General features: G+C 46.6%; 228 protein-coding genes, 1 riboswitch and 1 other annotated feature (2 of these 230 cut by a window edge). Of the genes, 173 read left to right on the forward strand and 55 right to left on the reverse strand.

Translation table 11 applies throughout. The features are described from left to right. The 7 genes from ADM98_RS07265 to ADM98_RS07295 all read left to right on the forward strand — a co-directional run. Window positions 1–390 carry the 3' portion of a purine-nucleoside phosphorylase gene (locus ADM98_RS07265; protein ID WP_029341181.1) on the forward strand. Its footprint begins 423 nt before the window's first position, so 390 of the gene's 813 nt are visible here — the last part of the coding sequence; its start codon lies beyond the left edge, outside the window; the stop codon is at window positions 388–390. A gap of 47 nt (window positions 391–437) precedes the next feature. Continuing rightward, on the forward strand, window positions 438–1,739 hold the full coding sequence (locus ADM98_RS07270; protein WP_053452887.1) for a pyrimidine-nucleoside phosphorylase: 1,302 nt from the start codon (window positions 438–440) through the stop codon (window positions 1,737–1,739). 104 nt (window positions 1,740–1,843) lie between these two features. Further along, window positions 1,844–2,494, forward strand: a complete 651-nt coding sequence (locus ADM98_RS07275) for a hypothetical protein (RefSeq protein ID WP_053452888.1) — start codon at window positions 1,844–1,846, stop codon at window positions 2,492–2,494. 83 nt (window positions 2,495–2,577) lie between these two features. Beyond that, window positions 2,578–3,582 carry a S66 family peptidase gene (locus ADM98_RS07280; RefSeq protein ID WP_053452889.1) on the forward strand — a complete coding sequence of 335 codons (1,005 nt, stop codon included), beginning with the start codon at window positions 2,578–2,580 and terminating at the stop codon, window positions 3,580–3,582. A gap of 103 nt (window positions 3,583–3,685) precedes the next feature. Next, window positions 3,686–4,123 carry a peptidylprolyl isomerase gene (locus tag ADM98_RS07285; RefSeq protein WP_053452890.1) on the forward strand — a complete coding sequence of 146 codons (438 nt, stop codon included), beginning with the start codon at window positions 3,686–3,688 and terminating at the stop codon, window positions 4,121–4,123. 97 nt (window positions 4,124–4,220) lie between these two features. Continuing rightward, window positions 4,221–4,748 (forward strand): type 1 glutamine amidotransferase domain-containing protein, encoded by a 528-nt coding sequence (locus ADM98_RS07290; protein ID WP_053452891.1) that lies wholly within the window; start codon window positions 4,221–4,223, stop codon window positions 4,746–4,748. A 174-nt stretch (window positions 4,749–4,922) separates the two neighbouring features. Next, on the forward strand, window positions 4,923–5,249 hold the full coding sequence (locus tag ADM98_RS07295; protein ID WP_235147629.1) for a GNAT family N-acetyltransferase: 327 nt from the start codon (window positions 4,923–4,925) through the stop codon (window positions 5,247–5,249). A 17-nt stretch (window positions 5,250–5,266) separates the two neighbouring features. Here the strand turns inward: ADM98_RS07295 and ADM98_RS07300 are convergent, their stop codons facing one another. Beyond that, window positions 5,267–5,731: a DUF309 domain-containing protein gene (locus ADM98_RS07300; protein ID WP_053452892.1), complete on the reverse strand. Its 465-nt coding sequence runs from the start codon at window positions 5,729–5,731 to the stop codon at window positions 5,267–5,269. A 92-nt stretch (window positions 5,732–5,823) separates the two neighbouring features. On the opposite strand from ADM98_RS07300, the gene ADM98_RS07305 reads away from it, so the two are divergent. From ADM98_RS07305 to ADM98_RS07490, 38 genes are all read left to right on the forward strand, one after another. Beyond that, the gene (locus ADM98_RS07305; RefSeq protein ID WP_023467686.1) at window positions 5,824–6,579 is read left to right on the forward strand and encodes a segregation/condensation protein A; all 756 of its coding nucleotides are present in this window, start codon (window positions 5,824–5,826) and stop codon (window positions 6,577–6,579) included. Then, window positions 6,569–7,141 (forward strand): SMC-Scp complex subunit ScpB, encoded by a 573-nt coding sequence (gene scpB, locus ADM98_RS07310; protein WP_053452893.1) that lies wholly within the window; start codon window positions 6,569–6,571, stop codon window positions 7,139–7,141. The genes ADM98_RS07305 and scpB overlap by 11 nt, the downstream gene beginning before the upstream one ends. Beyond that, entirely contained in the window at window positions 7,141–7,902 is a 762-nt protein-coding gene (locus ADM98_RS07315) for a pseudouridine synthase (RefSeq protein ID WP_053452894.1), read from the forward strand. Before scpB ends, ADM98_RS07315 begins: the two co-directional genes overlap by 1 nt. A gap of 126 nt (window positions 7,903–8,028) precedes the next feature. Continuing rightward, window positions 8,029–8,619: a redoxin domain-containing protein gene (locus ADM98_RS07320; RefSeq protein ID WP_053452895.1), complete on the forward strand. Its 591-nt coding sequence runs from the start codon at window positions 8,029–8,031 to the stop codon at window positions 8,617–8,619. A 22-nt stretch (window positions 8,620–8,641) separates the two neighbouring features. Next, complete coding sequence (gene resB, locus ADM98_RS07325; RefSeq protein ID WP_053452896.1) at window positions 8,642–10,189, forward strand: cytochrome c biogenesis protein ResB; 1,548 nt, start codon at window positions 8,642–8,644, stop codon at window positions 10,187–10,189. After that, complete coding sequence (gene ccsB, locus ADM98_RS07330) at window positions 10,186–11,352, forward strand: c-type cytochrome biogenesis protein CcsB (RefSeq protein WP_053452897.1); 1,167 nt, start codon at window positions 10,186–10,188, stop codon at window positions 11,350–11,352. Before resB ends, ccsB begins: the two co-directional genes overlap by 4 nt. A gap of 170 nt (window positions 11,353–11,522) precedes the next feature. After that, window positions 11,523–12,239 carry a response regulator transcription factor gene (locus ADM98_RS07335; RefSeq protein ID WP_053452898.1) on the forward strand — a complete coding sequence of 239 codons (717 nt, stop codon included), beginning with the start codon at window positions 11,523–11,525 and terminating at the stop codon, window positions 12,237–12,239. A 2-nt stretch (window positions 12,240–12,241) separates the two neighbouring features. Continuing rightward, window positions 12,242–13,969: an ATP-binding protein gene (locus ADM98_RS07340; protein ID WP_053452899.1), complete on the forward strand. Its 1,728-nt coding sequence runs from the start codon at window positions 12,242–12,244 to the stop codon at window positions 13,967–13,969. Window positions 13,970–14,002: 33 nt separating this feature from the next. Continuing rightward, entirely contained in the window at window positions 14,003–14,551 is a 549-nt protein-coding gene (locus ADM98_RS07345; protein ID WP_053452900.1) for a cob(I)yrinic acid a,c-diamide adenosyltransferase, read from the forward strand. Continuing rightward, window positions 14,551–15,804, forward strand: coding sequence for an EF-P 5-aminopentanol modification-associated protein YfmF (gene yfmF / locus ADM98_RS07350; protein ID WP_053452901.1), 1,254 nt, complete (start codon window positions 14,551–14,553; stop codon window positions 15,802–15,804). Before ADM98_RS07345 ends, yfmF begins: the two co-directional genes overlap by 1 nt. Then, window positions 15,801–17,072, forward strand: coding sequence for an EF-P 5-aminopentanol modification-associated protein YfmH (gene yfmH, locus ADM98_RS07355; RefSeq protein ID WP_235504847.1), 1,272 nt, complete (start codon window positions 15,801–15,803; stop codon window positions 17,070–17,072). The genes yfmF and yfmH overlap by 4 nt, the downstream gene beginning before the upstream one ends. Further along, window positions 17,072–17,776, forward strand: coding sequence for an elongation factor P 5-aminopentanone reductase (ymfI, locus tag ADM98_RS07360; protein ID WP_053452903.1), 705 nt, complete (start codon window positions 17,072–17,074; stop codon window positions 17,774–17,776). Before yfmH ends, ymfI begins: the two co-directional genes overlap by 1 nt. A 94-nt stretch (window positions 17,777–17,870) precedes the next feature. Next, window positions 17,871–18,653 carry a DUF3388 domain-containing protein gene (locus ADM98_RS07365; protein WP_053452904.1) on the forward strand — a complete coding sequence of 261 codons (783 nt, stop codon included), beginning with the start codon at window positions 17,871–17,873 and terminating at the stop codon, window positions 18,651–18,653. A gap of 27 nt (window positions 18,654–18,680) precedes the next feature. Next, entirely contained in the window at window positions 18,681–19,580 is a 900-nt protein-coding gene (locus tag ADM98_RS07370) for a helix-turn-helix domain-containing protein (protein WP_053454502.1), read from the forward strand. Window positions 19,581–19,644: 64 nt separating this feature from the next. Beyond that, the gene (gene pgsA / locus ADM98_RS07375) at window positions 19,645–20,223 is read left to right on the forward strand and encodes a CDP-diacylglycerol--glycerol-3-phosphate 3-phosphatidyltransferase (RefSeq protein ID WP_053452905.1); all 579 of its coding nucleotides are present in this window, start codon (window positions 19,645–19,647) and stop codon (window positions 20,221–20,223) included. Between the two features lie 71 nt (window positions 20,224–20,294). Beyond that, window positions 20,295–21,527: a competence/damage-inducible protein A gene (locus ADM98_RS07380; protein ID WP_053452906.1), complete on the forward strand. Its 1,233-nt coding sequence runs from the start codon at window positions 20,295–20,297 to the stop codon at window positions 21,525–21,527. A gap of 111 nt (window positions 21,528–21,638) precedes the next feature. Beyond that, the gene (recA, locus tag ADM98_RS07385) at window positions 21,639–22,682 is read left to right on the forward strand and encodes a recombinase RecA (protein ID WP_053452907.1); all 1,044 of its coding nucleotides are present in this window, start codon (window positions 21,639–21,641) and stop codon (window positions 22,680–22,682) included. A gap of 193 nt (window positions 22,683–22,875) precedes the next feature. Beyond that, window positions 22,876–24,438 carry a ribonuclease Y gene (gene rny, locus ADM98_RS07390; RefSeq protein ID WP_023467703.1) on the forward strand — a complete coding sequence of 521 codons (1,563 nt, stop codon included), beginning with the start codon at window positions 22,876–22,878 and terminating at the stop codon, window positions 24,436–24,438. Window positions 24,439–24,488: 50 nt separating this feature from the next. After that, complete coding sequence (locus ADM98_RS07395) at window positions 24,489–25,283, forward strand: TIGR00282 family metallophosphoesterase (protein WP_053452908.1); 795 nt, start codon at window positions 24,489–24,491, stop codon at window positions 25,281–25,283. A 29-nt stretch (window positions 25,284–25,312) separates the two neighbouring features. After that, a complete protein-coding gene (locus ADM98_RS07400; RefSeq protein WP_023467705.1) occupies window positions 25,313–25,573 on the forward strand; it encodes a stage V sporulation protein S in 261 nt (86 codons plus the stop codon). A gap of 189 nt (window positions 25,574–25,762) precedes the next feature. Then, window positions 25,763–27,511 (forward strand): 2-oxoacid:acceptor oxidoreductase subunit alpha, encoded by a 1,749-nt coding sequence (locus tag ADM98_RS07405; protein ID WP_053452909.1) that lies wholly within the window; start codon window positions 25,763–25,765, stop codon window positions 27,509–27,511. Then, window positions 27,498–28,364 (forward strand): 2-oxoacid:ferredoxin oxidoreductase subunit beta, encoded by an 867-nt coding sequence (locus tag ADM98_RS07410; protein ID WP_023467707.1) that lies wholly within the window; start codon window positions 27,498–27,500, stop codon window positions 28,362–28,364. Before ADM98_RS07405 ends, ADM98_RS07410 begins: the two co-directional genes overlap by 14 nt. Window positions 28,365–28,463: 99 nt before the next feature. After that, the gene (gene tdh, locus ADM98_RS07415; protein WP_053452910.1) at window positions 28,464–29,552 is read left to right on the forward strand and encodes an L-threonine 3-dehydrogenase; all 1,089 of its coding nucleotides are present in this window, start codon (window positions 28,464–28,466) and stop codon (window positions 29,550–29,552) included. Further along, window positions 29,552–30,727 carry a glycine C-acetyltransferase gene (locus tag ADM98_RS07420; protein ID WP_053452911.1) on the forward strand — a complete coding sequence of 392 codons (1,176 nt, stop codon included), beginning with the start codon at window positions 29,552–29,554 and terminating at the stop codon, window positions 30,725–30,727. Before tdh ends, ADM98_RS07420 begins: the two co-directional genes overlap by 1 nt. Window positions 30,728–30,875: 148 nt before the next feature. Further along, on the forward strand, window positions 30,876–32,489 hold the full coding sequence (locus ADM98_RS07425) for an alpha/beta hydrolase (protein ID WP_053452912.1): 1,614 nt from the start codon (window positions 30,876–30,878) through the stop codon (window positions 32,487–32,489). Continuing rightward, window positions 32,486–33,940 carry a phytoene desaturase family protein gene (locus ADM98_RS07430; RefSeq protein WP_053452913.1) on the forward strand — a complete coding sequence of 485 codons (1,455 nt, stop codon included), beginning with the start codon at window positions 32,486–32,488 and terminating at the stop codon, window positions 33,938–33,940. The genes ADM98_RS07425 and ADM98_RS07430 overlap by 4 nt, the downstream gene beginning before the upstream one ends. Before the next feature lie 124 nt (window positions 33,941–34,064). Continuing rightward, entirely contained in the window at window positions 34,065–34,352 is a 288-nt protein-coding gene (locus tag ADM98_RS07435) for a hypothetical protein (protein WP_029341204.1), read from the forward strand. A 105-nt stretch (window positions 34,353–34,457) separates the two neighbouring features. Continuing rightward, window positions 34,458–35,726, forward strand: a complete 1,269-nt coding sequence (locus tag ADM98_RS07440; RefSeq protein WP_053452914.1) for a DUF445 domain-containing protein — start codon at window positions 34,458–34,460, stop codon at window positions 35,724–35,726. After that, complete coding sequence (locus tag ADM98_RS07445; protein WP_053452915.1) at window positions 35,723–36,550, forward strand: DNA-3-methyladenine glycosylase family protein; 828 nt, start codon at window positions 35,723–35,725, stop codon at window positions 36,548–36,550. Before ADM98_RS07440 ends, ADM98_RS07445 begins: the two co-directional genes overlap by 4 nt. Before the next feature lie 111 nt (window positions 36,551–36,661). After that, window positions 36,662–37,099 (forward strand): RicAFT regulatory complex protein RicA family protein, encoded by a 438-nt coding sequence (locus ADM98_RS07450; RefSeq protein ID WP_053452916.1) that lies wholly within the window; start codon window positions 36,662–36,664, stop codon window positions 37,097–37,099. 62 nt (window positions 37,100–37,161) lie between these two features. Beyond that, window positions 37,162–39,693, forward strand: coding sequence for a DNA mismatch repair protein MutS (gene mutS / locus ADM98_RS07455; RefSeq protein ID WP_053452917.1), 2,532 nt, complete (start codon window positions 37,162–37,164; stop codon window positions 39,691–39,693). 10 nt (window positions 39,694–39,703) lie between these two features. Next, window positions 39,704–41,545, forward strand: a complete 1,842-nt coding sequence (mutL, locus tag ADM98_RS07460; protein WP_053452918.1) for a DNA mismatch repair endonuclease MutL — start codon at window positions 39,704–39,706, stop codon at window positions 41,543–41,545. Window positions 41,546–41,969: 424 nt separating this feature from the next. Further along, window positions 41,970–42,359, forward strand: coding sequence for a CidA/LrgA family protein (locus ADM98_RS07465; protein ID WP_053452919.1), 390 nt, complete (start codon window positions 41,970–41,972; stop codon window positions 42,357–42,359). Then, window positions 42,352–43,035, forward strand: coding sequence for an LrgB family protein (locus tag ADM98_RS07470; RefSeq protein WP_053452920.1), 684 nt, complete (start codon window positions 42,352–42,354; stop codon window positions 43,033–43,035). Before ADM98_RS07465 ends, ADM98_RS07470 begins: the two co-directional genes overlap by 8 nt. 102 nt (window positions 43,036–43,137) lie before the next feature. After that, window positions 43,138–43,656 (forward strand): AAA family ATPase, encoded by a 519-nt coding sequence (locus ADM98_RS07475; protein WP_053452921.1) that lies wholly within the window; start codon window positions 43,138–43,140, stop codon window positions 43,654–43,656. Between the two features lie 107 nt (window positions 43,657–43,763). Further along, window positions 43,764–45,803, forward strand: coding sequence for an ATP-binding protein (locus ADM98_RS07480; protein WP_053452922.1), 2,040 nt, complete (start codon window positions 43,764–43,766; stop codon window positions 45,801–45,803). 237 nt (window positions 45,804–46,040) lie between these two features. Beyond that, on the forward strand, window positions 46,041–47,870 hold the full coding sequence (locus ADM98_RS07485) for an anaerobic ribonucleoside triphosphate reductase (protein WP_053452923.1): 1,830 nt from the start codon (window positions 46,041–46,043) through the stop codon (window positions 47,868–47,870). Next, the gene (locus tag ADM98_RS07490) at window positions 47,839–48,333 is read left to right on the forward strand and encodes a 4Fe-4S single cluster domain-containing protein (RefSeq protein WP_235504848.1); all 495 of its coding nucleotides are present in this window, start codon (window positions 47,839–47,841) and stop codon (window positions 48,331–48,333) included. Before ADM98_RS07485 ends, ADM98_RS07490 begins: the two co-directional genes overlap by 32 nt. Window positions 48,334–48,349: 16 nt before the next feature. On the opposite strand, the gene ADM98_RS07495 is transcribed toward ADM98_RS07490, so the two are convergent. Then, entirely contained in the window at window positions 48,350–49,822 is a 1,473-nt protein-coding gene (locus ADM98_RS07495) for a DHA2 family efflux MFS transporter permease subunit (protein WP_053452925.1), read from the reverse strand. 169 nt (window positions 49,823–49,991) lie between these two features. On the opposite strand from ADM98_RS07495, the gene ADM98_RS07500 reads away from it, so the two are divergent. The 10 genes from ADM98_RS07500 (at window position 49,992) to ADM98_RS07545 (ending at window position 61,830) form a co-directional block, all read left to right on the forward strand. After that, on the forward strand, window positions 49,992–50,900 hold the full coding sequence (locus ADM98_RS07500; protein WP_053452926.1) for a TetR/AcrR family transcriptional regulator: 909 nt from the start codon (window positions 49,992–49,994) through the stop codon (window positions 50,898–50,900). A gap of 72 nt (window positions 50,901–50,972) precedes the next feature. Further along, complete coding sequence (locus tag ADM98_RS07505; protein WP_053452927.1) at window positions 50,973–52,415, forward strand: SulP family inorganic anion transporter; 1,443 nt, start codon at window positions 50,973–50,975, stop codon at window positions 52,413–52,415. Between the two features lie 208 nt (window positions 52,416–52,623). Beyond that, window positions 52,624–53,043 (forward strand): hypothetical protein, encoded by a 420-nt coding sequence (locus tag ADM98_RS07510; protein ID WP_152910960.1) that lies wholly within the window; start codon window positions 52,624–52,626, stop codon window positions 53,041–53,043. A gap of 244 nt (window positions 53,044–53,287) precedes the next feature. Further along, window positions 53,288–54,112, forward strand: a complete 825-nt coding sequence (locus tag ADM98_RS07515; protein WP_053452929.1) for a fumarylacetoacetate hydrolase family protein — start codon at window positions 53,288–53,290, stop codon at window positions 54,110–54,112. A 285-nt stretch (window positions 54,113–54,397) separates the two neighbouring features. Beyond that, window positions 54,398–55,144 (forward strand): DeoR/GlpR family DNA-binding transcription regulator, encoded by a 747-nt coding sequence (locus ADM98_RS07520; protein ID WP_053452930.1) that lies wholly within the window; start codon window positions 54,398–54,400, stop codon window positions 55,142–55,144. Further along, a complete protein-coding gene (gene pfkB / locus ADM98_RS07525) occupies window positions 55,141–56,061 on the forward strand; it encodes a 1-phosphofructokinase (protein ID WP_035408794.1) in 921 nt (306 codons plus the stop codon). The genes ADM98_RS07520 and pfkB overlap by 4 nt, the downstream gene beginning before the upstream one ends. Before the next feature lie 17 nt (window positions 56,062–56,078). Beyond that, window positions 56,079–58,013 carry a PTS fructose transporter subunit IIABC gene (locus tag ADM98_RS07530; protein WP_053452931.1) on the forward strand — a complete coding sequence of 645 codons (1,935 nt, stop codon included), beginning with the start codon at window positions 56,079–56,081 and terminating at the stop codon, window positions 58,011–58,013. A gap of 105 nt (window positions 58,014–58,118) precedes the next feature. Beyond that, the gene (locus ADM98_RS07535; protein WP_053452932.1) at window positions 58,119–59,264 is read left to right on the forward strand and encodes an FUSC family protein; all 1,146 of its coding nucleotides are present in this window, start codon (window positions 58,119–58,121) and stop codon (window positions 59,262–59,264) included. A gap of 70 nt (window positions 59,265–59,334) precedes the next feature. Further along, window positions 59,335–59,537: a binding site (T-box leader), on the forward strand. A 60-nt stretch (window positions 59,538–59,597) separates the two neighbouring features. Continuing rightward, window positions 59,598–61,247 carry an aromatic amino acid hydroxylase gene (locus ADM98_RS07540; RefSeq protein ID WP_053452933.1) on the forward strand — a complete coding sequence of 550 codons (1,650 nt, stop codon included), beginning with the start codon at window positions 59,598–59,600 and terminating at the stop codon, window positions 61,245–61,247. A gap of 61 nt (window positions 61,248–61,308) precedes the next feature. Continuing rightward, window positions 61,309–61,830 carry a hypothetical protein gene (locus ADM98_RS07545; protein WP_053452934.1) on the forward strand — a complete coding sequence of 174 codons (522 nt, stop codon included), beginning with the start codon at window positions 61,309–61,311 and terminating at the stop codon, window positions 61,828–61,830. Window positions 61,831–61,886: 56 nt separating this feature from the next. On the opposite strand, the gene ADM98_RS07550 is transcribed toward ADM98_RS07545, so the two are convergent. From ADM98_RS07550 to ADM98_RS07560, 3 genes are all read right to left on the reverse strand, one after another. Then, the gene (locus tag ADM98_RS07550; protein ID WP_053452935.1) at window positions 61,887–62,183 is read right to left on the reverse strand and encodes an MGMT family protein; all 297 of its coding nucleotides are present in this window, start codon (window positions 62,181–62,183) and stop codon (window positions 61,887–61,889) included. Next, on the reverse strand, window positions 62,180–63,148 hold the full coding sequence (locus ADM98_RS07555) for a cation diffusion facilitator family transporter (protein WP_053452936.1): 969 nt from the start codon (window positions 63,146–63,148) through the stop codon (window positions 62,180–62,182). Before ADM98_RS07555 ends, ADM98_RS07550 begins: the two co-directional genes overlap by 4 nt. A gap of 117 nt (window positions 63,149–63,265) precedes the next feature. Further along, on the reverse strand, window positions 63,266–63,751 hold the full coding sequence (locus tag ADM98_RS07560) for a pyridoxamine 5'-phosphate oxidase family protein (RefSeq protein ID WP_053452937.1): 486 nt from the start codon (window positions 63,749–63,751) through the stop codon (window positions 63,266–63,268). Between the two features lie 163 nt (window positions 63,752–63,914). On the opposite strand from ADM98_RS07560, the gene ADM98_RS07565 reads away from it, so the two are divergent. Then, window positions 63,915–64,925: an LLM class flavin-dependent oxidoreductase gene (locus tag ADM98_RS07565; RefSeq protein WP_053452938.1), complete on the forward strand. Its 1,011-nt coding sequence runs from the start codon at window positions 63,915–63,917 to the stop codon at window positions 64,923–64,925. An 18-nt stretch (window positions 64,926–64,943) separates the two neighbouring features. On the opposite strand, the gene ADM98_RS07570 is transcribed toward ADM98_RS07565, so the two are convergent. Further along, window positions 64,944–66,212, reverse strand: coding sequence for an MFS transporter (locus tag ADM98_RS07570; protein WP_082318519.1), 1,269 nt, complete (start codon window positions 66,210–66,212; stop codon window positions 64,944–64,946). 120 nt (window positions 66,213–66,332) lie between these two features. Between ADM98_RS07570 and ADM98_RS07575 the strand changes: the two genes are divergently transcribed. Further along, on the forward strand, window positions 66,333–67,523 hold the full coding sequence (locus tag ADM98_RS07575) for a helix-turn-helix domain-containing protein (protein ID WP_053452940.1): 1,191 nt from the start codon (window positions 66,333–66,335) through the stop codon (window positions 67,521–67,523). Between the two features lie 29 nt (window positions 67,524–67,552). Here ADM98_RS07575 and ADM98_RS07580 read toward each other — a convergent pair whose 3' ends face one another. Both ADM98_RS07580 and ADM98_RS07585 read right to left on the reverse strand, forming a co-directional pair. After that, on the reverse strand, window positions 67,553–67,732 hold the full coding sequence (locus ADM98_RS07580) for a hypothetical protein (protein WP_053452941.1): 180 nt from the start codon (window positions 67,730–67,732) through the stop codon (window positions 67,553–67,555). Between the two features lie 88 nt (window positions 67,733–67,820). After that, on the reverse strand, window positions 67,821–69,251 hold the full coding sequence (locus tag ADM98_RS07585) for a C40 family peptidase (protein WP_053452942.1): 1,431 nt from the start codon (window positions 69,249–69,251) through the stop codon (window positions 67,821–67,823). Window positions 69,252–69,449: 198 nt separating this feature from the next. On the opposite strand from ADM98_RS07585, the gene ADM98_RS07590 reads away from it, so the two are divergent. Continuing rightward, complete coding sequence (locus tag ADM98_RS07590) at window positions 69,450–71,162, forward strand: ABC transporter ATP-binding protein (protein WP_053452943.1); 1,713 nt, start codon at window positions 69,450–69,452, stop codon at window positions 71,160–71,162. A 114-nt stretch (window positions 71,163–71,276) separates the two neighbouring features. Continuing rightward, window positions 71,277–72,137 (forward strand): DUF4003 family protein, encoded by an 861-nt coding sequence (locus tag ADM98_RS07595; protein WP_053452944.1) that lies wholly within the window; start codon window positions 71,277–71,279, stop codon window positions 72,135–72,137. A 77-nt stretch (window positions 72,138–72,214) separates the two neighbouring features. Here ADM98_RS07595 and ADM98_RS07600 read toward each other — a convergent pair whose 3' ends face one another. Both ADM98_RS07600 and ADM98_RS07605 read right to left on the reverse strand, forming a co-directional pair. After that, window positions 72,215–73,462 carry a lysine N(6)-hydroxylase/L-ornithine N(5)-oxygenase family protein gene (locus ADM98_RS07600; RefSeq protein WP_053452945.1) on the reverse strand — a complete coding sequence of 416 codons (1,248 nt, stop codon included), beginning with the start codon at window positions 73,460–73,462 and terminating at the stop codon, window positions 72,215–72,217. A gap of 77 nt (window positions 73,463–73,539) precedes the next feature. Further along, a complete protein-coding gene (locus ADM98_RS07605; RefSeq protein ID WP_053452946.1) occupies window positions 73,540–74,670 on the reverse strand; it encodes a S1C family serine protease in 1,131 nt (376 codons plus the stop codon). 207 nt (window positions 74,671–74,877) lie between these two features. Here ADM98_RS07605 and ADM98_RS07610 point away from each other — a divergent pair, with 207 nt between their 5' ends. Continuing rightward, complete coding sequence (locus ADM98_RS07610; protein WP_053452947.1) at window positions 74,878–75,228, forward strand: DoxX family protein; 351 nt, start codon at window positions 74,878–74,880, stop codon at window positions 75,226–75,228. 38 nt (window positions 75,229–75,266) lie between these two features. Here the strand turns inward: ADM98_RS07610 and ADM98_RS07615 are convergent, their stop codons facing one another. Beyond that, window positions 75,267–76,031: an SGNH/GDSL hydrolase family protein gene (locus ADM98_RS07615; protein ID WP_053452948.1), complete on the reverse strand. Its 765-nt coding sequence runs from the start codon at window positions 76,029–76,031 to the stop codon at window positions 75,267–75,269. A gap of 126 nt (window positions 76,032–76,157) precedes the next feature. Between ADM98_RS07615 and ADM98_RS07620 the strand changes: the two genes are divergently transcribed. Together ADM98_RS07620 and ADM98_RS07625 are read left to right on the forward strand one after the other, a co-directional pair. Then, on the forward strand, window positions 76,158–77,078 hold the full coding sequence (locus tag ADM98_RS07620; RefSeq protein WP_029341234.1) for an ABC transporter ATP-binding protein: 921 nt from the start codon (window positions 76,158–76,160) through the stop codon (window positions 77,076–77,078). Next, window positions 77,071–78,069, forward strand: a complete 999-nt coding sequence (locus tag ADM98_RS07625; RefSeq protein ID WP_034785942.1) for an ABC transporter permease — start codon at window positions 77,071–77,073, stop codon at window positions 78,067–78,069. The genes ADM98_RS07620 and ADM98_RS07625 overlap by 8 nt, the downstream gene beginning before the upstream one ends. A 42-nt stretch (window positions 78,070–78,111) precedes the next feature. Here the strand turns inward: ADM98_RS07625 and ADM98_RS07630 are convergent, their stop codons facing one another. Next, window positions 78,112–78,633, reverse strand: coding sequence for a shikimate kinase (locus tag ADM98_RS07630; protein WP_053452949.1), 522 nt, complete (start codon window positions 78,631–78,633; stop codon window positions 78,112–78,114). A gap of 506 nt (window positions 78,634–79,139) precedes the next feature. On the opposite strand from ADM98_RS07630, the gene miaA reads away from it, so the two are divergent. Both miaA and hfq read left to right on the forward strand, forming a co-directional pair. Then, on the forward strand, window positions 79,140–80,066 hold the full coding sequence (gene miaA, locus ADM98_RS07635; protein WP_053452950.1) for a tRNA (adenosine(37)-N6)-dimethylallyltransferase MiaA: 927 nt from the start codon (window positions 79,140–79,142) through the stop codon (window positions 80,064–80,066). Window positions 80,067–80,114: 48 nt separating this feature from the next. Beyond that, complete coding sequence (gene hfq / locus ADM98_RS07640) at window positions 80,115–80,363, forward strand: RNA chaperone Hfq (protein WP_023467753.1); 249 nt, start codon at window positions 80,115–80,117, stop codon at window positions 80,361–80,363. Between the two features lie 172 nt (window positions 80,364–80,535). On the opposite strand, the gene ADM98_RS07645 is transcribed toward hfq, so the two are convergent. Continuing rightward, a complete protein-coding gene (locus ADM98_RS07645; RefSeq protein WP_053452951.1) occupies window positions 80,536–81,507 on the reverse strand; it encodes a tyrosine-type recombinase/integrase in 972 nt (323 codons plus the stop codon). A 139-nt stretch (window positions 81,508–81,646) separates the two neighbouring features. Between ADM98_RS07645 and hflX the strand changes: the two genes are divergently transcribed. From hflX to ADM98_RS07675, 6 genes are all read left to right on the forward strand, one after another. Beyond that, entirely contained in the window at window positions 81,647–82,888 is a 1,242-nt protein-coding gene (hflX, locus tag ADM98_RS07650; protein WP_034785946.1) for a GTPase HflX, read from the forward strand. A gap of 2 nt (window positions 82,889–82,890) precedes the next feature. Further along, window positions 82,891–84,168, forward strand: coding sequence for a methionine gamma-lyase family protein (locus ADM98_RS07655; protein WP_053452952.1), 1,278 nt, complete (start codon window positions 82,891–82,893; stop codon window positions 84,166–84,168). Window positions 84,169–84,308: 140 nt separating this feature from the next. Then, window positions 84,309–84,707, forward strand: a complete 399-nt coding sequence (locus ADM98_RS07660; protein WP_023467758.1) for a MerR family transcriptional regulator — start codon at window positions 84,309–84,311, stop codon at window positions 84,705–84,707. A gap of 45 nt (window positions 84,708–84,752) precedes the next feature. Next, window positions 84,753–86,099, forward strand: a complete 1,347-nt coding sequence (gene glnA, locus ADM98_RS07665; RefSeq protein ID WP_053452953.1) for a type I glutamate--ammonia ligase — start codon at window positions 84,753–84,755, stop codon at window positions 86,097–86,099. A gap of 122 nt (window positions 86,100–86,221) precedes the next feature. Next, a complete protein-coding gene (locus ADM98_RS17550) occupies window positions 86,222–86,458 on the forward strand; it encodes a (4Fe-4S)-binding protein (RefSeq protein WP_050678346.1) in 237 nt (78 codons plus the stop codon). Next, the gene (locus ADM98_RS07675) at window positions 86,433–86,708 is read left to right on the forward strand and encodes a GNAT family N-acetyltransferase (protein ID WP_053452954.1); all 276 of its coding nucleotides are present in this window, start codon (window positions 86,433–86,435) and stop codon (window positions 86,706–86,708) included. The genes ADM98_RS17550 and ADM98_RS07675 overlap by 26 nt, the downstream gene beginning before the upstream one ends. Window positions 86,709–87,022: 314 nt before the next feature. Here the strand turns inward: ADM98_RS07675 and ADM98_RS07680 are convergent, their stop codons facing one another. Both ADM98_RS07680 and ADM98_RS07685 read right to left on the reverse strand, forming a co-directional pair. Then, window positions 87,023–87,349, reverse strand: coding sequence for an AzlD domain-containing protein (locus ADM98_RS07680; protein ID WP_053452955.1), 327 nt, complete (start codon window positions 87,347–87,349; stop codon window positions 87,023–87,025). Next, window positions 87,328–88,029, reverse strand: a complete 702-nt coding sequence (locus tag ADM98_RS07685) for an AzlC family ABC transporter permease (protein ID WP_053452956.1) — start codon at window positions 88,027–88,029, stop codon at window positions 87,328–87,330. Before ADM98_RS07685 ends, ADM98_RS07680 begins: the two co-directional genes overlap by 22 nt. Before the next feature lie 156 nt (window positions 88,030–88,185). Here ADM98_RS07685 and dhaK point away from each other — a divergent pair, with 156 nt between their 5' ends. From dhaK to dhaM, 3 genes are read left to right on the forward strand one after another with little or no spacing between them, the layout of a single operon-like run. Next, window positions 88,186–89,154 (forward strand): dihydroxyacetone kinase subunit DhaK, encoded by a 969-nt coding sequence (gene dhaK / locus ADM98_RS07690; protein ID WP_053452957.1) that lies wholly within the window; start codon window positions 88,186–88,188, stop codon window positions 89,152–89,154. Between the two features lie 24 nt (window positions 89,155–89,178). Then, on the forward strand, window positions 89,179–89,781 hold the full coding sequence (dhaL, locus tag ADM98_RS07695; RefSeq protein ID WP_053452958.1) for a dihydroxyacetone kinase subunit DhaL: 603 nt from the start codon (window positions 89,179–89,181) through the stop codon (window positions 89,779–89,781). Beyond that, window positions 89,774–90,142: a dihydroxyacetone kinase phosphoryl donor subunit DhaM gene (dhaM, locus tag ADM98_RS07700; protein WP_053452959.1), complete on the forward strand. Its 369-nt coding sequence runs from the start codon at window positions 89,774–89,776 to the stop codon at window positions 90,140–90,142. Before dhaL ends, dhaM begins: the two co-directional genes overlap by 8 nt. Before the next feature lie 88 nt (window positions 90,143–90,230). Here the strand turns inward: dhaM and ADM98_RS07705 are convergent, their stop codons facing one another. The 5 genes from ADM98_RS07705 to lexA form a co-directional block, all read right to left on the reverse strand. Then, complete coding sequence (locus tag ADM98_RS07705) at window positions 90,231–90,569, reverse strand: hypothetical protein (protein ID WP_160315920.1); 339 nt, start codon at window positions 90,567–90,569, stop codon at window positions 90,231–90,233. A 57-nt stretch (window positions 90,570–90,626) separates the two neighbouring features. Beyond that, window positions 90,627–92,129: a glycerol kinase GlpK gene (gene glpK, locus ADM98_RS07710; protein ID WP_053452961.1), complete on the reverse strand. Its 1,503-nt coding sequence runs from the start codon at window positions 92,127–92,129 to the stop codon at window positions 90,627–90,629. Window positions 92,130–92,172: 43 nt separating this feature from the next. Then, the gene (locus ADM98_RS07715) at window positions 92,173–92,874 is read right to left on the reverse strand and encodes an MIP/aquaporin family protein (RefSeq protein ID WP_053452962.1); all 702 of its coding nucleotides are present in this window, start codon (window positions 92,872–92,874) and stop codon (window positions 92,173–92,175) included. Window positions 92,875–93,061: 187 nt separating this feature from the next. Further along, window positions 93,062–93,532 carry a metal-binding protein gene (locus tag ADM98_RS07720; protein ID WP_053452963.1) on the reverse strand — a complete coding sequence of 157 codons (471 nt, stop codon included), beginning with the start codon at window positions 93,530–93,532 and terminating at the stop codon, window positions 93,062–93,064. A 31-nt stretch (window positions 93,533–93,563) separates the two neighbouring features. Further along, the gene (gene lexA, locus ADM98_RS07725; RefSeq protein ID WP_023467770.1) at window positions 93,564–94,178 is read right to left on the reverse strand and encodes a transcriptional repressor LexA; all 615 of its coding nucleotides are present in this window, start codon (window positions 94,176–94,178) and stop codon (window positions 93,564–93,566) included. A 211-nt stretch (window positions 94,179–94,389) separates the two neighbouring features. Between lexA and yneA the strand changes: the two genes are divergently transcribed. The 7 genes from yneA to ADM98_RS07760 all read left to right on the forward strand — a co-directional run bounded on the left by yneA (window position 94,390) and on the right by ADM98_RS07760 (window position 101,952). After that, window positions 94,390–94,677 carry a cell division suppressor protein YneA gene (gene yneA, locus ADM98_RS07730; protein WP_053452964.1) on the forward strand — a complete coding sequence of 96 codons (288 nt, stop codon included), beginning with the start codon at window positions 94,390–94,392 and terminating at the stop codon, window positions 94,675–94,677. 45 nt (window positions 94,678–94,722) lie between these two features. Beyond that, complete coding sequence (locus tag ADM98_RS07735) at window positions 94,723–95,376, forward strand: YneB family resolvase-like protein (RefSeq protein ID WP_053452965.1); 654 nt, start codon at window positions 94,723–94,725, stop codon at window positions 95,374–95,376. A gap of 113 nt (window positions 95,377–95,489) precedes the next feature. Beyond that, window positions 95,490–95,726: a DUF896 domain-containing protein gene (locus tag ADM98_RS07740; RefSeq protein ID WP_053452966.1), complete on the forward strand. Its 237-nt coding sequence runs from the start codon at window positions 95,490–95,492 to the stop codon at window positions 95,724–95,726. Between the two features lie 271 nt (window positions 95,727–95,997). Beyond that, entirely contained in the window at window positions 95,998–97,968 is a 1,971-nt protein-coding gene (gene tkt, locus ADM98_RS07745; RefSeq protein ID WP_235504849.1) for a transketolase, read from the forward strand. Window positions 97,969–98,091: 123 nt separating this feature from the next. Continuing rightward, window positions 98,092–98,322, forward strand: coding sequence for a YneF family protein (locus ADM98_RS07750; RefSeq protein WP_012370001.1), 231 nt, complete (start codon window positions 98,092–98,094; stop codon window positions 98,320–98,322). Window positions 98,323–98,441: 119 nt separating this feature from the next. Next, the gene (locus tag ADM98_RS07755; protein ID WP_053452968.1) at window positions 98,442–100,199 is read left to right on the forward strand and encodes an ABC transporter transmembrane domain-containing protein; all 1,758 of its coding nucleotides are present in this window, start codon (window positions 98,442–98,444) and stop codon (window positions 100,197–100,199) included. After that, window positions 100,189–101,952 carry an ABC transporter ATP-binding protein gene (locus ADM98_RS07760; protein ID WP_053452969.1) on the forward strand — a complete coding sequence of 588 codons (1,764 nt, stop codon included), beginning with the start codon at window positions 100,189–100,191 and terminating at the stop codon, window positions 101,950–101,952. The genes ADM98_RS07755 and ADM98_RS07760 overlap by 11 nt, the downstream gene beginning before the upstream one ends. Before the next feature lie 60 nt (window positions 101,953–102,012). Here the strand turns inward: ADM98_RS07760 and ADM98_RS07765 are convergent, their stop codons facing one another. From ADM98_RS07765 to ADM98_RS07775, 3 genes are all read right to left on the reverse strand, one after another. After that, window positions 102,013–102,891: an SH3 domain-containing protein gene (locus ADM98_RS07765; protein WP_053452970.1), complete on the reverse strand. Its 879-nt coding sequence runs from the start codon at window positions 102,889–102,891 to the stop codon at window positions 102,013–102,015. 305 nt (window positions 102,892–103,196) lie between these two features. After that, entirely contained in the window at window positions 103,197–103,616 is a 420-nt protein-coding gene (locus ADM98_RS07770; protein WP_053452971.1) for a hypothetical protein, read from the reverse strand. 83 nt (window positions 103,617–103,699) lie between these two features. After that, window positions 103,700–103,894 (reverse strand): aspartyl-phosphate phosphatase Spo0E family protein, encoded by a 195-nt coding sequence (locus ADM98_RS07775; RefSeq protein WP_053452972.1) that lies wholly within the window; start codon window positions 103,892–103,894, stop codon window positions 103,700–103,702. Between the two features lie 221 nt (window positions 103,895–104,115). Between ADM98_RS07775 and ADM98_RS07780 the strand changes: the two genes are divergently transcribed. Both ADM98_RS07780 and ADM98_RS07785 read left to right on the forward strand, forming a co-directional pair. Then, a complete protein-coding gene (locus ADM98_RS07780) occupies window positions 104,116–104,814 on the forward strand; it encodes a cytochrome c biogenesis CcdA family protein (protein WP_053452973.1) in 699 nt (232 codons plus the stop codon). Window positions 104,815–104,830: 16 nt separating this feature from the next. Next, complete coding sequence (locus ADM98_RS07785; protein WP_053452974.1) at window positions 104,831–105,310, forward strand: CcdC family protein; 480 nt, start codon at window positions 104,831–104,833, stop codon at window positions 105,308–105,310. 43 nt (window positions 105,311–105,353) lie between these two features. Here ADM98_RS07785 and ADM98_RS07790 read toward each other — a convergent pair whose 3' ends face one another. After that, the gene (locus ADM98_RS07790) at window positions 105,354–105,779 is read right to left on the reverse strand and encodes a DUF2621 family protein (RefSeq protein WP_053452975.1); all 426 of its coding nucleotides are present in this window, start codon (window positions 105,777–105,779) and stop codon (window positions 105,354–105,356) included. Between the two features lie 91 nt (window positions 105,780–105,870). Between ADM98_RS07790 and ADM98_RS07795 the strand changes: the two genes are divergently transcribed. Further along, on the forward strand, window positions 105,871–106,194 hold the full coding sequence (locus ADM98_RS07795; RefSeq protein ID WP_050678333.1) for a hypothetical protein: 324 nt from the start codon (window positions 105,871–105,873) through the stop codon (window positions 106,192–106,194). A 43-nt stretch (window positions 106,195–106,237) separates the two neighbouring features. Here ADM98_RS07795 and ADM98_RS07800 read toward each other — a convergent pair whose 3' ends face one another. From ADM98_RS07800 to ADM98_RS07810, 3 genes are all read right to left on the reverse strand, one after another. Then, window positions 106,238–107,542 (reverse strand): LD-carboxypeptidase, encoded by a 1,305-nt coding sequence (locus tag ADM98_RS07800; RefSeq protein ID WP_053452976.1) that lies wholly within the window; start codon window positions 107,540–107,542, stop codon window positions 106,238–106,240. A 26-nt stretch (window positions 107,543–107,568) separates the two neighbouring features. Then, window positions 107,569–108,582 carry a hypothetical protein gene (locus tag ADM98_RS07805; RefSeq protein WP_053452977.1) on the reverse strand — a complete coding sequence of 338 codons (1,014 nt, stop codon included), beginning with the start codon at window positions 108,580–108,582 and terminating at the stop codon, window positions 107,569–107,571. 93 nt (window positions 108,583–108,675) lie between these two features. Next, window positions 108,676–109,116, reverse strand: coding sequence for an RrF2 family transcriptional regulator (locus tag ADM98_RS07810; protein ID WP_053452978.1), 441 nt, complete (start codon window positions 109,114–109,116; stop codon window positions 108,676–108,678). Window positions 109,117–109,256: 140 nt separating this feature from the next. Here ADM98_RS07810 and ADM98_RS07815 point away from each other — a divergent pair, with 140 nt between their 5' ends. Continuing rightward, the gene (locus ADM98_RS07815) at window positions 109,257–110,054 is read left to right on the forward strand and encodes a hypothetical protein (RefSeq protein WP_053452979.1); all 798 of its coding nucleotides are present in this window, start codon (window positions 109,257–109,259) and stop codon (window positions 110,052–110,054) included. Window positions 110,055–110,116: 62 nt separating this feature from the next. Here the strand turns inward: ADM98_RS07815 and ADM98_RS07820 are convergent, their stop codons facing one another. Continuing rightward, entirely contained in the window at window positions 110,117–111,361 is a 1,245-nt protein-coding gene (locus ADM98_RS07820; protein ID WP_053452980.1) for an MDR family MFS transporter, read from the reverse strand. 403 nt (window positions 111,362–111,764) lie between these two features. Between ADM98_RS07820 and ADM98_RS07825 the strand changes: the two genes are divergently transcribed. From ADM98_RS07825 to ADM98_RS07835, 3 genes are all read left to right on the forward strand, one after another. Further along, entirely contained in the window at window positions 111,765–113,345 is a 1,581-nt protein-coding gene (locus ADM98_RS07825) for a peptide chain release factor 3 (RefSeq protein ID WP_053452981.1), read from the forward strand. A gap of 125 nt (window positions 113,346–113,470) precedes the next feature. Next, window positions 113,471–113,926: a general stress protein gene (locus tag ADM98_RS07830; RefSeq protein ID WP_053452982.1), complete on the forward strand. Its 456-nt coding sequence runs from the start codon at window positions 113,471–113,473 to the stop codon at window positions 113,924–113,926. A 120-nt stretch (window positions 113,927–114,046) separates the two neighbouring features. Next, window positions 114,047–115,135 (forward strand): MBL fold metallo-hydrolase, encoded by a 1,089-nt coding sequence (locus ADM98_RS07835; protein ID WP_053452983.1) that lies wholly within the window; start codon window positions 114,047–114,049, stop codon window positions 115,133–115,135. Window positions 115,136–115,232: 97 nt separating this feature from the next. Here the strand turns inward: ADM98_RS07835 and ADM98_RS07840 are convergent, their stop codons facing one another. Next, entirely contained in the window at window positions 115,233–116,471 is a 1,239-nt protein-coding gene (locus tag ADM98_RS07840) for a purine/pyrimidine permease (protein WP_053452984.1), read from the reverse strand. 107 nt (window positions 116,472–116,578) lie between these two features. Here ADM98_RS07840 and ADM98_RS07845 point away from each other — a divergent pair, with 107 nt between their 5' ends. From ADM98_RS07845 to ADM98_RS07855, 3 genes are read left to right on the forward strand one after another with little or no spacing between them, the layout of a single operon-like run. Next, window positions 116,579–117,400 carry a LysR family transcriptional regulator gene (locus ADM98_RS07845; RefSeq protein ID WP_053452985.1) on the forward strand — a complete coding sequence of 274 codons (822 nt, stop codon included), beginning with the start codon at window positions 116,579–116,581 and terminating at the stop codon, window positions 117,398–117,400. A gap of 30 nt (window positions 117,401–117,430) precedes the next feature. Continuing rightward, window positions 117,431–118,615: an RNA-splicing ligase RtcB gene (locus ADM98_RS07850; protein WP_053452986.1), complete on the forward strand. Its 1,185-nt coding sequence runs from the start codon at window positions 117,431–117,433 to the stop codon at window positions 118,613–118,615. Window positions 118,616–118,641: 26 nt separating this feature from the next. Then, window positions 118,642–119,250, forward strand: a complete 609-nt coding sequence (locus tag ADM98_RS07855) for a hypothetical protein (RefSeq protein ID WP_053452987.1) — start codon at window positions 118,642–118,644, stop codon at window positions 119,248–119,250. Window positions 119,251–119,344: 94 nt separating this feature from the next. Here the strand turns inward: ADM98_RS07855 and ADM98_RS07860 are convergent, their stop codons facing one another. After that, window positions 119,345–119,839, reverse strand: coding sequence for a hypothetical protein (locus tag ADM98_RS07860; protein ID WP_053452988.1), 495 nt, complete (start codon window positions 119,837–119,839; stop codon window positions 119,345–119,347). 257 nt (window positions 119,840–120,096) lie between these two features. Between ADM98_RS07860 and acnA the strand changes: the two genes are divergently transcribed. The 10 genes from acnA to ADM98_RS07910 all read left to right on the forward strand — a co-directional run bounded on the left by acnA (window position 120,097) and on the right by ADM98_RS07910 (window position 131,377). Then, the gene (gene acnA / locus ADM98_RS07865) at window positions 120,097–122,823 is read left to right on the forward strand and encodes an aconitate hydratase AcnA (RefSeq protein WP_023467797.1); all 2,727 of its coding nucleotides are present in this window, start codon (window positions 120,097–120,099) and stop codon (window positions 122,821–122,823) included. A 55-nt stretch (window positions 122,824–122,878) separates the two neighbouring features. Further along, window positions 122,879–123,349: a DUF3939 domain-containing protein gene (locus ADM98_RS07870; RefSeq protein ID WP_053452989.1), complete on the forward strand. Its 471-nt coding sequence runs from the start codon at window positions 122,879–122,881 to the stop codon at window positions 123,347–123,349. 184 nt (window positions 123,350–123,533) lie between these two features. After that, the gene (locus ADM98_RS07875) at window positions 123,534–124,241 is read left to right on the forward strand and encodes a hypothetical protein (RefSeq protein WP_023467799.1); all 708 of its coding nucleotides are present in this window, start codon (window positions 123,534–123,536) and stop codon (window positions 124,239–124,241) included. 76 nt (window positions 124,242–124,317) lie between these two features. After that, window positions 124,318–126,561: an AAA family ATPase gene (locus ADM98_RS07880; RefSeq protein WP_053452990.1), complete on the forward strand. Its 2,244-nt coding sequence runs from the start codon at window positions 124,318–124,320 to the stop codon at window positions 126,559–126,561. Between the two features lie 12 nt (window positions 126,562–126,573). Next, window positions 126,574–127,011 (forward strand): acyl-CoA thioesterase, encoded by a 438-nt coding sequence (locus ADM98_RS07885; protein WP_053452991.1) that lies wholly within the window; start codon window positions 126,574–126,576, stop codon window positions 127,009–127,011. Between the two features lie 236 nt (window positions 127,012–127,247). Continuing rightward, on the forward strand, window positions 127,248–128,282 hold the full coding sequence (locus ADM98_RS07890; protein ID WP_053452992.1) for a M15 family metallopeptidase: 1,035 nt from the start codon (window positions 127,248–127,250) through the stop codon (window positions 128,280–128,282). Window positions 128,283–128,299: 17 nt separating this feature from the next. Further along, window positions 128,300–128,914 carry a glycerol-3-phosphate 1-O-acyltransferase PlsY gene (gene plsY, locus ADM98_RS07895; RefSeq protein WP_053452993.1) on the forward strand — a complete coding sequence of 205 codons (615 nt, stop codon included), beginning with the start codon at window positions 128,300–128,302 and terminating at the stop codon, window positions 128,912–128,914. Window positions 128,915–129,101: 187 nt separating this feature from the next. Next, complete coding sequence (locus tag ADM98_RS07900) at window positions 129,102–129,866, forward strand: DeoR/GlpR family DNA-binding transcription regulator (RefSeq protein ID WP_053452994.1); 765 nt, start codon at window positions 129,102–129,104, stop codon at window positions 129,864–129,866. Window positions 129,867–129,891: 25 nt separating this feature from the next. Next, window positions 129,892–130,554, forward strand: coding sequence for a copper homeostasis protein CutC (locus tag ADM98_RS07905; RefSeq protein ID WP_053452995.1), 663 nt, complete (start codon window positions 129,892–129,894; stop codon window positions 130,552–130,554). Window positions 130,555–130,741: 187 nt separating this feature from the next. Continuing rightward, window positions 130,742–131,377: a DUF975 family protein gene (locus ADM98_RS07910; protein WP_053452996.1), complete on the forward strand. Its 636-nt coding sequence runs from the start codon at window positions 130,742–130,744 to the stop codon at window positions 131,375–131,377. A 40-nt stretch (window positions 131,378–131,417) separates the two neighbouring features. On the opposite strand, the gene ADM98_RS07915 is transcribed toward ADM98_RS07910, so the two are convergent. Beyond that, on the reverse strand, window positions 131,418–132,299 hold the full coding sequence (locus ADM98_RS07915) for an NAD(P)-dependent oxidoreductase (protein ID WP_053452997.1): 882 nt from the start codon (window positions 132,297–132,299) through the stop codon (window positions 131,418–131,420). Further along, entirely contained in the window at window positions 132,296–134,041 is a 1,746-nt protein-coding gene (locus ADM98_RS07920) for an ABC transporter ATP-binding protein (RefSeq protein ID WP_152910961.1), read from the reverse strand. Before ADM98_RS07920 ends, ADM98_RS07915 begins: the two co-directional genes overlap by 4 nt. A gap of 124 nt (window positions 134,042–134,165) precedes the next feature. Here ADM98_RS07920 and ADM98_RS07925 point away from each other — a divergent pair, with 124 nt between their 5' ends. The 4 genes from ADM98_RS07925 (at window position 134,166) to ADM98_RS07940 (ending at window position 138,442) form a co-directional block, all read left to right on the forward strand. Beyond that, on the forward strand, window positions 134,166–134,597 hold the full coding sequence (locus ADM98_RS07925) for a YaiI/YqxD family protein (protein ID WP_053452998.1): 432 nt from the start codon (window positions 134,166–134,168) through the stop codon (window positions 134,595–134,597). 83 nt (window positions 134,598–134,680) lie between these two features. Continuing rightward, the gene (locus ADM98_RS07930; protein ID WP_235504850.1) at window positions 134,681–136,315 is read left to right on the forward strand and encodes an ATP-binding protein; all 1,635 of its coding nucleotides are present in this window, start codon (window positions 134,681–134,683) and stop codon (window positions 136,313–136,315) included. A gap of 32 nt (window positions 136,316–136,347) precedes the next feature. Beyond that, window positions 136,348–138,105 carry an EAL domain-containing protein gene (locus ADM98_RS07935; protein ID WP_235504851.1) on the forward strand — a complete coding sequence of 586 codons (1,758 nt, stop codon included), beginning with the start codon at window positions 136,348–136,350 and terminating at the stop codon, window positions 138,103–138,105. Window positions 138,106–138,166: 61 nt separating this feature from the next. Beyond that, the gene (locus tag ADM98_RS07940) at window positions 138,167–138,442 is read left to right on the forward strand and encodes a hypothetical protein (protein ID WP_053453000.1); all 276 of its coding nucleotides are present in this window, start codon (window positions 138,167–138,169) and stop codon (window positions 138,440–138,442) included. Between the two features lie 75 nt (window positions 138,443–138,517). On the opposite strand, the gene ADM98_RS07945 is transcribed toward ADM98_RS07940, so the two are convergent. Further along, on the reverse strand, window positions 138,518–139,495 hold the full coding sequence (locus tag ADM98_RS07945; RefSeq protein WP_053453001.1) for a DUF4003 family protein: 978 nt from the start codon (window positions 139,493–139,495) through the stop codon (window positions 138,518–138,520). A gap of 54 nt (window positions 139,496–139,549) precedes the next feature. Continuing rightward, entirely contained in the window at window positions 139,550–140,065 is a 516-nt protein-coding gene (locus ADM98_RS07950; protein WP_053453002.1) for a DUF1836 domain-containing protein, read from the reverse strand. Window positions 140,066–140,177: 112 nt separating this feature from the next. On the opposite strand from ADM98_RS07950, the gene trhA reads away from it, so the two are divergent. From trhA to ADM98_RS07985, 7 genes are all read left to right on the forward strand, one after another. Then, on the forward strand, window positions 140,178–140,825 hold the full coding sequence (trhA, locus tag ADM98_RS07955) for a PAQR family membrane homeostasis protein TrhA (RefSeq protein WP_053453003.1): 648 nt from the start codon (window positions 140,178–140,180) through the stop codon (window positions 140,823–140,825). Window positions 140,826–140,948: 123 nt separating this feature from the next. Then, window positions 140,949–142,673, forward strand: coding sequence for a M3 family oligoendopeptidase (locus ADM98_RS07960; RefSeq protein WP_053453004.1), 1,725 nt, complete (start codon window positions 140,949–140,951; stop codon window positions 142,671–142,673). 43 nt (window positions 142,674–142,716) lie between these two features. Next, a complete protein-coding gene (gene rpiA, locus ADM98_RS07965; protein WP_053453005.1) occupies window positions 142,717–143,415 on the forward strand; it encodes a ribose-5-phosphate isomerase RpiA in 699 nt (232 codons plus the stop codon). 21 nt (window positions 143,416–143,436) lie between these two features. Then, the gene (locus ADM98_RS07970; RefSeq protein ID WP_053453006.1) at window positions 143,437–143,697 is read left to right on the forward strand and encodes a hypothetical protein; all 261 of its coding nucleotides are present in this window, start codon (window positions 143,437–143,439) and stop codon (window positions 143,695–143,697) included. Between the two features lie 298 nt (window positions 143,698–143,995). Beyond that, on the forward strand, window positions 143,996–145,048 hold the full coding sequence (locus ADM98_RS07975) for a LytTR family transcriptional regulator DNA-binding domain-containing protein (protein WP_053453007.1): 1,053 nt from the start codon (window positions 143,996–143,998) through the stop codon (window positions 145,046–145,048). Between the two features lie 122 nt (window positions 145,049–145,170). Next, window positions 145,171–146,019 carry an ABC transporter ATP-binding protein gene (locus ADM98_RS07980; protein WP_053453008.1) on the forward strand — a complete coding sequence of 283 codons (849 nt, stop codon included), beginning with the start codon at window positions 145,171–145,173 and terminating at the stop codon, window positions 146,017–146,019. Between the two features lie 20 nt (window positions 146,020–146,039). Then, on the forward strand, window positions 146,040–146,726 hold the full coding sequence (locus ADM98_RS07985) for an ABC transporter permease (protein ID WP_268760727.1): 687 nt from the start codon (window positions 146,040–146,042) through the stop codon (window positions 146,724–146,726). Between the two features lie 936 nt (window positions 146,727–147,662). Here ADM98_RS07985 and ADM98_RS17650 read toward each other — a convergent pair. Further along, window positions 147,663–147,785 carry a hypothetical protein gene (locus ADM98_RS17650; RefSeq protein ID WP_268760711.1) on the reverse strand — a complete coding sequence of 41 codons (123 nt, stop codon included), beginning with the start codon at window positions 147,783–147,785 and terminating at the stop codon, window positions 147,663–147,665. A gap of 830 nt (window positions 147,786–148,615) precedes the next feature. Here ADM98_RS17650 and ADM98_RS07995 point away from each other — a divergent pair. Next, window positions 148,616–149,275 carry a hypothetical protein gene (locus ADM98_RS07995; protein ID WP_053453011.1) on the forward strand — a complete coding sequence of 220 codons (660 nt, stop codon included), beginning with the start codon at window positions 148,616–148,618 and terminating at the stop codon, window positions 149,273–149,275. A gap of 528 nt (window positions 149,276–149,803) precedes the next feature. On the opposite strand, the gene ADM98_RS08005 is transcribed toward ADM98_RS07995, so the two are convergent. The 3 genes from ADM98_RS08005 to ADM98_RS08010 are packed head-to-tail and all read right to left on the reverse strand — an operon-like array spanning window position 149,804 to window position 151,560. After that, window positions 149,804–150,208 carry a DUF350 domain-containing protein gene (locus tag ADM98_RS08005; RefSeq protein ID WP_023467822.1) on the reverse strand — a complete coding sequence of 135 codons (405 nt, stop codon included), beginning with the start codon at window positions 150,206–150,208 and terminating at the stop codon, window positions 149,804–149,806. 13 nt (window positions 150,209–150,221) lie between these two features. Then, the gene (locus ADM98_RS17465) at window positions 150,222–150,389 is read right to left on the reverse strand and encodes a hypothetical protein (protein WP_023467823.1); all 168 of its coding nucleotides are present in this window, start codon (window positions 150,387–150,389) and stop codon (window positions 150,222–150,224) included. A gap of 55 nt (window positions 150,390–150,444) precedes the next feature. After that, window positions 150,445–151,560: a GGDEF domain-containing protein gene (locus ADM98_RS08010; protein WP_053453013.1), complete on the reverse strand. Its 1,116-nt coding sequence runs from the start codon at window positions 151,558–151,560 to the stop codon at window positions 150,445–150,447. Between the two features lie 242 nt (window positions 151,561–151,802). Here ADM98_RS08010 and ADM98_RS08015 point away from each other — a divergent pair, with 242 nt between their 5' ends. From ADM98_RS08015 to ADM98_RS08035, 5 genes are read left to right on the forward strand one after another with little or no spacing between them, the layout of a single operon-like run. Further along, window positions 151,803–153,242, forward strand: a complete 1,440-nt coding sequence (locus tag ADM98_RS08015) for a GntP family permease (RefSeq protein WP_053453014.1) — start codon at window positions 151,803–151,805, stop codon at window positions 153,240–153,242. A gap of 24 nt (window positions 153,243–153,266) precedes the next feature. Continuing rightward, complete coding sequence (locus ADM98_RS08020; protein ID WP_053453015.1) at window positions 153,267–153,968, forward strand: CoA transferase subunit A; 702 nt, start codon at window positions 153,267–153,269, stop codon at window positions 153,966–153,968. Window positions 153,969–153,981: 13 nt separating this feature from the next. After that, window positions 153,982–154,644: a 3-oxoacid CoA-transferase subunit B gene (locus ADM98_RS08025; RefSeq protein ID WP_053453016.1), complete on the forward strand. Its 663-nt coding sequence runs from the start codon at window positions 153,982–153,984 to the stop codon at window positions 154,642–154,644. Between the two features lie 5 nt (window positions 154,645–154,649). Continuing rightward, window positions 154,650–155,426, forward strand: coding sequence for a 3-hydroxybutyrate dehydrogenase (locus tag ADM98_RS08030; RefSeq protein ID WP_053453017.1), 777 nt, complete (start codon window positions 154,650–154,652; stop codon window positions 155,424–155,426). Window positions 155,427–155,439: 13 nt separating this feature from the next. Continuing rightward, entirely contained in the window at window positions 155,440–156,630 is a 1,191-nt protein-coding gene (locus ADM98_RS08035; protein WP_053453018.1) for an acetyl-CoA C-acetyltransferase, read from the forward strand. Window positions 156,631–156,749: 119 nt separating this feature from the next. Here the strand turns inward: ADM98_RS08035 and ADM98_RS08040 are convergent, their stop codons facing one another. After that, a complete protein-coding gene (locus ADM98_RS08040; RefSeq protein ID WP_442855412.1) occupies window positions 156,750–157,631 on the reverse strand; it encodes an AraC family transcriptional regulator in 882 nt (293 codons plus the stop codon). Between the two features lie 363 nt (window positions 157,632–157,994). On the opposite strand from ADM98_RS08040, the gene brnQ reads away from it, so the two are divergent. After that, window positions 157,995–159,335 (forward strand): branched-chain amino acid transport system II carrier protein, encoded by a 1,341-nt coding sequence (gene brnQ / locus ADM98_RS08045; protein WP_053453019.1) that lies wholly within the window; start codon window positions 157,995–157,997, stop codon window positions 159,333–159,335. 139 nt (window positions 159,336–159,474) lie between these two features. Here brnQ and ADM98_RS08050 read toward each other — a convergent pair whose 3' ends face one another. Beyond that, window positions 159,475–159,840 (reverse strand): nuclear transport factor 2 family protein, encoded by a 366-nt coding sequence (locus ADM98_RS08050; RefSeq protein ID WP_053453020.1) that lies wholly within the window; start codon window positions 159,838–159,840, stop codon window positions 159,475–159,477. A 223-nt stretch (window positions 159,841–160,063) separates the two neighbouring features. On the opposite strand from ADM98_RS08050, the gene ADM98_RS08055 reads away from it, so the two are divergent. Next, window positions 160,064–161,176, forward strand: a complete 1,113-nt coding sequence (locus ADM98_RS08055) for a glycerol dehydrogenase (RefSeq protein WP_053453021.1) — start codon at window positions 160,064–160,066, stop codon at window positions 161,174–161,176. A 168-nt stretch (window positions 161,177–161,344) separates the two neighbouring features. On the opposite strand, the gene ADM98_RS08060 is transcribed toward ADM98_RS08055, so the two are convergent. Further along, window positions 161,345–162,082, reverse strand: coding sequence for a peptidoglycan DD-metalloendopeptidase family protein (locus ADM98_RS08060; protein ID WP_053453022.1), 738 nt, complete (start codon window positions 162,080–162,082; stop codon window positions 161,345–161,347). Window positions 162,083–162,408: 326 nt separating this feature from the next. Here ADM98_RS08060 and ADM98_RS08065 point away from each other — a divergent pair, with 326 nt between their 5' ends. The 8 genes from ADM98_RS08065 to ADM98_RS08100 all read left to right on the forward strand — a co-directional run bounded on the left by ADM98_RS08065 (window position 162,409) and on the right by ADM98_RS08100 (window position 167,501). Then, window positions 162,409–162,870, forward strand: a complete 462-nt coding sequence (locus tag ADM98_RS08065; protein ID WP_053453023.1) for an NUDIX hydrolase — start codon at window positions 162,409–162,411, stop codon at window positions 162,868–162,870. A gap of 87 nt (window positions 162,871–162,957) precedes the next feature. Next, window positions 162,958–163,833, forward strand: a complete 876-nt coding sequence (locus ADM98_RS08070) for an SDR family oxidoreductase (RefSeq protein ID WP_053453024.1) — start codon at window positions 162,958–162,960, stop codon at window positions 163,831–163,833. Window positions 163,834–163,846: 13 nt separating this feature from the next. Next, window positions 163,847–164,035 carry a hypothetical protein gene (locus tag ADM98_RS08075; protein ID WP_029341324.1) on the forward strand — a complete coding sequence of 63 codons (189 nt, stop codon included), beginning with the start codon at window positions 163,847–163,849 and terminating at the stop codon, window positions 164,033–164,035. Window positions 164,036–164,191: 156 nt separating this feature from the next. Next, the gene (locus ADM98_RS08080) at window positions 164,192–164,572 is read left to right on the forward strand and encodes a GntR family transcriptional regulator (RefSeq protein WP_023467846.1); all 381 of its coding nucleotides are present in this window, start codon (window positions 164,192–164,194) and stop codon (window positions 164,570–164,572) included. Beyond that, window positions 164,565–165,242, forward strand: coding sequence for an ATP-binding cassette domain-containing protein (locus ADM98_RS08085; protein ID WP_053453025.1), 678 nt, complete (start codon window positions 164,565–164,567; stop codon window positions 165,240–165,242). The genes ADM98_RS08080 and ADM98_RS08085 overlap by 8 nt, the downstream gene beginning before the upstream one ends. Continuing rightward, window positions 165,239–166,054 (forward strand): hypothetical protein, encoded by an 816-nt coding sequence (locus ADM98_RS08090; protein WP_053453026.1) that lies wholly within the window; start codon window positions 165,239–165,241, stop codon window positions 166,052–166,054. Before ADM98_RS08085 ends, ADM98_RS08090 begins: the two co-directional genes overlap by 4 nt. Before the next feature lie 10 nt (window positions 166,055–166,064). Beyond that, window positions 166,065–167,132 (forward strand): hypothetical protein, encoded by a 1,068-nt coding sequence (locus ADM98_RS08095; protein ID WP_053453027.1) that lies wholly within the window; start codon window positions 166,065–166,067, stop codon window positions 167,130–167,132. Window positions 167,133–167,207: 75 nt separating this feature from the next. Continuing rightward, the gene (locus tag ADM98_RS08100; RefSeq protein ID WP_053453028.1) at window positions 167,208–167,501 is read left to right on the forward strand and encodes a hypothetical protein; all 294 of its coding nucleotides are present in this window, start codon (window positions 167,208–167,210) and stop codon (window positions 167,499–167,501) included. A 27-nt stretch (window positions 167,502–167,528) separates the two neighbouring features. On the opposite strand, the gene ADM98_RS08105 is transcribed toward ADM98_RS08100, so the two are convergent. Then, window positions 167,529–168,017: a DoxX family membrane protein gene (locus ADM98_RS08105; RefSeq protein WP_235504853.1), complete on the reverse strand. Its 489-nt coding sequence runs from the start codon at window positions 168,015–168,017 to the stop codon at window positions 167,529–167,531. A 127-nt stretch (window positions 168,018–168,144) separates the two neighbouring features. After that, window positions 168,145–169,329, reverse strand: coding sequence for an MFS transporter (locus ADM98_RS08110; protein ID WP_053453029.1), 1,185 nt, complete (start codon window positions 169,327–169,329; stop codon window positions 168,145–168,147). A gap of 190 nt (window positions 169,330–169,519) precedes the next feature. Between ADM98_RS08110 and ADM98_RS08115 the strand changes: the two genes are divergently transcribed. The 8 genes from ADM98_RS08115 to ADM98_RS08150 all read left to right on the forward strand — a co-directional run bounded on the left by ADM98_RS08115 (window position 169,520) and on the right by ADM98_RS08150 (window position 175,383). Further along, complete coding sequence (locus ADM98_RS08115) at window positions 169,520–169,945, forward strand: OsmC family protein (RefSeq protein ID WP_053453030.1); 426 nt, start codon at window positions 169,520–169,522, stop codon at window positions 169,943–169,945. Next, window positions 169,942–171,162 carry a beta-N-acetylhexosaminidase gene (gene nagZ / locus ADM98_RS08120; protein WP_053453031.1) on the forward strand — a complete coding sequence of 407 codons (1,221 nt, stop codon included), beginning with the start codon at window positions 169,942–169,944 and terminating at the stop codon, window positions 171,160–171,162. The genes ADM98_RS08115 and nagZ overlap by 4 nt, the downstream gene beginning before the upstream one ends. 56 nt (window positions 171,163–171,218) lie before the next feature. Continuing rightward, window positions 171,219–171,321: riboswitch (TPP riboswitch) on the forward strand. A gap of 84 nt (window positions 171,322–171,405) precedes the next feature. Then, window positions 171,406–171,996 carry a thiamine phosphate synthase gene (locus ADM98_RS08125; protein ID WP_160315921.1) on the forward strand — a complete coding sequence of 197 codons (591 nt, stop codon included), beginning with the start codon at window positions 171,406–171,408 and terminating at the stop codon, window positions 171,994–171,996. Beyond that, window positions 171,993–172,937 carry an FAD-dependent oxidoreductase gene (locus ADM98_RS08130; RefSeq protein WP_053453033.1) on the forward strand — a complete coding sequence of 315 codons (945 nt, stop codon included), beginning with the start codon at window positions 171,993–171,995 and terminating at the stop codon, window positions 172,935–172,937. The genes ADM98_RS08125 and ADM98_RS08130 overlap by 4 nt, the downstream gene beginning before the upstream one ends. Then, window positions 172,934–173,134: a sulfur carrier protein ThiS gene (thiS, locus tag ADM98_RS08135; RefSeq protein ID WP_053453034.1), complete on the forward strand. Its 201-nt coding sequence runs from the start codon at window positions 172,934–172,936 to the stop codon at window positions 173,132–173,134. Before ADM98_RS08130 ends, thiS begins: the two co-directional genes overlap by 4 nt. A gap of 2 nt (window positions 173,135–173,136) precedes the next feature. Beyond that, window positions 173,137–173,901, forward strand: coding sequence for a thiazole synthase (locus tag ADM98_RS08140; RefSeq protein WP_053453035.1), 765 nt, complete (start codon window positions 173,137–173,139; stop codon window positions 173,899–173,901). Continuing rightward, entirely contained in the window at window positions 173,898–174,905 is a 1,008-nt protein-coding gene (locus tag ADM98_RS08145) for a ThiF family adenylyltransferase (RefSeq protein WP_053453036.1), read from the forward strand. Before ADM98_RS08140 ends, ADM98_RS08145 begins: the two co-directional genes overlap by 4 nt. 121 nt (window positions 174,906–175,026) lie before the next feature. Continuing rightward, complete coding sequence (locus ADM98_RS08150) at window positions 175,027–175,383, forward strand: hypothetical protein (protein WP_053453037.1); 357 nt, start codon at window positions 175,027–175,029, stop codon at window positions 175,381–175,383. Window positions 175,384–175,509: 126 nt separating this feature from the next. On the opposite strand, the gene ADM98_RS08155 is transcribed toward ADM98_RS08150, so the two are convergent. Next, window positions 175,510–175,884, reverse strand: a complete 375-nt coding sequence (locus tag ADM98_RS08155; protein ID WP_053453038.1) for a hypothetical protein — start codon at window positions 175,882–175,884, stop codon at window positions 175,510–175,512. Window positions 175,885–176,288: 404 nt separating this feature from the next. Here ADM98_RS08155 and ADM98_RS08160 point away from each other — a divergent pair, with 404 nt between their 5' ends. The 5 genes from ADM98_RS08160 (at window position 176,289) to ADM98_RS08180 (ending at window position 182,643) form a co-directional block, all read left to right on the forward strand. Beyond that, on the forward strand, window positions 176,289–177,410 hold the full coding sequence (locus tag ADM98_RS08160) for an exonuclease SbcCD subunit D (protein ID WP_053454507.1): 1,122 nt from the start codon (window positions 176,289–176,291) through the stop codon (window positions 177,408–177,410). Continuing rightward, window positions 177,392–180,397, forward strand: coding sequence for an AAA family ATPase (locus ADM98_RS08165; protein WP_053453039.1), 3,006 nt, complete (start codon window positions 177,392–177,394; stop codon window positions 180,395–180,397). Before ADM98_RS08160 ends, ADM98_RS08165 begins: the two co-directional genes overlap by 19 nt. A gap of 13 nt (window positions 180,398–180,410) precedes the next feature. After that, window positions 180,411–181,202 carry an aminoglycoside N(3)-acetyltransferase gene (locus tag ADM98_RS08170; RefSeq protein ID WP_053453040.1) on the forward strand — a complete coding sequence of 264 codons (792 nt, stop codon included), beginning with the start codon at window positions 180,411–180,413 and terminating at the stop codon, window positions 181,200–181,202. A 58-nt stretch (window positions 181,203–181,260) separates the two neighbouring features. Further along, window positions 181,261–181,998 carry a Bax inhibitor-1/YccA family protein gene (locus ADM98_RS08175; protein WP_053453041.1) on the forward strand — a complete coding sequence of 246 codons (738 nt, stop codon included), beginning with the start codon at window positions 181,261–181,263 and terminating at the stop codon, window positions 181,996–181,998. Between the two features lie 96 nt (window positions 181,999–182,094). Next, window positions 182,095–182,643, forward strand: coding sequence for a class I SAM-dependent methyltransferase (locus ADM98_RS08180; RefSeq protein WP_053453042.1), 549 nt, complete (start codon window positions 182,095–182,097; stop codon window positions 182,641–182,643). A 45-nt stretch (window positions 182,644–182,688) separates the two neighbouring features. Here the strand turns inward: ADM98_RS08180 and ADM98_RS08185 are convergent, their stop codons facing one another. Further along, window positions 182,689–182,994: a hypothetical protein gene (locus ADM98_RS08185; protein WP_053453043.1), complete on the reverse strand. Its 306-nt coding sequence runs from the start codon at window positions 182,992–182,994 to the stop codon at window positions 182,689–182,691. A gap of 139 nt (window positions 182,995–183,133) precedes the next feature. Between ADM98_RS08185 and ADM98_RS08190 the strand changes: the two genes are divergently transcribed. From ADM98_RS08190 to ADM98_RS08225, 8 genes are all read left to right on the forward strand, one after another. Then, entirely contained in the window at window positions 183,134–183,859 is a 726-nt protein-coding gene (locus ADM98_RS08190) for a nuclease-related domain-containing protein (protein ID WP_235504854.1), read from the forward strand. A gap of 75 nt (window positions 183,860–183,934) precedes the next feature. Beyond that, window positions 183,935–184,357, forward strand: coding sequence for a MarR family winged helix-turn-helix transcriptional regulator (locus tag ADM98_RS08195; protein WP_053453045.1), 423 nt, complete (start codon window positions 183,935–183,937; stop codon window positions 184,355–184,357). Between the two features lie 69 nt (window positions 184,358–184,426). Then, window positions 184,427–185,437, forward strand: coding sequence for a hypothetical protein (locus ADM98_RS08200; RefSeq protein WP_053453046.1), 1,011 nt, complete (start codon window positions 184,427–184,429; stop codon window positions 185,435–185,437). 619 nt (window positions 185,438–186,056) lie between these two features. Continuing rightward, window positions 186,057–186,371, forward strand: a complete 315-nt coding sequence (locus ADM98_RS08205; RefSeq protein WP_053453047.1) for an ArsR/SmtB family transcription factor — start codon at window positions 186,057–186,059, stop codon at window positions 186,369–186,371. Between the two features lie 140 nt (window positions 186,372–186,511). Then, window positions 186,512–187,816 (forward strand): arsenic transporter, encoded by a 1,305-nt coding sequence (locus ADM98_RS08210; RefSeq protein ID WP_053453048.1) that lies wholly within the window; start codon window positions 186,512–186,514, stop codon window positions 187,814–187,816. Window positions 187,817–187,835: 19 nt separating this feature from the next. Then, window positions 187,836–189,494 carry an FAD-dependent oxidoreductase gene (locus ADM98_RS08215; protein ID WP_053453049.1) on the forward strand — a complete coding sequence of 553 codons (1,659 nt, stop codon included), beginning with the start codon at window positions 187,836–187,838 and terminating at the stop codon, window positions 189,492–189,494. 136 nt (window positions 189,495–189,630) lie between these two features. Then, window positions 189,631–189,963: a PadR family transcriptional regulator gene (locus tag ADM98_RS08220; protein WP_053453050.1), complete on the forward strand. Its 333-nt coding sequence runs from the start codon at window positions 189,631–189,633 to the stop codon at window positions 189,961–189,963. Then, window positions 189,953–190,480: a DUF2812 domain-containing protein gene (locus ADM98_RS08225; protein ID WP_053453051.1), complete on the forward strand. Its 528-nt coding sequence runs from the start codon at window positions 189,953–189,955 to the stop codon at window positions 190,478–190,480. The genes ADM98_RS08220 and ADM98_RS08225 overlap by 11 nt, the downstream gene beginning before the upstream one ends. 115 nt (window positions 190,481–190,595) lie before the next feature. On the opposite strand, the gene ADM98_RS08230 is transcribed toward ADM98_RS08225, so the two are convergent. After that, window positions 190,596–191,234, reverse strand: coding sequence for an SDR family oxidoreductase (locus ADM98_RS08230; protein ID WP_053453052.1), 639 nt, complete (start codon window positions 191,232–191,234; stop codon window positions 190,596–190,598). A gap of 264 nt (window positions 191,235–191,498) precedes the next feature. Here ADM98_RS08230 and ADM98_RS08235 point away from each other — a divergent pair, with 264 nt between their 5' ends. From ADM98_RS08235 to ADM98_RS08305, 15 genes are all read left to right on the forward strand, one after another. After that, the gene (locus tag ADM98_RS08235; protein ID WP_053453053.1) at window positions 191,499–192,329 is read left to right on the forward strand and encodes a transporter substrate-binding domain-containing protein; all 831 of its coding nucleotides are present in this window, start codon (window positions 191,499–191,501) and stop codon (window positions 192,327–192,329) included. After that, the gene (locus tag ADM98_RS08240; RefSeq protein WP_053453054.1) at window positions 192,322–193,119 is read left to right on the forward strand and encodes a transporter substrate-binding domain-containing protein; all 798 of its coding nucleotides are present in this window, start codon (window positions 192,322–192,324) and stop codon (window positions 193,117–193,119) included. Before ADM98_RS08235 ends, ADM98_RS08240 begins: the two co-directional genes overlap by 8 nt. 105 nt (window positions 193,120–193,224) lie before the next feature. Continuing rightward, a complete protein-coding gene (locus ADM98_RS08245; protein WP_053453055.1) occupies window positions 193,225–193,503 on the forward strand; it encodes a hypothetical protein in 279 nt (92 codons plus the stop codon). A 170-nt stretch (window positions 193,504–193,673) separates the two neighbouring features. Continuing rightward, window positions 193,674–195,878, forward strand: coding sequence for a beta-glucosidase BglX (bglX, locus tag ADM98_RS08250; RefSeq protein WP_082318521.1), 2,205 nt, complete (start codon window positions 193,674–193,676; stop codon window positions 195,876–195,878). Next, window positions 195,838–199,044 (forward strand): GH36-type glycosyl hydrolase domain-containing protein, encoded by a 3,207-nt coding sequence (locus ADM98_RS08255; RefSeq protein ID WP_053453056.1) that lies wholly within the window; start codon window positions 195,838–195,840, stop codon window positions 199,042–199,044. Before bglX ends, ADM98_RS08255 begins: the two co-directional genes overlap by 41 nt. A gap of 66 nt (window positions 199,045–199,110) precedes the next feature. Continuing rightward, on the forward strand, window positions 199,111–200,637 hold the full coding sequence (locus ADM98_RS08260; protein WP_160315922.1) for a glycoside hydrolase family 13 protein: 1,527 nt from the start codon (window positions 199,111–199,113) through the stop codon (window positions 200,635–200,637). Window positions 200,638–200,655: 18 nt separating this feature from the next. After that, a complete protein-coding gene (locus ADM98_RS08265; RefSeq protein WP_053453058.1) occupies window positions 200,656–201,621 on the forward strand; it encodes a LacI family DNA-binding transcriptional regulator in 966 nt (321 codons plus the stop codon). A 149-nt stretch (window positions 201,622–201,770) separates the two neighbouring features. Further along, window positions 201,771–203,003 carry a sugar ABC transporter substrate-binding protein gene (locus ADM98_RS08270; RefSeq protein WP_053453059.1) on the forward strand — a complete coding sequence of 411 codons (1,233 nt, stop codon included), beginning with the start codon at window positions 201,771–201,773 and terminating at the stop codon, window positions 203,001–203,003. A gap of 34 nt (window positions 203,004–203,037) precedes the next feature. Beyond that, complete coding sequence (locus ADM98_RS08275) at window positions 203,038–203,925, forward strand: carbohydrate ABC transporter permease (protein ID WP_053453060.1); 888 nt, start codon at window positions 203,038–203,040, stop codon at window positions 203,923–203,925. 18 nt (window positions 203,926–203,943) lie between these two features. Next, window positions 203,944–204,837 carry a carbohydrate ABC transporter permease gene (locus ADM98_RS08280; protein ID WP_082318522.1) on the forward strand — a complete coding sequence of 298 codons (894 nt, stop codon included), beginning with the start codon at window positions 203,944–203,946 and terminating at the stop codon, window positions 204,835–204,837. Window positions 204,838–205,020: 183 nt separating this feature from the next. Continuing rightward, entirely contained in the window at window positions 205,021–205,938 is a 918-nt protein-coding gene (locus tag ADM98_RS08285) for an ATP-binding cassette domain-containing protein (protein ID WP_053454509.1), read from the forward strand. A 1-nt stretch (window position 205,939) separates the two neighbouring features. After that, on the forward strand, window positions 205,940–206,707 hold the full coding sequence (locus ADM98_RS08290; RefSeq protein WP_053453061.1) for an ABC transporter permease: 768 nt from the start codon (window positions 205,940–205,942) through the stop codon (window positions 206,705–206,707). A gap of 62 nt (window positions 206,708–206,769) precedes the next feature. Further along, window positions 206,770–207,540 carry a hypothetical protein gene (locus ADM98_RS08295; protein ID WP_053453062.1) on the forward strand — a complete coding sequence of 257 codons (771 nt, stop codon included), beginning with the start codon at window positions 206,770–206,772 and terminating at the stop codon, window positions 207,538–207,540. Beyond that, complete coding sequence (locus ADM98_RS08300; RefSeq protein ID WP_053453063.1) at window positions 207,537–208,763, forward strand: glycosyltransferase family 2 protein; 1,227 nt, start codon at window positions 207,537–207,539, stop codon at window positions 208,761–208,763. Before ADM98_RS08295 ends, ADM98_RS08300 begins: the two co-directional genes overlap by 4 nt. Next, window positions 208,760–209,725: a hypothetical protein gene (locus ADM98_RS08305; protein WP_053453064.1), complete on the forward strand. Its 966-nt coding sequence runs from the start codon at window positions 208,760–208,762 to the stop codon at window positions 209,723–209,725. The genes ADM98_RS08300 and ADM98_RS08305 overlap by 4 nt, the downstream gene beginning before the upstream one ends. 52 nt (window positions 209,726–209,777) lie before the next feature. Here the strand turns inward: ADM98_RS08305 and ADM98_RS08310 are convergent, their stop codons facing one another. The 8 genes from ADM98_RS08310 to ADM98_RS08345 form a co-directional block, all read right to left on the reverse strand. Continuing rightward, window positions 209,778–210,215: an Asp23/Gls24 family envelope stress response protein gene (locus ADM98_RS08310; RefSeq protein WP_053453065.1), complete on the reverse strand. Its 438-nt coding sequence runs from the start codon at window positions 210,213–210,215 to the stop codon at window positions 209,778–209,780. Window positions 210,216–210,273: 58 nt separating this feature from the next. After that, window positions 210,274–210,480 carry a DUF2273 domain-containing protein gene (locus tag ADM98_RS08315; protein WP_053453066.1) on the reverse strand — a complete coding sequence of 69 codons (207 nt, stop codon included), beginning with the start codon at window positions 210,478–210,480 and terminating at the stop codon, window positions 210,274–210,276. Window positions 210,481–210,500: 20 nt separating this feature from the next. Further along, window positions 210,501–211,043 (reverse strand): alkaline shock response membrane anchor protein AmaP, encoded by a 543-nt coding sequence (gene amaP / locus ADM98_RS08320; RefSeq protein WP_053453067.1) that lies wholly within the window; start codon window positions 211,041–211,043, stop codon window positions 210,501–210,503. A gap of 333 nt (window positions 211,044–211,376) precedes the next feature. After that, the gene (locus ADM98_RS08325) at window positions 211,377–212,747 is read right to left on the reverse strand and encodes an amino acid permease (protein WP_053453068.1); all 1,371 of its coding nucleotides are present in this window, start codon (window positions 212,745–212,747) and stop codon (window positions 211,377–211,379) included. Window positions 212,748–212,908: 161 nt separating this feature from the next. Continuing rightward, a complete protein-coding gene (locus ADM98_RS08330) occupies window positions 212,909–213,790 on the reverse strand; it encodes a hypothetical protein (protein ID WP_053453069.1) in 882 nt (293 codons plus the stop codon). Window positions 213,791–213,848: 58 nt separating this feature from the next. Beyond that, window positions 213,849–214,442: a DedA family protein gene (locus ADM98_RS08335; protein WP_053453070.1), complete on the reverse strand. Its 594-nt coding sequence runs from the start codon at window positions 214,440–214,442 to the stop codon at window positions 213,849–213,851. A 125-nt stretch (window positions 214,443–214,567) separates the two neighbouring features. Next, window positions 214,568–215,887, reverse strand: a complete 1,320-nt coding sequence (locus ADM98_RS08340; protein ID WP_053454510.1) for a Na+/H+ antiporter family protein — start codon at window positions 215,885–215,887, stop codon at window positions 214,568–214,570. A 313-nt stretch (window positions 215,888–216,200) separates the two neighbouring features. Continuing rightward, window positions 216,201–216,752, reverse strand: coding sequence for a beta-class carbonic anhydrase (locus tag ADM98_RS08345; protein WP_023467896.1), 552 nt, complete (start codon window positions 216,750–216,752; stop codon window positions 216,201–216,203). Between the two features lie 336 nt (window positions 216,753–217,088). Between ADM98_RS08345 and adhE the strand changes: the two genes are divergently transcribed. From adhE to ADM98_RS08360, 3 genes are all read left to right on the forward strand, one after another. Further along, window positions 217,089–219,683 carry a bifunctional acetaldehyde-CoA/alcohol dehydrogenase gene (gene adhE, locus ADM98_RS08350; protein ID WP_053453071.1) on the forward strand — a complete coding sequence of 865 codons (2,595 nt, stop codon included), beginning with the start codon at window positions 217,089–217,091 and terminating at the stop codon, window positions 219,681–219,683. A gap of 189 nt (window positions 219,684–219,872) precedes the next feature. Continuing rightward, window positions 219,873–221,273: a hypothetical protein gene (locus ADM98_RS08355; protein WP_053453072.1), complete on the forward strand. Its 1,401-nt coding sequence runs from the start codon at window positions 219,873–219,875 to the stop codon at window positions 221,271–221,273. Window positions 221,274–221,716: 443 nt separating this feature from the next. Then, window positions 221,717–224,431 (forward strand): bifunctional 2',3'-cyclic-nucleotide 2'-phosphodiesterase/3'-nucleotidase, encoded by a 2,715-nt coding sequence (locus ADM98_RS08360; protein WP_053453073.1) that lies wholly within the window; start codon window positions 221,717–221,719, stop codon window positions 224,429–224,431. Between the two features lie 40 nt (window positions 224,432–224,471). Here ADM98_RS08360 and ADM98_RS08365 read toward each other — a convergent pair whose 3' ends face one another. Continuing rightward, window positions 224,472–225,353: a LysR family transcriptional regulator gene (locus ADM98_RS08365; RefSeq protein WP_053453074.1), complete on the reverse strand. Its 882-nt coding sequence runs from the start codon at window positions 225,351–225,353 to the stop codon at window positions 224,472–224,474. 101 nt (window positions 225,354–225,454) lie between these two features. On the opposite strand from ADM98_RS08365, the gene ADM98_RS08370 reads away from it, so the two are divergent. The 7 genes from ADM98_RS08370 to ADM98_RS08400 all read left to right on the forward strand — a co-directional run. Beyond that, window positions 225,455–226,474: a ketopantoate reductase family protein gene (locus ADM98_RS08370; RefSeq protein ID WP_053453075.1), complete on the forward strand. Its 1,020-nt coding sequence runs from the start codon at window positions 225,455–225,457 to the stop codon at window positions 226,472–226,474. Window positions 226,475–226,487: 13 nt separating this feature from the next. Next, window positions 226,488–227,225: an acetoacetate decarboxylase gene (locus ADM98_RS08375; RefSeq protein WP_053453076.1), complete on the forward strand. Its 738-nt coding sequence runs from the start codon at window positions 226,488–226,490 to the stop codon at window positions 227,223–227,225. 100 nt (window positions 227,226–227,325) lie between these two features. Continuing rightward, the gene (locus ADM98_RS08380; RefSeq protein ID WP_053453077.1) at window positions 227,326–227,844 is read left to right on the forward strand and encodes a GrpB family protein; all 519 of its coding nucleotides are present in this window, start codon (window positions 227,326–227,328) and stop codon (window positions 227,842–227,844) included. Further along, the gene (locus ADM98_RS08385; protein ID WP_053453078.1) at window positions 227,837–228,283 is read left to right on the forward strand and encodes a DinB family protein; all 447 of its coding nucleotides are present in this window, start codon (window positions 227,837–227,839) and stop codon (window positions 228,281–228,283) included. The genes ADM98_RS08380 and ADM98_RS08385 overlap by 8 nt, the downstream gene beginning before the upstream one ends. Before the next feature lie 19 nt (window positions 228,284–228,302). Next, entirely contained in the window at window positions 228,303–229,184 is an 882-nt protein-coding gene (locus ADM98_RS08390; RefSeq protein ID WP_053453079.1) for an alpha/beta fold hydrolase, read from the forward strand. Window positions 229,185–229,317: 133 nt separating this feature from the next. Then, the gene (locus tag ADM98_RS08395; protein WP_053454511.1) at window positions 229,318–230,439 is read left to right on the forward strand and encodes a GTP-binding protein; all 1,122 of its coding nucleotides are present in this window, start codon (window positions 229,318–229,320) and stop codon (window positions 230,437–230,439) included. 111 nt (window positions 230,440–230,550) lie between these two features. Further along, window positions 230,551–230,686: the beginning of a cardiolipin synthase gene (locus ADM98_RS08400; RefSeq protein ID WP_053453080.1), read on the forward strand. The gene runs 1,388 nt beyond the window's last position; only the first 136 of its 1,524 coding nucleotides appear in the window; the start codon lies at window positions 230,551–230,553; its stop codon lies off the right edge, out of view.

The raw sequence follows: 230,686 nt of genomic DNA on the forward strand, positions 1-230,686 counted from the left end.
AAGAACGTCGACGAGATGGGACCACGTTTCCCTGACATGTCGAAGCCGTACGATGCGGAATTACTTCGTCTCGCACAAGAAACAGCGGACGAACTCGGTATTCGTGTCCGCCAAGGTGTCTACTTCGGAAACACAGGTCCAACGTATGAGACACCAGCAGAAGTCAAGATGGCGCGGATGCTTGGAGGAGACGTCGTCGGTATGTCGACGGTCCCTGAAGTCATCGTTGCCCGTCATTCAGATATGCGCGTCCTTGGGATTTCGTGTGTCTCGAACATGGCAGCAGGTATTCTCGATCAACCGTTACATCATGATGAAGTCATCGAAACGACAGAACGTGTCCGGGCACACTTCCTATCACTCGTTCGCGGTTCGATTAAAAAAATGTAACGACTGTTTTTAAAACTCACAAACCATTCCTGAGGAGGAACTAGATTATGCGTATGGTAGATTTGATTGCAACAAAACGAGACGGTGGCGAACTCGCAACAGCTGATATTCAAGCAATGGTAGAAGGATTCACGAATGGTGAAATTCCAGATTATCAAATGTCAGCGATGTCGATGGCGATTTTCTATCAAGGAATGTCAGATCGTGAAATCGCTGATTTGACGATGGCGATGGTCAACTCGGGTGACGTGATCGACCTTTCACGTATCCACGGGAAAAAAGTCGACAAACACTCAACAGGCGGTGTTGGTGATAAAATCAGTCTGATTGTTGCACCACTCGTTGCGTCAATCGGCATTCCGGTGGCGAAGATGAGCGGTCGTGGACTCGGTCACACTGGTGGAACAATCGACAAACTTGAAGCGTTCCCTGGTTTTGACGTTGAACTTTCAGAAGAAGCATTCGTCTCACAAGTCAACGACATCAAGATGGCGATCATCGGTCAAACAGGTAACTTGACGCCTGCAGACAAAAAACTCTACGCGCTTCGTGATGTTACGGCGACAGTAAACTCGATCCCATTGATTGCAAGTTCAATCATGTCGAAAAAAATCGCAGCAGGAGCAGATAGTATCGTACTCGACGTTAAGACGGGTTCTGGTGCTTTCATGAAATCGTTTGAAGATGCAAAAGCACTCGCGACAGAGATGGTCTCAATCGGTAAGAGTGTCAATCGTAAGACAGTTGCTGTCATTACGGACATGGATCAGCCGCTCGGCTTTGAAATCGGAAACGCAAATGAAGTCAAGGAAGCGATTGAAGTCCTTCAAGGGAAAGATGTCCGTGACTTGAAAGTCATCGCATTGACGATTGCTTCACACATGGCAGTCCTCGGTGAGTTCTACCCGACGTTCGATGAAGCATATGCGGATCTCGAAACACGTCTCGGTAACGGCGCAGCACTTGACGTCTTCAAGAAGTTCATCGCAGCTCAAGGTGGCGACGCTTCACTCGTTGACGACATGACAAAAGCACTTGAAACAAAATACGAAAAAACATTCGTCGCTTCAAAAGCGGGTTACGTCTCTGAAATCATCGCTGACGAAGTCGGTGTTGCAGCAATGATCCTCGGTGCAGGACGCGCGACGAAAGCAGATGAGATCGATCACGCAGCAAGCGTCACGTTACACAAAAAAGTCGGCGATCGTGTCGAAATCGGCGATGTCATCGCTACGCTTCGTTCAAACAAAGAAACGCTCGACCAAGCAATCGAAAAAATGGATCACGCGTATCACATCAGTGAAACGAAACCGGAAGCACGTCCGCTCGTTCACGCTGTCATCCAGTAATCCATCCGATAAGTAATATCTGAGTAGTGGACTTCGTCCGCTACTCTTTTTTTGTGATAAAATCAAAAGTGTAAAAATATGGATATGAGCAGAGGGGCGATCGTATGAAACGTTGGTTCATCGTAATTGCTAGTCTAGTTGGAGTCATCGGATGTGGAATGGTCATACTGGTCTTTGCCTTTTGGCAAAGTACGAATCCAGACGCAGAAAAAGAGACGAAAATAAAAAACGAAGCTAATATTTACTTAAAAAAGCAGAAGTACCTTTCAGAAGCGCAAGTGACCGGTAGTGTTTACGATAGTATGGGGAATTTTTCATTTGACTATGCAGCACAAGCTGTTGACAAGAAAACGAATACAGAGTTTTTAATCTATCAGACTGAAGAGTCGGGTACATTCGTTGATTCGTATCATGCGTCACTTTGGGAAGATCAGTTAGAACAACGTATCATGCCGCCTACGCTTGAAAATACTGATGATGAATTAGACGTACACGTTTTATATGATAACGAAGAGGTCCAGCAACTTGGTGACGCGCGTTTTGATCCGAACGCTTATTTACGTGCTGAAGTGGCACCGACAATCTTAATTGATGTCCATCGTAAACGACATGAACAGGACAAAACACGAATTAAAGAGTGGGTGAAGTCGTTGCGTGAACAAAAAATCCTTCGGCATATGACGGTCAAGGTAGACTATGTTTCAAAAAAGGGTGAATTACTGGAGAACGGAAATTCGTTATTCGTGACGTTATAAAGTGAACTGAAAAAGCGGGAGTGTGCGCTTTTTGTTCGATTTGTTATACTGGAAATACTTGTAATGAAAAAGGGGGAACTTTCATGAAACCACCACGTCTACGAAAAGGGGATAAGATTGCTATCGTCTCACCTGCGTCTGCAGTTGCGGCATACGTGCCACGTCGTCTCGCACGCGGTATCGCGACACTTGAAAAAATGGGGTTCGAGGTCGTCTTGATGCCGAATGCAACAGCTGTCCATAGTCATACGGCAGGAACGATCGGCGAACGTCTGCAGGACTTACATATGGCGTTTGCCGACCCAACAATCAAGGCAATCATCTCAACGATCGGTGGGTTTAACTCGCACCAGTTGCTCGACGAACTTGATTATGAGTTGATTCGGAACAACCCGAAGATTTTCGTCGGATTCAGTGACATCACAGCGCTGTTTGCTGGCATCTATCAGAAGACGGGACTGACAACTTTCGTTGGACCAGCGCTACTGACACAGTTCGGTCAATTCGATGGTCTTGATCCGTATACGGAAGAGTCGTTTAATCGTACGTTCATGCAGACGGAACCAATCGGTCGGATCGAAGCGTCTGAAGAGTGGACGGACGAAATCTTACGCTGGGATGTCGCGGACGACCGAAGACGAGAGCATCACCCGAATGCAGGATACACGATCGTCAAGACGGGCGTCGCAGAAGGACCGATTTTAACGGGGAACACGGGAACACTTTTGCTGCTTGCTGGAACACCATACTTGCCATCATTTGATGGTGTCGTCTTGATGCTTGAGGATGACGAGAGTGAGACGCCGGAAACAATCGACCGGTATTTCACGCAATTACGACACATGGGTGCATATGACAAGATTGCAGCACTTGTCGTTGGACGTTTCCCGCGCAAAGTCGATTTTGATCCCGATTTTCCGCTCAAAGACATTATTCTGCGCGCAACGCGTGGCTATGATTTCCCAATCATTCTTGATGCAGACTTCGGACATACGGATCCTGTTGCGACACTTGCGAATGGAGTACGGATTCATGTCGAAGCGACGGATTCGGTCACACTCGATATTTTAGAAGCGGCCGTCGAGTAAAAAGGTCTGCACGACGTCCTGAAATTTGGTACACTGTACCATGGAATCACGATCTTGAATCGTGACGAATCTCTTGCTGAAAAGCACGAAAGGTTGGTCAAACATGCAAAAAACTGGTCATATCTTATTAGAAGATGGAAATAAAATCGAATTCGAATTGTTCAACAATGAAGCACCGATCACGACTGAAAACTTCGAAAGCCTTGCAAACTCGAACTTCTACGATGGATTAAACTTCCACCGTGTCATCCCAGGCTTCGTCTCACAAGGCGGATGCCCAATCGGAAACGGTACAGGCGGTTCAGGAAAAACAATTCCTTGCGAAACGTCAACATCGTACCCACACAAACACAAAGCCGGTTCACTCTCGATGGCACACGCTGGTCGCGATACAGGATCAAGCCAGTTCTTCATCGTACATGAGCCACAACCGCATCTCGATGGCGTACACACGGTCTTCGGACAAGTGACTTCAGGTCTCGAACATGCACAAAAAATGAAGCAAGGCGCTGGCATCAAAGAAATCCGCGTCGAAGCGTAAGTTCTTGCTCCTCTTCGAACGTTCGAAGAGGAGTTTTTCTTTTTTTAGATCCGGGTACAATCAGTAAGGGAAGTTAACTCGAAAAGGAGTGTTCGTCATGCGTTTAGAAGGAAAACGAATCATCCAAGTCGTCAGCAATGACTTCGAGGATTTGGAATTATGGTATCCTGTCCATCGCTTACGTGAAGAAGGGGCAATCGTCGACATCGTCGGTGAGAAGGCGGATGAGACATATATTGGGAAGTACGGTGTTCCGATCAAATCGAATAAGACGTTTGACGAGATCAATCCAGCCGAATACGATGCGATCCTTGTTCCGGGTGGTTGGTCGCCCGATCTATTACGTCGCTTTGACTCTGTCCTGAATATGGTCCGGCATTTTAATCAGAACAAACAACCGATCGGTCAAATTTGTCATGCTGGTTGGGTGCTGATCTCTGCAGGCATCTTAAAAGGTGTCAACGTCACGAGTACGCCAGGGATCAAAGATGATATGACGAATGCTGGCGCTATTTGGCATGACGAGGCAGTCGTCGTTGACGGACATATCGTCTCGAGCCGTCGTCCGCCCGATTTACCGGACTACATGCGTGCCTTCATCCAAGTGATGGAAGAACAAGCATGATTCAGATGCAGGGGGACGTCAGGTGACGGACTCCTGCATTTTGGGTGGATTATGAAAAAAATGCAGTAATTCTGTGTGAGAAGGTGTAGAATGAATGAGTCTCAGTCGTTCATACTCCTGAGAGTTGTTGAAATTAGGAAGGTGTAGAATCACATGCTAGTAAAATATAAGAAGTTGAATGAACGGACCGCGATGGGGCTGATTGCCTTCTCGTGCGAAGTGAAGGATCCGAAGTATTTGCTTGAAACGGTTCAAGCCTATGAACAGGAAGAAGACCAACGCTTGTATTTGTACAAACAAGATGAGGATTTCGTTGGTGTCATCGGGTTTCAATTGATGGATGGCCATGCTGAATTGAAACATATCGCATTATCACCGTCTTTCCGAGGAGAACGCATGTCGTATCTCTTACTCGATGAAGCAGCAAAGTTGCTTCGAACGGATATTACAGGTGCGACCGAAGAGACGCAACGCCTCGTCGACAAATGGAAAAATCAATAAAAAGACCGGTCCATGGCTTAGATGGACCGGTCTCTTCGGTTTTGTAGCGCTTCTTGTCGTGCCGTAACGACGTCCGTCCGGTCACGCAAGCGGTGTTTATGTGTTACGTAGTCGAGATCAGGTGCTGTCGCTTCAAGGGCAACGTTCCGAACGATATCTGGAAAAACCGGCAACGGAATATGACGGTAGACCGGATCTGTGAAGCGATCGCGATGATCGAGCAAGCGCGTGGCATCGATACCAGAAGCAATTAGTGCTGCTCGGTGGCGTTCAATTTTATCGAATGCCTTACTGTACGTCCGCTGTGCACCTGCTTGGTTACCACGTCGATGATGATAGCGGGCAACGGCGAGCTGGATTAGACCGACAAGTGCTTCATCCTGGCGTTGTCCTTCCTGCCAAACTTCTTCTAAGATTTCATGGCACTCGAAGTAATCGTGCCGGATGTTGAATTCAAATACGAATCGCTCAATCGGATTCATGGAATCACCTCTTACTTGGAATATAACATAGTCGAACCTATCAGTTGTATGGTATACTAAGGCGCAAAAAACGTTGATGGGCAGGGAGAATCATGGAATCATACAGTGTAAAGATGGATGCGTTTGAAGGCCCGCTGGACTTGCTGTTACACTTGGTTGGTAAATTAGAAATCGATATTTATGATATATCCGTTTCCATGGTGACGGATCAATATGTGTCCTATATCCGTGCAATGCAACATCTTGAATTAGATGTTGCTAGTGAATATCTTGTCATGGCAGCGACGCTGTTGCAACTCAAAAGCAAACAACTCTTGCCGATTGAACAGACGGAATACGATGAGATTCCCGATTTCGAAGAAGAACCGACACGAGAAGGTCTGATCCAACAGTTGATCGAGTATAAAGCGTATAAGGAAGCAGCCCTCGTCCTAAAAGAAAAGGAAGAGGCGCGGCTTGAACTGTTCTCGAAACAACCGGAGGATTTGATGCGTTATCTCGATACGGATGCGCAAGAGTATAATGGTACGTTATCATTAAGTGATTTATTACGCGCCTATGAAAAAATGCGCCAACGGGAAGCTTGGAAGGTACGTCGCTCGAAGACGGTCAAACGAGAAGAACGGTCGCTTGAACAACAAATGGAGTCCGTCGCTCGTTACGTCGCGACCCGGGAACGTACGACATTCTTCGGCTTTTTTGCGGAGCAACCGACAGTCGAAGAGCTGGTCGTCAGCTTCCTCGCCGTCCTAGAACTCGTGAAGCAACGTGTCATTGATTGTGAACAGATGACCGATGACATTTTGTTGCGGAGCATGGTGAAGGAGGAGAGTCAGATTGGCGTATGAACATATCATTGAGAGCCTGTTATTCGTCGTTGGTGATGATGGCATCGATCCACGTGGTCTCAGTCAAGCGTTAGAGATCAGTGAAGCGGCAGCGCGTGAGCAGTTGCTGGCTCTTCAGTCGACGTTCGAAGCAGAGCAACGTGTGCTCCAAATCGTGGAATCAGGTGGTGTCTTTAAGATGGTGACACGAAAAGAAATGTCACCGTACATTCAGGCATATGCCGGTTCGCTGGCAGAAGACTCCTTGTCTCGAGCGGCGATGGAGACACTCGTCATCATCGCCTATAAACAACCCGTCACGCGTGCCGACATCGAGGTCGTCCGTGGCGTCAAGACGGAACGCGTCATCCATACGTTAAGTGCAAAAGGTTTGATTGAAGAAGCGGGACGTGCCAAAGGCGTCGGTCGCGCAAAATTGTATAAAACGACGGATCATTTCTTGGACCATTTTGGTCTGAACAGTATTGAAGAGTTACCACCACTCGAGTTTGAAGAAACGTTTGAGTCGGATGGGGATCTCTTCTTCCGAAATGATCCTTCATTAGAGGAGAGAGTGAATTAATGGAACGGTTACAAAAAATTATCGCACAAGCAGGTGTCGCTTCGCGGCGTAAAGCAGAGGAATTGATCACAGAAGGTCGCGTCAAGGTCAATGGAAAAGTCATCACGGAGCTCGGAACGAAAGTTGGAGCGCGTGCTGAAGTGGAAGTAGACGGCGTCAAGCTTGAGCGTGAAGAGCATGTTTACTACATGCTCTATAAACCAACAGGTGTTGTTTCAACGGTTGACGACGATAAAGGACGTAAGACGGTCGTCGATCTCGTACCACCTGGACACCGTGTTTTCCCGGTCGGTCGTCTGGATTACAATACGAGCGGTCTTCTATTAATGACGAACGACGGAGAATTCTCAAATCTCTTGCTTCATCCGAAGTATAAGGTTCCAAAACGTTATATCGTCAAGATTAAAGGCGTACCGGAATACTATCACGTCAAAGGTCTAGAAAAAGGCGTCGTCCTACCGGATGGTTTTAAAACAGGTAAGGCACGTGTCGAGATGCGTGACATCGATAAGAAGAAAAACACAGCCATTCTTGAAATGGTCATTTACGAAGGGCATAACCGTCAAGTGCGTCAGATGGTCGAGACACTCGGTTCGGAAGTCTTGAAGTTGAAACGTGAACAGTTCGGCTTCTTGACACTTGCAGGTCTTACTTCTGGTGAGTGGCGTGAACTTTCAAAAAAAGAAGTCAATCAATTGCGTGAGCTAGCGGATCCAGCCGCTCCGCCTACGAAAAGACGTAAGAACACAAAAAAACGTTAATTTGTAAAGCGAGAAGCTCATCCTCCGGGTTGAGTTTTCTTTTTTTGTGACAAAACGATTAACGAATTTCACATTTTGTCAACGTTTAAGCGATTTCAAGTACAATATGGGTGGAGGCGGTAAAATATGAAAAAAACGAAACAAAATCCGGAAGAACGCTTAGCAGCGGCCCAGCAGAAAAAGAAGAAACGCTCTTTCTGGCGTCTGATGATCATGACGATGGTCTTGTTCGCCGGCGCTGTCGTCATCATGCAATTCGTCGATCAAGCGACACGTGATAAAAACGGTCGTGTCATGGCAGGCGATGATGCCCCTGGTTTCGCACTCGTCGATTTATATGGTGAGAAACAGCACTCAATGGACGAGTATAAAGGAAAAGGACTTTTACTCAATTTCTGGGGAACATTCTGTGAACCATGTAAGAAAGAGATGCCTTTGATCAATGATAACTACAAAATGATGCAAGACCAAGGTGTCAATTTCGTAGCAGTCAATGTCGGTGAAACACCAGTTCGTGTCTCAAGCTTTATTAAGGATATCGGCGGAACGGACTATCCGATCCTCATGGATACGAACAGTTCTGTTGAGAAGGCTTACGGGATATACAACTTGCCTGTGACATTCATCATCAATAAAAAAGGTGAGGTCGTCGAGAAATACGAAGGTGAGATTGATCAAGCGAAGCTCGAAGAGATGGTGAAGAAGGCGAACGAGTAACGCATCGAAGGGGGATTTAAGGATGCAGGAGCAAGAAAATTTCAAACAACTGGATATGCGTTACGAGGAAGCAGAGCTTCGGTCGAAACGTAAAAATCCATCTTGGATTGACCGGGCATGGACGTTCTTCTCGTCCGTCAAAGTTGGACTCTGGTTAATTGGTTTGATCATCATCGCGAGTGGAGTCGGAACGATTTTCCCGCAAGAGATGTATATTCCACAGGCGACACCACCGGAAGAGTTTTATCAAAAAGAGTATGGCACAGCAGGTGATATCTACTACACGTTAGGATTCCACAATCTCTTTGAATCTTGGTGGTATATCGGACTGATTACACTCTTACTCTTATCAATCATCATTGTTTCAATCGACCGCTTCTTCCCGCTCTATCGAGCATTGAAGAAACAGCCGGTCATCCAGTCGGACCGTTTCATGAACGGTCAGCGATTTGGCGCGGAAGCGACTGGAGATGTCAAAACAATTGATGCGATTGCACCATTGCTTGAGAAAAAAGGGTACAAGGTACGTCGACAAGACGGAGCACTCTTAGCTGAAAAACAACGGTTTGGACGTTGGGGTCCATACATCAATCATATTGGTCTCGTACTATTCTTTGGTGGTGCAATGTTACGAATCGTTCCAGGCATGCATGAAGATGAGCTGCTCTGGTTGCGAGAAGGAGAGACATTACCAATCGAAGCAACAGACAACACATATTACTTGAAAAACGAAGCGTTCAACATCGAGTTCTACGACCCTGAAAAGGTCGATGCGAAGTTTAAGAAATCACTTGAAGCAGCGGGCGGAAACGTGCCGAAAAACTATGACACGAAGATGACGCTGTATAAAAAAGTCGGGGAGACATCTAATTTCAAACCGAAACTCGAAGAAGTCAAAACGGGTGAGACAGCAGTCAACAAACCGTTTGAATTTGATGATTTCCAAGTCTTCCAAGAGCAATATGCAGCAGATCCGGAATTCAAGACGATGTCATTTAACATCGTCAACCAAAAGACGGATAAAGTCGTCGATACGATCAAAGTCGACTTACGTGAACCAAAAGAGACATATGCGTTAAAAGATGGTTATGAAGTCGAACTGAAAGATTTCCTTCCTGACTTCGTTGTCAAGGATGGACAACCGACGACGAACTCGGGACGTCCGGTTAATCCGGCATTCGTCTTCAGTATTAAATCACCAGAACATCCAAAAGGTGAACGTAGCTTGATTGGGATTAAACTGAACGTCGGTGGAGATGAGAACCAGTACAAGATGGCATTTGCTGGTACGGAACTCTCGAACATCTCAGGTGTCCGAATCAAGAAGGACTTGACGCTCCCGTTCTTATTTGCGGGTGGCATGATCTTTATGGTCGGTCTCTTAATTGGTATGTACTGGCCGCACCGTCGTCTCTGGTTACGAGAGAAAAATGGTCGCATTCAGATTGCTGGATTTACGAACAAAAATGCATTAGGGCTTCAAAAAGAAGCCAATCTCGCGCTGACGGAAGTTGGTCTACCAGAACTTGAGGACCGACAAAAGTTGCGGGAAGAGGGGGAAGCTAAATGAACATGCTTCAGTTGAGCAGTAATCTGCTCCTAACGTCATTCATCGTCTACCTCGTCAGTACAGGATTTTTTGCTGTGGCGACGAGTGGTAAAAAAGGACCGACACGTTCTGGTAAGATCGCTTATACGCTAGCGATCATTGGCTTCCTGGCACAGCTTGGATATTTCTTTACACGCTGGGCAGGAGCTGGACATGTTCCGGTCTCGAACTTATATGAATACACGACATTCTTTGGCATGATGATGGTTCTAGGGTTCTTGATCGTCTATGCAATTTACAAAAACAATGTCCTCGGCTTAATTGCAATGCCAGTTGCATTGCTCGTCATCGCCTATGCGTCGATGTTCCCGGATGAAGTCCAACCATTGATTCCGGCACTTCAAAGTGTCTGGCTCAAAATCCACGTTACGACAGCTGCACTCGGTGAAGGAATCCTTGCCGTCAGTTTCGCGACAGGATTGTTGTACTTGATTCACGCAACGGATTTCAGCAAAGAATCGAAAACACGGACGTGGCTTGAAGTCGTTATGTTCTCACTCGCTTGTGTCGTCGGTTATATCTTAGTCGGTCTGTTGTTCAAAGCGACGGGATCGGCTTCGACGATTGAATACGTGGCGAAAAATGGTGCAACGATGACGCACGACTATACGATGCCTGTCTTGACAGGTCCTGAAGGTGGAAAAGTACTATCGGGTTCAGGTGCCGTCATCGAATTACCGAACTTCTTGAACGCGAACAAAGTCAATACGGTTCTATGGTCAATCATTGGTGGTGTTGTCTTATACGTCCTGCTTCGTTTCGTCATCTTACGGAAACGTCTTGCTGAGAGCTTAAAGCCGATTGCACGTAAAATTGACCTTGAAACAGCAGATGAGATTAGCTACCGTTCGATTGCAATCGGTCTTCCGATTTTCATTCTTGGCGGTCTGATCTTCGCGATGATTTGGGCTCAAATGGCATGGAGTCGTTATTGGGGCTGGGACCCGAAAGAGGTTTGGGCACTCATCACGATGCTCTTCTATGTATTCTATCTCCATATGCGCATCCAGCGTGGTTGGATTGGTAAAAAATCAGCGTGGTTATGTGTCGGTGGATTTGCCGTCATCATGTTCAACCTCGTTTTCGTTAACCTTGTCGTAGCAGGATTACACTCTTACGCATAAGAAAAAGAAAGCAGCGGCTCTGAAAACAGTCCGCTGCTTTTTCGTATTTGTTTCATCAATATGCCTCTTTTCGGAGAAATCAGCCAGAGCAAGCCATTCTTTTCGTTTCATAGTATACTAAAAGAGTAGTAGGATAGAGGAGTAGAGTTTAGTTCATAGGAGGAGACAGCATGTCAGAAGAAGCACGTATTTTAGTCGTCGACGATGAAGAACGGATTCGTCGCCTGTTGAAGATGTATCTGGAGCGGGAAAATTTCACGATCGAGGAAGCAGACAATGGAGAGACGGCGCTTGAAATGGCGCTTGAGACAGAATACGATGTCATTCTCCTCGACTTGATGATGCCAAAGATGGACGGGATGCAAGTTTGTGAAGAACTGCGGAAAACAAAAGCAACGCCTGTCGTTATGTTGACGGCAAAAGGCGAAGAGACGAACCGTGTTCACGGGTTTGAGATGGGGGCAGATGATTATATCGTCAAACCATTCAGTCCACGTGAAGTCGTTTTGCGCGTCAAAGCGATCCTTCGTCGAGCAAGTGCGACGAAATTCCTCCATACGGATGCGAAGACAAAAGATGTCATCGTCTTCCCGCACTTAACAATTGATAATGATGCACACCGCGTGACGGTCGAGTCCCAAGAAGTCAACTTAACACCAAAGGAATACGAACTGCTGTATTTCTTGGCGAAACAGACGGATAAGGTATTCTCGCGCGAACAACTACTCAAGGAAGTCTGGAACTATGAATTTTTCGGAGATCTTCGGACGGTCGATACGCACGTCAAACGTCTGCGTGAAAAATTGAATCGTTTGTCACCGAACGCTGCTCAAATGATCACGACGGTCTGGGGTGTCGGATATAAGTTCGAGAATAGTCCATCCTGACGATGAAATGGTTGCAAAGTGTTGTCATCAAATTATGGGGAACGATTTTGTTACTCGTTTCAGTCGTCTTGATCGCCTTGACGATCTTGTTGCTTGAATTTTTTAACTCGTTTCATATCGAGCAAGAGCGAGGGCACCTCGCAAAGCTTGGGCAACAAGTCGAGACCGTCTTTCAAGCGCACTCCGGAATCGAGGAAGGATCGAGTACCGCTGTTGAAATCACCGATATTTACGGCGCGACACTGATCGCGAAGACCCAAGACGATTCTGTCGAAGCAAACATCTCACAAGCGAAAGCCAACCGGATCATCAAGGAACTTGAACGGCAGAACTGGAAAGCAATTGATGGTGAAGAGGGCGAGACGGCCATCGGGAACTATGAGACTTTTGATGGAAAGGCGGCACTCGCGTACCGGGCACCGCTCATTACGGATAGTGGCAATGGAACGATCTACCTGATCGAACAATTGACGAACATCGAACAAGCGAATGAAGGCGCACGTCAAATTATTCAACTCTGTGTTCTATTAGCGATCATTGGGACGACAGTCTTCGCCTTCTTCCTCTCGACACGGATCACGGCACCACTGCGGACGATTCGACAAGCTGTCGTTGAGGCGGGTGAGGGGAAATTCGATCAAAGTCTGACGCAGCGATCACGCGATGAGATTGGTGACTTGGCACTTGCTTTTAACGAGATGAGTAGCCAACTCAATCAATACGTCACGGATCTTGATAAGGAACGGCATTTACTTTCCTCGATTCTGCGCTGTATGGCAGACGGGGTGTTGACGTTCTCGAAATCAGGTGAGCTCCTCGCGACGAATCCACCGGCAGAGGCATTCCTTGCAGGTTCTCCGGTTCCAGACGAACTGATCGAACTATTCCAGACGGTCATGCAGGAAGAGACGGAGATGACGGTATCCTTCGAGCGTGAAGGACGCTTTTACATCATCATCGTCAGTCCGTTGCTTGAACAAGAAGAACAAATCGGAGCAGTCGCAGTCTTACGTGATATGACGGAAGCACAACAACTCGAAAAGATGCGTGCCGATTTCGTTGCGAATGTCAGTCATGAATTGCGGACGCCACTTGTCATGTTGCAAGGGTATTCGGAAGCGATTGTCGACGGAATGACCGAGAGTGATGAGGCGACGAAGGAATTCGCTTCGATCATTTACGATGAATCACAACGGCTGTCACGTCTTGTCAATGATTTACTCGATCTTGCGCGGATGGAAGCGGGATATCAAGAGTTACGGATTGAAGCCGTTGAAGCTGTCTCTTTCGCACAGCGAGTCATCAAGAAATTCAAACAGATGGGACGAGACAAGCAGGTTACGTTCTCTGTTGCTGGTCCGAACGTTGAGTTTGACGCCGATCCGGATCAGATGGAACAAGTCATGACGAATCTTCTCGGTAACGCCCTTCGTTATACGGAGAACGGTGAAATCAAGATTAAGATTGACGAAGATAGGGAAAACATTACATTATCCGTCATTGATTCGGGTGACGGGATTCCGGAAGAAGACTTACCATTTGTCTTTGATCGTTTCTATAAGGCGGACAAGGCGCGGACGCGCGGAAAGACCGGTACAGGAATCGGTTTAGCGATCGTTGCGAACGTCGTCCGTGCTCACGGCGGAGAAGTCGAAGTCGACAGCCGCTTAGGAGAAGGAGCGACTTTCCGAATCCGATTACCAAAAAAACAAAGGAAGCGAACATTATGAGTCGCTTCCTTTCGCTATAGGAGTGAATGAAAAATGAAAATTTACACGAAATCTGGCGATGAAGGAGAAACATCTCTCGTTGGTGGAAGGGTCAAAAAAAATGATCGTTTGATCAGTTTGATGGGAGAACTCGACGAATTGAATAGCTTCGTCGGACTTGCTCGGACGAAAGCATCATCGATCGAGGTGCGAGAGCAATTGACGGTCATTCAACATGCCTTATTCGACTGTGGTAGTGATTTGATGTATGTCGAACCACGACCATCACGATTAAGCCAAGAAGCGACAGTCGATTTAGAAAGTTGGATCGACAGTTTGACAGAGTTATCGCCACCACTCGATAAATTCATCTTACCAGGCGGAACGGAAGCAGCTGCAACGTTGCATGTGGCACGGACGGTCTGTCGTCGCGTCGAACGTTCGATGATCGACGTTCCTCAGGCGGCACACTTATTGCCGTTCATCAACCGACTCAGTGATTTCTTCTTTACAGCAGCCCGCTATGAAAATGCGGTTAAACAAAAAGCAGATATTGAATACGTCCGCAGTGCGCATGTGTTCAAACGAAAGGATGGAGAGTAATGAGCCAGTCATTTAGCACATGGAAAAAAGAAGGAACGAGCTTCCACCTCGTTCCGACCGATAAATTCAAGACAACGACGATCCTTGTCACGTTTTCAGCACCGCTCGAAGCGAAGACATTAACAAGCCGTGCGATTTTACCGTACATCATGGAAAAATCGACAGCTGCTTATCCGTCGATGAAAGCGTTACGTGAACCACTTGAAACACTATATGATGCCGGTCTTTATGCGGACGCATCGAAGTTCGGAGAAGAGCACGTCATTTCATTCCAACTTGATGTCGTACGGGGAGAGCTCGTCCATCATCCGTCGTTATTAAAAGAAGCACTCGAGTTGTTAGAGCAGATGGTGCTTTATCCGGACTTGACGGAAGGTGGCTTCCGCGAACAGTTCGTCAAACAAGAAAAGCGACTCCATGCGTTACGGATCAGTTCACTGTATGACGATAAGATGCGCTACGCCCAACAGCGTCTTCTCGAATTGATGGCGCCAGGTGAAGCCGTATCACTGCCATCTCTTGGAACACTCGAAGAGCTAGAGCGCATCACCCCATCATCTTTGCGTGATACATACCGTTCGATGATTGAGGATGATCGGATTGATGTCTTCGTCGTCGGACAGGTGACGCAAGACGAAATGGAAGATGCGCTATCTTTCTTGCCGTCGCACTCGGAAAAAATCAGTCATTATATTCCTGCACAAAAAACAGTCAATGGCGTGAAACGATCAAGTGAAACGCAACCGATCAAACAAGGCAAATTACATCTCGGGTATCGAGTAGCGGTCGATCCAACATCTGCCGATTCAATCCGTATGCAAATCGTTAACGGTCTGTTCGGTGGTTTCCCGCACTCGAAGTTGTTCATGAATGTCCGTGAAAAAGAGAGTCTCGCCTATTACGCCGCTTCACGTTATGCGGCATTGAATAGTGCACTCTACGTCTATGCCGGGGTCGACACGAAAGAAGCGGAACGTGCTGAAAAAATCATCTTAGAGCAACTTGTTGATTTGAAGGCAGGACAGTTCACGGATGAAGAATTGACACAAACGAAAGCAATGTTAATTAATGCGCGTCGTCAAATCCTTGATCAACCAGGCCAGTTGATTGGTTGGTTGAATGGTTCGAAGATGCGTGGACTGACACTTGAAGATGAGATCCAGATCATCGAGACGGCGACGCGTGAAGACGTCGTTCGATTGGCAGCGGCAATCGATCTTGATGCCGTATATCTATTGCGAGGTGAAGCATGATGGAACAACTGACTTATCACGATACAGACGAAACGGTATATCACGAGCAGCTCGATAACGGGCTGTCCGTCTACTTGTTGCAAAAAAAAGGCTACGAAAAGACGTATGCGACGTTTACGACCCGTTATGGTTCAATTGATCAGCGATTCAAAAAAGGAGAAGAATGGGTCACGGTACCGGATGGAATCGCCCATTTCCTTGAGCATAAAATGTTCGAATCAGAAAAAGGAGACGTCTTCCAAGAGTTCGGTCGCCTCGGTGCCTCAGCAAACGCCTTTACATCGTTCTCACGGACAGCGTATCTATTCTCAGCGACGTCATTGATCGAACAAAATCTTGAGACGTTGATTGATTTCGTACAAGATCCGTACTTCACGCCGGAAAGCGTTGAGAAAGAGAAGGGAATTATTACGCAGGAAATCCAGATGTATCAAGATAATCCAGGCTGGCGTTTGTTCTTTGGTTTGATTGAATCGATGTATGCATCGCATCCAGTCCGGATTGATATCGCGGGAACACCGGAATCAATCAATCAAATCACAGCCGATGATCTCTACACATGCTACCGTACGTTCTATCATCCATCGAACATGGTGTTGTTCGTCGTCGGAAACATCGACCCGGAAGAGACACTTGCATTGATCAAAGCGAATCAAGCAAAGAAAGACTACACGGATCGTCCAGCAATCGAGCGAGATTATGGTCAAGAACCGCATGGGGTGCATCGTCCACGTTTTGAACTTGAACTCGACGTCAAGACACCTAAAGTATTGATTGGCTATAAAGACGAATCACTTCGCGGTGAAGCACAAGTCCGCCGGGAGTTGACGAGTGAATTGCTATTGCACTTGCTGTTCGATCAGACATCATCGACCTATTTAGAGCTGTATGAAGATGGGCTGATTGATGATACATTCAGCTTTGATTACTCGAGTGAAGAAGAGTTTGCATTTGCAACGTTCGGGATGGAGACGGAAGATCCAAATAAATTCATTAACGCCTATGAGACACTTCTTCAAACACGTCCTGACTTTACGGAAGACGAAGTCACACGTAAGCGGAACATGATGCAAGGGAAATTCCTCCGCGCCTTGAATTCGCCAGAGTTCATCGCGAACCAGTTCTCGCGTCACGCGCTTGCTGGTACGAATCTATTCACGCTTCCGACAATGATTGCGTCGATTACGAAAGAAGAGATTGAAGCCCGTTTCGACGAGTTGTTCGCCATTGAAAATCGAGCGATTTCCATCGTCAAACCGTACGCGTGATGCGAATCCTCATTACTGGTGCGAGTGGCGCCATTGGTCTTGCAGCAGCGAAACAACTCGCTGTCGCCGGACATGATTTGGTGCTTCAGACGTATCGACAGCAAGCGGTTTTGGAACGGATGATAGAGGAGTGGCCGGGGGAACATCGAATTTTAGTTGCGAACTTAGCAGATGAAAATGACTTGCAGGCATTCTGTACGATGTTACCCGTCGTTGATGCTTTCGTCCATTGTGCTGGTACGAGTTACAGTGGTTTGTTACTTGATCAATCGGCAACGTCGATGCAGGAGCTTTGGAAAATCCATGTCGATGCCTTGATGCGGATCAGCCAAACGGTGACACGGACGAAACCTTTCACGTCGCAGCTAGCGATCGTCGTCATCAGTAGTGTGTTAGGCGAACAAGGTGTCGCGGGTGAAGTTGCCTATTCAACCTGTAAGGCGGCACAACTTGGATTCGTCAAAGCATACAGTAAGGAACTTGGACCGATGCATGGACGTATCAATGCGATCACACCGGGATGGATCGATACCCCGATGAACGCAATTTTTTCTGATGAAGAAAAGGTAGAGGCGATCGCCGAAATTCCTGCCGGACGATTTGGCAAAGCGGAGGAAGTTGCTTCTGCAATCCATTACTTAGTGCAACCAGAATCGAGTTATGTGTCGGGAGCCATCCTCAAAATAGATGGTGCATGGATGTAAGCATTGGAATTTCAGTTCAGGAATGCTTTTCATTTTTCAAAAAATCATTTAACATGAGGAATGGATAATCGTATCGATAGAGGAGGATGGGCGCGTGAGTGAGTTCGAGCAATGGTATCTCGAATATGAATTAAAGGTCAACCGTCCCGGTATACTCGGGGACATTGCTTCGTTGATGGGAATGTTGCATATTTCGATTGTGACGATCAATGGTGTCGATCATCAACGACGTGGTATGTTACTGCAAACGAAACAACCGGATCAAATTCCACGACTCGCCGCTATTCTCAAGACGATGTCAACCATCGATGTCATCAAACTACGAAAACCAAAACTCCGTGATCGGATCGCGATTCGACACGGTCGTTATATCGATCAAAGTAGTGATGAACGAAAGACGTTCCGATTCGTTCGAGAAGACTTAGGGATTCTCGTCGATTTCATGGCAGAGCTGTGCAAACAGGATGGTCACTTGTTAATTGGTGTCCGTGGTATGCCGCGCGTAGGGAAGACCGAATCAATCGTCGCAGCAAGCGTCAGTGCGAATAAGAAATGGCTGTTCCTTTCATCGACGTTAATCAAACAGACGGTTCGAACATCGTTGTTCGACGACGAGCGGACCGGTGATTATGTCTATATCATCGATGCGTTAGTATCGCAACGAAATTTCGATGAACGGCACTGGCAAATTCTGCGCGAAGTTATGCGACTACCGGCGACGAAGATCGTCGAGCATCCGGACGCTTTCGTTAAATCAAGTGAGTATACGTGGGATGATTTTGATTACATCATTGAATTACGCAACACGACTGAAGAAATCATTGTGACTGAACTGCCTCGTTCCCATGGTGGAAATGATTGGTTCAACTTTGAATAAGTATGAAAAATGGAAGGTGTGTTACCGATGACCGAGCTCGGAACCTACTTAAAAGAACAACGGGAGGCACTTGGTGTCTCTCTCGAACAAATTCAAACGACGACGAAGATTCAAAAGCGTTACATCGTCGCGATTGAAGAAGGCAATTACGATCAATTACCGGGTGCGTTCTATGCCCGGGCCTTCATCAAGACATATGCGGAAGCACTCGGTCTTGACGTTGATGAAGTGTTTACGACCTACAAGCGTGACCTTCCGGAACCGGAAGCGCAGCCGGTCGTCGAACTATCTAGACGAGCAACGTATTCGAAATCTAGTGCTCCTAAAAAAAGTGTTGCGAAACGTTGGATTCCGAACATCATCATTATCGTGCTGATCTTTGCAATCGGTGCTGCTCTGTATTATGGTTTGCAGACGTTCCTCGACGGTAACGAAGAGGCGAAAACGTCCGAGCCGAAGCAAAATGATGTGACGATTGATCAAGGAGACGCACCGAGTAAAGAAACGGATGCGCCTGCGAAGACTGAGGAAGAGCCAAAGGAAGAACCGGCGAAGCAGGAAGAAACAAAAGAAGAACCTAAAAAAGAGGCACTCGCTGTGAAGTCGACATCTGGTCAAGATGTCACTTATGAAGTCGCGACGAAGGATACGATGAATGTCTCGATTCAAATCAAGAAGAACGCATCTCCATCCCCATTCGTTGGTGTACGTGATACATCACTTGAAGGAAAAGCACTTGCGCCAGATCACATCAACGCTTCGGATCCAAATCCGATCGTCGTGAAGGACGCGAAGACGGACTTGATCCGGATCCGGATCGGTTCGATTAAAGGGATTGATAAAATTGTCGTCAATGACCAAGAACTAAAACTGAACCGTTCGCTTCTCGTCCAAAACATCTATTTGAAGAAAGTTGACACGCCGTAATTCGGCGTGCCTTCTTTTAGATGACATGATCATCTACATATGAAATGAAGGAGGAGGGCGTTACATGAACTTACCGAATCAATTGACAGTATTACGCGTTTTATTAATTCCCGTGTTCGTCATCGTACTTGCGATTGATCCGAACTGGGGACAGTGGGACGTGTTGGGAGCTGAACTTCCTGTCTCACACTTCGTTGCTGCTATTATCTTTTTGATTGCGTCTTTAACGGACTGGCTTGATGGCTATATCGCTCGTAAACAAAAATTAGTAACGAACTTTGGAAAATTCATGGATCCACTAGCGGATAAGATGTTGGTCGCTGCTGCGCTCGTCTATCTTGTAGAACTTGGATTCGTTGCAGCATGGATCGTCGTCATCATTCTCTGTCGAGAGTTTGCTGTCACAGGTCTTCGTCTCGTCGCTTCTGACGAGGGAATCGTTCTTGCTGCCGGAAACTCTGGGAAAGCAAAGACATGGGTCCAGTTAACATCGATCACAGCCTACTTGTTACATGATATTATCTTTGCAATGTGGAATATTCCATTTGCAGATATTACGATGTGGCTTGCTCTGATCCTGACGATCTACTCAGGTGTTGAATATTTCTCGAAAAACATTAAGTTAATTACAAAATCCATGTAAGTTGGATCAATTTAGACTGTTCGTCATACCGAACAGTCTTTTCTTATACTTCAAGAAGGTGAGGCATCAACATGAAAGCAGAAATCATCGCAGTCGGAAGCGAACTCCTCCTTGGAGAAATCGCGAATACAAATGCACAGTATCTTTCCGAATGGTTAGCCAGTGCTGGGATTGACGTTCATTACCATACAGTCGTCGGTGACAATCGCGAGCGGATGCAAGAAACATTCCGTCAAGCGCAACAACGAGCGGATCTTCTCGTTATCACAGGAGGTCTTGGACCGACTGAGGACGATTTGACGAAGGAAGTACTCGCCGATCTCCTTGGTCGCGATCTCGTTTTGGATCAAGCAGCGTACGAGCGGATCGAAGGATTCTTAAAAACGCGCCAACGGGAGATGACGACCAACGAACGAAAACAAGCGTTAGTCATCGATGGTGCAACGGTTTTGCGCAATGATGCTGGGCTCGCTCCCGGTATGTCAGTGCAGACCGAACACCATCAATACATCGTCTTACCAGGTGTACCACGCGAGATGAAGCAAATCTTAAAAGATCATTTCGGTCATCTTTTCGGTCAAGAGACGATTCGTTCGCGAACACTCCGTTTCTTTGGAATCGGCGAGTCCGCTTTAAATGACAGGCTCGAAACGTTAATCAAAGAAGCGACGAATCCATCGGTCGCACCTTATGCTGAACTCGCTGAAGTTCGGTTGCGTCTAACAGCCAAGGCACTCGATCAACAAGAAGCTGATCGTATGCTCGACGAACTCGAACAACATGTCCTCGCTGAAGTCGGCATGCACTTTTATGGATATGGCGAGACGAGTTTGCCGGAAGTCGTTTTGAAACGGTATCAAGAAGCTGGATTGACACTGTCGCTTGCTGAGTCACTGACAGGAGGAGCCGTTGCAAGTGGTCTCGTCGATGTGAGCGGTGCGAGTCAAGTGTTGCGCGGGAGCGCTGTCGTCTATGATGACGCTGCGAAGCAAGCCGTACTATCAGTATCGGAAGAACTTCTAAAAGAACATACGGCAGTCAGTAAAGAGGTAGCGATTGCGATGGCAGAAGGAGCACGAAGCCTTTATCAATCTGATATTGCCATCGCCTTGACAGGGGAAGCGGGTCCGACAAGTAATAGCGGGAAAGAAGTTGGAACGGTCTATTGTGCTGTTGCAGATACAAACGGAACACGAATCGTCGAATGGCAATATCCGTCGTTCGACCGAGGAATGATTCGCTTGCGTGCTGTTAAAGATACCTATTTCCTTCTACTGAAACATCTCGAAAAAGCACCAAAGTGATAAAAATGGTCAAAGTGCAAGTATGCGAATAAATGTTCGTAAAATGCTTGTCATTCGGTCTCAAAAGAAGTACAATAATCTCAGTAAGATAATTAGAAGGAGGCCTGCTACGTGAGTGATCGTAAAGCAGCACTTGAGATGGCATTACGCCAGATAGAGAAACAGTTCGGTAAAGGTTCCATCATGAAACTCGGAGAAAATGCGGATCAGAAGGTATCAGTAATCTCTTCTGGATCGATTACATTAGACATTGCCCTAGGTGCAGGTGGATATCCACGTGGACGGGTCATCGAAGTATACGGACCTGAATCGTCAGGTAAAACGACGGTTGCGCTTCACGCAATCGCAGAAGTTCAAAAACAAGGTGGACAAGCAGCTTTCATCGATGCAGAGCACGCGCTTGATCCAGCATATGCAAATAAACTCGGTGTCAACATCGATGAGCTCCTCTTGTCACAACCCGATACAGGGGAACAAGCACTTGAAATCGCGGAAGCACTCGTTCGTTCTGGTGCGGTCGATGTTCTCGTCGTCGACTCTGTTGCGGCACTCGTACCAAAAGCTGAAATCGAAGGTGAGATGGGTGATTCACATGTGGGTCTTCAAGCTCGTTTAATGAGTCAGGCGCTCCGGAAATTGTCCGGTGCAACGAATAAGTCGAAGACAATCGTTATCTTCATCAACCAAATCCGTGAAAAAATCGGTGTCATGTTCGGTAACCCGGAAACAACTCCTGGTGGTCGTGCGTTGAAGTTCTACTCATCTGTTCGTCTAGAAGTACGTCGTGCGGAAGCGTTGAAGAACGGTACGGACATCGTCGGTAACAAAACGAAGATTAAGGTCGTCAAAAATAAGATTGCACCTCCGTTCAAACAAGCGGAAGTTGACATCATGTATGGTCTCGGGATTTCAAAAGTCGGTGAGTTAATCGATATCGGAACAGACCTTGATATCGTTCAAAAGAGTGGTGCATGGTATTCGTATAACTCAGAACGTCTTGGTCAAGGACGTGAGAATGCGAAACAATACATGGTCGAGCATCCGGAAGTCGCAGCAGAGGTCGAACGCTTGATTCGTGAACATCATGGTCTCGTTGATCGCGCAGAGCCGGTTGATTTCGAAGCGGAACAACCAGAAGATTTATTTGCTGAATAAGCTGTTTGAGAGAGGATTCGTATGCGAATCCTCTCTTTTTTAGTGTAAAAGAGGAAAACAGTGGAATTCTTTCCCGTCCGTTCGTTGACAATGAACGAGTGCTATCCTTACAATATAGATGTACGTTTTTTAGACAGCTTCGATGAAATACCGAAATGAACTAAGAAACACCTTGCAAAGGGGAGGTGAACCCATGAGTACACTGACTTGGATTGTCATACTTCTCCTCACTTTGCTGATCGCATTCATCGTAGGCTACTTCTTGCGAAAATCGATTGCAGAAGCGAAAATTCAAGGCGCAGAAACGGAAGCGAACAAAATCGTTGAACGTGCGCGTGAATCAGCTGAGGCAACGAAAAAAGAAGCAGTACTCGAAGCGAAAGATGAAGCATTCAAACTTCGTAACGAAGTGGAAAAAGAATTGCGTGAACGTCGCCAAGAGCTAGCGAAACAAGAAGCCCGGTTGCTCCAGAAAGAAGAGACACTCGATCGCCGTGTTGACGCTATCGACCGTAAGGAAGATCAAATCAATACACGTGATGCAGAGATCGCGAAACGGAAGCATCAAGCTGAAGAACTAGAGCGCAAAGTAGAGGACCTGTATGAACAGGGACGTCAAGAGCTTGTCCGCGTCGCGAATTTATCGCAAGACGAGGCAAGAACGATCATCATGGATGAGACGAAACAGGCTGCTTTACATGACGCAGCCATTCTTCAAAAAGAAATCGAACAAAAAGCAAAAGAAGAAGCCGACAAGAAAGCACGTAACATCTTGTCACTTGCGATTCAACGGTTCGCCGCTGAACATATCGCAGAGACGACTGTATCGGTCGTCAACTTACCGAACGATGAGATGAAAGGTCGGATCATCGGACGGGAAGGCCGCAACATCCGTACGCTCGAGACCTTGACTGGGATCGACTTGATCATCGATGATACGCCTGAAGCCGTCATTTTGTCTGGTTTTGACCCAATTCGACGCGAAGTCGCTAAAATGGCGCTCGAGAAATTGGTTCAAGATGGTCGGATTCACCCGGCCCGTATTGAAGAGATGGTCGACAAGTCCCGTCGTGAAGTCGACGAGCGGATTCGAGAAATTGGGGAAGAAGCGACGTATGATGTCGGGATTCACGGCATTCATCCGGACCTTGTCAAAATTCTCGGTCGCTTGAAGTACCGTACGAGTTACGGACAGAACGTCCTGTATCACTCACTTGAGGTTGCCCACCTTGCGGGTATGATGGCAGCTGAACTTGGAGAAGATGTCACGCTTGCGAAGCGTGCGGGTCTTCTACATGATATCGGGAAAGCGATCGACCACGAAGTCGAAGGCAGTCACGTTGAAATTGGTGTCGAGCTCGGTACGAAGTACAAAGAGCATCCGACTGTCATCAACGCGATTGCATCCCACCACGGGGATACGGAAGCGACATCTGTCATTTCCGTCTTGGTTGCAGCAGCGGATGCCTTATCTGCCGCTCGTCCAGGTGCACGTCAAGAGACACTCGAAAGTTATATCCGCCGTCTCGAACGTCTCGAGGAAATCTCGGAATCGTTCGACGGTGTCGAAAAATCATTTGCGATCCAAGCGGGTCGTGAAGTCCGTATCATCGTTCGACCTGATGTCGTCGATGATGTACTGGCTCACAAGATGGCGAGTGACATCCGGAAAAAAATCGAAGAAGAACTCGATTATCCGGGACATATCAAGGTCACGGTCATTCGGGAAACACGAGCAGTCGAATACGCGAAATAAGTGGAGTGGCGGGCGACCGCCACTTTTTTTAATGAACGGAGGAACAACAAATGAAGATTTTATTCATCGGAGACGTCGTCGGTGCACCCGGTCGGCATATCCTTCAACAATTCACAGCACGCTTGAAAGCAAAATATAACCCGAACGTCATGATTGTCAACGGCGAAAACGCGGCACATGGACGCGGGATCACGAAGTCGATCTATCATCAATTCCTCGAACTCGGATTCCACGGCATCACGATGGGGAACCATACGTTTGATAATCGTGACATCTTTGACTGGATTGACGACGCAGATCGGATTGTCCGTCCTGCAAACTATCCAGAAGGAACTCCAGGACGCGGGATGATGATCGTCAAGGCAGGCAATAAAAAGATTGCCGTCATCAACGTGCAAGGAACCGTCTTCTTACCACCGCTCGGAGACCCGTTCCGAACGGTCGATGCATTGATTGCGGAAGTCGAAGGAAAAGTTGATGCGATCTTCGTCGATGTTCATGCGGAAGCAACGAGTGAGAAAATCGCGATGGGCTATCACCTCGACGGTCGAGTACAAGCCGTCGTTGGCACACATACGCACGTCCAAACAGCAGATGAACGTGTCCTTGACGGAGGAACGGCTTATATCACGGATGTCGGGATGACAGGTCCATTGAATGGTGTCCTCGGTATGCGCCAAGAAGATGTCTTACGAAAATTTAAAACACAGCTCCCAACACGGTTTGAAGTTGCCGAAGGACGGGAACAACTTAATGGAGTCTTGATTCATATCGATGACACAACGAAAAAAGCAACGAAGATTGAACGGATTCATCTGACGGATCAGTCAGTATTCTTCGACTGATTGCCACTTCTGGATGGGGAGGTACACGCATGGACGTCCTGAAAGTATCAGCTAAGTCGAATCCAAACGCGGTAGCAGGTGCACTCGCGGGTGTCATTCGAGAGAGAGGTTCCGTCGAGATTCAGGCCATTGGTGCGGGAGCACTCAATCAGTCTGTCAAAGCCGTCGCCATCGCACGTGGATTCGTGGCTCCTTCTGGCATTGACTTGATTTGTATCCCAGCCTTCACAGACATTTTAATTGATGGAGAAGAGAGAACCGCCATCAAACTGATCATTGAACCACGATGACGAATTGGACATAGGTCCTATTTGCAAGTAGACCATTTACTCGACTGGAGTAGATGGTCTTTTTGCTGCGTCTGCGAATTTTTCTTACCTTTCCATCGAGGGAGCATTGTACTACTTCCGGTAAATCGGTATCATGAGGGAGGATAGAGAGAACTATCATTTCAGGGGACAGAGAAGGAGCGAACGTCGATGTATAATCAGTTATCATGGAAAGTTGGCGGTCAGCAAGGAGAAGGGATCGAATCAACAGGCGAAATCTTTGCGATTGCCTTGAATCGACTCGGCTATTACTTATATGGCTACCGTCACTTTTCGTCACGTATCAAGGGAGGGCATACGAATAACAAGATTCGTGTCGCCACACAGGAAGTCCGAACGATTTCCGATGATCTCGATATTTTGGTCGCGTTCGATCAAGAGACGATCGACGTCAACTTCCATGAGTTACGTCAAGGAGCCATCATCATCGCAGATGCGAAATTCAATCCGACGAATCCAGATGAAGCACGTGCCTCATTGTATGCGATCCCATTTACGGAAATCGCGGCTGATCTCGGTACGGCTTTAATGAAGAACATGGTCGCAATCGGTGCATCAAGTGCGATTCTCGGGATTGCACCGGAGCGTTTCCAAGCCGTCGTCGAACAGATTTTCGGACGAAAAGGTCCAGAAATGGTCGAGAAAAACTTAGCGGCGATTCGCGAAGGCGCAGCGGCATTTGAAGCTCTTGCAGGAGATGGTGAGCGATTCGTCTTAGATCCAGCAGACGGGAAACAGCGGATGTTCATGATCGGAAACGATGCGATTGCTCTTGGTGCAATTGCTGGTGGAGCACGTTTGATGGCGGCTTACCCAATCACACCATCATCTGAAATCATGGAATACTTAATTAAGAAATTACCGCAGTTCGGCGGAACCGTCGTCCAGACAGAAGACGAACTAGCAGCGGTGACGATGGCAATCGGTGCCAACTATGCGGGTGTCCGTGCCTTGACAGCATCTGCTGGTCCAGGACTATCGCTGATGGCGGAAGCAATCGGCTTATCTGGAATGACAGAAACACCGCTCGTCATCGTCGATACACAACGGGGTGGTCCGTCAACAGGTCTACCAACGAAACAAGAGCAGTCGGACTTGATGGCGATGATCTACAGCACGCACGGAGAGATTCCAAAAGTCGTTCTTGCGCCGTCAACAGTTGAAGAAGCGTTCTACGATGCAGCAGAAGCCTTCAACATCGCGGAAGAATATCAGTGCCCCGTCATTCTATTGACGGATTTGATGTTGTCGTTAGGTAAACAATCCGTCGAAACGCCGGATATGTCACGGGTTGAGATTCGTCGTGGAAAATTGATTCAAGAGGACTTGCCGGAGCTTGAAGGAAAAGCGTACTTCAAACGCTACGAAGTGACAGAAGATGGGGTTAGTCCACGTGTCATTCCTGGTATGAAGCACGGAATCCATCACGTGACAGGTGTCGAGCACAATGAGGAAGGGCGTCCGTCAGAAGCGACAAAGAACCGTGTCGATCAGATGACGAAACGACTCCGTAAGCTGAATACGTTCCGTCTACCCAATGCTGTTCTCGTAACGGAGCATCACGAAGACCCGGATATCTTATTCGTCGGTTTCAACTCGACGCGTGGAACGATCGAAGAAATCATGCCACGTCTCGAAGCACAAGGGTTAAAGGTTGATCACTTGCACATCCGTCAAGTCCATCCATTCCCAAGCGAACTCGTCACGCCACATTTAGAACGAGCAAAACGTGTCATCGTCGTCGAGTACAACGCAACGGGACAACTGGCGAAACTGATCCAGATGAACTGTGGATATGCACCGAAGATCGAGCATATCCTGAAATTCAATGGCGATCCGTTCTACCCAGCAGAGGTCGTCGAGCAGGTCGTAGGAGGGGTATATCATGGCAACCTTTAAAGATTTTAGAAATGATGTTAAACCAAACTGGTGTCCGGGATGTGGGGACTTCTCGATTCAAGCAGCGATTCAGCGTGCTGTCGCGAACGTCGGTCTCGAACCAGAAGAGTTAGCACTGATTTCCGGGATTGGCTGTTCTGGTCGGATTTCTGGTTATATCAATACGTATGGCTTCCATGGCGTTCATGGACGTTCCCTACCAATCGCCCAAGGTGTCAAGATGGCGAACCGTGAATTGACGGTCATCGCGTCAGGTGGCGATGGGGATGGCTTCGCGATCGGAATGGGACATACGATCCATGCCTTTAAGCGAAATGTCGACATGACGTATATCGTCATGGACAATCAGATTTACGGCTTGACTAAGGGTCAGACGTCACCAACTTCTGCACCAGGATTTAAGACGAAGTCGACACCAAAAGGATCAATCGAAAAAAGTGTTTCACCGGTTGAACTTGCTTTGACAGCAGGCGCGACATTCGTTGCCCAAAGCTTTTCGAATGACTTAAAAGGATTGACGCAATTGATCGAGCAAGCAACAGCACATAAAGGATTTGCGTTCATCAACGTCTTCAGTCCATGTGTCACATTTAACAAGGTTAATACGTATGATTGGTTCAAACAAAATTTGACGAAGTTGTCCGATATCGAAGGATATGATCCGTCGAATTTGGATCTTGCGAAACAGACGGTTCATGCACATGACGGACTCGTCATGGGACTGATCTATCAGGATGAGACACGTCCTGATTACCAGTCACAAATCGACGGCTATCAAGAATCTGGTCTCGCCTATGCGGATCTTGAGTTAAATGAAGAAACATTCGGTAAACTGGCAGCAGAATTCATGTAAGATAGAGGAAAGATGTGTTTGGTTTTTTGGGGATGCTAAACATTTGGAAGTTCACAACATATAAATAAATGTGAACTTCCGTGAAGGAGTCGGGGAAAGATGACGAAATTAGTAACGACGGTAGAAGAGACAGCAACGACGAAAACGATGCGTGCGCTCGTCAAAGAAGAGCGCGGGTTCGGTGCAACACTGAAAGAAGTACCGGTACCCGTTCCGAGTCGTGGGGAAGTCTTGATTCGTGTTGAGGCAACATCGATTTGTGGTACGGACGTGCATATCTATGAGTGGGACGCGTGGGCAGCATCACGTGTCAATCCACCATACGTCTTCGGTCACGAGTTCTCAGGAGAAGTCGTCGAGCTCGGAGAAGGTACAAAACGTTTGAAACTCGGTGACCGTGTCTCGGCTGAGACGCATATCGTTTGTCATCAATGTAAACAGTGTCTACGTGGTCAATACCATATCTGTAAGAACACGAAGATCATCGGTGTCGACACACAAGGCTGTTTTGCAGAATACGTCGTCATGCCGGAAGAAAACCTCTGGGTCAACCCGGAAGACATGCCAGCAGGGATTGCTTCGATTCAAGAGCCGATGGGTAATGCCGTTCATACAGTCCTTGCGAGTGATGTCAGTGCCAAAACGGTCGCAATCGTCGGTTGTGGTCCAATTGGTTTGATGGCAGTCTCAGTCGCTAAAGCAGCCGGTGCTGCGGAAGTCGTCGCGATCGACGTCAATCCATATCGTCTCGAGCTAGCACGGACGATGGGGGCGGATGTCGTCATCGATTCACGTCATGACGATGTCTTAGAGCGGATCGAGCGTATGACGGACGGAGACGGGATTGATGTCGTCTGTGAGATGAGTGGTCATCCAGTTGCAATCCGTCAAGCGTTCGAGATGGTGACTGCAGGTGGAGACGTCAACATCCTCAGTCTACCGGTCAAACCGGTCGAAATCGATTTGACGAATCATGTCGTCTTTAAAGGCGTGCGTGTCCAAGGCATCACAGGTCGGAAGATGTATGAGACATGGAGTCAAGTCTCTGCTTTCTTATCGAGCGGAAAAGTCGATGTCCGACCGTTGATCACACACACATTGCCGCTCGAGCGGTTCGAAGAAGGATTTGAATTGATGCGTCAAGGGAAATGCGGGAAAGTCGTATTACAACCAAGGGGGACGAATTAATGGGATTTGAACACTTACGAACAGAACTAGAAGAGATGAAACAAGCGGGCACGTTCCGCAACCTTGTAGCACTCGAAAGCGCGCAACATAACCGCGTGACGATCGACGGGAAGGAACTGATTCAACTCTCATCGAATAACTATCTCGGACTAGCAGCACATCCGCGTCTTGCTGAACAAGCAGCAGAAGCGGCGCGGACGTTCGGTGCCGGAACAGGATCGGTTCGAACGATTGCCGGAACGCTCGAGATGCACCAAGCGTTTGAGCGGGAACTCGCGACATTCAAGCATACGGAAGCGGCACTCGTCTTCCAGTCTGGTTTTGCGACGAATCTCGGTGTCTTATCGGCATTGCTCGGTCCTGAAGACGTCGTCATCTCGGACGCGTTGAACCATGCGTCGATCATCGACGGAATCCGTCTGACGAAAGCAAAACGTCGGATTTACAACCACGTTGACTTAGCGGATCTCGAAGCGGCATTACAAGAAACACAAGACGCACGGACGCGCCTCGTCGTCACGGACGGTGTCTTCTCGATGGATGGGAACATCGCACCACTTCCAGAAATCGTTGAATTAGCCGAGCGGTATGACGCGCTCGTCATGGTCGATGATGCGCACGCTTCAGGTGTTCTTGGGAAAGCAGGACGCGGTACGGTCAATCATTTCGGTCTTGACGGTCGTGTTGCCTTGCAAGTCGGTACACTCTCAAAAGCAATCGGAGTTCTCGGTGGATACGTTGCGTGTGAACAACACGTCAAAGATTACTTGATCCATAAAGGGCGTCCGTTCTTATTCTCGACATCACATCCACCAGCAGTCGTTGAAGCAAACCGGGAAGCACTTCGTGTCATGGAAGAAGAAACGGTCCTCTTTGATCGTCTGTGGGAAAACACGGAATTCTTCAAACAAGGATTACGGGATCTTGGATTCGATATCGGGACGTCTACGACACCGATCACACCGGTCATCGTCGGTGATGAGGCGCGTTGTCACGAATTATCCGATCGCCTCCGTCAAGAAGGTGTCTTTGCTCAAGGAATCGCCTTCCCGACCGTTGCAAAAGGAAAAGCACGTGTTCGGACAATCGTGACGGCTGAACATACACGCGAAGACTTAACGACAGCTCTTGCAGCATTCGAAAAAGTCGGTCGTGAATTAAACTTGATTGGTTAATGCTAATCACGAACGAACGTCGTTCGCATACTTTCAGGCAGTGGGTCGTCGACCCGCTGCCTGCTGTGCGTCCTGACAGCAGAATCAAAGTTGACCGTTTTTACTTTTGCGAGATAGGGAATAATAAGTGCGGAAAGGATGTGACCTAATGAGTACAAAGAAAAAAGGGATATTGCTCTCATTTTTGATGCTGACACTGCTCCTTGGGGGTTGTATTCGCATCCAATACGACGCGACGATTCATACCGATCAGAGTGTCACCTTAAAGACGACATATGCCGCAAAGGAACATCCGGTTGCGCGTTTATTGAATCTGAATCCCAATTGGAATAGTTATGTCAAACAGGCAGAGAAGAATGGTTATTCGGCGAAGACGTTCAAGACGAAGGATGACTACGAAGGCATCCGGATGCAGAAGACATTTGCGAACTTCAAGGACATGACGTCGATCAAGGACGAATGGAAGACGGGAATCGGAGGAATTCTCATTCCACCTGATACGAAGTTCGACATGAAAAAATCAGACGGGTTTTGGTTTGATACGTACCGATTAGACACGAACATCGACCTCAGTATCGATCGCCTGAACATCAAAGGCTATCAACCGACGGGTCAAGTCAAGAAACTCGCCGATCGTTATATTCGTCAGGCGGATATTGAGATTAAGCTCCACGGTCCAAAAGTGATTGGACTCCAAAACGGTGAAAAAATTGATTGGTCGAATTATCATGATGTGTCATGGAAATTATACGGGACAAAAGCGAACCAGCTACAATTGATTGCTTATGTGCCGAACCCGACTGGTTGGATCATTACCGGCATCGTATTGTTGATTGGTGTCGGATTATTCCTCTACTGGGTCTTCCATCGTGTCCGTAAACTCCGACGACAACAGTTGAAGACGATCAGCATCTCACTTCTTGTCTGTTTGATTGTCGGTGGAGGAGCGTGGTGGCTGTTTGCAGAAGATACATCGAGTGCTCCACCACCCACCCGTCAAATCATCACGCAAGGAAAGAGCGAAATCGTGCCGACATTTCTCGTTCATGGATTGTTTGGGACAGAGCGGACGTTCGTTCCGATGATTCAGAACTTCACGAATAAGAAAGTTGCGGATGACGGGGGGCGATGCGACGTGACGCGTTCAGGGAAAGCGACCTGTATCGTGAAACCTTCACCGACCGGTTACCCACTCGTCCGAATCGTCTTTGCGGATGATGAGGCAAGTCTTGCCGACCAACAGAAATGGTTAAATGCGGCGATTGCCGCTTATGATGTGAAGCAAAAAGCGACCTTTGCTGATATCCAGCTTGTTGGACATAGTATGGGTGGTGTCGATGTTGTCGCCTATACGGTGCAAGAGGAAATGCCATATCATGTCCGGAAAGTCGTGACGCTCGACTCACCGATTGCTGGATCTGATTATGCGAAGCTCGGATTGACGCTCGCGCCACTTGGAACGAACACAAACAGTCCTGCGCTTCGCGATCTTGCAAAAGGATCGGCAGCGATGAACAATTTAACACAACGTCTTGAGACGTGGCCCCGTGACGTACTCGTCTATTCGTTTGGTGCTAAAGGGGGCGACTTCAATCTGATTTCCTTAAATAGTTCGTTTGCACTCGAGAACTATACCGACAACATTCAGACGAAATCCTATAAGTATGATCACTTTACGATTCATCGCCGGGAGCCGGTCTTCCGCGAAATCCGCAATTTCCTGTTTAAAGAAAATCGGGTCACGGAGGAGGAGTCACCTTGAAACATATCGTCATCATCGGAGGAGGAATCGCTGGTCTAACGGCTGCTGCACTGATCGCACAAGAAGGGCATGCCGTCACGGTACTTGAGGGAAGCCGCGAATGGGGAGGTTCAGCTGGAAAGTTCACACGCCGAGAGCTGACCTACCCAGTAGGGGCGACGCTCGGAATGGGATTCGAGCCAGGTGGGATTCATGCCCGCGTTCTCGACCATCTCGGAGTGACGCATCGCGTCGAATCGCTCGACGTCGTCATGACGATTCGGGTTGGAGAACATACAATTCATTATTATCAGGATCGTCATACTTTTCTGACTGAGTTGATGTCACATTTTCCAGAGCAGGCACCATCCATTCATGCCTTCTTCGCTGAGATCGAGCAGATTCATGAGGCAATTCGTCCCTTGATGGCAGAACTGCCGGCATTGCCACTCCAAGATTTCTCTGACGTACGACGATTAATCCGTCATGCGAAAAGTGCGGTCCTCTTACCGTATTTCCCGATGACGATTGGTCATCTCTTACGGAAGCATCAACTAGCAGATACGTTGTTCGCACAAGTGATTGACGGAATCTTGCTCGACAGCATGCAGACAGGTCAGGAAGCTTCTGCCTTACTCGGAGCAGTCGCCTTATCGATTTATCATGAAGGTGCCTATTACGTTCCGGGTGGCTTATACCGACTTGCTGAACAATTGAAAGAGACAGCTGAGGAAAATGGTGCGGCATGTTTACTTGGACGAAAAGTCACCTCGATTCGCAAAACGCCGGATGGTTTTTTGATTGAAGACCGTCGAGGACGACTAATGATTGCAGACGACGTCATCTGTGCAGTTCCACTTGAAGGTATCCGGGAAGTCGTCAGTACGGATATGCAACAGACATTACAGCGGACGTATCGACGTCAAGAAAAATTACAGCAGTGGGCAACCTTTACGTATTACGCGGCGATTCCAGAATCAATCATCGTTTCGGACGAAGCGTTTCGACAAGTCCATGATCCATCCTTGCCTTCCGGTCATGCCTTCATCTCTCTTTCTCGATCCGATGATCGGTTACGCGCACCGGTCGGTCAACGGACGCTGACGATGTCATGTCATGTTTCGATTGGTGCCTTTGATAAGACGGATCGGGAACGGTACGCGGAACAAGTCGAGACGATGTCCGCGATTTTCGAAGTCATTCTTGAACAACAATTTCCTGGCTTTAAGCAGCAGGCAATCGAACGGCATCCGGGTGGACCGGGGGCGTGGGTTCGTTATACGTTCCGTCCGGACGGTGGAGTTGGCGGCTATCCTCAGCGCCCGAGTACGAGTCTGCTGTTCGCAGCACCGTTTCGAACAGGGATCAACGGATTGTTTGCGATTGGTGACACAATCTTCCCTGGTGCAGGGACGATTGGAGCGACGACGTCAGCGATTCATGTTGCTCGACAGTTTGGCGTCAGAATATGAGAAATCGTTGTAAAATGATGAAAGAAGCGACGCAGCTGTCGCTTTTTTCACATTTGAGGATTATGATGAGGAAGAGTCGGGAACATGATATCCATGAAGAGAAAGAGAGAAGGAGTGAAAGACCATGGAGACGTTCGAGCAAAAATGTCAGTCGTTCATTCAGGAACGACGACCTGAAGTTGGTCCGATTCAATTCGAGTCGGCGCGGACATTCCTCAATGCACGCGGTTTAAGTGTCTATGAACGGATTTATCAAGGGAAAGAAGAAGTACGATTAGCGTTCGTCGAGCAAACGAACGGGCAACAACTCGTTTCATTAATGGAAAATACATTCGGCAACGGACTAGTTTATTTTGTCTCAACGGCAACCGCGACATGGGATGGCGACCGTTTTGGTGAATACACGTTTTAAGTACATAGAGAGTCCCAGTCGATGACTGGGGCTCTTTCGTGTCGAAACCTAATCTGATTTCGATTCGTAAGGTAGATAAGTGACTCAGTTGAAGGAGGAAACGATGTGTCATCACTTGAACAACCTAAAACATCGACTCGGCGGCTTGCGACCGTCTCGTTGATTTTCATGGCGGTCGGATTCGTCGTCTCATTGCCATTTAAAGAAAATGCCTGGGTCTTCTGGCTCCAGAGTGGCTTTGAAGCAGGACTCGTCGGTGGGATTGCCGACTGGTTCGCGATCACGGCGCTCTTTCGCCATCCACTCGGCTTAAAGATTCCCCACACGAATTTGTTACCGAAAAATCGGGAACGGGTCATTGAATCAATCGTTCACATGCTCGAGACGGATTTGCTCAATAAAGAGAGCATCGTCGCGAAACTACAGCATATGACGCTTGCCGATCGTGTCATCAAAATCTTACGCTCGATTCTTGTTCTGCCTGCTTTTCGTGCGACCGTCACCGAACTCATGATCGGTCTGATTCGGAAGTTGCCGAAAGATGCAATTCTTGAGTTCGCGAATACACGCGTGACGGAGACGATTAAAGATTATCCATCAAAACGGCTGGCTATCCGCGCGATGGAGTTGAATGAGGAACGTCGACTCGACGAGTGGTTGATGGATCAGTTACTCGGTTATGGACAACGATTGCTTGAAGATCCGATCATCCGCGAACAAATCGGACGTCTCGCTTATACAGCGATGATTGATCAAGAAAAGAATACGTTCTTGCGGGTGACGGCACGCACTGTGCAAAAAGTTTACTCAGAAGAAAAACTCAGTCTTGTCATTCAAGGCGTTTTGTTGACGGTCATTCAAGATATGCGACAAGTCCATCACCCGAATCGTTTAGCGATTCTCGATCATCTGCGTCGTAATCTGGCACAGTTGTCGATTGATGAAGAGCGCCTTGCAAAAATCGATGCCTGGAAGGCAAGCGAAGTCGACCGGTTTGACTTTACTCCAGTCATTGAACGTGCGTATGACGCCGGATTACTTGAACTCGAGCGCTACTTGACGTCAGATGCCTTCTGGACGGAACGGGCGATGCCAATGTTATCGCGTGCTTTAGACGACTGGGAACAGCATCCAACGTTTAAAGATAGCAGTGATCAGTGGATGAAGGAACAACTCGTTCGCTTTGTCGAACAAAATCATCAAAAAATCGGTGGACTGGTCCGTGAGAACTTAAACCGCTTTGATACCGAAACGTTGATTCATATGATTGAAGATAAGGTCGGCAGTGACTTACAGTGGATCCGGGTTAACGGAGCTTTGTGTGGATTCATCATTGGTCTGATTCTCGGTGCGATTAAGGTGTTCGTCGGATGAGTCGGTGGACGTATGATCTGATATTGCCGGAAGCATTTGATTTTAAAGGAGTCGTCTCTCGTTTGACAGAAGATCCATTGCAAGTTGAGCGCGCAGGACGTCTCGTCGTTCCGGTGTTCATCGAAGAACAGGCGTATCTAACGACAGTCGAAGCGGTTGACGCCTGGACGTTGCGGGTCGACGGGACAGGACCACAAGCGGCGGTATTAGCGCAATTAAAGCGGCGCTTTCGACTCAGTGAACCGAATCCGGCGAAAGGTCTTAAGGCAACGTCGTTACACGCGATCGTTGAACGATTCGGGAACGAACGACTCGTGCTTGACCATTCGCCCTTCACGGCGCTGATCCGTTCAATCATTCATCAACAAATTAATCTATCGTTTGCCCATACGTTGACGGAACGCGTTTTTCGAACGTTCGGGACGGTTCAGGACGGGATCATCTTACCGCCGACGCCGCGCCAATTAGCGGTAGCGCGGCGAGAAGATTTGCTGGCCTTACAACTATCAGGACGTAAAGTCGATTATCTACTGGGTGTAGCAAAGGCAGACATCGATTATGACGCCTTAGCGGCAGCGGTCGACGCAGAAATCGCCGAGACATTGATTGCATTAAAAGGAGTAGGACCATGGACGGTTCAAAACGTCTTAATGTTTGGGTACGGTCGTCCGGATTTATTTCCGGCATCAGACATCGGGATTTTACGTGCTTTCGAACAGTTACTTGGGTATCGACCAACGGTAGAGGAAGCAACACGCTTAGCTGAAGAATTTGCTCCTGTCCGCAGTCACGCGGCCTATCTGTTATGGCGTTCAATCGAATAAGGAACTATTCTTGTCACTCTATCGCGAGAACGGTATAATGAATGCGACAGAACGAGGAATCGTTCAAAATGCTAAGGGAAGCGACGTGTTCGCTAACGATAGAGGGGACGAATGTGGATGTATACAGATGAACAAATCATCGAAAAAGCCAATGAAATCGCCAAAATGATTTCTGAGACACAGGAAGTAGAACGATTTAAAGCGGCAGAAGCTAACATCAATGGAAATGAAAAAGTCCAAAAGATGATGAAACAAATCAAGTTCCTTCAAAAAGAGGCAGTGAACTGCCAACATTACGGCAAAACAGAAGCACTCGCACGTGTTGAAGCGAAACTCGATAAATTGTTCGCTGAGCTCGATGAGATGCCTGTCGTCCAACAGTTCCAGGAAACGCAAGAAGAAGTGAACGGGCTTCTCCAATACATCACGGTGACGATCTCGAACGGGATTACGGATCAAATCATCGAAGCAACGGACGGAGATGTTCTCGCTGGTAAGACAGGTAGCGGCATGGAAGCAGAAAACAAAAGCGGCGGTTGCGGCTACTAATCACGAAATGAACGAAAAGCCGACGGACATCCGTCGGCTTTTTCTACGAATGAGGTGGAAGAATGGAAGCAGTACACAACACTCCGATGATGAAACAATACTTCTCGATCAAGGCGGATTATCCGGACGCTTTTCTGTTTTATCGGCTCGGAGATTTTTATGAATTATTCTTTGATGACGCCAAAAAGGTCGCCCATGAGCTGGAATTGACACTGACGGCAAAAAACGGGAAGAACGCCGAGCATCCGATTCCAATGTGCGGTGTACCGCATCACGCAGCGAACAGCTACATCGAACAGCTGATTGAACGCGGCTATAAAGTAGCACTGTGCGATCAAGTAGAAGACCCGAAGTTGACGAAAGGGCTCGTCAAACGCGAGGTCATTCAAGTCATCACACCGGGAACGTTGATGTCCGCCCTGACGGAAAAAGAGAATCGGTACTTAGTCGTGGTCGTCGAACAGGACGGTCGTTTTGGGATTGCTCGTGGTGATGTCTCGACAGGTGAGAGTGCCTTAACAAGCGTTGCGACACTCGATGGTGTGGTTAAGGAACTGAGTATCATCCTGCCACGCGAGATCATCGTCACGACAGAGGAACACGAGACGGCGCTTGCGCACTTACGGATTCCACTGACGCGCAGTTCGCGGCGCGAATCGCATCCGCACGGGGATCGCGCAATTGATACAGCGCAAGCGGAAGCTTTTGCAGTACTCTATGCCTACATGCACGATACACAGAAACGAGCATTGACGCATCTGCAGCCCGCTGTTGTCTATGAAGCGAGTGATTTCATGCAGCTCGAGCCGAATACCGTCAAGAACCTTGAACTCGTCCGCTCGGCACGGACAGGGGACAAAAAAGGTTCGTTGCTCGGTTTACTTGACGTGACGGGAACAGCGATGGGTGGACGAATGCTAAAACGTTGGCTAGAAAAACCGTTGTTATCGGAACGCGTTATCACGGAACGACTCGACGCTGTTGAGGAACTGTTGCAACACTATTTCGAACGTCAGCAATTAAAAGATACATTACGCGAGGTCTATGATCTCGAGCGACTCGTCGCAAAAGTCGGTTACGGAACAGCATCCGCTCGCGATCTTGTTCAATTGAAGTCGACGTTACGGCTGATTCCGCGTATCCAATCAGCGCTTGAGGAGATGATGAGCGAACGTCTTGGTCAACTCAGCCTCGGACTCAATCCGCACGATGAATTGAGCGATTTACTCGATCGTGCCTTCGTCGAAGCACCACCGATCTCAACAAAAGAGGGTGGCATGATCAAGTCCGGTTATTCACCAGACCTCGACGAGTTGCTCGTTGCCTCAAAAGACGGGAAGACATGGCTTGCGACGCTTGAAGCAAGCGAGAGGGCAGCTACAGGGATCAAGACGTTGAAGATTGGCTACAACCGCGTCTTCGGCTATTACATCGAGGTATCGCGTGCGAATGCGAAACTCTTACCGGAAGGACGGTATGAACGGAAGCAGACGCTCGCCAATGCTGAACGTTATATCACACCGGAGTTAAAAGAAAAAGAAGCGCTGATCTTAGGTGCGGAAGAAAAAAGTGTCACACTCGAATACGATCTCTTCTGCGGAGTGCGTGACGAAGTCAAAACACATATCGAAAGCTTACAACGGGTTAGTCGTCGTATTGCAGAACTCGACGTCCTCGTTGCACTCGCGGAGATCGCTGAGACACACGACTACGTCCGACCAACCACGACGTCGGGACGAACGGTCAATATTCAGCAAGGACGTCACCCAGTTATTGAGACAGTCTTACCGCGCGGTGAATACGTCGCGAACGGAATCACATTAAACGAAGGACGCGAGATGCTGTTGATCACTGGACCGAACATGTCCGGTAAATCGACCTATATGCGACAATTCGCTTTGATCGCTTTACTGCATCAAATCGGCTCGTTCGTACCAGCCGCTCAAGCGGAACTCCCGATTTTCGATCAAATTTTTACGCGGATTGGGGCAGCGGATGACCTAGTCAGTGGGCAGTCGACATTCATGGTCGAGATGGTCGAAACACAAGAAGCGTTGACGCGCGCAACAGACCGGTCGTTGATCTTGCTTGATGAAATCGGGCGAGGGACGTCGACGTATGACGGAATGGCACTCGCGCAAGCAATCGTTGAATACATTGCAAGTCATGTTGGAGCGAAAACGTTGTTCTCGACGCATTATCATGAATTGACGGTGCTCGAGGAATCGATTGATCGACTAGCAAACGTTCACGTCCGTGCTGTCGAACAAGATGGACGCGTCGTCTTCTTGCATGAAGTACGCGATGGAAAAGCCGATCAATCGTACGGGATTCACGTCGCGCGACTTGCTGATTTACCAGACAGTTTGATTGAGCGGGCGCAAGTCCTCTTGTCTGAGTTCGAGCAGGCAGAGCCTGTTCCGGTCACGGCACCTGTTAAAGCCCCTGTTCAGGAGGAGCAAATCGATCAACTCAGTCTGTTCTCAGAAGCGGATCCGTTACGTGAGACGATGGCTAGTCTTGATTTGATCAACATGACGCCACTTGAAGCACTGAATACGCTATATCGTCTACAATCTGAAGCGAGAAAGTGAGGAGAATGCAGTGGGAATCATTCGCGAATTATCCGATAGTTTAGCGAACCGGATCGCGGCTGGAGAAGTCGTTGAACGTCCCGCATCAGTCGTTAAGGAATTGGTCGAGAATGCGCTTGATGCTGGTGCGACGCAAATTGATGTCGAGCTTGAAGAAGCGGGAATGAAGCGGATGACGATTCGCGATAACGGACATGGATTTTATCCGGATGACGCCGAACTGGCTTTCGTCCGTCACGCGACGAGTAAGATCAAGGACGAGCATGATTTGTTCCGGATCAAAACACTTGGTTTTCGCGGAGAGGCACTTGCCTCGATTGCATCCGTCAGTAAAGTGACGTTGAAGACAAAACGCGAGGACTCGGAAGGGATTCAAGTGACACTTGAGTACGGTACGGTCATTAACCGGACACCGGCAGCGATGAATCGTGGAACGGAACTGTCGGTTGAAAATCTATTCTTCAATACACCGGCCCGTCTGAAATACTTGAAGACGACACATACGGAGCTTGCCGCGATTACGGACGTCTTGAACCGAATGGCGTTTGCCCATCCAGAGGTCAAACTCCGGGCAACGCATGAAGGAAAAACACTAATCCAGACGAATGGATCAGGAGACGTCCGGCAAGCACTTGCGAGTGTCTACGGTCATCAAACGATCCAAGGGACATTGATTGCGAAAGGATCAAACGCCGACTATCAATTGACATGTCATCTCGTCAAACCGGAAGTGACCCGTGCCTCGAAGAATTACATCACGTTGATTCTCAATGGACGTTCGGTCAAAAACTTTGCCCTGACGCAAGCCGTTTTGAACGGTTACCATACGTTGTTGCCAATCGGGCGTTATCCGATTGCCGTCATCGAGGTGGAGATGGACCCGCTCCTGATTGATGTCAACGTCCACCCGGCGAAACGGGAAGTCCGTCTCTCAAAAGAGATGGAACTGTGCCAACTGATCCAGGAGACGATCAAGATGACGCTCAGCCGAGAGACGTTGATTCCGAAAGTGACACCATCAAAACCAAAAAAAGATCCGAGTAGTCAAGAAAAGCTCGATTTTTCTTACGTCGCGGAGCCAGTTGAAGAAACATCTTCACGAGCAGTCTGGAATTATCCGATACCGAAAAAAACGCAAGACGAGCGACCTCCTGAGGAAAAGACGTTACCGTTCGGAGAAGAGGAATTCGAACCAACGGAGTTCGCACCGAACGAACCGAGTGTTTCAGTAGAAGAGGAACCTGTCCATCAAGAGCAGCCTGCACGTCCACGTTTCCCACATTTAGACGTCATCGGTCAACTTCATTCGTCGTATATCGTCTGTGCCGGAGAAGACGGGATGTATATGATTGATCAACACGCGGCGCAGGAGCGAATCAAATACGAGACGTATAAAGTCATGTTCGGTCGACCACCGGAGCAACGTCAGCAATTATTGCTTCCTTACACATTTGAAATTTCGTCGGACGACATGAAACGAATGGATGAAGTCCTTCCGTTACTGAAGGACGTCGGGATCGAGTTCGAAGCGTTTGGTCCACAAAGTTTTATCGTCCGAGAAGTTCCGACGTGGTTCCCGTCCCATCGCCAGGAAGAGACAATTCAGGAGTTACTCGATGAAGCGTTGATGAAACGAAAAATCGATCTTGAGACGTACCGGGAAGACGCTGCCATCATGATGGCGTGTAAGAAATCGATCAAAGCGAATCATCCACTGAACGAGGAGATGATGCGCAGATTGATTGCCGATTTGGCTCAAACACAGATGCCATTCACATGTCCACACGGACGTCCGGTCATCATCGAATGGACGACGTATGAACTTGAGAAGCTATTCAAACGAGTCATGTAATAGAAATAGACGATACCGTTCAGTTGTCTTAGATTACAGAAAAGGGAGCTGACTCAAAAGTCAGCTTCTACAAAGAATGACGCGTCACACGCGACTCCTACAGGAAAAGCGCATTTATGCGCTTCAGAGACAAACAAGACCCGCTTTCCTGCTTGAATAAAGCAGGAAAAACCGGCTTGTGTCTCGCCTGAGGAAAGTGCGTGAAAAGACGCGTCATTCTTTTTTTGGAGTCAGACTTTTTTCATTCGTCTCGACTCATTTATTGTACTGATACACGACTGACTAGTTTTTGTTTGTGCTAATACAAAAAAGGTATAGATTTTCATGAGAACGGTTACTTCACTTGATTAACTAGATTTCATTGATTGTTGAGGAAAAGAGGCGGATAATAAAGCCTGAAACTGTTAACAAGGGGACCTTTATCATGCTTTCACGCGTTATGCGTATTATTCAAATCATTGCTCAAATCGCACTCATTTTTTGTTTTTCGCTCAGTGGGGACTGGGTGAGTAAAACTTTCGAGTTACCATTACCCGGTAACATCATCGGCTTGATTCTTTTATATGTGGCGTTAAAAAGTCGCCTGATTCCGCTCTTTGCCGTTGAACGGGGCGGGACATTTCTTCTGTTCGTCATGCCACTATTCTTTGTTCCAGCATTGTCCGGAATCATGGATTATACGGCATTTCTCCGGGCGTCCGGTTTACAGGTCGTATTGATCGTCGTCGTTAGTAGTCTGCTGACGTTAGTTGGATCAGCCTATATCGTTGATCGACTAGCACACCGGAAAGAGGCGGTGACACGACATGAATGAGGCACTGTTTTGGATCATCCTGTCCATTGCATTGTTTAGTATCGCAATGTTCATCTATCAACGTCATCCTCGTGTCTGGACGTTACCAATCCTGACGGTAACGGCAGTTCTGATTTTAATTCTCGTCTATTCTGGGGTCTCACACGCAGAATACATGCAAGGTGGTCAGTATCTATCGAAGATGCTTGGACCAGCGATTACGGCATTTGCGATTCCGCTCTACCGAGTCCGGCATCACGTTCGGCGCTTTTTACCAGAAATCGGACTGGGTGTCTTGCTTGGAACATGTATTGCCATGAGCTCTGATTTATTACTTGGTCTATTGCTTCATCTGGAGCGGACGACGAACCTCGCATTATTACCGAAATCGGTCACCTTACCCGTCGCCTTAGCGATCTCTCAAAAAGCAGGTGGTACGACGACGCTGACGGCAGCATTCGTTTTACTAACCGGATTGACGGGATCGATCGTCGGTCCTAAATTAATGACGAGCTTAAAGATTCGGCATTTCGTCAGTCGCGGAGTTGGACTCGCATCGATTGCTCACGTCATGGGTGCGACGAAATCGATGAGTCTCGATCAACGCGAGGGGGCGGTCGGACTGTTGACGATGGTCTTGACGGCAGTTTGTGCTAGTGTGCTCGCACCGTTTTTAATTACATGGTTATATGGTTGATCACTCTGTTTAAAAGCAGAGTGGTTTTTTTTGTAACCGATTGAAACTTGTCTTCTTGTTTTTCAGTATAGTAAAACAGAAAACAGAGTGGAGGAAACTATAATGATCATCTGGATTAACGGTACGTTTGGCGTCGGTAAGACGACAGCAGCAACTGGGTTACAACAACGCTGGAGTGGCTCATATATCTTTGACCCGGAAGAGACGGGTTATTTTTTACGAGCGCAACTGCCGGAAAATAAAGACGATTTTCAGGATGAACCGCTTTGGCGAACATTCAATCGACAACTACTCGAACAGCTCAATACAGAGGATGCCCGGATCATCGTGCCGATGACCTTGACGAATCCGGAGTATTTTCAGGAAATCATCGGAACGTTACGCGATAGTGGTCATGATGTCCGTCATATCGCACTGATGGCAAAGGAGGCGACCGTCAAACGTCGACTCATCAGTCGTCTTGAGAGTCCGAATTCTTGGGGTGGAAAACAAGCGGAGCAACGATTGCGCCAACTGTCCGATCCACTGTTCAGTCAGCAGATTAAGACGGACGATCTGACAAAAGGACAAATTGTCGATGCCATCGCCCTTGTGACCGGAATTGAACTCTCGCCCGCCTGAGCAGACAGGATTCAAGATAGGTGTTTCCGGGAATCACTAGGTGATAGAGAAAGAGGAGGAAACAATCTTGAACGAAGGGCAACTTATTGCTAGGAGGATTTATGAATATGAAACACTGGATGACTGAGAAATTAGGCAGACAATTGATGGCGATTTTCTATAGTGTCTTTGCACTAAGTGTCATCACATCGGTTGCCAGTTATTTATATGTAGATAACGCCGCAGGACGAACGAAAGAACAAGTACTTGACCAGTTGCAAAAGACACAATGGTTCTGGTCGTTGAACTTGCTGATTTTTTTATTTTGTCTATTGTTCATCGTACGCCCGTTGATTCACAAGGTGACGTCACAGCTTCAAGAACTGAACGTCAAAAGTCGGCGTCTTGCGGAAGGAAAGTCGATTTCGCTCGAACATGACGTCGATAGTCATAATGAAGTCGGTCAATTGACGGCATCATTTTACCGCATGGCGCGTTCGATCTCCTCCCAACACGCTGAACTATCAGCGAAGAATCAAGAGATGGAACACAATCAAGAGGTACTACAACAAAAACAAAATGAACTTGAACGAGCGCTTGAAGTGACGCGGACGAATGAGCTTCATTTACAAGATCGGAATGAATTAATCGAGACACTTGCTTCAAAAGAAAGTTTATTTGATTACTCATCCGTCATTAGTACAATCGTCCGTCTGACGAAAACAGAGTTCGGGGCATTGTTATTGATCAAGAATAACGAAATCGCCCAAGTCGTTCCAAAAGAGATGACAGAAGATCAGCAAGAAAGCTTAAAGACTGAATCACTGCTTCTCAAACGCGTCATGATTTCAAAGGAAACGGCTCACTCCTCGAAAAAGGTCGCAAATGATGATCTCATCAAGTATCCGTATCACGTTTACGAAGGTGTCATTCCAATCATGGATCCGGCGAAGGAAGAACTGATTGCGTGTCTCTATCTGGCTCGTTTTGACGCACCATTCAATCAAAAAGATTTAGCAGAACTCGAATCGTTTTCAAAACAAATTGCGATTTCATTAATGCGGATGTCCCTTTATGAACAGATGGAATACGAACGAAAAGAGACAGCACAACTGTTGAATTCCGTTCGGGAGGCGATTCTTTATATCAAACATGAAGAGAAGACGATTTTAGGAAACCAAGCTCTGTTTGATATCTTCCAGTCGTTACAAGTCGAAGAGGATAATGATTCGATGACCTTCCTTGAAGTTCGACCGGAGACGATGTTTGAGCAAATGGATCAGAAGGAAGCCTTTGAAGCATACTTTGAAGAAGTCTTATCCGGTGAGATTCCAGAGGGAATGTTCTCCTTGTCGATTGATCAAGGCGAGTATTTTATTCAGGTTTATGCCGAAGCCATTGCTCACGGAGAACATTCAAAAGGAACGATTCTTGTCTTCCGCGATGTTACAGCTGAAACAGAGGTCGACCGTGTGAAGTCTGAACTCGTCTCGACCGTCTCGCATGAACTCAGAACACCCCTTTCATCCATCTATGGCTTTACAGAGCTGATGTTGAAACGTGATCTGGACCCAGAGCGAAACAAACGGTACTTGCAGACGATTCACGATGAATCAAAACGCCTGACGGATCTCGTCAGTGACTTCTTGAACGTCCAGCGGATGGAATCAGGAAAACAAGAGTACGACAAGCAGATTTTTGATCTCAAAGAAGTTGTTAAAGAACAAATTCAATTTTATCAAGCGGCAACGGAGCAACACAGTCTGCAACTTGATTTAAATGACGAACAGGACTTCATGGTCGAAGCAGATGCGAACAGCATGAAGCAATTACTGGGAAACCTGTTGAACAACGCGGTCAAATATTCACCAGACGGTGGCGATGTCGTCGTCACGATGACCCATCAGCATAATCAAATCGAGCTGAGTGTTCGTGATTTTGGGATCGGAATTCCAAGTCACTCGATGCCACATTTGTTCAGTAAATTTTACCGAGTCGATAACTCAGATAGCCGAAAGATTGGTGGAACGGGTCTCGGTTTATCAATCTGTAAAGAAATCGTTCGTGCTCATGATGGAAACATCGAAGTCGAGTCGATTCTTGGAGAAGGAACAGTTTTCCGGGTTAAATTACCAAGTGCAGCAGACGCGTTACTCGAAGCGGAATGAAGAGAGGAAGAAGAGGCGACATCAGGTGCCTCTTCTTTTTGTCGTACTTCGTGTGAGATTCGTCCAAAGAAACGACATTGCATAAATGGTGGTAGGAACGGACTTTTACGAAATAAATCAGACAGATTCATGACAGAATGGCTAAAACGGTTGAAAAAATCGTAAATTATGCAGGGATTGCGAACGTTTCTGGACCCTCGATATAGTGAACAAAAAAGCGAGAGAGGAAGAAGGATCATGGAGAGTTTAGAAACGTTACTGACACCAACTCGGGATATCGAACAGGAGAATGCAAACATTGATGGCAAAACGCCACTTGCGAAATTACAACGAATTGCTGGAGAAGCTGCGCGACAGATGATGCGACGACAACTCGAACCGGAGGTTTTACAGGCAATTGACGATAACATCTTATATATTCATGATGCAGATTATTACGTCACCGGAACTACGACTTGCGCTCAAATTCCACTCGGTCAGCTTCTCTCAAACGGGTTTCAGACGACACATGGATCGATTCGACCAGTGCAAGACATCCGCTCTGCTCTTGCCCTCGCGGCAATCATCGTCCAAGCGAATCAGAACATGCAACATGGTGGACAAGCATTTGCGACGTTTGATGATGATGTAGCACTCTTCGTTGAAAAAACATATCAACGAGAATTAATTAAACTAAAGGAACTCGTCCCGCAATGGAAGCGACAAAAGCGGGAACAACGTGCGTGGCAAGAAACGTATGAAAAGACATTTCAGGCGTGTGAGGCATTCATCCATAATATGAACTCGATGCATTCGCGTGGCGGCGGACAAGTCCCATTTTTGTCTGTCAATTACGGAACGAATACAACGCGAGCGGGACGTCTCTTCCAGCGTGCTTTGCTGATAGCGACAGAGCGGGGACTCGGTAAGGGAGAAACACCAATCTTTCCGATTCAAATCTTTAAAGTCAAACAAGGAATCAATCTAGCGTCAACCGACCCGAACTACGACCTGTTTCAACTAGCAACGCGCGTGACAGGAAAACGATTGTTTCCGAACTTTGCCTTTCTCGATGCACCATTCAATCGACAAACAGAAGTAGGAGGACCGGAAGTTGCGTATATGGGATGCCGGACACGGGTGTTCGAGGATCGTGGGGACGCACCTTCCGTTACGGGTCGAGGAAATTTATCGTTTACGAGCATCAATCTCGTTCGCTTGGCACTTCAAAGTAAAACGGTCGACCAAATGTTTGAAGCTGTCCAAGAGACAACCAAAATTGCCTGCAGACAGTTGCTCACACGTTATGAGCTACAGGCAAGTCGAACCGCTGACGAGTTTCCATTTTTATATCAGCATGTCTGGAAAGAGGGGGAAACATTGCGTGGTGAGGATAACGTTGGTCCTGTTTTGCGACACGGGACGCTAGCAGTTGGGTTTATCGGTCTCGCTGAATGCTTGACTGTCTTAACAGGAAGCCATCACGGTCATTCCGAACTCGCGCACCGAATAGGCGTTGCCTTAATTCAAGCGATGCGAACTGTCGTCGACAATTATGGCGAACGGACAGGATTGAATTTTAGTTTGCTGGCAACTCCAGCTGAAGGGTTATCGGGTAAATTTACGCGTCGCGATCTCATCGACTATGGTGAGATTGAAGGAGTGACGGACCAGCTTTATTATACGAATTCTTTCCATATTCCCGTCGATGCTCCCGTCACGATTCGAGAGAAGATTCAGCTCGAAGCTCCGTTTCATGCATTGTGTAATGGTGGACATATCACCTATGTTGAGACGGATGGTGCGCTTGCCGGAAATCCACAAGCGATTGAAGATATCGTTCGGATGATGGCGAAAGCTGGAATTGGTTATGGATCGATCAATCATCCGGTTGACCGTTGTCTCGATTGCCGAACAGAGCAGACGATCGAGGAGCAATGTCCAGTTTGCGGAAGTACATCAATCGAGCGAATTCGGCGCATCACAGGCTATCTCGTCGGTACGCTAGATCGTTGGAATGAAGCGAAACGAGCAGAAGAGCAGAATCGGGTGAAGCATGATGTTACGCGTCCTCTCCCTTCTACCTGATTCTGTCGTGGATGGACCAGGATTACGAACAGTGCTGTTTCTCGCCGGTTGTCCGCATCACTGCATTGGTTGTCATAATCCAAGTTCCTGGGATCCGGCAGGGGGTGTGGAATGGACAATCGAAGAAACAGCGGAACGAATTCGAAAGGTCGGAAATCGTCGTTTGACTTTGTCCGGAGGGGAACCATTGTTACAGACGTCAGCACTCATGCAACTTCTCGAACAACTTGGATCAGACTATGATGTGATTTTATATACCGGTTATCTACTAGAAGAGATACTACAGCGCCGACGATGGCATCCGCTTATACTGCGAGTAGATGGACTAATCGATGGTCCTTTCATTCAATCAAAACTCGATCAAACGACCAGCTTTCGGGGGAGTACGAATCAACGGATTTATAATCGAAAGCAATTGGAAGAAGCAGTCTATAGCATAGACAAAAACTCCCCGTCTCATTAGACAGGGGAGAATCCAATCATGCATATTTTTGTTCTTGATCGACGGACTCAACGACAGCCAATGTCGTCGTCCGTCGTTTTTTGATGAAGAACGATAGGATCAATGCTGCGAGTGCAAGTAACGTCGCAATGAAGAACGTATCATTGATCCCTTCAATCATCGCTTGCATTTGCAACCATTCCGGATTAGCAGCTTCAGGTTGTGAAGCGAATTCCGGGACGTGTTGTTTCGTCCGTGATGTCATGATTGTTACGAGTAGACCTGATCCGATGGCACCGGATACTTGTGACAACGTATTGTTCAATGCCGTACCGTGTGGCGTCAAGTGTTGCGGAATATGGTTCAAACCGTTCGTCATGACCGGCATCATGACCATTGAGATTCCGAGGAAACGCAACGTATACATGATGACGAGGTAGGCATAGGATGTATCTGCAGCTAACTGACTAAACGAGAATGTCGTCAACACAGTCAGTGATAAGCCGATGATAGCAAGGATTCGGGCACCAAAGCGATCAAAGAGTCGACCGGTGATGGGTGACATGATTGCCATAACGATGGCACCCGGTAACATCAACAGACCAGAATGGAATGGTGAGATTCCGCGAATTGTTTGGATGTAGATTGGCATCAGAATCATTGCTGAGAACATCGACATGTTCAGGACCATCGAAATCCCTTGTGATAAGGCAAACATTGGGTAACGGAAGATTCCGAACTCTAGCATCGGTTCTTCGAGCAAGAATTGACGTATAATGAAAGAAGTCAAACTGATCACACCAATGATCAATGAACCAATGACCGTCCATGAACCCCATCCTGCTGAACCAGCAGAGCTAAATCCATACAGCAAACCACCGAAACCGAAGCTTGAGAGAACGAGTGAGAACAAATCGAGTTTGAGTGTGCTGCGGACTGTTTCTTTTTTCAATAAGAAAGCACCTGTGAACAGGACGAGTAATGCGATTGGTGTGACGAGATGGAACAACATCCGCCATTCGTAATGTTCGAGAATCCAACCAGACAATGTCGGTCCGATGGCTGGGGCGAACGTAATGACGAGTCCGAAAATCCCCATTGCTTGTCCGCGTTTCTCAATCGGGAAACCAGTCAAGAGAACGTTCATTAAAAGCGGCATCATGATCGCAGAACCAGATGCCTGCATCATACGAGCGCCGAGTAGAAGCGGGAAGACGTGTGCTTGACCGGCAATGATCGTACCGAGTGAAAACAGTGTCATTGCCGTCAAGAAAAGTTGACGCGTCGAGAACTTTTGGACGAGAAACGCCGACGTCGGAATCATGATTCCGTTGACGAGCATATAACCCGTCGTTAGCCATTGGGCGGTGCTTGCCTGGATACCAAATGATCCCATGATCGAGGGTAAGGCAATATTAAGTAACGTTGAGTTCAGGACCGCAACGAACGCACCTGCCATGAGGACAGTTAAAATTAAATAAAGTCGTGATGATTGCTTGCTTGATTGCATTTCGTTATGCTCCTTTTGTACTACGAGTCTAAAATGTTAGACTTGAATTCTATAACTGACTTGGCTATCTTACCAGTCGAAGTCGAATGATTTCAAATTATTTGCTTCATACACTAAAATAAGTGATTGCTAAACCATTCTTATCATTTGAACAGAAAAGGACAAGACCATGAATCCAAAAAAGAAACAACTATTAGATGCTGCCTATCAGCTATTCGTCGAAAAAGGCTATCAATCAACATCCATCCAGGATATTCTTGAGCACAGCAATGTCTCAAAAGGAACGTTCTATAACTATTTTTCATCCAAAAATGAATTGTTTATCGATGTTTTCAATACTGTCTTTGAAAAAATGCGGACGGCGCGTAAAGAAATCTTAGTTGGACGAGATGTCTCAGACTATGAAACGTTCATCCAACAAGGAAACTGCTATTTGGAACTGATGCAAAAATATAAATTGTATACGTTATTCGAAGAGGCGATTGCGTCGAACGAAAAAGAACTCAAAGCATTTATGGAAAACAATCGTCTCCTTGAAATCGAATGGACGTTTGAGCGACTGCGAGATCTATTTGGTCAGACAAAGGAACCATACCTCTTGGATCTAGCTGTCATTTATACCGGGATGTTGCAGTATGCCATGTACTTCTTCCGCCAATCCGAACGAAATACGCAGCCCGAGCGGGTCGTCCGTTATGTATTCAATCGATTGACGCACCTCGTTGAAGATGTCAGTCGAACGGAGGAACAGTTAATTCCACCACGCTTTTTATCCGTCTGGCTGGATCGCCCGCAAGATGAAGTCGTCATTCGGAAGGATTTATTTGAAAAGACGAGTGCGCATATGAAGCGGTTGATCACGTTGTCTTCGATTTCCGATGAATCCAAGGAAGCACATGAAGAGGTGCTTGACTTCATTTATGAGGAACTACTCGAACGTAAGAAACCTAAAATTCATCTCCTTCGCCGTGCGCTTGAGACGATGGATGAAGATCCAGTCTTTGCGGGTCAGGAAATCATGGCAACCTATAAGGCAATGGTCGATGAGATTGCACGCATTCGGACCAAAAATTCCTAAAAGGGTTGCTTTTTGAAACTGATGCCAGTACACTGAGACCATTCATGTTAGAAAAGGGGTCTCGGTTATCATATGTTTACTCAATGGAAAAAAGAGTGGTTCCTGCAACCAAAAGCGGATCTATTGTCCGGCATCGTCGTTGCTTTGGCACTTGTTCCAGAAGCGATTGCGTTTTCACTGATCGCTGGTGTCAATCCGATGGTCGGTTTATACGCTTCGGTCATCATTGCAATCGTCATCTCAATTGCCGGTGGTCGTCCTGGAATGATCTCGGCTGCAACTGGTGCGATGGCACTCGTCGTCGTTCAACTCGTTAAGGATCATGGCGTCGACTATTTACTTGCTGCTGGTATTCTTGCCGGTCTTCTACAAATCACATTTGGCTTTTTAGGGATCGCTAAATTATTGCGATTCATTCCTCGAGCAGTCATGGTTGGATTCGTCAATGCACTGGCCATCCTGATTTTCTCGGCGCAACTCCCTCAATTCGAAGGGCAAAACTGGATCATGTATGCGATGGTTGCTGCATCTCTTGCCATCATCTTGTTATTCCCACGCGTGACGAAAGCCATTCCGGCACCACTCGTTGCGATTACAATCATGACGGTGTTAACGGTCGTCTTTTCACTCGATACGCGAGTCATCGGGGATATGGGACAAATCGAAGCGGCTTTACCGAGCTTCTTCTTACCGAATGTCCCATTTTCGATTGAGACATTACAGATCATTTTCCCGTATGCCTTATCCCTTGCTTTTGTTGGATTGATCGAATCATTGCTGACAGCACGAATCGTTGATGAGATGACGGATACGACATCAAACAAAGCGATGGAATCACGCGGTCAAGGGATTGCAAACATCATTGCCGGTATGTTCGGTGGTATGCCAGGTTGTGCGATGATTGGTCAATCCGTCATCAATGTCACTTCCGGTGGTCGTGGTCGATTGTCGACGTTGACAGCAGGTGTTTTCTTGATGCTGTTGATGTTTACGATGAACGATTTACTGATGACGATTCCAATGGGAGCACTCGTTGGTGTCATGTTCTTCGTTTCGTATGCGACGTTCGACTGGGGTTCATTCAAGATGCTCAAGACATCACCAAAGAGTGACTCGGCTATCATGTTAGCGACCGTTCTCGTCACTGTATTGACGAATGATTTATCGATGGGCGTTCTTGTCGGAATCTTACTTGCTGCGTTATTGTTCGCTTCAAAAATTTCTCGTATTCAAGTAGAGCGAGAAGAGCAAACGGAGCGGGTATATTATATGATTCGTGGACCGTTGTTCTTTGCGTCAACGACGGCATTTATGGAACAGTTCCGACTAGAGGCTGATCCATCGTCCTTCATCACACTCGACTTCTCAGCCTGTCATTTATTTGATGACTCAGCCATTGAAGCGATTGAAAACGTCGTGTTGAAATATGAACGACTTGGGAAAAAAGTTGAACTCACTGGATTAAATGAAGAGTCGCAGGCTCTCGTTGATCGACTAGCGCAACGGATTGCGTAACTAGTGTTGTAATTGAAATGAGGTAAAGTTCCTAGACTCAGTTGGGGATTTTACCTCATTTTTCGTTATATATACTATAATAAAGTACGATATATCCAATAAATGTAATAGTGTGATAAGGTTCACGTTAGTAATAATCAAACTCATAATATTTAGGGGAAATGAGGTGTAATAAATGAGAAACTTTCATTTGAATAGGATTATCAACTTGCGCACGATTGAAGCATATTTTTTGAGAGATAGTTATTTAATACCACCTACCTATTGTCTAATACTGATTGACTATCAACGTCCTAGCACAATTGACGATTTCCCCTATTTAAAGAATATTGATGGAATCTCGGAAGACGAATTTGGAAATGATAATTTTATCAAGGCAATTATTATTTCATCGGAGGAGTTCACTCAAGAAACTTATGATGAATTGTGTATAGTGGCGGGTGGTTTTTTAGAGGATAAAGAAGAATGTCGCTGGAATTTTGACATAGAAGTTAATAGTGATTTCAAATATAAAAATAATTTGAATGATATTTTTCCTTTACTCCAAAATGTATTAGAAAAATATAAGTGTCCTATCAACGTTAATCATATTCCTACAGAAAAATTTAACTTCTTATCACAACAATAAAAATGAGAGATGATGTTTTAACATTCAAACTTACTACTCGTTCGATACGAACTATAGGATATCTATATGATCTTCAAATATTGGAATCAACAATAAAATCAAGGGATGATTGAATATCATATATGATTTATGTGCTATCACTGAAAATAACAGTAAAATGATTTAAAGAATGAACATGTGATTAAGAGGATAAGTGCGACGTTCTGTCAGTTTCGTTATACTGAAACAAAAGGGGGCATTTAGGATGAAATGGTTTCGATTTGAGCAAGAAGGAAAAGTAGGTATCGGGGTTGAACAGGATGGGTCTACATATGATGTGACAGCACAAGTTTATACGGATTCGCTACTCGAAGTGATCTCACGTGAGTTCGAAGTCGATCTCGATCTCGATATCGCGCCATTACTAAAAGGGGATGTTCGTAAGCTAGTTCCATATGTTCCGGCACGAAACGTCATTTGTGTCGGTAAGAACTATGCTGATCATATTAAAGAGATGGATACGGCGGGAGCAGGTAAATTCGTCTTATTTACAAAAGCCCCGACATCGATCGTCGGCCCGTTCGAACCGATTGAACGGCATGCAGATTTGACGCAACAACTGGATTACGAAGGGGAACTCGCTATCATCATCGGGACGACGGGTCGTGATCTAACACCAGAGAATGCACTTGATCATGTGTTTGGCTACAGTATCGTCAATGACGTGACCGCACGGGACTTACAAAAAGAACACGTCCAGTTCTTCCGTGGCAAATCACTTGATGGGTTCTGTCCATTCGGTCCAGTTATCGTCTCAGCGGATAGCTTTGATCCGAGTGACGTTCTCGTCGAGACACGCGTGAACGGGGAACTCCGTCAGTCGGGATCAACTGCCTTAATGTTGCGTGACGTCGTGACGATTTTGGTTGAAGTGTCACGTGGGATGACGCTAGAATCGGGTGATGTCATCGCGACAGGAACTCCTGCTGGCGTAGGTCATGGGATGAAACCGCCCGTCTATCTACAGACAGGTGATGTTGTTGAAGTATCGATTGCTGGGATCGGTCGCCTACAAAATGAAGTACAGTAAACGTTCATGACTGAATGACGTTATTTTCAATCAACCGCTTTCCGAATTTGATTCGGAGAGCGGTTTTTCTATGGAACAAGTTTGAAAATAAAAAAATGATTGATTTCATTCAATAAAACAGTCATTTTATGACCGTTTTTGATGTATAATGAAACTATAAGAACGGTTTCATGTCGAAAAAAGTCGCTTTTTGAACGTTTTATAAAGAATTTATATAAAATTTGAACGTTTTTGATTGATTTTTAGATGTAAACGCTTTATATTAAAGATGCGGAGGGAAACCTTATGTTAACGAAAAAACGCCATCAACTCATCCTCGAGCTTCTTGCTCGAGAAGAAGTCGTCAAGATGCAAAAAATCGTCGAACAAACCGGTGCCAGTGAATCCACGATTCGTCGTGATTTATCACAACTCGAGACAGCAGGTCATTTGCGTCGAGTGCACGGGGGAGCGACAGCGAACCATTTGCAAATTGAAGAACCGAGTTATTTCGAGAAGAGCGACCAACATGTCGAAGAGAAGGAACGGATCGCGCGAGCGGCTGCTGACCTGATCGAGGATGGCATGTATGTCTATCTGGATGCCGGAACGACGACGCTTGCCATCGTTCCGTATCTCGAAGAGAAGGTGATTACGGTCGTGACGAACAGTCTTCCTCTAGCGAACACGTTACTCTATCACCGTATCCCGACGTTCGTCGTCGGAGGTCAACTCAAGCATTCAACGCAAGCACTCGTCGGTTACAACGCACGTGAAGGAATGTTGATTTACCATTTTGATGTCGCATTCCTTGGGATGAACGGTGTTCATCCGACACAAGGCTTCACGACACCAGATCCGGAAGAGGCACTCGTAAAGAAGACAGCGATCGAATTAGCAAAACAATCGTATGTACTCGTCGATGAGACGAAGCTGGATGCGATCAGCTTCAGTCGGGTGGCGTCCTTGCAAGCGGCGACGATCATCACGACGACATCCAGTGAGCAAGAAGCGAAATACAGTCAATACACAGAGGTGGTGAACGCGAAATGATTTATACACTGACACTCAACCCATCAATCGACTATTATGTCACGTTACCGGTATTTGAGGCAGGACAAGTCAATCGTGTCGAACAGGCGGAAAAAGTGGCCGGAGGGAAAGGAATCAACGTCTCTCTCGTCCTAAAAAACTATGAGGTAGAAACACAAGCACTCGGATTCCTTGGAGGAAGTACCGGACAATTCATCCGGACAGAACTTGAGAAGCGAGGCGTGTTAACCGACTTCACACCAATTCAAGATGAGACGCGAATTAACGTGAAAATTCGTGCCGATCAAGAATCTGAGTTGAATGCAGCGGGACCGAAGATTCAACCGGAAGAGCTAGAGCATTTATTATCCCGATTCAAGACGATGCAAGCCGGTGATATCGTCGTCTTCGCAGGCAGTATCCCAAGCAGTCTACCTCATGATCTCTATCGTCATATCGCGACGATCTTGAACGAGCGGAATGTTCGCTTCGCCGTCGATACGACGAAGGAAGCGATGCTTGAAGTCTTACCACTCGGTCCATTTTTAATTAAGCCGAATCACCATGAACTCGGTGAAATCTTCGACGTCGAGATTACGTCGAAGGAGATGGCCGTTCCGTACGCCCAACAACTTGTTGAACGTGGTGCTGAGAACGTCGTCATCTCATTTGCAGGAGACGGAGCACTGCTCGTTAATCGTCAAGGCGCCTATACAGCAAACACACCGGCAGGAAAGCTCGTCAACTCCGTCGGTGCCGGAGACTCACTCGTCGCCGGATTCGTCGCCAGCCACGCGCTCGGCAAATCACCAGAAGAAGCGTTCCGTTATGCGGTAACAACTGGTAGTGCGTCTGCTTATTCCTTCGGTCTTTGTACGAAGGAAGATATCGATCGTCTCCTCGTAGACGTCAACGTCGTTGAACTCATTCAATCCTAAAAGGAGTGTGACTACTCATGAAAATTACTGATCTCTTGACACGCGATACGATTCAACTCGATTTACAAGCGTCATCTAAAGCCGCTGTCATCGATGAACTCGTCAACGTCCTCGATCGGGCAGGAAAACTGAACGATCGCTCGGCATATAAAGAAGCGATTCTCGCACGGGAAGCGCAAAGTACGACAGGTTTAGGGGAAGGCATTGCCATTCCACACGCAAAAACGGCAGCAGTCAAAACACCAGCGATCGCCTTTGGTCGTTCGGCAGGCGTTGACTACGAAGCACTCGACGGTCAACCAAGTCGTTTGTTCTTTATGATTGCAGCAGGTGAGAACGCTGATAACGCACACCTTGAAACACTTTCGAAACTCTCCGTTTATCTGATGGATATGAACTTCCGCGATACGATTCTTGCGGCTAAAACGAAAGACGAAGTCATCGCAGCAATCGAAGCGAAAGAACGTGAAGAAGAAGGTCCAGTTGACGTCTCGAGCGACAATGTTGATCAAGACGCACCGTATATCCTTGCTGTCACAGCTTGTCCGACAGGAATCGCACACACGTATATGGCAGCTGATGCGCTTCGTCAAAAAGCAGAAGAAATGGGTGTCCGCATCAAAGTCGAGACGAACGGATCGACAGGCGTCAAGAACGGTTTAACACAACAAGACATCAATGATGCAACAGCGATCATCGTCGCAGCGGATAAAGCAGTTGAGATGGATCGTTTCAATGGTAAACACGTCGTTGAAGTACCCGTTGCACAAGGAATTCGTAAACCGCAAGAATTGATCAACCGCGCTGTTAAACAGGACGCACCTGTCTATAAAGCGAGCGGTTCAAGCGAAAGTTCAAAACCAGCTCGTGGTGGATTCTACAAACATTTAATGAGTGGTGTATCCGCGATGTTGCCACTCGTCGTCGCTGGTGGTCTCTTGATCGCGATCAGCTTCTTCTGGGGGATCAACTCAGCGAACCCGAAAGATCCATCGTACAATGAGTTTGCAGCACAATTGATGACGATCGGGAAAGCAGCGTTTGGTCTCTTGATTCCAATCCTCGCTGGATTTATCGCGATGTCGATCGCTGATAAACCAGGTCTTGCTCCTGGTCTGATTGCTGGTTTCCTTGCAAGTAGCGGTAACGCAGGTTTCCTCGGTGGATTGATTGCCGGTTTCCTTGCTGGTTACGTTGTTCTTCTGCTCGTCAAAGTCTTCAAAGGTCTCCCAGCAGCTCTTGAAGGAATCAAACCAGTCTTGCTCTATCCACTGTTTGGTTCATTCATCACAGGGATGATCATGTTGCTCGTCATCAATGAGCCGATCGCGAAGTTCATGACATGGCTCACAGATTCATTGAACGGACTCAGCGGTGGTAACGCGATTCTTCTCGGTATGCTCGTCGCAGGTATGATGGCAATCGATATGGGTGGTCCAATCAACAAAACAGCATATGTTTTCGGTACAGCTGCTCTTACAGCAGGTAACACGGAAGTCATGGCAGCCGTCATGGCAGGTGGGATGGTTCCACCACTCATCGTTGCACTCTCATCTACATTGTTCGCACGTAAAAAATTCACACCGCAAGAACGTGAAGCAGGTATCGCTGCATACGCTATGGGAGCATCGTTCGTCACTGAAGGTGCGATTCCATTCGCTGCAGCCGATCCACTCCGCGTCATTCCGTCAAGCGTCATCGGTTCAGCGATCGCTGGTGCGTTGACAATCGTCTTCGGTGTCTTGCTTCCTGCACCACACGGTGGTATCTTCGTCTTCCCGCTACTTGATGGTCCATCAGGTACGGTCATGGCGATCGTCGGTTATGCTGGCGCGATCCTCATTGGTTCACTTGTTGGTGCAGCAATCCTATCCTTCCTCAAAAAGCCGCTCGTTGACCAATCGGTCGCGAAAGCGGAAATGACAGAAGGAACAGGTACAAAAGCATCATAAGTCGACTAAATCCTCTCCGTTTTCAAACGGAGAGGATTTTTTGTTGAATTTTAACGGCTAACGGTAAAGAATAGAGGGCATACTGAATAAGAAGGAGGGATGGACATGGGTGGACAATCCTTACAAATCGGACCACGGACCATCAAGACAGGTCTTGCGGTCATCTTGGCGCTGTTGATCAGTAATCTGTTCAACCTCAGCCCGATCCTACCTGCGATCTCGGCAGCGACGACACTCCTGCCCTCGGTCTATCAGACATGGAAACAATTTCTCGAGGAGGCGGAAGCCAACTTGATTGGTGCCTTTCTGACATTACTCGCGTTATGGATTTTAGGGGATAACCCGGCCAATCCGCTTGCCATCGGTATCGTCATCATGGCAGCAATCTCGATTTTGCTAGCTTTTGGTTTCGGGCGGACGATTCCACACGTTGTTTTGATGATCATCGTCATTCTCGAAAGTGTCGCGACTGCGACGGAACCACTTTGGCAAGTCGTCTTGATTCGTTACTTGCTCGTCATGCTCGGGATCGGCTGTGCGCTCGGCATCAACGCACTAATCTTCCCGCCACGCTATGGCAATGTCTATTATCAAAAAGCAACGAAACTCTTCGAAAAGCTACTCGTCGTCACACGGGCGATCGCCTTTGAAGGAAAGGTCGTCCCATATCGTGCGGCAATCGATAAGATGGGACGTTCGCTCCTTGAGACACAAAATCTGTTCAACCTACACAAGGAAGAGATCCGAGGAACACGTCAGAAGCACGCCTCGCTCTTACGGAACCTGTTGATCCTCAAACATATGCAATCGTGTCTTGAACGTGGTGTCGCGACAGCAGAACGCTTCAGAGAGCGAGAGAAGGCACTCGACTCAATTGCTGACGATCTTCGAAGTGAATTGTTCTACCACTTGATGCACATCGCCCAGCGCCAAGAGAAGGTCTTGCTGACATATGATCTCTTGTTGACGGAAGAACCGCTCGCGATGGAGGATCTCGTCAAAGAGAACATCGCTTTCGTCAAGCATTCGTTTCTTGACCGAGATGAGCTCGAGGAAGAAGTCATCATGGAAATTCTACCGATCGTCGTCTCGATGAACGAGTGGATCCAAGAACTTGAATCTTTCGAAAAACGGCTCAATGGTGCGCTTCGTCGTCATATCACGTCGCTGACGATCGAGCAAAAATCGGTCCGGGACAAAACATTTAATCGATTTAAACGCAAAAAAGCCATTGACGAAAGTAAAAAGTAAGCGTATAGTCCTCCTTAACGATACTTTACTTGCTAAAAGCATAACAGTATAACAGCATAACAGAACGAAAGATTAAGCGATGATGAAACCGAAGTAAAGACCATCTCCCTGTTTCAGAGAGCACGTGGCGCTGCGAACGTGTACACAGATGGTGTTGAATTACAGTTTCTGAGCTTCTTGCGTAAGCGAGCGGAGCACACCGTTATCCCAATCAAGTGACTCAGTCGATGACTGGGTAATCAGGGTGGTACCGCGGCTTTCGTCGCCCCTGTCGAACAATACGTTCGGCAGGGGCTTTTTTGTTATCTCACATTCATTCAAGGGGGAACTTATATGTCTACACCAATCATTCCAAGTCACTTACGTCCACACGTCGCACCACAGCACTACGAAGATTACACACCAACGGATCATGCCGTTTGGAGATACGTCATGCGACTGAACTTAAATACGTTACAAGATACGGCGCATCCGGCATACCTCGAAGGACTTGCCGCTTCAGGAATCAGCCCGGAACGGATTCCGGACGTGCGCGAGATGACAGCGAACCTAAGCCGTGGTGGCTGGGGAACAGTCGCTGTTGATGGTCTCATTCCCGGCGTCGCGTTCTTTGATTTCCAAGGTCACGGTCTATTGCCAATCGCGACTGATATCCGAAAAGTCGATAACATTCTCTACACACCAGCGCCTGATATCTTGCACGAAGCAGCGGGACACGCGCCGATCTTAATGAATCCGGTCTACGCGGAATTCGTTCGTCGCTTTGGTGAAATCGGGGCACATGCCTTTAACCATAAAGCAGAGCATGACGTCTTCAAAGCACTCAAGAAGTTGACGATCGTCAAAGAGAGTCCTTTCTCGACGCCAGCCGATATCGAGCAAGCTGAAATCGAGCTCGCTGAGACACGGACACATGTCAAAGGCATTTCTGAAGCCAATGAAATCTCACGTCTATTCTGGTGGACGGTTGAATTCGGTCTGATTGGTGACATCGACAATCCGCAAATCTACGGTGCAGGTCTTCTCTCATCAGTCGGTGAAAGTCGCCACTGTTTGACGGACGCTGTCGTCAAACATCCGTTCTCGCTTGAGAAAGCACTTGCGACGAAACATGACGTGACGAGCATGCAAAAAGAGCTCTTCGTCTGTGAATCGTTTGAACAGCTTCGCGATGCACTTGAAGAATTCGCCCAATCGATGTCGTACATCCGCGGTGGTATCCACGGACTGACGAAAGCAGTCGAATCAGGTAACCTGTCGACGCTCGTCTTCGAGAGTGGTCTCTCGCTCGTCGGTGTTCCTGAAACGCAAGAAATTCACGATTCGTTGCACCTTGTCAAACTGACAGGACCGACAGCGCTTGCTGCAAACGGTGAAGTATTAACAGGTCAAGGTCTTGCTGATCATCCCGAAGGCTTTACACTCCTTCATGGCAAGGAATTAAATGAAGTATTGATGCAAGTCAAAGTCGGTGAGCGTCTGGACTGGACGGAAGGCAATGTCCAAGTTACAGGTGATATCACGGCGATTCAAAACGTCAATGGTCACCGCGCACTCGTCATCTTAGAGACAGCGACACTAACGAACGATGGAAAAACGATGACGATGGATCGGATGGAATTGATTGTCGGCGACATCACGTCAGCGTTCCCAGGAACAGAAGTCGAAGCGCTAAAGCCGATTCCGGAAACAGTCGAGTTCGAACGGATCGAACGTCCGTTGACAGCTGCTGATCCAATCTTCGAAGTCGTCCGCGAGATTCGCGAAGGACGTACTGGTCGCGAACGATTGCCACAACTCATCGATCAGACACTCGTCCAGTTACCAGATGCTTGGTTGCTTCGTCTCGAATTACTCGAGTTAGCGGACGAAGTCGATCAACCGCGTCTCATCGCTGATCTCGAGCGTTTAAAAGCAACATCTGAGCAACGAGATGAATTGATTACACGCGGGATGGCTTTACTCGACGTCGTTCGTCAATGAGTCGAACTCCGGTTCTGAACCTGTTAGAATGGAGACATTCGGTAAAAGGGGATGATCGGTTATGACAAATTATTATCAAGACGTAAAGGAATTCCACCGTGTGTTTTCACACCCTGGTGCAACGACGCCAACACCTATGACAGTCGATCGTGGGATCAAACGCTCGACTTGGACGGCGGAAGAAGCGGTCGTTGAGTTCCTGCATCAATCGGCGACGAATGAAGCAGAATTTCTCGAAGCGATCGAGCGTTTCAAGTCAGGGCTTGATACAGCGGTCGAAAAATCGCTTCAGATGAAACAACCCGAAACAGACGTCGAACGGCTCGTCGGACAAGGCGATGCCTTGACGGACGCTCTCTATTTCATCATGGGAAGTTTCGTTGAAATCGGACTTGATCCGGCTCCATTGTTCGAAATCGTGCAGCGTGCCAACATGGCGAAGCTTGGACCGGACGGCAAACCGATCTTCCGGGAATCAGACCAAAAAGTCATGAAACCGGAAGGCTGGCAACCACCGGAACCGCAACTTGAAGCAGAAGTGCGTCGGCAAATTGCTACGGCTTCGAGTACGTCGAAAGCTTAATTCAAAACAACAAAAAAGGGATGATTGGTATACATACCGGTCATCCCTTTTTTTATTTATTCACTTTTTACTTGATAACGCGATAAATCGAGTTGGCGATCATTTAGGAACTCGATCCCTTCTGCTTCAAGCGCAAGTCGTTGTTCGTCACCTTCAAGCGACAGTTTGCCACCAGCAGCAAGGACACGGTGCCATGGTAGACGTTCCGTCTTACTCATGCTGTGGAGAATCCGTGCGACTTGTCGTGCACTCCGTGGATGCCCGGCGAGCCGAGCGACTTGCCCGTAAGTCATGACGCGACCAGCTGGAATCGAGCGAATGATTGTTAGGACATCTTGCGTGAACGGGTTCATGACTCGTCAGAAGCAACGATGTATTGTTGAATTTTATCGTCTTCATCAAAACCAATTGTCACGTCGATGATGCCTTGTTGCAATCGAATCTGGAGTTCGAGACGATCTTTGATGTCGTCTGCTTGCGCAATCGTCAACGCCGGATCGACTTCAATTTCGACTTCGACGTGGAAATGGTCGCCTTCCTTGATAACTTCGAGCTTACTAATATCTTTGACGTCAGGATCTTTCATGATCAGTCCGCCGAGGCGAGCAGCCATTGTCTCATCGGCTTCACCAAGCGCACCGGCTGCGTTTTGCAAAAAGACGTTCCCGACGACATAAAACATCATCAGTCCGATTAGAATCGAAGCGATTCCTTCTGCCTGATGGAACGGTGTTACATGCGAGATAATAACGGCGATCATCGCGACGACTCCACCAGCGGTTGCGACTAAGTCTTCGAGGAACACAAGACGTGTGGCGGGTTTTGCTTGTTTGAGTGAACGAAAGCTATCAAGAATGAGACGTGGTCCTTTTGAATCCAGTTTTGCATCATGTGCAATTTCCTGCATCGCTTTAACAAATACACCACTCTCTAAAACGACACCAACGAACAAGACAGATAGCGTGATCCAAAAACCTGTCGATTCTGTCGGTTCGATAATGTGGGCAATGCCCTCATGAATCGTTTCATAAGCCATGATGCCGACGAAAAGAATCGCACCGAGCAACACGAGATTGACGAGACGACCGAAGCCGTTCGGGAATCGTTTTGTGGGTGCCTTTTTACTAAGGGCAGAGCCGATGAAGACGAAAAATTGGTTGGCAGCGTCACCGAGCGTATGCATCATCTCAGCGAACATCGCAACATTTCCCGTCAAGACATAAGCGATTGCCTTAATGATGGCGATGACGGAGTTGACGATCCCTGCCGTCAAAGCCGACCGGTTACCCCGGCGTAATAACGTAATGAATTCTCCCATGATTGTACTCCTTTTAGTTAAGTCACGTATTAGTTCACTTTATTATGTTACATCATTTTGAGAAAAACGACTATCTTCGCACAAAAAAACCCACGCTAGTCGCGTGGGCTTCACTTGTTAAGACAAGTCGACTGTTTTGTTAATTTCGTTCTCATCATCTTTACCGACGACTTTTTTCAATACTTGTTTAACGGACTTCGTCGTGTTTCCTGTTTCCCAGTACTCCGCTGCTTCCGTGTTGACCTTGATCAAGACGACTTTCGGATCTTCATAGGTCGTTCCGAGATAAGCTTCATAGCGTGGGCTCCAGAGCTCTTTCTTCCGTTCGATGTCTTCAACGAGTTCCGCTGTTCCGCGGATCGAGACGTATGATTTATCGACATAAGATACGTTGACACTTGGGTTTTTAAGTAGTTCTTGATATTTGTCTGTTTCTTTTGAAGTGAGGAACCAGAGGTCGCCATCAAATTCGATATCTTGTGTTTGCATCGGACGGGATACGAGTCCCTCTGCTGAAATCGTTGTCAGCATGGCTGTTTCGATTTTATCAATCAGTTTCTTGACCGTTTCGACTGCTTCTTGATTCGTAGTATGCGTTGACATGTAGCTCCACCTCATTCGTTAGATTTTTATACTCACTTAGGCAATGTTCCCTGAATTTCAAAATGAAAACGTCCTCACGACCGAAAGAAGCAGTTTCGTTGCACGGTACAACGAGGAGGCGTACAGTGTAGGTACGCATTCGAAAGAAAAAGGAGAGACATACATGAAACTTAGTATTTTAGACCAATCCCCGGTCTCTAAAGGACAATCCCCATCTGATGCCTTACACGAAACGGTCGAGCTCGCGAAAATCGCGGACGAACTTGGCTACCATCGCCTGTGGGTATCCGAGCACCACTTTGCGAAAACACTAGCGGGTTCAAGCCCGGAAGTCTTGATCGCTTATATGGCAGCTGTGACGAAACAGATTCGTCTCGGTTCAGGTGGTGTCATGTTACCCCATTACAGTGCTTATAAAGTTGCAGAGAACTTCCGTGTTCTTGAAGGACTTGCACCAAACCGGATCGACCTTGGACTCGGTCGAGCACCGGGCGGTATGCCGCTTGCGACACGTGCGTTACAGGAAGGATCGTCGCCACGTTTTGGTGGAGCCGATTACGGTGAACAACTCGATGATCTCGTCGATTACTTGAAAGACGGAGCACCTGCCGGACACCGGTTCGCGGGACTCGTTGCAACACCAGAAGTCGATACGACTCCAGAAGGCTGGTTGCTCGGATCAAGTGGTGGGAGTGCCTTGAACGCAGCGCAACGCGGATTCGGATTTGCATTTGCTCACTTCATCAATGGACAAGGTGGTCAAGAAGTGATGGATTACTACCGTCATAACTTCATGGCAACGTCGTTCAATGAGACACCACAAACGCTTGTTTCGATCTTCGTGACGTGTGCTGAAACGACGGAAGAAGCAGAACGTCTAGCGTCAAGCCTGGACCTGTCACTGCTCTTACTTGAAAAAGGCGTCTCGTCAACAGGAACGCCAACTCCTGAAGAGGCAGCGGCGTATCCGTATACGTTCCAAGATCAGTTCCGGATTGCTGAAAACCGGAAGCGGATGATCGTCGGTAACCCGGAATCCGTTGCAAAACAATTGCAAGAGCTTGCCGATTCATATGGAACGGACGAAGTGATGATCGCTTCGATGATCGCTGACAAAGAAGCAAAACAACAATCATTGAAATTCATCATGGACGCTGTCAAAGCGACGGTCTGATTATACGCACGTCCTTTCTCACGAAGTGAGGGAGGACGTGTTTTTTGCGTCTGCTACAGGAATGTTCTCGGATAAGATGTCGTTACGCAGTCGGAGGAAGCCGAATAACGCTGCACCGAATAAGCCAACCGTACCGACTCCAAGTAGCACGATGATAGACACATGATCACTGAGTAAACCAAACAATAGGGTACCGATTGGCATCATCGCCATGGCGACCGATTCTAGAACACCGATGACACGTCCGAGGTAAGCCGGATCGGTCTGTTTTTGAACGATGAGCTGTAGTGGAATGTTCATGCGTAAGACGAGCATGCCGTCGATGAACAATAGAACCATGAAAAAAGGTAGTAGTAGAGTAGATGGAACGTAGCCGAGTAGAGCAAGTGCAGGAAGTGCGTAACATGAGGCGATGAAAAAGAGCGACTCGAATATTGTTCGTAATGGACGTTTCACCGTAAAGCGAGGTAAGGCAAGAAGCAACGAAGCGACAAGAAGACCGGCACCCAGTGCAGACTCGACCAGTCCAAACCGAAATGGCGTGAATTGCAGTCGATCGAGCAAAATGATCGGTAACAAGATTTCGAAAGCGACAAAAAAGAAGTTTAGGACGATCGCCATCAGGACGAGTGTCGTCAATACCGGTTGACGGAATAGATAGCGGTAGCCTTCTTTAAACTCCGTGACAAAAGACGGAGTATCGGTAGTAGCTAGAGGAGAAGTATCCACTGCAAGAAAGCGGAGGCGGCTATTCCACCAGGCAGCAGAGGCAAACAGAAGAAACGGTAAAACCAAGAATTGCGTGATCGAGACAGAGGCGACGAGCAATCCCGCAACGAGTGGAGCGGTAATCGTTGAGGTCGATTGAATCGTCGAGAAGAGGGCATTCCCACGTTGTAACTCCTTTTCTTGTACGAGTCGCGGTAACGAGCTTGATAAGGTGACCGACAAGAACGTCGACAGGCTCGTCAAGAGCACACTAGCAAAGATGTAATGGACGGTATGTAGCGGAGCTTGTAGCGAATAAAGCAAGAGTCCAAATAAAACGAGTGCACTTAGACTTTCGGTCGTGACGATGATGCGTTTCCGGTTCCAGCGATCAGCAAGCACACCAGCAATCGGTGAGAGCAAAATCCGTGGTACGGATCCTGCGAGTAACACGAGCGCGAACTGAAAACCAGACGACGTTTCCCGTAAGACGGTCAGTCCGGCAACAAACGTAAAGAGACTAGCCGCAAACAACGAACAAAATTTTCCGAATAAGACACGTTTCAAATTAAATGACATCATGTTCACTCCTTCAGAGTTAAATTTTATTGAACTTTAGTGTAGAATAAAGGAGTGGAAGAAAAATGTAAAGAAAAAGTTCAATTTAATTTAACTTTTGTGATAAAAGGAGTGACCAGTGTGTTAGGGGAACGTATCAAACAGATCCGAAAACAGAAAAAAATGACACAAACGGACGTTGCGACCGGCATCATCACGAAGTCAATGCTCAGTATGGTCGAGAATGGGAAAGCGACCCCGTCTTTACCAGCATTACAAGCGATTGCTCGACGATTACAGGTGACAGTTGAAGAATTAATGCTCGATCCGCGGGATGTTCAGATGCGGGAACTCATTGAAATGATTCGTTCGCGTGATACTCCGTATCATTCGGACGAAAAAGTTCAGGAAATCCTACGACCGTATTTAGTTCCAGAGACAAATTCCTACTGGCAAGGACAGGTCTTTCATGAATATGGCGATGCCCTCCGAATGTCTGACCCGGAGCTTGGTTTGACGTATTTCGAGAAGGCAGAGCGAGTATTTCAACAGCTCGGTCGTTCAGATGAACAATTACTTGCCCAAATCGCAAAAGTCTACTTTTTATTTAATTTAAAACGAACAAAGGAAGGCTATGAACTGATTGAAATCATGGACGTCCCACGTGAGATTCCTCTTGCGCCGAAAACCTATTTAAAATTTCAAATCCTTCGTGCCCTACGAGCAAGTTTGTTCGATGATCACTACGCAGAAGCAATTGCGCTATTGCGTGAAGGTGTTCAATACATGCAGGAACAAGATGTTTACTATCACGTCATTTCGTTTCAACGTTTTCTCGGTCTATTCTTGTATCTAGAAGGAGAGGTCGAACAATCACGGCGAGAGTTTGATCGCCTGGAACAATTTTTTGCATTTAGTGGAACGAATGGCGTTGGACGCATCGAAGTCGATCTGACAAAAGGACTCATCGCGATTTTTGAAAACGATACGAAAGGAATGCAAATGGCGTGGGAAAATCTCGTCGTTGTCGCGATCGATGACGCGAAGCATTACATCGGACAACTGGAAGTCCATCTCCTTATGAACGGTATCGAATTACCAAATCAGACTCTTCAGCAGAGTATTGATAAGATATGGGAGATGCAAGATGCGTGGCTTGCAGCAAGTGGGTTTGACCAAGCGATGATGTTGCGGACACTCGTCTTAGCGATGAAACGAGGCGTTGGTAAGGAACGTTTGGAGGACGTGCAGCGATTGAAGGATGAACTTCAAAGTGAACGTCTAAAAGGTGATCTCGAGCAGGAGATACAAGCGTTGGTTAATGTTCAATAACGAAAAAACAAGCATGAAGCGAGTGCGCTTCATGCTTGTTTGTGTGGTGATGTCGTTCGTTTAACAATAAGTAAGACGCATGCAAGGACGGAAACGATCAAGTGCCCGATATATATGTCTCCCGTCTGGATGTAATGAATGAGCATGGAGCCACCGAAAATCAATAAAGCAAGAAAGAGTAGCCGGACATAGAGTGTTGCGTAAGACATACAGACACATCCTTTCTATATCCAGTATATCCCAAAGTGAAACACGAGACAAAAAAACATCCATCCTTAAGGATGGATGAGGAACTGATTAGAGTGATTTAAAGCCTAACAGTTTTTGCGTCCAGTAACGTTCCGAAAGACGGCTGATGCCTAAAGCTGGTTCATTCGCATGGATGAACTGATCATTGTTCAACATAATCCCGATATGTGTTGGACCAGCAGCATATGTGTTTTCGAAGAAGATGATATCTCCGCGCATTGGTTGACGTAATTTTGATAACTTCGCTCCGAGGTACCGATCATCGTTCCAGTAACCGTTGACGTTTGTTCGTCCGACAGCATAGCCAGCGGCATTCAACGTATAATTGATGAATCCAGAACAGTCAAAGCCACCGTTAGCTGGGTTGCTTGAACTCCAAACATACGGTGTTCCAAGATACTGTTGTCCGATTGAAATAGCACGCTCCATCAATGTCGAACCCGGAACGGATGTCACGGGTGGTGGAGGAGTGACTGGAGGTGTCGTCGTGACGGAACCTGTCGTGATATAACTTTTTGCGACGAAATAAAAACCTGTTCCGATTTTGATTTGATACCAGCCACTATCTTTTCCTGTCGTTTCTCCTGTTACATTGACGATTGAAGCATGCGCGACTTGTGTGAAAATACTTGAGGATGTCGAAGGAAGCGTACGCACATTCAGTCCTGTCGGTGCATTGACACGATATGTCTTCGAGGCATCGACAGGTGTCAGAGAAACACCAGGAGTTGTCGGAATCGTTGGTGGAGAAGTTTTCGTCGATGCTTTGACATAACTTGATGCCACGTAGGCTTCTTTTCCATCAAGTTTCACTTGATACCATGAATCGACGGCACCTGTCACATCAAGAACCGTCTGATGGGGCAATGTCTTATAGATTTTTGCGCTTGTTGCTGCAGCAGTCCGTGCGTTCAACCCTTCTTTTGCGTTGACCGTATAGACTTTTGATCGATCGACTGCTTTAATGACGTTCTTGACTGGTGTCGTCGTAGAAGGCTTTGATGTAGTCGTTACTTTCGCTGTCTTTTTATCGACTAACGATGCATGGATATAAGCGGTTTGTTTCTTGTACGTGATTTGATACCAGTCACCGGATTTTTTCTTGACGGATAAAATCGTGTTCTTTGCGAGTTTTCCTAATGATGTTGAGCTAGTCGTCGCTTGTTGGCGGATATTAACAGCATCGGTATTCGTTATGTAGGTCGTTGTTGTCGTAGGTTTTACTGTCGTCGCCTTGACGTATGCTGAAGTGATAAAGGCAGGTTTTGACTGGTAGCGAATTTCGTACCAGCTGTTGACTTTCTTGACAGCTGTCAGCTTCGTACCTTTTTTTAGAGTCGTGATGACCTTCGCGGAAGTCGAGGCAGCCGTGCGAATGTTGACGTTATCCGTCAATGTTAAGGTCGGTGATGCAGCAGAGACCGGTCCGGTTGAACTGATCAAGGCTATCGTCGTGAGAGCGAGAAAAGTCTTCTTCACGTGACATAGCTCCTTCCAAGTCGAGATAGATAAAAAATCGTTGTTACCATTTTGTCATAAAAAGTGACGATTCCCCTGATTTTAAAATATATTTTTGGTCTAAAAAACTGCATTAGTCTTTTAAAACAAAATGAATAGCTCGATACAGTATTTTCAAAAAAGTTCGAGTACACTAGGAGTATTGAAAGGAGGCTACACATGTTACGCCGTTTTTATCAGTATTATATCCCGCATAAACGTTTATTTTGGCTGGATTTCACATCTGCCTTATTCGTTGGGATTTTAGAACTTGCCTTTCCGCTCGCGGTTAAGTGGTTCATCGACTCATTGTTACCGAATGAAGAGATGAACTGGATCATCCTTGTCAGCGTCGGATTATTAGTGTTATATGTCATCAGTACGTTGATGCAATTCGTCGTCAACTATTTCGGACATAAGCTTGGGATTAATATCGAGACCGATATGCGCCGTCAGTTGTTTAGTCATGTTCAGAAACAGTCGTTCCGTTTCTTTGATAATACGAAGACGGGTCATATTATGAGTCGAATCACGAATGATCTGTTTGACATCGGAGAACTTGCGCACCATGGTCCGGAAGATGCCTTCATTGCCGTCATGACATTGCTTGGTGCGTTCTCGATCATGCTGACGATCAACGTGCCGCTTGCTCTCGTAACGATCATTGCCGTACCGTTTTTGATTTGGTTGATTAGTTATGCGAACGTTCGGATGAATAAGTCGTGGGACCGGATGTATGGAAACATCGCGGAAGTCAATTCACGCGTTGAGGATAGTGTTTCCGGTGTCCGTGTCGTTCAATCGTTCACGAACGAAGCTTACGAAATCGAGCGTTTTGAAAAAGACAACGCGACGTTTCGTCAGTCGAAGATCAATGCCTACAAGGTCATGAGTAAGAGTCTATCCGGCATCTACTTGACGACTCGTTTGATGACGCTTGCCGTCTTGGTCGTCGGTGCGTACTTAACGTATCGAGGCACTTTAACGGCAGGAGAACTTGTCGGGTTCATACTCTATATGAACATCCTGCTGAAACCGATCGATAAGATAACGGCATTACTCGAGATGTACCCAAAAGGGATGGCTGGCTTTAAGCGATTCCTCTCAATGATTGATGAGGATGCATCGATTCCGGATGCACCAGACGCACTAGTCCTTGATCGATTGAACGGTGGCATCACGTTCAAGGATGTGGCGTTCGGATATGAAGCAGACCGTCTGATTTTAGAAAACATCAATCTGACGGTCGAACCAGGACAAACCGTGGCCTTCGTCGGAACATCCGGCGCAGGAAAGACGACGATTTGCTCATTGATTCCACGCTTTTATGATGTCTTAGACGGAGCAATCACGATTGACGGAATCGATATCCGGCAGATGACGAAGGAGTCCTTGCGACAACAAATCGGTATCGTCCAACAAGATGTCTTCTTGTTCTCAGGAACGATTGCTGAAAACATCGCCTACGGTGACTTGAACGCGACGCATGATCAAATCGTGCAAGCAGCAGAACGGGCGCATCTCGGACCAATGATCGCAGATCTTCCGGATGGATACGCCACACAAATCGGGGAACGCGGACTAAAACTGTCGGGGGGACAAAAGCAACGACTTGCCATTGCGCGGATGTTCCTGAAGAATCCGCCGATTTTGATTCTTGATGAAGCGACGTCAGCGCTTGATACGGAAACGGAAGCACTAATTCAAGAATCGCTTGCCGAGCTGTCTGAGAACCGGACGACGCTCGTTATTGCGCACCGTTTAGCAACGATCCGGAATGCTGATAAGATTTTTGTCGTTACGAAGGAAGGAATCGTTGAAGAAGGCTCACACGATGAACTGATGAATCAAGGAGGTTACTTCTCCCGTTTGTTAGAGAGACAGCGCGTTTAAATGAATGAAAGGCAACGGACCTGGTCCGATGCCTTTTTTTGTTCGTTTAAAAATAAGATTGTGCAAGTCAATTTTAGGGAAAACGATTGATAGAAAAGAAGGAGAGGTGGAAGGATGTACGGTCAATTCTGTGAGAACTATGATGAGAGTTATCCCGTCTTGCGGGAAGAGACGTCGCATGATTTCCATCGTTTTTTTGCGCTGTCTTATACGATTCACGATACCGTCTTTGAGCAGACTGTCTACGAACGTCTGATGCGAACGATCAAACAAAAGACATCGCGCTTTTCAGCACTCCGAAGTCGTTATACACCATTGCTCGTTGCTCATGTTCAGCTAAATAGTACAGATCCCGATCTCTTGATTGAAGAGATCATCGTCGCAGAAAAAAAGATTAAACATCGCCTGATTCGTGATAAAGGTGTTCGTCCATTTTTTGCACTCAACGAGGTACTAAATCGTCGGCAAGGCATCGATGCGTTTCCCTACATGGAACGCCTACATGCGACACGACCTCATCTGAATGCCGCGAAACAGTACGTCGTGACATCGACTTTGCTTGAACAGCAGCCATTACCAGAAGAATTTCTAGAGCGGGTCGATACATCGGAAGAGTGGCTCGCGCAATATATGGAACGGACGAGTGAACGTGTCATTACGGCGCAAATCTTAGCGGCGCATCCAGATCCTTCAGCGCAACAGGAACGAATCATTGCGTGGCGGGAATTGTTAGAACGACGAGAAATCATCATTTGGGATCGTTTAATGCCGCTTCTTGCGTTGTTACCGACGATGGAACGTGTCGACTGGATCTACGTGACACGGATCGTCGATCGGGAGCGAGCACGGAATCGTTTTTCAGACGAGGTCAACTGGTTGATTGCCTTTCATCTCTTACTGGCTAAATCAGGAGTGACACGAGTTCAGGCTACGTTATTGTTACTGGCTGCACTAGAACTGACGAAAAAGCCTTGAAATGAAATAGACAAAACAAAACGGACGACCAATGATGTATGCCATCGGTCGTCCGTTTTGCTATGTCATCCTTTCATTTATTCGAATGTCGTAAACGTCGCATGTCGTTCGACCGGATAAAGTTCCGTACCAGCGACCGCATTTAAGATTAATTGGTTTCGTGAGACGGACATTCCGAGATTATCAGCAGCAGGTCCGTGTGACAATTCTAAATTAGCCGTTGCATAAAGATGATGGGGGGTATCGACCGAGCGTTCAATTTGATAGTTCGCATCGACTTTCCAAGCATTCGGTGCTTCAAACACGATGTCGAGGCGATCGATGAAGCTCGGAAGGGATGGTGAAAAACCAGTTGCTGCGATGACAGCATCTGTTACGGATACACGGTCATCCCCGCGTTCTTGATGTTGCATCGAAATCGTGAAGCGCTCATCGTACGTGATCTTCTTTACTTCGAGATTCGCGCGAATCGCGACCTGTTGCTGTTCCTCTTCTGTCAAATCATAGAGGTGGGCATAGATCGATTGTAGAGTCTCAGGACTGATGCCATTTTGTGAACGGGCAAACTTTTTGACGGATTCTTGTCGTACTTCGAGTGGTAATTGATTAAAGTACGTGACGTAACTCGGGGAAAAAATTTCTTCGCCAAGCTTACCTGTCTCGAGTGTTTCAAAAAGTGTCGATCGCGCAATCCATTCGAGCTCAGGTCGCTCTGGAGCAGACGTCGTCAAAAGATCGAGAAAAATCTCGGCAGCACTTTGACCGGATCCGACAATGCTGATTTTTTCGCGTTGAAGGAGTTCTGGCTTATTCATGACATATTGCGTATTGTGAATGACACGGTCGTCAAACGATTCAGGAATCGCAGGTTTTGAACCAGTACCAATGACGACGTTTCGTGCTTCGAACGTTTCGCGTTTTCCAGTCGAGATATCTTCGACGAGGACTTCAAAACTATCTCCGGTATCTTGGACATCGATGACTCGCGTTGAAAATCGTAAATCGTCCAGTTGCGTCGCAACCCAGCGTAAGTAATCGTTATAGCCTTGTCTTGAAATCAGAAGTTTTTCATAAAAATAAAAGGTGTGGAGACGATGAATTGATCGTAAGTAATTGAGGTAAGAAAACGAACTTGTCGGATCAGCCAACGTGACGAGGTCGGAGATAAAACTCGTCTGCATCATCGAGTCTTGAATCATCATGCCAGGATGCCATGAAAATTGTTCACTTTCGTCAAAAAATAATGTCTTTAACTCAGTTGGATGCGCCAGTGCGCTTAATCCTAAATTCATCGGTCCAATACCGATGCCGATTAAATCATACATAGAAAAAGCCTCCCAATTCGATATTGTTCTAAAACAATACCCGAAAAGGAAGGCGGATGAAACGTGAGGTGGAAGGTTTACAGCTGATCCGTTGTCGTTGTTTTGGTTTCGACCGTCATCTGCTTCCCGTCGCGAATGATCGTTAGTGAGAGTGGACCATCTGATTTGATTAATGCTGTTTTGATATCAACGAATCCTTTAATATCAGAATCATTGATTTTCGTGATGACATCACCTGTTTTCAGTTTAGCCGCAGCAGCGGGGCTGTTTGGTTCGACCGACATGACGACGACACCTGTTTTCTGGCTGTCTGGTAGTTTGACTTGATCTTTTAGATAACCAGCAGGGAACGCCGCGACGTCTTGCAAGGAGACACCAAGTGTTGGATGCTCGACTTTACCGTTTGTCTCCAGTTGTTTGAGGATTGGCAACGCATCATCAATTGGAATGCTAAAGCCTACACCTTCGACGCCAGACTCGGCAATCTTCATCGAGTTGATTCCGACGAGTTGTCCTTGTTCGTTGATTAAAGCACCGCCTGAGTTGCCGGGGTTGATAGCAGCATCTGTCTGGATGACCGTCGTATTGAAGTCGTCTTGTCCATCATTATTCGTATCAACTGGTACGGTCCGGTCTTTGGAACTGACGATTCCGCGTGTGACGGAGTTTTGGAATTCGCCGAGTGGGTTACCGATCGCAAGAACAGTCTGTCCAGCTTTTAAGTCAGCTGATTTTCCAAGCGTGATGACACCGGGAGCGTCACTTGCGTCAACTTCCAGTACGGCTAAATCATATGTTTCGTCGCTACCGAGTAGTTTGGCTTGAAGTGTTTTGCCGTTGTTTAAGGTGACATCAAGTTTCGATGCGCCATCAACGACATGGTGGTTCGTGATGATGTATGCTTTTCCGTTCTCTTTCTTATAGATGACACCAGATCCTGAACCGGCAGCTGCTTCTTGTTGCGACATCGAATTACCAGCTTGATAGTTCGTCACGGTCACGACGGATTTCTGAGCGGTAGCGACTGCGTTCGTTACAGGGTCACTTGTCGTCGTTGAGACTTGTTTTGGCATGCCGTTTGATAACGGTGTATCTGCGACTTGCTGTTCTTGATCGAGTAGAATCGGGAAGGCAACTGTAGCCGTTAAGACCGCGCCGATGATGCCTCCAGTCAATCCAGGTAAAAGTGCTTTTGTTTTTCCAGCCATAAGTCATCATTCCTCTCTGTGTGATTTCTGACTTCATCATAGCAAATGAAGCGATCTCTTCCCTGATTACGGGAGACATTCCGAAATGACTCATCATTCCCCATAATTCGACGACAATTTCTAAAAGTTGAGATAATCATGTCGTTTCGATACACTGAAGCTGTCTCGAACATATACTTCATGAACAGAAAGAGAGTGTGAAACATAATGATATTACGCCTAGTGTATGGAGCAGGATTGTTGTTTGCGGGAGTTGGTCATTTCCGCAATGAAAAAGGATTCGTCAGTATCATGCCGTCGTTCATTCCATTCAAGCGCTTTTTCGTCCAAGTAACAGGTGTCGTCGAAATCGCTTACGGGATCATGTTGCTGACAGGAAAAGGAGTGCATCTCGTTCGCAAGACACTTCCTGCTTTCTTATATGCTGTCTTACCCGCAAACGTCAACATGGCAGTCAATCCGAAACCGATTAACGGAAAACGTCTCCCGTCTTGGTTACTGTGGACACGTCTGCCACTTCAATGGGGACTGGTCTCTCTTGCGAAACGCTTGAAATGAATCGGAACAAAAAGCCGCCAATTTGGCGGCTTTTATTGTTAGAAACGTTTGTTGACAGCGAGTAAAGAAGCTTTCGCAATCTCTTCATAGGTAGAGTCGTTCGGATGGAATTGGTCACTCGACAAATCACGTTTGACGTCGCGGACAAGATTGAATGTGTCGATGATTTCGACATCGTATTCGATACCGAGTGTCCGTGATTTTGCGTTCCAATCTTGGACGATTGCGTCGAACGCTTCACCGTTTTCCGTCGCACGGAAAGGATTATAGAGCCCGACGTAGAAGATGACAGCATCCGGATTTTGCTCTCGTAGGATACTGAATGTTTTTTTCAAGTTCGTTTGTGCCGTCGTGAGTGTTTCGGCTGTCTTCTTCGCATTGAAGTTCGCGACGCCTTCACCACGGTTGAACAAGTCGTTTCCACCAATCGTCACCGAGATGACTTTTGCTTGATCGATGGAGCGCAACACTTCTTTTTGTTTTAGTTGTTTCAGTAAATCTTCCGTCCGGGCACCACTGACGGCAAGATTTTGGAAACGCTCGACGGTATTATCTTTAACAAGATCGCGTCCAACGAGTGCAGCATAACTATTACCGTTTGATGCTCCGACACCACGTGTCAATGAGTCGCCAAGCGCGACATAGGTTCCGCCTTTTTTGACAGGCTCTTCCTTCGTTGGTGTCAGGACGGCACGTTTTGGTGGATTGACGACGTCACTATAGGCACTAACGAAGCCGTATCCAAAGATTGCCGTCAAAACGAGTGAGACGGTTAAAAACAGGGGCCAGCGTAATCGCTTCATGAACGTTCCTCCTTCTAGGTTCTAACCTGATTGTAGCAAATGTTGAAAGAATGTGCGGAAATGAAGTGTTCTGACAAGTCAAATGATTCATTATTCCGCTAGAATAGACAATAAGAGGTGAGAGACGTGAAACCAACAGTGAAATTAGAAGGTGTAACAAAGGTGATCGGAAAAAAGACGATCATTGATAATATCTCGTTTGAAATTCAGCCAGGTGAAGTCTTTGGCTTCCTCGGACCGAACGGGGCAGGAAAAACGACGACGATCCGGATGCTCGTTGGTTTGATTAAACCGACGTCCGGTAAAATCACGGTCTGTGACTTTGACGTCCGGAAACAGTTCGTCCAAGCAATGGAACGGATCGGTTCGATCGTCGAAAACCCGGAATTGTATAAGTATTTGACAGGTCGAGAAAATTTACAAGTCTTTGCCCGGATGTTACCGAATGTCGATGATGCTCGGATTCAAGAAGTCATTGACCTCGTCGATTTGACGGCACGTGTTGACGATCAAGTCCGGACATACTCGCTCGGGATGCGTCAACGTCTCGGCATCGCCCAGGCATTACTCGGACGACCAAGCGTCTTGATTCTCGACGAACCGACGAATGGTCTCGATCCGATGGGGATTCGGGATTTGCGCCAATTCATCCGCCGGCTCGTCGAGGAAACGGGACTGTCGGTCCTCGTCTCGAGTCATATCTTAGCTGAGATTGAAATGCTTGCTGATCGTGTTGCCATCATGAGTTATGGAAAAATCGTTCAAGTCGGAACGGTCAAGGAATTGGTCGAGTCGCTTGCACCAGGCGTTGACTGGCGTGTTGACGATGCCTTTAAGGCGAATGAGATTTTATCAGCATCGGATCAAGTTCAAGTATCAGAAGTCGTCGATGCAAATACGGTCCATACTTTGATGGATGCAAGTAAGACACCAGCGCTTAATAAGCAGCTGCTTGAAGCAGGTGTCGAAGTCTGGACAATTGAACGAAAAGTTCAGACGCTCGAAGATCTGTTCATCACATTAACGGGAGGCGATCACATTGCGTAATCCGAACATGATCGGTCTCGTTCGAAATGAAGTCACGAAAATCGCTTCTAAGCGTCGATTTGCTGTCGTTGCGATCATCTTGATCGTCCTCGTCTCGATGTTTACGTATGCGCAGTACCGAGACATTCAAGAGCAAATCAAAAAGCAGGGAACACTCGACTGGCGTGTTGAGTTACAACAAGACATCGTCGATACGCAGAACCGTCTTGCTTCTAGCAGTATTCAAGATGAGTTCCGTCAGTTCCTGGAGTTTGATCTAAAACAAAATCAATACTATCTCGATAATGATATCAATCCGAACTATCCGGGAGCACCGACGTTCATCCGGATTTTCTTCTCGCAAGGGTTGACGTTGATTTTACCGCTATTCATCATCGTCATCATGGCGGATATCGTCAGTGGGGAACAAAATGATGGAACAATCAAGACGTTGCTGTCACGACCGGTCCGGCGCTGGAAAATCCTCATGGCGAAATGGTTGACTGTCTTGCTCTATACGTCGATGCTGATGGCATTGACCGTCGCCGTCTGTTACGCGATATCCGGGATTGTCCTCGGCTATGACGGCTGGACCGCACCGATCTTGACTGGATTCCAAGCCTCACCGAGTGGTACGTTCTCAACCGAATTCGTACACACATTACCGATGTGGGAATACCTCTTAATGGCTGTTGGTCTAGCCTGGATCGTCACGGCTGTCGTCGGAACGATCGCCTTGATGGTGTCCGTCCTCGTTAAAAACACAGCAACAGGAATCGGGATCATGATGGCTGTCTTGATCTCGGGTACGTTGTTGACGACACTCGGTTCAAGTTGGACGAGTTCGAAGTATCTCGTCAACGTCAACTTCGGACTGATCAACTACCTCGACGGACAAGCACCACCGATCGAAGGTATGACACTACCGTTCTCACTAGCTGTTCTCGGCTGTTGGACGGTCGCGGCATTAGTCGTTGCGTTCTGGAACTTCACACAAAAAGATATGTATTAAGACGAACGGGTCCACCTGAAGAGGGGGACCCGTTTTTTATTGCTAAAGCGACAATCGATTGTATGTCTCGATTATTTTTTGATAGTGGAGCTCTGTCGATAGCGAAGCATCTAGTATGAGAACCGGCGAAAGCGAACGATCCATTTGGTGTTTGTGTTCTGCGAACGTACCGATCATCGAAGGGTCCGTTGCTGTGTGATAAGTCCTACACCAGTCGAGGAATTCATTGGAGCCTGTAAAATCTGAGTAGCGTGCTTTTTCTCGCGCGATCAGTCGTTCCATCCGAACTGTTTCGTCGAGCGATAAAAACACGAGTAAGTCCCGACCGATGAAGCCGTCCGGATGCCAAGCAAAGACGGAACCGGAGACGATATAGTCGTTATGAGACGCAAGGTCTGCTTCATACAGGGCGAACCGTTCAGCGACAGTACGTTTTTCAGTGAACGTCGTATCTTTCCATAAATAGTGATCCGTATCAATCCAGGGAATCTGCTCGGCTTGTCCGATGAAGGCACCAAGCGTACTTTTTCCGGTACCTGATCCACCAATGATTTGAATGCGCACGCAGTATCACTCCTTTTAAAATAGGTAACGGCACGCAGAACAGGCCCGGGCATGATGCCGGACCTGTCGCTTGGAAGAACGAATTCTCCCTATGTTGTCTTATGCAAGCATAAGACATGGAATCGAGAGGCAGTGCCTCTAATAGGAAGCCGATGCAGGTCAGCCTCCGCGCTACGTACCAATCGTACTTTTATCATACTGATTCCAAGAATTGGTGTCAAACCTGCTCGGAAGGGTTTACATTCTGCTTAAACCGTCAAAAGACAGAATAACGATGAGTAGAGGAGGAACGACCATGGCAGATTGGGGCATCATGCTGACAGGCGTCGTCATTTGCGGATGGTGTATCTTTAGTGCCATCTATGACGATTTCATCCGTCGCGTATAAGACTTGTATTTGTGGGACCGTCCGAGAGGGACGGTTTTTTTATGGATTTTTTTAATCCGAGTAAGTGGCTATGGTACACTCGAATCAGAATGAAACGATAGAGAATGGGTGAAGAAAAATGAAGAAACAACCAGTCATCGTCATCGTCGGACCAACAGCAGTCGGAAAAACGAAGACAGGCATTGAACTAGCAAAACAACTAAACGGAGAGGTGTTATCCGGAGATTCGGTTCAAGTCTATCAAGGGATGGATATCGGATCGGCAAAAGTGACGACCGAAGAGATGGAAGGGGTGCCGCATCATCTGCTTGATCTCGTGACACCGGACGACGAGATGAGTGTAGCCCGTTTCCAAACGATTGCTCGGGCGACGATCGATGAGATTGCGAGTCGTGGCAAGTTACCGATCATCGTTGGTGGAACAGGGCTTTATATCCGGTCGATTTTATATGATTACCAGTTTACCGAACAGGCCGAAGACCCAGCTTTGCGTGCTGAGCTTGAAGCGTACGCGGCGGCGCACGGTGCGAATGCGTTGCATGACCAGTTAAAAGAACTTGATCCGACGCGTGCAGAAGCAATTCATCCGAATAACATCCAGCGCGTCGTTCGGGCAATCGAGGTCGCACGGACCGGTCAGACACAAACGACCGGTAGCAAGCCAGCGCTCTACGACAGTCTATTGTTCGTCTTACACATGGAAGACCGAGATCGGTTATATGACCGAATCGATCAGCGGGTAGACTTGATGGTCGACAGTGGGCTTCTTGAAGAGGTGGCACGTCTTGACGCTGCCGGATACCGACAGACGAAGGCGTTGCAAGCAATTGGCTACAAAGAGATGTTACCCGTCCTTGACGGGGCACCACTCGACCCTGCTGTTGACATGCTAAAACGGAATACACGACGCTTCGCGAAACGTCAATTGACATGGTTCCGTCATCAATTTGATGGCGTTTGGGTAGATATGGGAAAGTTTTCATTTGAAGAAACGTTCAAAATTATCTATGATAGAACTGTAGAGTTTCTGAAAGCGGTTAAATAAGAGTTGCCCGAAGACAGAAACAGATAAAAAGAGGGGGCACGGGGAATCATGAAAGCGACATACAACATTCAGGACGTCTTTTTAAATCAATTACGGAAAGATGCAGTCCCAACGACGGTTTTCTTAATCAGTGGGTATCAATTACGGGGGCTGATCAAGTCATTCGATAACTTCACGGTCATCTTGGAGTCGGAAGGCAAGCAGCAATTGATCTACAAACACGCAATCTCGACGTTCGCACCAGCGCGCAACGTGACGTTATATGAGCAAGAAGAGACACAAGAAGTCTCTCGCTAAGTAAAAAAAGACGACCGGGGGGTCGTCTTTTTTTTATTTCATTCATAATATATGGCGTATTAAAACTTGGAGAAAAGGAAGACGATTCGAAACGAAAAAAGAAAGTGTAACGGTGTAACGCTCCTTAGTTAAGAAAAATACCTCTTATTTAACTCCAACTGTAAACCTGTCATTAAAGTAATGGTGTCAATTCTTCAACCGCCTCTTCGTAACGCCGGAGCGAGACATCCTTATAGAGACACGTCTTTTGCAGACGTTCTTCTTTCGTCATCTCATCCTGATACGTTTTTAAGATGAAGCTGTTACGTAACATCGACGGGGTTAAGATCCGTTTGTTATCCGACCGCTCATTTAGCTGCCGCATCATCTTCGTGATCATGACGATCGACAATTGCTTCGGTGCATTCTTACTGTAGACCCAGCGGAACGTCATCCGGGCGAAGTCGAAGGCGACGAAAAAGGGATCGGTGCTGTGATAACGGGGGCGGACTGGCTCTGGGATCGTCTTCAAGTAACGCAACATGATGTCTTGATCTTCCCGCTCAAGATGAAGCAGGAAGCGGTTACCAAGGCGATCGTGGACAGCCATCTCTTGCTGGGCGAAATTGAGGTCGTGCATTTTTAAGCCGATAATGTGATGGACACGTAAGCCATAACGGTAAAATAGCCGAAGAATCAGTTCGTTTCGATCAATCAAAAACGGACGTGCCTTCAATTGATGTTCTGTCAAACCGCGATCGGATTGATTCGTCCGTACCAATTGCTCATATTCCTTGAAGGAAGCGACATGTTTTGCCGTCAGTTCGTGTGTCGGTTGTGCGTATTCGATCAGCTTCGCTTTTGTTTGCCGAATCTGGTAATTGACTTGATTGATGACGGTGACGATTCGGGCGACCGTTGCTTGCTGGTAGAGCTTCTCTTCGATCAAGTACTCATTGATGAACGTCTTCCACGTCTCGATCGAAATTGCTTTGAAATCGTCAATCGTCTCGAGCGGTTGGTCGACATCCGTCATATAACGATGGACTTCGATTAAATCATACCGATAGCGCCGGACGGTCGAAAGTTGCCGTCCACTTGTCGTTAAATAAAACAGGTAGCGTTCAATGAACTCTGGAAGCGTATACGACTGCTCGCGTGCCATGGTTTTCCTCCCCTTCCTTGTGGTGTTTCTTCCATCATAAACCGAACGGATGTTTCCTGTCCAAAAAAGTTCAGACGAACCGGTGCCTGTGGTATGATAAGGGGCGCAGTACGTCTTTACTCGTGAAAGGAATGATATTATGTCAGAACGCGTTATCGTCGTTGGTTGCCAGCTCCCCGGTGTCCCGGACCATGTCTATGAAGAATCGGTCGCGGAGCTCGAAGCACTCGTAACGACTGCGCATGGTGTCGTCGTCGGTCGTCTGGATCAGAAACGACAAGCGATTGATCGCCGTACGTTCATCGGAAAAGGAAAGGTTGAAGAACTCGTTGCGTTAGCGGACGAACTTGAACCTGATTTAATCATATTCAATGCTGAGGTCACGCCTGGTCAGATGAAAAATATCCGGATTGCCTTATCGGACCCGGAAGCGATCAAATTGATCGACCGGACACAGTTGATCCTCGATATCTTCGCCGGACGCGCCCAGTCACGCGAAGGGAAATTGCAGGTGGAACTGGCACAAATGAGTTATCTATTGCCACGTCTTGCCGGACAGGGAACACAACTGTCGCGTCTTGGTGGTGGAATCGGAACACGTGGACCAGGTGAGTCGAAACTTGAGACGGATCGTCGTCATATCCGTCGCCGAGTCGATGAGATTTCGAAACAACTCGAGACATCCGTCGCGCACCGTGCCCGTTACCGGGAACGTCGCAAAGAAAACCAGACGTTCCAAATCGCACTCGTCGGCTATACGAACGCTGGTAAGTCAACGATCTTCAACCGGTTGACGCAAGCCGACACATACGAAAAGGATGAGTTGTTCGCGACGCTCGATCCGTTGACGCGTCAAGTTGATTTGCCGGAAGGTGGTCAAATCCTTCTGACGGATACGGTCGGTTTCATTCAAGATCTTCCGACGAAGTTGATCGCGGCGTTCCGCTCGACCCTCGAGGAAGTGCTTGAAGCAGACTTGATTCTTCACGTCGTTGATGCATCAAGTGAGCATTACTTGAATCAGATGCAGACGACGAACGATGTCCTCGATGAACTCGGTGCCGGTGACATCCCGCAACTGGAAGTCTACAACAAGAAAGACCAACTGAACCGCTTGTTCACAGGCGGGAAGCTGTTGATTTCTGCGCTAGATCCGCAAGACATCGAGCGCTTGATTGAAGAAATCGAACGTTCGATCAGTGAAATTCTCGAGTATCTCGAGATTCGCATTCCGGTGGATGGTTTTGCCCATTATAATCCAGCGAAGGAAGTCATGATGAACTTGAAGGAATCGTTCGAAGAAGATGGTTCCGTCATTCTAAAAGGTTACTTGCGTAAAGATACGCGTCTCTACGCGACATTGAAACAATACGAGGTGTAAGCATGTTTTCAGAATTAACCCATTACGAAACCCTCCGTCCACTTATTGACCGGGCGGAGGAACAGATCGCACCGTACGTCAAGAAGGCACAAGAGGTCGCGGAATATAATCAATTCCGTGTCCTCGATGCGTTCCGACGTCACAAGGTCAGTGATTTTCATTTCATGCCGTCAACAGGCTACGGCTACAACGATGAAGGGCGCGATACGCTCGAACGGATCTATGCCGATGTCTTCGGTGCAGAAGCCGGTCTTTGTCGTCCGCAAATCATTAGCGGAACGCACGCAATCGGTATCGCGTTGTTCGGGTTGCTGTTACCGGGCGATGAATTGCTATATATTACAGGAAAACCATACGACACGCTCGAAGAGATCGTCGGAATTCGTGGTGACGGACGTGGTTCATTAAAGGAGCTCGGCGTCCACTATGATGTCGTCGAGATGAAAAACGCCGAGACGATTGACGTATCGGCTGTTCTCGAACGGATCACACCACAGACGAAAGTCATCGGGATCCAGCGCTCAAAAGGATATGCGACGCGTCGTAGTCTACCGGTTAGCGAAATCGGTGAGGCGATTGCCGCCATTAAAGCCGTCCATCCACACGTCTTGATTTTCGTCGACAACTGCTACGGTGAGTTCGTCGAGACGATCGAACCGACGCATGTCGGGGCAGACTTGATGGCAGGATCGTTGATCAAGAACCCGGGTGGTGGTCTTGCGAAGACTGGTGGTTATCTCGTCGGGCGGACCGACTTAATTGAACGGGCATCGTTCCGGATGACGACACCAGGAATCGGAGCAGAAGCCGGTCCATCGTTATCAGCACTTCCAGATATGTATCAAGGATTCTACATGGCACCACATACGGTCAGTCAAGCATTGATGGGGGCAATGTTCACGTCGAGCATGCTCGGACAGTTCGGTTTTGACACGGCACCGCATCATACAGCAGAACGGACGGATTTGATTCAATCGGTTTCGTTCCATGCGCCGGAGCCGATGATTGCGTTCTGTCAGGCGATTCAAGCAGCTTCGCCTGTTAATGCGCATGCGTTGCCGATTCCGGATTATATGCCAGGATATGCGGATGACGTCATCATGGCAGCAGGGACGTTCGTACAAGGTTCATCGATTGAGTTGTCAGCAGACGGTCCGATCCGTGCGCCCTATACCGCGTACGTTCAAGGTGGTTTGACGTATAGTCACGTCAAAATCGCTATCATTTCAGCCGTCAATCATTTGATGAAAAAACAATTAATTCCAGAAAAAAACGTTTAATACTAGAATATCTCGTGAAAAGACCTCTGAACGACTTCATGTAAAGTGATTAAAAAAGTTGTGTTAACTTTTCTTACATCGCTTGACAAGTTGCCTGACAGAGGTTTATTCTCATGGAGTAAGGAAAAAGGAGGAACCACATGGCAGACTCATCACGCCAGTCCAAGCCACTATTTCCCATCGGAGTCGTTCAAGAGTTGACCGCGTTATCTGCCCGCCAGATCCGATACTACGAAGAACAGGGACTGATCAAGCCGGAGCGGACAGAGACGAAGCGTCGCCTCTATTCGTTCAACGATGTCGATCGCCTGTTGTCGATCAAGGAATACCTGGATCAAGGACTGAATATCGCAGGGATCAAATTGATTTTTGAAAACGATCTCGTCAAACGCGAACGCGTTGCGGAGAGCGTCGTCGAGACGCGCCCGGAACTATCTGACGGCGAATTGTATAAACTCCTGAAAAATGAATTGAAGGAAGCAGGACGACATGGAAAGACGTCGCTCATCCAAGGTGAGCTCGGGCGTTTCTTCAAGTAAGAACCTGTTACCATATAAAAACGAATCGGAGAGGGGATTTGTCACATGACACGTCGCAACATTACACGAGAAGACATTTTGAAAATCGCTAAAGCTGAGGATGTACGCTTTATTCGCTTACAGTTCACAGATATCCTCGGAACGATCAAGAACGTTGAAATTCCAGTAAGCCAATTGGAAAAAGCACTTGATAACAAAATGATGTTCGATGGTTCATCGATCGAAGGATTCGTCCGAATCGAAGAATCAGATATGTATCTCTTCCCAGACTTAAACACATGGGTCGTCTTCCCATGGACAGAAGATGGAACAGGGAAAGTTGCACGTTTAATCTGTGACATCCACAATCCGGATGGCACGCCGTTCGCAGGAGACCCACGTGGTCAGCTCAAACGGGTACTTAAAGAGATGGAAGAACTCGGTTTCACTTCGTTCAACGTTGGACCAGAACCAGAATTCTTCCTCTTCAAGAAAGATGAAAAAGGGCGTCCGACACTTGAGTTGAATGACCAAGGTGGATACTTCGACCTCGCACCAGTCGATCTCGGAGAGAACTGCCGTAAAGAGATCGTCATCGAGCTTGAGAACATGGGCTTTGAAATCGAAGCATCACACCACGAAGTCGCACCAGGTCAACACGAAATCGACTTTAAATACGCTGATGCGATCACAACAGCGGATAACATCCAAACGTTCAAACTCGTCGTTAAGACGATTGCTGCGAAGCACAACTTGCACGCGACATTCATGCCAAAACCACTCTTCGGTGTTAACGGATCAGGAATGCACGCGAACATGTCGCTCTTCAAAGGCAACGAGAACGTCTTCTTCGACGAAGGCAACGAAGACATGCAATTGTCGGACGATGCACGTGCTTTTACAGCGGGTATCCTCAAACACGCTCGTGCGTTCACAGCGGTTTGTAACCCGACAGTCAACTCATACAAACGTCTTGTTCCTGGCTACGAAGCACCTTGCTACGTTGCATGGTCAGCACGTAACCGTTCACCACTCGTCCGTGTTCCTGCAGCACGTGGACTCTCGACGCGTATCGAAGTGCGTTCAGTCGACCCAGCAGCAAACCCGTACCTCGCACTTGCAACATTGCTTGCTTCAGGTCTCGACGGAATCAAGAACAACTTGAAAGCACCGGCGCCAATCGACCGCAACATCTACGTCATGGACAAACCGGAACGCGTCGCAAACGGAATTGATGATCTTCCATCAACACTCAGCCACGCACTCGAAGTCTTGAAAGCGGATGACGTCGTCATGCACGCTCTCGGTGATCACATCGCAGAACACTTCGTTGAATTAAAAGAAATCGAATGGGATATGTTCCGGACACAAGTTACGGAATGGGAACGCGATCAGTACATGGTCTTGTTCTAATCCAACTCAAGCACTTTCGGACTTCTGTCCGGAAGTGCTTTTTTATTTGTAATGGAAAAACAGGGATTGACGAAAGGACGTGGAAAAGAAACAACAGCAAGAAATTAGGGAGGCGAGACGTAGTGAAGAAGGGATATGAAGGCAAAGAGATCACGGTTTATTTTGATTCGGAAGTTTGCATTCACTCTGGTCATTGTGTACGAAGTCTACCAACTGTCTTTGATGTCAAACGACGTCCTTGGATTGAAGCGGACGGAGCGCCAGTCGAGGATGTCATGCGGGTCGTTGACGGTTGTCCGAGTGGCGCCTTATCTTATGAACGGAGGGAAGCAAATGGAGCTGAAACGAGCGGAACGTAAAATCGAAGCCCATCATGAGGACAGAGTGATCGGGGAAATCACCTACAGCGATACAAACAACGGGATGTGGATCATCGATCACACGTATGTTGATCCCGCGCACCGGAATCAACAGATCGGGGAACAACTCGTTGCTGAGATCGTCAACTGGGCACGCGAGGCAAACGTCAAGCTATTGCCGTTATGTCCGTTTGCGAAAAAAGAGTTTGAACAACAATCCACTTATCAGGATGTACAAGCGAATATGTGAATTCAAAAAATCTCCTCAAGTCTTTCAAGACTTGAGGAGATTTTTTCGAGTCATTGTTTTTGAGGTCTGGTCGTCTTTTTCCGAGAAATAACCACCGCGACGAAATAAGCGATGACATAGAGCACGATCAGTCCTTGTTTTAACATGTAAGGTAGATCCATTTGATTCATAAGCAGAAAGCTGGCACATAACAATATCAGAAGGGACATCAACCGCTTATTCAACATATTAAAACCTCCTTTACTATCCATTAATTTAAATTTTAAGGATAACACAAGCGGCTCACCGAAATATGGTAAAGATGGATGAGGGAGTTACAGATACAATCGTAGAAACGCCATGGTAACGACACCGGTGATGACCGTCCAGGATAGACTTTTACTGAAGATCGCGATGGCCATCGTCGGTAGTGCTGCGAAAACATGAAGCGTCGAAATAGTCGGGAACGCATCGTTTTGCACGATAAGTAGATTTTGAAAGAAGAGCGCACCGAGTAAGCAAACCGGAATGAAGGAGAGCCATTCCGTTACGAGGCGAGGTAACGTCAGTCCGTGAAGGACTAGAAAGGGTAAAACGCGTGGAATCCAAGTAACAAGTCCACAAGCTAAAAAGAGAGCAATTAATTCTGGGCGGATTTCCATCGTGTGATCACGACTCCTATACTTGCGCCACCAAGCGTCGCGCAAAGAACGGCGACTTCTGGAGAAAAGTAGCGCATGGTTATGTAAAGCAAAAGCATGACGATCAGTAAGAGGCAACTATTCACAGCAATACGGGAACGTTCTCCTTCGAACTGTAAGTACAATAAGCCAATGAACATCGCAGTCAAGGCGAAATCGAGACCAAAGCGCTCAGGATCAGGAAACCAACTGCCGACGAGTGCTCCAAGAACAGTTGCGACGATCCAGCTAAAGTAAGCGGTCAGATTCAAGCCATGCATGAAAGAAGGTGAGATCTTCCCTTTTTGCGCAGTATTCATTGCGACCGCAAACGATTCATCTGTCAGTAGTGTCCCGGTACCGAGTCGATCACGAAGGTGCCGTGTCTCGACATGTGGTGCAAGTGTCAGACTCATTAACAAGTGTCTCAAATTGACGATGAATGTTGTCAGGATAATGGCAGAGGCAGGACTATTTAATAGTAAGAGACTCGTGATGATGAACTGGGCAGCACCTGCATAGATGAAGATTGACATGAATCCGACTTCAAGGGGAGATAAACCTGAAGCACGACCGACGATTCCGGCTGAAAAGCCGATGCCGATATAGCCAAGGACGGTTGGAAGACAGGCACGTACACCTGCTTGAAAGGCTGATGACATTCGATTCCTCCTCTTTTTAAAAGAGCATAGCATTCATGTGGAATATCGTCACTAACTGGTCAATATTTTCATCGTTTTTTTCGACATACTCGACTTGATTTGGTGGTAAAGAGTAAGTGGTACGGCAAAAATCAGTTAGGTAAAGGAGCGTTTTTCATGCACAAATTAATGAAAGATTCAAACCGGTTCGTTTCAGACATGGTCGACGGACTCGTACTTGCTCACCCTGATTTGTATAAAAAAGTCGAAGGTGTCAATGTCGTTGCGCGGAAAGTCCCACTCGATGGAAAAGTTGGTCTTGTCTCTGGTGGGGGAAGTGGTCACGAACCGGCACACGCTGGATTCGTCGGGGACGGTATGCTTGCTGCAGCTGTATGTGGGGAAGTCTTCACGTCCCCAACGCCTGATATGGTGCTTGAAGGGATTAAGGCTGCGCATGGTGGTAAGGGCGTATTGCTCGTCGTCAAAAATTATTCGGGTGACGTCATGAACTTCGATATGGCGAAGGAACTCGCTGAACTTGAGGATATCGAAGTTGATACGGTCATCGTCAACGATGACATTGCCATCAAAAAAGAAGAGGACCGTCGTGGAGTTGCAGGGACTGTTTTCGTTCATAAGATTGCTGGCGCTGCTGCTGCAGAAGGGAAATCACTAAGTGAAGTCAAAGCAGTCGCTGAAAAGGTCATTCATGGCGTTCGCTCAATCGGAATGGCGCTCTCGCCATGCTATATGCCAGAGAGCGGGAAACCAGGGTTTGAACTTCATGATGACGAGATGGAGATTGGAATCGGGATTCATGGCGAAAAAGGACTCGAACGAAAAGCGGTCGCTTCCGTTGATGCAATCGTCAAAGAGTTGCTCGATCGTCTGACGAAAGAAGTGCCAGATAAAAAAGTTGCGGTCATGGTGAACGGGATGGGCGGAACGCCAGAATCCGAGCTGTATATCACGTATAAATACGTCGCAGAAGAACTTCAGGCGCATGGTTACGAGATTGCCCGTTCGTTCGTCGGAAACTATATGACGTCGCTCGAGATGCACGGTTTCTCGATTACGCTTCTACCAGTGGATGATGAACTGCTTGGCTATCTCGACGCAGAAACGAAAGCGATTGGATTCTAATTTAGATAAACGGGGTGTACTAAGATGAAGTTGACGACGGAACAGTTGCGAAGCGCACTTATTAAAGCAGCAGAACAGATTGAACAGCACAAGGATGAATTGACGGATCTTGACCGAGAAATCGGCGATGGGGATCACGGAATTAATATGTCACGAGGGTTCCAAGCCGTTCAAAAGACGCTTGAGGAACATGGAGAGTACGAAGATTTAGGCGCATTATCCAAGGAAGTCGGAATGACGCTGATCAAAACAGTCGGTGGAGCATCCGGCCCTTTATATGGAACAGCATTCGTTAAGTTTGCCGGTGCATTTAAAGGAAAAACAGAAATCGAAGGAACAGAGCTTGCCGATGCTTTCCACGAGGCGACTGAAGGCATTAAATCGCGCGGGAAATCAGAATTCGGTCAAAAAACGATGGTTGACATTTGGACGCCATTCCAAGAAGCACTTTCGCAAGAAGGGGACTTGAAAGCAGCAATCGACCAAGCGCTTGCTGATACAAAAGCACGTGTCGCAACGAAAGGTCGCGCGTCGTACTTCGGTGAAGCGACGGAAGGTGTTCAGGACCCAGGCAGTCTATCAAGTGCTCTGTTACTAAGCGAAATCGCGGAGGTGCTCCATGGTTAATCTTGTACTTGTTTCCCATAGTGAAAAACTCGCGACGGGATTAAAGGAACTGTTAGCAGAAATGGCACCGGATACTCCGGTCTTGCTCGCAGCAGGTCTTGAGGATGGTAGTATTGGAACGGACGCTACTCGCATCGAAGAGACACTGAATACGTTAGACGACGATGGAGTCGTCTTAACGGATATCGGTTCTGCGACGATGAATACGGAACTAGCCCTTGAATTATACAGTGGGGAACGGACGATTCGGTTTATCGACGCACCGCTCGTCGAAGGTGCGTTTTTAGCGGCAGTCCTAAGCGGTCAGTCCAAATCCGTTGACGAGATTGAAGACGGGCTGAAAAAAGAGTTTAGCAAATAAGTAATAAAATCCCCTTTGCAAGTAGGCGATGGGGATTTTATTTCAATTACTTTTATTTGTATTAAAACGTAGATGAGTGTTTCATGAATCAAAACGACTGGAGCCATTTTTCTAACCACTCTCTAGGCAAACAAATTGTAGCTAAATCAATGGTCTGTAATTCATTTAGAGAATAACTGTTAGCAAGATAAAGATCCCATTGTGCATCGATATCGTTTACTACTTCAGCCGCTTGCTTACCTAACGGATAGCTCCCACGTCCGTCGGTTGCGATATAGTAATGATCGTTGTGGTACACGTCTGTCATATAGCGATAACACCAATCTGCTAGTTCTTCATGCGTGATGTTGCCATCAAGCGCAAACTGAATGTGTTCTTTTAACTGTTGATCAGAATAAGTAGAATGCATGATACACCTCTCGCTCAATTTTCTACAAGATATCAAAAACCCGGTCCCTCTGCAAAAGGGACCGGGTTAATTGTTTTATTTCGATGGTTTGAAGACCATTGTCGCTTCAACTGCTTTTTGCCATCCAGCATAGCGTTGTTCACGATCGTCTTCTTTCATCTCTGGTTTGAACTGGTGATCGAGCTTCCATTGTTGCTTGATTTCCGCTTTATCTTTCCAGTAACCAACGGCTAATCCAGCAAGATATGCTGCACCGAGTGCTGTCGTTTCGTTGATTTGCGGACGATCGACAGGAACGCCGAGGATGTCCGATTGGAACTGCATCAAGAAGTTATTCGCTACAGCACCACCGTCGACACGAAGTGTCTTCAGTTCGATACCAGAATCTTGTTCCATTGCTGTCAAGACGTCGCGTGTTTGGTATGCAAGTGACTCAAGCGTTGCGCGAACGAAATGTTCTTTATCCGTTCCGCGTGTTAAGCCGAAGATCGCACCACGAACATCTGAATCCCAGTATGGTGCGCCAAGACCAACGAAGGCAGGAACGACGTAAACGCCATCTGTTGAGTCGACTTTCGCTGCGTAACCTTCTGAGTCTTTCGCATGTTTTAGCATGCGTAGACCGTCACGGAGCCACTGGATTGCAGAACCAGCGACGAAGATCGAACCTTCAAGCGCATATTCAACTTTCCCATCAACACCCCAAGCGATTGTTGTCAAAAGGCCATGATCAGAAGAAACGGCTTTTTCACCCGTGTTCATGAGCATGAAGCAACCTGTTCCGTATGTGTTTTTTCCTTCACCGGCTTCGAAGCACGTTTGACCGAAGAGTGCTGCTTGTTGGTCACCAGCAATACCAGCAATCGGCACTTCGTAACCGAAGAAGTGATACGGTACCGTTTTGTCATAAACTTCACTCGACTGACGAACTTCTGGCAACATTGAAGCCGGAACACCGAGAATATCGAGTAACTCTTCATCCCATTTTTGTTCGTAGATGTTGTACATCAACGTCCGTGAAGCATTCGTATAGTCTGTAATGTGTGTTTTTCCACCAGACAGTTTCCATACGAGCCACGTATCAATCGTACCGAAGAGTAATTCACCATTTTCTGCTTGCTCACGTGCACCTTCGACATTGTCAAGGATCCATTTAACTTTTGTGCCGGAGAAGTAGGCATCAATCAGGAGTCCTGTTTTATCACGGAACTTCTGGTTCAAACCTTGTTCTTTTAAGTCGTCACAAATACCAGACGTTTGACGCGATTGCCAAACGAGTGCGTGATAGACTGGTTTGCCTGTTTCTTTATTCCAGACAACTGTCGTTTCACGTTGGTTCGTGATTCCGATTCCGGCGATTTGCTCAGGTTTGATATCTGCAGTTCCGAGTGCTTCTGCCATGACAGCAAGAATCGACCCCCAGATTTCGTTGGCATCATGCTCGACCCAACCTGGTTGCGGGAAGTATTGTTTGAATTCCCGTTGTGCCGAGTTGACGATTTTCCCATCGTGGTCGAAGATGATCGCACGTGAGCTTGTCGTACCTTGGTCGAGTGCTAGGATATACTTGTTTTCCATTTCGAAATCCCCCTTGAGCATTATGTGTTAGTGGAATGTGGTCTTAGTAAATCAATTGATAAATGAGCACGGCAATTGCTCCACCGATGATTGGACCAACAACTGGAATCCATGAGTATCCCCAGTCAGAAGAACCTTTGTTTGGAATCGGTAGGATGGCGTGTGCGATACGCGGTCCAAGGTCACGGGCCGGGTTGATAGCGTATCCTGTTGTACCACCGAGTGATAGACCGATAACGACGACGAGTAAACCAACGATGAGTGGTTTTAATCCGTCACCGAATGTTGTTAAACCGAGTGCCAAGATACCGAAGACAAGAACGAATGTCCCGATGATCTCAGAAATCAAGTTCGATGGCGTATGACGAATCGCTGGGCCTGTTGCAAACACACCGAGTTTTGCAGCTTGATCATCAGTCGCTTCAAAATGTTTCATGTAATGAAGCCAAACGAGAATGGCGCCGATGAAAGCTCCGACAAGTTGTCCAGCAATGTAGATCGGAACGTCTGCCCACGGTAAATCAGAGTTCAAAGCAAGTGCAATTGTTAATGCGGGGTTCAAGTGTGCTCCGCTCTCAGCAGCAACGAATGCTGCTGTCATGACGGCAAGACCCCAAGCGAACGTGATGACGATCCACCCACTGTTTTCCGATTTCGTCTTTTTCAAGACGACACCGGCGACGACACCATCCCCGAGTAGGATGAGGATCATCGTACCGATCATTTCTAGTACAAAGTTATTCATGCAAAAACCCTCCCTTTGGATTAAAGCAGATAATGGCCTTTCTACTTTAAATTACTCCGAATTGAGAACGTTTTCAATACAAATAATTGAAATATAGGAATGGAAATTTTTTATTTTGATGTTTAAAGATACGGTAAAATGGATAAGAAAACACCTCTTCCTACCTGTAAACAGGTAATAAGAGGTGTTAACGGCGACGCTTCTTTCTTTTTTTAGGTCGAAACCAGCTACTGGAATAATCTAGTAGGATATGAATCGTACTCGCTACCATGATGCCGATGATAAAAGCAGGCAGAGAAGCGAACCATGAATCAATCGTTGCCGAATCAAGAATTTGAAAATACAGACTTAGAAATAGTAGTGGAATCAAAATAGCAGCACTATATAGAAGTCGGATGATATCTCCGATGATCAGTCCATGTGACCAAATCGAGCGATGGGGCATGATTTTCACATAAGGCATCCATAGGACTCGAAACGGTCCAAAGCGATAATACGGTTCTGATTTTAAATCAAGGTCGGGCGACAGCCAAAGTGTACCGACAGCGATACCAATGGCGGTCGGTAACCAATCGGTTTGTTGCGTTGCGACCGAATACGCAACGTAACCCGTCAGCGCGATGGTATTGACGGTATCATGTACATTTCCTGAAGGCATGAAAAAAGACCAGTCGTAACTGGTCCCTCCGTCAATGAATCGTCCGATACACGCCGATTACCTTACCAAGAATGGAGACATTATCGAAATACATCGGATCCATCGAGTCATTTTCTGGTTGTAGACGTACCTGTTGATCTTCTAAGAAGAACCGTTTCACCGTCGCTTCGCTATCTTCGGTCATAGCTACGACGATTTCTCCGTTTTCTGCTGTGTTTTGTTGGCGCACGATGACACGATCGCCGTCAAGAATACCTGCATTAATCATCGATTCACCATCGATCGTTAACATGAAGACTGTCTCGTTACCTACATAATGTGCAGGGAGCGGGAATTGTTCTTCGATATTTTCAATCGCTGTAATCGGAAGACCAGCTGTGACTTTCCCAATGACGGGAACATGGACGATGGCTTCCGTGATTTCTTCAGGCTTATCAAGCAATATCTCAATCGCACGTGGTTTCGTCGGGTCACGGCGAATCATTCCCCGTTTCTCGAGTCGATCCAAATGACCGTGTACCGTCGAGCTAGACGCGAGTCCGACTGCTTCTCCGATTTCACGAACTGATGGTGGATACCCCTTCAGTTTCACTTCAGAGACGATGTAGTCGAGAATCTCTTGTTGGCGCTTAGACATTTTCCGCATACGAATTGCCACCTCTTTCTGGATTGAAGTTTGAAATGTAAGAATATATGTTTCTAGATTCACTATAACATAGAACAAATGAGCGTACAAACAATTGTTCGACATTTTGTGTTGACCGAACACGGGTTCTGTGTTTATTATGAGTTATGCGAACAATTGTTCCGCGAACATTTATTCTAACTCATTCATTTCATATTTGGAGGGATTCATGATGATTCATACGATTCGTACTCATGCTTTTTCTATTCTCTTCTATGCTTTAAGTGTTGCTTTCGTGATTTTTTTACTCATACCACGTCCGGATGAAAAGGTCGCGCAACTGATGACAGCGTCCGTAACGGTCGATGAGAACGCTACGGTCGAACAAATTGCTGAAGTCTATAACGACGGTTCAATGTCAGACGAAGAATATGTCAACTGGTTGATCAAAAATAATGATGTCGAGACAAAACATGTCATCTCAAAAAGCAAAATCGTTGTACCAATCGCACAACAATGACAGAATGGAAAAGTTGTGAAAGAACGAACAGGGATGTGAGGTACGATGAAGGTCGTGATTTATTGTCGGGTGTCGACTGAAAAAGAAGCACAAGATAGTTCGATTGAACGTCAACGGATGGAACTTTCGAAGGTGGCATCTCAAAAAGGATTTGATGTCGTAGATGTCGTCTCTGAAAAAGAGAGTGGATACGATGTTGATCGTGAAGGGATGCTAACTGTTCTTGATCATGTGACACGTGATGCGATAGATGCGGTTCTCGTGACGGATGACACACGAATTGGGCGAGGGAATGCGAAAATTGCTATTTTGCATACATTTAAAAAGCATGGTGTTCGACTGATGACGCTTGATTCCGATGGCGAATATCAGCTTGCTGATGCAGAGGCGATGGTGCTTGAGATTGTCTCACTCGTTGAAGAATATCAACGCAAATTGCATAATGCAAAAATCGCTCGTGGCATGCGCCGAGCTGTGGAACAAGGGTTTCGACCAGAACGTAATCTCAATCGCCAAGGAGACAACGCTGGACGTAGTCGAAAAGACGTACCAATCGAAGAAATCGTTCGTCTTCGAGAACTTGGTTTGACGTTCTCTGATATTGCAATCACCTTAAGAGGTATGGGGCATGATATTTCAAAAGCCACCGTCAATCGTCGGTACCTCGAATACCGTGAACTGACACCTAGCTCGGAATGAGAAGCAAGTAACCCGTCGACTGACGCGGTTAACTTGCTTTTTTTTATGGGCTCTTTTAAAGTAAGGATACAATTGAACAACTCAATTTTGAGTCGTACAGAAAGAGGGATTCCATGTTATCACAAGAACAATTAGATCGAATCAACGCTTTAGCGAATAAATCAAAAGTCGAGCCATTAACAGAAGCGGAAACGGCAGAGCAAAAAGAACTACGTGCGGCCTATCTCGCAGCGTTCCGTGGATCGTTTAAAAATCAACTCATGGGCATGAAGATCGTCGACGAAGAGGGTACAGACGTTACACCAGAGAAGTTGAAACAAGCACAAGAAGAAGAACGAAACAAGCAATAATCGTTTGTTTCTTCTATAAAAGAGAGGTCTCGCGCAAGCGGACCCTCTTTTTTTATGGAGTATTTGGATTAGGAAACATTGTACGATAGCAATACATCTTAATAGGGAGCTTTCATCGATTCAGACATCCTGTATGAGTCGATAGAACGGCTATAGATAGCGCATTCATTTTAATGTGACATACTATTTAGAAAAGTTGTATCACATTTGAGAGTATGCTAAAATAAGTAGGAATTTGTGAAAAAGAGAGAGGATGATTGTTTTGACGAACATGACGACAGTAGAACAATTAGCAATTAATACGATTCGTACCTTATCGATTGATGCCGTACAAAAGGCGAACTCGGGTCACCCAGGTATGCCAATGGGAGCAGCGCCGATGGCATTCTCACTTTGGGCGGATCATATGAACCACAACCCTAAAAATCCAGAATGGTTTAACCGCGACCGTTTTGTACTTTCAGCCGGACACGGTTCGATGCTTCTCTACTCACTCCTCCACCTATCGGGATATGATCTATCAATGGAAGATCTAAAATCATTCCGTCAATGGGGATCTAAAACGCCAGGTCACCCAGAATATCGCCACACGGCTGGTGTAGATGCGACGACTGGTCCACTTGGTCAAGGGATCGCGATGGCAGTTGGTATGGCAATGGCAGAGCGTCATCTTGAAGCAAAATATAACCGTGACGACCTTAACGTCGTTGATCACTTCACATACGGAATTTGTGGAGACGGGGACTTGATGGAAGGCGTTTCAGCTGAAGCCGCTTCACTTGCAGGTCACCTTGGTCTTGGGAAATTGGTCGTATTGTACGATTCAAACGATATCTCACTTGACGGAGATCTCGATAAATCATTCTCTGAAAACGTCCAGAAACGCTTCGAAGCGTACAACTGGCAAGTCATTCGCGTAGAAGACGGAACGGATATCGATTCGATTTCGAAAGCAATCGCGGCGGCACAAGCAGAGACGACAAAACCAACATTGATCGAAGTTAAGACAGTCATCGGCTTCGGTTCACCGAACAAATCAGGGAAGTCCGCTTCTCACGGTGCACCACTTGGTGAGGCAGAAATCAAGTTGACGAAAGCTAGCTACATTTGGGATCATGAAGAGTTCTACGTCCCTGAAGAAGTCAAATCATTGTTTGACGAGCGCATCGTTCAACGTGGTGCTTCTGCAGAAGACGCATGGAACGAGACGATGAAACAATACGAAGCAGCTCACCCAGAATTGCATGCTGAACTCGTTCGCGCGATCGCAAACGAATTGCCAAGCAACTGGGAAGCAGACCTTCCGACATACGACTTGTCGTCGAAAAAAGCAACGCGTCAAACGAGCGGTGAAGTCTTGAATGGCCTTGCGAAGAACGTTCCGACATTGTTCGGTGGTTCAGCTGACCTTGCGGGATCAAACAACACGATGCTCAAAGGCGAAGCAGACTTCGATATCGACCCAAGTGGTCGCAACATCTGGTTCGGTGTACGTGAATTCGCAATGGCAGCAGCTGTCAACGGTATGGCACTTCACGGTGGCGTCATTCCTTACGGTGCGACATTCTTCGTCTTCTCGGATTACCTTCGTCCAGCGGTCCGTCTCGCTGCATTAATGGGTCTTCCATCAATCTTCGTCTTGACGCATGACTCGATTGCTGTCGGTGAAGATGGTCCAACACACGAGCCAGTCGAACACTTGATGAGCTTCCGTGCAATGCCGAACGTCACGATCTACCGTCCAGCAGACGGAAAAGAGACAATCGCAGCATGGAAAACAGCGGTTCAAGCAAAAGACAAACCGACACTTCTCGTCTTGACTCGTCAGGGTCTTCCTGAACTTGAAGGTACGACGACAGAAGGCGCTGAAAAAGGTGGTTATGTCATCGCTGGTGACGTCACGAAAGCCGATACACTCTTACTCGGTACAGGTTCAGAAGTTCACCTTCTTGTCGAAGCGCAAAAAGAACTTGGTGAATCAGCAGCTGTCGTTTCTCTTCCATCATGGGAAGTATTCGAAGCACAATCAGCAGAGTACAAAGAATCGGTTCTTCCAAAACACATCACGAAACGTGTAGCGATCGAAGCAGGTGCTTCACTCGGTTGGTACAAATATGTAGGAACAGAAGGACAAGTTATCGGAATCGATCGTTTCGGCGCATCTGCTCCTGGAGACTTCCTCTTGAAAGAATACGGTATGTCTGTTGAGAACGTTTTAGCGACAGTCAAGCAACTCGGATAATCATTTCTGGAAAAACGGGTCCGTTCTTACGTCGGGCTCGTTTTTCATCTATTATCATCTATGCAAACAATTGGAATTATAGTATAGTAAAAAGCGACGTTTTAAGTTAGAGGAGGAAGCAACTTGGCTACATGGATTTGGATTTTAATTGCCCTTCTTTGCTTGGTAGCAGGTGTCGCCCTTGGTTTCTATATCGCTCGTCGATACATGATGAACTACTTGGAGCAAAACCCACCAATCAACGAAGATATGATTAAGACATTGATGATGCAAATGGGTCAAAAGCCATCACAAAAGAAAGTCAACCAAGTGATGCGTTCAATGAGTGGTTCAATGAAATCACCTAAAAAATAAGCTGTATGAAAGGGGACCAAATGGTCTCCTTTTTGTTTGCTATTTTTTAGAAAGAGAACTAATCTAAAATGTGAGACTATTTCAAATAATCATAGGATTTAAAAAGGGGGGAGACTTGAATGGGAGTCTTCAGGAAACTCGGTTGGTTTTTCCGACGAGAATGGAAAGCGTATAGTCTTGGGGTCATCTGTTTGATTTTTGTGGCAGGGTTAGAACTGATTCCACCGAAAGTCATCGGGACTACAGTCAATGGTCTGAGTGAAGGGAGCTTGACGAAGAATGATTTGATTCGTCTAGCAGGTACATTGTTGCTTATCGGAGTCGCGACGTATTTCATTCGTTATTTTTGGCGTTTTCATATCTTCGGTGCCTCGATTCGTCTCGGTCGATTGTTGCGCAGTCAACTGTATGGTCATTTTTCAGATTTAGATCAATCGTTCTATAAGAAATATCGTAGCGGAGATTTGATGGCACATGCAACGAACGATGTACAAGCCGTCTCGATGACAGCGGGTGCCGGTATTCTAACGCTCGTTGACTCAGTGACGATGGGGAGCTTCGTCATCATCACGATGGTCACGACAATCAGTTGGAAGTTGACGCTCGTGTCGCTTCTGCCGATGCCACTCATGGTCTATTTGACGTCACGCTACGGTAAGATGCTACATTCGCGTTTTCATGACGCGCAGGAAGCCTTCTCCGATTTAAATGATAAGGTCGCGGAAAGTATTAGTGGTGTCCGTGTTTTAAAAGCGACAGGCGAAGTTGAGTCTGACGTACAGACGTTCACCGATCTATCCGACGACGTTGTCCAAAAGAACCGTCGCGTGGCAAAAATTGATGCTCTGTTTGATCCGACGATCTTTGGGTTAGTCGGTCTATCGTACATCATCGCAGTCGGCTATGGTGCCTACTTATTGCAACAAGGTGAAATTCGGATTGGTGACATCGTCTCATTCACTACATATCTTGGTTTATTGACATGGCCGATGCTCGCTTTCGGTTGGTTGTTTAACATCGTCGAACGTGGTCGTGCTTCTTACGATCGGATCGAGCGGATGCTTGCGATCGAACCGGAAATTAAAGACGCGAAGGAAGCGGCGACGATTGTTTCGTCACCGGAACTTCATGTCGGGATTAAACGATTCATCTATGACACGCAACCGGTCCTACAAGACATCGATGTGACGTTGAAACCGGGTAAATCGCTTGGGATCGTCGGGAAGACGGGTGCTGGTAAATCGACATTCGTTCGTTTATTATCACGTGAATATGACGTCAAACAAGGAGCGATCATGATTGGTGGACGAGACATCAAACAATTGACACGAGATACCGTTCGTCGTCAAGTAGCGATTGTCCCGCAGGATCATTTCCTGTTCTCCGCTTCGATTGCGGATAATATTGCTTTTGCGAAACCCGACGCGTCAATGGAAGACATCATGGAAGCGGCGCGTATTGCAGCGGTTCATGACGATATTCTTGGCTTTAAGGAAGGATATGCGACGATGGTCGGCGAGCGTGGTGTCACGTTGTCTGGTGGTCAAAAGCAACGGATTTCGATTGCCCGGGCGTTACTAGCCGACTGCCCGATTTTAGTGCTCGATGATGCACTATCTGCGGTCGATGCTAAGACTGAGGAAGCGATTATCCATCACTTCCGGACGGCTGATCACGATCAAGCGCAAATCATCGTTGCTCATCGCCTGTCGGCTGTGTCGCATACCGATGAGATCATCGTCCTTGAAGACGGTCGAATCATCGAGCGAGGAACGCATGAGCAGTTACTCGCTCACGACGGTTGGTACAAAGAGACATACGACCGCCAGCAACTAGAATCACTCGTCGAACAAGGAGGGCGTTCTAATGAATCATGATATCAATGAAAAAGCCGTCCTGAAACGATTGCTCGATTTCGTCAAACCGTTCAAGAAGCAAGTCAGTATCGCCTTCGTTCTCCTGTTCATTACGACAGCAGCAAAACTCGGAGGACCGTATCTCGTTAAGATTTTCATTGATGAGTATGTCGCACCAGGAACCTATCCAGTTCAAGAAGTCGCACTTCTGTTTACGGCATATTTGTTATTGCATACGACAGGGATCATCGTCGATTATTTACAGGCATTTGAGTTCCAAAAGATTGCTTTGCAAGTCATTCAACGTTTACGGATCGATGTGTTCCGGCACGTCATGCATTTACGGCTCGCTTATTTCGACCGGACGCCTGCCGGAGTGCTCGTTTCCCGGATCACGAACGATACGGAAGCGATTAAGGAACTCTATATCGGTGTCCTGTCGACATTCGTTCAAAGTGGTGTCCAGTTGATTGGGACGTATATCTTCCTCTATCTCCTAGAACCACGACTCGCAACGCTTGCGCTGTTGTTGTTACCGCTGTTTTATTTCATTATCTGGATCTACCGAAAGTACTCGACGAAATATTACGCGGAAGTTCGCGATCTACTGTCGAAAATCAATGCGCAACTGAACGAATCGATCAATGGGATGGCGATCATTCAACAATTCCGCCAAGAAAAGCGCTTGATGGCAGAATTCGAAGAAACGAATGTCGCTCACCAGAACGGTCGCTATAAGAACCTGAAGCTCGATAGCTGGTTACTACGACCAATCATTGAATTGTTACTAGCGATTTCGATTGCGACACTTGTGACGTATTTCGGTGTCTTATCGTTCTCACAAACAGTTCAAGTCGGTGTCGTCTATGCCTTCATCAGTTACATGGAGCGGATCTTCCAACCGGTTCAGCAAATCATGCAACGGTTATCCGAGTTCCAACAAGCTGTCGTCTCAGCGGACCGCGTGTTCAAGGTGCTTGATACGGATGAGCCAGAACCGACGAAACAACTCGAAGGAGATGCACGTGTATCAGAAGGACATATCGTCTTTGAAGACGTTCGCTTTAGTTATGACGGTGAGAAGGATGTCTTGAAAGGCATTTCGTTCGAGGCGAAAAAAGGACAGACGATTGCCCTTGTCGGTCATACCGGAAGTGGAAAGAGTTCAATCATCAATATCTTGATGCGCTTTTACGCTTATCAATCAGGTCGGATTTTGATTGATGGTCAACCGCTCGAGCAGTTATCGGAAGAAGAGCTACGACAACACGTTGGACTCGTTTTACAAGATTCATTCTTGTTCACGGGAACAGTCGCTGACAATATTCGATTATTCGATAGCTCGATCTCTTTTGATCGTGTCGAAGCGGCAGCAAAATTCGTCCAAGCCGACGGATTCATCAATCAACTCGATCATCAATATGACAGTCCCGTTGCTGAACGGGGTGCGACATTCTCCGCTGGAGAACGTCAGTTGATTTCCTTCGCACGCACGATGGCGCGAGACCCGAAAATCCTGATTCTCGATGAAGCGACCAGTTCGATTGATACGGAGACAGAGGAAAAAGTGCAAGTCGCACTTGAACGGATGCGTCAAGGACGGACAACGATTGCCATAGCGCACCGTCTATCGACGATTCAAGATGCTGATTTGATTCTTGTATTGCATCAAGGAGAAGTCATTGAACAAGGAAATCACCAGGAATTGATTGCGCAAGATGGACTGTATAAGAAGATGTATCAGCTACAATCCGGTCATGTTACCGTTTCCTAAAAGAATTAGACATAAAAAAAGCCTGCCAGGCGATCTCGCCCGGCAGGTTGTTTGTTTTGATTAGTAGACTGTAACTGTGACGTTTTGGCGACCCCAGTTGAGTGCTTCTTGTTGTGAACCAACGAGAAGATCAAGGCGGTTACCTTGGATTGCGCCACCACGGTCGAGTACGATTGCTTCACCAATGCCTTCGATGTGCATCCGTGTACCAATCGGGTATTGTGAAGAAGCTGCTACGATACGCATACCATTGTACGTGATCGTATTCGTGACATCATAACCGCTTGCTGTCAACGCGCGACCATTGTAGAGTTGGCTACCATTGTTAGATGGGTCGTTCGTGTAAGCACTGACGTTCATCGTCACTTTTGTACCTGATTTTGCAGGTGTTGATTGTTTTGTTGCAGTTGCTGGTTGAGCTGCTGCTTTTGGTGCTGGTTTTGCAGCCGGTTTAGCCGCTGGTGCTTTCGCTACGCTACCGAGTGTTGTATATGCACTGTGTACATAGCGTGTTTTACCGTCGATTGTTGTTTTGATCCATGCACCGACTTTACCTTCTACGTTGACTTTTTCGCCTTTGTAGAGATTACCGACATCTTTCGAGCTTGTCGTTGGTTGTGTGCGGACGTTTAGTACTGCCGTAGTAACTGTAGCTTTTTTAAAGTCGAATGAGCCTGCTGCAGACGTATACGCGCCATGGACATAACGTTTTTGACCGTTAATGTGAGTTTGGATCCATGCGCCAGAACGTCCTTCGACATTTAATGTTTGACCTTTATATACATTGCCTACGTCTGCTGATGCAGTTGTAGGTGCTGTGCGTACGTTGAGTACTGCTGTATTTACTGTTACCGTTTCTGAGGCAGCCTCTGTCTCTTGGGCAAATCCTACTGATAGAGCTGTTGCTGCAAGACCGGCAGCGAAAACTGCTTTTTTCATTATTGATGTCCTCCTGACATATGCTGTGTTTACTGTTCCTACTTTACACGGCAAATCTGACTTGTGCGTTTACAGGTCAATGTCATTCGAGTTACAAACCGAGCTTGTGTGACAACGAGATTGCAAAAGGACGGTTTTTGTCATCGATAGGACATACTGATTATGAAAAACGGACGTTTATAGGTCTTTTGACTTAATAAAACTGAAAAATTCGCACAATTCAACAGAAAAAAGACTTGAATATAGAAACTATGTAATCCTTCTATCGTCTTAATGATGAAAAAGTGAAACGGATGATGTATAGATCAATAGTTAACGATTGTCGTCACGCCGAACGCTGTCACGTAAGAACGGTGATACAATTCCTGCATCCAATCGTTAGCGGAAAGTTGGAACATACCATGAATCGTTTGGTAGGTTCGCTGTCGAATATTGATTTTAATCGGTTCTACTAGCGGAACAGACGGTAGATGGTCATGCATACTGTCATTTTGATTTTCGATGTATAAGAGCTCGAAAACATCTCCTTCTTCCATATAACGCTGTAGATAAATCATAAACTCCCATTGGTCAGCACCTTCGATCGTATACAAGTAAGGCATCGTGAATCGGTCTCGCTTTAATGGGACATATTCAAGTGGTTCGATTTCATGTACGAATAACTGTGGTAGGTCATCAGGTATATAGAAGGGACGAGAACTAGCTAAGAACGTCAGAGCAGACATATGGAACCTCCATTAGAATTAAGAAGTAATGTAAAACATCAAAAAGGTCAGCACTCGTATTCGAATGCTGACCGGATAGGTGATCATGATAAGAGCGGTTCATTCGAACCGTGAAGCGTATAGTTTTGAACCATACGTGAATATTCTAAAAGTAAGACGTCGAGTTCATGACTAAGTTGTAAAACACGCGGGGAGGTGAAGCTGGACTGGTCAGCTTGATGATATAGTTCGCTACGTTTGGCTTCGATGGCTAACGTCAATAGTTGTTGTGTCGTCATAGCAGTCTCCCTTACATTGGTGTCGTATCCATATTCTAGCAAGTCCATTTACTAGGTGCAACGAGATTTCAGTAAAATCGATGAAATGTAATTTTTTTGTAATTTTGGCGGACACGAATCTTTTGCAACTTTCTGTGAGATAATAGGTGCTAAATGCAGAGGAGTTTGGCAAAATAGAGAAGGAACTTCTTCTATAGTAGTAAAGAAAGGGGATGCTCATGATGGAGCTCTCATTATGGTTAGCGTTCGGAGCCGGTTTATTATCATTCGTCTCTCCGTGTACGCTACCGTTGTACCCTGTGTTTCTCTCGTATATCACAGGCGTGTCGGTAACGGATTTAAAAGAACGGGGCGTACGGGAAAAACGATCCTTGTTTCATACGTTAGCCTTCCTTGTTGGTTTTGCGATGGTCTTTGCGGTCCTTGGACTCTCGACGTCCTTGTTCGCGGATGTCTTCATCACCTATCGAGATACATTACGAATGGTTGGGGCACTCGTCATCTTCGTGTTTGGTGTCGTTCTCGTCGGGTTATGGCAACCGACATTCTTAATGCGTGAAAAGAAACTGAACCTCGGGGAACGAAAAGGGGGATACGTCGGAACTGTCCTAGTCGGTATCGGTTTTGCGGCCGGTTGGACACCGTGTACGGGTCCGATTCTCGCAGGAGTCATTGGATTAGCTGCGACCAATCCGAGTCAAGGTATGTTCTATATGCTGGCTTACGTACTTGGGTTTTCGATTCCTTTCTTATTAATGGCGTTTTTCGTTGGTCGTTCACGTTTGTTCGTGCAGTATAGTCTGAAATTAACGAAATTCGGGGGAGCCTTGATGATGGTGTTCGGAGTCATGCTGTATTTTGATGGCTTGAGTAAATTCGCAGCATGGATGAGTGACATCGTCGGATTCACTGGATTTTAATCAAGGAAGTGATCGGATGATTTGGATATCAACTGGGGTAGCGCTCGTCATGGGATTGCTGATTAGCTTCATTCGTGTGAAGGCGTCAGCAAAGCCAACGAACGCTAAAAAAATCTTGATCCCGCCCTTTGCGATGTCGACGGGGATGCTACAGTTTTTGTATCCGGCCTCCCGCCTGACATGGACGGAAGTAGCAGAAGCTTTGCTTGTTGGAGCAATCTTCAGCATCTTCTTGATCAAGACATCCAATTTTTATGAAGCAGAAGGACAGATTTACCTGCAACGCTCGAAAGCATTTTTCATCGTTTTATTCGGTATCTTATTCGTACGAACCGTTGCGAAATTTTTTATCGGAGGTCAAATCGATATTTTCGAAACGGGTGGAATCTTTTATCTCGTTGCCTTCGGTATGATCGCTCCGTGGCGCTTCGCGATGTATATGAAATACAAACGGGTGAAATCGGGCACCGTGCCTGTAGCGCATTTACCTCAATAAAAAAACCGCTGAAGGTGACTTCGGCGGTTTTTTCGTGCATTCTTCAATTTTGGAAATATAATGCGTAGTCTCGCCAGTCGATGGCGTGCTCCGTCAGTGCTTTTTTCAAGAATTTATGATCGCGTTTCGGCGTAGCGGAAATGTACCCTTTGACGACCAGTTCAGATGTCATCTGCGTCGCTTGTTCCTCGAGTGCAAATTGCCCGATCCGTCCGGCAATCTTACGACGTGCGACATCTCGAAACGCCGATGGTACTGGCATGACGAGGGCGTTTAATAATTCCATCGTCTCATCTGTCCAAAGATGTCGTGTCTGGTCGATGTATTCATCTTCCCAGTCCATCATCGATTTACCGTCTTCTTTCGGTAACTTCTTGAGGAACTTCCGGAACATGAAAAACCCGCCAATCGCCATGAGTGTAATCATGATAAAGCCCCAGAGCAGAATCCCGTTCATGAACCATTCCATGCGCGACTCATCCCCCTTTCACATCAAATATAGATTAGCATAAATCAAGTGTACGTGCTATGATGAATGACGGAGAAAGTGAGGCGAAAAAATGCTGCAACCATACGTACAATTGGACGAGACCGGACAGCCCCGTAAAGGTATCTTACCTGAAACAGCGGACGGTCGGATCGTTGAATTCTATTATGATACGAAGGGTGAGGAAATCACGGTTATCTTCGTCACAGTTCCGGCAGAAGATGCAAGCCGGAAGCGTGCGTTTACGGTCGGGAAGACGTTCAAGACGGTCTCGACACTTGAAGACTTCACGCTACTTCATTATGAATGGGCAAACGACCAGATTTTCGCGACACTCGAGATGTTCGCGGATGGGTCGAAACGTCAAATCGACGCTTCGAGATTGCTCGACTATTAAAGAAGAAGGAGATGCGGATTGCCGCGTCTCCTTCTTTTGATGTTCAGGAAATATGAAGTCGAATGACCTCGTCATGCAGTTCAACCTGTCCACCGATCGGGAACGTAAACAGGGGACTCGTATGTCCAAAATCAACATTCGCAAGGACTGGAACCTGCTCTAGGAATGGATAGAGCGAGATCAGATAACGCAAATGCTCTTCCGTCATCTTCGTTGCGAGTTGGAACCGTCCGAAGACGATACCACGAATTGTTTCGGCACCTGGTTGCGCCATCAACGAGGCGAAATCACGGGCAAACGTCGCTGGGTGGACTTCGTAATCGTCTTCAAGGAACAGGATTGCATCCCGTAAATCGGGGAAATGGGGCGTGCCTTGAAGTAGATTCAATGTACAAAGGTTTCCGCCAAGTAGACGCCCACTTGCTTGTCCTGCTGATAAGAGAATCGGTCCTTTGTTCGGTAATGTAATGACGTGTCCGCGATCTGTATCACGCCAATGAATCGACGGCTTGATCGTAACGGGGTCCATTCCGAACAAGACTTGTTTGAAGTAATCGATCGTATAGGCATCACGATCACGGAAAGCGCGTAACATGGGACCAGAGTATGTCACTAATCCGGTATTCGTCAGAATGGCATGACTGAGTGCTGTGATATCGGAGAAACCACACAGAACCTTCGGATGCGTCCGAATCAGTTCGTAATCGAGTAAGTCGACGAGTTCATTCGTACTGAATCCACCACGAACGCATAGGATTGCATCAACGTTCGGATCAGCGAACGCAGCATGAAGGTCGGCAACCCGTAACTCTGGATCACTTGAACCGAATGGATTGGTAGCACGCGCATGTTGGCTAATCGAGACACGTAAGCCGAACGATTCGAGCGTCTGGATTGCCACGTCAATGATCTTCATCTCAACCGTCGAAAGGCTCGAAGCAGGTGCGACTAGTCGTACATGAGAGCCGTCCGTCAGCTTTTTTGGCGTTAACGGTGGCAAGTGAGCAGCGATGATTTCAATACGGTTACCGAATGGATCGGCTGTGAAGAATCGACGACGTGGCGCAAGGCGGGCGTCGTGTTCGACTGGATATCCGGCTGTTTGGAGCCGATCACTTAACGCTTCAAACGCAGCGACGGTTAATCCGGGATGTGCTTTTTTAGCAGGAGAGAACGGATCCTCGATACCAAGGTGAATCGCTGCACCGTGATCTTCGAACCATACACCCCCACTCGCTTGAACGCCAGCAGGCTTTTCGACTTCCTTCATATGTAAAAGCCCGGCATAAAATGCACGGGCGCGATCTTCTTCGTTTTTCGGCATAACGAGCTGGACATGATCTAACATGAAGACACTTCCTTTACGAATTAGATTCAAGCAACGAATTGCGTGATGCGTTTCAGTTCCCGTTCGACAAGGTTCAAGTAGAAGACACCTTCAATTCGACGATCGAGTGACTGCGCAATCTCGTATAAGTTCGTTCGAAGCGCTGCAAGATAAGACGCTTCCTCACCAAGAGATTGGCGATGGGCGAACGCATAGTGAGCGAGTAGGAACTGGAGATACCCACGGTCAGTCAAGAATGGAATCAACTGTTTTTTCTCTTCCATCGACCACGTATAGTTCGTGTCGTAATACATCTTCGCATACAAGTGATACGGTTCGTCTCCACCCGTAAAGAGGGTTTCGCCACGTTTGACTTCTTCGATCAAGCGTTCACTCCAGTCAAAGCGTTCTTTTTTTCGACTGAGAAACAGTGGGAGGATATAAGGATGTGCCTGATCCGGCATCCGTGAACAACCGCGTTCATGTCGAAGTGCCGCGTACAGCAACAAAGCACGATCTTCGAACCCGCGCTCAATTGCATACGTCATCCGACTGAAGGCTTCGCAAGATGGGCAATCACTCAGTTCGTCACTTGGAGCGTCGACCCATTCTGATAGGTAATGATCCGCCTGTTCTTCGTCACCGAGTTTGCTATAGACCATGAAGCTGATATAGTCGCGTGTCCGGATAAAACCGTGTGCGTCACAAAAATCGATGAAACGATCGAGATCTTCTTCGAGGAGCGAAACCGTCACATCTTCTTGTTCTGCCATATAGATTAAATAAGACTTGTAATTCCAGTACAAATCAAGTTCTTGTTTTGGAGTCAGTGTCATCTCGTCTTTTCGAATGCATTCCATCAAAAGCGTAAAGGACACGAGAAACGACCGAAAGTGCCCTAAGTCAAATTGGTTTTGTGAAAACGTCCATAAGGAGAGGAAGCGGAGTGAATCATCAGCTGTTTCCTCAAAGATGGCCCATAAGGCCTCACCGCGTGCAACGGAGGGTTCTTCTTCTTTCAGGCGAAGATATAAGAGATGGAGTTCTTCTTGAGGGTTCATCTGTACCCCTCCTTTCTTATATAAGTATACCACGAGCGTTTCGAGAAATCGCAATTGAGCGAGGGGGAGATATAAAAAAGATTCCGAGCCCGCTCAATCGCGGCTCGGAATCATTTCAAGTATTTGTGGATGAGTGTCAGCTGTCGGATGTAGCAAATCATGTACTGTGTAACTATTGAGTACTTGATGGAACGCCGCAATGGCATCATCGAAAGCATCACGTGCCGGATTAAGCGAAGGGACCTCGTGAATGCCTTCTTGCGGATCGAGAAAATGAACGGTTGGTTCAAACAGTTGTACGACGTCACCGATATGAATTGCATCTGGAGGACCTGCTAATCGGAATCCACCTCCACGACCACGAACAGAATCAATCAAACCACTCTGTCCTAAACGATAGACTACTTTCATCAAATGATTTTTAGAAATGTCGTAACAATCCGCTACTTCCTGGATTCGGACTAAACGATCGGGATGGGCTGCTGCGAACAGCAGGGACCGGATCGCATAATCCGTATAACGTGTCATGCGCATTTTCATCACCTACTTAACACACATACTAGGGGGGTACGCAAGCTTTTACAACTCTCAATGTGCAAAAAATAAGATGCATTTTAGAGATTGTTTTTATGAGTAGATTAACGCATAATGAACGGTGAAAGGTAGGTTAAATTATGCATTTCGATCAGGCATTACACCTTTTGCAACAGCTCGGTCCATCGATGGAGCAAAAGGGATTGCGGATCGCGACGCGCTTCTATGACTCGCTTGAGGCGACGTACGAAGAAGAACTGCGCGCGCTTCGGGAAGCGGGGGCTCAGGAAGGGACTCGCGCATTACGGATTTTACGCCTGAGTCAATTATTGAACCAGATTACAAACCAGCATGAATCGAGTGAACTGTTTAAATTGATTTTACTGAATGAAATCGATCAAACAAAATCGTTTCTGTTGACGTACCCGGATATTATCAGTCGTGAAATCCTTCAAGCCATCCAGATTGAATATGCTCTTGAAGAAAGTTCCCCTTTGTTACAAGCCTGGGCGATTGTGCACCATCAACTTGTTGATACGTGCCGTCATTTTTGTAAGTATAGACATACGGAAAATTGGCGCCAACAAGATATTTTGTTGATTGCGGAAGAACATCATCTTGGAGCTGTCATCGATGAAGCACGACATGCGCTACTTAGTGGTCGAAAAACGACCTTATTGCATGTGTCTGCTGAGGAACTAGCGGAACGCATGTTAGCAAATGTTCTATCGTTGACGACGAAAGGAATGGTTGTGCATCATATCCGTCAGGAAGGTTGGGAACAACAGATGCACGAGTTTTTAACGATGATCACCGTCAATGATCCGATCGTCTTTGTCAGCGGATCAACGAATTTTATTGAAGAAATTCAGCAACGACTGGATCCGTTACCGGTCCTGTTCGGTCCGTTCGTAGCGGCAAATCAATTACCATCTTAACGAGAAAAGCGACGTGTAACGCTCTGACAGAAGTCGGGGCGCTACACATCGCTTTTTTTACTTTAAGCAGATTTTGTTAACCGTTTCGCTCGTTGAATTGAACGATCAAGCGCAAGATAGACCCCACCCGACACACAGCAGAGCAATCCGATGAACGCTAAAGCGAAGTCACCTTTTCCTGAATCGAGGAACAGGGACCCGAGAAGTGGTGCGGTGACACCACCGATCAACCACTGCAGACTCGCAGCACCGTTATACGTACCTCGTAGATGTTCCGGTGCAATCAAAGCGATGAATGTCATCTGGACAGGTGACATGATCATCTCACCAAGCGTATAGAATGCATAGATTGCAAGTAAGATCGTCACGAGCACGACATAGTCAGTTCCAAGTGAGAACAGATAAGACGGCACGAACGCGAGGAAAATCATGCCGATGCCGAAGATCGAGGCGCCGAGCAACATGACTTTTCCGAATGCCTTACCTGACAAACGAGCCGCAATCGGGAATTGGAATAAGACGACCATGATCCCGTTCAGTGCCATCAAATAAGGGAACGGATTTTGCTTCGTTGGTAAACCTGGCAATGCTTCCTTCAAGAAGACCGGTAACATGCTCTCAACAAGAGCGAAGCCCATTGAAATGAAGACACCCGCACCGATAAAGATCAGGAAGACGTGGTCCTTCCGTAATACGGTGAGTGGAGAGACTTTGACTTCGTCTGTTTTTTCGATATAGTCCGGTTTCGTCTCCTCGATGAAGAAATAGAGAACGAGTCCGTATAGGAAAAAGACGAAAGCAGCAGAGTAGAAGATGAGTGAACGATCGACGAATAGGACGGCACTTCCGAGAAGTGGACCGAATGCTGCTCCGACGTTATGACCCATCCGAAGCAGACCGAACGATTCGTTCAACCGCTCCGGTGGTGTGACGTCAGCGACCATCGCGCTTGCCGCTGGGTGGAACAGTGAACTCGATAAACCGAGCAGTGCATTCAAAGCAAGCAGCGGTCCGAATGAATCGGCGAACGAGAAACCAATCAAAGCGATGACGTCACCGATGATCGAGATGACCATCAGTGGTTTTCGACCGAACTTATCGGCGAAGTGACCACCAAGGACAGCTCCGACGAGTGACATGATCGGTCCGGTCGCCATGATGACACCGACTAAGAAGTAGGAATCGAGTCGATCCGCGTAATAGAGAACTAAAAATGGTGCAATCATGAACATCATGATTCCGGTGATCGTTTCCCCGACGAACCGGATCCAGATGTTGCGATCAAGCTGTTTGAGTGCGTTAAACATAGTGAAAACCCCTTATATTCCGTTTTTAGACAATAGAAAAGACGGATACGCACAAATATGGGCATACCCGTCCAAATATAAGAGGGCAGCATGTACGTATACGCATACGCACACCCTGCTTAATTAAAAATTAAACGATTGGGTGACGTACAGTTGTAGCCGATACAAAGACAGTGTGGACAGATGTCCGGGCTTGATGGAATACCATTGTACGTCTCCTCCTTCTGTAATAGTGAACTTCCTAGTCATCGTAATGAAGAAAGTGTCAAATTGTCAACTTTTAATCTGAAAATTGAGTCAATGAAGTGAAATGGACGAGACCTTGAAAATTCGGTATGATAGACTAGTTGCGAAAAAAGATTGATCGGACATTTGAATATATCGGTGAAAGGAACTACCATACATGACAAACATTCTACAAACGGAAGTCGAAAAACGTCGGATTTTCGGCATCATTTCCCACCCGGATGCGGGTAAGACGACATTAACTGAAAAATTCCTCCTGCACGGAGGAGCAATCCGTGAGGCAGGTTCTGTCAAAGCACGGAAAAACTCGAAATTCGCGAAATCCGACTGGATGGAAATCGAAAAACAACGCGGAATCTCCGTAACATCTTCGGTCATGCAATTCGAATACGATAAAAAAATCGTTTCCATCATGGATACACCAGGTCACTCAGACTTCGGTGAAGATACGTACCGGATCCTGACAGCTGTTGACTCAGCAATCATGGTCATCGATGCGGCGAAAGGGATCGAGTCGCAAACGAAAAAACTTTTCCAAGTTTGTCGGATGCGCGGTATTCCAATCTTTACGTTCATCAACAAGATGGATCGTCAAGCGCGTGACCCACTCGAATTGATGGAAGAACTCGAAGAAGTTCTTGGCATCCCATCGGTTGCTGTGACGTGGCCAGCTGGATCAGGTCAACAGTTCGAAGGTGTCTACGACCGTGTCAAAGGACAATTCCATTGCTTCAAGAACGATCGTAAGACGATCGAACTCGGGGAAGAAGGTCTAGCGAACGAAGAACTCGCGACAACAATCAACTCGGAAATGTACGAGACATTGATGGACGAAGTCGACTTACTCGACGGCGCAGGTAACGAATACAATGAAGAATTGATTGCAAAAGGCGAACTGACTCCGGTCTTCTTCGGATCAGCCCTCGTCGATTTCGGTGTTACACCGCTCCTCGAGCATTACTTGAACCTGTCTCCTTCACCGACACCACGTGAGTCGAACAAAGGGAAGGTCGAACCTGCTCAAGAATTCTTCAGTGGTTTCGTCTTCAAAATTCAAGCGAACATGAACCCGAACCACCGCGACCGGATTGCTTTCGTCCGGATTTGTACGGGTAAGTTTGATCGTGGGATGGACGTCGTCTTGACACGGACAGGTAAGAAAATGAAACTGTCACAGTCAACTCAATTCATGGCGGATGAGCGTGAAACGGTCAACGAAGCGTTTGCAGGAGACGTCATTGGATTATACGATTCAGGTAACTATCAAATCGGTGATACGATCACGAACGGTGATCCATCACTGCAATACGAAGAACTCCCAACATTCGCACCGGAGCTCTTCTTAAAGGTCTATACGAAAAACGCCTTGAAGTCGAAACAGTTCCAAAAAGGTGTCGAGCAGCTCGCGCAAGAAGGAGCGATCCAAGTCTACAAGACGGAATACAACGAAATCATTCTCGGAGCCATCGGGCAACTCCAATTCGAAGTCTTCGAGCACCGGCTCAAAGGTGAGTATGGCGTTGATATCTTGAAGGATGCTGCGAACTTCCAAGTCGCAAAATGGATTAAACCGGCAGAAGTCGCTGCTGTCAAACAATTGACGGATTCACGGACAGTTCTTGTGTATGACCGCTGGGAAAATGCTGTATTGCTATTTGCGAACGATTTCGTCTACGAGCGATTCGTTCAGAAAAACGAGGGAACGATCACATTGGTCGATTCACCACAACAACTTTAATTTTTTCACGGACTACTTTTCGAAGTGGTCCGTTTTTTCGTTCTTGAAATCTCGTTTGATGACAATCGAACAAGGGTAAAAATAGAGCGTGTTTGAATTCATATGAAAAAGGAAGGTGTCATGTGATGGCGAAACGGTTTGTTGGAATCTATCAGGATCAATCGAGTCTAGAACGAAAAATTGAGGATTTGAAACAACAGGGGCATCATGATTCGGACTTTTCTGTAGTGGGTCGAGATGACGCAGCAGACGAAGCATCAGGTGCAAGCTGGATCGATCAAGTCAAATCAAAGTTCTCTAAAGAACCACCGCTTCGTGAGACGTTAAAACGTGTCGGGCATTCAGATGATGAGGCAGAACGGCATTACGCGGAAGTTGAGCGCGGCGGTCTTGCATTGTTCGTCAAGGATCGAAATCACGACCATGATCATGACCATGAGCATCATCATAACCATGACCACGATCATCGGCACGATGACAATAAAGTCGAAAATCCAGGGAACAACGCCTATGAATCCAATCATCGTGAGGACGGTGAGAAGAGCGACCGGGCGAAATGGAAAGCCGACGATATCGACTAATACCTAGAAGTGAAGACACCGCTTTCGGTGAACTTCACTTTTTTTCGCACCTTGAGTCGTAGGGCGAGATGTGTGAGGAATCGAGGTGCTATACTGAGAGCATCGAAGAGGTGATAAGACATGAAAAAAGTAGTGACAGCTTTAGCAGGAATCGGTCTTGCAAGTGCGTGGTTCATCAACCGGTATCCTGTGTTCGGTAAACGCCCAAGCCGAGCGGATCGACGTAGTTTTGAACGGTCAGATCGTTTTATCGACGGGAAATTCAAAAATGAGACGGATTTCCAGTTGAAGATGGAATGGGAATCGATGAAAAGTATTTTAAAGGACTACGGAAGAAACATTCCGAATCTACGTCCTGTCAAAGCATTGCCAACGCTTCCGTATCAACGACGGCAAGACGATAGCGAAGCACCACGTGTCACATGGTTTGGACATTCAGCGTTTTTACTCGAACTTGACGGGCAAACGATTTTCTTTGACCCGATGCTCGGTCGCGCCCCGTCACCATTCCCAAAACTAGGTGGGGGACGTTTTCAAACGACGCAAACGGTTGACCTCGAACGTCTTCCATTGATCGATGTTGTCGTCTATTCACATGATCATTATGATCATCTTGACTATCCGTCGCTCCTCGCCTTGAAAAATCGAGTCGGTCGCTTCATCGTGCCGCTCGGTGTTGGTAGTCGTCTGCGTGGATGGGGCGTATCAGCAGATCGGATCACGGAACTCGACTGGCATGAGTCGACGCAAGTTGGCGGTATTACACTGACGGCAGCTCCGTCACGTCATTATTCCGGTCGAAATGGTCTCGATCAGTTTTCAACACTTTGGGCGTCATGGGTCATCGAAGGTTCACAAAAAGTCTTCTTTAGTGGCGACAGCGGATACGGTCCGCACTTCAAAGCGATTGGTGAACAATATGGTCCGTTTGATCTGACGATGATGGAATGTGGTCAGTATGATGTTCGGTGGTCGAATTCGCATATGTTACCGGAACAAACGGTTCAAGCGCACCGCGATGTCAAAGGACGGGTCTTGATGCCGATTCACTGGTCCGCTTTTATCCTCGCGTTTCACGCTTGGTTCGAACCGGTCGAACGGTTATTGAAAGAAGCAAAACGCGATGAGATTCCTGTTTTGACACCGATGATTGGGGAGAGTGTGACACCAGGGAGCACGACACGGAAATGGTGGCGCGAGGTGCGTTGAGGGAGTTTTTTGTTTTTAATTGAAGATGAGGATATAAAAATAGCCTTTCCGACATGCTCCGGAAAGGCTATTTTTTAGTTCAATTTAATTCAAATGATTAGCTCGCTAATCGATCCGCTTGTTTTGCGCGACGGGAACGCACTTTTTCGATGATTTCGAAACCGAGCACAAGCATTGTTCCGACGAGTAGTCCATTACTGAGGAACGGACGAAGCGTCAACGGCAGGACTTCTGCGATGACGGTTGATTGTAACAAGATACTGATGCCGATGACGGCACTGATCGCAAACGCGTGACGGCGTCGACTATTTTCCATGTTACTTTCCGCTGACTGCCAGGCAATCAGGAACATGTGCGGCAATGTCGCAAGCAACGCGGCACTCGCGACGCTACGTGGTAATGTCGCAATGATCCCGATCAAGCTTGGGAAGAAACCGATCAGCGCGATGACGAGTGAGGCAATCAAGAACGGACGACGTTTCCGGCTACCGGTTTGCGCGATGAATCCACTCGTGATCGGTAAAGGAACCGGTACGAGCGTCGAGAACGTAGCAGCAAGTAGGTGAATGACACCTTCGATCGATAACCCTTGGTGCAAGCGTCCTTGTTTTTGAAGCGTCGCTTCGACGGCACTTAAGGCAGCAATCAAGTTGACAACGAGTAAGATCGCGAACGGAATCGCGACAAGAAATGCACTGCCGTCAAACTGCGGCCACCCGAATGGTAACGCTTGTGGTGGTGCGAATAAATTAGACGACGCAGGAAGCGATGGACGGCTAACGAGCCAACCGACGAGAATTCCGATCATTAAGGCAAATGGGCGCAAGCGACTCGGACCAAATTGGCTGAGTCCGAGAACGAGCAAGAACGTGATGATCCCGGCGAGACGTGTTGCTTCAACAGCAAGTACGGCACCGAGCATGACACCTGTTAATTGAATACATAATAAGAGCAAAAATGTTCCGCTGACGAGCGGTGTGAAGACAGGTAATAAGTATTTCGTCCATCCTGTTAAACCAAGGATGATGAGGACAACACCAGCAATGACGACAGCTGCCATTGCAATCGTAAAGGCTGTTTTTGAATCGACCGGTAAGGCGGCGATGACGACGAAAATACTGACCCATGATCCGGCAGGTCCCGATACGATCGGAAGCCGGTGGCCGAAAGCGCCATGTAGGAAACAGGCAATCCCGCCTACAAAGAACGACCGTTGTACAAGGGCAGCTGTTTCGACTGAGGAGAGGTCGAACAGACTGGCGACGACGATTGGTAACGCAATCGTGTTCGCGAGTAAAAAGACGATCCACTGGAAGGTAGAAGTCGTTTGTTTCATGAAAAAGCTCCTTTCGTTAACTTCAGATATTCCTGCATCATAGCATATGATTGATGTTATGATTCATATATCTTTATACACGAAAACATATGAAAGAGATGATGAATATGGATTTACGGCAGTATCGCTATTTTTGTGCGGTCTTTGAGGAACAGTCCGTTACGCGAGCAGCAGAGCGCTTACGGATGGCACAACCTGCCTTAACCCAGCAGATTCGACGAATGGAAGAAGAGCTCGGGGTTCGCCTCGTCGAACGAGCAGGGCGCGGGATCCGGATTACACCAAGCGGCAGTCGTTTGTATGAGCGGGCGGTCTCCTTGCTACAGTTTGAGCAGGAGACACGGATGGAGGTGAGTGACATTGAAGCCGGGCGGACAGGAATTTTGCGGATTGGTGTTAACACGTTATCAGCTAGTCGTTTAGTCGAATGGATTGAACTGATGAAGCGGCGACATCCCGGTATCATCTTACAAGTTCACCAAGGAGAATCCAGTGCACTCATCGAACGGTTGAAGGAGCGGTCACTTGATGCAGCATTTGTTCGTCTCCCGATTGATGCGCAAGGGATCTCGATCGAATGGATGGAGGAAGAACCATTTCATCAAGTGTGGCACCCTGATCATCCGACCGCAGATATCATCATTCCAAGTCAAGAAGGGCTCGGTGTCTTTCAGACATTAAGTCAACGGTTAGGCGTCGTGTCGCAAGAGACATGTTCCGACGTTTTGACGCTGATCGGACTCGTACGCAGTGGACAAGCTGTAACCGTCTTACCGGAAAGTACATTGCGGGAACTAGATATGACAGGACTACACCAGACATACCTGTCAGGTGCATCAAGTACGACGGCTTTCGTCTGGTTAACGGAGACGGGACCGACGACACTGACGAAACAATTCATTGAAATCATGCAAGAAACAGCAGAATGATCAATGGATAGGAAAGAAAGGATAAATCACATGAAAACAATTCAAGGTACTTACGGAGAAGCCAAAATCTTCACAGATAACGTTGACGATCTGACGATTAAGCAAGTCTCCACCATGTTAAACGAACAATTCGCGACAGACAGTCATGTCCGGATCATGCCGGATTGTCACGCTGGAAAAGGGTCCGTCATCGGAACGACGATGCATGTGACGGACGAGGTCGTACCGAACCTCGTCGGTGTCGACATTGGTTGTGGCATGTTATGTACACGACTCGTTGAACAGGGACCGATCGACTATGCGAAACTGGATGCAACGATTCAGCGTCTTGTTCCAAGTGGCATGTCAGTGCGGCAGCAAGCCCATCCATTGTCTGAACAGGTACTGTTTAATGAAGTACTTGCACCGTTCAACGAGACACGCGCACGATTGTCGATCGGTACGCTCGGTGGAGGGAATCATTTTATCGAATTGAATCAGGATGGAGCAGGATACTTGTATCTCGTGATTCATTCTGGCAGTCGCAATCTTGGTAAGACAATTGCTGAACATTATCAAGCAGAAGCGGAAACGACGCGTTTCCAGTTTGATGCGGACCAAGTGATTGCGGAATTAAAGCAACAGGGGCTCGAGTCAGATATTCAGGAGACTTTACAACAACTGAAGGAACAACGATCTTCGTTTAATAAAAACTTAGCATCTGTTTCCGGTGAAGCGATGGAACGTTATCTACATGATTTACAGATTGCGCAACGCTACGCGGCACTGAATCGGCAAGCGATGACTGAGGTCATTTTCGAGGCGATGGGATGGACGGTAGCAGATCAGTTCGATACGATTCACAACTATATTGATCTCGAGGCGATGATTCTACGAAAAGGTGCCATCTCTGCGAAAGCAGGCGAGCGAGCAATCATTCCGATGAACATGCGCGATGGCTCCTTGATCGTCGTCGGAAAAGGAAATCCCGATTGGAACTACTCCGCGCCACACGGTGCAGGGCGTATCATGTCGCGATCAAAAGCATTTAAAACGGTTGAACTAGAGGCGTTCGAAAAGACAATGACCGATGTCTGGTCGAGTTCTGTCGTCGCATCGACACGTGACGAGTCACCGTTCGTCTACAAACCGATGGACGAAATCATTCGCAACACGAAAGAGACAGTCGACGTCGTCGACATCATTAAACCACTATACAATTTTAAGGCGAAGTGAAGTAGTTCGTCATAGGAGGATGTTCGATGAAACGGAGAGGAAGAATGTTGATTCTGGTTTCGAGTGTGATTTTATTCGCTGGGTGCACAGATGAGGCAGCCACGACAAAGTCGAAAGCAGAGATCAAAACAGCTACTCATACGAGTCAAAAGATAGACGAGAAGCGACATCGAGTGTTGACGCATGAGCAGTATGAAAAATTGTTTGAACACATGAATCAGCACGTAAAGATACATCATTTCCAATTGAAAGCGAGCACGGTAGGAGACGATTTCACGGTTGTAGATCGAGCATTAAGTTTCGGTAAGAGACGCTGGTTAACTGTTGATGGAACAATCGACAGTGGATCAACACAAGAGTCACTTTATTTTGAAAACAAGAACCAAGACACACAAGTATCGGTTCACTTCGCTTATACAGATCAATACATAGGAAATGATATGCTTCAGTATCAATCAAATGACGAAAATAAGGAACTCAATCAAGAGCTGTCAAATCGATCCGATCTCATCATGATCAGCTTTAAGAACATCATCATAACCGTACAACAACATTCTTTAAATAAAGTCGATCCTGATACGACGCAACGAGTAGCTCAACAGATGATTGATGAATTAGAGAACTATCATCACTAATACTTCTGAGGACGTTTTGATCTTAGAGTATTTAATGGCACAAAAAAACGTTCTCGTATAGAACGAGAACGCGAAGCTGATAAATCTACTTTTATTAGACGGCACCATCCGGCAACGTCTCACCTGACCGGCGAATCGTCGCGCCGAGTTCAGCGGCAATGGCATTGACAGCTTCCGAATCTTCATTAACTTCACTGATGAGGATAACACCGTAATGGTCGGGATTGATCTGATTCAGCGTTCGGTTGAACAAATCAAACGATTCCCGTTCGTTTTTCTCATCTCGATTCGCACCAATCAAATAGCCAGCGACAGAACCGACGAGCATACCGAACGGACCACCGACGACACCAATCGCCATACCGATAAGAGAACCTTTAAAGGATTGATCTTGTTGCGTGAAGTCGATTGCATCGATGAAAGAGAAGCCTTCCGCTTCGTCCCGTTTCGCAAGAACCATCTGATCCATTTCGATTTCCTTGATCGCCTCAAGGTCTTTAATCATTGCAAAGCCAGTTTTTGCTTGTTCTAAATCGCTAAAAATGATTGTCGTAATGACGTGCGTTGCATCGCTTTTATATTTCGCCATAATAAACGCCTCCACAAGAATCGGATATCGTACTACACTTTTTAAGTACCCTGAACATTCTAAATGGAAACGCCTGACTGTAAATATGAGAAAATCTGCACAACAGAATAATTTTCTAATATTGGCAATAAGTAAAACTTATCGAAAGTCTTTTGTTCTTTCAAATTGTAACCGAATCCATATTATACTATGATAGAACTGTACAAGTAAGCGGTATCAGGGGCTTGATGTCGTGAACACTTAAAGGGGGAATCACCATGAAGCAAACAGATGTGTCGCAAGATGTCTTTGGCGCACGCCGTTCGTTTGAAGCAAACGGTAAGAATTATCAGTACTACAGTCTTGAAAAATTGGAAGAACTCGGATTGACGGAAGTCAAACGTCTTCCATATTCGATTCGTGTCCTACTCGAGTCAGTACTTCGTCAACAAGATGGTCGTTCGATTACACGTGAACACGTCGAGAACTTGGCGAAATGGGGAACAGCTCAAGTTTCGAACGATGTCGATGTTCCGTTCAAACCGTCACGCGTTATCCTTCAAGACTTCACAGGTGTTCCAACGGTCGTTGACCTCGCATCACTTCGTAAAGCCATGCAAGATCTCGGTGGAGACCCATCGGTCATCAACCCAGAAGTACCAGTCGACCTCGTCGTTGACCACTCGGTTCAAGTCGATGCATACGGTTTTGCTGGTGCACTTGCAGAAAACATGGATCTCGAATTTGAGCGTAACGAAGAGCGTTACAAATTACTTCGCTGGGCGACTTCGGCATTCGATAACTACCGTGCCGTACCACCTGCAACAGGAATCGTCCACCAAGTTAACCTCGAGTACTTGGCATCTGTCGTCCTTGAAAAGGAAACAGCAGACGGTACAGTTGATGTGTATCCAGATACACTCGTCGGAACGGATTCACATACGACGATGATCAACGGTCTCGGCGTCCTCGGTTGGGGTGTCGGTGGAATCGAAGCGGAAGCGGGCATGCTCGGACAGCCATCGTTCTTCCCAGTACCAGAAGTCATCGGTGTACGCATCACAGGTGAGATGCACCCAGGAACGACAGCAACAGACGTCGCCCTTCGCGTGACAGAAATGCTCCGTCAAGAGAACGTCGTCGGTAAATTCGTCGAGTTCTTCGGTCCATCACTCCATTTGATGTCACTATCTGACCGGGCAACAATCGCAAACATGGCGCCAGAATACGGTGCAACATGTGGATTCTTCCCAGTTGATACAGAAACATTGACGTACCTTCGTTTGACAGGTCGCGATGAAGAATTAATCGAAAAAGTCGAGAACTACTCGAAAGCAAACGGTTTGTTCTACACGCCACAAAACGAAGATCCAACATTCACGAAAACAGTCGAACTTGATCTTTCAACGATCGTTCCTGCCCTTGCTGGACCAAAACGTCCACAAGACCGGATCGATTTGACGGATGTGCATACATCATTCAAAAAAGCGTTAACGGCTCCACAAGGAAACGCTGGATTCGGATTAGCGGAAGAAGAAGCGAACAAAGTCGCAGTCGTTCAGTTCGAAGACGAAGCGGTTGAGATGCGTACAGGGGATGTGGCAATCGCTGCGATCACAAGCTGTACGAATACATCAAACCCTTACGTCATGATCGGTGCGGGACTCGTCGCGAAAAAAGCGATCGAACTCGGTCTTTCGGTTCCGAAATACGTCAAGACATCACTTGCGCCAGGATCGAAAGTCGTTACGGATTACCTCGAGAAATCAGGACTCCAAACGTACCTTGACGAACTCGGCTTCAACACGGTCGGTTACGGCTGTACGACATGTATCGGTAACTCCGGTCCACTTGACCGTGCTGTCGAAGATGCAATCCTCGGCTCAGACTTACTCGTTTCGTCTGTCCTCTCAGGAAACCGTAATTTCGAAGGTCGTGTACACCCGCTCGTCAAAGCGAACTACTTGGCTTCACCGCCACTCGTCGTCGCTTATGCGCTTGCAGGAACGGTCGACGTCGATATCATGAACGCATCACTCGGAACAGGCAAAGACGGACAAGAAGTCTTCTTCGCTGACATCTGGCCTTCGCGTGATGAGATCCAAACGATCATCAACACAGTCGTCACACCAGAAAGCTTCCGTGCAGAATACGATTCAGTCTTCACAGGAAACGAACGTTGGAACAACCTTGACGTGCCAACAGGAGATCAGTATGACTTCGACGGTGAGTCGACATACATCCAAAACCCACCGTTCTTCGAGAACCTCGCGAAGGAAGCGGGTCAAGTCGAAGCACTCAACGGACTCCGTGTCTTCGGTAAGTTCGCTGATTCGGTCACGACTGACCATATCTCACCAGCTGGTTCATTCTCGAAAACGACGCCAGCCGGTCAATATCTCGTCAACAAAGGGGTTGCACCAAAAGACTTCAACTCATACGGCTCACGTCGTGGTAACCACGAAATCATGATGCGCGGAACGTTCGCGAACATCCGAATCCGTAACCAAGTCGCTCCAGGTACTGAAGGTGGCTTCACGACGTACTGGCCAACAGGCGAAACGATGGCGATGTACGATGCTGCGATGAAGTACAAAGAAGATGGCACAGGTCTCGTCATCCTCGCTGGTAAAGATTACGGGATGGGTTCTTCACGTGACTGGGCAGCAAAAGGAACGAACTTACTCGGCGTTAAAGCCGTCATCGCGGAGAGCTTCGAGCGGATTCACCGTTCAAACCTCGTCATGATGGGTGTTCTTCCACTTCAATACGTGGCAGGCACGACAGCTGAAACACTTGGTCTAACAGGTGAAGAAGCAATCAGTATCGCAATCGATGAGTCTGTTCGTCCACGTGACATCGTCAAAGTCACAGCAACTGCGGCAGACGGAAAAGTCACTGAATTCGAAGCAATCGCTCGTTTTGATTCAGAAGTCGACATCGATTACTACCGTCACGGCGGGATCTTACCAATGGTCCTTCGTGAGCGTCTCCAACAAGCATAAGATGATGAATCAAAGGTGGGGGAAACCCCACCTTTTTTGACGAGAGGAGAATACGATGAATCGATTCAAGAAGTGGTTCCAACCGAAGAGTGAAAATCTTTTACCGATGCGTGACGTGACGCTTGAAGAAGTCAAACGAGCAACCCATGCCTTTGAATCCGAACTACCAAAAGGAACGAATCGGACGGTTCTCCTAGATGCAGAACAGCGAATCGATTTGACCCAACTGGAACATCAGTTGAAAGCACGCTCGACACAAGAGTTTTATATGTCACGTGAGACGTTTGCCATTATGGAGGCAAAGGACCGAGAACTGGTTTATGAAATGGATCATGTCCAGATCGCTGTCGATCAGTACTTGCACCATGTCAAAAAGTTGCCGCTCAAAGCACATACAAAGACGATGCAAGTCGATTGTGCCAAACTTTTTCAAGAAGGCTATTTACGCGAAATGCCACATCATAGTTATTACTTAGTCGATGATTCACTGATCGTCTCACTGACACCTAAAGCACCACGACCATGATAGCAGACGGACCGAATCCAATCGGTTCGTCTTTTTTTGTCGTCACGACGATCTTTTCATTTGTTCAAAAGTCTGACGAATTTACTCAGAAATCGTGAAATCTTGGACAAACCCTTTGTATTTCCCCCTTAAAACCGATACGATGATAGGGAATAGAGACTTGAGCTAGGAAGGTGTACATGGCATGACGAAACGAACGAGCACGTGGATTGCAGTAGCAATCGTGGCAATGGCGATCCTCCTTGCCTACAATTTTTATCTCTTGAATAAGACGCAGACTGCAAGCGATGAAAAGGCCGCAACAGTCAAACCGTTCTATACGATGACACGCATTCAATATGTTGAGAAGAAACTCGCGACGAAAAAGGATGAACTTGAATCTCGGACGTATGAAGTTGTCTTTAATGACAAAGGACACTTCCGGACAGAAGTCGTAGACGGTCCGTCAAAAGGGTCGCTTGCGATCTGGAACGGGACGATGTTCCGTGAGTATGATGCGACAGGCAAATTAGTCAATGAGACGAAAGCGGGCAAAAGTGTCAGTGCGCCACGCCCATTCCTCTCACGTGGGTTCAATGAACAAATCCTCGCCTTCATCAACAAAGGTGACTTTGGACAAGTCGAAGGGGAAGCGGACATTGCCGGAATGGCAGCAGACGTGTATGTGAAAAAAGAACCATCGAGTACAGTACCGGAAGACTGGATCAAACAATATCCATCAATTTTCGATAAAGAAAACAATCAAGAACAAGCGACGTATTATGTAGCATCCGACCGTTCGAAAGTACTCGGTGCGGAATCACGGAATAACGGTAAGTTGTTCTACTCTGTCAAAATGAAGAGTTTTGAAACGATCGATACGTTCGATCCGGATTGGTTAAAAGCAAAATAATCAAGAAACGACCGGCGATGACGCTACGAAACGGTAGCGGACAAAGTCGGTTTTTTCGAGACGCAGGAGGTTCAACATGGAAGCATTCTCGAAAGAGGAGATGTTCAATCAAATCAAGGTGTGGGAAGAGGGCGCAAAAGTCGAGGAGGTGCTAGCGTTACGATATGCCCAAAGTAGTCGGCTACTTGGCGAAACGGAAGCACTCGTCCGAATATTAGCGTTACTCGTCGAGCATCGTTACATCATGACAGGACGACTCGATGCACTTGCTGAAAGCTGGATGCAAGAGATTCGTCAGCACGATCGCTTGCCAGCACGTCTCGAACAGTTATTAACGGAACAACAATTACAAAGTACGTATCAACGTCTCGTCGCGCATACGTTCCCGACGATTCGCGAGACGGATAATGCGAACGCCAAACGATCGGCGACGAAGGAACTGATCCTCCAAGCCAGCCAAATCGTCGAGGAGACGGATCAAATCGTCGAACTGACAGAACGACTGCGTCGCTTAGATGCTGAACGCTGGACGGAACTGTTTGAGGCTGGAACAGCATTACTTCGTTCGAGTGCGACGCTTGAACAGACCGCGCAAACGTTCGTCGATAGCTTACAAGAACGTTTCTATTCCCGAGAAGCGTTCCGTGAGATGACGGAACTGAAGGCGACGACAATCCAGGATCTCAAGCGTGTCGTTGCCTTGTTACCCGTTGAAAGTAAACAAGTCGAACGATCGGCACTCGAGGAACTCGACGCGATGATTGGTCTTGAAGACATCAAACAACGCGTTCACCATATGTATCGGTTCTTGAAGTATCAACAAAAACGATCGGAAGATGGCTATCGTTCGAGCGACCAGCCATCTTTACACATGATTTTCATGGGCAATCCCGGAACTGGGAAGACGACACTTGCTCGCTTGATGGCGAAAATTTACCACGAACTCGGACTTCTTGAACGACCGGAAGTCGTTGAGACAGATCGTTCATCGCTCGTCGGCGCGTTCGTCGGTCAAACGGAAGAACAAGTCATGAGTAAGGTCCGTGAAGCCGTAGGAGGTGTGCTCTTCATTGATGAGGCCTACGCCTTAAAACGGGCCGGGCAAAGTGGGAACGATTATGGACAAGCAGCCATTGATACGCTCGTCGCCGCAATGACGAGTGGTGAGTATGCAGGACGGTTTGCAGTCGTTCTTGCCGGTTATCCGGAAGAGATGCGCGATTTTCTCAAGGCGAACCCGGGACTTCGGAGTCGTTTCCCGGAATCGAATCATTATTTGCTCGCCGACTATACGGATCAGGAACTGCTTGCGATCGGACGGTCGATCGCGACAGCGAACGATTACGTCTTGACGGAACAAGCAGAACGAGCATTACTCGGTCGCCTAGAGCGAGAACGTGTTGACGCGAGCTTCGGAAACGGTCGGGCCGTCCGAAACATCGTGCTTGATGCCATCTTCAAAAAAGGGGCGAGCCTTGGAGAAAGTGCGAGTCACGAGGATTTTGCCTTACTCGAACAAACGGATTTTGAGATGGTGCAGGAACCGGATGCTACAGTTGAGGAACGGATTGCTTCGCTCGTCGGATTGTCTGATCTTAAAGATGAACTGAAGCAAATTGAAGCGTTGTTATCGATGCAAAAACGCCGTCGTGAAGCGGGCTATAAAGTGTTGCCAGTCGAATTGCACGCGGTCTTTAGCGGCAATAGCGGGACAGGTAAGACGACCGTCGCCCAACTCTATGCTGATGTCTTACGACAATGCGGTTATTTGAAACGCGGACATTTAAAAGTCGTCAGTCGTGCGGATCTCGTCTCTGGTTACGTCGGACAAACGGCGCAAAAAACGCGCGATGCGATCCGAGACGCGCTTGGTGGTGTTTTATTCATCGACGAGGCATATGCTTTAAATGGGGGAGCGAATGACTTCGGAAAGGAAGCGATCGATACGCTCGTTGACGAGATGACGAAACATCAAGATAATCTCGTCGTCGTTCTTGCCGGTTACGAGCAACAGATGAACGCGTTGCTTGCTAGTAATCCAGGATTGAAATCACGCTTTAAGCGTTCATTTCACTTCCCGAATTATACGCCAGAAGAGTTGATTCAAATCATCGAAGGATATGCTGCACGGTTTGGGTATGAACTGACGGAGGACGCACGACAAACGCTGACAGAGAAGATTGACGTCGTTCCGAACGGAAACGCCCGGGCAGCGATCACGATTGTCGAACAGGCGATTGCGAAGCAATCGATGCGATTAATTGACAAAGTTAGCTTATCGGGTTCAGAATGGTCCTATCTTGAAAAAGAGGATTTTTAAGGGGGAAGCTACATGCACACGATTGAAATACCTGTCCGATACGCCGAGACGGACATGATGGGCATCGTCTATCATTCGAACTATCTCGTCTATTTGGAACTGGCACGGACAGAATTAATCCAATCCTTGGGTCTTGACTATAAGGAAATGGAAGATGCGGGATATGTCTCTCCGGTTACGAATGTCAATCTCGATTATAAACGTTCGTTGACGTACGGTGATACGGCAGTCGTCACGGTCTGGATTGATCATTACGATGGACTGCGGACGATTTATGGGTATACCGTCAAGCATCCGGACGGGAAGCTTGCGGTATCTGCGAAGACGACACATGTCGTCGTCAAAAAGGAAAACTTCCGTCCGATTCGTTTGCCGAAGGTGTTCCCGAACTGGCACGACATCTATGAGAAGATGAGCGAAACGGATGCAGCCCTGTTGACGGAGGCGTGAGATACAATACAAGCGGGATCGATTTGTTGAATCGGTTCCGCTTTTTCATTTTATTATGAGGTCAATCGATAATTTTTAGTACTTGGTACTAAGGACCGATGACAAATCGAATATCATTTGCGAAAATGAAGTAGCTAGAGTAGGATGTGGTCTAATCCATTCGTCTGAAGAAGGGTCGACGGATACAGCGATTAGCGGTAACATAGAGAAGCATAAAAAGAAGAGGGGTCTTACTCATGAAAAAAATCGTAACCGTTAGTACATTAGCGCTTCTCCTTGCAGGATGTAATCCTGGGGATCAACAAGCGGATGATACGACGAAAACTGAACAGAAATCAGATGAGACAACACAATCAAACGAAGAAACGAAAAAAGAAGACACAGCAAAAGACACGAACAAAGAAGAAACAAACAAAACAGACGAAACAACAAAAGACGAAACAACAAAAGACGAAACAACAAAAGACGATGCGTCTGATGAGGCAACACAAGAAGATCAAGATTCTTCGGATGAAGCAACGAAGGATGAAACAGAAAAGAAAGATGATACAACTATTTCAGATAATAATTCAACAGACAAACAAAAAGGAACGACTAGCAACAAGAACAAGTCTTCGCAGGATCCAAACCAAGAAAAACAATCAAAATCGAAAGGTGAAACGCAAGTTGACGATAAGTCAGCAGAAGCGAAGGCTGACTTATCGCTTGGTAATCTCGTCGTCGTCAACAAGAAATACAGCTTACCGATCGACTACAAACCATCGGATCTCGTCGTACCAAACGTCAGCTTCTCTTACTCGGGTGTACTTGAGCAAAGCTACATGCGAGCGCCGGCAGCGAAACAGATGGAAAAGATGTTTGCTGCTGCAAAAAGTGAAGGCGTGACATTGAACGCTGTCAGTGGATTCCGTTCCGGCGCACGTCAAAAAGTATTGTATAATAATTATGTCGCACGTGATGGTAAGGCAGCTGCTGATCAATATTCAGCTCGTCCTGGCCATAGTGAACACCAGACAGGTCTCACTTTCGATATCTCATCACCAAGCGTAGGTAACGGATTAACAGCTGCTCTTGGTGATACGAAAGAAGGAAAATGGATCGCGAATAATGCAGCGAAGTATGGTTTCATCGTTCGTTACGACCGTGGATTCCAGTCGCGGACAGGTTATACGTATGAGCCATGGCACATTCGTTATGTCGGTGTCGATGTCGCGACACAAATTAAAAACAACGGACAGACTCTTGAGGAATATATGAAAGTCGGTCACTAAGAGGTTGGAGGTTAACTATGATTGAAATCATAGGGATTTTGGTTCTTGGCTATCTGCTTGGTTCGATTCCGTTCGCACTACTCGTTGGGAAGTGGGGGCATGGAATCGATATCCGTCAACACGGTAGCGGGAATCTCGGAACGACGAATACGTTCCGTGTCTTGGGGAAAAAAGCGGGGATCATCGTCTTGATTGGTGATCTTGGAAAAGGAGCTGTCGCGAGTCTCGTTCCGATTTTGATGGCGGCAGATGTTCACCCATTGTTTGCTGGACTAGCAGCAGTCGTCGGTCATATTTATCCGATCTTCGCGAAGTTCAAAGGTGGCAAAGCTGTCGCAACGTCTGGTGGGATGTTGCTCGTGACGAGCCCGATCCTATTCTTCTTTCTGCTCGTCTCCTTTTTGACGACGCTTCGTCTGAGCCGGATGGTTTCGCTCAGTTCGATCGTCGCAGCAAGTATCGGAATCGTCGTGTCGATCACGATTGGTGTCTTGACGAATGACTGGATCGTTCCAACGTTCTTTACAGTCCTTGCCTTGTTCGTCATCTTCAAGCACCGCGATAATATCCAACGGATTCGCCAAGGAACAGAGTCTAAGATTCCACTCTTTGCAAAGAAACCGTCTGAATGAACGTTCTTGACGCTCTAGCATCTAAATTGAGATGTTAGGGCGTCTTTTTGTTTAGAAAAAGTCGGATAACGGACGAATTCAACGACATTTCATAGGAACTACACGTTTATTTACACCTGATTTACAAGACCTTTACAGACATTCGATACACTAGAACTAGAACTTGTCTGTAAAGGGGGAAGCGCACGTGTCGTTGTTAGGAGAAGAGCGGAAATCACGCATCATGGAATGGCTGGAAGAGGAAGGAAAAGTCATGACGAAGGATTTGATCGAACGTCTCGATGTCTCGGGAGAAACGGTACGACGCTACTTAGAGGAGCTAGAACGGGAACGTCAGCTAAAACGCGTATATGGGGGAGCGATTTATCAAGGCGGGAAACGAGAGACGTCGATTTCGCGCCGGACAGATCAACTGTCTCGCCGCTTAGCGCGTTATGCAAAAGGCTGGCTCAGTGATTATTCCTGTATCTTTTTAGGACGAGGTGAGCCAGTCGAGCATCTCTTGCCCTATCTGACGGGTAACGCGACGATCGTCACGAACTCACTAGTAGTTGCCAGTCACTTGGAGCAGTGCCGTAAGACGGGACCGTTCAAGGGAGAGATTCGGCTACTTGGCGGAACGGTCGATGCCTACGGGCAGACGGTCGGTGTCGAAGTATTGCAAGCACTGGATGCTTACGCTTTTGATGCCTGTTTCCTATCGTTTGATGGTGCTGAGATTGAGCGAGGCTTCGTCAGTGATGATATCGAATCGTCACTCATCCAAAAAGCGGTCATTAGTTGCACGAAAGATGTCTACGCCTTCTTAGCCAATGACGAATTCCAAGGAAATCGAAAATACAAGGTGGCGGAGTTCCGTCGTGCAAAAATTGTTCTCAGTCCAGCCTCTTATCCACCATCTTGGGAGATGAAACTGTTCAACGAACGCGTGAACTGGATGGTCGTCTCATGATACACTGATGCGGGAGGGATGTATCATGTTAGAAATCATCGCATCGACCGTAGAAGAAGCGGTCGCAGCAGAACAAGCCGGAGCGGACCGGATCGAGCTCGTTTCCGCATTATCCGAAGGGGGATTGACACCGAGTTATGGTTTGATCCGTCAAGTCGTCTCGACGGTTGAGATTCCAGTTCACGTCCTCGTTCGACCGCATAGTAAGTCGTTCGTCTATTCGAAAGCCGACGAAGAGACGATCATCACTGATATTGACTTGATCCGTGAACTCGGTGCTGCCGGGATTGTCGTCGGTTCCTTAACGGCTGACGGACGAGTCGACGAAGGATTCCTTGGTCGGATCATCAAACATAAAGGGGAGCTGTCATTGACGTTCCACCGGGCAATCGACAGTAGCCGTGATATTCTCGAAGCAGCAGAAGTGCTCGCTGATTTTCCAGAAGTTGATCGGATTTTGACATCAGGTGGTCAAGCGACGGCACTTGAAGGGAAAGAGACGATTGCGCGATTGATCAAGGACTATCCGGATTTGATCATCTTACCGGGATCCGGGATTACGCTTGAGAATGCAGAAGCTCTTCTTGAGGCAACGAATGCATCTGAACTACACGTGGGTTCAGCTGTTTTGCAAGACGGTGTCATCCAGAAAGAGCGTGTCGAGGCATTAACACGTCTGCTTGGTTGAGCATGTCATGAATCAGTCCATTTTTCTTGTCTTACGAGGTGAGAGAAATGGATTTTTTTGTATATGTTCGTGACGGATTTTCGACGATTCGCTTGATGCAGGTGGAAAGAAGAGTAGGATAACTAGGTTTTTCAACGAGACTAGGCTAAAATCAAAGATGGAAATAGTGGAAATGAAGGGGTATGACATGAATTCTAAACAATTAAAACAAGCCGCTCTCGGCTCATTAAAGGGACGTTGGTTGGTCGGATTAAGCATCTCGATCATCTACTTCCTCATCTTTGCGCTCGCTGCGAGTCGGATGTCATTTGATCAAGACGACATTGATAGTATGGTGCGCTTCATCGCCCTGAACATGGTCGTGACGATCGTCCTGGCTCCGGTGACAGTCGGTCGAACGGTTGCTTACTTACGCTTCACACGCGGAGAGTCTGCAGGAATCGGAACGTTGTTCGAAGGATTCTCGTCGTTTCGTCGTGCTTTCCGGACGATTGCCGCTTATGCGATCGTAACGGTTTTGGTGTATGTCGGGTCATTCTTGATCTTACCGGCACTCTACTTTTACTTAGCGTATCGCCTCGTACCGTACATTCTGGTCGACCGACCTGAATTGTCGTTTTGGCAAGTCCTCGGTGAGAGCCGCCGGATGATGAAAGGGCACAAACGTGAATTGATCATGCTTTACCTGAGTTTCATCGGCTGGGGGATCCTCGCACTACTTAGTACGGTCGGGGTCATCTTCTTGACGCCGTACTTCGACACGACGATGGCACACTTCTATGAACGCTTGAAACCAACCCGTCAATCATCCGTCGAAGGATGAACGAAAAAGCCTGTACATGATGTCATGTACAGGCTTTTGCTCATTCTACCGAAGCACGTGAGCGTTCGGCGAGTAAGAGATAAAGTGCTTGTGTGCCGGAATCAGCGTGTCCCATCTCAGCAAGTTCTTCATATAAATCCTTGACGAGTGCGAGACCAGGTGTCGCGATACCCATCTCGGCTCCTCGTTCGAGCGCAAGACGCATATCCTTGATGAAATGTTTAACGAAGAAACCAGGTGAGTAGTTTTCAGCGATGACACGTGGAATCAAGTTTTCAAGACTCCAGCTACCAGCAGATCCGGACTTGATCGTCTCGATGAATTGCGTCGGATCGATGCCGGACCGCGTGACGAACAGTAGCATCTCCGCTGTCCCAATCATCGAGCCGGCGATCGCGATTTGGTTCGCGAGTTTCGCCGATTGTCCTTTACCGGGACCACCGAAGAGCGAAATCGATTTGCCCATCGCTTCAAACAACGGCTTCGCTTGCGTAAAAGCGTCTTCTTCACCACCGACGAGAATCGCAAGTGTTCCGTTCTTCGCACCGAGGTCGCCGCCTGTGACGGGTGCGTCAAGTGCCTGTAACCCACGAGTCGTTGCTTCCTTCGCAATCCGTTCAGCAAGTGCAGGACTTGATGTCGTCATATCTATCACGATCGTTCCAGGTGCAGCATGATCGAGAATCCCATTCTCTAAGTAAATCTGTTCGACGTCCTGCGGATAACCAACGATCGAGATGACGACGTCGACATCCGTGACGACCTCTTGAATCGTGTCGACGATTTCGACACCATCCGCTTCGAGGGCAAGTCCTTTCTCTTTCGTACGATTGTAGCCTTTGACTGCAAAACCTGCCTTACGCAGATTGCGGACCATTCCTTGTCCCATGACACCTAATCCGATGAAACCGACTGTCTTCATACGTGATTCCCCCTTGCACGTTCCGTGCCGATGAATTGTTGCGTTACGAGCTTATTATACAATGGATTGTCGACGACAAGACTCTCATGTGTCCCAATCCCAGAAATTCGACCTCTTTCAAGGACGATGATTTGATCGGCATGACGGACCGTCGCAAGACGATGGGCGATGACGAACGTCGTCCGTCCGACCATCAAGCGCTCCAGCGCTTCTTGAACGACACGTTCCGATTCTGAGTCGAGACTAGACGTTGCTTCATCCAGTAATAGTATTTCTGGATTGCGCAAGAGCGCACGTGCAATGGCAATCCGCTGGCGTTGACCACCGGACAACTTGACGCCTCGTTCGCCAATCTCCGTTTCATATCCTTCGGAAAACTCTTCGATGAACGTATCGGCATTCGCCATACGGGCAGCATCACGAATCCGTTCCTCACTGACATCTTCAGCAAGACCGTAGACGAGATTATCGCGAATCGTCCCGGATAAGACGGGGGAGTCCTGCGCGACGTAACCAATCGCTTGACGCCAAGACGACAATGTCAAATCAGAAATCAGGTGGTGACCAAGTCGAATCTGCCCGGACGTCGGTTGATAAAAGCGTTCGAGCAAAGCAAACAACGTTGTTTTACCGGAACCACTCGGACCGACGATGGCGGTCGTTTTACCGCGTGGTAACGTAAAGCTGACGTCTTGTAAGATGGGTGTTTCATTATAACCGAACGATAACCGTTCGACGGTGACGTCTGTGAAGGGACGAGGTGCGTCAAGTTGTCCTGGTGACTCTGGTGTCTCATCAAGGAGTTCGATGATCCGCTCCGTTGCCCCACGTGCCTTCTGTAATTTCGTGATGAATTCAGTCATCGTCACGAGCGGCGTCATGATTTGGAACAAATAGAGCGAAAAGGCGACGAGTTCGCCAGCGGTGATTTGGTTCGTCGCGACCCGGTACGCACCAAAGCCGATGATTAAAATCAACATCGTCGTCAAGGTGACGTTAAAGATTGGTAACAGAAGGGCTTGGATTCGTCCTTCTTTGACGCCGTATCCGTACAAATTCTCAATCCGCGTTTTTCCTCGTCCCAGCTCATAGTCTTCTGTCGCTTGTGATTTGACGAGCCGGACTTCACCCAGCATCTCAGCAAAAAAGCCAGATAATCCAGCAAGTTCTTTTTGCGTCTCGCGAGAAATCTTATGCAGCTTCCGAACGAGTGGAATGATGATCAATAGCGTCACGGGCACAGCGATGACCATGACAAGTGTCATCTGCCAGTCGAGGAAGAATAAGATCGTAATCGCACCGATGATCGAAACGAGTGACGTCAGTAGGCGAACGAGTTGTTCCGACAGCAATTGTTGGAGCGTCGTCGCGTCACTATTAAGTCGTGAGACGAGCTCACCGGACTTCGTCTCATCGTAGAACGGAATCGACAGTGTCAATAAATGTTTCCATAGAAGCGTCCGTAAATTAGCGACGATCCGTTGACCGACAATCTGCAACCAATAGATCGACAGAGCGTTCGCGACGACTTGGACGACGAAGACGATCACGAACAGACTGATCAACTGCGGTGTCAGTCGGTCGACCGTAAAGCCGTCGATTAATGTTTTTAAGAACCAAGGAATCGCGAGTGCAGCTAGCGCTTGGATGACGGAGACGGAGACTGCGGCGGATAATAAACCGACCGGGGGTTTCGTTTTTTTCAATAACAGGTAAAAAGATTGGAACGTCGCAGCGTTCATTTCAACACATCCTCTCTCTTTCATTGTCCGAAAGAACGAAGGAAGGGTCAAATGGGAAGCGCGACTTGACAAGAAATCTTTCTGTTTGTGACACTGATAGTGGAAACAATAAGGGAGGATTCAGATGTCTATTTTCGTAGATGCGGACGGATGTCCCGTTGTCGATCTCGTCATTCGACACCGACAGGGACATGACGTCTTTTTAGTGTGTGATACAGCGCATCAAATGGTGCGGGATGGAGCGGCGACGATCACAGTCGGACAAGGACCGGATGCCGTCGACTATGCGATCGTCAATCGGATGAAACGCGGGGATCTCGTCGTCACTCAAGATTATGGATTAGCAGCACTTGTCTTAGCACGCGGAGGACTTGCGATCGATCAAAACGGTCGTCAGTTCACGAACGATAATATCGATCTATTGCTTCACACGCGTCATGTCGGGCAACAAATCCGGCGAGCAGGTGGGCGGACGAAGGGTCCGAAAAAGCGGACACGTGACGCCGATCGAGCCTTTGAAGAGGCATTTCGTGCATTAGTGCAAACAAGCATATGAGTGATGTAGTACTCGAACTGTCGATTGAATAGGGACCATGCTATAATTTGAAACAGGAATAATATCAGAAAGGAGGATACACGTTGAAACGAATTTTACGCGACCATTCGAAGGATCGTCCATACCGATTGCGCCAAGGGACGCTTCCGGCAACAGCTGAAGCACCACTCACGACACTCGATCAACGTGAAATCGACCGCTTGCAACAGAATTTACGGGAAGTGGAATTAAAATTGAAGCAGCGCAATGAAATCATGGAAGCGTTAGCGACACAAAATGTCGAAGCGGCTTGTGAGACGGTCCTCACAATCTTGTTACAACTCCTTGGGATCGAAGAGGGGGCGATTCTCTTGTATCGTCGCGAGCAGTTGAATCATTTCGTTGCACAAGGCATCGATGAGATGGAGCTGATTGAAAAAGACCTCGATCAATATTCGGTCTTACGTCGTGCGTTCGTCATGCGTAAATCCGTCCAGTTGCCGGTAGATGATCAGTATGAGTCCGCGATTCCAGTCCAGTCACCAAGTAATGGACAAGTCGTCGGATTACTCTACATCCGTCATGCTTTTCCTCAATTCAATCTCGAACAAGTCGGAGACTTACTAGATTTATCTCGAAAACTCGGGATGACACTTGAACGCCATCTGTTGTTCCATCAAATGGAGCATGAAAAAATCAAGACGTATCAGCTCCTTGATTCGATTCGGGAAGCTGTCCTCTACATTGAGAGTAGCGGCGAACAGATTTATGCGAACCAAGCCTTGTTGAACATGTTTCCTCCAAAACTCGTCAATCAAGCGCAAGGATTCCGGCATGCTTATGAACGGGCAACATCATTGTTCGAACACGTCGATCAGCCAGAAGCGCTTCATGACTACATCGGTCAACTGATGAACGGGGATATACCAGGAGAAACGATCGAACTTTCCGCATTTCGGGGGAACTTATTGCTGAGTGCCTATGCTGAACGGATTGCGATTGCAAACGTCGAATGGGGAATGATGCTCGTCTTACGTGACGTGACGAAGGATAAAGAACTTGACCTCAAGCAGGCAGAGTTCGTTTCGATCGTATCACACGAGTTACGGACACCCCTCTCTTCGATCATGGGCTTTACAGAGCTACTGATGAAACGAGAAGTGGATCCGAAGCGTCAGCAACGTTATCTCCAGACGATTCACTCGGAAACGGTCCGGTTGGCGGAATTAATCAATGATATCTTAGAAATTCAAAAAGGTGAGGACTCGACGCATGGCACACAAAAAGAGCCGCTCGATCTGAAGCAGCTGATGTTCGAGATGAAACCGATGTTTGATCTCGCAAGTCGGGCGCATCGGATCAGTGTGCAGTTCGAGCCCGGTTCCTATACGATTCCTGCAAGCAATGAAAAAATGAAGCAACTGTTTACGAACTTGATCATGAACGCGATTAAATACTCACCCGAAGGCGGTGCGATTCGAATCAAAGGTATGATTCAATCTGACATGCTGCGGATTGAAATTTCCGATGAAGGACTTGGGATACCAGAAAAGGCACTCCCGTATATCTTTGATAAGTTTTACCGAGCCGACAATTCGGATACACGTAAAATCGGTGGGACCGGCTTAGGGCTCGCGATTTGTCGAATGATCGTCCTTGATCATGGAGGAGCAATCTCCGTTCAATCAACAGAAGGAGAAGGTAGTACCTTCATCATTCAACTTCCAGTTGACGAATGATCGACGACAGAACAAGAAAGGGGGAAGACGCGGTGAAGAATAACGCACATATCCGCTACGAAGCGCTCCATCCGCTCGTCGAAGAGATTCTGGAAAAGCTTAGTGAACGGATTGGCGTCAACACGTTGTTTTTTGCATTAAATGATTCATATAGTAACTTTGTCGTCAAGGCAATCAATCAAGAGCGACAGTTGATCGAAGAAGGATCGACCCATGTCTTCCAACACGTCCTCTGTAAGCTAGTCGTCGATGAAACGGATGGAAAGGTGTCAATCAGCGAATTGCTGAATGATCCGTTGACGGTCAATCATCCGGTTACCAAAGCACTGGGGAACGGGAGTTTCATGGGAGTGGCAATCAAGAATGCTGAGAATGAAAAAATCGGAACATTGTGCGCTTTTGACGACCAACCATTCGACTTCAAGGAGCAGGATATTGCACTTGTGGAACGGTATGCTGACATCATTAGTAAATCAATCAATGTCGAAACGTATGTCATCAAAGATGCTTTAACGGATGTCTATAACGAACGCTATATGAATCGCTTGATTTCCAGTGTGACGATTCATCCAGCTTTCTTGATGGTCTTGAATCTCGACCGTTTTCATGCGATCAATGCTACGCATGGTTATCGGGTAGGGAATGAAGTATTACGGGAAATCGCGAGCCGCTTGAAGTATGTGCCGTTACCGAATCATGTTGTTGGACGGATGGATGGTAATGAGTTCGTTGTTCTAGCAGCACTTGAGCAGGAACAGGAATTTGAACAGCATGCAATAGATTATGCCCGTATGATTACGGAAGCGATCGAGAAACCAATCGTTGGTGTCGCAGACGAACCGATTCATGTGACGGCATCATCTGGTGTCAGTCTCTTGACCGGTGACATGACGAGTCGTCAGACGCAGATTTATGCGGCGGAAGCCTTGATGCAACAAGTCAAACATGACGGCAAGCATCGGACATCGTTCGTTAATCCGGATCGAAGCGCGGAACAACATCCCTTTGCATCCGTTCTCGAGACCGAATTATCCCATGCCCTTGAACGCGGGCAGTTCGAACTCTACTACCAGTGGATCGTGGATGCGAAACAAGAACGTTTCGTTGCCGTTGAAGCATTACTACGTTGGAATCACCCAGTGCTTGGTTTCGTTAGTCCAACGGATTTCATTCCGATTGCCGAGAAGATGGATATTTTCCCTGACATTGGTCGTTTTACGATTTGTCAGGCCATTCTAGATCAACGTCGGCTAGAGGAAACGTTTGGTCGGAAGATTTCGGTTGCCGTCAATCTATCAGCGAGTCAGTTCGAGTCAGATCAACTGTTTGCAGAGTTACTTCGATTAACGGAAGAGTCTTATTTTCCAGAAGAACGACTCATTCTTGAAATCCGAGAAGAAGTATTGCAAACACGTCGTCGTTTTGCCATCAAACGCTTGGAACAACTGCGTCAAGCGGGCTATCGTCTGACCGTTGATCATTTCGGCAGTCATTACGCGTCACTCAACTCGTTGTTGCGTTTACCTGTCCAGGCGGTCAAACTCGATCCGATCTTTACGCGGCGTCTCGTTCAGAATCAATTGGAGCGCTCGATGATTCGGTCAGTTCAATCTTTAACGTCTGCTCTAAACATCGCGTTAGTCATTCAAGAAGTCGAAACACCGTCTCAACTGCAACACATTCAATCACTCGATGAATCATTATATGTGCAAGGGTACGAGGTCCATCATCCACAGCCGGTCGAATCCTTACTCGTCGAAGACATCGCGCGGGGACGAACAGAGGTTTAACGGGACGATAGTCGGGAATACCTTAAAATGTGGAACAAGTACATTTTAAGGGGGATGCCGAATGGCTGATCAACACGAAAAAGAAACGGATCCGATTACTTCTGGGAACCGCATGACGAAGGATGAGATTGCTGGACGTGATCCGCAGAACCATACGGATGTACCGGAGAAATCGAAGGATGAAAAAGAATCGAAGCATCAAGACCACGATGCTGAGAAAACAGAACAACCAGATGGTAAAGCTTCAAGTGAAGAAGCGCCTGATTTATCGCATGCTTCAGATGAAGACGGCGATGTCGAGCCATCTGATGAAGAGAATCAGCAAGATAAGGAATGACCAATACTAAGAGCAATCGCGGTTCGGTGGAAATGCCAAACCGCGATTGCTCTTTTTGTGTGGTGTTCTTGAAAATTACTCGCCACCACTACCGCCACCACCACCGCCATCCCCTCCGCCATCAAATCCACCGTCGATTCCACCATCCGTCGCATGAGATGTATCAGTTAAATCGACTGGGAAGAGTAAGAAGGGAATCGTGTCGGCGCCATCCGGTGGTAGGATGGAGGACGGGAAGAGTTGCTGCAGGATCGTTTGTTGACTCAAGTACAACCGGATGGCTGTCAAATAGATTAAATCTTTTCGATATTTAAAGTGCAGATCAGGACGTAACGTCTCTGCCATCCGTTGGAGTGATGTAGCGTGTTCGCTCGGGTCGCCTAGTAAAGCGAGCATGCCATGAAACGATAAAGGAACGTGATGTTTGCGATGCAGCTTTTTAGACGACTCCAGCTGAGCGATATAGCGATCCCAATCGTCCTCTGGTAGTAAAGCGAATAACAAGGCGACGACGTATGTCTGTTGCGCTCGACCGAACCGTCGTTTCAGTCGTTGGTAGACCGTTTCGATGCGGGAGGCTAAGTCAGCTAAATCACCGCGTGTCGTAGCATGAAAGAAAACGAAAGAGGTAAGTAAAGGCGTCACGATAAAACGATGCTGTTTCTTAAGAAGTGCATATAGTTGAACCGTCCGTTCGAGTAACACGTCTTGCGGAGAAAGGCGGCTAATAAATAGGGCGGTGGAGTAGGCATTTAAGGGATGTGATAAACGGTGAGATTTAAAATAGCCGTGAATCGACATCATTTCAGCGATGCGGCTCGGTGCATGGGCGTCAAACGCATGGATTTTCGAAGCGAGTAGCAGTGCCTGAGTAGTTTGTGTGCGTAGCCGTGCCGTTAAATCATCGGCTGTTTCAAGCAACACACTTGCAGGGACCTGCTCTGTTCCAATCGTTCGGTCGAATGCCAGTTCAATCAAAATACCATCCTGGTACGTTCTCAGTTCTGGTCCGATGTCATCCAAATGTCGCAAGAAAATCGTCGCTAATTCCATGACCGTTCCTCCTCTGCCTTTTCTTCTAGTGTATCACGCAGTGAAGCCGTTCTCTCATTTTTTCAGATGGGTATCAATCAACTGTTCCGCCGCTCGTCGGTACAGATTACTTATATGAGCCAGAGCGAGAATCTGCTCTAGTGGGTCAGTCGTTAAAGCAGTCAAAGCCTCTTGTTCCGTTACGAAGCGGGCTGTATTTTGTTCGGTCAGCTCAAGGTAATTCCGGTAAAAGTCTGCGAGGTTGAGTTGGTCTTGTTCGATCCCTTCGTTTAAGGGCGCAAGAATCGTCTTGATATCATTGATTGAAAACGAACTTTTCAGCTGATAAATCAAGCTGATCAGGATCAAATGCTCTTTCGTATACTTTTTATTCGTCACCGGAAAGAATAATTTCTTTTTAGCATAGTTGTTGATCATCGTCTTCGTCAAAATCGTCTCATCCGCATTGCGTGTCGTGTCCTCGAATGTCCGCTCGAACAGTTGGATGACTTGATCCATATAGAGATCGATATTCGGTATATCTTCGAGCTGTAATTGACGATCGTATCTCGTGTCGTCAGAACGTGTCATAAAAAAACCTCCAAAATCGTTAAAATAGGACTTTCTACTTCTCCATCATATGATAGAATATGTATATAACGCCATGTAGTATTCGAAACTACATATCAGGGGAGGAACAACAGTGAAAGCTTATATGAGAGAACCAATCAATGGACTAACGCATCTTGGAGGGGCAGTTTTTGCTTTTGTCGGGTTACTCGCACTCGTCATCAAAGCATCGTTAGAACGAGGGGCGTCGCTCGCAATCGTCGCAGCGATTATTTTTGGGGTCAGTATGATGGCGCTCTATGCCGTCTCGGCGACGTATCATATGGTGCTTGCCAGCGACCGGGCGATTGCGATCTGGCGTCGGTTGGATCACTCGATGATTTATCTATTGATTGCTGGATCGTATGCACCGTTTTGTCTCGTCAGTCTGAATGGTCCGACCGGTTGGGTCTTGTTCAGCATCGTCATGTTGATTGCCGTTTCCGGAATCACGTTTAAATTGGTCTGGTTCAACAGTCCACGCTGGTTATCGACGACGCTTTACATCGGAATGGGCTGGATCATGGTGTTTGCGATTACGCCACTCGCACAAGTCCTCTCGCCACTTGGTATCGGTTTATTGTTCCTTGGTGGTATCTTCTATACGATCGGTGGCATCATCTATGGTCTGAAGCCGCGTGTTCTATCGTTCAAACATCTTGGATTCCATGAGATTTTCCATATTTTCGTTCTTCTCGGAAGTCTAGCACACTTCCTCTGTGTCTACTTCTTCGTTTTATGATGACAATGTCCTCCTTTGGTCAATGACCGAAGGAGGTTTTTTAATGAAAGATGGAAAAAACAGGAGAAGTCGAATGTTCTCACGAATGAAAGAACGAATAGATCACGCATAGGGGGAAATAGAATGCAACAGACACGATGGCAGCTAGAAGAACTGTATACAATCGATGACGTCAAAGCGGGAATCGCTTCGATACAAGCGGCGTTGACAAAACGTCCGGTTACATTAACGGAACAAGTCGAACGCTACCAGCAAGTCGCGCGAGACGTCGAGGAATGGAGTGACTTCATTTACTGCTTATACGCAGAGGACGTTACACGATCGGAGGTCCACGTGTTGCTCGAAGAAATCGAAGTCGTTCAAGCAACAGTTCGTAGTTTGGCAGCAGAGCTTGATACGCAGATTGCAGCGGTATCACAAGAAGACTGGGAAACGTTTGTTGCTGATTCACCGTATACCTTTTTCTTGAATGAACGTCGCGATATCCAGTCGCGTCGTGCACCGCTTGTTCAGGAACAATTGTTACAAGATCTTGGTGTTGACGGATTCCAAGGCTGGGGGCAGCTTTACAAACAGCGCTTCATGGCATTACGCGTTGACTTAGACGGAAAACAAGTCACGATTGGTCAAGGGCTACACGAAGCGATGTTTGCGTCCGACCGCTTAGCGCGTCAAGCGGCAGCAAAAGTAGTAGACGCCGCGTGTGCAGAAGAAGCTGACCTGTTTGCGACGATTCTGAACCGGATTGCTGGCTTCAGACTACAGTCGTATAAGATGCGTGACTGGGAGCAACCATTAACCGAGTTGCTCGAGCAGAACCGGATCACGGAAGCGAGCTTACAAGCAATGATGGACGCACTCGAACATCACCGGCAACTTTTCCAAGCCTATTACGCTCGCAAGATTGCCCAGGCGGAGCGGGCAACGGGCGAATGGCATGATTTTGAGACGAATACGTATCGCTCCGCGCGGCATGTTCCGTTTGAGACGGCACAGACAATCGTCACGAAACAATTCAAACAGTTGAATCCAAAACTCGGTGCTTTTGCTGAAAACGTGTTTAGTAAGGGATGGGTCGATGCAGAGAATCGTCCCGGAAAAGCAGAAGGTGGATTCTGTGCTGCATTCCCGATTGCAAAAGAGAGTCGAATTTTCATGACGTATCGCGACAGTTATCCGGACGTCGCGACGCTCGCGCACGAATTTGGTCATGCCTATCATAATTATTTACTACAAGACGAACCGTATTTAAATCAAGTCAAAGGAACGAGCATCGCGGAGACGGCTTCGACGTTCATGGAAAATCTCGTTCTCGATGCGGCGATCAAAGAGACGACGAAACGGGAGGAAGTGCTCGCTCTCCTAGAGGTCAAGATCCGGGAAGGGCTGAAGTATGCTAGCATCGTTCCCGGGATGTTCCGTTTCGAGCAACGGTTTTACGCAGAACGTCAGCAAGGTACGGTCAGTGCCGACCGGTTAAGTGAACTTCTACAAGACGAAGAACGCTTAGCCTACGGTCCAGTCTTACCTGAACCAGCGCGTTATAAGTGGATGTACATCAGTCACTTGTTCAATCCGAATCTTGCCTTCTACAATATTCCCTACACGATCGGTTATCTGCTCAGTAATAGCCTGTATCAAACGGTTCAAGCGGATTCAAGTCAATTTTCGACAGTCTTTGAAGCGGTCATGCACGATTCGGGACAAGCGACAATCGATGAAATCGTTAAACGTCATCTCAACGCCGATCCGACCTCCGTTGCCTTTTGGATTGAGGCACAAGAACCACTTGTAGAGGCGATTGAGCAGTACCTTACTTTGACGGAATCATCTCTCCCAGTCGATTGAAGACGAATCGAAACGGGAACAGAATCAGTGAGGAGGGATGCGGATGTATGAACAGGAGAAACAATTAGTCGCCGAAGCAGCACTGGCTTATGTGAAGGATGGAATGATAGTGGGGCTTGGGACCGGTTCAACGACGGAACGGTTCATCGAGGCGCTTGGTCCACTCGTACAGGCGGGACTACAGATTCAAGGCGTAGCGACATCGCTTGCGACGGTAGAGCTTGCTGAACGTTTACAGATTCCGTTGATCGATCTGGAAGAGGGAATGGAAATCGATGTGACGATTGACGGAATCGACCAAATCGACGGTCAGTTCCAAACGATCAAAGGCGGCGGCGGTGCGTTATTTCGCGAAAAAATCGTCGCACTGATGAGTCGCGAATTACTCTATCTGACCGATTCTTCGAAGTTCGTTCATCATTTAAGTGGACCGTTACCGGTTGAACTCGATTCGTTTGCCTTACCGTATGTGCTCGAGCGGTTGTGTGATAAGCATGTCTCAGCAACACTACGCGTGAAAGACGACCGTCCCTTTGTTACGGATGGAGGGCACATGATTTTGGATGTTGATTTATCAGCTGTCTCGGACGTCCGATTGTTCGCAAAAGAAGTCAAGAGCTGGTCTGGGGTGCTTGAGACCGGTTACTTCGAGCGTCAACCCGATCATGTTCTGACGGTCGAAGAGGGAAAGGTCAAACGCATCGCGCATCCTCGACTGCGTGACGGCGGTGGGTTGGTTTAAGGGAAGAAAGAAGGAAACCGTATGGGCTTAAAAAAACGGTATTTGTTCGGTGCCGGTATCATTGCGGGGACAAGTCTACTCCTGTTAAGGAAGCGGGATCAGGGCACCCAGACGGATGCGTTACGTGACTATTTAGCACATCTTGATCAGGATCCGAGTCCAGATGCTGCGAAGGATCCGGATGAGGTCGGATTGACGAAACTCGATTCCATCTATCGAGCTGAGTGGCAAGCGAATGGTTTTCCGCGTTCGCGTAAAGAGCTGGAAGAGCTTGAAAAATAATAATATTAATAAAATATTTCTTTACTAATAAACCAGATAACTTAATGATTCTTTAAACGGCTTAAGTTCGTTCTTTATACGGACTTAAGCCGTTTTTGTGTCTTCTGCGCTATATTTGTGAATTCAAACGTTAATAAGAAAATCGGATGCGACTACTATACGGAAATTCATTTCTAAATTATTTAATATTTAATTCGCTATTCCATCATTCATGTTTTATAACCTACATTTTGTAAAAAACATGATAAGGTGGATGTATATTTTCAATGGATAATTCATCCAAGAAGGGGGAACTAGTGTGACTCTATTTGTGAATGAGCTTAATTACATAGATCAGAAAGATAAAACAACAATACTCGAAAAACTCACGTTTTCTGTTTCTCCAGGAAAGTCATTGGCGATTAGTTCTAATATTACCCATCGTCAGCTACTCATAAAGATACTTGAAGGTCGTATACGAAGTACAAATAAACATGTTCAAGTAAACAATCATCACCCAGGAAATACTGTACATTATCGCTCGTCAATCAGTTTCTATTATGAGCAACCGTATACATACGATAGATTAACCATCTTAGATCATCTTTCTTTTTATAAAAAATTGTATAACAGCTCAAAATCGATTCCAGAGACACTCGAAGTTACACAATTGAATGAGATAGCAAAGAAAAAAACTAACAAATTAGATCATTCTCAAAAAAAACGACTCCAACTCGCAATTCTTATTTTACAAGATACACCGGTGGTCGTTTTCGATGAGCCGGATCAAAACATTGATCAATATACCAAAAACATTCTATTCAAAGTTATTGAATTGTTACTGCAGGAAGAAAAATGTCTCCTAATGCTTACAGGTAGTACGGAAAGTGCAATTACTTTGTCCGAAGAATCTTATGTATTAAGTAGTATTGGGCTTACACGCATCAATACAGAAATTGAGGAAGAAGAAGAGAAAGCAATCCGAGAAAATGATGAAGAGATCAATGGACTTGAAAAATCCGCGCCCTTTTCGTCTCTCGAACTGGACAAGGTCGTTGCCAAACTTGAACGTAACCTTATTTTACTGGATATAGATGAAGTCAAATTTTTCGAGAGCGCATCGGGAAATGTTCAAATTCATGTGGCAGATACGATGTTACAGGGCCTATATACAATGAATGAGTATGAAACGACTCTTCAGGACCGGCATTTTTTCCGATGTCACCGTTCCTATCTCGTTAATCTGAAAAAAGTACGAGAAATCGTCACGTGGACACGGAACAGTTTTAGTCTGGTTCTCGACGATCGAACCGAGGTGCCTTTATCTAAGAATAAAATACACGTTCTTAAAGAAATGCTAGGCATTAAATGACGATCTTTTAGCAAGCTAATTACTCTTTTCATAAGCTTAATAACTCCTTTCATCGTTAACTTAGTGCGGTGTATAGCGCTTTCTACTATTCTAAGGCTAGAAAACGAGAGGAGAACTACATTATGGAAAAGATAATCGAAATTGAATCATTGACGAAACACTTTTCAGATAAGACGGCTCTTGACGATTTAAATTTCTATATCAAGCAAAAAGAGATTTTCGGGCTACTTGGACCCAGTGGTTCTGGTAAAACTACCATAATTAAAATTTTAACTGGTCAAATGAAACCATCTATGGGTTCAACTAGGCTACTTGGAATTCCCTCTGAAAAATTCAAACAAAGGAATATCTTTCAGAAAGTAGGTATTATGACTGACAATAGTGGTCTCTACGATCGCTTGACTGTAAAAGACAATTTAAAGTTATTTTGCAAAATTTTTTCTGTCACTGAAAACCGTATACATCGTGTGTTGGAGTTAGTCAATTTAAGTGATGAGCAGAATAAGAAAGTTGCTCTACTGTCGAAAGGGATGAAACAGCGAGTTCTACTTGCTCGAACTTTTTTACATCAACCCGAAATCTTATTTTTAGATGAACCTACTTCTGCACTAGATCCTGTCAATACTCAGGCCATCTACGCTGTCCTTAAAGATATGAATCGAGATGGTGCAACGATTTTCTTAACGACTCACGATATGGTAGAAGCGGATACCCTTTGCGATCGTGTCGCCTTCCTAAATCGTGGTCATATTCAATTGTTAGGATCACCGAAATCGATTAAGCAGCGTTTTGCTGATCAGACGTTGACACTTGAATCATTAGACGGCTTAGAGCATGTTTTCGAATCGAATGAAAAAGATGCTCGTCATATCTATGAAATGTTACGGACTAATCAGGTTGTATCTATACATTCTAACGAGCCGACTTTAGAGGATGTGTTCGTAAAAGTAACAGGGAGTGAACTCAGATGATCTTTTCAATCAATCGTGCAATGGCCATTTTTCAAAAGGATGTAAAAGACGTGTCAAGAAACGTATTTGTTGGCACGACACTGTTAGTTCCTGTCTTGATGGCGATTGTCTATAAGAATATTGGCGAAGTGACATTAGAAATTCACTACACTGTCATCAATTTGACATTCTCTTCAGTAGCAGCATTCGTTCAATGTACATTGATCGCAGAAGAAAAAGAGAAGAACACGTTGCGTAGTTTGATGCTGTCACCTGCCTCCACTCTAGAGATTCTAGGTGGCAAAAGTATATTGACTGCTCTGATCACACTCTTCACCATAGTCGTTAGTGCCGTCATTACGGATTATGCTCCGTCACATCCTTTCATCATAATAATTGGACTTCTCGTCTCTTGCTTGTTCTACCTTGCTTTAGGGACGCTTCTAGGGCTGATGACTTCTTCTGTAATGGAAGCTTCTGTCGCTGTATTACCTGTCATGTTTTTATTTGGATTCGGAACATTGCTCCAGCAGATTTCTGATAAATATCCGTTACTTTCGATTGTCGATTATTTGCCGAACTTACAACTATTGGAGCTAGCTAAAAAGGTTGAGAATGGTACCTCTTTCTCTTCGCTATCCATTAATCTGATCGTTATTTTGATGGCTGGTATATTATCCAGTGCTTTAGTCTTCATGATCTATCAAAAGAGAACATTAAAAGATTAAAAACCTGTACATCACGGATTATATGTATTGCTAGGAGGAATAATGATGAAAAAAGTACTATTAACAATTATGGGAACGCTCTTTGGCTTACTTATCATTTATGTTATTCAGAACGGTATATAAAAACGATTGATGTTTTTCACTTGAATTAAATTCGACTTTCGTATTCGATTTGAAAATATATAAATTCAACTTTTTTATTTGAAATATTTTGATGCATTATCGAAATTAGAATTTATACAGTGTATTCATACAATGTTATACCTTTTCTTATTAATTACATTCTTTTTTTGTATTACTTAAATAAGTGCTGAATTTTCACAAATATGTTATCTATTTAGAACTCAGAAATAGCTTGAGTTGCTTTCAATTATTAAACATGAAAGATAATAAAAAATCGTGTAGTCGTAGTTGTCTTAGCATTAGCTGAGTCTTATAAATATGAACTTCCAAAAGTACGTAGGCATATTTGAAAGATTGAGTAGTTTTCTACACAAAGAAAACAAGTTCGCCTAACGTTTCCTGTAAGGATTTCGGAGTATACATCGGATCATTAGACATCAAGCGAAACGTGCCATGCACATCTTCTGAAATAAGTAATGTAATACGTTCCTCTTTAATGTTATCCGATATAAAGAATCTACCATATGTAATCATCGATTCTTCACTCGGAACCTCTAGATGATCGTTTACCGAAAATAAAGTGACATCGTCCATGCGTTCAGTGATTATATCGATTAAGTAAAAACATTTTTAAAATTTTTGAATGCTATCAATATCTATTCTAGTGAATTTATAGCTATCTCCTTCACCTAGCCAATGGATAGGTAATCCTTGACCTTGGCAGTACCTTGTGACATTTTCCTCGATAAAATAATGAAATCTCGTGTAGAAGTACAACGTATTGATTTGCAATTTTTTCGAAATGAACTGTAGTTATGTTTCATCCATATCGCCTAAAATATCGGCATAATAGGCTTCAGGAAAAGAGATAGTACATTTGATCGGGATGTATTGATTGGTTTCAATATCATTTAATTTTTGCGGCTTAATTTTCATTCTTTTCTCCTTGCATATATTTAGTTGAAATGGTGATACGTCATATTATGTTGTGACTTTTTATTCGAAAAGAATCATACACATGGAATATGTAGTGTATAGTATGAAAATGGAAATAATCATGTTGATATTTAAGGTGTGTATATGAATAAAGGACTATTAATACGATGTTATATTTCCTGTTTTATACTGTTTGTCATGTGATTCGCGTGGCAGGTATAAAGACTGTCTCATGTTAGTAAATGTATTTAAAATGATTCGTTGAGTCCTTTTAAAGAGCGCAAAAGATCAACGCTATTGTCTACATAAGTTTGAAGATTTTAACGAACTTCTGCACGAATTTAAAGTATATTCACTTCTACAATGGAGAGCTATATCACTAACGATAAAACGGCTTAGCTCCGTTAAAATACAGAGCTCAAGCCGTTTAAAAGATTTTTATTAACACAGATGGCATAACGTGGTTGATGAAGAAATCAATATGATTAATAGCCAACCGGTTTCATTAGATTAAACACTATGTTATGGTTATATCAAGAAAAGGAGGGTTTAAATTGGAAAATAAGAAATATCAAAAAAACCTTATTACCATTCGATTGGTAGCAACACTTCTGATACTTCTATCTCTAATTTTACCATACTTTGAGATGATGAAGTACAGTACAGCTCCATTTGTTATTCTTATAATATTTTTTGTATTTTACGTTATGGAAAACAAATATGGTAAAAATACTGTAAGTAAATAGGTTTTACAGAACCATTATCAACTTATTGTTTCTAACACTACATTTAGTAGAATCATATCCAAATTTTAATAGGAGGGGTTTTAGTTGAAATTTAAAGGATTTTTCCTGTTGTTGTCTATCTTGTTAGTTTTCAGTAGTTTTGCTGCAGGTGGAAACAACGTAAGTGCAGATGATTCACCATCAAATATAAATGAGCTAAATCAAAAAACGATTGATTTAGTGGATAATTTTATAGTTTTTAAAGATAATAATTTTGTGATTGAAGATGCTGAGGGTCTAATCACTAAAATTGGTGAAGATGAGTTTGCTAAAGTTAATGCAGAGATTGCTGATAAAAATGCTTTATTAAATGAACTTACAGCAGAAGAACGTGACAGCATAGCTATAGTTGATAATCATGTTCAGTTTTTAGATCAAAATGTATCGGCAAAAGCTAGTAGTAAAGGTAAAAATACTCTTGAAGTTCACTGGTGGGGGTATAAAGTGTATTTAAATGACAATTTAACAAATACTACAGCTCAGGCTTTGACTGGTGGATCTGGTACAGCTGCACTTGTATCTATTTGGTCGCCTTGGTTCTCAGCTCCTACAGCTATTGTAAAAGCTGTAGCTGCAAGTGCGGTAGTTATTTTGGGTGGTTCTGCTGCTATGTTTTATAAAACGAATAAAGGTAAAGGTGTATATTTACGATTTACTGGGATTTTGCCTGCTAATGTAATTTATACTGGCATGTTTTCTCAATAAGTAAAATATATAAACCAGATAATTATATTGTTTTTGAAGAAGAATAAATAACATTTAAAAATCTAATCTCTCAGTCAATCCAGATTTTAGATAAGAGGTTTGACTCAAAAGAGAGGATATCTTTTGATTAAACTAAACGAAAGGAGGAAGATGATGGGATTAAACCTGATCATCTTCCTCTCTTTTTCTTTTTCAATGGAACTTTCTGCTGACCGACGGTAAAAACACTCTTTTATGAGGAGACAATTAGCACACTCATGTGGAATGAAATGATTTATGCCATCCAACCTGTTATCCATACGTATGAACGTCATCACGGCGAAGTTAACTTTGTGATCGTCTTGAATCATTCGAATGAAAATGTGGCACTTCTATTGTCTATAGATATTCGAAACACAGCCTTACAAAACGTATTGAATGACACAGTTAGGATGCGACCTCATGAAGCTAGAACCTATAAAATGAATGAAACAATTTATAATCTAAACAGCCCTAGATCCTAATGATCCAGGGCTGTTTTACCGCGTCTTAATATGTAAGCGATCCTGCAATGATCAAACCGATCGAAATCGATAAGAAGAGAAGCAGCAAGCCGACTGCTTCGTTGTTCGCATCAATCTCTTTCGTCATGCTCAAACGTGGGATTAGTAAATCCGCGAGATAGAACAAGACGATTTGTAAGACGATCGCGAGTGCACCCCACAACACCATATCGAGAATGCTGACGGAGTTCGAGATACTCGAATAGAGGACGATGGCAAGACCAAGAATACGTCCACCGAAGGCGTAGACGGCCGCTTTCTTCCCGTTACGAATAAGTTCGAGCTCCTTTGATTTCGTCGTCACTTCGAATAGGACGACACCAATCGCAAGGAGTACAGTTGCGACACCGATATACGAGAGTGTCGAAAGGAATAGATCACTGAATGTCATGCTGGTACCTCCATCATGATTTTTTATTTTTCTTGCGTTGTTCGTATGCAACATATAACTCGAGCAGTGCTCCGACAAGAATACCTGCTGATACATACAAATAGAAGTTGTCACCAATGAATCCGAACAAGAGACCTAAAATGAGGCCGATCAGGATATAGGGACCTTTTGCTAACTTCATGCCAATCACCTACCTCTTCTTTAAAGGTAGCGGATTTCCGTAGTGACGTCCATCGTTATTCTTGAAAGCTAACGGCAGATTCCGCATTAGGAGAAAACAAGACGACTTGATTCCGTCCTTGCTGTTTGGCCTGATAGAGTGCTGCGTCGGCATCCGGCAGGAGGAGTTCAATCTGATACGTCGTCTCATCATACGCAGCTATACCAAACGATGCCGTGAGCGATAGATCCGTCGTAGCTAATCGGAAGGGACTAGTGGCGATGCGTTCGCGCAATTGCTCTGCTAATGGAAGCACTTCAGTAAGCGGTATGCCTTCAAACAGGACCGAAAATTCTTCACCGCCATTACGTGATAAGTATCCACTCTCGGCGACACCGTCTCGCAGTCGCGAAGCAAACTGTCGCAACACCTCGTCACCTGATTCATGTCCATACGTATCGTTGACATGCTTAAAATGATCGATATCAATCGTCAATAATACGACTGATTGTTTGTTTAGGATCAATCGTTGTTTGACATCCGTAAAGTACTCGTTGAAGGCACGTGAATTATTCAGACCTGTCAGAAAGTCGAGTTGTGCTTTTTGATGGAGCATCCGTAAAGATTGTTTCGTTAACCGAATATCACGGATGATCAGTAGGGCGAGCCAACTGCTGACGAACGATGCAGGCACGACGACCGACATCACCTCAAGTAAAAGGATTTGTTTCGGCAAGACGATCCATAAGACGAGAGCGTGCAAAGCAGTCGCATAGATTGTTACGAGTGTAAACGTCCGTTTCGCGTATGGCGGCATCTCGCGCACAATCAAGCTCGTCCCGAGCGCAATGGCAACGATGAAACCGAATGCGGTAAAAGCAGCTAAGTTCGTTCCTAAACTGAATCGATAGATGATGATCGCGATTGTTACGATCGTCGTCGGGATAGCACCACCGAAGTAGGCGGCGACGATGACTGGAATATGGCGTAAATCGACCATGACACCTGGAGCCGCTTCGATCGTCATCTGCATGAGTAGTAATGAGATGACGCTTAAGGCAAGACCATAATACACGCGGGTCATACGCGGAGATTCTCGGGTAATCGGTAGTGGAGATAATTTCCCAAGGAGATAGAAACCAGCCATTAATAGCGTCACGTTATGCAAGACGTCAAAAAGGATGCTTTTCATAAATCGTCCATCCTTTCAAAAAATAAGCGTTATTTAAAATAGATACGCCACAAAAGGAAAATCTCCTGTTTTCTAAAAAAATATTCTCTAGTCATGAAATGTGTCTATAATGTGAAATTATGCATTCTATAAGCTGTACTTATAGATATTGCGATTTTAATTGACCTTACTAGACACGACATTGTTAAATGAGGAAGAAGCGATATTGAAAGCGCTTACTAAAAATTGAAGGAGATCTATTTATGGAACTAGTCATCATTCTTCTTGCCTTATCCTTATTGATGTTCGTTGCCTATCGTGGTTTTTCGGTCATCCTATTTGCACCGATTTGTGCCTTATTCGCCGTCTTACTGACGAACCCGGACTGGGTATTACCCTTCTTCTCGAATATCTTCATGGAAAAGATGGTCGGGTTCATTAAAGCGTACTTCCCGGTCTTCCTACTCGGAGCGATTTTCGGGAAAGTCGTCGAGATGTCCGGTATCGCGGAATCAATCGCGAAAACGATCATCCGGATGATTGGTGCAAAACGCGCCATCCTCGCTATCGTCTTACTTGGCGCCATTCTTACATATAGCGGTGTCAGCTTATTCGTTGTCGTCTTCGCTGTTTATCCGTTCGCGGCAAACCTGTTCCGTGAAGCGAATATCCCGAAACGTCTCATTCCAGGAACGATTGCCCTTGGTGCGTTCACGTTCACGATGGACGCGTTACCAGGAACACCACAGATTCAAAACGTCATTCCTACGACGTTCTTTAAAACAGATATCTACGCTGCCCCAATCATGGGTTCAGTCGGTGGGTTATTCATCTTAGTCGTCGGGATGTGGTATCTCGAGTCACGCAAGAAAAAAGCCCATCAAGCGGGTGAAGGCTATGCTGGATTCGAAGCGACGGCTGCGAGTGCCGCACCACAGATGGAATTGAAGAACGAACCGGAAATGACGCTCGAAACGGATCGTCAACCGGTCTATCGTCAAGTCCTAGCTTTCGTCCCACTCGTCCTCGTTGCTGTCATGAACAAAGTCTTCACCCTGTCGATTCCGAAATGGTATCCAGAAGGGTTCGACTTCTCAGCAATCGGTCTAGAAGCATTCGGAAAGATTGAGACACCAGCTGTTCTTGCCATCTGGTCCGTCCAAATGGCATTGTTGATCGGAATTCTCGCAGCGATGCTGTATGACTTCCCGAAGATCAAGACGAACTTCCAAGCGGGTCTAAACGTCAGTATCGGCGGCGCACTCTTAGCCGTCATGAATACCGGTGCTGAGTATGGCTTCGGTGGTGTCATCGCCGCACTTCCAGGATTCAAGTCCGTCTCAAGCGGGATCTCGGAAACATTCACGAATCCGCTCGTCAACGGAGCAGTCACGACGACGACGCTTGCTGGTGTTACTGGTTCAGCATCCGGCGGGATGGGGATCGCGTTAAGTGCGATGTCTGATAAATATACGCAGGCAATCACGTCAGGTGGTGTGCCGCCAGAAGTCATGCACCGCGTCATCTCGATGGCGTCCGGCGGAATGGATACGTTACCGCATAACGGTGCCGTCATCACGTTGCTAGCGGTCACGGGACTCACGCACCGTCAGTCTTATAAAGATATCTTCATGATCACGATCCTCAAGACAGTGACGGTCTTCTTGATGATTGGATTGTATAGCTTAACTGGTTTGTATTAAAGACTTCAAAGGGGGCATCATCAGATGAAACAGGGGAAAGTATATGCATCATTCGCGGAAGCGACAGCAGACATCTTTGACGGGGCGACGCTAGTCGTAGGGGGCTTCGGACTCTGCGGAATCCCGGAAAAATCAATCACGGCGCTACAAGAGAAGGGCGTCAAGGATTTGACGGTCGTCAGTAACAACTGTGGCGTCGATGATTTTGGACTCGGTCTACTCTTGCAGACGCGACAAATTAAGAAGATGATCTCGTCGTACGTCGGAGAAAACAAGACGTTCGAACAACAGTACCTCAGTGGCGAGATTGAAGTCGATCTCGTTCCCCAAGGTACGCTTGCGGAACGAATCCGGGCCGGTGGTGCTGGCATTCCTGGTTTTTATACACCGACTGGCGTCGGGACACCGGTTGCCGAAGGAAAAGAACAAAAGGAGTTCGACGGAAAAACGTATCTGCTCGAAGAAGGGATCGTCGGTGATTTTGCGATCGTCAAAGCCTGGAAAGCAGATCGTCTCGGGAATCTCGTCTTCCGAAAGACGTCACGCAACTTTAATCCGATTGTCGCAACAGCGGGAAAGGTAACGATCGTCGAAGTCGAAGAACTCGTCGAAGTTGGCGAACTGGATCCGAACGAGATCCATACACCTGCTGTTTACGTCCAGCGTATCGTCGTCGGGACGGATTATGAAAAACGCATCGAACGCCGGACTGTCCGGGAAGCTTGAGGAGGAGATCGATATGAAAACGACACGAGATATCATCATTGAACGCGCACTTCAGGAAATTGAAGACGGGATGTACGTTAACCTCGGAATCGGGATTCCGACATTGATCGCCAATGCGATTCCGGACGACATGCATGTCATGTTGCAATCTGAAAATGGCTTGCTTGGGATCGGACCGTATCCACTCGATCATGAAGTCGATGCCGACGAGATCAATGCCGGCAAAGAGACGGTAACGGCACAATCAGGAGCTTCTTACTTCGATAGTGCTGAGTCGTTCGCAATGATTCGCGGCGGGCATATCGATCTCGCGATTCTCGGCGGGATGGAAGTCGATCAGAACGGTGATCTCGCGAACTGGATGATTCCAGGGAAGATGGTCAAAGGAATGGGTGGGGCGATGGACCTCGTCAACGGAGCAAAACGCGTCGTCATCATCATGGAACATGTCAACAAACACGGTGAATCAAAAGTCAAACAGGCGTGTACCTTGCCGTTGACAGGACGCACCGTCGTCAACCGTCTCATCACGGACCGGGCCGTCTTTGATTTCACACCGGACGGGATGGTCTTGATCGAGACGCTGAATGGTCAAACGGTCGAGGACGTCAAACAAGTCACGGAAGCACGGTTCACGGTCAGTCCGGAACTCGAGCGTGTGACGGTAGGGGAGTGAAACTGATGGTACAAGGAGATATCGTACTCGTTACAGGTGCAGGGAGTGGGATTGGTCTTGAAATCTCAAAGGCGTTCGCAGCAGCAGGAGCGAAAGTCGTCGTCACGGATGTCCGTGCGGAAGCAGCAGAGGAAGCTGCAGCATCGATTCGTTCGGCCGGTCATGAAGCAGTCGGGATGACGTTAAACGTCACCGATGAAGCACAAGTCGAAGCGGTCTTGAAGCAAACGGTCGAACAGTTCGGTCGACTCGACGTCTTGATCAACAACGCCGGTCTTCAACATGTCTCACCGATCGAAGAGTTTCCGACGGAGAAGTTCGAATTGATGATTAAGATCATGTTGACGGCACCGTTCATGGCCATCAAACATGCCTTTCCGATCATGAAGGAACAAGGCTACGGTCGCATCCTTAACATGGCATCGATCAACGGCTTGATCGGCTTTGCCGGTAAAGCAGCATATAATTCAGCGAAACATGGGTTGCTCGGTCTAACGAAGGTCGCAGCCCTTGAAGGTGCGGAGCACGGGATCACCGTCAACGCGATTTGTCCGGGTTACGTTGATACACCACTCGTTCGTAATCAAATGGAAGACTTAGCGAAAACACGACACGTCGAGCTTGAGAAGGTACTTGAAGAAGTCATCTATCCGCTCGTCCCGCAAAAACGTCTGCTCGCCGTCGAGGAAATCGCAGATTATGCGTTGTTCCTTGCGAGCCACAAAGCAAAAGGCATCACCGGACAAGCGAACGTACTTGATGGTGGATACACGATTCAATAAGGAGATGGAGCAGATGAGTGAAGCAGTCGTCATCGTCAGTGCGACGCGCACGGCGATCGGGAATTTCAATGGAAGTTTGAAGGATGTCAAAGCAACGGAACTTGGAGCGACCGTCATCCGCGCAGCACTCGAGAAAGCTGGTGTCGCAGGAAGTCAAGTCGATGAAGTCTTTTTCGGCAACGTTCTCTCAGCAGGACTTGGTCAAAATCCAGCACGTCAGGCGGCACTGGCTGCTGGGTTACCAGAGACGTGTCCCGCGATGACCGTCAACAAGGTCTGTGGATCCGGGCTCTCTGCCGTCCATCTCGCGTATCAGGCAATCAAGTCAGGCGAAGCCGACGTCATCGTTGCCGGTGGCATGGAGAACATGAGCCAAGCACCGTATGTCCTCGCGGGCGCACGGTCTGGACTGAAGATGGGTGACCAACCACTCGTCGATACGATCATCCAAGATGGACTCGAGTGTGCCTTTAACGACTATCACATGGGCATCACAGCAGAGAATTTAGCCGATGCGTATGAACTCTCCCGCGAAGCGCAGGATCAGTTTGCCGCGACGAGTCAGCAAAAAGCACAGACAGCATTAGCAGAAGGACGGTTCATCTCGGAAATCACACCGGTTCTGATTCCACAACGAAAAGGCGATCCGATTCGTTTTGATCAGGATGAGTTCCCGCGCGCCGGAACGTCTGTTGAAACACTCAGTCGTTTGCGCCCGGCATTCAAGAAGGACGGAACGGTCACGGCAGGTAATGCATCTGGTATCAATGACGGTGCTGCCGCGCTCGTCATCATGTCAGAGGAGAAGGCAAAAGAACTTGGCGTGACACCACTCGTTGAGATCGTCGCGAACGGAACGTCTGGTGTTGATCCGAGCATCATGGGGATCGGTCCAGTTCAAGCGGTTCAGAAGGCACTCGGTAAAGCGAAACTCTCGCTTGACGATATCGATGTCATTGAAGCGAATGAAGCGTTCGCAGCGCAATCCCTTGCGGTCGATGCGGAGCTTCAGTTCCCGCATGAGAAACTCAACCGGAACGGCGGAGCAATTGCTCTCGGTCATCCAATCGGCGCGAGTGGGGCGCGGATTCTCGTGACATTGATTCATGAACTTGAGCGGACAGGTGAGACGCATGGTCTTGCGACGTTATGTGTCGGTGGCGGTCAAGGGGTGGCGACGATCGTAAAGTCTGTAAGAGGATAATTGAATTAGCATGAATGAAAACACTACCTCAGTTCACTATAACTTAAAGGAGTGTGTGACATTTAAGCTGTCTTCGTTTGATGAGAAGACGGCTTTTTCGTTTGCTAACACATATAGAATTATTGTTCACTACTTTTCTTTGAAACTGCTACCCATACTTCACTGTACACCTGTTCAGGGTCGTCACCGTGAATCGTAAAGGAGATGGCAGGCAAGTTAATCAATTCATAACCAGAGGAAGGTAACCATTCAGAATATGAGCGAGCCATCGTCTCTTGTAAAGTTGCTGGGAAAGATCCACGATTCGGGAAAATGACCCATGTCGATGCAGCGATGTACAACTGTTCAAGTCCTATACTGGAATCAGTTAATTTTTGTGTTGTAGCATATCCTAACATATGAGTAAGTGAACCGGTTTCTTCCTGGAATTGCTCCTCATGGTCAAATGATACATTCAATACATGATGAGGGTAAAGATCAGCCACTGCCTTCATTTGTTGTCTTTGCTCCGCAGTGATGGATTGGGCAAGCTCAAGGATGGATTCATTAACCCCTTCAAATTGAATTGAGACACGTTTAGAGACACCTGTTATAAAAAATGAACTTTTTTCTTCGATTTTAAACTCCATTGAAGTTCCTCCTTTAATTTCTAAATAAAATGTGAAAGGAGGAAAGGTTTTTTGAATCTGATGTTTTATGGCAAATGACGGTAAATAACCTGACCAGTTACGAAAAGCTCTCGAAAAACCTTCTACAGAACGGAAGCCATACTGGAAGGCGACCGTAGTGACAGAAGCACCTTGAATCAAGTCGCGATTCGCTTCTGATAAACGCCGTTGTTTAATATACTCCGTTAATGTTACTCCGGACATATAAGAAAACATTCTTCGAAAATGATAATCGGATAGTCCTGTCAGTCGAGTAATGTCTTGAGGTGATAGTTCTTCCGTCAAATGTTCATCGATATAACGCATTAATTGATTTAATTGATCGAGCAACATTCATTCCCCTCCTTTCTCTATTCACTATACGTGCCGCTGACAAAGGAAACTTGATTCTTTACATACGAATTAAGTCGATTGGTGAGAGTCATCATTGTGAACAATTTATATTATCTTCTTTTTTAGAAAGAAGTGAAAGCTCCTACTCCGTCAGATGAACTTATGAATCCGGTTTCACGCTTCGACGCACAGACGTAACAAATTATGTAGAAACAAGATATATCAAACTTTCTGCATAATTTTCAGAATATTCTCCAGATAAACTCCTAGCACGAGCTCTTAAACGTATGTTATTCTTTCGAACGAAGTACTTCATCAGCTTAGGGAGCGGATGAAGTCGGAAATCATCAGTGGGGGTTTATTATGTCTAAAACAGTTCCAACATCATTCATCATCGTCATCGGCATGATGCTCTTCGCCTTATTCTTCGGGGCAGGAAATCTCATCTTTCCGCCGATGCTCGGGCAGCTCGCAGGGGAGCATGTCTGGGTCGCCAATGCCGGCTTCCTCGTTACCGGTGTCGGTCTACCATTGCTAGCGATTCTTGCCTTCGCGTACTCAGGGGAACGCGATCTACAAGCGATGGCGTCACGAGTCCATCCTATTTTCGGAATCGGCTTCTCAGTCATCTTGTATCTGGCAATTGGACCATTCTTTGCGATTCCACGTGCCGGAACGGTCTCATACGAGATCGGAATCAAGCCATTCTTCAGCGAGTCGACGAGCCACTGGCCATTACTCATCTTCACGGTCTTGTTCTACACGGTTGCTTGTCTTTTATCGTTGAACCCGACAAAGATTGTCGATGTCGTTGGTAAAGTTCTGACACCGATCAAGATTACGTTCATTGGACTCTTGATTATCGTTGCTGTTCTTCATCCAATCGGAAGTTTTCAGAATCCTTTGAAGACATATCAGTCGAATGCCTTCTTTAATGGTTTCCAAGAAGGATACATGACACTTGATGCGCTAGGTGCCTTCGTCTTCGGCATCATCATCATCGCAGCAATCAAGGAAAAAGGTGTCACATCGAAACGACAATTGTTGCTGATTTGTACGAAAGCTTCTTTGATCGCAGCCGCTTTACTTGCGATTACCTATACAGCGCTTGCGTTCATGGGTGCGTCGAGTGTCTCGGAGATTGGTCAACTCGCAAACGGAGCCGAGATTTTGTCTGCCGTGTCGGATCATTACTTCGGTGAGTATGGCGCAATCTTACTCGGTCTGATGATTACAGTCGCCTGTATGACGACAAGTGTCGGTTTGATTACGGCATGTGCGTCGTTCTTCTCGGCACTCGTGCCAAAAATCTCATACGTCAAATGGACGATTGGTCTATCAGTCTTCAGCGCACTCGTCGCGAACATCGGTCTGAACCAATTGCTCGCCGTTTCTAAACCAGTCTTGATGACGCTTTATCCACTGGCGATTTGTCTGATTTTCTTGACGTTCTTGCATCCACTCTTCAAAGGAAAACCAGCCGTTTACCAAGGGGCGCTATGGATGACATTCGTCGTCAGCTTGTTTGATGGATTACAGACAGCAGGGCTCAATGTCTCGGTCGTCACAAAAGTGTTCAATGCGGTGTTACCTTTTGCTTCCGTCAGTCTCGGATGGGTTGTTCCAGCTATCATCGGCGGGGTGATCGGGGCAATCGTTGGGAATAAAACAGCGGAGACACAATCGTCGTCGCGAGTTGCTTAATATCTCTGAAAAAAACCTGAATGATGGATTCCTGCTTTAAGAATCCCATTCAGGTTTTTTTGTATGAAGATGTTTTTAAATGAAGCATCATTAGACATCAATTCAGAGGAATGAACCTTGTTCGGTTCCAAGATAGGTGTTAGGTAGAGGAAAGTACTCTGGTTCCTTGATGGAAATGCATTTTCCATTCGTCATCAATCCATTTCCATATCGAGCTGCGTAATGAAGATTGATCATTTAATACGTCATAGATCCTGTAAGTCGTTAAAACAATTTCCTTTGAAAGCGGATGGATTTCAAAATCACTCAGCTGCATGTGGACAGTGCTTAGCTGAATTTGGTCTGTCCTTTCACCTCTATACATCATCTTGCCCGAACTACCAATTTCAAAAAAAGTTGGGGCTAATAATTTATGTAATTCTTCTGCGTTTCTTCGAATTTCGGATTCTAATAATTTTTGCTCTCGTTCGAGAAGTAACCTCTTTATTGAGTCGCTGTTGTCCATTGTTATCTCTCCTATCTTCCTTTTTTCTATTTTATCAAATTGAAAGAAAGAATAGCCTGTGACTTATGATTCATGATATTTCACTAAGTCTGTCGAAATCTAGCCAATTTCTACATGTTTGACTCTCAGACGTCTAAGTGGGGGTTTAACGATCAGTCGAAACGGCAATTGCTCTACTGTATGTCATTGATCATCGTGCCCCTTACAGAAAGGATGTTGAAACATGTCAGAACGTGTCTTCATTAGTCCCTCGAAGTATGTCCAAGGAAAGGATGTCATTGACCGGCTCGGTACATATGTGAGCCCGTTCGGTGAAAAAGCGCTCGTCATCGCGGATGATGTCGTTTGGAAAATCGTCAAGGAACGTGTTGAGCAGTCGTTGTCGAGCGAAAACGTCGGCATCGAGAAAGCAGATTTTAGTGGCGAAGCTTCGCGCCATGAAGTGAAACGAATCGCTGAGCAGGCAAAAGCGGCAAATGTCCGATTCGTCATGGGTGTTGGTGGCGGGAAAACGCTCGATACAGCAAAAGCCGTTTCAGATGAACTGAACGTTTCCGTCGTCATCGTGCCGACACTGGCTTCAACTGACGCGCCAACGAGTGCTCTGTCTGTCATTTATTCCGACGAAGGAATTTTTGAAAGTTATCGCTTCTATAAGAAGAATCCGGATCTCGTCCTTGTCGATACGAAGCTGATTGCGCAAGCACCAGCGCGGTTCTTCGCGTCCGGCATCGCTGATGCGCTGGCAACATGGGTCGAGGTCCGAAGCGTCGTCGCCTTTGGTGGACAGACGATGGCAGGCGGTAGACCGACGATTGCCGCGCAAGCCATCGCAAAACGGTGCGAAGAAGTCTTGTTCGAGCACGGGCGTCTAGCCTATGAATCCGTTCAGGCACAAGTCGTCACGCCGGCACTCGAAGCTGTCGTCGAAGCCAATACGCTCTTAAGTGGACTTGGCTTTGAGAGTGGCGGACTAGCTGCAGCGCATGCGATTCACAATGGATTCACGGCACTTGATGGGGACATCCATCACTTGACGCATGGAGAGAAGGTTGCTTTCGGTACACTCGTTCAGCTGGCGCTCGAAGAACATCCACAAGAAGAAATCGAGCGGTATATCGCGCTCTACATGGATCTTGGCTTACCGGTGACGCTCGAAGACGTCAAGCTAAAGGATGCGTCACGTGAGGATATCGTCAAAGTCGGCGAGGCAGCGACAGCTGAAGGCGAGACGATTCACAGTGGATTCAACGTCACAGCTGACGAAGTCGCTGATGCGATCATCGCAGCCGATCGCTATTCGAAAGCGTACCAAACGAAACGTATTTCTTCTTGATTAGGTATTTTAAAATCACTTTTTCTTTTTAGAAGAAGTGATTTTTTTGTGCCCCTATTTAAAAATGATACAAGTATAAAATTGACAGTATTAGATAGTGTTGGATATGATGAATTGCCATATACATATAAAAAGGTACCTCCATTGAGGTACCTTAAACGTGCTTGTTTACAAGAAGGCGAGTGGGTTAACACTGCTTGCTGCAGATGAACCGCTGTAGACATAATTACCACGATGGATCTCGAAATGTAAGTGAGATCCGAATGAGTTACCAGTGCTACCGACAGCTCCGATGTTTGCGCCTTTAGGAATCGATTGACCGACGAAGACAGAACGTTTGCTAAGGTGAGCATACACTGTTGTGTACGAAATACCGTTCACTTTATGTTCGACCATGACATGGTTTCCATATGCTCCTTGATATGACGACTTGATGACTTTTCCGGCAGCAGCTGCTTTAACGGGTGCTCCTGTAGGTGCTCCGAAGTCAATTCCGTTGTGGAACGTGTAGCCGTACTTGCCGCTAGCATTTCCGTAACCTTGCGTAATTGGTCCGCTTGTCGGACGAATGAATCCAGTTGACGAAGAAAACGATGCTTTTTTCGCTGATTTACTAGAAGTACTGTACTTCTTGACATAACCGGAATAAACGAAGCGCTTTTCACCTTTATGCATGATCTTCGTCCAGTTTCCTGTCTGACCGAGGTATTTGAACGTTTGACCCGCATTGACGCCGTCGACGATGCGGTGTTTCAACGATGGACCAGTCCGGACACGGAGTCCGTCTGCTTTAATTTTTACTTTATACGATGAGCCAGAAGCGGCTTCAACCTTACCATTACCCGTAGCTGCAAAACCTGAAACAACGAGGGCGCTCATTGCTAACGTCGTGATTGTTCGTTTCATGAATGTTCCTCCTAAGTTGAATATCTTGTGTTGTCGTCGGAATGACATCTATAGAAGTGGATGCGTTTAGTGTGTATTGAAGTGAGTGATGCGGTCATTTGACTAACGAGAGTATAGCATTCAAACATCAGACCTTTGTGTTTCAATTCGATTGCTTAAATATATTCTAATAACAATTGTTGTAATATTGAATAGTTATTCAATGTGAAAATGCCTTAAAATCAAGATGAATTTATATTACAACGAGATGAAGTTGATGACAAAATACAATCATGGGAAATGATGAAAAAGTATGGGGAAACTAAAATTAGAGAGTGGGAAATGAGATGGATTTAACGTTTACAGTAAATCAAAAAAAGCTTAACATTCGCGCAGTGGCGCTGTTGATTCAAGATGGACATCTTTTGATTCATCGTCAAGGAGAAGATGATTTTTGGTCATTACCGGGAGGGCGTGTCCAGTTCGGTGAATGTGGTGCCAAAGCGATTGAACGTGAATTAGTAGAAGAACTCGGTCAGTTGATTGAGCCACCGGTCTTCCGTTTCCTGCATGAAAATTTCTTTGAGTATGCCGATCACCAATTTCATGAACTGGGGATGTTTTATGATGTGACGTGCCGAGAGCCGCTGCCTTTATTAACAGAAGATTTTTATGGTCCAGAAGGTGAAGGGTTGACGTATCGCTTTGTTCCGTTTGACAAACTGGATCAGTATACAGTGTACCCAAGTGAACTCGTGCACATGCTCCGAACGAATACATTCCCAACGCTGTTGACGAATGACATCTGACTTTTCCAGAAAAACGTTTATAGATGTATCGCAAGGGAATGGTTAATCATGTAGTTCATTCAACAGTGATAAGGGAGCTGATCGTTCATGAGAGAAGAACAGTTCGAAGCGATGCATCAAGAAGCACGAGGGCAGACACAGGAACAACAACCCGGTGTCGAGTACGCCATGAAACCAGAACCCATCTACGATGATCCAGATTATGTCGGTTCAGGAAAACTGACAGGAAAAGTCGCGCTGATCACGGGTGGGGATAGTGGAATCGGTCGTGCTGTCGCTGTCGCTTTCGCAAAAGAAGGGGCGAACGTCGCGATCGTTTACTTAAATGAGGGGAAAGACGCTGAAAAGACGAAATCGTTGATTGAAGGTTACGGAGTTAAAGCCTTAAAAATCGCAAAAGATGTCAGTCAACCGGAAAATGCTCAAGAGATTATCGATCTGGTCATTGCAGAATTCGGTCAATTGAACATTGTCGTCAATAATGCCGGGAAACAATTCCCGCAGGATGATTTCCTCGCTATTACACCAGAACAATTGAAGGAAACGTTCGAGACGAATGTCTTTTCGATGTTTTATTTGATTCAGGCTGCGCTCCCACATTTGCATAAAGAAGATACGATCATTAATACTTCATCGGTGACGGCTTATCGTGGAGCACCGACGTTGATCGATTACTCAGCGACGAAAGGGGCAATCACGACATTGACACGCTCACTTGCCTCGAGCTTGATCGAGAAGGGAATCCGCGTTAATGCGGTCGCACCCGGTCCGATCTGGACACCGCTCATTCCAGCGACGTTCTCGAAGGAAAAAGTTGAGGCGCATGGGGAAGATACGTTAATGAAACGCCGGGGACAACCGTCAGAAAACGCACCGGCCTATGTCTATCTCGCCTCCCGCGATTCAAGTTACGTCACGGGTCAGACGATTCATATCAACGGCGGCGATTACATCACGTCGTAAGGGGGAGATCAAGATGAAGAAGAATCCGAATGAAGTGCCTGAACGCGAACCGGATCATCAACCGGACGAGATACCGCAGACACCACCGAGCGAGGTGCCAGATACGCCACAGGAAGACCCGGTCCGTCAGCCGGAACCGGATACGTTCCCAGAACCAACCGAGATTCCGGATACACCGCAGGAAGATCCGAATCCGTACTGATTGAATTGATCAGAGCCACCATCCCAATCGAGGATGGTGGCTTTTTCGTGACAGAAACAAAAAACCGGCTTGACAGTCAAACTGTATGGTGAGTATGATACAGAGGAGAAGTGTATTATTGTTTTAATACATTAAACAGGAAAGGGAGGTCTACCGATGCAGTTCGACCAAAGAAGCCCGGTGTACCTGCAGGTCGTCCGTTGGTTTAAACAACGAATCGCGACCGAGGAATTGCAAAGCGGGCAAGAGATCCCGTCCCGCCGCGAAATCGCCGCACAGCTCGGAATTAATCCGAATACCGCACAAAAAGCATATAAAGAGATGGAGGAGCAGCAATTGATTACGACAGAACGGAATGTCCCGAGTAAGATTACACGCGATCCACAAGTCGTCCAAAAAGTACGTGCCGAGATGCTCGAAGAAGCAGTTTCTGAATTTATCGATGCCGTCAAGGCGATTCAAATCCCACTCGATGAGGTCGTCTCGAAGGTCGAGACCGTCTATCAGGAAACGGAACGGAGGAAGATTGATGCTTGAAGTCCATGGCTTACAAAAAAAATACGGTAAAAAACCAGTCCTTCAAGGTGTCTCGTTCTCGGTTCCGATGGATCAACTGACGTGTTTAATCGGACTGAACGGTGAGGGGAAATCAACAATCTTGAAGGCAATCGCAGGTCTCGTCCCAGTCAACGCGGGAACGGTTCTCGTCGATGGCGAGATCAACCGAAATAAGATCGCCTTCGTTCCGGATATCCAGACGATGCCTGGCTACATGACGGTTGGTGATGCCCTGACCTATATGGCGGATTATTATTCAGACTGGAACCAAGCGACAGCCGATGAATTGATGCGGATCTTCCAGCTACTTTCGACGGACAAGATCACAGACTTATCAAAAGGGAACCAGGCAAAGGTCAGCTTGATCCTTGGATTTGCCCTCGATCGTCCGTACTTATTGCTCGACGAACCGTTCGCTGGAATCGATTTGTTTACGAAAGAACAGATTGCTGGACTATTCTCGAGTCATTTCATGGAAGGACGTGGCATCTTGATGACGACACACGAAATTCAGGAAATCGAGCACTTGATTGATCGAGTCGTCTTCTTACAGGACGGTCGGATCATCGATGAACATGAGACGGAAGAGATGCGAGAACTGTACGGGAAATCGGTTCAGGACCGGATGCGGGAGGTCTATCAACGATGAAACAATACATACAATTGACGAATGAAGAGATTAAACGGAGTTTTAAGCTTTATGTGATCGTTGTACTAGCAATGGTAGCGATTGAGTTAGCATCAATCGTTGCGCAAGTCATGTATCACGAACGAAAAGTCGAGAATTTCATAGAACTTAACCGAGTTTCCGTCGCAGAAGCACTTAAACAAATTGATACACTCGGATACTCTGAGGCGTCCTCTTTCTTTAGTTATATGACTCTGATCGGAATGGCGATTGTTGTCATCTATGCGATTCAAATTTGGTACCGGGATTGGTTAGGAGAAACAAAGTATATTTATCGTTTACTAATGCTTCCTGGAAGTCGAGCAAGCATCTTCTTCTCGAAATTGACGACAGTCTTTTTGATCATCATAAGTTTTATTGGAATTCAGTGGTGTGTATTGCAATCAAGTTTTTATCTATTTGATTGGTTGATTCAACCGGAATACAAAAACCAGAGTGGCTTAAGTCCAGTTCGAAACGTGATGAACGATTTTTATACGATGAATCTGATCGACTTGGGAATCATTCTCGCCATTTCACTATTCATTGTCAGTATTATTTTCTTGTTGGTTTTAATCGAACGTTCATTTCGTAAAGGTAAAGCAATCATCAGAATTGGACTTGAAATTTTTGTTCCTGTTGCCTTAACCATTGGTATATTAGTGCTTTTAGATGAAACACGTCTCTTACTAGAGACAGAGGCAATGTTTCTTCTGATTGGGTTAGGTCTGTGTTACTTCACGTATATTATCTGGAAAAGTCTTCGATTACTGCAACGAAAAATCACGGTGTGAGGAGTATACTATGCGAACCTATAAATATATGTTATGTCTTGGAGTCATTTGTATTTTGACACTTGGAGTGTATGTCGTGTACTCTTCTTCAACAGAAGAACCTACATTTACGGTTCAAACGATACAGGGAACTCCAAATGATCGATTGGTGAAACAACTTCAATTCGAGTTCAATGATCCTGAAAGTTATAAAACAGATTACGAAGTCACGTTAAAAGGAGAAGTTGAAAAAAAGCGAACGAATTATTTGTCTGAGTTCGCTAGAGATTACTCCGACGTGACGGATGCTCCACGCAGTTTCCGGCATTTCATGAGCCAAATCGAATTATCACGATATGAGCAAGACAAAGAGGTATTTGGATTACACGTCAATGAAGATGGATCATGGGAACTACAATCGTGGAAACGTGGCACGGAAAAGGTGCAGACTGTTTCTTTACCAAAACCGGCAAAGACTAAAGGGATCTACTATCGACCATTTCAACGAACGAAACAGAAGTTATATGTTAAACGAATTGGCGATGTTGTACAAAAACCAGGTACAAACAATATCTACGTAATTGATTTAAAGAAAAAAACAGTCCAACTCATGGATTTACCATTTCAACTAACAGAAGATGATGAGGTACTTGCCATTTATCAGAATCGTGTCTTATACCGACAGATGCCTGACGACGCCAAGACAAGAGTTTATCTGAGAGACAATTCAACATCGACACGATTGAAGTTCCTTGAAGTTGAAGACATGTGGGACACACGTGTGATAGACGAAGGTGCCGTCGTAGGGATGACAGAGAACATGACTGAAACGAAAATCAATTGGTCGACGTACGACTTACGAACAAAGCAATTCACGCAGCATCGTTTTGATTTACCAAAACGAGATGCCAATGAAGTGCAACGACACACATCGGCAATCCTTGAGAACGATTTAGTGTATTCCTTCATCGAGACAAAGAAAAATGGCACATCTATCCTTGTTTTAGATGCACGGACTGAAGAAGTTCGATATGAGGGAACAATTAAATATGACATGCCTAAGAGTGACCTTCAACTCAACGGGATGACAATTAACTGAACTACAAAAAAGTGAAATATTTGAAACCTCCTGTTTTCTTCCAACGTATAAAGACTATACAAAGGGGGAGCTCACATGCAATTCTTGATTTTTGTCATCTTCGCAGGTGCCATGTACTGGTTCTACTACAATTTCCTACTCGGATATCGTAAGAAAAACATCACGTTGACGTTTGACGATCGGTTTTATTCACTCGACGAACATGTCGCAGCAATCGAACAAAAGCTCGCAACGGATGGGCACTCGGCACGTTATCTCGGTGACCGTCGTTTTGAAGTCGATGGTAAACCTTATTTGTTCCTCGAGCGGACGGTCTCTGTCGGTGGAACTCCGACACAGCAGACGATTCTCGAACAACAAAAAAAATAACTCTCCCGCGTGCGGGAGAGTTTTTCGTTAGACCGGAATTCGGTCAAGGGGATGTGGTTGCTTCGACGAGCGATACCAGCGCATGATCCAGTGATCGATGCCGATGTAATACGCAAAGCGTCCTGCAGCAAGTAAGACGACAGCTGCTGCTAGGAAGACCGGGTTCAACGCAATCGTCCCTGCAAGTAAGTAATTGAGATTCATGATGCTCCCGACGACGAGTGCAGGAACCGTCAACAGACTAAGAATCAACAAAATGCCGACGACGAGTTCCGCGAACGGAATCAGGGCGTTGATCACCCCGACGTTCGGTAAGGCGAGTTGCTCGATCCACGTCGCATACCACGAACTGACGAGTGCATCTTCGCCTGTCGCTTTTGCGAGCGCTCCTTCGAGAAACGGTTTTGCATCGAAGCCATTGATGTACTTGCCGATTCCGGCGATGAACCACTGAATTCCGAGCCAGAGTCGGATGATTGTCAACAGACCAAGACCGATCATGTGTAATGCTTTCACTTTCAGACACTCCTCTACTACAACATAGTCCCCATCATACTGAAAAATCGTCAGTCAGATGGGGACTATCATCATAACGTCATCGAACCGTCATCGACCTGTTACAAAAAAGCATAAGGTAACGGTTTCACGACCGTTGATCAAGGCGATGACTGATCGCGGTCAATAACGCAGCAACGAGCGCGACTAGTCCACCGACGAGTGCCGTGTTCATCATCGGACCGTTCGCATAGACGATTCCACCGAGTGCGGAACCGAAGGCGATCCCGACGTTACTTGCGACAGGCATCAATGAAGCAGCGAGTCCTTTTGCTTCCGGATTGAACTTTTCAGCGAGATCAATCAAGTAGATCTGTGTCGAAGTCGTCAGTAAAATTGACATCAGCGACATCAAAGCGATATTAAACAGACCAAGTGAAAGGGATGCTGTTGTGAAGTATAACGCAGCAAGGACGATCGCTTGCACGACGAAGACGAATCGTAAGCGACCCATCGGATTTTTGCTGGCGATTTTACCGGCAAGGATGTTACTGAAGATCGAGACGACACCGTAAGCGAGCAAGATCGGACTGATCCATGTCTTCGCGATGCCGAGTTCCGTTTGGAGGATTGGTACAAGGTACGTGTAGACGACGTACGTTGCCCCGAAGCCGAACGACGGAATAAAGAAGGCAATCAAGATCCGTGGGTTGGCTAACAATCCGAGCTGCTCTTTAATCGAACCAGAACCGGTCGATTGCTGGACGGGAACGATCTTCCATACGGCGAGGAACGCGATTAATCCCATGAATGTCGTCAGCCAGAACGTGGCTTCGAATCCAGCGTGTTGACCGATGAACGTACCAATCGGAACACCAAGGACGTTTGCGAGTGTAAAACCACCGAAAATGAACGAGACGGCAACACCGCGCTTCGCGACCGGAACACCGTCACTTGCGACGACCATCGCGAGTGAAATCAAGACGCCGGTCAAGATGGCTGTCAGGATCCGGGTTGCGAGCAATACTTCATAACTTGGTGCAAAACTACTGGCAAGATTCAGTAAGACCCAGGCAAGTAACAGACGTAGGATCAGGCGACGCCGTTCCAGATGACCGGTCATCGACATGACGATTGGTGTACCAATCGCAAAGGAGATGGCAAAGGCTGAGACGAGCGTACCCGCTGTTGCGATCGTGATATCAAGGGCTGAGGAGATTTCAGCGAGGATTCCGACGATGACGAATTCGCTCGTTCCGAGAACGAACGTCAGGAGCGACAACGTGGCAATCAAGAGCCAATCGCGTCGACTTAAACGAGTAGTAGGTGACATGGATGATTCCTCAATTCTAGCGCTTGCGCGCGAAACTATGAGTAACAGGATAGCACGAAACGATTTCGTCGGGTATCGCAAAGCGTGATTCCGAGAAAAGAACCATTATTCAAAATAGCGCGTGAATTTCCAAGGTTTCTGTTTTTTGCGTATACTACAGGAGAAGACTACTGATAAAGGAGTGGAAACGATGCAAGCGACAGTGACATGGAACAAACAGATGGGGTTTAGTGGACAAACGGAATCAGGTCATCATCTCGCGATGGACGCAGCACCCGAAAACGGCGGTGAAAACCAAGCGCCACGACCGACCGAGCTCCTGCTACATGCCGTTGCCGGCTGTACTGGGATTGATATCGTCTCGATTTTAGAGAAGATGCGCTTGACGATCACTCATTTCGAGATGGATATTGAAGGAGAACGGGCAGAGGATCATCCACGGCGTTTCACATCGATCTCGATTCATTACCGACTCGAAGGTGATTTGCCGGAAGATAAGGTCCGTCGTGCCATTTCGTTATCAAAAGATAAATATTGTTCGGTCTCACAATCCCTGAACGCTGAGATTTCCGTCTGTTATTCCATCAATGGTGTCCGGAGCGAGGATCCTTTGTGAAGAAGACTGTACTGATCGGCTGCCTGTTGCTTGCAGGGTGTGCGCAGGAGACGACGGAATCAACGAAACCATCACAACCAGAAGCGAAGCAACCGACTGAAGCGAAGAAGCCAAAGCCTGAGCCGACGAAGGAAGAACGACAACACGCACAACTAAAACAACAACTGGCAGCGATGTCGACGTCTGAAAAAATCGATCAGCTCCTCTATATCGGAGTCGCTGGTACGGAACTTTCAGCGGCAGACCGGCAGTTGTTGCGGACGCATGCGATTGGTGGCGTCTTACTGCTCGGCGGAAACATCACGTCAGAAGAACAATTGTTAACGTTCACGCGTGCGATTCAAGAGACGAACCAAAAGCCATATGCGTTCGTCGGGATTGACGAGGAAGGCGGACGGGTCAGTCGGGTACCTGATCAACGATTACGTCTGCCGACGAGTCAACGTATGGCGCAAGGCGCAAATATGGCGAAAATGGAAGACGTCGGACGCACGCTCGGTCATGTATCGCGGTACTATGGATTCAACATGGACTTTGCACCAGTCCTTGACGTTAACAGTAATCCGAACAATCCGATCATCGGTGATCGTGCCTTAAGTGCAGAGCCGAAGACCGTCGCGACGTTCGGTACAGCACTGATGCACGGGATGCAAGAGACTGGCACGATTCCGGTCGTCAAACATTTTCCTGGTCACGGTAATACGAGTGTCGATTCCCATGTTGGACTGCCGAAAGTGACGGCATCAAAGGAAGAACTGAAGCGAACGGAACTGTTACCGTTCCAAGAAGCGATTCAAGAGGGGGCCGAGATGATAATGGTCGCCCATATTCTGTATCCCGCGTATGACGATCAAAATCCATCCTCGCTCTCGAAGCCGATCCTGACTGATCTCTTGCGTCAGAAACTCGGATTCAACGGCGTCATCATCACAGATGATCTCGTCATGGGAGCGATCACGCAACAATACGGTCTTGCGGAAGCGGCGCGGCAATCACTCGTCAATGGAGCTGACATGGCAATGTTTTCAGAGGCAGGTGCTTATGCGAAAGTTCATGCTGAAGTGATGCAAGCCGTCAAAGATGAAACGCTGACGACCGAGATGCTCGATGCGAAAGTGATGCGAATCCTGAAGCTGAAGCAGACGTATGCCAACAGCCAGAAGCAACAGCGACCGACGAAATCGGAGCTCGTTCAGCAAGTGGAAGCGCTCAACTAGGACTAGCGAAGGAAAGCGACTCATGCTAGACTAATGGGGCAAGCCAATTAAACACGAAAAGACACTAGGGGAGTCTCCCAGCAGACTGAGACGGAAGTATCCGGACCCTTTGAACCTGATCTAGTTCGTACTAGCGGAGGGAAGTGGCTCGAAACCTTAGATATCCTTAGCGCTGCAGCGCATTTTCGGACCACTCCTTTCAACATCGGGAGTGGTCCTTTTTCGTCTAGAAAGGAAGATATGATGCGTTTACATCTGATTTCAACAGGTTCGATCGATTTGCGAGATGGGGCCGAAATCTTTCAATTCCTTCAACCCTATACCAATCAATTGCATCTGCGGGAACCGAACTTATCAGCGGCAGAATTACTTGATCTAATTGAAACACTCCTTCGGCAAGGATATTTGCCTGATCAATTAACGGTCCATGACCGCGTCGACGTTGCGCATGTCGCTGGCATCGGTGTGCAGTTGACCCGACGATCCTTACGCGTCGGTGATGTCCGAAGACACTTTCCAGATCTGACAATCGGTAAATCCGTCCATTCACTGGCAGAGGCGCTCGCGGCTGAGGCAGAAGGAGCTGATCAATTGCTCTACGGTCATATTTATCCGACGGCGTCGAAGCCGGATCTTCCGCCACGTGGTGTTGATGCTCTCAAACAAGTCGTTACCTTCACGACAAAACCAGTCATCGCAATCGGCGGCATCACACCAGATCGTATTCCTGAGATCGCAGCGACCGGTGCAACCGGAATCGCCGTCTTATCCGGCATCCTCGGTCAAACGGACCCACTTGCTGCGATCAAGCGTTATCAGGGGGTACGGGTATGACGGATCACATCATCATTGGTGGTGGAGTCATTGGTTTGACGCTTGCTTACAGTCTCGCCTGTCAGAACGAATCCGTTCTTGTCCTTGAGCGCGAAACATGCGGTCAAGGGACGAGTCGCGCAGCTGCCGGAATGCTTGCGACGGATATTGAGCTACGTGATGAACTGCATGCGCTAGCCGCTCGAAGTCGCCGTCTGTATCCGTTACTCGCACGTCGACTTGAACGGGAGACTGGCATCGATTGCGGCTACCTGGAACAACCGTTTTTGTTAAAACGAGACGGACAAGAATACTTATTTCCATCGGCCGGTCAAATCGACCCGCGACGAATGACCAATGCATTGATGTGTGCCTTACACGCACGTGGCGTATCGATTGAAGAACAGGTGGATGTCACGCGTCTCGAGGAGAGTGATGATGTCGTGAAGATCGAGTCGAATACTGGAATATGGACGGGACGTACGGTGACGGTGGCTGCTGGGCGCGGATCACAAGCAATACTTGCGACAGCCGGCATTTCGATTGCGACATATGGCGTCAAAGGCGAGTGTTTGGCGGTCCGTCTCGCGGGACGACCGTTAAGCTCGATTCTGTTCAATGATTCTGTCTATCTTGTACCGAAAGCGGACGGACGGATTTTGATCGGTGCGACCGAATTACCGCACGATGAGACGGTCGGCGTCAGTGTCGCGGGGGTTACGTCACTGCTTCATGCAGCAGTGCGGCTTTATCCACCGATTCGTGATGCAGTCATCGAAGAAGTCTGGTCCGGCGTACGACCACAAACGATATCCGGCTTACCGTACATCGGAGTCGCTTCGTCATCGCGTCGCATCTTCCTAGCGACCGGTCATCACCGGCATGGGATTTTACTCGCACCGGCGACAGCGGAGGTCTTGGCAAATACATTACGGTTGATCCAGAAGGAGGAAGTCCGATGAACATTACGATTAACGGAAACGACCATAAGATCGAACAGATTGAAACAATCGAGGATATGCTCGTGCAACTCGGCTTGGGGGAAAAGCTCGTCATCGTCGAACAGAACCGAGTGATCATCGATCGCGGGGCTTACGGTCAGACGGTCGTTCGGGATCATGACACATTTGAAATCGTTCATTTCGTAGGAGGAGGATAAACATGCTGAAAATTGGAGAAAAGACATTTGACTCACGGTTATTACTCGGTACAGGAAAATATACGAATGCTACGGTACAGCAGGAGGCGATTGACGCTTCGGCTTCACAAATCTTGACGTTCGCTATCCGGAGACTCGACATCTTTGATAAACAACAATCGAATTTCTTAGAGTCGCTTGATTTAACGAAGTACGATTTACTGCCGAACACAGCTGGTGCGAAGACAGCAGAGGAAGCCGTCCGGTTAGCGAAGCTCGCACGAGCATCCGGGATGTGTGACATGGTAAAAGTTGAAGTGATCGGTTGCGACAAGACCTTGTTACCGGACCCAATCGAGACATTACGCGCCTCTGAAGAGTTGCTTAAAGAAGGATTCATCGTCTTACCATATACTTCGGACGACGTCGTCCTTGCACGACGCCTCGAAGAACTCGGCTGTCACGCGATCATGCCAGCAGCATCACCAATCGGCTCCGGGCAAGGTATTCTCAACCCACTTCATCTGCAATTCATTATCGAACAGACAACGGTCCCGGTCATCGTCGACGCCGGCATTGGTTCACCGACTGATGTTGCCTATGCGATGGAACTTGGAGCGGACGGTGTCTTATTGAACTCAGCGGTCGCCCATGCTCAAGACCCGGTCAAGATGGCGCGCGCGATGCGACTAGCAGTTGAAGCGGGACGTTTAGGATACGAAGCGGGACGGATTGAGAAGAAACAATATGCGATCGCGAGTAGTCCAACGAGTGGATTGATTCGATGAACCGCTACTCACGCCAAACTCGGTTTCAACCGATCGGGGAATCGGGACAAGAGCGCTTTTCAGCAGCAAAGGTGCTGATCATCGGGATGGGGGCGCTCGGAACCGCATCGGCAGAACAACTCGTTCGTGCCGGTGTCGGCGTCGTCCGAATCGTCGATCGGGATTACGTCGAGTGGAGTAATCTACAACGGCAACAGCTTTATACCGAGGACGATGCGCGTCACATCGTACCGAAGGCGATTGCTGCGAAAGCGCGTCTTGAGGCAATCAATTCGACGGTGACGATCGAAGCACACGTATTAGACGTCGACCGGGCGTCACTGACGTGGCTGTTAGACGACATCGATTTGATCATCGACGCGACGGATAATTTCGATATTCGTTTACTGATGAACGACATGGCATTGATGCGATCGATTCCGTGGATTTACGGTGGATGTGTCGGTAGTTATGGGATTACTTTCACTGTTCGTCCGGGGGAGACACCGTGTCTCCATTGTTTACTCGATCAATTACCACGTGATCAGGAGACGTGTGATACGGCAGGAATCATCAGTCCAGCTGTTCAGATGGTCGCCTCTCTACAAGTGACAGAAGCGCTGAAGTGGTTAAGTGGAAAGACGGATGCCATGCGGACACGTTTACTTGCCTTTGATGTGTGGTCGAATACATTCCAACAAATCAACGTTCAATCGTTGAAGCAAAAGGAATGTCCCTCATGTGGTACTCAACCGACGTATCCTTATTTATCGGATCAGACGGTCCGTTTTACAGCACTTTGCGGTCGCGACGCTGTCCAAATTCGGGGGGACGGTAAGCGGGATCTCGAACAGTTGAAGCGACGCCTTCAGCCGGTCGCAGCAATTTCTGCTCACAATCCGTATTTACTTGCTTTTACAATAGAAGAACATCGAATGGTCGCCTTTCAAGATGGGCGCGTCTTAATTCATGGTGAATCCGATCTCGTCAAAGCCAAACGACTCTATCATGCCTATTTCGGGTAAACGTTCAAAAAACAGTAAACTAATTTTTGATATACGTGTTTTAAATGTTTGAAAAACAGGTAAATAAGACTTCAGACGTAAAACGGTCTATAGGTTTTGAACGTGAAGAGGAGTGATTCAGATGAAACAAGAATTCGATCCGATGAAGGATCAGGCACAGACGGAAGAGAAACAGGCAGTTGTCCAACAAGCCAACTGGAATCCGGATCGGTACCGGACGAACTTGAACCCATTCTATCTGTCACCTTGTAGTGTCGAACGTAGAGAAGATGTGCATCAGGATGCATCGAAGATTCTCGAAGTCGAGACGTCGTCGCCCCTCCAACAACTTTTTGAACACAATCAAGCAACGCATACATCCGAACCAACGGGCAAAAAATTCAAAACAGGCATCGTCGTCGGCGTCGGCGCGATCATTGGCGGATCGGTTTCCGTGATTCGTTCTGTCCAACGTTTTAGAAAGCAACGGACGAAATAATACGCTCGTTGTGAAAGCACAGAAAGCAGGAGGCATTCGCCTCCTGCTTAGTTTGTAAATCCCCTCATTTCAAAAGTAGAATGAGGGGATTTTGCATGTGTTTATTTTCTTACTTAAATAAAAAAATCATGAACTAGTTACATTATCAAATGCAGTAGATTTCCCGTTTAAATAGACATCGATGATTTCATGTTCAGGATCTAACGTTAATTTATAGACATGTTGTTTCGCATTCTTACTAGTATCGTTAGATTCATCTAATTTTATCTTTACCGTATTTTCTTGCGATTCAAGATCAGTATCAACTGATTTTTTTGTGCGATACACAACATAAGCGGTATCGCCCTTCGTATTGATTAATTGCAGACTAAAGTCGGGATCAATTTTCGTTTGTATATCGTTAGGTACTGTCTGTAACTCGCTAAAACTGAGATTAGACTCGTTGACGTTACAGGCCGATAACGAAGTACATAACAGAGCTAACAGGATAATTTTTTTCATGTTGTACCTCCTCATATTCGATGGATGATTCGTAGCGATTAACGTTTACGAAAGTTCTAACATGATTCAATTATTACTTAAGATGTGACGTTACTAGCTTAACACGAAATACATTTATTGGATATTGGGAGCGGTCTAAAATAGGATTTCTCAAAAAAACAAAATGTTTGTCGGATTTGTCTGAACATCGTATAAATCATTTATGGAATTCAGTCTAAAGATAACGAGTAGTATTTCTCTTAAACAAGAGGAAGTACACCTTGTTATTTCTGCAGTATTTATGGTTGAGTCGCTAAGCAGCATAATCATTTCTGCTTTTGGTATTCCAAACGGATGTTCGTCGCAGAACGAACGCTCGCATGCTACACTTAAGCTACTATATTTAAAAAGTGAGTGTGATGAAGATGAAATGGATACATACTGCCGATTGGCATCTTGGAAAAATCGTTCATGGTGAATCAATGCTCGAGAACCAACGGGCGGTTTTGGCGAATTTTTTAGCACTCGTCGACCGAGAAAAACCGGATGCGATCGTCATTGCAGGAGACTTATACGACCGTGCCGTGCCGCCGACGGAAGCCGTCGAACTGCTTGACGAGACATTAGCTGCTTTGATTCTCGACCGAGACATCCCGGTCGTTGCAATTAGTGGGAATCATGATTCGGCCGAACGCTTGAGTTTCGGTACGACCTTGTTGCAACGGGCAGGTCTGCATCTCGTTGGAAAACTAACACCGGTCATTACACCCGTCATGATCAAAGGGGTTTCATTTTATCCGGTGCCTTTCGCAGATCCAGCGACAGTCCGGTACGTGCATCAAGACGAGACAATCAAGACACATGATGACGCGATGCGAACGATTCTTTCGAGTTGTTCACCGGAGGGACCGAGTGTCCTCGTTGGACATGCCTTTGTCATCGGTGGACTCGAGACGGATTCAGAGCGGCAATTGTCGGTCGGTACGGCAGGACAAGTCAGTGCGAGTCAGTTTGCACCGTTTACCTATACGGCGCTCGGTCATCTGCATAATCCGCTGGCGATTAAATCGGAGACGGTTCGCTACAGTGGATCACTCTTGAAATATTCGTTTTCAGAAGCACATCATATTAAAGGGGTCGATGTGTTGACGTTGAACGATGCGGGTACGTTCGATCGTCGATTCGAACCGCTTGCGCCAAAACGTGACTTGCGAGAGGTGACCGGTAGTCTCAGTGAATTGACAGACCCGGCGTTCGTCGCGACGCAAGCGACGGACGATTACTTAAAAATCAATCTAACGGACGGCGAAGCCTTGATGGATCCGATGGGAAAGCTGAAAAAGATCTATCCGAACATCTTGCACCTCGAGCGAATCGGTTTCGTCCGCGAGAGTACACGGGCGGTCAAAGCGTCGCGGGAACAGGTCAAAGATGCGTCCGTTGCGGATCTGTTTAGTGAGTTTTATGAAGCAGTCCGTGAGAAGAAACCGACGGAAGCGATGCAAGCCGTCTTGAAGGAGGAAGCGACATGCGCCCAGAACGACTGACATTACGCGCCTTTGGACCGTTTGCTGGCGAAGAGACGATTGATTTCACAGCACTTGCTGGGCGGACGATGTTCGTCATTTCCGGGAATACGGGGGCAGGGAAAACGACGATTTTCGATGCGCTAACATTCGCTCTGTACGGTGAGACGTCTGGTGGCGAACGGGAAATGAGCGAACTGCGAAGTCATTTCGCTGTGCCTGAGCAAAAGACGGAAGTCGAACTGGAGTTTACCCTTAAAGGGGAACGGTACCGGATCATCCGCCAACCGAGTCAACCGCATCCGGTCAACAAAACCGGTTATTCGCATGAAGCCGAGTTCTCACGGTTCGACGGGACGACGTGGAAACCGCTTGCGGTCAAGATTCCGGAAATCAAACAACGCGTTCAAGAGTTGATCCAGCTCGATCATAAACAGTTTTCGCAAATCCTGTTGTTGCCGCAAAATAAGTTCCGTGAACTGTTGATGGCAGAGTCGAAAGATAAGCTACAGATTCTCAAGCAACTGTTCAAGACGGAGCACTACGGTGAGTTCCAGCAACGCTTGCACCGGCAAGCGCTCGATCTTGCGGCACGGATTAAGGAAACGAAGACGAAACAGTGGGCAAAACTCGAGGAATTACCACTGCAAGCGAACTGGAGTGAACTGACAGAAGCAGATATTCGTCTCCGGACGGACGCCTTGACGACAGAACACGACGAATGGTTAGCGGCTGCACGTCAAGCTGAAGTAGAGACTCGTGCGATCGTTGAGAAGAAAACGACGCAATTGCAACAAGGCGAGCAACTCGAAGCGGCTTTCCAAGAGCAAGAAAAGCTTCAACAGACGGAACAGTTGCTACTAGACTGCCTACCGGAAATCGAGCGGATGCAAGAAGAAACAACAGCGGCTGAACGCGCTCAAATCGTTGCACCGATCCATGATCAGTGGCAACAAGATCAGGAACAACTGACGCAACTTAAGCAACGGAAGCAGGAAACGGAGCAACAGGTCAACCGCTTAACGGAGCGACAAGGGATTGTTCAAGAACAAGTGAATCGTTTGCTAGCAGAAGAACCAAGCATTGAACAATTAAGTCGTCGCCTCGAAAAAATTCAGGAAGAACGTGAACGCTTAGAAGCGGAAACACGTTTACGACAACAGCAACAACAATTAGCAGAGCGGTTGAAGCAACTCGATCCGGAAACGTTACGAAAACAACTGGAACAAGTACGGGTGGATCGTAAGACGGTTCAAGAACAACTTCGGCCGCTGCAAAACGTTGGAGCGGAACGCTTACAGGCGCAAGAACGTCGCTTTACCTTACAACAGTTGGCGACGAAGTACGCTGAACATGACAAGTTGGAAGCAGAACGACAACAATTGATCGTTCGCGGGACGAGCGTTCGAGATCAAAAAGAAACAGCTGCTCGCCAGTACGAAGAAGCGCGTAAACGTGAACGGGAGCAACTGGCTGCTGAACTTGCGAAAGGATTGACGGACGGAACGGCTTGTCCTGTTTGTGGTAGCACGACCCATCCGCGACACGCTGTCGCTGTCGCGCAGGAACTATCCGTCGATATAGCTCAACAGAAGTTCTTAGAAGCACAACAGGCGCATCAAGAGTTACAGGCATCTTACCGGACGATTGCTGAGCGTCTGCAACAACTGACGACCGAGATTCAACAGACCAGTGAAAACGAGTCAGGACACGCCGATATTGCATTACAGCTTCGAGAAGTCGAGCAGACGGAAGCGCGGTTGGTGTCAGCGCAGACGGAAAAAGGACGTCTTGAGATACGCCTGCAACAGCTCGAGCAATCTATGGAGCAGCTACAACTGAACATCGATAGGGTAGTGAAAGATCGGACTGGTATCGAATCGGAATTGGCGCATCTGACGGGACGTTTGAGTCAATCCGGAGAAACCGCGAAATCGTTACCAGAACTGCGTGAGGAACAACAACAGGCAGAAACACGTATCAAACAGTTCGAGCAAGACAAACAGCAACAGCTGCGCGAGAAGGAACAGCTCGATCGCGACTTAGCGGAACAACAAGGACGATTCCGTCAATTGACCGAAGCGCTTTCGGAGCAGAGCGAACGCCTAACGAAACGCGAACAAGCACTACATGTCGCCTTGACCGAAGAAGCGTTTCCGACGATTGAAGCATTCCGCGAAGCGCGAAGATCGCGCGAAGACCTTCGTCATCTCCATGACCGCTTGGAGCAGGATCGCTTAGAGCGACAGGAACTGAAGTTAAAACAGGAACAAGTTCGCTTGAAGACGGACGGACAGGTTCGTCCGAATCTTGAAGTGCTGCGGACGGTAGTGAAAGAGACGACGAATACACTGTCGGAGCAAACGGATCGGCGTGTCGGGCTGGAGAAGGAACGGGCACACATCGACCAATTGATGGCAGCTTGGGAAAGTTTACAACGACAAATCGAGGATGAGGACGCGAGATACGGGATCATCGGAGAACTCGCCCGCGTGGGTGTCGGGGAAAATGCACAACGGATGACATTTGAGACGTATGTCCAGACGGCGTACTTCGATGAGATCTTGTTTGCTGCGAACCGGCATCTGCATGAGATGACATCTGGTCGTTTTCAGCTGGAGCGGAAGACCGAAGCCGGAAAAGGTCTCAAGAAATATGGACTTGATTTAAACGTCTTTGATGCCTATACGTCACAAACACGGCACGTCAAAACGTTGTCCGGTGGGGAGAGCTTCAAGGCGTCGCTTGCCCTCGCACTCGGACTGTCCGAAGTCGTTCAGGAAGCGAGCGGTGGAGTATCACTCGAGACGATGTTCATCGATGAAGGATTCGGAACGCTTGATCCAGAATCACTTGAACAAGCGATCGAAACGTTGCTTTCGATTCAAGAGAGTGGTCGAATGGTCGGGATTATCAGTCACGTCCAGGAACTAAAATCTCGTGTTGATGCCAAAATCGAAGTCAAACAAGGAAAAACGGGGTCGACGATTGCATTAGTCGTCGAGTAAGGAGCTAAGATTGATGGAAACACGAAATATGGTCACGAAATCACAAATCAAAGAAGCATTACGCGAGTTAGGTGTGACACCTGGGATGAAACTTTTTGTCCATACGTCTCTCAAGCAAATCGGCTGGATTCCAGGTGGGGTGCAAGCCTTGATTGAAGCATTACAAGAAGTCGTTACAGCAGAAGGTTTAATCATGATGCCCGCGCAAAGTACGGATAACTCGGATCCAAAGAACTGGAGTCAACCGGCTGTTCCCGAGGAATGGTGGGAAACGATCCGCCGGGAGATGCCAGCCTATGATCCGGCAAAAACGGTCACGCGCGGTATCGGGCGCGTACCGGAAGTCTTCCGGACCTATCCAGGTGTCGTCCGAAGCGATCATCCGATGTGGTCGGTTACCGCGTGGGGTAAGAATGCAACAGCGTTTGTTGCTGATCATACAGTAGAAAACGGCTTCGGACCTGGCTCACCAATCGAACGCTTCATTGAAGCGGACGGTCAAATTCTGCATATCGGCTCACCATGGGACACGACGACGGTCTGGCATTACGCGGAGTATGGTTTGAGCCGTCCAGATGTCGAGGATGGTTGCAAAGTAAAAGAGGGGACGACAGAACGGTTCATCCATTACCGACACCGTCAAATAGATAGTGATGCGTTCGGACCGATTGGCGAAGGGTTAGAAAATGCCGAATTCGTCACGTCGGGTTTGATTGGGCAGGCAAAATCGTACCGAATCGATGCTAAAGCATCGATCCCTGTCGTCATGTTGCAATTAAAAGCGCTTGATCAATGGTTATTCTGAAACTTTTTCGGGAAAGAATCGTATTAGAAAAACAGATACAATAAAAGGAGTGAATGCAATGGCTTCACGTTTTAAAGTTAACCCGGCCTTGCGTCGCGGATTCGATACGGCACGTGTCGGAGAACGACCAATGACCAAAAGCGGGACGATGAGCAAGATTTTCTTGATGCTCGCTCTCGTCACGGCAGCAGCAGGAGGAAGCTGGTTCTTCCTCGCAGAGAATCAAGCGTTCTTATTTCCTGCATTAATCGGTGGATTCGTCATCGGTCTGATTCTTGCCCTGATCATCACCTTCAAACCGGCAACAGCGCCTGTTCTTTCGCCAGTCTACGCACTAGCAGAAGGTGTCGCCGTCGGAGCATTATCGCTCGTCTTTGAAAGCATGTATCCAGGAATCGTCGGAAAAGCAGTCGTTGCGACATTCGTCGTCGCGTTCGCGATGTGGTTCGTCTACTCGACGGGCATGATTAAAGTAACGCAACGTTTCCGTTCTGCGGTCACAGCGGCGATTCTCTCAATCTTCGTCTTGTATGCAGTCAACTTGATCCTAGCGCTATTCGGTGTCGATCTCCCATTCATGACAGGTAGCTCACCGCTTGCGATCGGTATTCAGTTCGTCATCGTCATCGTGGCATCCCTGTCACTCGTGATGGATTTTGATTTCATTTCGCAACAAGTTCGCGCAGGTGCTCCAAAATCAATGGAGTGGGTCGCGGCATTCGGATTGATCGTGACAATCATCTGGCTTTATATTGAATTACTTGATCTCTTATATCGCCTCGCGGCTCGAGATTAACAGCAACAGACGACGGAATCTCCGTCGTCTGTTTTTTGTCGAAAACAGGGATGACCTTGGGAAATGCGAAGTAGTTAGTGAGAAGGGGGATATCACATGAAAGAACGCATCGTTATTGGGGCGGGACCGTATCATAATAATCCAGGATGGTTTCATACACAGGAAGAGGAGCTGAATCTGCTCAATCGGTCCGATTGGGAGAGATTGTATTCGAGCGACACGTTGCAAGCAATTCTTGCCGAGCATGTTTGGGAGCATTTGACGCTCGAAGAAGGAAAGGAAGCAGCACGACACTGTTACGCTTATCTTGCGCAAGGGGGATACGTCCGTTGTGCAGTACCAGACGGTTATTTTCGGGATGAGGCCTACCAAACAATCGTTCAAGTCGGTGGTCCGGGTCCTGCTGACCATCCAGCAGCGAGTCACAAAATCGTTTATACGTCTGAAACGTTACAGCATGTATTTCAAGAAGCTGGGTTTCAAGTGCGACTCCTCGAATATTTTGATCAAGATGGAGTCTTTCATCAAGCGGACTGGGATGGTGCGGACGGTATTATATTTCGGTCGAAACGATACGATCCGCGAAATGCAGAAAAATTGAGTTTTCCATCGTTAATTTTGGATGCAATCAAGTTAAATGTGTAATTGTTAAAGACCATCTGACGTATACTTGTCAGATGGTCTTTTTATTCATAGTCCATGTTCAGTTTTTAGTTGATCGACATATTGTTTCGCTTCGAGTAACGATAAACCGAGTGATTCCCTAACCCGTTTGACGGCTTCGACCATTTTGCCTTCTTTAAGTAACTGAACCAGTTCGACTTGTAAGGCTGCCTCTTCTAAAGACACCTCATTTAGACCGAGATGCTCCTCGATTCTTTGTAATTTCTTTAAAATGGTTTGTTGACGGCGTTTCGCTTCGTCCGCTTTTTGCGATAAAGACATCCAGATGAAGAACAATACGATGAGTGGTGCGAATGTGACGACAGAATCCATAGTGAACACCTTCCTTTGTTCCACCGTACCATAGGAAATGAAGCATAACAAATAGTGGAAAATGATATGGAAATTGATTATGCTGATATAGTGGAAAATAAAGGGTTAATATGGAAAGGAGATAAATGTAGTGGACAATGTGTTAGTGACATTTTTGCCGTTCTTGATTCAAGTCGGACTGCTCATGGTGCTGTTCTTCTTCGGAACGTTCGGTCTGTTTTTCTTCGTCAAGCGCAATTCGTATCACAGCAGTCGTTATTATCGGTTAACACGAGAGCCGTTTTTGCGAATCGTCCGTGATAAAGGAAAATGGGGAGAGTACTTGACGACACGTCAACTCGATCAAGTATCGGGATATGGGACTTATGTGTTTAATACATACTTACCGCGTGCGCGGGGTGAAGGCACGACAGAGATTGACGTAACATTCATTCATGAAAGTGGCATTTATGTGCTCGAATCTAAAAACTATAGTGGGTGGATTTTCGGGCGTGAGCAGGATCGTCAATGGACGCAGCAGTTCCAGAATCGCTTTAAACAACGCTTCTATAATCCGATCAAACAGAATGAAGGACATCTTAAGAGTATGCAACGCTTTTTAGAGGGAACAGATCCTGCGCTTTTCCATTCATTGATCGTCTTTAGCGAACGATGTGAACTGAAAAAAATCACGGTCGATTCGGCACATGTTCGTGTCTTGAAACGAAACGTCTTACGCAAAACGATTGAACGGCTCGCGACTGAAAAAACATTGACGCCGAGTCAGGTGGATACGATTGCAGGAAAACTTGGTGTGCATTCTCAGGTCGATCGTGCTACACAGCAGGCGCATATCGAAGGAATCCGTCAACGTCAGTCCAAATGAAGTCGTTGACTTGACACCTCTCATTCCGGTATAGTGAATAAATAATAAGTAGTGCAACTATATGGAGATGATGGGATGAAGGAATCGGAATGGTCGCTTGGGATGCAACTGTCCCGCAGTTATTACGCGTTCAAACGTGCCGCTGCTAAACGGATGGAAGCGTTCGGTCTAACACCGGAACAGTTTTCTGTCCTGAGTGAACTTGCTAAACAAGATGGTGTTTCGCAAAAACAACTGGCACTCGTGACAGAACGTGATCAGACGACGATTGGTAAGATTCTCGATAAACTTGGTAAAAAGGAATTAATCGTTCGGACACCAGATCCACGGGACCGGCGAGCCGTTCTCCTTTTGATGACGCGTGAAGGACGCGACATCGTCGATCGTCTCGGTCCAGAGCTTGATCAGTTACAACTCGAAGCGTTCCGTGGACTATCGCGACAGCAAATCGAACAACTAAAGGAAACACTCGAGACCATTCACCGGAATGTGACGTGAATGGTTTTCCTTCGGATATATAGTTGCACATGATATTATAAGTAATGCATATAAAAAGGAGATAGAAAGATGAAAGCATGGAAAGATGTCTGGTCAATGACACAAACGAAAGTTGGACTCGTCTTCGCAATCGTCGTCCCGCTCTTGTTCCTCGTCGTCTGGATGACCGGTTACCAAGGCACGACGGAACGGCTTGATCAATTAAATGTCGGGGTCGTCGGCGAAGCGAATGATCCGTTCGTCAAATCATTAAAGGAAGCGCCATTTACGGTCCAAGCACTCGCGACGGAAGAGAAAGGATTGGAAGCACTCGATGCCAATGAAGTTGATCTCGTCCTACAAAAAGATGATGCAACGCGTCAACTGACGGCACACGTTAGTCAGACGAATGCTGAGTTCGCGAATGCGATTCTCGAGCGGGCGACAGAATCAATCGGCAAACAGTTGAATGGCGAACCGACGTTCACGACGTCGATCGTCACGGAACATGCTGTTTCGGATTTTGCCTTATCGATGCTGCCACTCATCCTCGGTTTTGTCATCTACATCGCGACGATGACGATGGGGATTCAGTTCAATCTCGTTAGTACGATATTAAGTAGTCGTCATACGCAACGGGATCTCTTTTGGAGTCGGCAACTGCTACACGGCATCGTTCTTCTAATCGTGCCGCTGCTCCTCGTCTCAGTGGCACATCTATTGACGGATATTACGACACCATTCATGAAGTTGTGGGCGTTCGAGCTCCTCGTCGTCGCAACTTGTATCGCTGTCACGCAGATGAACTTTGCGATATTTGGACCGATTGCGCCACTCGTTAACGTCGCATTGATTCCGTTTCAATTGATGACTGCCGGAAACATTGTGCCGGCAAAGATGTTGGCACCGTTTTATCAATCGCTCGGAACGTTTCTCCCAGTGCCGAACGCCGTTTCCGGGTTCAGCCGTTTATTGTTCATGAACGGGGACATCGGTTCTCAAGTAATGTCCTTATCACTGATTGCTCTTGGTAGTTTTATCGTGACATATGTGATGATGGTTTGGAGAGAGCGACGGCAAGCGCAACGTCTTGTTGCATAAGGGAAGCTGAAAAGAAGGTTTTAAAGACAGAATCGTCATCGAGTGAGATGGCGGTTTTTCTTTTTGAGACAAGTTTGTTTGACACTCCCACGATTAAAACCGTGGGATTCTGAAGTGCTTGTGCGAGCGCAGTCCATTTCTGTTTTGCTCAAGCCTTCAGATGAGGGTGTGCCACCACCCCTCCTGAGACAGACCGTATAGGTTCTCAGGCTGATTGACTGTTACCGTCAACCACAGGTCGTTGCAGGTGTGTCCACCTGATGTGTTAGCGTCTTTTGCGTGACGACAGGCATCGTTTTACCGGTCACATGTTTTCGTGACCGAACCGTATACGATTTTCAAGGTGCGATGGACACAGGCGTTTTAGAGACTTGTACTTGTCTATGCGGTAGATGTACCCGAATGTCGGATGTGAAAACATCCGAACTCACTTTCAACCCATGCCTTAAGGCGGGCTATGCCCTATATGGGATTTCCCGTTCGTAAATTCTGTAAAAAATCATTGCATAACGAAATCGTTATATAATAATATGGTTATGTAAAAGAAATAGAAAATTAAAATTCTGTTGTTCAAACATCTTGTGTCTCTTATGGACCATATAGAGAGGAGGAGTTTTCATTGATCGAGACAGCCAAACGGGTGGAAGAGATGAGTCAGTTCTTGAAGTTGCTCAGCGACGCAACACGACTTGAAATTTTACGAAGATTACATGTCCGGGAACATTGCGTCTGTGATTTTGTCGAACTGTTTGATATTTCGCAACCGGCAGTCAGTCGTCATCTAAAATTATTGCGTCAGTCCCAGATCATCTTGGAACGACGGGAACGACAATGGATATATTTTCGAATCAATCCAGATCACCCGCAACATCAGTTGTTATTGACGATTCTAGGAACGATGGACATTCCAGACATTCCGCAAAAAAGCTGCTAAAACGTCATGTGACTAAAGAAGGATCAAGATTACTACGAGCGATGGATGGGAATTGAAGTCATATCGCTGTAACGCTAGATCACATACATTAAGGACTATGAATCATTAACAGAACGACCGAAATTTAATACAGAAATGAAGTGAACGCATTGACCGGTACACATTTACTAGCGATTGGAATCTTTCTGATTACCTTATTCTTAATTATCAAACAACCTAAAGGACTCGGCATCGGTTACTCAGCGATGGGCATGGCGCTCGTTGCGTTAGTAACGGGAGTCGTAAACCTCGATGATGTCTCGACGGTCTGGGGGATCATCTGGAATGCCACCTTTACCTTCATTGCCCTCATCATCATCTCGTTGATTCTCGATGAGATCGGATTCTTCGAATGGGCAGCTCTGCATATGGCACGGATCGCAAAAGGGGGCGGTGTCAAACTATTCGTGTATATGACATTGCTCGGTGCAGTCGTTTCGGCGTTATTTGCTAACGATGGGGCGGCATTGATCCTGACGCCAATCGTCCTTGCAATGGTACGTCACTTAAAACTACCGGATTATGTCGTGTTAGCGTATGTATTTGCTTCCGGCTTCATCGCTGATACAGCAAGCTTACCATTCGTTGTCTCGAACCTCGTCAACATCGTCTCAGCGGATTTCTTTGACATCGGCTTTACAGAGTATGCATCACGAATGGTATTCGTCAATTTCTTTTCTGTCATCGGTAGTCTAATCGTCTTATATCTGTATTTCCGTAAAAGTATTCCGAAGAATTATGATGTCGCGCAGCTCGTCGCACCGGCGACAGCGATCAAGGACCAGCGGATGTTCAAGTTATCTTGGTTCGTCCTCATTTTGCTTGTCGTCGGATATTTCACGAGTGACGTCATCGGTATCCCGGTCAGTCTTGTCGCTGGAGTCATCGCTTTGTTCTTCTTATTGATGGCACGCCGATCGCCGAGCGTACCGACGAAAAAGGTCATCGGTGGTGCTCCATGGGCGATCGTTTTCTTCTCGCTTGGGATGTATATCGTCGTATATGGTCTGCAAAACGCCGGATTAACACAAGTACTTGCTGACATCATTGATGGCTTTGCGACGAATTTAGCAGCTGCGACATTTGGCATGGGCTTCTTGGCAGCCATCTTGTCGTCGATCATGAATAACATGCCGACTGTCATGATCGATGCTCTTGCCATTGATTTAAGTCAGGCAACCGGAACGATGCGAGAGGCACTCATCTATGCGAATGTCATTGGTTCCGATCTTGGACCGAAGATTACGCCGATTGGTAGTCTAGCGACATTGCTCTGGCTACACGTACTTCGGACGAAAGGCGTGAAGATCGGTTGGGGACAATACTTTAAGATTGGAACGATCCTGACGATTCCGACACTTGCCATCACATTGCTTGGCTTATATATCAGCTTGATACTTTATTGATTTTGGGGAGGAACTAGATATGAAATTAATGATTATTGGTTCGGTTGCTGCCGGGACATCAGTTGGAGCAAAAGCACGTCGTAACAGTGAAGATATGCAAATCACGATTTATGACCGCGATCAAGATATCTCGTATTCGGGTTGTGGAATTCCTTACTTCGTTGGTGGAGAAATCGCTGATATCGATGAATTGACACCACGAGATGCTACTTTCTTTAAAAAGCGGTATAACATTGATATTCATACACAACACGAAGTCGAATCAATTGATCATGCGACAAAAACGGCGACGATCGTGAATCTTCTGACAGGGGATTGTTTCACGGACACGTATGACACGTTAGTGCTGGCAACAGGTGCTTCAAGCATCGTTCCGCCACTACCAGGTGTCGAGCAGGAGAATGTCTTTACTGTTCGAAATGTCCGCAATGCCGACGCGATTCGGTCCTACATTGACGCCCATGATCCGAAGACGGCAACGATCGTCGGCGGAGGATTCATCGGTCTTGAGATGGCTGAGCAATTGACGTATCGGGGCATTCAAGTCACGCTCGTCGAACGCTTGCCGCAAGTGATGCCGCCGCTTGATCGCGATATGGCAGAACGGGTAGCCGATCATTTGAAAGATAAAGGGGTATCCCTTTTGCTCGGTGAATCAGTGACGGCGTTCAACGGAAAGGAAGGTGTTTCTGAGGTCGCGCTTGAGAGTGGAAAAACGATCGAGACGGATCTCGTCATTCTGTCCGTTGGTGTCAAGCCGAACACAGGTCTTGCGAAGCAGATCGGCGTAGCGCTTGGTAAAACAGGTGCGATTGCAGTCAACCGTAAGATGCAGACGAATGTAGCGGATGTCTACGCAGTCGGCGACGTCGCGGAGAGTTTCTCCGTCATCACGGGTGAAGCGATCTACCGTCCGCTTGGGTCAACCGCGAACAAGATGGGACGGATTGCTGGCATGGTCATTACCGGAGAAGAAGCGGAGCACCGTGGTATTTTAGGAACGGGTATCTTCAAAGCCTTCGATTTGACTGTCGCTCAAACGGGTTTGACGGAAAAAGAAGCGCGTGAATCAGGGTATGACATTGAAGTACTGCATAATATCAAACCAGATCGTCCGGAATACATGGGCGGTAAAGAGATGACAATTAAAGCGATTGCCGATCGAGCAACAGGACGAGTCCTCGGAGCCCAGATCGTTGGTCCGCAAGGTGTTGATAAACGGATTGATGTCCTAGCGACAGCGATTACTTTTAAAGCGAAAGCGGAAGACTTGTTCCATCTCGATTTAGCTTACGCTCCACCGTTCGCGACGACGAAGGATCCAGTTCTTTATACGGGAATGGCGCTCGATAATGCAATTAAAAAAACAGCACGTTTGATGACGCCAAATGAATTGATTGATCAAGTCGCAGGTGGAAAGGCGTTCCAAATCATCGATACACGTTCAAAAGCACAATTCGAGAAAAATCATGTCGATGGAGCGATTCATATGCCACTCGGTGAGCTACGGACACGGGCGAAGGAATTAGATCCGACATTGCCGACGATCGTCTATTGTAATAAAGGGGTAACGGGTAATGCTGCACAAAATGTCTTGAAAAACCTTGGATTTACGGATGTATGTAACTTATCAGGTGGTAACAAGAACTATCAACATATCAAAAAATGTTTGTCATAATCTTGCTCTATGTAGCGTGCCGATCCTATCGATTTTGGATTCGGCACGTTTTTTTTTGTTGCTAATTCAGTTAAAATAGGATATTTTTAGTATATCGGTAGACGATATAACGGAAGACGTAGTAAGGAGTGTGGAAATGGCACGTACGGATCAAGCGACAGCATTGACAGAAGCCGTCTATTATATTTTGCTTTCGCTCCAACAACCTCGTCATGGTTATGGCATCATGCAATTCGTGCAGGAGTTAAGCAATGACCGTGTCAAGTTAGCAGCCGGTACCTTGTATGGGGCACTTAGTAGCTTAGTGGATAAGGGATGGATTGAAGCAAGCGACCAAGAGACGGGTCGAAAGAAAGAGTACATCATGACGAATCAGGGACGAGAGCGACTGCTAATAGAGCTGAATCGACTTAAAGAACTTGTGCGACATGGTCAAGAAACGATGGGAGTGAGTCAAGATGAACAGTAAAACGGTCTATCGCTTTTACGCTGATTATGCGAAAGAAGAAGTTTGGTTAAACGAGATGGCAAACAAAGGCTGGTACTTACAGAAGTTTCGACTCGGACGTTATGTATTTGTTGAAGGCGAACCTAACATGTATACGTATCGAATCGAATTGTTAGAAAACATGCCAAACCATCCGAAGTCGCAGGATTACTTTGAGTTTTTAGAAGAGATGGACATTGAAGTCGTCGATACATCGTTCCGCTGGGTCTTCTTAAGAAAACGGACCTCAGATGAACCGTTTCATTTGTACTCTGACTTTGATTCACAGATCCATCACGAGCATCGGATTTTAAAGCTTTATAAAGTCGTTTTTTTTATTAATATTATCGCAGTACTCATTAACTTGTTTAATCCGATCACAGACACGATGATCTGGTTCAATCTCGCAATCGTGACGGGTCTATCATTCGTGATGCAACGCCATGAACGTAAAATTCAAACGTTACGCGGATTGCGTACAGTCGCGGAGCAAGATTAAACATCGGAATCTAAGCAAGCGAGGAAGCTTCAAGTTCTTTTATTACTGATGACTACTAATAATCAATTTTATCGAAAAAGCTCACGTCTCGGAGATTGAGACGTGAGCTTTTGTATTAGAACAACTCGTTAATTGGTGTGTCACCTTCGAGCAGCGTGACAACTTGCTTCGAGGCGTTGTCGTGACCGATCGCAGCTAAAATGACACGGGCGACGTCCTCGCGTGGAATTTTTTTAGTCGCTTGCTCGGACGGATCCGTCGTGACGTTGCCTGTTCCGGCTTCATCCGATAGTCCGCCTGGGCGAAGAATCGTATAGTTAAGTGATGATTCCTTCAGGACACGATCGGCATAACGTTTCGCGATGTAATACGGCTTCATGCTGTCAGACCATGTTTCCGGCGAATCGGCATTTAAAGCACTGACCATGATGAACTGTTTCGCATTGATTGCTTCGGCCGCTTCAATCGATTTGACGGCACCGTCGAAATCAATCAGCATCGTCTTGTCGGCTCCAGTATGACCGCCTGATCCTGCCGTAAAGATGACGACATCTGAGCCTTGTAATGCTTCCGTGATTGTTGCGACGTCGGCTTCAAGATCGAGATGGACCGGTGTATGACCGAGTTTCTCAAAATCACTGAACTGGTCCTTGGAACGTAATCCTACTTTGACATCGTGCTCCGAATCCTGCAGTAAGCGAGCAGCGTGACGACCTACTTTTCCATTTGCACCAATGATGAAAATCTGACTCATGTTCCATTCCTCCATTTCACGATTTGATGATTCTGTATCAGTATGGAAAAGACGAGGCAATTCTGTAAAGGGAGACGACTTATAGAACTGTAACCGTCATCAAAACATCTTTTTAATGCTTTTATGCATAAAATCGTCAAATTATCTTGAAATCACGTGTAAGTGTGGTAGGATAATGACTATTACCCACACCGAAAATCATTTGGGTTAAATTGTAGCAATATTCGGTGAATGGGCAACGACAAAACAGAAAGGAGAGATACGATGAGAAAGAAACCATGGCTACTGGCAGGACTTGTTTTGACAGGCGTTGCCGCTTGGATGATCTGGAATCAACAGACGGATGCCAAAGCACATGACATCTTCGAAGACCACAAGCTGGTCGTCGGGACAACGGGGGATTATAAGCCCTTTACATACTGGAACGAGGAACGGAATCGTTATCAAGGCTTTGATATTGATGTCATCCAAGCGTTCGCAAAAGCAGCAAATCTTGATGTGACGTTCGTCAAGACGACATGGCCGACATTATCGGAGGATACGAAATCAGGCAAGTTTGATATCGCTGTCGGTGGCATCACGAAGAAAGTCGAGCGAGAGGTCGTCGGAGACTTTACATCGTCGTATTTCTCCTTTCAAAAAGCACCGCTTGTAAAAAAAGAAGATGTCAAACGCTTGAATTCGCTCGCTGCAATCAATGATCCATCAGTCAAAATTGGTGTCAATCCGGGTGGGACGAACGAGGCGTTCGTGAAGAAGCATTTTCCAAAGGCGGATGTGACCGTCTTTGAAAACAATTTAGACATTCCAAAAGCTGTCCAAAGCGGTCAAGTCGACGTCATGGTAACAGACGATATCGAGGCATTGCACTACGCAACAGAACTCGATCTTGCAGTTCCAAAACTGACAGAAGCATGGGAACCAGCTGAGATGGCGTATTTGATGAAACCGGGACAAAAGCAGCTCGGAGACGTCTTCCGCGTCTGGATTGAAAGTGCGGAAGGACAAGAGCAGGTACAAAAACTGAAGAAAAAATGGAACATCGTCTCGACACGTGAGACGGTCGGAGCGAAAGGAGCGGGAGCACATGAGTAAGTTAGGATGGATGATTGTTGGAGGTGGCGTCTTATTTGCCAGCTTACTGACGTTATGGCAAACCGAACAACCACGACGTGTACAAGCGAAGAATGTCTTTGCGACGAAAAAAATCGTCGTCGGGACGACCGGAGATTACAAACCATTCACCTACTTGAACCGGAAGACGAACGAGTACGAAGGATTCGATATCGAAGTCATCCGCTCTTTCGCGAAAACGACCGGTATCGACGTCGAATTCGTTCCAACGACATGGCCGACGTTATCTGCTGATCTCGCAAGTGGCAAATTCGATATGGTCGTCGGTGGTGTGACGAAGAATATCGAGCGTGAGATCATCGGTGACTTCACGTCGAGTTACCTATCGTTCCAGAAGACGCCGCTCGTCCGTAAAGAAGATGCTGAACGCTTTGCTTCGATTGAACAGATCAATCGTCCGAACGTCACGATCGGTCTAAACCCAGGCGGAACGAATGAACAATTCGTCCGCAAGACGTTCACGAAAGCGAAGATCGTCATGTATGAGCAAAATCTCGACATCCCGCTTGCTGTCGCCTCAGGCGAAGTCGATGTCATGATCACTGATACGGTCGAGGCGATTCATTATGAAGCACTCGATCAACGACTCGCAGCACCAAGGATTCAGGAGAAATGGATTCCGGCGGAGAAGAGTTACCTTGTTCGGGAGTCAGAAGGGGACGTCGTCGATGTCTTTAACCTCTGGATGCAGTCATACGAAGGACAGGAAGAGATGGAGCAATTAAAAGAGAAATGGCAAGTAGCGTCGTAAGTGCATCGTGTCTCCTAACAACAGGAGGCACGATTTTTTAATGACAGGAATTTGACTGGAAAAGGCGAACAAGTATTAATAGAAGCAAATCAGGAGGAAACCGATATGTTGAAAAATGGAACATCGAAACAATGGCTCATCATGACCGCTCTTTTAGCCAGCTTCACCTATGCGTGGATCGTCATCGGAGATGGATGGATCAACTCTACGTTGTTATTCGCAGGGGCGATTGTACTTGCGAGTGGTGCAGTGCTTTCGTTTAGTCTTTCGTTAGCACGAGCCGTTCGTTTGAAAGGACTTGGATTTACTATGATGATGGTGTCAATCGGTACGACGCTCGTAGCGTCTGCTGGTGTCGTGTATGGTATTTTTATTTGGTCATAAAGGATCTAAACAAAGTAAGAACTCTTTTCTGAAAAGGAAGAGTTCTTACTTTTGTTCTTTTTATCGAAACGTTTCGAAAGAAAGGTTGAAGAATTTTATGAAAGCGCTTATAATTTTGAGTAACAGGTGAAACGTTTCGATAAAATATAGTTGATATGAGGTGCTGAGAGATGAATATTGAATCTTTGTTAGAGCAAATGACACTTCAGGAAAAAATCGGACAACTCGTTCAAATCCTCCCATCTGTCTATGATCCACAGACATCCGATACAGTGACGGGACCAGTAGCACAACTTATGGAAGAAAGTGGTTTGACGGAGGAAAATCGATTTGAATTAGGGTCTGTCATCGGGATTAATCAAGCAGAGCAGGCACTTCGCATTCAACAAAACTACTTAAAACATAATCGATTAGGAATCCCACTCTTGTTCATGGCGGATATCGTTCACGGTCATCGAACGATTTATCCGGTCCCTTTGGCGCTTGCCTCTATGTGGGATATTAGTGAAATGGAATTAATGGCTCGTCAATCGGCTATCGAAGCGGCAGCTTCAGGACTACACGTTACCTTTTCGCCGATGGTAGATCTTGTACGTGATGCACGCTGGGGGCGTGTCATGGAGTCAACAGGTGAGGATGTTTGGCTCAATGGAGAATATGCCAAAGCCTTCGTTCGCGGATATCAAACAGATGATTTAACGCGGTCCGATTCTTTAGCCGCTTGTGTGAAACATTTTGCGGCGTACGGTGCTGCTGAAGGTGGTCGTGACTATAATACGGTCGATATGTCGGATCGTGAATTACGAGAATTTTATTTACCCGCCTACTTAAAGGCAATCGAAGCCGGTGCTCGACTTATCATGACAAGCTTCAACGTTGTTGATGGTGTACCCGCTACAGCTAGTACGTATCTGTTACGGCAAATTCTTCGAAATGAGTGGCAATTTGATGGGGTCACGATTTCGGATTGGTCATCTATTAAAGAATTAATCCAGCATGGTGTTGCGGGTTCTCTTGCTGAAGCTGGAGAGAAAGGAATCAAAGCGGGTGTCGATATCGATATGATGTCAGGTGCTTATTTAAATCATTTGGAACAGCAGATTGAAGAGCATGTTGTTTCGATTGATTTAGTAGACGAAGCAGTACGCCGGATTCTTATTTTAAAGCGAGATCTTGGATTATTTGAAAATCCCTACCGTGGTATTGATCCTGAGCTTGAAAAGAGAATCCACCTTTCGAAAGAACATCGGGATACAGCACGGCGTTTAGCTGAAAAAAGTTGTGTCTTACTTAAAAATGATCACATTCTTCCGTTAGCGGAAAGTCAGCGGATTGCCTTGATCGGACCTTTTGCGACATCAACAGACGTACTCGGTCCATGGGCAGGTAGTGGGAAGCAAGAAGAAGCAATTACCGTTCGAGATGCGTTAGATGAAGCGAACATTGAGTATGTTTTTGCAGAAGGATCAACGGTTGATGCGGAAATCGACTGGGATCAGGCGATGGAAGTAGCGAAGCAGGCAGAAGTGATTCTTTTAGCGTTGGGAGAAGCGTCTTGGATGAGTGGAGAAGCTGGAAGTCGAACGGACATCCGATTGCCGAAAACACAACGTGAAGGATTAGCACGACTTGCGACTCTTGGAAAACCGATTGTAACCGTACTATTTAACGGTCGACCACTAGACCTTCGTGATGTCGTTGAACACTCCGATGCAGTGCTCGAAGCGTGGTATCCGGGAACAGAAGCAGGTCGAGCGATCCATCGTTTACTATATGGTCACGCAATTCCTTCTGGAAAACTGACCATATCATTTCCGTATCATGTTGGGCAATTGCCGATACGGTATGATGCTTTGCCGACAGGTCGCCCGATGACGATCGAAGGTGCGGATCCGCGCTATACAAGTAAATACTTGGACGCTCCAAACGAAGCTTTATTTCCATTTGGTTATGGATTAAGCTATACCCATTTTTCTTACTCACAGTTAACACTATGTGAACAGTCGAAAGAAAGTATATGGGAAGCATCTGTTCTGGTTACTAACGAAGGCACATTAGATGCGGAGGAAATCGTTCAATGGTACGTGCAAGATCCAGTTGCTGACGTGTCACGTCCCTTACGTCAATTAAAAGGATATGAACGTGTTTTTGTAAAAGCTGGTTCCAATCGAGAAGTAACATTCCGAATCGATGCTTCGATGCTGATGTATCAGCATCCGGACGGTTCAGTCAAAGCGGATGCGGGTGAATTCATTCTTTACGCTGGTTCAGATAGTGCATGTACATTGCATGAAACATTCTGGTTGAAACAGACCGTTGAAAAGGAGCAATTTGATGAACACATTAACGACCGTTCCACATCTACGACACGATGAATTTAGTGTGACACTGACTGAAGGCGGCGATATTCGTCAAATCCGTTATCAAGATATCATGATAAATCAATTGATTCACCATCCGTTTGATGAGTCCTTGATGAATCTATATGTTCGCCATGACGCTAGTGCAGCCTTGCCGTTACTTGGTATCCATTCACCTAGTCGACTAGCGTTATCTGAGCATACGATCAGCTGGAAAGGTGAGTATGAGAAATTTGGATACGAAGTCGTCGCAAGTCTTCACACGACTGGCATGCATTTTAAGGTCTCATTCATTGGAGAAGGAGAATTTGATGTCACCTATGCACAGGATTTAGGCCTTGCTGATGAAGCGGGTGTACGTACGAATGAGGCATACATGGCACAGTACATTGACTACGTTGCGATCGAACATGGGGTATTGGCTCGACAAAATCAGCGGCAGTCAACGGGGTTTCCGAGCGTTGCGATCCTCTCACATGAGCGTATCGAAGAGTTTGCGACAGACGGTTTTGATGTATACGGTACTTCGTATCGCGCAACTAATATGGCGAAGGGGTTGAATGCAACATTACCCTCACGCGTTCTTCAGTATGAATTCGCATTACCGACGATTCGGACAGCCGTTAAAGAATCGGATGGAGAGATAGCGTTCCAATTTGAGTTGCGCTTCATTCCTTCCATGGAAGAAGCACTTGATGAACAATCGATTCATCAATTCATGCCGCTATTCGAGCGTGAGGAGGAACGGAAGGAACACCATCGTACGACTTTCCTTCAAACACCCAAAACGCTTGTTGGAAAGACCGCAACGACACAACAACTCGACGACTTATATCCGGAACGGTTGCTTGAAGAGTGGGAAGGGTCACAATTATTGTCTTTCTTTACACCAAACGGTCATCATGTCGTTTTAAAAGAAAAAGAACTACTCGTCGATCGAAGCCATGCCACTATTCTATTAAATGGAGGTAGTTTAGCACCGATAGACAAGAAATTGGCGACGACCGTCCATATGAATGGTGTATTCAACTCGCATATCGTGCACGGGAACACGAATTATAATAAATGGACATCCAACGTCAGAAATCCGTTGAACATTCCTAAGACTTCTGGACAACGTATCTACATCGCGCGAAATGAAGAATATCAATTGTTGACCCTGCCGTCGATCTTTGAAATGGGATGGAACGAAGTAGTCTGGTATTACTTCGTAGATGAGGAGACAATCGAAGTCCGAACGTCAATCGGTGCTGATCGACCTGTACTTGAAACGACGGTAAAGACTTTGCATCCACACGCAATGAAAATCAGTCACCAGGTAACGATGCACACACAAGAATACGACATGCCGTTTCAAATGGAACAGGACGCAAATCGCCTTCACTTTAGAGCGACGGACGATACGTTGAGCAAACGTGTCCTACCACATTTGACATATACGATTGAAATGGATCAGCCGTATTCCATCGCCCAAACGTCTGACTGGTTGACACAGCCAATTGTAGATGACTTAGTTTGGTTATCCGTCGAGGCGACGAATCATCTCGTCATGCGAATGGGAACAGAGGAACAGTTATTCTTTGAAGCAGAAGAAGAGAAGCTTTTATTCAAGAAATGGCAATCTCATTACCGAAAAAACTTACAGTTTGAAGACGTCTGGCAAGATGCGGACGCACTGCAATTTCAAGTAGATTGGTACATCCAAAATATGCGCATTCATTACCAATCGCCACACGGTTTGGAGCAATATGGTGGCGCTGCGTGGGGAACACGCGATGTATCTCAGGGACCGATGGAATTTTTACTGGCGTTTGGTCACTTTGAAGAAGCTCGCGCATTACTGCTTCGGATCTTTTCCCATCAATTCGAAACAGGGCACTGGCCACAATGGTTCATGTTTGATGAGTATGCCGGTATCCAGCAAGAGGATAGTCACGGTGACGTGATCGTTTGGCCGTTAAAGGCATGTGCAGATTATCTTCAGCGAACGCATGACTGGGCATGTCTCGAGGAACTACTTCCCTATCGAACAGAAACAGGTCAAGAAACACTGAAGCACTCGCTCATGAATCATCTGGAACGAGCGTGTGAACGGATTGAAAAGGATTTTGTCCCGAATAGTGTCTTTTCTGCATACGGCGGTGGAGATTGGGATGATACGCTACAACCAGCAGATGATGTGTTAAAGAAAAAATTAATCAGTACATGGACAGTAGCTTTGACGTTCCAAGCATTCCGTAACTTAGCAATCGAACTGCCAGAATCGACAATCAGCATGCGATTAACGAAGCTTGCTTTACGCATGGAACAGTCCTTTCAGTCAGAAATGATTTTAGATGGCGTCATTCCTGGTTTTTTACGGGTCGAGGAAGATGGATATCATCCGATGATCCATCCCTCAGATGATGGACTACCGATGAAGTATCGATTGTTACCATTGACGCGCAGTATCATCGGAGAACTGGTTACACGAGAACAAGCGATGCAGAATTTACGGATCATCGAAGAGCATTTAAAGTTCCCGGATGGTGTGCGTTTGATGGATCGACCGGCACAATATCGTGGTGGTGTAAGTCGGCATTTCATGCGGGCAGAACAAGCGGCTAATGTCGGTCGCGAAATTGGGTTGCAGTATGTACATGCCCATATTCGTTACATTGAAGCACTTGCAAAATTCGGAGCAGATGAAAAAACGATAACAGAAGCGTTTGATGTCATTAATCCTGTGGATCTAAAAGTTCCAAAAGCAGTCCGCCGTCAGAGAAATGCATATTTCAGCAGCTCGGATGCGGCCTTTACGACGCGGTACGAAGCGCAAGAACGTTGGAGCGAATTAAAAGCAGGGAAGGTTCCGGTCAAAGGAGGATGGCGAATCTACTCGAGTGGACCAGGGATCTGGTTGAATCAATTAATGACGAACGTCTTAGGGATTCAAGAGCGTTCAGACGGACTTCTTCTTGATCCAGTCATAACGGGCACGTTCCAGATGGACATTTTCGATATCCCTTGTCGTATTCGAATCTCACGAGGTGAACAACGACGTGTCTTATGGAATGGCGAACTGATCAAGCTTTCAAGTCAGTCCAATCGTTATCGTCAAGGCGGTCATCTAGTGCAACGTGAGGCATTAAAAACGATACTTCCGACTGGAAATGAACTGCAAATCGAACTTCCGCACTAAAGTAGGGCAGGGTGACTTCGGGGAAGTCATCCTGTCCTTTAGCATAGGAGGAATGGAGTGAACGACATGCTACTAAAACATCGGAATCAAGTAGTCTATCATCTGTACCCGAAAAGTTTTCAAGATACGAATGGAGACGGAATCGGAGATCTTAATGGGATTCGTACACGATTGGATTATCTGCACTGGTTAGGTGTAGATATGATTTGGTTATGCCCTGTGTACACGTCGCCTGGATATGATCACGGGTATGACGTAGCGGATTATACGTCCATCGATCCAGTATATGGGTCGATGGACGAGATGGAAGCCTTGATTGACGAAGCGAATCACTATGGTATGACGATCATGATGGATATTGTCGCGAATCATACTTCGCACTGCCACGAATGGTTCATCGCATCCGAGAGTGATCCAGGAGGTCCGCACGGAGACACGTATATCTGGCGTAACGAACCGACGGAAGTAGAGTCTTTTTTTGGAGGTTCTGCTTGGACGTTCTCAAGTGTACGTCAGCAATACTATTTTCATTCCTTCGCAAAGGAACAACCGGATCTCAATTGGAAACAGCCGATCGTCGCAAAAGAATTTGCACATGTTTTATCGTTTTGGACAGAAAAAGGAGTTCGTGGATTTCGGTTTGATGTCATCGATTTAATTGGAAAACAGTTTCATCCGCACCGCTGGTTAGATTTTGAACGTGTTCAAAAGGGGTTACGCGAGATGATGGTGTCGATTGATCGTTCAAATCTGCTTTTAGTCGGTGAAGCGGGTGGACTTTCACCTTCTGAAATTCGTCGACTTCAAGAAGAAGGATTACTTGATGTGGTGTTTAATTTTGAGAATTGTGCGCTAGATGAGCAAGTCGGAAAAGGGAAGTGGCACCTTCGGTCGTTTAATCCAAGGGAATTAAAACGAACGATCAGAAAATGGCAAGATGAGATGAAAGAAGAAGGGTGGAACAGCTTATTTTGGAACAATCATGATCAACCGCGCGTCATTACGAGGTGGTATGACAATGATCTAAACGCAGCAAAAATGCTTGCCTTGCTTCAGCTGACATTACGAGGAACACCGTTCATTTATCAAGGAGATGAGATCGGGATGACGAATGGAAACATACAACGATCTGAGTATCAGGATATCGAAACACTCCGTTATTTAGAGCAAGGTGGGTCGATACAGTCTGTTCAATTGAAAGGTCGTGATCATGCCCGTCTCCCGATGATGTGGACGCGAGACGGTGGATTTTCGGTGGAGACTCCATGGATACGAGGAATGAATACACATGACCGAAATGTTCATGATCAACAAGGGAATGCTAATAGTTTACTTCAGTTATATCGCCAATTACTTTCGATACGGAAAGCAACGCCCGCTTTATTAGAAGGAGAAATGAGGTGGCATGAGACGCCGTCAACGATGATTGCCTTTGATCGTGTATTTGGGGAAAACGCTGTTCGAATACTTGTAAATCTGTCGAATCATTCGGTCCAGCATCATATCAAGATGGGGAAGATACTAACTGGAGTAGGGGACTATCATGACGGAGAACTCGGTCCTTATGCGGCGGTCCTATGCTATACTTTTTAGGGAAGGAAGTGAAGTGAAATGACAGGAATTAAGGATATTGCAAAAGCAGCGGGCGTCTCGATTTCGACCGTTTCCTACGCGTTGAATGGGAGTACGAAAGTAACAGAGAAAACACGGCAACGAATCATGAAAATCGCGGAAGAGTTGAATTACATTCCGAATGCTGCTGCTAGAACATTAAAGACACGAAAGACCCATATCATCGGCGCCTTTCTTGGTGACTATTCAGGATCATTTTATGGTGAACTGTTAAAAGGAATCAATCACGAGTTATCGGAAACAGGATATGAGTTAATCGTCTGTAATGGACCGGAATCCCACCGCTTAATGACAGAACGCATCGTTGATGGCGGAATTATTTTAGGTCATCGTTTCACACAAGAACAAATTCTTGGGTTTGCTGATCGGGGACACCCGTTGACGATTCTTGATCGAAACATTGATCATCCGAACATTAGTTGTGTCTTGCTTGATAATGAGATGGGCATGCGACAAGCGATGCAAACGATCCTCGCAACAAAGCCGGGCTGTATTCATCTCGTCGATGGACCGGAAGATAACCATGATGCTTTCGAGCGTCGCGCTGTCGTTTTAGAACAGGCTGATCTAGCGGGTATTACAGTTCGTAAATGGGAGGGTGGATTTACGAAACGTTCTGGTATTCGGGCTGCAAGCGAAATTCTTGAAGAGTTACAGGACGGAGATGCCATCATTTGTTTGAATGATGATATGGCACTTGGAGTGTATGACGTGTTACAAAATACATCATTTCGAATCGGTCTTGATGTATCGCTTACGGGGTTCGATAAGCTTGAGGTCACGAATTATACACAACCGAAAATCGCAAGTGTCAGCTATTCGAAATTAGATTGGGGAAAATCTGCTGCCCGTGCATTACTTCAATTAATTGATAAACGAGAACGAACGAATGCAAAAATTGACTCGAAGTTCATCGTGGCAGGATCTGTCCTCCAAAAGAAATAAAAAAATATGTTGTAAGCGCATACATGAATGCTTATAATGTTTATAGAAACGTTTAACCTGTTGCTTTAAGGAAAAGCCTTTGTATAAACATTATTTTTTTAGAAAACAATCGAAACGTTTCGATTAATACGAGATGGAGGAATGGAACCATGAAAAAACTCGGACTAGCACTTGCAGTCGGCGCATTATCGGTATCAACATTAGCAGCTTGTTCATCAGGGTCTGGAGATGATGAGAAGACGTTAACGATTTGGGCTATGGGTGAAGAAGGAAAGGCATTACCGAAGCTCGTGAAAGAATATGAGAAAGCAAACAAAGGTGTCACAGTAAAGGTTCAAGCAATACCATGGGATACGGCACACGATAAATTATTAACGGCAGTAGCTTCGAAAAACGGACCAGATGTCGTCCAAATGGGAACATCTTGGATGCCGGAATTCGTTGAAGCCGGTGCTCTTTCAGACATGAAAAAATATGTGGAGAAATATCCTTCTCTTGCAAAAGATAATTTTTATGAGGGATCCTATCAAACGGTTGAACTAAAAGATGGTGTTTACGGTGCGCCTTGGTATACCGATACTCGCGTTCTCTACTATCGCAAAGATGCGTTAGCTGATGTCGGGTATAAAAAAGCACCAGAGACATGGGAAGAACTCGAGGATGCTTCGGCGAAGCTTGCGAAACGTCCAGGCGAGAACATGTACGGAATTACCTTGGATACGAATGATCAAATGTTGAACTTCATGTTTGCGCGTCAAAATGGATCGGATTTATTGACGCAAGATAACAAACCGTTATTTAATCAGCCTGAATTTATCGAGAGTGCTGAATACTTAACGAGTTACTTCAAACAAAAGTATGCTCCGATTGATTTAGGAATGGATATCGTACAAGCCTTTGGGGCAAAAGAACCGAATGTACCGATGTTCATCAGCGGACCGTGGATGATCAATCTGATTAACGATCAGATGCCAGGGATTGAATCGAAGTGGGGAACTGCAGTCCTTCCGAAAAAAGAAAATAATATTTCATTCCTCGGTGGAGCAAACCTGAGTATCTTTGAAAGCAGTTCTAAAAAAGATCAAGCTGCGAAGTTTATCGCGTATATGAGTGAACCGGAAACGCAGACAAAATGGATGGAAATGACGAAATCACTTCCTTCAACAAAAGAAGCATGGGAAAATGACACACTTCAAAATGATGAAAAACTCAAGACGTTCGGTGAACAAATGCAAGCTGCTCAACCAATGCCACTTATCTCTTCGTGGGAGAAAGTGTCACAAACCTACTTACAGAGTTTTGAGAAAATGTACCGTGGAGATGCTGCTGTCGACAAAGAAGTTGAAGTGTTCCAAAAGAAAGCAGAAACCATCTTAAAATAAGCGGAGCGGAAGCTTCAAGGAAGGAGTCTTCTGAATGAGACGGTTGCTCAACCATCAGGCGCCTTATCTGTTCATTGCACCGACCATCATTTTACTGTTTCTGTTTTCGATCACACCGCTTTTCGTTGCCGTAGTGATGAGTTTTACGAACATGGATTTAGCGGGGATTGCCAACTATGCAAACATCGAATGGATCGGTATTACAAATTATCTAGAAATTTTTAAGGATGAGGTTTTCTTAAAAGCTTTAACGAACACCGTTTTTTATGTCATCTTGGGTGTGCCACTTGTCATTACACTTTCGCTCTCCATTGCTATTGCGATTAACTTTGGTCGGGGAAAAGTATTTGAATGGTTTCGCGTCGTTTTTTATATGCCATCTATTACGAACGTTGTTGCCGTTGCCGTTGTCTGGGGATTCTTATTCAATCCCCAGTACGGACTCTTTAATTTTATCTTGAACGCGATTCATTTACCGGATGTGCCGTGGTTACAAGATCCACTCGTCGCAAAATTATCGTTGATTCTATTAGCATTATGGCGGGCTGTCGGAATCAACATGATTATCTTCCTTGCGGCATTGCAGGGGATTCCACGAACGTACTATGAAGCAGCTGCACTCGACGGAGCGAGTACGTTTCAACAAATGTTTAAAATCACAATTCCTCTTTTACGTTATGCTATTTTCTTCGTCACGGTGACGACGTTGATCGGCTGGATTCAATTTTTCGAGGAACCGTTCATTATGACAGAAGGTGGACCGTTGAATTCAACGACATCATTGGCGCTGTTCATTTATCAAAACGGGTTCCAACTGAGTAACTTCGGATACGCTGCCGCGGGTTCCGTTGTACTATTCGTTTTAATCATTACGGTCACATTAATCCAGTTCCGTGTTCAAAAAAATGATAATCCTTACTAAGGGAAGGGGGACAAATCGATGATTCCGAAAGAAAAACCTGTAGTTGTAACAGGCAGGGAAGCTCGATTTTCACCAATAGCACGTCCGGAAAAAAGACGACGAAAGTCTACTTTCCAATGGGGTCTTGCAACGGTATTGACGTTACTAGGTCTTTGTTTTCTCTTACCGTTTTTTTGGATGGTTCTTTCTTCTGTTAAAACGGATGCGGAAATTTTAGCACTTCCGCTGACGATCTGGCCAAAGGAGTTAACTTTTGAGCATTACGTCAATTTATTCGTGAACTTAAACTTTTTGACCTATTTGAAAAATACACTTTTAATTGTGTTGGCCTCGTTTTTTGGTCTACTCTTAACAGCAATGGCTGGTTATGGATTTGCTAAATTTCGTTTTAAAGGGAGTAAGTTGCTATTCGTTGGTGTACTCGCCACGATGATGATCCCGGGGCAAGTAACGATGATTCCAGTCTATTTAATGCTTAACCAAATGGGATTGACAAACACGATGACGGGAATCGTTTTACCCGGATTAGTTGGTGCGTTCGGCGTGTTTCTGTTTCGACAATTCATGACGACGATTCCAGACGAGCTGTTAGAGGCATCTCGATTGGATGGAGCAAGTGAATGGCGTATTTTCTTCTCGATCGTTCTTCCGATGTCAAAACCTATCTTAGCAGTTCAAGGAATATTAACGTTTATTGGGGCATGGAATAGTTTCTTATGGCCCCTCATCATTGCGAATGATGAGTCACTATATACTTTATCTGTTGGTTTAGCGTTACTTCAAGGGCAACACGGTGGAAATTATGGACTGCAAATGGCGGGAGCTACGTTCATGGTCATCCCGATTATCATTATCTTCATGATTTTCCAAAAGTACATCATTGAAGGGTATAATATTTCAGGTATGAAATGAGTATACGTTTTGATTTCGCGTTCTCTATTGAGAGCGCGTTTTTGTATGCAAAAATATCGATGAATCGTTAGTATAAAAAGATTGTGAGGTACGCCATCTGTATAAAAGTTTTTTTGATTCGATAACAGGAAAAACGGGAAAATCTTGGACATGACTTTGATTTCGAGGAAAGAAGGAATGAAGATGATTCATGTCGAGAACTTGACGAAGACGTACGACGGAAAGGATGTCGTCAAAGGGATTTCGTTTGACGTGCAAGCAGGGGAGATCTTTGCCTTTCTTGGACCGAACGGTGCCGGGAAATCGACGACCGTTCAGATGCTAACGACGTTGATTCCGATTTCCGGAGGTCGGGCGACGATACAAGAATTCGATGTCGTCAAACAGGAAAAACAAGTCCGCTTGCAAATTGGAGTCGCCCTTCAAGATACTGGCATCGACGAGGATTTGACCGGTCTTGAGTTACTTGTCTTACAGGGGAAGTTATTCGGATTAAGTCAGACGGAAGCTAAGAAGCGGGCAGAAGAATTGTTACAACTCGTCGGACTCGATCAAGACGGGCAACGACGGTCCGGCACTTACTCCGGTGGGATGAAACGACGCCTCGATCTCGCCTTGACACTCGTCCATCAACCAACTGTTCTGTTTCTCGATGAACCAACGACCGGACTCGATCCAGCAAGTCGTGTGCAAATCTGGAACGAGGTCCGGCGATTAAATGAGGAGTTCGGCACGACGATCTTCTTGACGACACAATACTTGGAAGAAGCCGATCAGTTAGCAGACCGGATTGCAATCATCAACGAGGGGCAATTGATTGCCGAAGGAACGGCAGCAGAACTGAAGGCAGCAAACGGAGAGGAACGGATCGAGTTGACACTTGCTGAAAAAGCAGATGAACGGTTGGTCTTAGAAGTATTCGCTGGTCGTCAGGAAAAAGATCGTTTGATTATTCCATCACACGGTACGGAAACATTACGTGCGGTCGTCCGCTTCCTTGACGAACGGAAGATGGTTGCTACGTCACTTGTCGTCAAACAACCGTCACTTGATGATGTATTCATCCGTTTAACAGGGCAAGCCTATAAGGAGGAATCGTGAGATGATACGAGAAACATGGTTTTTGATGCGGCGGAGTCTACTCGTGACGTTACGCAATCCGTTCTCCTTTATCCCGAACTTGATCATCAGTGTGTTTTTCCTGCTCGTCTATACGAGCGGTCTCTCCGGTATCTCGAATTTACCTCAATTCGATGGCGTCGATTATTTGAACTTCATTCTTCCTGTCTCAATCGTCTCGGGTGCTGTTGGAGGAGCAGGGGGCGCTGGTCAAGCACTCGTCAAGGATATCGAAAGCGGTTATTTTGCTCGGCTCTTATTGACACCGGTCTCACGAACCGCAATTGTTCTCGGACCGATGTTAGCTGGTATGTTGCAATTATTCGTTCAAACGTTATTGATCTTTGGGATGGCATTTTTGCTCGGTCTATCGATTCCAGTGGGGATCAGTGGCTTTTTCTTAACGATTTTACTTGCGCTCGGATTCGGACTCGCCTTTGCGGGTTATTCGGTCGGTGTAGCCTTAAAGACACGCAACGCACAAGCGGCACAAGCTGGAACGCTCTTGTTCTTTCCGTTGATTTTCTTGTCGACGACGTTCGTACCAAAAGACTTGATTGAAGCTGAGTGGCTTAAGATTGCTGCGACAATCAATCCGACGACCTATATCATGGAAGGGATGCGTAGTGTGTTAACCCGTCCGGACATCGATTGGTCCGTTTACTGGCAAGGGTTGATTGTAGCTGCCGTTCTTAGTATCGCGATGGTCATCTTTGCTGCCTTAAACGCGCGAGGAGCATTGAAAAAATAGGATACTCCTATCCATTTTAAGGGTATACATTTAGAATTCAACAATTGAAGAGGAGGGGTTCAATGAGGCGATATGCGCTTTCACTTTTATTATTAGTAGGTCTCTTGGCTACTGTCCTTGTCTTGTATCAAGTGACGTTCGATATTACGACGTCAATCCTGCATTTCTTATTGGTTCCAGTATTGATCGTCATGACTCTTTTGAATGGAAGAAAAAATTTCTTGATATTGATCAGTTATGTTCTCGTCATGGGTTTTCTCTATTTGATTTTATCGTGGTATAACGAGGCTTCGAACGAACTGCAATTGTCCTACATCGGACAACATCTCTTATCCTCAGTCGGAGTCTTTTTATACTGGTTATTCCTACGTCAGTTACGAAGTGTATTTGAAGAGAATGAATCTCTTCAAAAGCGAGTTGCTTTGCTTGAGGGGTTCTCCGCTTCACCCCAATTGCTTTCCTACAGCGAATTTTTAGATCGAACGGATTTTTTAATTGCGGGAGCAAATCGTCGACAGGAACAAAATATGTTACTTCATATTCAAATTCCATACGCTAGTTTGAATAAGAAAACAATCATGCAACAATTGACAGATGCCGGGCTAAAGGTATTTCGGGCACATTATGACGTCATGTCACAACGAAATCGTCAGGAATTCATCATCTTTCTTCAAAACACAGATCATCATGGTGCGGAGATTGCGTGGCAACGTTACGAGGATGAACTTCGTCAACGCTTTACGGTGCTAGCGTTGCCCTTTCAAGTCGAAATTCTTCCTGTACGATCATCTGTGGAAGAGACGCTGAAGCAACGGAAGGTGGTGGAGCAATGAATCTCGTCTTGAATGTCATCATGGCGATCTTTTGGTTACTTTTACTGTATTATTCTTATCTGACGATTGCCGGTATTCTCGATCGGTACGGAAAAAAAGACGTAGTTACTTTAAATGAATATCCGTCTGTCGCTGTTTTGATTCCAGCACATAATGAAGGCATCGTCATGCGTCAAACACTCGAGGCGATGATGGGAATCAAATATCCAGGGAATCTTGATGTGTTTTTACTCGATGATCAGTCGCAAGATGAGACGCAAGAGATTGCCAGGGAATTTACGACGATGTTCAGTCGAGTCCATTACATTCATGTCCCAAAAGGTGAACCAATCGGAAAATCACGTGTTCTGAACTATGGGCTATCGATCACGGATTCCGAATATTTCTTAATCTTTGATGCAGACAATCAGCCGAAGGCGGATACAGTGACACGACTCGTCGAACAAGCAATGACTCAAAAGAATGCTTGCGGAGCGGTTGGAATCGTCAAGACGATCAATGCAACGACGAACCTGCTGACGCGGATGATTGCAATTGAATTTCAGGTGTTTCAGTTGATCATGCAAAGTGGTCGCTGGAAAGCATTTAAGACTGGATCTTTAGCAGGAACAAACATGCTGTTGAAACGAGATGTCATCGAAGAATTAGGCGGATACGATCCATATGCACTGGCAGAGGATGCGGAATTGACGATGCGCATCACGGCACTCGGTTATACACTTCCTGTCGTATACGAGGCGGAGACGTGGGAACAAGAGCCGGAAACGATGAAAGTATACATGAAGCAACGGACGCGTTGGATGCTTGGAAATATTTATCTATTAGAAAAATCACTTCGGACACGAGATTTTTGGAAAGGAAGTACGCTCGTCCATTCTTTGCAGCATATCATGACGTACCTGCTCTTTATTTTCTTGTTGTTAATTTCTGATATCGTCTTGATTCTAGGGTTGTTCGGTTATGCATTTGATGAGGCGACGACGCCACTCATCATGTTTTGGTTCATGACCTATCTTGTCTATACAATCCAAATCTTAGCTGCGCAAGAACTTGAGGGAACCGCTACCCCGAAAAATATCCTCGTCGGATTAATTATGTACTTTACCTATGCACAATTATTCGTCATTCTTTTATTTCGCGGAATGTATGCTTATATCAAAAGTAAGGTACGCAAAGAGGTCATCGTCTGGGATAAGACGAAGCGCGTCAAGATCGAGTCATGAAGAAAGGATTAGGGATTGGTCTACTCATGTTTTTGCTAGCGGGAGGAGTCTGGTATTTCGTGCAGAAACAAGAGGACGATATCGTGCAACAAGTAGAAGAGGACTATATGCAAAACGGTATCATTCGTGCCTATGATCGTTCGAATGCCCAACGCCTGTCGGAGAGTCTAGGTCAGTATATGCAATATGTATTACTACTCGATGATGAAGTACGGTTCAAGGAACAGGTGAAAATATTAAAAAATCATTTTTTAGTCGAACGCGGATCAGAGGTATATATCAAATGGGAGTTAGGTGAGAAAACGGCAACAAATGCTTGGATTGACGATATACGAATTTCGGAAACGTTACTACAAGCCGGAAAGCAATTCAGTGAACCGTCATATTTAAAGCTTGCGAGTCGAATCGAGACCACCTTACTCAAGCGACAGCAAATTGATGGTAATATCGTTGATTTTTACGATTGGGATTTGCAACAGGCAACAGATGTACTGCATTTGAACTATTTAGAACCGCCGGCACTTAAACGATTGCAGTTACTCGATTTTGCAAAAGAAAGAGTGGCTCAAGCGAAACGAGAGGGACCGTTCACGGCAGAACTATACTATGCGAATCAAGATGAATCGAAGTGGGCAGATGACAAAGTCGTGAATATGATTGATCAAGTCTTGATTGAACGATTACGAGTAGGAGTGATCGGTAAAGCGGACGAGACTTTCCAGGCGTTCATCTCTAAAGAACTGAAGAACGGGAAAATATATGCGCGCTACGACCGTTTATCAGCGACGCCGACGATGAAAGACGAGTCAAGCTCCGTCTATGCCATACTCGCAACTCTTTTGACAGGCGAAGAACGTTCTTTCGTACTCAATCGTCTGCGTGAGATTGAGACGACGAATGCCAAAGTGACGCACGTGTTTGACGTGCTAAATAAAGCGGTTATCTTAAAAGAACTTGAATAAGAAAAAAACTGGAACGGATTTATTCCGATTCCAGTTTTTACTTTGATTGTGATTACTTAATCTCGCGTTTTTCTTCCTCTTCTTTTGCTGATTTACTTTTCGCATCGAACTCAGAGCGTGTCATGACATCTTCGACATGCATGTTGATTTCAATGACATCGAGTCCTGTCATGTCGTGAACTGATTTTTTGATTTTCGAGACTGCGTCTTGGAAAATTGACGGGATGTTTTTGCCGTATTCGACGATGACTTTTAAGTCGAGTGCGACTTGTCGTTCGCCGACTTCTGCGTCGATTCCTTTCGTGATGTCTTCTGTGCTACGGAAGCGGTCTGTCAACCCACTCATGAAACCACCACTCATTGAAAGGATCCCTTTGACATCATTTGATGCGATACCAGCAATCTTTTTGATGACTTGATCTTCAAATGTTAGTTTGTTTTCGCGTGCGACTTCGTTTTCGTTTTGTTTAGTGTTGATTTCGTTAGCCATGAGAAATCTCTCCTTTTAATGTTAGTTAACTGTTTTTTTGCTACTCTTTACGTTACGTTCAGTCCCGTTGAAAGAACTGAATCCATCCCTCGACATCAAGGGCATTGTCTCGCCATTGACCAATCAAGTAACCAATTGCTGCGAATACGATGATCAGCAATGTTGGCCCGAAACCGATCGTCAAGAACAAGATGGCGAGGATTAATCCGATTAGTCCACCGAGTAGGCGATAGCGATACGGACGAAGTGCTTCGCTCGTTTTCATGATCTTCCTCCTCTTTCGTCTTAGACGACACGTTCAGACGTTTTTGTTTTCGTGTCACTAATCCGGACACGTGTTTTCGTGACTGGTAGTTCAAGTAATGATTCGACTGCATGTTTGGCGCGTTCTTGAATGTCTTTCCCGATCGTCGGTAATCCTTCTTGACCGAAGACGGAACAGTCAACTTCGAGAGCGACGGTTTCTTTTTTCGAGTGGATGTCAGCGTTCACGCGCGGGGAGCGAACTCCATTCATACCGCGAATTGACTCAAGCGCTGTCCGTTCGATTGTCTGTTTTGAGATGGTGATGTTACCGTCACCGGTTTGAATCAGAAGACGTTGTCCTTTTGATCGGCTGAGCAGTCCAGTGAATAATAGAATGACAAATACGAATGCTAGGAAGCCACCAAGAGAGAGAATCGTGTAGCTATACCATTGTTGATCTTGCCACTGTTCAATCAGAGGACTGAGGCGTGGAACATCATAGACGCCGAGTACAAGAAGGCCGACGCTGATCAAGCCAAGAATGCCGATCAGAACGAGTAGGAAACGATTGAATCCGTTCATGTTACATCTCTCCTTTCTTTCGTAAAAATATTTTAGTTAGGATGTTCTACACATGAAATATTATGTGTATGGTGAGTTTATTCCCGTTCAAAAGACCTTAAAACATAAAAATACACTTTCGATAAAAAGACTATATTTTCTGATTTTTTAACGATTTATTAGAAAAATAGTAAATGAAATATGAGTTATCGTATAAAAATCGTGAATGATTTGCTGTTCTAAGAAGTAGATGTTCGGAATAAATTCTCTAACACTAATGATAAATAATGTCAATATATAAAAAACAGAACAAAAAAATTCCTCCCATGATGCCATGAGAGGAAAGAAATATTGTTATTTTTCGATTTTTGGTACTTTTACGATGTAATAGATCGTACTTAAAATCAAGAAGGCGATACCGATTAAGATGGACACGCGTGTCTCGTCGTTGAACAGCATCCCGACAAGCACCGTCAAGAGGGCAACGATCGATAGGTAGTTTGTTACCGGCGCTCCTGGCATCTTAAATGGATGTGAAGGTGTTCGTTCACTTTCGAGTTTGCGATAACGAATGTGACTAATCAAAATAGCGAACCACGGTACCATCCCTGGTAGTACTGAAGCGCTATAAACATACACAAAGATATTCGTATCCTTTCCAAGAACGAGCGGTAGGACGATATCCAAAATGACACCGAAGAAAATACCTACAGAAATAGCGAGGACTGTGTAGAATGGAATCCCACGTTTGTTGACCTTCAAGAAGAAGGAAGGCACTTGTCCTTTTTCTGCTAACGTATAAATCATTCGGCTAGCACTGAAGATCCCTGAATTACAGCCGGATAATGCTGCTGTAATGACGACGAAGTTGATAATACCGGCAGCAATCGTCACACCGACTTTCGCAAATGTCGCAACGAACGGACTACCGAGATCCGACAACTCATTCCACGGATAGACCGTGACGATGATGAAGATGGATCCGACGTAGAAAATCAAAATTCGCCAGACGACACCATTGATAGCCTTCGTAATATTTTTCTCTGGATCTTTTGTTTCTCCAGCTGTCACGCCGATCAACTCAACACCGATGTAAGAGGCGAAGACGATTGAGAGCGCAAAGAAGAAGCCGGTGAAACCATTCGTGAAGAAGCCGCCGTTCTCCCACAGATTTGAGAAACCGACCGGATTTCCATCATTCCCTAATCCGAAGAAGATGATACCGAAACCAGCGACGATCATCAGAAGAATCGTTATTACCTTGATTGAGGCGAACCAGAATTCGAGTTCGCCGAACATTTTAACCGAAGCCAGGTTCGCAAGAGTCAAGAGAATGATGACGACGACACCTGGAATCCAAGTCGGTAGTTCCGGCCACCAGAAGCGTAGATAGGTACCGACGGCAATGACTTCACTCATCCCGACGACGACCCAGTTAAAGATGTTGCTGCTCGCTGTCAAAAAGCCAGCGGCCGGATGGATATAATCGTTTGCGAACTTTGCGTACGAACCACTGTGAGGATGGGTGTAGACCATCTCACCAAGTGCACGCATGATAAAAAAGATAAAGACTCCTGCTAGCATGTACGCAAGTAAGACGGATGGACCTGTCCAAGCAATCGTACTCGATGCTCCAAGGAACAGACCAACCCCGATCGTTCCTCCAAGTGCAATCATTTGTACTTGTCGTGCTGTTAAATCGCGTTTCAAATTCGAACTCATCATTTCCCCCAAAAAAACTGTGACGTCATAATGTTCAGACAACTTGCCCGAATAACTATAACGCTGAGTATACTATCCTCGGATAGGACTCGGCTAGTCTTTTTGAAAATTTGAAATAGAGGTTTCAAAAATCAGAAATTCATGAAACAAACATGTAACAGCTTTCATTCGTTGGCAAGTAAAGCGGAGAGGTGTCGATCGAGCTTACCGAAATATAACTGATTTGGTGTCGATAAAACAATCAAATCATGTCGCATTGTAAGTTCACCTGACAGGGTTTCACCTTGTTCTGTCATGAAGCGAATCGAGCGGATTGGCTGAAAGACCGTTCCGTTTTGTTGAAGTAACTGGACATCATCGTGATCGGCAGCAAGGAGATACGTATCATGACGAGCAAACTGCGAGAACGCAATCGTTGGTGCCTCACAGACTAAATCGTCCTGACCGATGCGAACAAACCGGAAATCGGAATAATAGAAAAACCAGACTTCTTTAGAAGAACAGACATTCAATGCATAGCAGTCATCGATTGGATACTGACGATTCTTGTACTGGACCTGTCCTCGATCATTAAAGGCAACAAGACCAAACGCTCCATTTGAGCTCGTCATCGCATCAGCATAGACTCCTTCATCAAAATAACTGACCCAAATCTGACTTTGTTCATCAATCTGGACATTCTGAATTCCATCGTCGAGACAATAGCTATCGAGTAAGTGTCCTTGGTTATCATATATAAATGCATTTGGCATCCATGACCCATCGATGTCGTCATCACATCGCGAGGCGACGAGCAGAAGACGACCATCGGGAAAACGATCGACGAATGAAAAATCTGTCTCCGATTGAGCAACGATTGTTGTTTTCCGCCACTCATCTTTTAATTGATGGATGGACAAAACGGTACGACCACGCGCTTCATCTAACGTCTTTTCGACGAATAGGATGTGACCGTCGACAGTGATGCCAGTCGCGACTGGACTGCCATTTCGATAGGACGCGGTCAAGCGACGTAATGGAAAATGAGCAAGTGGGGATGTGAGCATGGCAGGACCTCCTGTTTGTTTAAAAAAGCAGTCCGTCGTAAGACAGACTGCTAGTTGTTCAGACCGTTCGTTGACGGCGCTTAAAGATGACGTAAAGGATGATCAAGACGACAGCAGCAATTAAGACACCGTTCGTGTAAGGAGCTGCGACTTCCTTAATCGAGCGCCAATTCGTTCCAAGTGTTTCCCCGAGATAGAGGAAGAGGATTGACCATGGAATGATCGCGAGAACCGTATAGAGAGAAAACTTCGTTTGATCCATCTTCGCAAGACCAGCCGGAATCGAGATGGCGTGACGGACAACTGGAATGAAACGAGCGCCAAAGATGACGCCTTGACCGTATTTCAAGAACCAGCGCTCTGCTAAATCGAGATGGTGTTCTGAAATTAGGACATATTTCCCGTATTTCAGAATCAAGGGACGGCCACCGTAACGCGCAAACCAGTATAAGAATAATTGCGACAATAATCCACCGATGACGGCAGCGACGACGGCGAGCGGCCAGCCGATCGTTCCTTGAGAGATCATGAATCCACCGTATGAGAGGACGATTTCGCTCGGTATGATTTCAATCATCAACCCGAGGGCGATGCCGAAATATCCGAGATCGGCAAGCGAAAGCAAGATTTGGTTGACGACTTGAGATAACACGTAAGACAACTCCTTTGTATTCAATACATTCTTTTATTTTAGAGAACCAACGATGAAATGAAAAGCAAAAAATTGGAGACAATATAAAAGACGGATTCGCTGTAACCGCGAATCCGTCTCACAATTTATAATACAACCGCAGCGATCGTACCAAAAATGAGGAGTGGGATGTTGTAATGAAGGAACGTCGGAATGACTGTTTCCCGCATGTGATCATGTTGACCATCTGCATTTAGACCACTTGTCGGTCCGAGTGTCGAGTCAGATGCCGGACTACCCGCGTCACCGAGTGCGCCGGATGTACCGATGATGGCGATCGTCGCTTCTAAACTGAATCCGTATTGGATACAAAGTGGAACGAAGATTGCTGCAATGATTGGAACAGTTGAGAAACTTGAGCCGATCCCCATCGTGACGAGAAGACCAATCAAGAGCATGACGAATGCTGCAACGAGTTGGGAATCGCCCATCAACGACTTCGAGTTCTCGACGAGTGGCTCGATATCTCCCGTCTTACGCAAGACGTTTGAGAATCCATTTGCTGAAATCATGACGAAACCGATGAATGACATCATGCGCATACCGCGTGTTATGACGTCATCTGCTTCACTGAAGCGAACAAGACGAAGCAACAAAAAGAGGATGAGTCCTGTTGTCGCAGCAAGAATCATCGATTCCGTTTGCAGTTGGACGATCAAGGTCGCGATGACGACGATACCACTTAAGACAAGTTTCGTTTTCGTGATGACCGGAATTTCATAATCGTCCGGGGCGATGTCACGCATCTCATACGTCCGTTCTTTTCGGTACGAATACAATCCGATCAAGAGACCGACGACCATACCGAGTGCTGGAATCGCCATCGCTTCGATGACGGATGCTCCTGCTGTATCGAGACCATTTGCCTTCAGATTCTTCAGCAGAATCTGGTTGAGATAAATGTCTCCGAAACCAACGGGTAAGAACATGTACGGTGTTACAAGGCCAAATGTCATGATGATTGCAATCCGACGACGATCCATCTTCAACTGATTGAAGAGACCAAGAAGCGGCGGAATGATGATTGGAATGAACGCGATGTGAATCGGTAGAACGTTTTGTGAACTGATCGCAAGCAAGAGAATCGCGAACAAGATGAATCCTTTTAATTTTTTGACGGAAGCGGCACTTGCGTTACCACGTGAACGCACAATCAACGCGTGCGCCAGAGCGTCCGGTAAGCCTGTTTTCGAAAGGGCGACGGCAAACGCACCGAGCATTGCGTAACTGAGGGCGATTTCTGCCCCGTCACCAAGACCATCGGAGAACGCTTTTGTTGTCTCAGTCAGGTCGAGACCACCGACGAGACCGCCGGCAAACGCACTGATGACCATCGCGACTACGATGTGGACGCGGAAGATCGCTAAAATAAATAGTAAAAAGACGGCAAACAATACGGCGTTTATCATTCAGTAAAACCACACTTTCTTTTGTTATCACTGCACTATACTAAAGTATCTTACAGCCATGTTGGAACACTGTCAAGAGTAAAAGTCTGACCTCGTAATAAAGGGTTTCATGATACGCTTTCTAGCGTTCTGTAAGAGTCACCTTCTTTTATACCCTGAAGAATGAAATGAGAAGCGTTTCGATCACTGAAAATTGCTCATGTAAAAACGTGCCATCCTTCTCCGTTACGAGAAAAATGACACGTTGTCACCAAGCTGAGACCTATGAAGATATCTAAATCTGTTTGCGTTTCTTCTATAAGAGAGTGCTTTAGCAATCGACGACGTCGAGTTTACCAGTTCCCGGGTCGATGACGAGACCATGGACGTTCGTACCAGGCGGCAATAACGGATGGTTCTTCACAAGGCTGACCGAGTGGGCAACGCTCTCTTGAACCGACGTGAAACCACGCAACCATTGATTTAAATCCACACCAGATACTTCGAGTGTATGAAGAATTTGTTGGTCGATCCCTCGATCCTTCATCTCGCTGATCATGTGTTTAGGATCAATCGTGCTCATGCCACAGTCATGGTGACCAATGACGACGACTTCTTCTGCCCCCAGTGCGTACAACGCGACGAGAATCGAGCGCATGACGGAGCCGAATGGGTGCGATAGGATAGCGCCGGCATTTTTAATGATTTTTGCATCTCCGTTTTTCAGACCAAGGGCGTGAGGAAGAAGTTCCGTCAAACGGGCATCCATACACGTCAAGATGACGACCTTTTTGTCCGGGAATTTATCCGAAACGAATTGCTCATACTGTTTTTCAGCGACGAATCGCTCGTTGAAGGCTAGCATTTCCTGTACGACTGACATTCAAGTGTCCTCCTTTAGTGGTAGCTCTTAATATGTACCCCATATCAGAATACAAGATGATGAAACGGCTATCAAGTCAGGAAAATGCGAGGTGTGATAAATCGCACACGTCATCGTACATGACGCTAAATGATGAAAAAGAAGAAGTGACAATAGATGTAAACGCTACCAATGGTGTGAGGGAATTCACAGGATGGTCATGCACAAAATAGGAAAAAGGGGTTATGATTGATTTGTGAAGGAAAGCACAAACTATTGAAAAACAGCTTGGCATTCCTAACATAATGGTTGGCAAATCAAACTCAGATTCGTTCCACGACAGGGAGGAAACCACTCATGGCTGTGAAAGAAAAAACAAAATCGACGGCAACACCGATCGAGCAAGCAATCGGACAAATTGTTGAAAGAGGGCAACTTGCGATACAGGAATTAATGACATTCGATCAAGAAACAATCGATACGATTGTTCGGGATATGGCACTTGCCGGACTGGAACGGCACGTCGAACTCGCGCGTCTCGCTACGGAAGAGACAGGACGCGGAGTTTTTGAAGATAAGATGATTAAAAACATGTTTGCGACAGAATACATCTATAACAGTCTACGTCACGAAAAAACAGTCGGGATTCTAGAAGAAGATGTCCAAAATGGCATCACATACATTGCTGAACCAGTCGGTGTCGTCTGTGGTGTCACACCCGTCACGAACCCAACGTCAACGACGATGTTCAAAGCATTGATTGCGATTAAGACACGCAACCCGATCGTCTTCGCGTTCCATCCATCGGCACAACGGTGTTCCGTCGAAGCAGCGAAAACACTCCGCGACGCAGCCATCAAGGCAGGCGCACCAAAAGACTGCATTCAATGGGTCGAAGAACCATCACTTGAAGCAACGAAAGTCTTGATGAACCATGAAAAAATCGCGATGGTCCTTGCGACAGGTGGAGCAGGAATGGTCAAATCAGCGTACTCAACGGGGAAACCAGCACTCGGTGTTGGACCAGGGAACGTTCCATGCTACATCGAACAATCTGCGAAAGTAAAACGGGCAGTCAGCGATCTCGTTCTCTCAAAAACGTTTGATAACGGGATGATTTGTGCGTCTGAGCAAGCCGTCATCGTCGACCAAGAGATTTATGCAACGGTCCGTGCGGAAATGGAAGCACTCGGTTGTTACTTCTGTACACCAGAAGAAAAACAACGCCTTGAAGCACTCGTCATCAAGACCGATACATGTGCCGTCAACGCGGACATTGTCGGTAAACCTGCGACATGGATTGCTGAAAAAGCCGGAATCAACGTTCCGGAAACAACCGTCATGCTCGTCGCGGAACTCGAGCACGTCGGAGCAGCAGAACCACTGTCTCATGAAAAACTCAGTCCCGTCCTCGGTGCGTACCGTGTCGCTTCAACTGAAGAAGCGTTCATGATTGCTGAACAGATGCTTGAAATCGGTGGTCTCGGTCATACAGCCGTCATTCATACGACGAACGATGATTTGATGACAGCGTTCGGACTCCGGATGAAAGCTTGCCGAATCCTCGTCAACAGTCCATCTGCTCATGGTGGGATTGGTGATCTGTATAACGAGTTGACACCATCACTGACACTTGGTTGCGGATCATACGGTAAAAACTCTGTTTCTGAGAACGTAACGGCGAAACACTTACTCAACGTCAAAAAGGTGGCGAAACGACGCGTGAACATGCAATGGTTCAAGGTGCCTGAAAAAATCTATTTCGAAAAGAACTCTGTTCAGTACTTGCAGTCGATGACTGATGTCTCACGCGTCATGATCGTCACTGATCCAACAATGGTGCAATTCGGATATGCCGATAAAGTAATTCAAAACTTGCCACAGTCCGTCAGTTACCGGATCTTCGACCAAGTCGAACCAGATCCATCTGCGACGACTGTTCAGACGGGTGCCCAAGCAATGCGTGACTTCAAACCCGACTTGATCATCGCCTTAGGTGGTGGTTCGGCGATGGATGCTGCGAAAGGAATGTGGCTCTTCTACGAACAACCGAACGAAACGTTCTCAAACTTGCGTCAAAAATTCCTTGATATCCGTAAGCGTGCCTATAAATTCCCGACACTCGGTCGTCAAGCGAAGTTCGTCGCGATTCCGACGACGTCTGGTACGGGTTCAGAAGTGACACCGTTCACCGTCATCACGGATAAAGAGAAAAACGTCAAATACCCGATTGCTGACTATGCGTTGACACCAGACGTCGCAATCGTTGATCCAGAATTCGTCATGACGGTACCTGCTTCAATTACAGCTGATACCGGAATGGATGTCTTGACGCATGCAACAGAAGCATACGTCTCAGTTCTTGCGAACGACTACACGGATGGATTAGCGCTGAAAGCAATCAAGATGATCTTCGAGTACTTGCCACGAGCATATGCTAACGGGTCCGACGCCGAAGCACGCGAAAAAGTGCACAATGCGTCAACGATGGCAGGGATGGCATTCGCGAACGCGTTCCTTGGAATCAACCACTCGATCGCGCACAAAATCGGTGGGGAGTTCCACACACCACACGGACGGACGAACGCGATCCTGATGCCACACGTCATTCGCTATAACGCGTCACGTCCAACGAAACTAGCAGCATTCCCGAAATACGAATCGTTCGTCGCTGATGAACGGTATGCGGACATCGCTCGCTACCTCGGTCTTCCGGCAGCAACGACGGAACAAGGGGTCGAATCCCTCATCCAAGCCATTGCTGATCTTGGACAACGTCTCAACATCAAGATGTCATTTAAGGCGCAAGGCATTCAAAAAGCAGACTTCGAGTCAAAACTCGACAAGATGGCAGTCGATGCTTTCGAAGATCAATGTACGACAGCAAATCCAAAGATGCCGCTTGTCGCTGAGTTACGGACAATCATGGAACAAGCGTACGAAGGTATCTAATAGAGAAAAATACCATGGCACCAGATCGTTCAACCGGCTTCTCACTTTGAGAGGTCGGTTTTTATTATGGAAATCAGTGGAGACAGTCAGAGAAATGGTGGGATATAATGGCTGTTGAATGAATTTGATGTTTTTGGTTTCGCTGAAGCAGGAATATTCAAACATCAGACATAAAAAGGAGGAACTAGGATGGAGTCAAGGCAAGAAAGGAAACAAAGACGGTTTTCCGTCTGGGATGTCCTGTTTGGCGTCCTCATCGGTCTCATCTTTTTCGGTGTCATCTATAGCGCGATGACATTTTTGACTTCACAGATTACTTCGTCCTCAGACTATCAAGATCTGGTAATGCAGATGCAACAGGCAGACGTCTCATGGAATGATACAGATATCACGGTTTCACTCATGCTCTTGTTCGTCGGTGGACTGTCGATCACGATGCCGAGTGCAGTCCGGGAAGGGATCATCAATCAGGTGCTCGATGCGAGTTCTGCCGGTGACGTCTTGTCATTGTTCGGAATCGACTTGAAGCAGGTTCTTGCACCACTTACGTTTGATGTCTCTTACGGCACGTTACTTTATTCCGTTTTTGGAATTGGTTTGACCGTCTTGCTATTTTTAGTGTTACGGATTAAAGCAAGTCGTCTCGGTTGGACGATTCGCTCGGTCAGTTTCTTTTTAACGGTCGGTATCATTTGGTTTGTACTTACCGGTCGAGGAAATGATGTACCGTTCCTTGCGCTACAAGATGGCTACGCGATGAGTGGAATCTTACCACTCCTCGTCGTCAGTCTACTTGGTTGGATGGCGTTCTTCCCGCAGAAGTTATCCGGTTTAACGGCAGCCGGACGCGCCAGCTTGCTGATCTTGATGTTTGCGAGCACACTGCAACTCGTCTTTACGGTACAGGATGAAGCGGAGTATGACGGAGATTCTTCACTACGGACAGCATTGACTGTCGCGAGTCTGAACGCCGGAAGTGGTGGGATGTACGACTGGATCCACGGTGGTCAAGTCGTCTATCAAGCAGACGTCCTTGGAGCAAACGTAGAAGTTCCTGTCTCGATGTTGAATGGGGAAACATCGACGGATCAGCTCAATGACTCGATTCAAAAAGTCGTCGACGGGATTGATACGGACCGGGTGACGGAACAGTTGTTGACGCTCCTCGGTGGAGAACGCCCTGACTTGTCAGCGACACAATTGAAGCTCGACCCTGTTGATTACGGTGTCGCACGGCAGACGATCCAAGCGATCGATGCGGAATCAGCTGGAACGACGGCACCAAACGTCTCAAGTGAGAGTGCGTACTGGGTGTTGTTGCTCGTGTCGTTTGCGATCTACTTCGTTTGTAGTATTCGAAGCTTCAAGTCGATTATCGATCCGTTCATCTTTGCGATCGCGATTGGTGTCATTAGCTTCATCGTCAGTCAAGCTTCATATGTTCAATTCGCGATGAAGTGGCGCAGTGACGTCTTATTCGAATTCGCTCAACAGACAGCAGGATGGACGGTACTTTACGCCGCAGGACTTGCGTTACTTGCTGGTATTCTCGGTTATGTCGTCCGTCGGAAACCGGAGAAAACGGTGTAAGGGAACATGGAGTAGCGAAAATTCTGTGCCATGAATCCAGACGATGAACGTTGCTCTCATTCTCGCTTTCCACAAGCGGATGATAAGTAGCGGAATCACCGGGTCTTACCTGATCCTGACGAAAGCGAAGAGCGTGCTTTCTTTTTCTGTAGGAGTCGAGAATGAACAGATACATTCTACATTAATTAAAACGATACTTTTGCAGGACTAGATCCTGAAAAAGTATCGTTTTTTTGTATGAATCATAATAACGATGTAAAACACCTTTTTTTACCATTAACACATGAATTGTAAAGGGAAAATCAACAATGTAAAGCCAGTATTTGGAATTAGTTAAGTAGGTTAAATAAGACGGATGTCCGACCTATTTGAAAGGACTATTAGCTATAATCGAACCATGCTAAATTAATGAAGCAGTCAAAACATCCTGGGGGGAAAACCATATGAAAAAAGCTACCAAACTTGTCATCGCGTCGACGTTGATCGCACCGATGCTCGTACCAGTCGTTCAAGTTAAGACACTTGCTGCCGACAACAGTGTCGTCAAGTTACGCTTCTTAGAAACAACGGATTTACATACGAACTCAATGAACTACGATTACTTCAAGGATGCACAGGACGAAACGATCGGTCTTGTCAAAGCCGCTACGGTCATCAAACAACAACAAACGGAAGTGGGCGCAACAAACAGCTTCTTGTTCGATAACGGTGACACACTTCAAGGGACACCGTTTGGCGATTACGTCAAAAATCAATATGACAAAGGAAACAAAGGCAAACACCCGATGTACGAATTGATGGAGTATCTCGGTTATGACGCAGTCACGCTCGGGAACCATGAATTCAACTTCGGACTCGACTTCCTGAAGTCAGCGATGAGTGCTTCAAGCGGTTCAATCAAATTCGTTAACTCGAACGTGTTGGATGCCGTTACGAAAAAACCAATCGTCTCAGACTATAATAAAGATGGAAAAGACTATCAAATCATCGAACGTCAAGTCAAAGATCAAAACGGTGATATGAAAACAGTCAAGGTGGGTGTGTTCGGAGTCGTCACGCCACAAATCATGGTTTGGGATTCATCGAAACTTACTGGAAAAGTAACAGCAGAAGATATCATCCCGACTGCGAAAGCAACTGCGAAGAAATTAAAAGACGCAGGCGCAGATGTCGTCGTTGCACTCGCACACACAGGTATTGGGGATACAGTAGATCAAAAAGACGGTGATGAAAACGTCGGTTATGCGTTGACGAAAGTCGAAGACATCGATGTCTTGATGACAGGTCACCAACACGGGAAATTCCCAGCAGCTGATTCTGCGTTCAACAAACTACCGAATGTTGATAAAGAAAAAGGCTTAATCAATGGGAAACCAGTCGTCATGGCAAACACGCAAGGGAAAAACGTCGGTGTCATCGATCTTCAGTTAAAGCAAGTCGACGGGAAATGGATCGTTGATACGTCTGGCGCTAAACTAGCGGACGTGACGAAAGACACGGCTGCAGATGTAGAAGCCGTCAAGTTGATCGAAAAAGCGCATGAAGGAACACTTGCTTACATTCGTCAAGAAGTCGGTACGATCAATGACGATATCCAGAGCTTCTTCGCCCTCGCGCAAGATGATGACTCGGTTCAGTTCGTCACAAATGCTCAAAAATGGTATGTCGAGAAACAACTAAAAGAAAATACGGATCTTGCCAAATACAAAGATCTTCCTTTACTATCGGCAGCAGCACCTTTCAAAACGGGCGGACGAAATCAAGTAAATGCAAATGATTATACATTAATTAAAAAAGGACCAATTGCATTAAAAAATGTTGCCGATCTCTATGTCTATCCAAACACACTACAAGTAGTGAAAATTACTGGAGCAGACGTGAAAAACTGGCTTGAAATGTCTGCCGGTCAATTCAATCAAGTTGGTTCTGAGCAAACGAACTTGTTGAACAAAGACTTCCGCAGCTACAACTTCGATATTCTCGATGGTTTGACATATGAAATCGATATCACGCAACCTGCGAAATTCGACTATAATGGCGTTGAAATAAATAAAGATGCTAACCGTGTCCAAAACATCAAGTATCAAGGGAAAGCGATCGCAGACGATCAAGAATTTCTTGTTGCGACGAATGACTACCGTGCAGGAAGTGCGACATTCCCAGGTGTCGGCGCTGGCAAGAACATCGTCTACAAATCGGCTTACGAGACACGGAACGTCATTTCGGACTTCATCAAAGCGAAACAACCTGTTGATTATAAAGCCGATGACAACTGGTCACTCGTCGCAAGCAAGCCGATGACGGTCAGCTTTGATTCAGCGGTCGCAGCAGCGCCGTACGTCAAGCGGTATGAAGGCGTCACGAACACAGGGGTAACGCGTCCAGGTGAAACGGGTACGTTCCTGACATTCAACATGAACGTGCCGATGAAAGACTTCACGGTCTCGGCAAAAGCAGTCAAACCAGGTGCAAAAGTCGTCACAGGTCAAGCCGTTCCGGGCGCGAAAGTCACGGTTAAACTCGGTGATAAAATCCTTGGAACAGCAACTGCAAACGAAGCCGGTCAATACGAAGTCGCAACACGTCCGCTCAAATTACGCGACAAGTTGACGGTCGTCTCAGAACTTAGCTTCATGAAAACAGAAACAAACGTCACAGTCGGAACAGGTGTCGTTGCAACACCAGCAATCGATAAAAAGTCAGCAGTCTACGGATCAACGGTCCTTCGTGGTAAAGCAACGGAAGGTCTTGACGTCACGCTCTACAAAGGATCAACGAAAATCGCAAAAGCGAAAACGACAGCAAGCGGCTTCAAAATCGCGGTCAAGAAGGGTCTAACGACTGGCACGTACACGGTCAAGTCGACAGACATCTCGAACAAGATCACGAAAAAAGCGTCGTTCACGATCAAGAACACGTATCCGGTTAAAAACTGGTCAGGCAAAAAGACGTTGACAGGTAAAGTCGAAAAACGTCAAATCGTCCGCCTTTACCAAAAAACAGAGTCTGGTTACCAATTGATCGCACAAGACGTAGCGGATCAGCACGGGAACTACGTCTTGAAGATGCGTCAAGCATTGACGAACGGCTCATACAAACTCAATATCTATACAGCGAAGGATCATCTTGATCAATCACGTTACTTCATCACGAAGTAAAATATGAAAAATGGGTGTCTGCATATGCAGGCGCCCGTTTTTATTTGGCTAGATATGCTCGTTGCGAGAGTAAAAACCGTTTAATGCGTTCATACATGATTGCTTGCTCGACCGTCAATTGATCCGTCGCATGCGACATATAGAGTTGTGACGTAACTGTAAATACATCGTCCATAATGAAGGGAAGCCCCATCTCGCGACAGACGGAAACAGGAACGAAGCTGAAATACCGTTGCTGGCGTAAGGCGATCTGAAGCGAGACGTCATCGATGTAATGCGTGGTATCGGCATAGATGTTCAGTTCTGCCATCTTCAATTGGATGAAGCGGTTGTAGTCCTTATTGTGGGACGGGAACAAAAAGGCAGTCTCGGTGGCATCTGCATAGAGCACTTTGATTGCATCTTTCTCTGAATAGGAAGCTGGATAAGTGATGACGATATCCTCTTCAACGATTGGTTCACTCGTAATGAGCGGATGTTTGAGTTCCATGAAGCTGATCGAGAAATGGAATTCTTGACGAAGCAGACCGCTCAGGATTTCACGGTTCGAGAGGATGTCCGAGTTGAACAAGGGAGCCGTTTGCGGGAGAAGAAACTCCCGTAGAATCAATTGGATGAAGCGACCGTGCGAACTAGCAAGACTGAGTGGTGTTTCCGTTGAAGCATCATTCCGTGCCATTCGTTCCTGAACACGTGTCAGTTCGTGTTCGATTTTTTCGACCGACTGTAGTAACAGTCGACCATTGTCAGTCAAACTGATCGTTCTGCCTTTTCGATGAAACAATGTCGTGTTCAATTCACGTTCGAGTTTCTTGATCGTTGCACTGAGGGCAGGTTGGCTGATGAATAATCGTTCGGCAGCACGCGTCACGTTCAATTCTTCTGCGACGTGACGAAAGTAATTCAAATGTAAGAGTTCCATGATATCCTCCTGACATAACCTACAGGTTATCAAAATATACAATTATATATATTTCTGTTTATGATGAAACCAGTATATCGTAAATACCAGAGGTGATAGAAATGAAAATCGGAATTTACGGAGCAGGGTCACTCGGAACCATTATGGGAGCTTATTTGAGTCAACAAAGTGTGGGTGTCGATCTGATCGATACGAATCGCGCACATATCGAGGCATTGAATACAAAAGGCGCACACGTCATTGGACCGGATTTAACGCAATCCGTTCATGCGATTCATCCGGATGACATCACAGAGATGTACGATATCGTGCTATTGCTGACGAAGCAGGTTTACAATGAACCGGTTCTTACAAAAGTGCGGACAATCTTGAAGGAAGACGGGATCCTCGTCTCCTTGCAAAACGGTGTACCGGAAGAGTTCATACAACAACAGATTCCAAGCGAACGCATCATCGCGGGGTCCGTCGAGTTCGGAGCGACGTATGTCGGACCAGGGGAGTCACGCTTGACGTCAAACTACGATCACTTCAAGACGTATGCGATGCAAATCGGTGAACTAGACGGGAAGACGACAGATCGAATCATTCACTTGAAGGAAATCCTCGATCACATCGGTGGGACGGAAATCTCCGATAATCTACCGGGAACGAAATGGTCAAAACTCGTTATCAATAGTACGTTCAGTGGGTTATCCGCTGCTTGTAACGGGACGTATGGCGACGTGCTCGATCATCCTGTCTTATTACGGGCAGCGCTTCATACGATGCAGGAAGTCGTTCAAGTCGGTCATGCCCATGGCATCACGTTCGCTCCGATGAGTACGTTTGAGCCGGCAAACTACGCGACACTAGATGATATCGATGAAAAATTGATCACCGTGCCACAATTGATGTACGGATCGCGCGATTTAGAAGCGAGTATGTTGCAGGACTTACAAAAGGGGCAACCGACTGAGATTCGTTACATCAATGGGATCGTCACGATGTACGGGCACACGTACGATATCGCAACGCCGTTCAACTCACTCATTCAAGAAATCGTCGAAGAAGCGCAAGCGGCGCAGACGGTTCCTGATTTTGAAACAAGTGTCGCACGCTTTGCTGCTTTACTGAACGATTAAAGGAGGAACTCAGATGAGACAGGAAGATGTAAAACATGTTGTTGCGACGCCAATCAATGCTCCCGTCTTTCCGGCAGTCGATATCTTCTTTCGGAATCGGGAATACTTGAACATCATCTATGAGACGGACATCGAAGCGTTACAAGCAGTCGTTCCGGAACCGCTTGAAGTACTGAGCAATCAGATCAAGTTTGAGATCATCAATATGCCGGATAGTACGGGTCTTGGGAGTTATCTCGAGTGCGGACAAGTTATTCCGGTACGTTATCAAGGAGAAATCGGCGAGTTTTACCTCTCGATGTACGTCAACAATCAGCCGGCGATCGCCTCTGGTCGTGAAGTAGCTGCTTTTCCAAAAAAATATGGATCACCACGGCTGTATATCGATAATGATGTCCTCGTTGGGACACTTGACTATCATTCACTCCGTGTTGCTCAAGCGACGATGGGATACAAATATATCCCGATGGCAGTCGAAGAAGCACAGTCGATCGTTAGTGCGCCACAGTTCATGCTCAAACAACATCGCGGATATCAAGGTGAGTTGATCATTTCTGAACTGACGCGCAGTCAAATCACGGATCTTGAGATTAAAGAAGCATACCGTGGACCGGCACGTCTTCAATTATTTGAACATGTCATGGCACCCCTTGCTGATTTCCCAGTTCGAAAGATTGTCGATGCTCAGCATATCATCGCTGATCTTCGACTTGGTGGACCTGTGAAACTGCACGATTATCTCAAGGATTAACGAATAGCTAACATTACGTTTAACAAAACGACCTCCAAAGCGGAAGGTCGTTTTGTTTTACCCTAAAAACTGGCATACTGAGACGAGAGGGGGGACGAACATGCGACAAGTCATTGTGTTACCGTACCAATCAGAATGGGCGAGTGAATACGCACGAGAAGCGGAACAATTACGAGACGTGTTTGGGGCATGTCTAAATAGCATTCATCATATGGGAAGTACATCTGTTCCGGGACTCGCAGCAAAACCAATCATCGATATCTTACCTGTCGTTAATTCCCTTGATGGAATCGAGCAGTTTAACGAATCAATGGAAGCACTCGGTTACGAAGCGAAGGGTGAATTTGGGATGCCTGGACGACGCTATTACCGAAAAGGCGAAGACGAACGGACGCACCATATTCATCTGTATGCGAAGGGGAATCCGGAAATCGAGCGGCATCTCGTCTTTCGTGACTACTTGCGCGCGCATCCAGAAGAAGCTAATGCTTATGGGACATTAAAAGAACAGTTGGCTGCAACATATCCGTATGATATCGAAGCCTATATTGCCGGAAAGGATGCATTCGTCAAGAAGCTTGAACACCGCGCGATTGCTTGGGGAAAAGAAGATGACTGATTGGGAGCGTGCTCTCATTCGCCATGTCGGAGTAGGTGTCAAAACGTCGAAAGTGTTATTTGATAAGATTGAGGCGAAGGATTGGGACGCACGGCCAATCGCTGGCAAACGGACTGTTGGCGAAGTGGCGGTTCATCTTGCTGTGTTGCTCGAAGCCGATTTGTTGATTGCATCCGGAGCGACGGCTGAAACGATGGAGACATTTTATGCAGCGCCTGTTACGCGCGATCAGCTCTGTGACCGCATCGATCGCGCGTTTCGTGTCTATCACAAAAAAGTAACGACCGGATTCGTGACGCGTCCGACGTACTGGGGTGTTGACGATTCGATGAACGGGTGGGTAATTGAAGCTGCAGTCCATCTCTACCATCATCGATCTCAGCTGTTTGATTATTTGAACATTCTTGGGTATGAGCTAAAAATATCGTTATTTGAATGAATGGAAGTAGGGGTAGCATATGGAATATATCGTCGAAACATCAGCTGGTCGGTTTGATACTCGGCTGACGGGAAGTGGGGACGTCACATTCGTCCTTGATCACGGAATGATGTCGAATCGACATCAATGGGGCTGGTTACGAACTGAATTATTAAAACGAGGACGGGTCTTTGAATACTCGCGTCTTGGTTATGGTCGCTCGAGTCGTGGGAAAAATAAACGTCTCTTTTCGCATCAAGCGGATGAGCTCGCGGACGTCTTACGGATCCTTCGTGTCGATGGACCATATGTCTTCATCGGTCATTCGCTTGGAGCATATATCTCGCTCGCGAGTGGTCGACTGTTTGCGGATGAGACTCGTGGCATCGTCTTACTTGATCCATCGCATCCGGATGTTGATGCGGCATTACCGAACTGGTATGAACGAACGCAAGAGGAGTGGAATCGTTTCCTCTATTTCCTTAGTCATGTTCGACCGATTGCTTGGATGATTCCTGATCGAATTGGTAAAAAGATGTTCAGCGTCTTACCGGAAGCCGACCAATTACCGATGTGGCGACATTTTGCAACGCCAGGGCATTGGCGGGGAACGCTTGACGAATGGCAAACGGTCGAGGAGAATAATCAGATGATTCTTTCCTTGATTGAAGAAGTGACACAGCCGGTTCTCGTTTTGTCTGCTTCGAACTGGGCAGGTGGTATGCCAGAAAGTTGGTTGAATCCGGCATTGACCGAACAAATTAATGCAGCTCATGCTGCGTTTGCAGACCACTTACCGAATGGTATATTCCATGTGATTGCAGATACGAATCATTACACGATTGCTGGTTTTTCCCACGAGGCCGCAAAGCGAATTACGGATTTGATCGGTGCGACGTGGGACTTACCGATTCAAAAATGAGTGATGGAGAAAGTCGACAAGCGTCGGCTTTTTTCTTATATGAAAAATAAATCGAAATGATTCCGATTGACGCCAATAGAAAAGTCAGTTAATCTATAAAGCGTAACTATTACGTTTTAGGAGATGAATGATGATGCAACCGATATCGATCACCGTTTTATCTGGATATCTTGGATCCGGTAAAACGACATTATTGAACCATTTGCTACATAATCGCGAAGGTCGCCGCCTCGCGATCATCGTGAACGACATGAGTGAGGTCAACATTGACGCAGCATTGATTGAGCAAGGTGGTTTCTCGCGGACAGAAGAATCGTTCGTCACGCTCTCGAACGGTTGCATTTGCTGTACGTTGCGGGATGATTTATTGCTCGAAGTCAAACGGCTCGTCGACCAAGGTAATCTAGACGGCATCGTCATCGAGTCAAGTGGGATCTCGGAACCGATTCCGGTCGCCCAGACCTTCACATACAAGGATCCGGACAGTGAAATCGACTTGTCACACGTCACGAAAATCAATGCGATGGTTACGGTCATCGATGGCTACCGTTTCCTGAAGGATTTCGAATCCGGCGAATCATTGATTGAACGGAAACAAGCAGTCGATGAGACAGACGTGCGTGAAGTCGTCGATCTACTCGTCGATCAAGTCGAGTTCGCGGACATCATTGTCTTAAATAAAGTCGATCGGCTGACACCAAAAGAACGTCACACCGTCATCGGCTACTTAAAGGCTTTGAATCCAGTTGCTCGCTTGATTGAGACGACATACGGTCAAGTTGATCCGGCAGAGATCTTAGACGTTGATCTATTTGATTTCGAACAAGCGGCAGCAAGTGCCGGTTGGATCCGTGAGTTGAATGCTGAAGAACATATTCCGGAAACGGAAGAGTATGGAATCAGTTCATTCGTCTACAAGCGGGACGTCCCATTCCACCCTGAGCGTTTGCTTGCCTTAATTGAAGATTGGCCGCAAGAAGTCGTCCGAGCGAAAGGCTTTTTGTTCCTTGCGACCCGTCCTGAGATGGCTCTATTGTTCAATCAGGCAGGATACGCGTCGAACATGGAATATGCCGGTCGCTTTGCATCAGACGAGGATCGACGAACGGAACTCGTCTTGATTGGTATCGGACTAGAACAAGCGAAACTCGAAGCGTTGCTTGACACGTGTCTCGTCCAGGAATACGAAACGGACTGGGCATCTTTGAACGATCCGATTCCTGGTCGTGAGATGTATGAAGAAACATTTAGATAAGAGGTCAATCTTTAGAGAAATCGTATCTGCGGTTTCTCTTTTTTGTTATATTTTCATAGTGAATGGGGAAAGAATACTAGTGAAGGTATGTTAATTGAAGGAGGAAAATCTGTGCGCAACCGGATTTTACAATTCGCACTCGTATTTTTAGTCGCCGGGGGCATCATTTGGGGACTATATCAACTTGGTTATTTATTTTATGTCTTAACGATTTCAGCGACGGTCGTGCCGCTCGCCGTCATCATGA

It is taken from the genome of Exiguobacterium sp. BMC-KP (assembly GCF_001275385.1).
In the GTDB taxonomy this organism is placed as follows: Bacteria; Bacillota; Bacilli; order Exiguobacteriales; family Exiguobacteriaceae; genus Exiguobacterium_A.

Bases quoted from the DNA above. Each gene is read 5' to 3' on its own strand.
- ADM98_RS07270 (WP_053452887.1), top strand. From the start codon at position 438: ATGCGTATGGTAGATTTGATTGCAACAAAACGAGACGGTGGCGAACTC.
- ADM98_RS07275 (WP_053452888.1), top strand. From the start codon at position 1,844: ATGAAACGTTGGTTCATCGTAATTGCTAGTCTAGTTGGAGTCATCGGA.
- ADM98_RS07280 (WP_053452889.1), top strand. From the start codon at position 2,578: ATGAAACCACCACGTCTACGAAAAGGGGATAAGATTGCTATCGTCTCA.
- ADM98_RS07285 (WP_053452890.1), top strand. From the start codon at position 3,686: ATGCAAAAAACTGGTCATATCTTATTAGAAGATGGAAATAAAATCGAA.
- ADM98_RS07290 (WP_053452891.1), top strand. From the start codon at position 4,221: ATGCGTTTAGAAGGAAAACGAATCATCCAAGTCGTCAGCAATGACTTC.
- ADM98_RS07300 (WP_053452892.1), bottom strand. From the start codon at position 5,731: ATGAATCCGATTGAGCGATTCGTATTTGAATTCAACATCCGGCACGAT.
- ADM98_RS07305 (WP_023467686.1), top strand. From the start codon at position 5,824: ATGGAATCATACAGTGTAAAGATGGATGCGTTTGAAGGCCCGCTGGAC.
- ADM98_RS07315 (WP_053452894.1), top strand. From the start codon at position 7,141: ATGGAACGGTTACAAAAAATTATCGCACAAGCAGGTGTCGCTTCGCGG.
- ADM98_RS07320 (WP_053452895.1), top strand. From the start codon at position 8,029: ATGAAAAAAACGAAACAAAATCCGGAAGAACGCTTAGCAGCGGCCCAG.
- resB (WP_053452896.1), top strand. From the start codon at position 8,642: ATGCAGGAGCAAGAAAATTTCAAACAACTGGATATGCGTTACGAGGAA.
- ccsB (WP_053452897.1), top strand. From the start codon at position 10,186: ATGAACATGCTTCAGTTGAGCAGTAATCTGCTCCTAACGTCATTCATC.
- ADM98_RS07335 (WP_053452898.1), top strand. From the start codon at position 11,523: ATGTCAGAAGAAGCACGTATTTTAGTCGTCGACGATGAAGAACGGATT.
- ADM98_RS07340 (WP_053452899.1), top strand. From the start codon at position 12,242: ATGAAATGGTTGCAAAGTGTTGTCATCAAATTATGGGGAACGATTTTG.
- ADM98_RS07345 (WP_053452900.1), top strand. From the start codon at position 14,003: ATGAAAATTTACACGAAATCTGGCGATGAAGGAGAAACATCTCTCGTT.
- yfmF (WP_053452901.1), top strand. From the start codon at position 14,551: ATGAGCCAGTCATTTAGCACATGGAAAAAAGAAGGAACGAGCTTCCAC.
- yfmH (WP_235504847.1), top strand. From the start codon at position 15,801: ATGATGGAACAACTGACTTATCACGATACAGACGAAACGGTATATCAC.
- ymfI (WP_053452903.1), top strand. From the start codon at position 17,072: ATGCGAATCCTCATTACTGGTGCGAGTGGCGCCATTGGTCTTGCAGCA.
- ADM98_RS07370 (WP_053454502.1), top strand. From the start codon at position 18,681: ATGACCGAGCTCGGAACCTACTTAAAAGAACAACGGGAGGCACTTGGT.
- pgsA (WP_053452905.1), top strand. From the start codon at position 19,645: ATGAACTTACCGAATCAATTGACAGTATTACGCGTTTTATTAATTCCC.
- ADM98_RS07380 (WP_053452906.1), top strand. From the start codon at position 20,295: ATGAAAGCAGAAATCATCGCAGTCGGAAGCGAACTCCTCCTTGGAGAA.
- rny (WP_023467703.1), top strand. From the start codon at position 22,876: ATGAGTACACTGACTTGGATTGTCATACTTCTCCTCACTTTGCTGATC.
- ADM98_RS07395 (WP_053452908.1), top strand. From the start codon at position 24,489: ATGAAGATTTTATTCATCGGAGACGTCGTCGGTGCACCCGGTCGGCAT.
- ADM98_RS07400 (WP_023467705.1), top strand. From the start codon at position 25,313: ATGGACGTCCTGAAAGTATCAGCTAAGTCGAATCCAAACGCGGTAGCA.
- ADM98_RS07405 (WP_053452909.1), top strand. From the start codon at position 25,763: ATGTATAATCAGTTATCATGGAAAGTTGGCGGTCAGCAAGGAGAAGGG.
- ADM98_RS07410 (WP_023467707.1), top strand. From the start codon at position 27,498: ATGGCAACCTTTAAAGATTTTAGAAATGATGTTAAACCAAACTGGTGT.
- tdh (WP_053452910.1), top strand. From the start codon at position 28,464: ATGACGAAATTAGTAACGACGGTAGAAGAGACAGCAACGACGAAAACG.
- ADM98_RS07420 (WP_053452911.1), top strand. From the start codon at position 29,552: ATGGGATTTGAACACTTACGAACAGAACTAGAAGAGATGAAACAAGCG.
- ADM98_RS07425 (WP_053452912.1), top strand. From the start codon at position 30,876: ATGAGTACAAAGAAAAAAGGGATATTGCTCTCATTTTTGATGCTGACA.
- ADM98_RS07435 (WP_029341204.1), top strand. From the start codon at position 34,065: ATGGAGACGTTCGAGCAAAAATGTCAGTCGTTCATTCAGGAACGACGA.
- ADM98_RS07445 (WP_053452915.1), top strand. From the start codon at position 35,723: ATGAGTCGGTGGACGTATGATCTGATATTGCCGGAAGCATTTGATTTT.
- ADM98_RS07450 (WP_053452916.1), top strand. From the start codon at position 36,662: ATGTGGATGTATACAGATGAACAAATCATCGAAAAAGCCAATGAAATC.
- mutS (WP_053452917.1), top strand. From the start codon at position 37,162: ATGGAAGCAGTACACAACACTCCGATGATGAAACAATACTTCTCGATC.
- ADM98_RS07465 (WP_053452919.1), top strand. From the start codon at position 41,970: ATGCTTTCACGCGTTATGCGTATTATTCAAATCATTGCTCAAATCGCA.
- ADM98_RS07470 (WP_053452920.1), top strand. From the start codon at position 42,352: ATGAATGAGGCACTGTTTTGGATCATCCTGTCCATTGCATTGTTTAGT.
- ADM98_RS07475 (WP_053452921.1), top strand. From the start codon at position 43,138: ATGATCATCTGGATTAACGGTACGTTTGGCGTCGGTAAGACGACAGCA.
- ADM98_RS07480 (WP_053452922.1), top strand. From the start codon at position 43,764: ATGAAACACTGGATGACTGAGAAATTAGGCAGACAATTGATGGCGATT.
- ADM98_RS07485 (WP_053452923.1), top strand. From the start codon at position 46,041: ATGGAGAGTTTAGAAACGTTACTGACACCAACTCGGGATATCGAACAG.
- ADM98_RS07490 (WP_235504848.1), top strand. From the start codon at position 47,839: ATGATGTTACGCGTCCTCTCCCTTCTACCTGATTCTGTCGTGGATGGA.
- ADM98_RS07495 (WP_053452925.1), bottom strand. From the start codon at position 49,822: ATGCAATCAAGCAAGCAATCATCACGACTTTATTTAATTTTAACTGTC.
- ADM98_RS07500 (WP_053452926.1), top strand. From the start codon at position 49,992: ATGAATCCAAAAAAGAAACAACTATTAGATGCTGCCTATCAGCTATTC.
- ADM98_RS07505 (WP_053452927.1), top strand. From the start codon at position 50,973: ATGTTTACTCAATGGAAAAAAGAGTGGTTCCTGCAACCAAAAGCGGAT.
- ADM98_RS07515 (WP_053452929.1), top strand. From the start codon at position 53,288: ATGAAATGGTTTCGATTTGAGCAAGAAGGAAAAGTAGGTATCGGGGTT.
- ADM98_RS07520 (WP_053452930.1), top strand. From the start codon at position 54,398: ATGTTAACGAAAAAACGCCATCAACTCATCCTCGAGCTTCTTGCTCGA.
- pfkB (WP_035408794.1), top strand. From the start codon at position 55,141: ATGATTTATACACTGACACTCAACCCATCAATCGACTATTATGTCACG.
- ADM98_RS07530 (WP_053452931.1), top strand. From the start codon at position 56,079: ATGAAAATTACTGATCTCTTGACACGCGATACGATTCAACTCGATTTA.
- ADM98_RS07535 (WP_053452932.1), top strand. From the start codon at position 58,119: ATGGGTGGACAATCCTTACAAATCGGACCACGGACCATCAAGACAGGT.
- ADM98_RS07540 (WP_053452933.1), top strand. From the start codon at position 59,598: ATGTCTACACCAATCATTCCAAGTCACTTACGTCCACACGTCGCACCA.
- ADM98_RS07545 (WP_053452934.1), top strand. From the start codon at position 61,309: ATGACAAATTATTATCAAGACGTAAAGGAATTCCACCGTGTGTTTTCA.
- ADM98_RS07550 (WP_053452935.1), bottom strand. From the start codon at position 62,183: ATGAACCCGTTCACGCAAGATGTCCTAACAATCATTCGCTCGATTCCA.
- ADM98_RS07555 (WP_053452936.1), bottom strand. From the start codon at position 63,148: ATGGGAGAATTCATTACGTTATTACGCCGGGGTAACCGGTCGGCTTTG.
- ADM98_RS07560 (WP_053452937.1), bottom strand. From the start codon at position 63,751: ATGTCAACGCATACTACGAATCAAGAAGCAGTCGAAACGGTCAAGAAA.
- ADM98_RS07565 (WP_053452938.1), top strand. From the start codon at position 63,915: ATGAAACTTAGTATTTTAGACCAATCCCCGGTCTCTAAAGGACAATCC.
- ADM98_RS07570 (WP_082318519.1), bottom strand. From the start codon at position 66,212: ATGTCATTTAATTTGAAACGTGTCTTATTCGGAAAATTTTGTTCGTTG.
- ADM98_RS07580 (WP_053452941.1), bottom strand. From the start codon at position 67,732: ATGTCTTACGCAACACTCTATGTCCGGCTACTCTTTCTTGCTTTATTG.
- ADM98_RS07590 (WP_053452943.1), top strand. From the start codon at position 69,450: ATGTTACGCCGTTTTTATCAGTATTATATCCCGCATAAACGTTTATTT.
- ADM98_RS07595 (WP_053452944.1), top strand. From the start codon at position 71,277: ATGTACGGTCAATTCTGTGAGAACTATGATGAGAGTTATCCCGTCTTG.
- ADM98_RS07600 (WP_053452945.1), bottom strand. From the start codon at position 73,462: ATGTATGATTTAATCGGCATCGGTATTGGACCGATGAATTTAGGATTA.
- ADM98_RS07605 (WP_053452946.1), bottom strand. From the start codon at position 74,670: ATGGCTGGAAAAACAAAAGCACTTTTACCTGGATTGACTGGAGGCATC.
- ADM98_RS07610 (WP_053452947.1), top strand. From the start codon at position 74,878: ATGATATTACGCCTAGTGTATGGAGCAGGATTGTTGTTTGCGGGAGTT.
- ADM98_RS07615 (WP_053452948.1), bottom strand. From the start codon at position 76,031: ATGAAGCGATTACGCTGGCCCCTGTTTTTAACCGTCTCACTCGTTTTG.
- miaA (WP_053452950.1), top strand. From the start codon at position 79,140: ATGAAGAAACAACCAGTCATCGTCATCGTCGGACCAACAGCAGTCGGA.
- hfq (WP_023467753.1), top strand. From the start codon at position 80,115: ATGAAAGCGACATACAACATTCAGGACGTCTTTTTAAATCAATTACGG.
- ADM98_RS07645 (WP_053452951.1), bottom strand. From the start codon at position 81,507: ATGGCACGCGAGCAGTCGTATACGCTTCCAGAGTTCATTGAACGCTAC.
- hflX (WP_034785946.1), top strand. From the start codon at position 81,647: ATGTCAGAACGCGTTATCGTCGTTGGTTGCCAGCTCCCCGGTGTCCCG.
- ADM98_RS07655 (WP_053452952.1), top strand. From the start codon at position 82,891: ATGTTTTCAGAATTAACCCATTACGAAACCCTCCGTCCACTTATTGAC.
- ADM98_RS07660 (WP_023467758.1), top strand. From the start codon at position 84,309: ATGGCAGACTCATCACGCCAGTCCAAGCCACTATTTCCCATCGGAGTC.
- glnA (WP_053452953.1), top strand. From the start codon at position 84,753: ATGACACGTCGCAACATTACACGAGAAGACATTTTGAAAATCGCTAAA.
- ADM98_RS07675 (WP_053452954.1), top strand. From the start codon at position 86,433: ATGGAGCTGAAACGAGCGGAACGTAAAATCGAAGCCCATCATGAGGAC.
- ADM98_RS07680 (WP_053452955.1), bottom strand. From the start codon at position 87,349: ATGGAAATCCGCCCAGAATTAATTGCTCTCTTTTTAGCTTGTGGACTT.
- ADM98_RS07685 (WP_053452956.1), bottom strand. From the start codon at position 88,029: ATGTCATCAGCCTTTCAAGCAGGTGTACGTGCCTGTCTTCCAACCGTC.
- dhaK (WP_053452957.1), top strand. From the start codon at position 88,186: ATGCACAAATTAATGAAAGATTCAAACCGGTTCGTTTCAGACATGGTC.
- dhaL (WP_053452958.1), top strand. From the start codon at position 89,179: ATGAAGTTGACGACGGAACAGTTGCGAAGCGCACTTATTAAAGCAGCA.
- dhaM (WP_053452959.1), top strand. From the start codon at position 89,774: ATGGTTAATCTTGTACTTGTTTCCCATAGTGAAAAACTCGCGACGGGA.
- glpK (WP_053452961.1), bottom strand. From the start codon at position 92,129: ATGGAAAACAAGTATATCCTAGCACTCGACCAAGGTACGACAAGCTCA.
- ADM98_RS07715 (WP_053452962.1), bottom strand. From the start codon at position 92,874: ATGAATAACTTTGTACTAGAAATGATCGGTACGATGATCCTCATCCTA.
- ADM98_RS07720 (WP_053452963.1), bottom strand. From the start codon at position 93,532: ATGCCTTCAGGAAATGTACATGATACCGTCAATACCATCGCGCTGACG.
- lexA (WP_023467770.1), bottom strand. From the start codon at position 94,178: ATGCGGAAAATGTCTAAGCGCCAACAAGAGATTCTCGACTACATCGTC.
- yneA (WP_053452964.1), top strand. From the start codon at position 94,390: ATGATTCATACGATTCGTACTCATGCTTTTTCTATTCTCTTCTATGCT.
- ADM98_RS07735 (WP_053452965.1), top strand. From the start codon at position 94,723: ATGAAGGTCGTGATTTATTGTCGGGTGTCGACTGAAAAAGAAGCACAA.
- ADM98_RS07740 (WP_053452966.1), top strand. From the start codon at position 95,490: ATGTTATCACAAGAACAATTAGATCGAATCAACGCTTTAGCGAATAAA.
- tkt (WP_235504849.1), top strand. From the start codon at position 95,998: ATGACGACAGTAGAACAATTAGCAATTAATACGATTCGTACCTTATCG.
- ADM98_RS07755 (WP_053452968.1), top strand. From the start codon at position 98,442: ATGGGAGTCTTCAGGAAACTCGGTTGGTTTTTCCGACGAGAATGGAAA.
- ADM98_RS07760 (WP_053452969.1), top strand. From the start codon at position 100,189: ATGAATCATGATATCAATGAAAAAGCCGTCCTGAAACGATTGCTCGAT.
- ADM98_RS07765 (WP_053452970.1), bottom strand. From the start codon at position 102,891: ATGAAAAAAGCAGTTTTCGCTGCCGGTCTTGCAGCAACAGCTCTATCA.
- ADM98_RS07770 (WP_053452971.1), bottom strand. From the start codon at position 103,616: ATGTCTGCTCTGACGTTCTTAGCTAGTTCTCGTCCCTTCTATATACCT.
- ADM98_RS07775 (WP_053452972.1), bottom strand. From the start codon at position 103,894: ATGACGACACAACAACTATTGACGTTAGCCATCGAAGCCAAACGTAGC.
- ADM98_RS07780 (WP_053452973.1), top strand. From the start codon at position 104,116: ATGGAGCTCTCATTATGGTTAGCGTTCGGAGCCGGTTTATTATCATTC.
- ADM98_RS07785 (WP_053452974.1), top strand. From the start codon at position 104,831: ATGATTTGGATATCAACTGGGGTAGCGCTCGTCATGGGATTGCTGATT.
- ADM98_RS07790 (WP_053452975.1), bottom strand. From the start codon at position 105,779: ATGGAATGGTTCATGAACGGGATTCTGCTCTGGGGCTTTATCATGATT.
- ADM98_RS07795 (WP_050678333.1), top strand. From the start codon at position 105,871: ATGCTGCAACCATACGTACAATTGGACGAGACCGGACAGCCCCGTAAA.
- ADM98_RS07800 (WP_053452976.1), bottom strand. From the start codon at position 107,542: ATGTTAGATCATGTCCAGCTCGTTATGCCGAAAAACGAAGAAGATCGC.
- ADM98_RS07805 (WP_053452977.1), bottom strand. From the start codon at position 108,582: ATGAACCCTCAAGAAGAACTCCATCTCTTATATCTTCGCCTGAAAGAA.
- ADM98_RS07810 (WP_053452978.1), bottom strand. From the start codon at position 109,116: ATGCGCATGACACGTTATACGGATTATGCGATCCGGTCCCTGCTGTTC.
- ADM98_RS07815 (WP_053452979.1), top strand. From the start codon at position 109,257: ATGCATTTCGATCAGGCATTACACCTTTTGCAACAGCTCGGTCCATCG.
- ADM98_RS07820 (WP_053452980.1), bottom strand. From the start codon at position 111,361: ATGTTTAACGCACTCAAACAGCTTGATCGCAACATCTGGATCCGGTTC.
- ADM98_RS07825 (WP_053452981.1), top strand. From the start codon at position 111,765: ATGACAAACATTCTACAAACGGAAGTCGAAAAACGTCGGATTTTCGGC.
- ADM98_RS07830 (WP_053452982.1), top strand. From the start codon at position 113,471: ATGGCGAAACGGTTTGTTGGAATCTATCAGGATCAATCGAGTCTAGAA.
- ADM98_RS07835 (WP_053452983.1), top strand. From the start codon at position 114,047: ATGAAAAAAGTAGTGACAGCTTTAGCAGGAATCGGTCTTGCAAGTGCG.
- ADM98_RS07840 (WP_053452984.1), bottom strand. From the start codon at position 116,471: ATGAAACAAACGACTTCTACCTTCCAGTGGATCGTCTTTTTACTCGCG.
- ADM98_RS07845 (WP_053452985.1), top strand. From the start codon at position 116,579: ATGGATTTACGGCAGTATCGCTATTTTTGTGCGGTCTTTGAGGAACAG.
- ADM98_RS07850 (WP_053452986.1), top strand. From the start codon at position 117,431: ATGAAAACAATTCAAGGTACTTACGGAGAAGCCAAAATCTTCACAGAT.
- ADM98_RS07855 (WP_053452987.1), top strand. From the start codon at position 118,642: ATGAAACGGAGAGGAAGAATGTTGATTCTGGTTTCGAGTGTGATTTTA.
- ADM98_RS07860 (WP_053452988.1), bottom strand. From the start codon at position 119,839: ATGGCGAAATATAAAAGCGATGCAACGCACGTCATTACGACAATCATT.
- acnA (WP_023467797.1), top strand. From the start codon at position 120,097: ATGAAGCAAACAGATGTGTCGCAAGATGTCTTTGGCGCACGCCGTTCG.
- ADM98_RS07870 (WP_053452989.1), top strand. From the start codon at position 122,879: ATGAATCGATTCAAGAAGTGGTTCCAACCGAAGAGTGAAAATCTTTTA.
- ADM98_RS07875 (WP_023467799.1), top strand. From the start codon at position 123,534: ATGACGAAACGAACGAGCACGTGGATTGCAGTAGCAATCGTGGCAATG.
- ADM98_RS07880 (WP_053452990.1), top strand. From the start codon at position 124,318: ATGGAAGCATTCTCGAAAGAGGAGATGTTCAATCAAATCAAGGTGTGG.
- ADM98_RS07885 (WP_053452991.1), top strand. From the start codon at position 126,574: ATGCACACGATTGAAATACCTGTCCGATACGCCGAGACGGACATGATG.
- ADM98_RS07890 (WP_053452992.1), top strand. From the start codon at position 127,248: ATGAAAAAAATCGTAACCGTTAGTACATTAGCGCTTCTCCTTGCAGGA.
- plsY (WP_053452993.1), top strand. From the start codon at position 128,300: ATGATTGAAATCATAGGGATTTTGGTTCTTGGCTATCTGCTTGGTTCG.
- ADM98_RS07905 (WP_053452995.1), top strand. From the start codon at position 129,892: ATGTTAGAAATCATCGCATCGACCGTAGAAGAAGCGGTCGCAGCAGAA.
- ADM98_RS07910 (WP_053452996.1), top strand. From the start codon at position 130,742: ATGAATTCTAAACAATTAAAACAAGCCGCTCTCGGCTCATTAAAGGGA.
- ADM98_RS07915 (WP_053452997.1), bottom strand. From the start codon at position 132,299: ATGAAGACAGTCGGTTTCATCGGATTAGGTGTCATGGGACAAGGAATG.
- ADM98_RS07920 (WP_152910961.1), bottom strand. From the start codon at position 134,041: ATGAACGCTGCGACGTTCCAATCTTTTTACCTGTTATTGAAAAAAACG.
- ADM98_RS07925 (WP_053452998.1), top strand. From the start codon at position 134,166: ATGTCTATTTTCGTAGATGCGGACGGATGTCCCGTTGTCGATCTCGTC.
- ADM98_RS07940 (WP_053453000.1), top strand. From the start codon at position 138,167: ATGGCTGATCAACACGAAAAAGAAACGGATCCGATTACTTCTGGGAAC.
- ADM98_RS07945 (WP_053453001.1), bottom strand. From the start codon at position 139,495: ATGGAATTAGCGACGATTTTCTTGCGACATTTGGATGACATCGGACCA.
- ADM98_RS07950 (WP_053453002.1), bottom strand. From the start codon at position 140,065: ATGACACGTTCTGACGACACGAGATACGATCGTCAATTACAGCTCGAA.
- ADM98_RS07960 (WP_053453004.1), top strand. From the start codon at position 140,949: ATGCAACAGACACGATGGCAGCTAGAAGAACTGTATACAATCGATGAC.
- rpiA (WP_053453005.1), top strand. From the start codon at position 142,717: ATGTATGAACAGGAGAAACAATTAGTCGCCGAAGCAGCACTGGCTTAT.
- ADM98_RS07970 (WP_053453006.1), top strand. From the start codon at position 143,437: ATGGGCTTAAAAAAACGGTATTTGTTCGGTGCCGGTATCATTGCGGGG.
- ADM98_RS07980 (WP_053453008.1), top strand. From the start codon at position 145,171: ATGGAAAAGATAATCGAAATTGAATCATTGACGAAACACTTTTCAGAT.
- ADM98_RS07985 (WP_268760727.1), top strand. From the start codon at position 146,040: ATGGCCATTTTTCAAAAGGATGTAAAAGACGTGTCAAGAAACGTATTT.
- ADM98_RS17650 (WP_268760711.1), bottom strand. From the start codon at position 147,785: ATGAAAATTAAGCCGCAAAAATTAAATGATATTGAAACCAATCAATAC.
- ADM98_RS08005 (WP_023467822.1), bottom strand. From the start codon at position 150,208: ATGACATTCAGTGATCTATTCCTTTCGACACTCTCGTATATCGGTGTC.
- ADM98_RS17465 (WP_023467823.1), bottom strand. From the start codon at position 150,389: ATGAAGTTAGCAAAAGGTCCCTATATCCTGATCGGCCTCATTTTAGGT.
- ADM98_RS08010 (WP_053453013.1), bottom strand. From the start codon at position 151,560: ATGAAAAGCATCCTTTTTGACGTCTTGCATAACGTGACGCTATTAATG.
- ADM98_RS08015 (WP_053453014.1), top strand. From the start codon at position 151,803: ATGGAACTAGTCATCATTCTTCTTGCCTTATCCTTATTGATGTTCGTT.
- ADM98_RS08020 (WP_053453015.1), top strand. From the start codon at position 153,267: ATGAAACAGGGGAAAGTATATGCATCATTCGCGGAAGCGACAGCAGAC.
- ADM98_RS08025 (WP_053453016.1), top strand. From the start codon at position 153,982: ATGAAAACGACACGAGATATCATCATTGAACGCGCACTTCAGGAAATT.
- ADM98_RS08030 (WP_053453017.1), top strand. From the start codon at position 154,650: ATGGTACAAGGAGATATCGTACTCGTTACAGGTGCAGGGAGTGGGATT.
- ADM98_RS08035 (WP_053453018.1), top strand. From the start codon at position 155,440: ATGAGTGAAGCAGTCGTCATCGTCAGTGCGACGCGCACGGCGATCGGG.
- ADM98_RS08040 (WP_442855412.1), bottom strand. From the start codon at position 157,631: ATGTTGCTCGATCAATTAAATCAATTAATGCGTTATATCGATGAACAT.
- brnQ (WP_053453019.1), top strand. From the start codon at position 157,995: ATGTCTAAAACAGTTCCAACATCATTCATCATCGTCATCGGCATGATG.
- ADM98_RS08050 (WP_053453020.1), bottom strand. From the start codon at position 159,840: ATGGACAACAGCGACTCAATAAAGAGGTTACTTCTCGAACGAGAGCAA.
- ADM98_RS08055 (WP_053453021.1), top strand. From the start codon at position 160,064: ATGTCAGAACGTGTCTTCATTAGTCCCTCGAAGTATGTCCAAGGAAAG.
- ADM98_RS08060 (WP_053453022.1), bottom strand. From the start codon at position 162,082: ATGAAACGAACAATCACGACGTTAGCAATGAGCGCCCTCGTTGTTTCA.
- ADM98_RS08065 (WP_053453023.1), top strand. From the start codon at position 162,409: ATGGATTTAACGTTTACAGTAAATCAAAAAAAGCTTAACATTCGCGCA.
- ADM98_RS08070 (WP_053453024.1), top strand. From the start codon at position 162,958: ATGAGAGAAGAACAGTTCGAAGCGATGCATCAAGAAGCACGAGGGCAG.
- ADM98_RS08075 (WP_029341324.1), top strand. From the start codon at position 163,847: ATGAAGAAGAATCCGAATGAAGTGCCTGAACGCGAACCGGATCATCAA.
- ADM98_RS08080 (WP_023467846.1), top strand. From the start codon at position 164,192: ATGCAGTTCGACCAAAGAAGCCCGGTGTACCTGCAGGTCGTCCGTTGG.
- ADM98_RS08085 (WP_053453025.1), top strand. From the start codon at position 164,565: ATGCTTGAAGTCCATGGCTTACAAAAAAAATACGGTAAAAAACCAGTC.
- ADM98_RS08090 (WP_053453026.1), top strand. From the start codon at position 165,239: ATGAAACAATACATACAATTGACGAATGAAGAGATTAAACGGAGTTTT.
- ADM98_RS08095 (WP_053453027.1), top strand. From the start codon at position 166,065: ATGCGAACCTATAAATATATGTTATGTCTTGGAGTCATTTGTATTTTG.
- ADM98_RS08100 (WP_053453028.1), top strand. From the start codon at position 167,208: ATGCAATTCTTGATTTTTGTCATCTTCGCAGGTGCCATGTACTGGTTC.
- ADM98_RS08110 (WP_053453029.1), bottom strand. From the start codon at position 169,329: ATGTCACCTACTACTCGTTTAAGTCGACGCGATTGGCTCTTGATTGCC.
- ADM98_RS08115 (WP_053453030.1), top strand. From the start codon at position 169,520: ATGCAAGCGACAGTGACATGGAACAAACAGATGGGGTTTAGTGGACAA.
- ADM98_RS08125 (WP_160315921.1), top strand. From the start codon at position 171,406: ATGCGTTTACATCTGATTTCAACAGGTTCGATCGATTTGCGAGATGGG.
- ADM98_RS08130 (WP_053453033.1), top strand. From the start codon at position 171,993: ATGACGGATCACATCATCATTGGTGGTGGAGTCATTGGTTTGACGCTT.
- thiS (WP_053453034.1), top strand. From the start codon at position 172,934: ATGAACATTACGATTAACGGAAACGACCATAAGATCGAACAGATTGAA.
- ADM98_RS08140 (WP_053453035.1), top strand. From the start codon at position 173,137: ATGCTGAAAATTGGAGAAAAGACATTTGACTCACGGTTATTACTCGGT.
- ADM98_RS08145 (WP_053453036.1), top strand. From the start codon at position 173,898: ATGAACCGCTACTCACGCCAAACTCGGTTTCAACCGATCGGGGAATCG.
- ADM98_RS08150 (WP_053453037.1), top strand. From the start codon at position 175,027: ATGAAACAAGAATTCGATCCGATGAAGGATCAGGCACAGACGGAAGAG.
- ADM98_RS08155 (WP_053453038.1), bottom strand. From the start codon at position 175,884: ATGAAAAAAATTATCCTGTTAGCTCTGTTATGTACTTCGTTATCGGCC.
- ADM98_RS08160 (WP_053454507.1), top strand. From the start codon at position 176,289: ATGAAATGGATACATACTGCCGATTGGCATCTTGGAAAAATCGTTCAT.
- ADM98_RS08165 (WP_053453039.1), top strand. From the start codon at position 177,392: ATGCGCCCAGAACGACTGACATTACGCGCCTTTGGACCGTTTGCTGGC.
- ADM98_RS08170 (WP_053453040.1), top strand. From the start codon at position 180,411: ATGGAAACACGAAATATGGTCACGAAATCACAAATCAAAGAAGCATTA.
- ADM98_RS08175 (WP_053453041.1), top strand. From the start codon at position 181,261: ATGGCTTCACGTTTTAAAGTTAACCCGGCCTTGCGTCGCGGATTCGAT.
- ADM98_RS08180 (WP_053453042.1), top strand. From the start codon at position 182,095: ATGAAAGAACGCATCGTTATTGGGGCGGGACCGTATCATAATAATCCA.
- ADM98_RS08185 (WP_053453043.1), bottom strand. From the start codon at position 182,994: ATGGATTCTGTCGTCACATTCGCACCACTCATCGTATTGTTCTTCATC.
- ADM98_RS08195 (WP_053453045.1), top strand. From the start codon at position 183,935: ATGAAGGAATCGGAATGGTCGCTTGGGATGCAACTGTCCCGCAGTTAT.
- ADM98_RS08200 (WP_053453046.1), top strand. From the start codon at position 184,427: ATGAAAGCATGGAAAGATGTCTGGTCAATGACACAAACGAAAGTTGGA.
- ADM98_RS08215 (WP_053453049.1), top strand. From the start codon at position 187,836: ATGAAATTAATGATTATTGGTTCGGTTGCTGCCGGGACATCAGTTGGA.
- ADM98_RS08220 (WP_053453050.1), top strand. From the start codon at position 189,631: ATGGCACGTACGGATCAAGCGACAGCATTGACAGAAGCCGTCTATTAT.
- ADM98_RS08225 (WP_053453051.1), top strand. From the start codon at position 189,953: ATGAACAGTAAAACGGTCTATCGCTTTTACGCTGATTATGCGAAAGAA.
- ADM98_RS08230 (WP_053453052.1), bottom strand. From the start codon at position 191,234: ATGAGTCAGATTTTCATCATTGGTGCAAATGGAAAAGTAGGTCGTCAC.
- ADM98_RS08235 (WP_053453053.1), top strand. From the start codon at position 191,499: ATGAGAAAGAAACCATGGCTACTGGCAGGACTTGTTTTGACAGGCGTT.
- ADM98_RS08240 (WP_053453054.1), top strand. From the start codon at position 192,322: ATGAGTAAGTTAGGATGGATGATTGTTGGAGGTGGCGTCTTATTTGCC.
- ADM98_RS08245 (WP_053453055.1), top strand. From the start codon at position 193,225: ATGTTGAAAAATGGAACATCGAAACAATGGCTCATCATGACCGCTCTT.
- bglX (WP_082318521.1), top strand. From the start codon at position 193,674: ATGAATATTGAATCTTTGTTAGAGCAAATGACACTTCAGGAAAAAATC.
- ADM98_RS08255 (WP_053453056.1), top strand. From the start codon at position 195,838: ATGAACACATTAACGACCGTTCCACATCTACGACACGATGAATTTAGT.
- ADM98_RS08260 (WP_160315922.1), top strand. From the start codon at position 199,111: ATGCTACTAAAACATCGGAATCAAGTAGTCTATCATCTGTACCCGAAA.
- ADM98_RS08265 (WP_053453058.1), top strand. From the start codon at position 200,656: ATGACAGGAATTAAGGATATTGCAAAAGCAGCGGGCGTCTCGATTTCG.
- ADM98_RS08270 (WP_053453059.1), top strand. From the start codon at position 201,771: ATGAAAAAACTCGGACTAGCACTTGCAGTCGGCGCATTATCGGTATCA.
- ADM98_RS08275 (WP_053453060.1), top strand. From the start codon at position 203,038: ATGAGACGGTTGCTCAACCATCAGGCGCCTTATCTGTTCATTGCACCG.
- ADM98_RS08280 (WP_082318522.1), top strand. From the start codon at position 203,944: ATGATTCCGAAAGAAAAACCTGTAGTTGTAACAGGCAGGGAAGCTCGA.
- ADM98_RS08285 (WP_053454509.1), top strand. From the start codon at position 205,021: ATGATTCATGTCGAGAACTTGACGAAGACGTACGACGGAAAGGATGTC.
- ADM98_RS08290 (WP_053453061.1), top strand. From the start codon at position 205,940: ATGATACGAGAAACATGGTTTTTGATGCGGCGGAGTCTACTCGTGACG.
- ADM98_RS08295 (WP_053453062.1), top strand. From the start codon at position 206,770: ATGAGGCGATATGCGCTTTCACTTTTATTATTAGTAGGTCTCTTGGCT.
- ADM98_RS08300 (WP_053453063.1), top strand. From the start codon at position 207,537: ATGAATCTCGTCTTGAATGTCATCATGGCGATCTTTTGGTTACTTTTA.
- ADM98_RS08305 (WP_053453064.1), top strand. From the start codon at position 208,760: ATGAAGAAAGGATTAGGGATTGGTCTACTCATGTTTTTGCTAGCGGGA.
- ADM98_RS08310 (WP_053453065.1), bottom strand. From the start codon at position 210,215: ATGGCTAACGAAATCAACACTAAACAAAACGAAAACGAAGTCGCACGC.
- ADM98_RS08315 (WP_053453066.1), bottom strand. From the start codon at position 210,480: ATGAAAACGAGCGAAGCACTTCGTCCGTATCGCTATCGCCTACTCGGT.
- amaP (WP_053453067.1), bottom strand. From the start codon at position 211,043: ATGAACGGATTCAATCGTTTCCTACTCGTTCTGATCGGCATTCTTGGC.
- ADM98_RS08325 (WP_053453068.1), bottom strand. From the start codon at position 212,747: ATGATGAGTTCGAATTTGAAACGCGATTTAACAGCACGACAAGTACAA.
- ADM98_RS08330 (WP_053453069.1), bottom strand. From the start codon at position 213,790: ATGCTCACATCCCCACTTGCTCATTTTCCATTACGTCGCTTGACCGCG.
- ADM98_RS08345 (WP_023467896.1), bottom strand. From the start codon at position 216,752: ATGTCAGTCGTACAGGAAATGCTAGCCTTCAACGAGCGATTCGTCGCT.
- adhE (WP_053453071.1), top strand. From the start codon at position 217,089: ATGGCTGTGAAAGAAAAAACAAAATCGACGGCAACACCGATCGAGCAA.
- ADM98_RS08355 (WP_053453072.1), top strand. From the start codon at position 219,873: ATGGAGTCAAGGCAAGAAAGGAAACAAAGACGGTTTTCCGTCTGGGAT.
- ADM98_RS08360 (WP_053453073.1), top strand. From the start codon at position 221,717: ATGAAAAAAGCTACCAAACTTGTCATCGCGTCGACGTTGATCGCACCG.
- ADM98_RS08365 (WP_053453074.1), bottom strand. From the start codon at position 225,353: ATGGAACTCTTACATTTGAATTACTTTCGTCACGTCGCAGAAGAATTG.
- ADM98_RS08370 (WP_053453075.1), top strand. From the start codon at position 225,455: ATGAAAATCGGAATTTACGGAGCAGGGTCACTCGGAACCATTATGGGA.
- ADM98_RS08375 (WP_053453076.1), top strand. From the start codon at position 226,488: ATGAGACAGGAAGATGTAAAACATGTTGTTGCGACGCCAATCAATGCT.
- ADM98_RS08380 (WP_053453077.1), top strand. From the start codon at position 227,326: ATGCGACAAGTCATTGTGTTACCGTACCAATCAGAATGGGCGAGTGAA.
- ADM98_RS08385 (WP_053453078.1), top strand. From the start codon at position 227,837: ATGACTGATTGGGAGCGTGCTCTCATTCGCCATGTCGGAGTAGGTGTC.
- ADM98_RS08390 (WP_053453079.1), top strand. From the start codon at position 228,303: ATGGAATATATCGTCGAAACATCAGCTGGTCGGTTTGATACTCGGCTG.
- ADM98_RS08395 (WP_053454511.1), top strand. From the start codon at position 229,318: ATGCAACCGATATCGATCACCGTTTTATCTGGATATCTTGGATCCGGT.